This is a genomic window from Granulicella sibirica (genome assembly GCF_004115155.1).
GTDB classification, from domain to species: domain Bacteria; phylum Acidobacteriota; class Terriglobia; order Terriglobales; family Acidobacteriaceae; genus Edaphobacter; species Edaphobacter sibiricus.
Map to the genome: position 1 here is coordinate 857620 of NZ_RDSM01000002.1, position 230686 is coordinate 1088305.

Genomic DNA, 230686 nt, shown 5'->3' on the forward strand with positions numbered 1-230686 from the left:
ACGGACAATTCAGGACTGCGGAGGAAGCTGCGGCAGGGCGCGAGCAGATGGCCAGCCTTCCGGTCCTTGGTCGTCTGGGAACCGCTGAAGAGATGGCAAGTGCCGCCTTCTTCTTAGCTTCTGACGAGAGTTCCTACTGCACCGGAATCGATCTTTACGCCGACGGAGGACTCTCTCAGCGATTCTAGAAAGTGGGCGAAAGCGCTGCCTCTGCCGATACTTCATCGAGGCAGCTTCCTACCTCCAGATGGTCGAGATTATGAGGCTCACGCCACGGTTTGGCTCCTTTCACCTGCAACGCGCAGTCCCTCAATCAGTAGGGTCACGAGCTGGTGAGCCTGGCCGGAGCGTTGTCCGTTGACCGACATACAGAGGGTGGCAGCAGCGTCGAGAAAATCGTCAGCTTCAATCCTGGCGCGGATATCTCCAGACGCCACCGCGGCGGCGAATAGCTTTCGGAATGCGGGTTGTAGCCGCTGCTCCCGGCGAGAGGGCAGGCCGTCATACGCAGGATCGCCAGAGTGCAGAGCTTTCGCCAGACCGCGTTTCGTCGATGCCAGGTCAATGAATTCCCGCATCCATAGCGTGAGAGCAAGAAAGGGAGGGTGTGCTGCCGCGAGTAGTTCTGCCGCATCGGCACATACTTCGATTTCCTGCCAGAACACGGCGGCGATAAGATCCGCGCGTTCGGGAAAGTGGCGGTAAACCGTTCCGATGCCAACGCCGGCACGCGAGGCAATATCGCGCACAGGGGCGTCGATCCCCGCCTCGGCGAAAACCTCCTTCGCCGCCCGAAGCAAGGTGGCGAGGTTCCGCTGCGCATCGGCGCGCGGTCGTCTTCCCTCTGTTGTCTGTCCGCTGAACGGCTCCTGAGTTGTGCTTTTGCTTGCCAAGAAGAATCCTCTTGAATAAACGGAACACGTTCCGTTACTATTCGGAACATGTTCAACTTTAAGCTAACAGGAGGCGTTATGGATCACAAACGAATCGCGCTCGTTACAGGAGCTAATCAAGGTGTTGGATTCCAGGTGGCAAAGGAGCTGGCGGCGGACGGTGTGACCGTCCTGATCGGCTCACGAAGACTGGAGCGTGGCGAAGAGGCTGTCCAGAAGATTGGGGCCAACGCAATCGCTGTGCAACTGGACGTGACGGATCAGGCCTCCATCAGCGCCGTAGCCGGGCGCATTGAGGCCGAATTCGGCCGTCTCGACCTCCTGGTGAACAACGCGGCCATTTCGCGGCCAGACGGAGAAGAGGTATCAGTCGAGAACTATATGGCGTCGTTTGCCGCGAGCAACGTATCTCCGGATGCGTTACGAAAGATTTGGGAGACAAATTTCTTCGGAGCGCTCGCGGTCTATCAGGCGATGCTGCCGCTGTTGCGGTTGTCATCGGATGCGCGCATCGTGAACGTAGGAAGTGGCGCGGGATCGCTCGCTCTGAATGCCGATCCAGCATTCCCCTATCGGAAGATGTTCAGCCCGGCCTATGCAGGTTCCAAGACCGGTCTCAGCATCATTACCTTGTCGATGATGATCGAACACGAGAATGACGGTATCAAGGTGAACCTTGTCTCGCCTGAGTTCACCAGCACAGCCTTGAATAACTACAAAGGCACTTCGACGCTGGAAGACGGTTCCCGCGAAGTTGTTCGAGTGGCAAAGTTCGGGCCAAACGACCCCTCCGGCACGTTCACACGCTGGGAAAATCAACCGATCCCCTGGTAGGGGCTGTTGAGTTCCCTAAAGCTATCAAACATCAGACCCCAAAGGGCTCATCATGAAACTCAGTAGCAGAACCATTCTAATCACAGGCGGCACAAGCGGTATTGGTCTTGAATTGGCGAAACGCCTGCTTGGGCGTGGCAACACGATCATCGTCACCGGTCGCGATGCCGCGAAACTCGAAGCCATCAAGGCAGTATTTTCGGACATCCATACGTTTCAAAGCGATGTGAGCGACCCGACCGCAATTGCCGCACTCTACACAGCGGTAGTTGCGCGGTTCCCAGCACTGGATACGCTCATCAACAATGCCGGCATCATGCGTAACCTTGATATGAACCAGCAGCGCGATTTGGATGACGTGACACGAGAGATCGAGATCAACCTGAACGGGCCAGTGCGCATGGTGCAGCAATTCCTGCCGCATCTCAAAGCGCAGCCAAATGCACTGCTTGTCAATGTATCGTCGGGTCTCGCCTTCGTGCCGTTACCTATCTCGCCTGTTTATTCCGCGACAAAGCGGCGCTTCACTCGTTCTGCATGTCGTTGCGGATACAACTCAAAGGAAGCAGCGTGACGGTTGTCGAGCTTGCACCGCCAGGTACCAATACTGCCTTGATGTATGCAATGCAACATGGCGAATCCGATGAGGATAAGAAATTTCAAAAAGGCAATATGGAGGTAGACGTTCTCGTCAATCACGCCATTCGCGGCCTTGAGGCGGGCAAGCTTGAAATTCGGCCGGGCCTCAGCAATGTTCCTAAAATCATGAGCCGCATTGCACCGAATTTCATGCTCGCACAATTAGCAAAAAGGGGAGAGTAACCGCTCATGGAAGTGGGAGCCCCCTGCGTTCAGGCAATGGAAAGTTGGAAGGGATAGAAGATGAAGAGAGAAACAGTCGGTTGGATCATCAGCGTGGTCGGTGTAATCCCGTTCTTTGGGGGCGGTTCACTGAATCTCAGAAAGACCCCCGTAGCCAGAAAGAATATCGAGCACATCGGATATCCCCCTCACCTCGTTACTCACTTTGGCGTTAGCGTCATCGCGCTGGGCATCCTGACGCTCATTCCGCAGACGGCATTTCTAGGTGTGATCCTGACGACGGCCTGGATGGGTGGGGCGGTCGCAGCCCACGTCCGTGTTAAGGACAAATGGACCGTCTCGGCAGGAATTCTGATGATCCCGGTCTTGGTTTGGATCGGATTTGGACTTCGCCACCAAGCCGAAATCCGCAGTCTTTTTGGTTTCTAAGGGACTGGCTCAGAACTTCACGTTCGGAGAGCCATGAGTGAGACGGTCGCGATGCCGTCGTATCCGACCAGGACGGTGCCAACGATCCCATGCAATGAGTCTTCTAAAACCAGTCCGTCGGAGCATGGCGCAGAAATAGCGTCTAGAAAATCTGAATCAGGATCGTTTTAGCTGACAATCAGTTCGCAGAAGTTAGGGCGGCGACTCTTATTTTCATAGCCGCTACTATCGTGCGCCGCCGGTGTAGCCACCAGCAGAAGCGGAATGCCACTTTGCCAATGCACTCACCGATCCGAGATGGGTACTGATAAGTTGGCTTATCGTCAGCAGACAAGAGATTAGGGCTTCGTGGCTTGGTATAGGCCGGCGGTGCCTAAGGTGTAGCCGGTCCATTGAGCGTTGATGTAGCCGGCTTCGGTGATGAGTTGCTTCATGCGCAGGGGGCGGGGAAAGCGTTCTACCGAGGCGGGCAGGTAGGCATAGGCGGCAGGGTTTCCGGAGATGAGGCCGCCTAGTTTGGGGAGGATTTTCTTGAAGTAGAGGGAGTAGCCGGCTCCCACGATTCCCTCGGGCTGGTTGCACTCGAGGATGCCGATCTGGCCGCCGGGGCGGAGGACGCGGTGGAGTTCGGCGAGGCCTTCGGCGTAGTTGGCGAGGTTGCGGAAGCCGAAGGCCGAGGTGATGAGGTCGAAGGTCTGGTCGGGGTAGGGGAGGTGGAGGGCGTCGGCCTGGACGAAGAGGGCGTTCGAGGCGGCGTGCTTGATGCGGGCGCGGTCGAGCATCTCGTGGGAGAAGTCCAGACCGGTTACCGGGGTCGCTTGCGCGGGGCGAAGGGCGAGGAGGGCGGATGTCATGTCGCCGGTGCCGCAGCAGAGGTCGAGGATGTTGGCTTCAGGGCGGGCCAGGACGGGCGTGAAGACTTTGGCGGCTCGGGACCACCATGTCCGGTCGAGGCCCATCGAGAGGATGTGGTTGAGGCGGTCGTAGGACGGGGCGATGGTGTCGAACATGCGCTGGACGTTCTGCGCGGCGGCCTGTTCGTCGGACGTGCCCTGGGGGCGGGCTCCGGTGACCTGGGTGTGGGGTGTCGAGATGGTTTCGGGAGGCATCGTGGCTAGGATTTCGTGAGCTGGCGCATGGTGGCGAGCATGGACTGGGTGGCGGTGAGGAGTTCCTCGTCGGTGACGTCGAAGACGATCTCGGTGGCGCCGATGGCGATGGGGAGGACGAAGGCGCGGCGTCCGCTGCGGCGCTTCTTGTCGGATGCGGTGAGGGTGACGAGGCGGCTGGCCTGGGCCTTGAACGGCGGCAGAGGGCCGTACTGGTGGACCAGGGTGCTCATGCGGTCGAACTGCTTTTGGGTGATGCTGCCGCGATTCAGGGCTACGTGGAGGGCGGCGATCTGGCCCCAGCCGATGGCCTGTCCGTGGAGAAGCTGCTTGTAGTTGGTGGCGGCTTCGATGGCGTGGCCGATGGTGTGGCCGAAGTTGAGGATCATGCGGAGACCGTTTTCGCGCTCGTCGATGTTGACGACGTTGGCCTTGACGCGGATGGAAGCGGTGACGACGCGGGTGAGGGCCTTGATGTCGGGCTTGCGGGCGAGGATGGCCTTCGCGTTCTGCTCGAGGAAGCGGAAGAGGGCGGGGTCGCGGATGATGGCGGACTTCACGGCTTCCTGGAGGCCGGAGCGGAGTTCGGCGGGCGGCAGGGTGAGGACGAGTTCGGGGTCGACGAGGGTGGCGAGCGGGTGGTGGAAGCTCCCGATGAGGTTCTTTCCGGCGGCGAGGTTCACGCCGGTCTTGCCGCCGACGGAGGAGTCGACCTGGGCGAGGAGGGTGCTGGGGATCTGGATGTAGGGGATGCCGCGCATGTAGATGGCGGCGAGGAAGCCGGTGATGTCGCCGATGACGCCTCCACCAAAGGCCAGGAGGAGGGTGTCGCGGTCGGCTCCGGCTACGGCGAGTTCTTGGGCGAGGCGCTCGACTGCGGGGAGTCGCTTGAAGCGCTCTCCGGCGGGGAGGAAGAGGACCTCGGGGGGAGTGGGGAAGCTGGCGAGGAAGCGCTTCGACCAGAGCTTCCAGATGTTCGGGGAGGTGACGACGACGAGGCGCGGCGACTTCGAGCCGGAGAGCTTGCGGATGCGGGGGTAGAGCGTGCGGAGGAGTCCGGGGGCGATGGTGACGTCGTAGGTGGCGGAAGGGGTCGAGACGTTGATGACGGGCACGTTATGACTATTATCTCAGGTCGACCCTTGCGTGATGTCGGGCTAGAACAGCAGAAGCAACAACGGAACGACAACCCCGGCGAGTAGAACGACCGTCACCGTAAACCTGCTGCGAGTGTACTTGTAGGACATATAAAGGCCCGTGAGCGTCGAAAAGAGCAGGCCGAAGGCGACGATGACAAAGAAAACCTTCATCGGGATGAGGTTGTGGACTTTTTGCGGAGTGGGAGCCGGTGCGGGGGCAGCCGGTGCAGCGACAGGCGCTGGAGCGGGAGCCATGGCCGTCGGCGGCTGATCAGGGGCAGCGAGGCGGTCATGCTTTTGCTGGTTCGTGTGGTCGCCGTGGATGCTCGGGTCGAAGGCCGCCTTCGGCTCCGGGGCGGGGGCAGGTTTTGCGTCCTGGGGCGGCGCCTTGCGAACCGGGACGACGAGCGTCTGTTTCTTGTGCAGTTGGCCGAGTTCAACGAGGATTTGCGGGGGCTTGTAGCTGCTGCCTTTGGTCGTCTCGTGAAAAGAGAAGGTTTGAAGACCACCGGTGATCGCGAAAAAGATAAGGGATGGGGCGAGAAAGACACCCGAATAGAGATGGAAGAGACGTGCAGACTTCAGAAGAACGCGGCTAGGCATGATCGTATCTCGGACTGGTATGGTCCTAGTTTGGCACGAGAAGACGGATCAAGGGAAGTGGCAGTCGATGAATTTACCTCTTGCGCCGAATCAGGCTTGGTTCCCCGGCTCCACGGGCATCGCAGGAAAGAGCAAAGAGAGTGCCGTCGTGAGGATCAGCAAGGTGAGAATCACGCCGAGTGACGTCAGCGGGCCGAGCTCGACCCACTTGGCAAGAAGCATCTTCATGGCCGCGAAGGCGAGCACGGCGGCGAGTCCGAGGTGCAGGAAACGCAGCTTCGCCAGCATCCCGATCAGCAGGAAGTAGAGCGAGCGCAGGCCCATGACGGCCATGATGTTCGACGTGTAGGCCAGAAATGGGTGCCTCGTAATCGAGAGGACGGCAGGGATGGAGTCGAGCGCGAAGACGACGTCTGCCACTTCAATGGCGATAAGGCAGAGGAAGAGCATCGTGATCCGGAAGTGCCCCTCCTCGGTGGTGAAGAAACGGTCGGTACGAAGGCTCACCGGGTGGATTCGGTTGATCCAGCGGATCCAGGCCGGTGGGCGCTTTGCGGCTTCCACCTTCTCGGGCAGCACGAGGCGAACGGCGGCGAAGAGGAGGATGGTGCCGAAGAGATACTCGATCCAGGCGAAACGCTCGAGCAGGCCGATGCCCCCGGCGATAAAGAGCCCGCGCATGACGATCGCCCCGGAGACACCCCAGAAGAGGACCTTAGGCTGGCGTGGCTCGGTGATGTCAAAGAGCCGGAAGAGCAGGAGGAAGACGAAAAGGTTATCGATCGAGAGGGCTTCCTCGAGCGCGTAGCCGGCAAGATACTCCGACGTGCGCTGGCCGCCCAGGGTGTGGTGAATGAAGAGTGCGAAGGCGAGGGCGGCGCCGATCCACAGGCTGGTCGCCGCTATCGATTTCGTGTGGACCGGGGCCCGGGAGGTGCGCGAGTAGATGAGCTCGATGCCGAGCAGGCAGACCAGGAGGACGTGGAAGCCTATCCAGTGAATGAGGGGAGTGGCCTCGGACATTGGGCTATGTTACTCAATTTCCGAGGGTAGCGCGTCGGGGACGATGCCGATCAGTGCCATCATGCGCCCCGTTACGCCCTTGTCGGCCCGATGCGAGAAGAACCGGGAGATCCCCTCGTGATGCGTGCAGGCGGTGCACTGCGCGAGAACCGTGATGTTGGCTGCCGGAACGCCGGCGGCGAGAAGCTGCTGGCGGTTGGCCTCCCACAGATTGAGGTTCGCTCCGTCGAAGAGGTCGACGGCGTAAGCGAAGCTCTCGTCAAAGCGGGTTCTGACCTCTTCCCCGACTTCATAGCAGCATGGTCCGACGGATGGACCAACGGCTGCAAGGATGTCGGCAGGGTTCGATCCGTACTCCTCCTGCATCCTCGCAACGCCTTTCCGGACGATGCCCGCAACGGTTCCGCGCCAGCCGGCGTGGAAAACGCCGACAGCTTTCAGGCGAACATCGACCAACAGAACAGGAACGCAGTCAGCCGTCAGCATGGCAAGAAAGACGCCGGGAACATCGGTCAAGAGGCCATCGGCTGGTTCGGCCGGGTCGAGCGATCCAGCCCGCAGGGTGAGGATCGTGTCTGAATGAATCTGGCGGCTGTGCGCGAATGCCCAGGAAATGCCGGCCTCATCGTCCGCGGTGGCAGCGATAAGGCGCAGCCGGTTCGCGGAGACGATCGCCCGATCATCCTCTTTGGTGAAGCCGAGGTTGAGGTCCTCAGCCCTGCCATAGACGGTCGTGCCCCCGCCCTGACGCCCGCTGAAGCTGTGTCGAAGCCACGAGACCGCCGAGAACGATGGAGCCCGCAGAAGGTCAGGCGGATGGGCCAACAGGGAACCAGACTCCGCGAAAAGCTGTTCTTTGGAATGCATAGAGGCCGCTGCCACAATTCTAAGGTGCGATCGGCAAACAACGCGTGTTTATGGGTAGACGAAAAGAGTGGGGATAGCATAACGTTTCTTCAAATTCCACGTCAGATGAAGGTTGTGTTCGGCGTAGGATGGACCTCGGCAAATGCTGGCGGAGCGAAGATACTGTAGTCTTTTGCGCACAGCATGCATCCGAGTAAGGCGGCCTTGTAAGTTACGCGACTTTTCGTAGTTCCTGAGATTGAATGTGCCTAGTCAAATATCCCAATTTTTGCGTTCCCGCATCGGCAAAGTCTGTGTAGCCATCGTCGGCTCCACGCCTGCCGAGATGATCGAGAAGGCGAACGCGGTCGTCAAAGAGACGCCGTTCCTCGAGTTTCGTCTGGATTACCTCGAGAAGCCGCTCACAGGGCTTCCCAAACTGAAGCAGTTTCTCAGTGAGCATACCGAGGTCACCGCGATCGGGACCTGCCGCCGCGATGCCAATGGCGGAAAGTTCGCCGGGAACCTCGCTGCCGAGATTGATGTCCTCGTGAAGGCGACCTCGGCAGGCTTCCACATGATCGACTTGGAACTGGAGTCGGCCGAGCAGGCCAAGCCGGCGGAGTTGCAAAAGCTTCGCGACACCGGCACGGCCCTTATCGTGAGCTTCCACGACTTCAAGGCGACCGGTGACCTCGATAAGGTCTACGCGCGCATCCAGAAGTTCGATCCGGAGTTCGTGAAGATCGTTCCGACAGCGAAGGCGCTCACCGACAATGTCACGCTCATGCGCTTTCTCGAGCGGATCGACGAGAGCAACCTCATCGGCATCTGTATGGGTGACGCGGGAGTGATCTCACGTGTCCTCGCCGTCCGTGCGGGAAGCGCCTTCACGTTCGCTGCCGCAACCCTGGGTGAGGAGACCGCGCCAGGACAGATCGCGGCTCGCACACTGATCGAGACCTATCGGATCAACGAGGTGGATGCGGCGACCAAGGTCTACGGTGTCGTCGGGAACCCGGTGAAGCATTCGCTTTCGCCGATCATGCTGAATACGGCGATGCGCCGCGAGACGGTGAACGCCGTCTATCTGGCGCTCCAGACGACCGACCTAAAGGACCTGATCAAGCTTGTCGGTGAGATTCCGCTTCAGGGCCTGAGCGTGACGATGCCCTTCAAACAGGACATCATGCCTCTTCTCGAGAAGACGGATCCGCTCTCGGCCAAGATCGGCGCATGCAACACCGTGCTACGCGCTCAGGATGGCAAGCTGTACGGCTTCAATACGGACGTCGCTGGGATCACAGCCCCTCTTGAGAAGCGGATGGCCCTCCGTGGGGCGAAGATCCTCGTGCTTGGCGCAGGCGGATCGGCCCGCGCGGCGGTATTCGGCCTGAAGGACAAGGGAGCCGAGGTCCACATCCTCAACCGCACGCCGGAGACCGCGACCAAGCTCGCCAAGCAGGCGGGAGCGAAGGTGTTCAAGCGTGAGTTGCTTGCGAAGACGCAGTTCGATGTCGTGATCAATGCCACGCCGGTCGGGATGGCGGGGAATAAGGGAGCGCCGCTCTTCGAAGCGAAGGAGATGCACACGAAGTTGGTATTCGACCTCGTCTACAACCCGATCGAGACGCCGTTGATCCGCATGGCCCGGCAGCAGAACATCCCATTCATCACAGGGGTCGAGATGTTTGTCCAGCAGGGGGCGCGACAGTTCGAGATATGGACGGGGAAGGCTGCACCGGAGGAAGAGATGCTTCGGGTAGTGCTCCATGCTTTGCGGCAACAGCAGGAGGCGGCGGTTGAGGCGGCTCCCGCTCCGGCTGCACCTGCCAAGGCAGCGAAGGCAGCGAAAGCCAGGTAGTACGGATCGAGAAAAGAAAGAGGCGACGGGCCTTGGGCTCGCCGCCTCTTCTCTTTGGCGGGATTTTATGCAAGATGCGGATTCGTAATGGGTTCCGGTGACCCTCCGATGAACTGAAGGAGTTCGGCATTGAGCCGGTCGGCGGCGGTTACAGTGAGTCCGTGAGGTTCACCGTCGTACTCGGTGAGGGTTGCATTGGGCAGCAGCTTTGCAGCCCGGCGTCCCGCGGCATCAATGGGGACGGTGCTGTCGCTCGTTCCATGAATGACCCGGACCGGGATAGTAATACCCTTGAGGTCCTCTCGGAAGTCGGTGCTCGACCACGCGTGTGCGGCGGCGAGGATGGAACGGGTCGTGCCGGTGCGAGCCATCGCCTCGAAGTCCTCGAGCACGCCGGCCGATACGGTGTGGCTCAGCGTGCTGCGTCCGTAGAACTTGCCGGCTAAGGCCTTGAAGAACTCGAAACGGTCCTTGCGAATCTGCTGTTCAATGTCTTCGAAGACCTTGGGGTCTACTCCATCAGGGTTATCGTCGGTCTTGTAGAGGTAGGGGGTGACTGCGGATACGAGGACCGCGCCCGAGACACGACTGGAACCGTATCGGCTGAGATAGCGAGCCACTTCGCCGCCGCCCATCGAGAACCCAACTAGGGTCGTGCCACGGAGGTCGAGGGTCTCGATCAGGGCGTTGAGGTCCCCGGCGAAGGTGTTGTAGTCGTAGCCCTGCCACGGCTGGCCAGAGCGGCCGAAGCCGCGCCGATCGTAGGTGATGACGCGGAGGCCATTCTCTGCGAGGAAGTTTGCTGTCTTGTCCCAGGAGTCGCCCGTAAGCGGCCAGCCGTGGATCAGGACCACGGGCTTGCCGGTTCCGAGGTCGCGAAAGAAAATTTCGACGTTATCTTTGGTGGTGATGTAAGGCATCCGATTCTCCTGAGGGCTTGGATGCTCGGGAGGAAAGCTGGCAGGAGGGACAGCGGGCTTATGGCTTTTGTGCAATGAAAACGGCGACCCGCTTGGGGTCGCCGTTCTGAGGAAGCATTTCGATCAGGTTAGAGGCTGCGGCCTTCGGCAGAGGCGAGTTTCTCTTCGCCGCGGCGCGTGATGGCATTGGCCTCGTCGTAGACCTCGCCGTTATCGCCCGCTTCGGCCCACATCTTCTGGCCGTCGTTGATCTCCTGCTGGGCTTCCGCCTTATCGATCTCCGAGGGCACGATGGCGGTCTCGGCAAGGATAGTGACGCGCTCTGGGAGCACCTCGACGAATCCCCAGGCGACGAAGAACTTCTGCTCGCCGGAGTTGCCTCCGTGGAGACGAACCTCACCCGCGCCGAGTTCGGCCAGGAGAGGAGCGGCCCCGTAAAGGGCTTCGAGGTAGCCTGCGCTCGCGGGAAGTTCGACGGCATCCGCCGTCGTATCGACGAGGATGCGATCGGGGGTGACGAGGCGGACCTGAAGCTGGCCCGCCGTACTCGTGTTGGAAGGAGTGTCAGCCATGAGTTATGCCGTCTGCTTCATCTTCTCGGCTGCCGCGAGGACATCTTCGATGCCGCCCTTCAGGTAGAAGGCCTGCTCCGGAATGTCGTCGTGCTTGCCTTCAATGACTTCCTTGAAGGCGCGAACCGTGTCCTCGACCTTAACGTACGCGCCGGGGATGCCGGTGAAGATTTCCGCGACGTGGAAGGGCTGCGACAAGAAGCGCTGAACCTTACGGGCGCGCGCAACCGTGATCTTGTCCTCTTCCGAGAGCTCGTCGATACCGAGGATCGCGATGATGTCCTGCAGATCCTTGTATCGCTGGAGGATTCGCTTGACGCCCTGCGCCACGTCGTAGTGCTCCTGGCCGACGACGCGCGGAGACAGAATGCGCGAGGTGGAGGCGAGGGGATCGACGGCCGGATAGATGCCGAGCTCTGAGAGCGGCCGCGAGAGCACGGTGGTCGCGTCGAGGTGAGCGAAGGTCGTCGCCGGGGCGGGATCCGTAAGATCGTCGGCGGGGACGTAGACGGCCTGCACCGAGGTGATGGAACCCTTCTTGGTGGACGTGATGCGCTCCTGCAGCTCACCCATCTCGGTGGCGAGATTGGGCTGGTAGCCTACGGCGGAGGGCATACGGCCGAGGAGGGTGGAGACCTCGGAACCGGCCTGGGTGAAGCGGAAGATGTTGTCGATGAAGAGCAGTGTGTCCGCGCCTTCTTCGTCGCGGAAGTGCTCCGCAACGGTGAGACCGGTGAGCGCGACGCGGAGACGGGCCCCTGGAGGCTCGGTCATCTGCCCATAAATCAGGGCTGCTTTGCTCTTGGTGAAGTCGTTGATATCGATAACGCCCGACTCCTGGAACTCGTGCCAGAGATCGTTGCCCTCGCGGGTGCGCTCGCCGACTCCGGCGAAGACTGAGAACCCGCCGTGCTGCTGGGCGACGTTGTTGATGAGCTCCTGGATGACGACGGTCTTGCCGACGCCGGCGCCGCCGAACAGGCCGATCTTGCCGCCCTTAAGGAATGGCTGGATGAGATCGATGACCTTGATGCCGGTCTCGAACATCTCTTCCGAGGTGCTCTGCTCGTCAAATGCGGGAGCCTGCCGGTGAATCGGCATGTGCTTCTTCGCATTGACCGGGCCGAGCTCATCGACGGGCTGGCCGAGAACGTTGAGCACGCGGCCAAGCGTCTCGCGGCCCACTGGGACCGTGATGCCCGCGCCGGTGTCGGCCGCCTTCATCCCGCGAACCATGCCTTCGGTCGCGACCATGGCGATACAGCGAACGCGGCCTTCACCAAGGTGCTGTTGAACTTCGACGACCACGTCGAGCGGGGTGGGGACATCGAAGCCTTCGCTTGTGATACGCAGCGCCTGATAGATGGGCGGCATATGCGATTCTTCGAACTGAACGTCAATGGCCGGGCCACTGATCGAAATTACCTTGCCGATGTTCTCTGCCATAGTCTCTTTCGGTTACTGCCCCATTGCGATTGGGACTTCAATGTATTCGGCCAGGGTGGTGGGCCGGGGTATCGTCTCGCCGTGTTCCTTCATGGCGATGAGGTGTCCGGCAATGGCCTCGCGGATATTGCTCTCGGTCTCCGCAAGGGTATCGCCGACCGTGATGCAGCCGGGAAGATCGGGAACGAACGCGCCGTATCCGTCTTCGGACCGTTCGAACACCACCGCGTATTTGAGAGGTTCCGTCATTTTAGTTTCGCCTGCTTCAACACACTGTTCTTCGTGCCTTCCGGGATGTCCTTTCCCAACTGCCCGGGAATGGTGACGGTACCGGTTTTCGTCGGATGGTAAAAGTGACGGTGACTACCCGTCGTTCGTACGTGATACCAGCCGTCCTGCTCGATCAACTTGATGATGTCACGAACCTTCATGGAGCGGTCCGGTTAGAGAGCGGCGGCGCCGCTCACGATCTCGATGATTTCCTTGGTGATCGCTGCCTGACGGACACGGTTCATGGTCAGCGAGAGCGAGTCGATGAGGTCGCCGGCGTTCTTGGTGGCGGCGTCAGTTGCGGTCATGCGGGCTGCATGTTCGGCAGCCACGCTCTCAAGCAGCGCATGGAAGATCTGCGTCGCCACGTAGCGGGGCATGAGGTGCTTGAAGAGTTCTTCGGGAGGCGTGTCGAAGATGTAATCGACATCCTGCGTGCCGAACTTCTTCGCCTCTTCGTCGATCTCCGCTTGGTCGGGGGCGAAGACGCTGATCCCCTCGGATTCGGCCGCCTTGGCAGCCTCGTCGCGCTCTTCCTCGGTCATCTCGTCGGCCGATTCGATGTTCTGGGTACCGAGCTTGCGGATAGGAAGCAGCTTTTCGGTGACCACGCGCTGCTGAATCACCGACTTGAACTCGTTGTACACAAGATACACAGCGTCAATCTCGGCACGCTCGTACCGCGCGATGATGTCGTTGGCCATCTTGCCGACAGCCTCGAACTCGGTCTTCAGCAGCAGGTCCGAATGCTCGACCGCAACTTCGATCTGCGCGCCACGATGGCGGATCGTCTCGTAATGCGTCGAGAGATCGTTGTCGTAGTGCTCTTCTGTCTTCTCGTAGTTGGCGGCAGGGAAGCGCTTCTTGTAGAAGCCGATCGCCTTCTTCCCGACGGGCTCGACGTCGATATTCTGGCCCTTTGCACTGCGATCGGTCAGAAAACGCTGAGCGGCCTTCCCGATGTTCGAGTTGAAGCCGCCGGCGAAGCCCTTGTCTCCCGCGATCACGATGAGCAGAACATTCTTCTCTTCGCGCTCGACGAGGAGCGGGTGGACGATCTCGCCAGTCTCGCCGTTATAGAGGTCAGTGCGCCGAACGAGCGATTCGAGCACGTTCGTCAGCATCTGCGAGTAGGGACGGGCAGCGAGGGCGCGTTCCTGTGCGCGGCGCAGCTTGGCCGCCGAGACCATCTTCATGGCCTTGGTGATCTGCCGCGTGTTCTTCACACTGCGGATGCGGCGCCGTAGATCGAGGACGTTTGCCATGGTTTACTTCGCGCCCGCCACTGCTGGAGCCTTTTCCTTGTCCTTGAGACCGGCGAGGAAGTTCCCCTTGAACTCCTTAACAGCATCCGTAAGGCGCTTGCGGAGATCGTCGTCGAGAGCCTTCTTGGTCGCAATGTCGGTCAGGATCGCCGGTTGCGCGGACTCGAGCCACGGGTAGAACCCATCCTCAAAGGCGCGGAGATCCTTGACCTCAACGTCGTCGAGAAGGCCGTTGACACCGGCGAAGAGGATCGCCACCTGCTTTTCAGCCGGCAACGGCTGAAACTGTGGCTGCTTCAGAAGCTCGGTCAGGCGCTGACCACGGTTGAGCTGGTTCAGCGTCACCTTGTCGAGGTCGGAACCGAACTGCGAGAAGGCGGCAAGCTCGCGGTACTGCGCGAGATCAAGCTTCAGCGTCGCACCGACCTGCTTGGTCGCCTTATAGGCCGCGGCGAATCCGACACGCGAGACCGACAGACCAACGTTCACAGCCGGACGAACGCCCGAGTTGAACAGATCGGTCTCGAGGAAGATCTGCCCGTCCGTGATCGAAATCACATTGGTAGGAATGTACGCCGAAACGTCGCCAGCCTGGGTCTCGATGATCGGGAGCGCGGTGAGCGATCCGCCGCCGAGCTTATCCGAGAGCTTCGACGAGCGCTCGAGCAGACGCGAGTGGAGATAGAACACGTCGCCGGGGTACGCCTCACGCCCTGGGGGACGGCGAAGCAGCAGCGAGATCTCACGATAGCTGGCGGCGTGCTTCGAAAGATCGTCGTAGATCACGAGCGCGTGCTTGCCGTTATCGCGGAAGTACTCGCCGATGGCGGTCGCCGCGAAGGGTGCAAGGTACTGCATCGGAGCCGGCTCGGAGGCGGTCGCGGCCACGATGATCGTGTAAGCCATCGCGCCATGCTCTTCGAGCGTCTGCACAACCTGCGCGACCGACGAACGCTTCTGGCCGACGGCGCAGTAGATGCAGATGAGGTTGTTCTTGGCCGAGTTGATGATCGTGTCGAGCACGATGGCGGTCTTGCCGGTCTGGCGATCGCCGATGATGAGCTCGCGCTGGCCACGCCCGATCGGGATCATGGTGTCGATGGCCTTGATGCCGGTCGCCATCGGCTCACGCACGGACTGGCGATCGATAACGCCCGGAGCGAGACGCTCGACGGGAAGGAACTCGGTGGTATTGATTGGTCCCTTATCGTCGATCGGCTGGCCGAGCGCGTTCACAACGCGGCCAATCATGGCATCGCCGACCGGCACGGACATGATCTTGCCGGTGCGCTTCACCTGGTCGCCTTCCGAGAGCTCGGTGTAGTCGCCGAGCAGCACAGCGCCGACCTGGTCTTCATCAAGGTTCATGGCGAGACCCGCCACACCGTGAGGGAAGTCAATCAGTTCGCCCGCCATGACCTTATCGAGGCCGTGGATGCGAGCGATACCGTCGCCTAGCGTGATGATGGTCCCGACCTCGTCCACCTGGATCTTCTGTTCGTAGCTCTCGATCTGCTGGCGAAGCAGTTCGGTTATCTCATCTGCCTTGATCTGTGCCATATCTTCTCTTTTACTCGATTTTCCGTGAATCTTTAGTAGAAAGTGGTGGTGGCTTCGGGGAGGGAAGCGGTCAGGCGTTGATCAGCCTCTGCTTCAACTGCTGTAATTGCGCCCGGACAGAACCATCGTAAACGGTAGAGCCGATGCGGACGACAGCTCCGCCAAGCAAAGCCGAATCTTCATGATACGTCGTGCGGACGCTGCCACCGGCGAGGGTCGCGATGCGTGCTTCGAGGTCGGCGCGGTCAGCATCGTTCAGCGGGCGGGCGGTCGTGACGTCGGCCTCGGAAACCTTCGTCTCGACATCGACCACGCTGCTGTACTCCGCGAGAATCTCGTTCAGCTCGTTCAGCCGCTCATGCGTCGTGATGACCTTGAGGAAGTTCCGAACCTGCGGGTAGACGCCGATGCGGTCCGTGATCTTGTCCACGATGCGAAGCCGGTCGGCCACATCGATCGACGGATTCATCAGGAACTCGCGAAGTTCAGCGCTGCCGGAGTAGGTGTCGGCGAAGTCCTTGAGCTGCTGCTGCGTAGTCGAGGGGTCCAGGTTGGCTGCCAGGGCGACATCGCCAAAGGCATGGGCATAGCGAAGGGTGACGACCGACATTAGTTCTGACCTTCCTTCGATTCGTCGCCGCCAAGCTTGCGCGCGAAGTTCTGTACAAGAAGGCGGTCCGTCTCAGCCGAGATGGAAAGCTTCCGCGCGGCCTGCTCGATGGCAAGCTCAGCCGCATACTGCTGGATGGAGCGCTGCGCATGAGTGGTCGCCGTGGCGATCTCCTGCTCGGCAGCGGCGAGGATCTTTGCCTTCTCGTCTTCCACTGAAGCCTTGATGCGCTTCTCGTCGAGCGCCGAATCCTTCTCCGCCTGGTCCTTCAAACCGGCGATCTGTTCGTCGAGCTTGCTCAGGCGCGCTTCGACGCTGTTAAGCCGGATGCTCGCCTCTTCGGTTGCGGTACGCGCGTCGACAAGTTGCTTCTGGATCGTCGTGTTGCGGTCGCGGAAGGTCTTGGGAAGCGTGCGGACGAGAAACCAGAGAACAAGGCCGGCGAGGATAAGAAAGTTCAGCCAGGTGAAAGCAGTCGCAGCCTGATCCGCATTCAGACCAAGAGCCCGTCCGAACGCCTGGACCGAAGCGGACTTGCGATACACGGCAGTCTCATCTTCCTCTTCCTTCTTCTTCTCGGGTACGGTTGCCGCAGGAGTGCTGGACTGGGCAGCGGTTGTGGTCTGCGGAGCATCCTGGGCACGCGCGGCAGGCACTGTTCCGGCAAAGCCCGTAAGCACAAACGCTACAAGGGAAGCCTGAAGGAGGCGCTTGATCGAGAGGATCTTCACTGTTGCACCTCCGAAGAGATGCCGGCGGGAAGAACGGCACGCATAATCTGTTCGCTGAGCGCGGCGCTGAGGCCTTCGATCTGCTGGCGGGCGGTTGCGGCGGTCTGCTCGATCTCCTGTTTGGCTGCGGCGACACGCTGCTGCGTCGCGGTCCGAGCCTGATCCAGGGCAGCATCGCGCTCAGCCGTCCACTGCTTCAGCTTTGCGTCGCGCGCAGCGAAGATCTCGGACTTTGCGGCCCGTAGCTTGTCTTCGTACACAGCGGTCTCGGCTTCGGCAGCCGAAATCGCTCCCTTGGCTTGCTCGATCGCTCCGCTCGTACGGGCGCGGCGTTCCGCCAGGGTACGGTCGAGAGGACGGCGCACAAGGAAGCCGTAAAGAACGACCAGGAGAATGAAGAAGATCATGGTCGGTATGGAACCGAGCACAAGATCACCGAGTTGATTCAGAATTAGATCCATTTTTAGGGTAGCCGGTCGTCGTGTGTGGTCAGAGCTTCCGTTTGGTGAGTCCCGCGGACCGAACCGGACCGATCCGCCCGACAGCGTGCGTAGAACATAGCATCGGGGGATGGGATCGACAAGGTAGGGCGGTGAGTACCTTCCATTTTTAGCAAAGGCAGACTGAGGGTGTCAAACCTCTTTACGTCGATGATCGGACGGATTGTGCGATAAACGAATCCGTATCTCTTTTCCCACCAAACACTTCCCGGGACCGGTCCGGAATGCGTTTCCCGGAACACCTTCAGGCCGTCCGTTCCCGGAATCTTCGAAAACGGTTGAGCAGGGAAGCAGGACCGCGGGCCCGAAAGAAGATGAGGTTCCCTTCGAAGCGCTTTTCTTCGACGATCGCTCCCGCCTCAAGCGACGCCAGCACCGATCCCTCGGATTGCGGAAGCCGGAAGCTGCCTTCAATCAGCGGATCGACCACCAGTGCATCGTCGATCGCCTTCAGCAGGGCGTCGAGACCGAGATGTTTGAGGCCGGAGACCGGCACAGCTCCTCTCGTGTAGATCAGCGTCTCTCGCTCGCGTTCAGGAACGAGATCGATCTTATTCAGCACCTGGACGACCGGCTTATCCTTCACGGAGAGCTCGGCGAGCACTTTCTCCACCTGGAGCTTCTGTTCCTCGACCATCGGGCTCGAGGCGTCCTGAACGTGGAGGAGGACCTCGGCTCGTTCGACCTCTTCAAGCGTCGCGCGGAAGCTGGTCACCAGTGTGTGAGGGAGATTACGGATGAAGCCGACCGTGTCCGATAGCAGGATCTTGCGCCGGGACGGTAGCTGAAGCTGCCTGAGCTTGGGGTCGAGCGTTGCGAACATCCTGGCGGACTCAAGAACCCCGGCCTCGGTCATCGCATTGAACAGCGTGCTCTTTCCGGCATTGGTGTACCCGACCAGCGCGACCACCGGAACCGGAACAGCCTCTCGACGTGAGCGTTGCTGGCGGCGGATGCGCCGGACCGCGTCGAGCTGATCCTTGATGTGGTCGATGCGCAGGTTGATCTTCCGGCGATCGGTCTCGAGCTGCGTTTCGCCCGGTCCCCTCGTCCCGATACCGCCGCCAAGCTGGCTCATGGCACGGCCTCGTCCGGACAGGCGGGGAAGCTGATACTCAAGCTGGGCAAGCTCGACCTGGAGTTGGCCCTCGCGGGTTCGAGCGTGGCGCGCGAAGATGTCGAGAATCAGCTGTGATCGGTCGATGACGTGGACCGGCAGCCGCGCTTCAATATTTCTGAGCTGCGACGGCGTCAGGTCGTGGTCGAAAAGGACAAGGCTGGCGTTCGTGGAGGCGACCACGCCGACGATCTCCTCCAGCTTTCCTTCACCCACCAGCGAACGCGGATCCGGCCTCGCGCGGCGCTGAACAATGGTGGCGGAAATCATCGCCCCCGCGGAGCGCGCAAGCTCTTCGAACTCCGCACGGCTTGCGTCGAAGTCGAGGTCGCGCGAGTCTTCATCGCTCGGAGCTTCTTCGCCCGCCATAATTGCGGCGGCGCCACGCGCAAGCCGCGCCGCCGTCGTCAGCTTCCGTTTGCGCTGGTCAGCCGTAAACTCCACCACGACCAGGACGGCCAGCTCCGTCTGCGTTTTATCGGTGAGAGAACGTGCTTCGCGCGCGGCAATTGCGGCGGCCTGCGCCTCGCTTGCTTCTACGAGACTTCGGCGCGCCGGTTTTCCGCGGGTCTTGCGCGTTGGTTGTTCGTCAGGGCTGGCTTCGGGCGAAGCCTTCTTGGATTTCAAACGCTCTTACTCTTTAAAAAAGACGAAGGTTTCAGTGGTCGGAACCCACAGGCACCTGGCTGTCATGGGACGACGTGCTGGAATGAGCGGAGGACGACGAGCTGTGGCGCACGTCCGACTTGGCCTCGCCATGAGCCCCCGAGCGACCGCTGACGACCGTCGAGATGGCATGCTTGAAGATCAACTGCTCCTGGCTGTTGTTCTCGAGCAGGACCGAGTACTTGTCGAACGAACGGATCTTTCCCGTCAATTTCACGCCACTGACCAGGTAAATGGTGATGGGACTCTTGTCTTTGCGGACCGTGTTCAAGAACGTGTCCTGGATGTTCTGTGCCGGCTTTGAATCCATGGGCTGCAACTCCTTACGTCAGTCGTTCAATCGGTAAAACTTCCGCTCGGCGGACCGGAATACGCCCTGCCTGCCACGTTTAGCTTGTTTCACCATGCCGGATGTGCCGGGATACTTCTTAATCTATCCGAGCCAAACAACAATACGAGTATCCACCGCATATATCAAGCAGTTACATGGATGGACGCCCCGTTCGTGCAATCTGTTTACCGAAAGTCATCGTATATGAATCCGGGCCTTGTTCCACAACTTCATTGAGGTAACCGTGCATGTACCATCATTTCAGTGACTACTGATCCATCCATCCCTGCCTCTCCGGGCCGTTTTCAGCCCGTTCCTATGTTGGACTTCAGCCGCCAGTTCAAGGTCATCCGCGAGGAAGTGATGGCCGCCCTGGAAGCTGTCTGCGACTCGCAACGCTTCATCCTCGGCCCCGAAGTCGACGGGTTCGAGAGAGCCGTCACCGCCGCCTGCCGCGCCCCGTATGCCATCGGATGCGCCAGTGGCACGGACGCTCTCTGGCTCGCCCTTGCTGCGGCCGGCATCGGCCCCGGCGACTCCGTCATCACCACGCCATTCAGCTTCTTCGCCACGGTAAGCTCGATCCTTCGCTGCGGCGCGAAGCCAGTCCTCGCCGACATCGACCCCCAGAGCTTCAACCTAGACCCCGCCGCAGTGACGGCCCTTCTCGAAGGCTCGGGAGGCAATGTCATTCGCGGAGTCATGCCGGTTCACCTCTACGGCCAGTGCGCCGACTGGGATGAGTTCTCCGCCATGCGCAAGACGTTTGGAATCTGTCTGATCGAAGACGCCGCCCAGGCCTTTGGAGCAAGCTGGCGCGGCATGCCGGCCGGAGCCCTCGGCGACGCCGCTGCCTTCTCGTTCTACCCCACGAAAAACCTCGCCGCGATGGGCGACGCCGGCCTAGTCACCACCACCTCCCCGCAGATCGACGATCGCGTCCGAAGTCTCCGCGCCCACGGCATGCGTCGTCGTTACTACCACGACGAGATCGGCTGGAACTCCCGCCTCGACACCCTCCAGGCCGCCGTCCTGCAGGTCAAGCTCAAATATCTCCCCGAAGGGAACCTGAAGCGGCAGCAACTCGCCGCCCGTTACGACACCCTCTTCCAGGCCGCCCGCCTGCCGGAGCTGGGCATCGTCCTCCCGTTCGTCGACCCCCGCGGATCCCACGTCTTCCACCAGTACGTCATCCGGGCCCCGCGACGCGACGATCTCCGGGCCTTCCTTGCCCAGCAAAAGATCGGAAGCGAGATCTACTACCCGCTTCCACTCCACCTGCAAACCAGCCTCAAGAGCCTGGGCTACCGGCCCGGCGACTTTCCCGAATCCGAGAAAGCCGCTGCCGAGGTCCTTGCCCTGCCCATCTACCCCGAGCTTCGCCACGACGAGCAGGATACTGTCGTCGAAGCCATCGCGGCCTTCTACGGGGGCTAGCGCTTCTTCTTCTTGCCCTTCTTATCCTTCTCCGGCGGAGGCTCCGGATGAGCCTCGTCTGGAGCCGTCTCACCAGGCGCGAGGATCCGATGCACGGTGTTCCCCTCGAGCCGATACGTCTTGGTGATCACCTTGCCCGGAGACACAATACCCGTCACAGGATCGGGTGTTGGCACAGGCGAATCCGCCGCCAGCACCTTGTACGTGAAGCTCGGCAGTTCCTCCTGTGCGACAACTGCCTTCCCGTTTGGATCCTTCATCTTGCCGATCACAACTGGAAGATAGCCTTCAACGTTTTTCTCGCGGAATCCCGTCTCATAGCGATGTTTTTTGACATTCCAGGTGAATAGTCGCACCTGGTCGAAGTCGTACGCGAGTCCTGCCTTATAGGGGCTCAACACCGTCAGAAACACGGGAATATTCTTGTCATCCTGCGGAGCCTCGGGATCGTTGACGGTCGTCAGCACATAGGCTCCCACGAACCGCTGACCCTCCGCGTAGCGCGTCAGCGAGTCGGGAGCGTCGACGTCCATCATGCGGCTGTAGACCCAGCCGGTCCGATTCTGCGCGTCGCGTACCAGCCACCAGTCCTCCATCAGCGGCAGCAGAACCGGTGGAGGTACAACCGCGGAGGCTGCCTTCCCGCTCTTCGCCCCGGAAGCCGCGACACCCGCCGCGGTAGAAGGCGTCGCACTTCGTGTCGCCAGCACCCCCGGGGGCAAGGCTTTCGGAAGCGTCGCGCGCGCAATCAGCTTCAGCTTGTCCCCTTCGGCCAGCCGGTAGAACCGTTCCGTCTCGCGCCCCGGCTTGAGGTGCATGTAGACCTCATCCCGCACCACGCCCGAGGCGACCGCCGGGTCCTCCGCGTGATCCTTGGCGAGTTTATCGAACGCGTCGAACGTCTCCTGCGTCGCAACGGACTTCTCATCGATCCAGCCGATCTCGCCCTTCTCGGTCTTCACCTTGATGAAGCGCCGCCCACGCTCGAGCACCTCGAGCTTGTCCCCGTTCGTCACCGTCCCCGTCCGGTTCGAAACCGCCGCGATGCGGTCTCGGAGCAGACCCTGCTTTGCCGTCACGAAGACATACTGGCTGGACAGTTTCGGACGCATCCGGCTGCATCCCGAGCTGATCAGAATGCAGAAAAACAAGAGAATCAGGGATGAGCGAACGCGCCGCAATGGGCGGGAGACATCGGCCGTGGATGTCAGGGTGGACGTTCCACGGGGGCCGAACGGGTCAAACGAAACTCGAGGCATACTGAGGGTGTTGCTCCTTCGATGCAGGGCTGATCGTGGGAAGGCCGAGTGGACTCCATCGGAGCCGATGCGGCGTAATCCCTTCTATTATCCGTGCTGTGGAAGCGCAGCCGCGAAGATTCTGCGTGTTCTGTTGGCGAGCGGGGTGACGATGCCCGGATCCCTAGTGGCTCATCGCAATGGCCGTCGCCCCGGTCGGGTCCGTTCCCGTCGCTGCCGTGCTGACCGAGTCAAGCATCCCGAGGCTCGTTGCGTCGAAGCTATACATCGTCAGGTCCGGAGAGCCGCCGAGCGACGCCGCCACGATGTATTTGCCGAGCGAATCCCGCCCAAGCGCCGTCACCAGCGATCCACTCGCGTAGGGCGAGGTTCCAAGCGCCGTCAACGCTCCGGTCGTCCCGATCGCGTAGCCCGAGATCGTACCGTCCGTCCGGTTGGCGGAATAGAGATAGGTTCCGGCGGAGTTGATCACGACCGAATAGGGTCCCGCCCCAGCCGCGAAAGGCGAGCCGGAAATAGAGTTCAGCGCTCCCGCCGTCCCGATCGTGTACACGGCGATCCCCGTCCCTGTCCCGCTGCGGGCGATATAGAGGTGCGTCGAAGTGGAGTCGACCGTAATCGCGTTGTCGCTCGTAACGGTGGAGCCATCGAGCGTCTGGCTCAGGACTAACGCGCCCGTCGTCGTGTTGAACGTGAAAACAGCTTCGCCTCCTGTGCCCATCGCAGCGAAGACGAGCGTACCGCTTGGGGCCACCTTGATCATGCGCGGTGAGGTCGCACCGGAACCCGTAACCGCGAAGTTCGCGCCGTTCTCCGGAGTCAACGCACCGGTCGAGGTGTTGATCCCGAACTCATCGACAGTTACGCCGTTCGAGTCGAGCGCGAAAAGCCAGTTCCCGTCCGGGGAGACGTCAAGCGACACCGCCCCAACCGCGGCCAGAGCCGCCCCGCTGCTCAAAGCGGTCAGAGAGCCGTCCGTCGCGATCGAGTACCCATAGAGAGCCCCAAGGCTTCCCACATAAAGGAAGCTATTCGCAGGGGTAACGACAAGCGACGTTGGCGGAATCGGCAGAGAGTACGGAGAGTTGGTTACGCCGACGAGCGATCCGGAGGCCAGGGCAAAGCCTGAAATGGTGCTCGTCGTCGCATTGGCGACATAGGCAAAGCTCGTCGTCGTCGTGCCGCTGCCTCCGCCGCTCGTGGAGGTAGGAGGGACGAAGAAATTGCCGCATCCGCTGATCCCAAAAGGCGCAATCATCAACGCCACGACAGAAAACACCCGTAAACCAATCCGCATCAAGCTCCTCGTTCGCGTCGCCGTTGGTAACGGGAGGCCGGTAATGGAAGGCCCCCTTCGGGCTGCCGTCTGCTATTGGACGCCTCACCGGGAGAAATCGCACCAGCAAGGTAGACGTTGGCAGTCAAGGAGAGGACGCGGATAGCGGTCAGCTCTGCTGGCAATTCGCGCAAAGCCCGATGACATCCACCGCGTACCGCTCTACCAGGAACCCGCCAGGGAGCCGATCCTGCTTCGGAATCAGGCCAAGCTCACTCTCATCGATATCCGAGATCGACTTGCACTTCGAGCAAACAACGTGATGATGCTCGTGACCAGTCATCTCCACGCGCACGGTGCCATGGTGCAGGCTTACCTCGCGCAGCACGCCGCTCTCGACAAAGAGGTGAATATTCTTATAGACGGTAGCAAGCGATATGGTGGGAATGCGCTGCCGGACCCCGGCGTAGATCTCTTCCGGGCTCGGATGTCCACTCATCGCGCGCATCACTTCGTAAAGCACCTGGCGCTGATGCGTAACCGCGATCCCATGCTCCTCGCATAGGTCTCGAAACGATCTGGCGGCATCTCCCTGCATCACTCTATGGTAAACGACGGGGGCTGCAAAACGTTCCAAAACATTGCCCGGTTTTTAGTGTGGAACCCAGTCAGGATCCCGCCCGGAGCCTTAGTTGAGCCGCTCCCGCTCGATGCGGCCAAAGCGTGAGTCGACTGGCTTACGCTCGGTGAAGCTCTCGTCCTCGCCATGCCACGACGTGATCGTCGGCTCCCCAAGCTGCCAACTCAGCAGAACCACCGACCCTTCAAGCTTGCAGGGAAACGCAAGCAGACCCTCTTCAAGGTCCGCGACCTGCACCCCGATCGAGTCGATCTCGGCCAGCGTATCGCGCGTCTCCTGCACCGCGGCATCGCGATCCGCCCGCCGCCGCGCGGCCGACGCGATATCCACCCGCATGCCCCCGGAGAGGAAGATCTGGTGGCTAAGGGCCTGCATCTCGGATTCAAGCTCGGACGCCGTCTCCGCCGAGGTCTGGGCGCGCTTCAACAACGACTCGAGAACTGGAAGCAGCGTCTGCGCCTCGTTCCATGTAAATGTTTTGGTCATCGCGTGTCCTCCCCTCGTCACATCTATTAGATACCCGTTTCCGGAAAAGGAATCAGCTCACTTAGACGTCCACCCATCGGCGAAGACTCATGATTCTGGTGCGGCTCTCTCCTCCTCGCGCATCTGAGTGGTGGAAGCAGGAGAGCCGCATGAAGATTCGTCCCCCCGCAAGAGCCATGTTGGTCGCAGTACTGGCAGGTCTGTCTGGATGCAGATCCGGAGCGCCGCCGGACCGCCCACCGACCGGGTTCGGCGAGGAGCGCCCACGCACGGAGACACGTCCTGACGAGAGGCGTCGTGACGGCGGCCGTAAGGATCACGCGGAACTCGATCGTCCGGAAGACCGAGGGCGCTGGGAAGATCGAGAAGGTCGAGAAGGCCGAGACGATCGCGGCGGCCGAACCCGTAGATCTAGCCCGTCAGCCGGGAATACTCCCGGCGCCTTTGACTTCTATCTCCTCAACCTCTCCTGGTCTCCCGAGTTCTGCGCCACCCACCCGCGGAGTCCGGAGTGCGGCTCGCACCTCGGCTTCATCGTCCATGGCCTCTGGCCCCAGAACAACGATGGCACCTACCCCGAGCACTGCGGCGATGCTCCCGGCCCATCGAACCCCGGAGCCTACCACGACTTCATGCCCGTGGACAGCCTCGTTCAGCACGAGTGGCAGACCCATGGAACATGTTCCGGTCAACCACCTGACGCCTACTTTGGCATGGCCCGTAAAGCATTCCAAGAGGTCACCATCCCGTCAGAACTTGCGCGCCTGGACTCCGAAGCCATGCTTCCCCCCGCCGACATCATCGGAGCCTTTATCAGGGCGAACCCGTCGTTCCCGCCCGAAAGCATTGCGCTCAGTTGCGGCAATAACCGCCTCACCGCCATCGAGATCTGCATGTCGAAGACGCTGCAGCCCATCGCATGCGAGTCTATCCGGTCCTGCCGGGCGCAACAGGTCAAGATCACTCCCCCTTAGGACAAGTTTTCAGAATTGTGGAAAAACTTGTCAAGCCCCAAAACCACGGAAGTACTTGAAACGAAAGCGTAAAGTCGGTGTCCTTTAAGTTATGGTGAGCCCTGTATCATGGAAGTAAGAGTAGAAAAACGCGAGCGGCATCGTCGGAGGGGAGACGGTGGATCGCCAGTAAGTCGTTTATTGACTAATATTTGCGGCTAAGTCTTTTAGGTTCTGATATTTGCAAAGAGTGTCGCGCCGTATCTCTTTGCAAATAAAAGACTTAGACGCGGGCAGTGGGGAGGGGGGGTATCCTCGCTCAGGGCGCGGCAATTATGAGCCGGTCACGCTGAGCGTCTTCTTTAAATCGGCGGCGAACGTGGGCTTCACAGGCTCCGGATCGAGCAGAAACGAGCAGACCCATTGCTCGGTCGGCTCAGCCTTCCTGGTGGAACGGTCACTCTGTTGCCTGCGCGCTCGAGGAGTCTGAGCCTGATCCGGATCCTGGTTGAAGTTGTACTCGTCATCGCGTTCCTGCGAAGGCTGCTCGAAGGTCTCGACCTCGACATCGCGGAGTCCAACGACCACCGTAACGGCATACCAGCCAGGACTGATCTGGATGGTTCGTTCGAAACCGGTGATCGGAAGCGCCACGCGCGTCGATGGAATCGCACCCGGATTCCACTGCTGCAGGCGATCGGTGTTGCAAAGCATCAGCTCGCCCGTCTCTGTACCGAGTACGAAGCCGGTCGAGTAGACGATGTGAGTGAGCGGAAGCGGAGAATCCTCAGTCACCGTCGAGCGCACATCGACCGTGTAGAAACCAGGCTCGACGCCAAGCGCCGGCACGACAACACCAGCCTCGTAGAGCGTCGGCCCAAGTCGAGTCGTCGTCAGCGCCTTGAGCAGATCGGTTCCTCCGGCATTCGGAGCGATCTCCTCGAGACGCGCCGGATCGACCAGGAAGAACGCTCCTTGTCCGGAGAAGAAGTTCGTCGCCTGGCGAGGAGCAAAGGGAACTGGCTGAGCAGGAAAGGGCATCGCTACTCGCCCAGCATCAACCGCTGGATGTGGAACGCGCGGCCCGTCGCGGCGTCGCACTGAATCAAGGCGGCACACATCTTCGGATTACCCTTCGCCGCCTCGAACTTGCCTGGCATTCCGGTCAGGAAGCGCTGCAGCACAAGCTCCTTCTCGACTCCGATCACCGAGTCGTAAGGACCAGACATGCCAACATCGGTCTGGTAAGCAGTTCCCATCGGAAGCACACGCTCATCCGCGGTCGGAATATGCGTATGCGTCCCAAGAACAGCGGTCACGCGACCGTCGAGATACCAGCCAAGCGCAACCTTCTCGCTCGACGCCTCGGCATGGATATCGAGCAGGATCACCTTCGCGGTGATCTTCGACAGCAACTCATCCGCCTTGCGGAACGGGTCGTCGCATGCCGACATGAAGACCCGTCCCTGCATGTTCATGACGGCGTACTCTGTTCCGTCAGGCAGTGTGCCCTGGTAGAAGCCGAACCCGGGCGTTCCAACCGCGTAGTTGGCGGGACGCAGAACACGTCTCGGCCGCTCGTGGCTGTTGGCGGGAACGTTCATGTAGTCGAAGATCTCGCGCTTGTCCCAGATGTGATTTCCGGTGGTGATCACGTGGGCGCCAAGATCGAAGATCTCCTCGGCAAGCGAGGGCGTGAGGCCGAATCCTCCAGCGGCGTTTTCGCCGTTGATGACGAGGAGGTCGACGGCGTTCGATTCGAGGACGTGTGGGAGATGCTCGCGGACGATGTGGCGGCCAGCGGATCCGAAGATATCGCCGACAAAGAGGATATTCACTCGTGAGAGGTTAGCAGATTTGGATCACCGAATGATCGGAGGCGGTAATTGCGATATCGTCTACCGATGGCCGCGTACACAATCCGGAAGATGACAGTCGACGATGCAGGGCTCGTCGGCGAGCAGAGAGAGAAGATGTTTCAAGCAGTTAACAAACCGCAGGATGCGCTGGACGCGATGCGTGAGCCGTTCCTGAAATGGGTCGCTCCCAAACTGGTTGACGGAAGTTACCTTGGCTGGGCAGTGGAGCACGAAGGAAAGGCAATCGGCGGTGCGGGCCTGATAGTGCTCGACTGGCCTCCGCACTACCTTCATCCGACGGACGCACGCAGAGGTTATCTACTGAACGTGTACGTGGACGGCGATCATCGCGGCCAGGGACTGGCACGGAAGCTTGTCGAGGCGAGTTACGAAGGCGCCCGGGAGTTAGGCATTCACTATCTCGTACTGCATGCGAGCGAGCTCGGGAGACCCGTCTATGAACGGATGGGTTGGAAGGACACGAACGAGATGTCATTAATGCTTGTGGAAGAAGACTGATATATGTGTGCGGTAAGCGTCAAAGACAGGAGAGCTGTGGTAGCTTGCTTGGGATGGCAGAGAGTGGACAATTCCGGTTGGGTCTTCGGCTGCTGACGGTGCTGGCGAAAGGCCCCGGCACGATGCATACCTCGGCGGCAATCGCGGAGGAGCTTGGCGAGAGCCCGGTTGTGGTGCGGAGGATGTTTCTCCTGCTGCACAAGGCCGGGCTGATCGAGCAGAAGAAGGGGCCGAACGGCGGCGCGAAGCTGATGATTCCGGCCAAGCAGATTGGCGTAGGGACAGTCTACGGAGCGGTGTCGAAGGGGTGGCTTGTCGTGGGGGATGCTTCTGTCGATGGCGTGATGAAGAAGGTTCGCGCCGAGGCGATTGCGGCGATGAATGAGACGACACTGAACCAGGTGGTAAAGAAGCTTCGCAAGGCATAGCGAGTTACCGCATAGGTGAATAGATCACGTATGCGGTAACTCGACTAAGAAGGCGAAGGAACGGCTTCAGTGTTGGGCTGCTGAGGCTTGACGATGGGCCGCATGAGTGGGAACAGGATGACATCGCGGATGGACTTTGAGCCTGTCAGCAGCATGGTGAGACGGTCGATGCCGATTCCTTCTCCGGCTGTCGGCGGAAGACCGTAGCCGAGGGCTCGGACGTAGTCCTCATCCATCTTGTGGGCTTCGTCGTCGCCACGGTCGCGCTCTTTGAGCTGGTCCTCGAAGCGCTTGCGCTGCTCGTCGGGGTCGTTGAGCTCGGAGAAGGCGTTGCCGACTTCGAAGCCTCCGATGTAGAACTCGAAACGCTCAACCCAGTCGGGTTCGTCGGGCTTTTGCTTGCTTAGGGGGCTTACGGCTAGGGGGAAATCGTAGATGATGTGCGGCTGAATCAGGTGCTCTTCGGCGAGAAGCTCAAAAACCTCTGCGATGATTTTTCCCAAGGGAACTCCACCTGCTAATCGCAGCCGCACTAAACCAAGCGCGTTGGATAACGGCATTACAAAACTTCGTAGTTCGTCGGGCGTAAATCTCGTGTCCGGTTCGAGTTGCTCGAAGATCTTGACAGACTCTCTATATGTTTCCTCAACCTTTGACAAAAACAGATCCGGACTAAGAAATTCTTCCAGGCTCGGCGCTGGGGAAAGATGCTCCGGCCACCATCTGACGATGGCTTCGCGCATGGAAAGCTTGGTCCACTTACTCAGGTCTATTTCGTTACCGTCAAAGTTCGTGATTGTGGAACCATTCACTTCGATTGCGACCTTCGTAATGATGTCCTGCGTGAGGTCCATCAGGTCGTGGTAGTTGCTGTAGGCCTGGTAGAACTCGAGCATGGTGAACTCGGGGTTGTGGCTGGTGTCGATGCCCTCGTTGCGGAAGTTGCGGTTGATCTCGTAGACGCGGTCGAGGCCGCCCACGACGAGGCGCTTGAGGTAGAGTTCGGGGGCGATGCGCAGGCTCAGGTCGAGGTCGAGTGCGTTGTGATGCGTGATGAAGGGTCGGGCGGCGGCTCCACCGGCGATGCCGACGAGCATGGGGGTTTCGACCTCGATGTAGCCTCGGTCGTCGAAGTAGCGGCGGATCGCACGAAGGATTGCGGCGCGCTTCATGAAGACTTCGCGGACGTTGGGTGGGGCTTCGGACTCCTCGGTTGACGGAGCGGGTGCAGGCTTCGGAGCTAGTTCCTGTGCGGTCTGCGCAGCCTGCATCGCGGCGAGAACTTCAGTTTTATCGGGGGCGGCGTCGGAGGACGCAGGCGTTGGCGCGGAGGGAAGCGCTGGCGGCTCAGGCGTGGCTTCCGCCTGCTTCGGTGTCGCGCCGGAGTTCATGATGAGGTCGACGTAGCGCTGGCGGTAGCGGAGCTCGGTGTCCTCGAGGCCGTGGTACTTGTCCGGCAACGCGAGCATGGACTTGGCGAGGAACGTGATCGCGGGCAGGTCGTCGACCGCGTGCACGTGGATGGTGAGCTCGCCGGTGCGGGTGCGGAAGAGGTGTCCGCGCACGCCGATGTGGTCGCCGAGGTCGAGGAGCTTCTCCTTGAACAGCGGGAAGAGCTCCTCGCCGACGTCGTCCTTGCGGACGTAGATCTGGAAGCGCTGGCCGCCTTGCTGGAGCTGGGCGAAGCCGGCTTTGCCCTGGACGCGGAGGGCCATGATGCGGCCGGCGACGGAGACGTTGATGGGCTTCGCGGCAGGGTCTTCGAGCTCGACCGCGGTAAGGTGGTCGTGGGCGGCGTGGAGCTCGGGGATGGTGTGATCGGCGGCGTAGTGGTTCGGGTAGGTCGCTTCGGCGTAGGTTAGGCCGTTGGCCATGCCGATCTCAGCGATCTGGCGGAGCTTCTGGCGGCGGTGGTCGTACTGGGCTAGTTCGAAATCGGATTCAGACACGGTGGTTCCTTCTAACTGAATGCGTCCTCTGGTTTTGGCGGGGACGTTGACGCTTTAGTATAGCGGCGTGATGTAATCAGCGGATGGCTGATGGCACGAGCGGCGGGGGCGGGAAGGGCAAAGGAGCGCTTGGCGATCTGGTGAAGGCCGAGTCGATGATCCAGTTTGCGATCGCCTTGCCTGCCGGATGCGTGATCGGCTGGCTGCTCGGCCATTGGGCGGATAAGCACTTCCACCAGAATTGGATCGGCGTTGTCGGGATCATGCTTGGAGCGGTCGCGGGGTTCATCCAGATCTTCCGGACAGCGTCTGGATTTCTGAAGAGGGATTCGTGACCGGAATGCGGCTGATGGAGCAGTTCACGGACGAGGATTTCAAGCGGACGATCTGGGGTGCGCTTCGCCTGATGGCGATCGTTCTGGTAGTTACCCTGCCTCTGGTCTGGTGGAAGGCCGGGTGGCAGAGCGCGGCACTTCTGGCCGTTGGAGCGGTGATTTCGGGGTCCGGACTGTACGAGTGGTTGAGGCTGATGACTGCGGTGATGGCGCGGATGGATCTTGGTGGCGAGGCGAAGCCGCTCGGGATGGTTCTTACCGGTTTCTTCATCAGGCTGGGCCTGACCATCGTGGTTCTCTATGTTAGTCTAAGGTTTCTGGATGGCTCGGTTTACGCGCTGGCAGGCGGCCTTGCGCTTGGAGTGTTTTCACTCTCGGTCGAGGGTCTTCGGTTGATGAAGGCCTGGACGGTTTAGCCCGCGTTCCCTCTATCCAGCTTCACCTCTATGCCGATACAGCCTGCTTTTACCCAATTTCTGAATGCGCACCTCGCTGGGCCGGCCAACGCGCTGCTGAGCGCGGTGCACGTGCATCCGGTTTACCCGGAAGCGCCGATTACGACGGCAGTTTCGATGGAACTGCTTGTGTTCGTGGTTCTTGTCGCCTACTTCGTGATCGTCCGTGTAAGCCTGCAGGTCGAGAAGCCCGGTGCGGTGCAGCACATGGCCGAGATGACGCACGAGTTCGTCTCCGAACAGGGCGAGTCGATCATCGGTCATGGCTTCGAAAAGTTCGTCAGCTACCTGACGGCGCTGTTCCTGTTCATCCTGATCGCAAACCTGATGGGCCTGGTTCCGGGTCTTGAATCACCGACGGCGAATGTCACGGTTCCGCTCGGGTTCGCGCTGGTGACTTTTCTGTATTACCACTACCACGGCATCCGAGCGAACGGCTTTGGGTACATCAAGCAGTTCCTTGGTCCGGTGCCGCTGATTGCGTGGCTTCTGTTTCCGATCGAGATCATCTCGCACCTTGCGCGTGTGCTTTCGCTCACGGTTCGTCTCTACGCGAATATGTACGCCGGCGACCTGTTGACGCTTGCGTTCTTCTCGCTCGTTCCGGTCGGCATTCCGCTTGTCTTCCTCGGTCTTCACCTTGGGGTGGCGGCGATCCAGGCGTATGTGTTCATGCTTCTGGCGATGATCTATCTTTCACTCGCTGTCGCGCACGATCACTAGAGTTCAGGTTTTGCCGCGAGGGTCTGTCTCCCACCTCGCGGTAGTTGGACGCCGCATAGCGTGAGGGTGCCAGCACGGTGAGCATCAACCACCCACTGGCGGCGTATCCCGGGAGCGCGGAGTTTTACGATGAAGAAGCTTCAATACATGTTTATGTCCCTGGCTGCGATGCTGCTTGCAACGCCGGCCTTTGCGCAGGGTGCCGCTGAGCCTGCTGGTAAGTGGTATGTCTCGATCGCTGCCGGTCTTGGCATGGCGATCGCTGCCGGCCTTTGCGGTCTCGGTCAGGGTAAGGCAACCGCTTCGGCAACCGAAGCGCTGGCACGGAACCCGGGCGCTCGCCCTGGAATCTTCGTGTTCCTGATTCTCGGTCTCGCGTTTATCGAGTCCCTCGCGCTGTTCACGTTCGTCATCATCTTCCTCAAGGTTCAGTAGTTTTCCGTTTCGCAAAGAGCCTCCGCTGCGGCGGGGGCTTTTTCGTCTTTGTTTGCATCTCACTTTCAGAAACGCGTTCACGCGTGATTCTTGCGAGGAGATATGGCCTATGAAACGAGCGATTTACTGGGGAACGATTGTGGCGGGTGTGGTGGCGGCTTACATGATGTACCGGCGTGGTGAGTCGGTAGGAACGATTGCAAAGTCGACGATTTTCAACCCGGTCGGGGCGCTGGTGAACGAAGTTCAGAACGTGGCTTAGGGGGCTACCCCCCCCCCACACTGTCGGGGTGTAAGTCTTTTCGATACAACAAGATAAGAGTTTGGTTGCGCTGTATCTTGTTGCAATGATTGGACTTACTCCCTAAATATCAGATAAGAAAGAACTTAGCGCGGCACTGGGCCTAAGAAGAGAGGCCGCATCCCTTTCGGGCGGCGGCCTTTTCCATTACTGCCTTAATTGTATCGGAGTGACCGAAACTAAAAGGACAGTGACTTTTCGCTTTGGTTTGTTGGAGTTACGCGGTTTTGGGGCTTGACAAGATTTTGGGCACTTCGGACGGTCAGAGGCAACGGCAAGTGCCGACGCAGATTCCCTTCGGGAATGACAACCAGAAAGGCAAAAGCAACGGCAACGGCGGCGGTCTTTAGGGGCGATGGGTGACGCTGCGACAGGATTTTGTCTAGTGAGCGGTCGCGTCGACTTTGGCGTTGCACTCGTCGGGGTGCTGGGTGCACCAGAGGGTAGCGTCGGATTCGCGAGTGTGGGATGCGGCCGGCGCATCCAGGCTTGGCAGGGTGGCGATCCCGGCTCGCTGGGCTAGTGCGAGGATGGGGCCGGGGAAGACGCCGAGGATCAGGGTTGCGGCTACGGCCAGGGTGAGGCCGGCTTCAGCGGAGAAGCTGACGTGGCGGTAGGGGAGATTATCCAGCGCGGGGCTTACCGTTGCCTTCGTGGGATGGGTGTAGATGGCTGCGAGGAGACGGAGGTAGTAGAAGCAGGCTACGCCGGAGTTCAGGAGGCCGATGACCGCGAGCCAGACGTGGCCAGCGTGCATGGCCGAGGTGAAGACGTAGAACTTACCGAAGAAGCCGCCGGTGAATGGGATGCCGATCAGCGACAGCAGGAAAAAGGCGAGGGTCGCGGAAAGCACGGGGCGTTTGAGGGCTAGGCCGGTGTAGTCGTCGAGCGAGCGCAGGCTTTCGTTGTAGCCCGAGATCTGGGTGACGACGGCGAAGGCTCCTACGTTCATGGCGGCGTAGGTCGCGGTGTAGAAGGCTGCGGCAGCGATTCCTTCGCGCGGGAAGGCGGTGAAGGCGACGAGAAGGTAGCCTGCGTGGGCGATGGACGAGTAGGCGAGCATGCGCTTGACGTCGCGCTGGACGAGTGCTCCGAGGTTGCCGATGGTCATCGAGAGGGCGGCGAGGATCCAGAGGAGGATGGCCCAGCGGTGCTCCATCGAGGCATATCCGGAGAAGGTGATGCGCAGCAGGACAGCAAAGGCGGCGGCCTTGGGGGCGGTCGACATGAGGCCGACGACGGGTGCGGGAGCGCCCTGGTAGACGTCGGGCGTCCAGACGTGGAAGGGAGCGGCGGAGACCTTGAAGCCGATGCCGATGATGATCATGGCGAGGGCGAGGAAGGCCATCGTGGGGGTGGCGCTGGTGCCAAGACCGGCTGCGATGGCAGAGATCGTGGTCGATCCGGTCGCTCCGTAGGAGAGTGCGATGCCGTAGAGGAAGAAAGCCGTGGCGAAGGAGCCGAGCAGGAAGTACTTGATGGAGGACTCGGAGCCGGTGGCCTGGCCCTTGCGGAAGCCGGCCATGATGTAGGTCGAGATTGATGAGATCTCGAGACCGACGAAGACCATGAGGAGCTCGACCGAGCAGGTCATGAGCATCATGCCGACGGCTCCGAAGAGCGAGAGGGCGAAGTACTCGCCGGCGTGGGTGGCGTTGCCTTCGAAGTAGTCGAGCGACCCGAGCAGGGTGACGAGGACGACTCCCGCGATGACGAAGTGGAAGAAGACGGAGAAGGCGTCGACCTGGATGGTTCCGGAGAAGGCGGTGATGCGGCCGAAGGAGAGCTGGTACCAGCTTGCGCCGCCTGCCGCGAGGGTGCCGAGGATGGCGAGCCAGCCGAGCGGCTTGCGGGATGCGCCGAGGGCAAGGCACGGCTCCGCGACCATGACGAGGACGCCGACGGCGGTAAGGATGATCTCGGGAAGGAGGGCGAGGACGTTCGGGGACATTAGCGGGTCGCCTCCTGCGGGGTAGACTTTGCGATCTGGGGTGCGGAGACGGTGCGGACGAGCTTTGCCTCGGGAACTTTCGGGTCGGGAGCGAAGCCCTTGACGGGGGTCTGGGGCTGGGGGAGAACGGCGGCGAGGGGGACGCCAACCTCGTCGATGGCGCGGAGCCAGAAGGTGGAGCGGACGCCCATAACGAGGAAGAGGATGGCAAGGATCCAGAGGGAGACGTGTTCGCGGAGGTCGAGGTCGGGGGCCTGGACGGTGTCGGGCTTGTAGCCGATGTCGCCGTAGAAGACGCGCTGGATCATCCAGAGCATGTAAGAGGCGGAGAGGATGACGCCGGTGGTGGCAACGGTCGTCCAGAGAATGTGGTGGGCGAAGGCGGACTGCATGGAGCCGGCGAGGATGAGGAACTCGCCCACGAAGCCGTTGAGCATGGGCAGACCGACGACGGCGAGGGTGGTGACGACGAACATGGTGACGACCCAGGGGAGCTTCGAGGCGAGACCGCCGTAGTCGCGGATGTCGTATGTCCCGTAGCGCTCATAAAGGAGGCCCATGAGGATGAAGAGGGCGGCACCGGAGAGGCTTTCGGAGAGGATGTGGAAGATGCCGCCGTCTAGGCCGGAGATGGTGAAGGTGAAGATGCCGAGGGTGATGAAGGAGAGCGCGCCGAGCGTGGCGAAGGCGGCTAGGCGCTTGAGGTCGACCTGCGTGATGGCGATGAGTGAGCCGTAGACGATGCCGATGGCTCCGAGCGCAAGCATGAGAGGAGCGATGCGGTGGGACTCGGCAGGGAAGAGGCCGAAGGAGAAGCGGAGGATGGAGTAGAGACCGAGCTTTCCGGCGAGGACCATGACGGCGGCGGTGGGGGCTTCGGAGATGGCGTCGGCCAGCCAGCCGTGCAGCGGGAAGACGGGAACCTTGACGGCGAACGCGACGAGGAAGGCTAAGGATGCAAGCCACATCGCGGCGGGATGGCCGGTGAGTAGATGCTTCGAGGCGATGGTCGGGAGATCGAAGGTTCCGGTTTGGGTGTAGACCCAGAGCATGCCGACGAGGAGGATGGCCGAAGGAATGAAGGCGTAGAGGAAGTACTTGATGGCGGCGCGGCGGCGGTTGGCGGTGCGTCCGAAGGTGGCGATGAGCAGCGTCATCGGGACGAGCGAGAGCTCCCAGAAGGCGTAGTAGAGGAAGAGATCGAGCGAGAGGAAGACGCCGAGCATGGCGACCTGCTGCAGCAGGAAGAGGACGTAGAAGGTCTTGCGGCGGGAGCCGACGGCGTTCCAGCTGGCGAGGACGCCGAGGGGCGCGAGGAGTCCGGCGAGGACGACGAGCCACATAGAGAGGCCGTCGACGCCGAGGTGGTAGCGGATGGCGGGGCTGGCGATCCAGGAGATGTTCTGCTCGAACTGGAAGGTGCCGGGGAGAGCCGCGTAGGAGTAGTGCGACGGGAGATGGAGGGTCGCGAGGAAGGTAAGGAGGGTGACGGCAAGGGCTACGCCCGGCATCAGCTTTCCCTTATCCGGGAGCAGGGCGAGGAGGATCGCGCCCACCAGCGGGATGAGGAGGATGAGGGTGAGGATGGAAGCGTCAAAGTTCATTGGGTGGTGGTCCAATCCTTTTGGTGCGGCGATACGGAGTTGGCTGGATGCAAAGATAAGAGCAAACGCAGATTCCCTTCGGGAATGACAACCAAAAAACAGGGCCTAGAAGCGGGCGAAGATCATGACGGCGATGACGCAGGCTGCTCCGAAGGCGAGCCAGCCGGCGTAGGAACGGATGTTGCCCGATTGCATCTTGCGGGTGACGTTGCTGAGTCCGATGGTGGTGAGGCCGGCGAGCTTGCCGGAGCCGTTGACCAGGCCACCGTCGACGAGGACCTCGAGGATGAGACGAGCGAAGGCCAGGAGCGGAGTGACGATGACGACGTTGTAGATCTCGTCGATGTAGAACTTGTTCGCGACGATGGGGTAGAGCTTCGAGGTGGCGGCGAGCTTGCCGAGGGTTCCGGGGCGCTTGTAGTAGAAGACGTAGGCGACGAAGAAGCCGAGGAGGGCGACGGCGACCGAAACGGCGGCGAGGCCGAGTTCGAGACCGTGACCTGCTTTCTCTCCGTCAACGGCGACAACCAGAGGCGCCACGAAGACGGGGTCGAGGAAGTGGCCGATCTCGTCGTGCCCACCGAGGGCGGCGGGAACACCTACCCAGCCGCCGATGATGGAGAGGATCGCGAGGAGGACGAGCGGGGTGAGCATGATCCACGGGGACTCGTGGACGCCGTGAGCGTGAGCGGCCTGGGCATCGTCGTGGGCGTCCTTGTGCGCGTGATCGGCGGGCGCGGGGTGCTCGTCGAAGCGCTCGGGGCCGAAGAAGGTCTTGAACCAGAGGCGGAACATGTAGAAGGACGTCATGCCAGCGGTAGCGAGGCCGACGAGCCAGAGAAGCTTGCCGATGGGGTTTGGGGAGACGAAGGTCTGGTAGAGGATCTCGTCCTTCGAGAAGAAGCCGGCGAGCGGGGGGATTCCGGCGATGGCGAAGACGCCCATCGTCATGGTCCAGAAGGTGACGGGGATGCGCTTGCGAAGTCCGCCCATCTTGCGCATGTCCTGCTCGCCGGAGAGGGCGTGGATGACGGAGCCGGCGGAGAGGAAGAGGAGCGCCTTGAAGAAGGCGTGGGTCATGAGGTGGAAGATGCCGGCTGAGTAAGCGGCGACTCCGCAGGCGAGGAACATGTAGCCGAGTTGCGAAACCGTCGAATAGGCGAGGACGCGCTTGATGTCGTGCTGCACCATGCCGATGCAGGCGGCGAAGATAGCGGTGGCCGCTCCGATGATGGCGACGACACCGAGTGCAAACGGCGAGCGGTCGAAGAGGACGTGGCAGCGGGCGACCATGTAGATGCCGGCGGTGACCATGGTGGCGGCGTGGATGAGGGCCGAGACGGGCGTGGGGCCTTCCATGGCGTCGGGCAGCCAGACGTAGAGAGGAATCTGGGCGGACTTGCCGGTGGCTCCAACGACGAGGCAGAGGGCGATCGCGGTGAGGAAGCCGCCCTGGTACTCGGGGTGGGTGGCGATAGAGGCGAAGACTTCGTTGAAGCTCAGGCTGCCGAAGTGGGCGACGAGGAGGAACATGCCGAGCAGGAAGCCGAAGTCGCCGATGCGGTTGACGATGAAGGCTTTTTTGCCGGCGTTGGCGGCGGAGTCCTTGGTGAAGTAGAAGCCTATGAGGAGGTACGAGGCCAGGCCGACGCCCTCCCAGCCGACGAAGAGGAGAAGGAAGCTCTCGGCGAGGACAAGGATCGACATGAAGAACATGAAGAGGTTGAGATAGGCGAAGAAGCGCCAGTAGCCCTCTTCGTGGGCCATGTAGCCAGCGGAGTAGAGATGGATGAGGAAGCCGACGCCCGTGACGATGGCGAGCATGATCAGGCTGAGGTGATCGACGGCGATGCCGAACGGAACGGTGAAGCCGGTGATCTGGATCCAGGGTCCGCAGAGGACGTGGATGGCCTCGGGTGCGCCGGCGGCCTTCATGAAGATCCAGAGCTGGAGGACCAGAAGCATGGGGACGGCGGTGAAGAAGAGCGCGATGGCAGTGACGAGCGGGCGGGGCAGGCGGCGTCCCACGGTTCCATTGATGAGGAAGCCGAGGAATGGGCTGAGCGGGATGAGCCAGAGCGAGTTCGGATTCATGGAGTCGGGTGCGCCTAATTCTTCCTAGTTTTTCATCAGGTTGATCTGGTCAACGTTGAGCGTCTGCCGCGTACGGAAGATGGAGATGATGATGGCGAGGCCGACGGCGGCTTCGGCCGCGGCGACGACCATGACGAAGAAGACGAAGATCTGTCCCTGGACCTGATGCCACATATGGGCGAAGGCGACGAAGGTCAGGTTGACGGCGTTGAGCATGAGCTCGATCGACATGAAGATGGTGACGACGTTGCGCTTGATGAGGAAGGCGCCGACGCCGATCGAAAAGAGAATGGCCGCAAGGATGAGGTACCACGAGATAGGGACCATGTGTGGGCTACTGCTCCTTCCGGGCGAGCACGACGGCTCCGAGGATGGCGACGAGGATGAGGATGCTGGTGACCTCGAAGGGGAGGAGAAGGCGAGTGAAGAGGACGGTCGAGATCTCGGAGATGTTGGAGACGGCGTTCGAGAGATAGCCGCCGATCTGAGCGTTGCCAAGGGCTTTGCTCTCGGAGAGGAAGACGAAGCTCAGGAGGCAGAAGATGGCTGCGGCTCCGGGGAAGCCGACGATGGTCGAGGCCCTGGTGCCGATGGTGTTCTCTTCTTCACCCGCATTGAGCAGCATGATGACGAAGACGAACAGGACCATGATGGCTCCGGAGTAGACGATGACCTGGGCGGCGGCGAGGAACTCGGCGCCGAGTGACCAGTAGAGGACGGCAAGCGACATCATGACGACGACCAGCGACAGGGCGCTGTTGATGGGATGACGCTGCAACAGCAGGTTCAGCGCGGCGGCTACCGCAAGCAGGCCGAAGATGAGGAAGAGTGCGAGTTGCATGGGTGCTGCCTGGTCCTTCCCTGTGTCTGATCGGTATCGGGTTGATTGTAAATGGGTCGCTGACTTTAGGGTCAGGGGTGAAGAGCCATTACAAGCGAAGTGACGATGATGTTGGCCATGGCGACAGGCATCAGGAACTTCCAGCCGAAGCCCATGAGCTGGTCGTACCGGAAGCGTGGGAGGGTGGAACGGACCCAGATAAAGAGGAACAAGAACGAGAAGATCTTGAAGACGAACCAGAGGACGGGGAAGATCGCGTTCAGAATGGGCAAGTTCAGAAAGCCGTCGAAGAGATGGCCGAAGGGGCTGGAAGCGCCGCCGAAGAACAGGAGCGTGGCGACGCAACTGATGGTGATCATGTTGGCGTACTCAGCCATGAAGAACATGGCGAACTTCATGGAGCTGTACTCGGTGTGGTATCCGGCGACGAGTTCGGATTCGGCTTCGGGAAGATCGAAGGGGGAGCGGTTGGCTTCGGCGTAGGCGCTCATGATGTAGATGAAGAAGGCAACGATCTGGAAGCCGCCGAGAATATTCCACGAGAGCGCGCCGTGAGCGGCCTGGGAGTCGACGATGTCGCGGAGGCGGAGCGAACCGGCGCGGAGGACGACACCAACGAGCGAGAGGCCCAGGGCGAGTTCGTAGCTGATCATCTGCGATGTTGCGCGCAGGGAACCGAGGAGCGCGAACTTGTTATTCGAGGACCAGCCCGAGAGGGCGATGCCGTAGACGCCGATGGAGGTGATGCCGAGGATGACGAGAAGGCCGATGTTGAGGTCGGAGACCTGGAAGAGATCTACACCCTGTACGCGGGTGACGGCTCCGAAGGGAACAACGGCGATCGAGACCATCGCACAGGTGAGGGCGATCATGGGAGCAACGAGGAAGAGAGGACGATCGACGGCGAGGGGCATCATGTCTTCCTTGAGGAAGAGCTTGATGCCATCGGCGAGCGGCTGCAGAAGGCCGAAGGGGCCGGTGCGTGAGGGTCCCCAGCGGTTCTGCATGCGGCCGATGACCTTGCGCTCGAGCAGCACCGTGTAGGCGACCGCCGTCAGGGTGATGACGAAGACGACGAGCAGCTTGACGATGCTGATGAGGAGGAACGTAACGAAGGGGCTCAGGTGGCTCAACTGGTCTCTCTCTGGTTCAAAAAATGCAAAAGGTTATGCCTTAGTCGGCAGCGGTCTGGCCTTCGATGTGAACGAGTTTCTGGGCGGCGAGGCGTGCGTCGTTGAGTTGCAGGTCGTCGAGCATGGGCGAGTAGCGGCCGAGGGTTCCGGAGGTGAAGAGCTTGTCCTTGGCCGGGAGGACGAGGTCGCGGCGGTTGTCGATCTGGACGAGCGGCGCGGGAGCGGCGGGGGACAGGTGCTGGTCGTTGCCGGAGAGAAGCTGGAGGCGAAGCATCTTGTCGTAGCCGGGGACGAGGCGCTGGATCTCGTCGAGGATGGCGTTCGCGTCGAAGGGGCTGAGACGCGGCTCGAGGTTGTTGGCGGTGAGCCAGACGGCGTGACGGTCGGCCTCACCGGACTGGGCTCCACGGGTCTGGCCCATGTCGGCTCGCGTGCCCTTGCCGAAGGGAACGAGGTCGCTGACCTTTGCACCGATTTTGTCGGCGAGGCGCACGATCATCTCGAAGTCAGTGCGGACGCCGGCGCGGTCGCCAGCCTTCGAGACGCGCTGGAGATCGCCGTAGCTATTGGTGACGGAGCCGGCCTTCTCGTAGAGGTTGGCGGCGGGAAGGATGACGTCGGCGATCTTCGCTGTCTCGGTGAGGAACATCTCCTGCACGACGACGAAGGTGTTCTTGAGGGTGGCGGGGTCGATGTCGTAGCGGGCGACGGGGTTGGCGCCGACAACGTAGAGAGCGGAGAGATCGCCCTTGGCGGCGGCGTCGAAGATTTCGAGCATGTCGAGGCCGGGGGTGCTGGGGATCGTCGTCTCGCCGAAGGTGGATGCGCCGGAGGCGGGGGTATAGCCGGGGAGCATATCGGGCAGGAGGCCCATGTCGGCCGCGCCGCGGGAATTGACGTAGTCGGAGAGGAGGGCGAACTTGCGGTTCGGCAGGGTGAGACCGAAGGCGAGGAGCTTCTTGAGGTCTGCTCCACGAAGATCGTTGCCGAGGAGGACGATGAGAGACTCTTCGGCGCGAACGGCGGTGCGGAAGGCACGGAAGGCGTCGGCGTTCTCGACACCGTCTAGGGCAGCCTCGTCGCCGGCCATGTAGCTGACGAAGGTGCCGTAGCCGAAGTCGGGAAGCTGGAGGTAGGTCTTTGCCTGGCGGGTGAGCTTGATCTGCTGGTGGTTCGCGATGTGGAGGCGGGCGGCGTTGATGCGAACGCTCGAGCGGAGGTTCCACGCCGTGAGGGGATTCTCGTTGGTGGGGTCGCCGCCGATGATCATGACCGCCGGGGCGTTGGCGACGTCGTGTTGCGAGGCGGTGCGGCCGGTGTGACCGGAGAGCGCCTGGGCGAGCGAGGTGTAGTCAGCGGTGCGGTGGTGATCAATGTTGTTGGTCTGGAGGACCGAACGGGCAAACTTCTGGAGGAGGTAGGCCTCCTCGTTGGTGATGCGGTTGGAGCCGACGACGCCAATGGACTTGCCGCCGCGCGTGTCGCGGAGTTCGCGAAGCTTCTTCCCGGCGTGGTCGAGGGCGACTTCCCAGGAGACAGGCTTGAGGGTGCCGTCGGGCTGACGGACGAGCGGGGTGGTGATGCGGTCGGTGGAGTTGGCGAAGTCGAAGGCGTAGCGGCCCTTGTTGCAGAGGAAGTCGTTGTTGAGGCCGGACTTGTCGCGATTGTCGCCACGAACGATCTCGGAGCCGTCGGTGGTGGAGCGGACGCCGAGGGTGGTCTTGCATCCGTCGCCGCAGTGGGTGCAGACGGTGGGGGTGTGGTTCATCTCCCACGGACGGGTCTTGTAGCGGTAGGTTCCGGAGGTGAGGGCGCCGACGGGGCAGGCATCGATGCACATGCCGCACTGCTCGCAGTCGACGTGGGCGAGGTCGTCGGGGGACTGGAGGGCGGGGATGTTGGGGGCGATGACAGAGGAGGAACCGCGGTTCTGGATGCCGAGCGCGAAGACGTCCATGCCTTCGCCGCACATGCGGACGCAGCGATAGCAGAGGATGCACCGGGGGCGGTCGAAGTAGACGACCGGGGACCACTTCTGCTCTTCGCGGTGGTTCTTGGGCTCGGCGTAGAAGCTGTCGGCGGCTCCGTACTTGAAGGTCATGTCCTGCAACTCGCACTCTCCGCCGGCGTCGCAGACTGGGCAGTCGAGGGGATGGTTGCCGAGGAGAAGTTGCAGGGTGGCCTTGCGGGCCTGGGCGATCTCGGGCGTCTCGGAGAAGACGACCATGCCCTCGGCGACCGGCGTGGTGCATGCAGTCTGGAGCTTGGGCATCTTCTCGATGCGCACGACGCACATGCGGCAGGCGGCCTGGAGGGAGAGCCCGGGGTAGTAGCAGAAGGCGGGGATCTCAAGGCCGGCGGTCTTGCAGGCCTCGATGAGGAGGGTTCCCGCAGGGGCGGTGATCTTGGTTCCGTCGACGGTGAAGGTTACGTCTGGCATAGGTTCCTTAGGCTGAGATCGCGTAGCCTGCTTCGACAGGCATGGGAATGGGGAGCCACTCGACAACGTAGTACGTTGCTTCGTTCTCCGGCTCGCGGGCGAAATCAAAGGTTGTCGTTACTGGCTGGGGCATAAGATCGTGATCGCTGGCCATCCAAGCAAGGTGAGCGGCCGCAGCCTCAAGATACCGTTCGCGGGTCTCCTCGAGGGTGTCGCCGAGGCCGAAGCAACCCGGAATATCGGGCGCGAAGGCTGAAAAACTTGTTTTTCCGGCTTCAAAAACCACCATGAATTCTGTCTTCATTTCAACCCCGCTTGCTTCTTCATCCGTCGGAGTGTTCCTAAAGGAATGTCGACGTTTGGATGTCCAGAGACGGTGACCTTACCGGGCTGTGTGGCGTGTACCCAATGCTGATGACTACCTTCTTGAGATTTTATAGTCCAGTGATCATCTTTCAATAATCGGGTGAACTCTCTGTATTTCACCGCTTATGCTGCTTCAGTCTTACGGAGTCTTCGAATAGCTTTTTAAACGAGTCCAAGTGAGCATCGACGTCGGCGGGCTTGAGTTCGGCAAATTTGTACCTGAACTTATCTCTTGGCTTGTCGCTGGGAACTTTCGAAAAAGTGATGCCGACAGATCTCAAGTGATCCAGAAGCCTCTCGTCATCAGTTGAGAAGCTAGTTCCGTCTGAGTACACTCCTGCTATATTGAGCCGCCCTGCTTTGAATGGCAGGTAGTCCTTCGCCTCACCCGGGCTCACCGCAACCGGTGCGACGGACTTCAATTTCAAATAAATCGCCTGCATCCCCGGAGTGATCATCAGTGTGCGGCTCCGACCAGTTCGCCGAGGGGCTTGATGGCGATGAGCGGGTGTTCGACGCGTTTGCCTTCGATGTACTCCTCGAACTCCTTGCGGAACTTCTTGACGAAGGCGATGGTGGGCATGGCGGCGGCGTCGCCCAACGGGCAAAAGGTGCGGCCAAGCATGTTTTCGGCGAGGTACTGAACGTTGTCGACGTCCTTCTTGTTGCCTCCACCGGCGTGGACGCGGGTGAGGGTCTTCTTGATCCAGTCCGTGCCTTCGCGGCAGGGGATGCACCATCCGCAGGACTCGTGCTGGTAGAAGTTGATGGTGCGCAGGGCAAACTCGACGATGGAGACGGACTCGTCAAGGACGACGATGCCACCTGAGCCGAGCATGGTGCCGGCCTTGCCCATCTGGTCGAAGTCGAGGCCTACGTCGATCTCTTCGGGCAGCAGGACCGGGCAGGAGGAGCCGCCGGGGACGACTGCCTTGAGCTTCTTGCCGTTCTTGATGCCGCCGGCTACGTCGTAGATCGCTTTCTTGAGGTTGTACCCCATCGGGAGTTCGTAGACGCCCGGGCGCTCGACGTGACCGCTGATGCCAAAGAGGCGTGTGCCGCCATTGCGCTCGGAGCCGAGCTTGGCATAAGCTTCGCCGCCCATAAGGAGGATCGGTGGGGCTGACGCGATGGTCTCGGCGTTGTTGATCACCGTGGGGCCGCCGTAGAGGCCGACGACAGCGGGGAAGGGAGGCTTGATGCGAGGGACGCCGCGCTTGCCTTCGAGCGACTCCATCAGGGCGGACTCTTCGCCGACCTCATAGGCGCCTGCGCCGGTCTGGGTGATGACGTCGAAGTCGATGCCGGAGCCGAAGATGTTCTTGCCGAGATATCCCTTCGCGTACGCGTCGGCGACGGCCTTCTCCATGATCTTGAGGAGGTAGCGGTACTCGCCGCGGAGGTAGATGAAGCCCATCTTCGCGCCGATGGCGAGGCCGGCGATCATGGTGCCTTCGATGACGGAGTGCGGATCGTGCAGGAAGATGACGTGATCCTTGCAGGTTCCGGGCTCGGATTCGTCGCCGTTGACGAGGACGTACTTGGCCTTGTCATTCTTGGGGACGAACGACCACTTGAGGCCGGTGGGGAAGCCGGCCCCGCCGCGACCGCGGAGGCCGGAGGCTTTCATCGTGTCGATGATCCACTGGGGGCCGTTGGCTATGCCGAGCTGGACGGCCTTGTAGCCGTCGAGTTCGATGTACTTGTCGATGTCAGTGGCGCCCTGACCGAAGCGTTTGGAGAGGACTCTGACTTCGTCGGGATGCGAGACGAGGGCTGGCATTACTTCACGTCCTTTCCCTGGCCGGAACGGTACATCTCGAAGACGGTGTCCATCTTGGCGGGTGTTAGGTCGTCGTGGAAGTCGTAGTTGACCTGGACGGCGGGAGCCCAGCAGCAGGCTCCGATGCATTCGACTTCTTCGAGCGAGAACATGCCGTCGGCGGTGACTTCCTTGTGACCGATGCCGAGGTGCTTCTTACAGTGGTCGAGAAGCTCGTAGCCACCGCGCAGCATGCAGGAGATGTTGGTGCAGACCTGCACGTTGTACTTGCCGGCAGGCTTGGTGCGGAGCATGGAGTAGTAGCTGAGGACGTTGCGGACGTCGAGCTCGAAGATGCCGATGCGCTGGGCGATCTCGGTGACGACGGCGTCGGAGATGTAGCCGACCTCATCCTGCGCGTAGAGCAGCATGGGGACGAGCGCGGAGCGGCGCAGGGGATAGATGGTGACGAGGTGGTCGAAGCGGGCGGCCGTCTCCGGCGTGAATATTGTGTTGGCGACTTCACTCACTGTGCATCATCTCCCGTGCCAGCCGCTCGGCGGCGATGTCCATCTCTTCTTCATGCTTGTCCTGCCCCGCCGCGGTGATGACTGTTCCGTGTTCGGTGAGGGCGAAGGCTTGTTTGCGTCCGTCGTCGTATTGCATGGTGCTGTGGTGAAACAAGAGCCAGTGGCTGCCGACGCGGAGGGTGATCTCTTCCGGGCCGACTTCGACTACAGCGTGGTGCGTGGTGTTGAGACCGTGGGCGGCTGCGTAGGAGCGAAGCAGGGAGGCCCATGAGGTCCAGAGTTCGGTGTGTAATCTGCTATCCAGCGCTACCTCAGGGCGGAAGCCCCACTCTCTTGCCTGGGTTGTGGCACGGCCAAAGCCATGCCCTTAAGCAAAACGTAAACGAGAAACCAAACGAAATCTTTGCCGGCCGATCCCTTTATCTGTCAATTTCGCCGAGAACAATGTCGATCGACCCGATGACGGCAACGACGTCGGCAAGCAGGCGGCCCTTGCACATCGTTTCAAGAGCCTGAAGCGTTGCATAAGACGGGTTGCGCATGTGAACACGATACGGTTTGGCGGTGCCGTCCGAGACGACGTAGTAGCCCATCTCGCCGCGTGGGGATTCGACGGCCTGGTAGACCTCTCCGGCTGGAACAGCAAAGCCTTCCGTCACAATCTTGAAGTGATGGATGAGGGATTCCATCTGGGTCTTCATCTGCTCGCGGTCGGGCAGGATGATCTTTGGGGCGTCGGCGACGATGCGTCCTGTGGGCATGCCGTCGAGCGCCTGCTGGATGATCTTGAGCGACTCGCGCATCTCCTGGATGCGAACGACGTAGCGGGCCCAGACGTCGCCCACCTTCGAGACCGGCACGTCGAACTTGAATTTTTCGTAGCCCGAGTAGGGCATGTCGCGACGAAGATCCCAGTCCACTCCCGAGGCGCGGAGCGGGGGACCGGTGACGCCGAGGGCGATTGCGTCTTCAGGGGAGAGATAGCCGACGCCCTGGAGGCGCCCGGTCCAGATCGGGTTGCCGGTGAGCAGGTTCTCGTACTGGTCGATGCGGTCCGGCATGATCTTGAGGAAGTCGCGGACCTGATCGTAAAAGTTGAGGGGCGGTTCGAGAGACAGGCCACCGATGCGGAAGTAGCTGGTCATCATGCGCTGGCCCGAGATGTTCTCGTAGATGCGCATGATGTCTTCGCGCTCGCGCCAACAGTACAGAAAGACGGTGAGCGCGCCGATATCCATGGCGTGCGTGCCGAGCCAGACGAGGTGCGACTGGATGCGGGTGAGCTCGTTGAGCATCACGCGCAGGTACTGAGCACGCTCTGGGATTTCGAGGGCGAGGAGCTTTTCAACCGCGAGGCAGTAGGCGAGGTTATTCGTCATCGGACAGAGATAGTCGATGCGATCAGTGAGCGGAACAACCTGCTGGTAGAACTTGGCCTCGCAGGTCTTTTCGATCCCTGTATGCAGATAGCCGATGTCGGGAGCCAGGCTGACGACAGACTCGCCATCGATCTCGAGCACGAGGCGCAGAACGCCGTGCGTCGAGGGGTGCTGCGGGCCCATGTTGATGACCATGTTCTGGCTGGCGGGTCCGGGGCGGCCCTGGTGGCGTTTGGCGTCTGCGACGACGTCTTCTACGCCCGGGTCGATCATGTCGGGAGCGGCAAGAGGTGCCATTAGCGGTAGCCCTCCACCGGATAGTCCTTGCGCAGGGGATGTCCCTGCCAGTCATCCGGCATCATGATGCGCTTGAGGTTCGGGTGTCCGTTGAAGTGGATGCCGAAGAGGTCGAACACTTCGCGTTCGTAGAAGTTGGAGGAGGGCCAGACATCCGTGATGGAGTCGAGGCTGGGCGAGTCGCCGTTGAGCCGTACCGCGAGCCGGATGCGCTGCTTCAGCGAGTGCGACACGATGTGGTAGCTGACCTGGAAGCGCGGTTCGGAGGGGTACCAGTCGACAGCGGTGCAATCTTCGAAGAAGTTATAGCCAGCGGCCTGGACAGCTTTGGCGGCGGCCACGATGTTCTCGCGGGCAACCGTGACGGTGAACTCATTGCGTTCGAACTTGGCGTCGGTCGCGATGGACTTAAGGGCGACGACGGCGGCGTTTTCGGGGAAGGCGGCGAAGACGGCCTCGGTTCCTAGAGCCCTGTTGGGATCGGGTGCGGCTTCCATCTAGAGATCCCCCTTATCGTCGGACCAGTTGAGGACACCCTTCTTCCATACGTAGAAGAGGCCGACGGCGACGAAGGCGATGTAGAGGAACATCTCCCAGAATCCGAACATCGCCTGACCCGTGATGGCGGGGAGGCGGCGAAAGATGACCGCCCATGGCAACATAAACACGGCTTCGACGTCGAACAGGATGAAGAGCATGGCGACCATGTAGAAGCGCACCGAAAAACGTCCGCGGGCGTCGCCGATGGGGTCCATTCCGCACTCATATGGTCCGAGTTTGGTCCGTGAGTTTTTGTGCTTGCCGATGAAGAACGATGCAGCGACCATGCCGACGGCCATGCCGATAGCGACGATGATCTGAAGCACGAGGGTGAGGTAATTCCAGATGTAGGGGTAACTCGCCATGGCCATCTTCGACTCTAGGACTGTGGTTGGCAAGTGTCAAGCAGCCAATGGATTGTGGGTGTTGCGGAGTGCCGGAACATTGACCGAGCGTTCATCCTATCGAAGCAGAGAGATGTAAGCGCTGATGATGTTCGTCCCGAAGAGGGACGCGGCCAGGCCTCCCGCGGCAAGGAAGGAGCCGAACGGCAGGCGCGTGGCGGAGGTTGCACGGCCTCGGAACAGGAGGAATGCGGCGAAGAAGGAAGCCGTCAGTACCCCCAGAAACAGGGCAAGAATGGCCGGCCAGAAGCCCAGGAACGCCGCGATCATGGCCAGGAGCTTGACGTCGCCCAGCCCCATGCCCTCGCGTCCGCGCAGGGCCTTGTAGGCTCCGCGAACGAGAAGCAGGAGACCGGCGGCCGCGAGGGTTGCGACGATGCGTCCGCCGATAAGGGCTTCCGGACCAGTAAGGAAGACATTCCCCTTTTCCACCGACATCGCGGCGGTAATCGGAGCCTTGTGTCGCAGAAGGACCTGGTCCTCCGTTGGGCCAAGAAAGATAGCCTGGGAGCAGACGAGGAAGAGCGCGATGGCGATGCCGGTGAGCGTGAAGGCGTCCGGCAGGAGATGCGTCTGCCAGTCCATCACGATAAGCCCGATCAGCAGGAAGCCAACGACGGCGAAGGAGATATCCGCGATCAGGACCTCCATGGTCTCCGCCCGGCCGATATACGAAGCGGCAATCGCGAACCAGACGCCCACGGCGAGTTCCACCACGGGATAGACAGGCGAGATGGCGGCATGGCAGGTGCGGCAGCGTGCGCGCAGGAGCATCCAGCTCAGGATGGGAATGTTGTCGTACCAGCGGATCGGGGTGTGGCAGTGCGGACAGTGCGAACGCGGGCTGATGACGCTCTCGCCTCGCGGCAATCGGGCGATGCAGACGTTCAGGAAGCTGCCGAATAGCAGGCCTGCGATGAAGCCGATGGCCTTCAACATGTGCAAAGGGGACACAAAGCAAGTATAGGCGGGTGGATGCGTGCGAAGCGCCGGTGCGAGGATCGCTTCTGCCGATATCGAGCCTGTATGCTTCTCTCTGTCGTTCGAGCCGTCTGACCCATCGGAGAGCCGCATCCATGCTGAACCGTTCTTTCCTGTTGCCTTCAGTCCCAGGTACTGTCGCATTCCTCCTCGTTGTTTCGGCGTCACCGTTCGCACGGTCGCAAGCGTCTCCGCTCGAACTGAAGTCGCCAGACGGTCAGTTGACTATGCGCTTCGATGTACGGCCGCTGAAGGACTCGACGAGCCAGGACGGGAGCCTCGTCTACTCGGTTCGCTTCCACGGCAAGCCGGTGCTTGACGATTCGGCGCTTGGGCTCGAACTGGACGGTGGAGCGGCGCTTGGGAGTATGGTGCATGTCGACCACAGCACTTCGGGGCACGGTGTCGATGACTACAAGCTCGCCTATCAAAAGGTGAGTTCCGTTCACGATGAGTACAACAGCCTCACGCTCGAAACGGCCGAGGCAGGTGGCTCGCATCGTAAGCTGAACATCGAGGCCCGGGCTTACAACGGTGGAGTCGCCTTTCGTTACGTGCTTCCCGAGCAGAACCACCAGGAGTACTTCCGGCTGAAGGCGGAGGACACCGAGTTCCGCTTCAGCAACGATGCGACGAACTGGCTGCTCGCGCTGCCGAACTACAAGAGCAGTTATGAGAGCGAGTATGTGCAATTGCCGACCTCCGCGCTTGGCAACCAGGGTGGCGTGGCGAGCAGCTTCCTCATCGGCATGCCAGTGCTGGCGCATGAGCCGGGGCTTGGGTGGCTTGCGTTGATGGAGGCCGATCTCGAGGGCAATAGCTCGATGTACGTTACGAATCCGTCGGGAAGCTGGGCGGGGCATTATCTCTCGGCGAAGCTTTCGCCGCGCTTCGATCATCCGGAGTATGCCGTCGAGGGCGGGCTTCCGCATCACTCGGCCTGGCGCGTCGTTCTTATCGCAGAGGAGCCTGGGCGGTTGATCGAATCGACGATTCAATATGACCTTAACCCTGCGAGCCGTGTTGCTGATACGAGCTGGATCGAGGCGGGGAAGGCGTCGTGGAACTGGTGGGTCGATGACGTCGATGCGAATAACAAGCCGGCGTTTACGACCGAAAACATGAAGCGATACGTTGACTTCTCGGCGGCTTCAGGCTTTCGCTACATGATGCTCGACGCGGGCTGGTCGGCGATTCGCGACCTTACGAAGCTCAGCGGGAAGGTCGACGTTCCGGAGCTTGTGCGGTATGCCGCAACGAAGAACGTCAAGGTGTGGGTGTGGTGTTACGCCGAGTCGGTGATGAGGCAGAGGACAGAGGCTTTTACTCAGTTTGAAAAGTGGGGCGTGGCGGGAGTGAAGATCGACTTCATCAACCGCGACGACCAGGATGGCATTGCGTTCTTCTACGACACTGCAAAGGAAGCGGCGGAGCATCACCTGATGGTGGACTATCATGGCGGGCACACGCCATGGGGACTTGAACGGACTTATCCCAACGTGATGAGTTACGAGGCTGTGCTAGGTGCGGAGCAGAATAAGGTTGGGCGGCGGGATAGCCCGGGAAACCGCGCAACGCTTGCCTGGACCCGCACGCTCGCAGGACCGATGGACTACACCCCCGGCGGTTTCAACAACGCCACGGAAGACGGCTTTGTCGCGCAGAATACCTCGCCCATGGTGATGGGAACGCGCGCGCAGCAGTTGGCACTCTATGTTGTCTATCAGAGCCCGTTTCAGATGGTTTCGGATAGTCCGCAGATGTATGAGGGGCGGCCGGAGTTTAAGTTCCTCAAGGACGTTCCATCGGCCTGGGATACAACGAAGGTGATCGGTGGGACGCCCGGAGAGTTCTCGACGATTGTGCGCAAGCATGGGGGCGAGTGGTATCTCGGCAGCATCACCAACTGGACGCCGCGCACGATGCAGGTTCCGCTGAGCTTTCTTGAGAGTGGGAGTTACACGGCAGAGATCTACGAGGATGCGAAGGATGCGGATCGCGAGCCGAAGCATGTGTCAGTCCGCAAGCAGACGGTGCACGCCGGCGAGACGCTGACGCTGCATCTCGCGCCGGGCGGAGGGTGTGCGATACGCTTCGCCCGGGCGAAGTGAGTTATTCGGCCTGGTGCGTGCCGCTATGCGGAGCGCGTGGCAAGGTCCACGCGAAAAGGACGCCGCCACTGCTCGTCAGGACGTACTGGTGGCCGTCCAACTCATAGGTGATCGACGGGCTGCTGATGTGGCCTCCGGAGCCCATGTGCCACAGAGTCTTGCCATCGCTTGTGTCGAGCGCGAGGAAGTTTCCTGCGACATCCCCCGTGAAGGTGAGGCCGGAAGCTGTCGTCATCACACCAGCACCGGAGCGGCCGTCGCCCAACTCGTGGCTCCAGCGAATCTTTCCGGTCTGGTAGTCGATGGCTTCGAGAACGCTTTTGCTCCACACGCCGTAGTCGGCGCCTGCCCATCCGTAGGTTCCGTCGGCGGGCTTCGCGAAGTAGATGCTGAAGCTGGGGGAGGCGTTGACGAGAAAGAGGCCGGTTTTGGGATCGAAGCTGGGAGAGCGATAGTTCGTCAGTCCGCCTTCATCCGGCGCGATGATGCGCCCGTCGGGAGCAGGTTCTTTCTCCGGGTTCGGGATAGGTTGGCCATTTTTGTCGATGCCCTTGGACCAGTTGACGGGACCGAAGGTGGTGGTCAGCAGGCTCTTTCCCGTCGCGCGGTCGAGGACGAAGAAGTAGCCGTTGCGGGAGGCCTGCATGAGCATCTTGCGAGGCTGGCCGTGGAAATCTCCGTCGACGAGGACGGGCGTTTCAACTGCATCCCAATCATGAGTATCGTGGGGCGATGGCTGGAAGGCCCAGGCAAGCTTGCCGGTCTCGGGGTTCAGCGCCACGATGCTGCACGTGTAGAGGTTGTCGCCGGGACGCGGCGCACCGGTGAGCACAGGCGTCGGATTGCCTGTGCCCCAGTAGACAAGGTTGAGATCGGGATCGTAGGTGCCGGTCATCCAGGCGCTGCCGCCGGTAGCTTTCTTCGCGGTGCCGACAGGAGGCGTGGCGTCCCACTGCCACTGCGTCTTGCCCGTCTCGGCGTCGATCGAGCGGATGAAGCCCTGGAGGTTATCGAAGTCGCCCGACGCACCTACGAGCACGTGATTGCCGACGATCAGCGGAGCCATCGTGGCCCAATGGCCCTTGGAGGCATCGGCTACTTCGACATCCCAGCGCACCTTCCCATTCTTGGGATCGAGCGAGAGCAGATGGGCGTCGGACGACATGTAGTAGAGCGAGCCCTTGTAGATGCTTACGCCGCGCTGGCCGATGTGAAAGGCCTTGTTCGGCGGAGCGGTGTAGCGCCATAACTGGTGGCCGGTGCGCGCGTCGATTGCCCAGATGTTATCCGGCAGCGTGAAGTACAGGATGCCGTCGACAAGGATCGGCGTGGCCTTGATCTCGAGGCTCTGGTTGGTCTGGAAGATCCACGCGGGGCTGAGATCCTTGACGTTCTGCGGCGTGATCTCGGTGAGTTCGCTGTGACGCTTGCCTGAGTAGTCGCCATGATATGCCGGCCAGCTATCGGCGGGAGGATGGGTGAGCCATGCGGCATCGACGTTTTGTGCAGACGACAGGCGGGTGCAGGCGAGGATGGCGGCAGCGGCCAGAGTCAGGAGAGAAGTGTTCCGCAAAGACGTCATATCTGGTTGACCTTTTACTTAGCGCAGTGTCTGCAGGTACGCCATCAGGTTATGAATATCCGCGTCGGTGTACTTATCGAAGAGCGCGACGTGTGCTTTGAAGGGGGCGTCGACCTTGTACCTGACGTTATCCGTTGGCCACGAGTGATAGATGCCATCCGAATCCGTGAGTCCGACGGTGAACTCGTCGATGTAGGAGAGCTGCCCGGTCAGGGTCTTACGGGCGGATGTGGTCACCGTCACCTTCGCCTTGGCGTCCGACGGGTAGAGCATCTGCTCTTCGAGCTTTAGCCCTTCGTACTTGCTCGCGATCCCGGCGAGATTACCCGTCGGCGAGTGGCAGGTAGAGCACGTTCCCGCGCCGTTGAAGTAGGCTTTGCCAGCCTCAACGTTGCCCGTCTGCAGGTCGGAGACATCGACTCCCTTGCGAACGCCGGTCTGTGACATCGCCTTATCCTGCTGCGAGTGGACGAACGCCACGAGGTTCATCACGTCCGTATCCGGCAGGGTGAAGCGCGGCATTCCTTTTTCGACGCGCCCACTCTTGATCACCGCGCCGATCGCCTCGCCGTTTTTATCCGAGGTGACGAGCTTGGACCGGGTGAGGTCGGGGCCGCTCTCACCGCCGCCCGCGTCCTTGCCGTGGCAGAAGGCGCAGTTTTGTTGAAAGAGAGTTCCGCCACTGTCGATCGAGGCCTTGGTGAAGACCTCGTGGACGGGCAGAGGGCCCTGCGAGCCCACGGTCGAGCGCGGGCGGGCGGCCGCTGCCGGGGTCGCATTTTGTGCGTGGCCGAAGGCTACGATGGCGGCGGACAGAGCCACGGGCGTAGCCAGCGCCAGGAAAGATTTACGAAGATTCGTTCCGCGAAAAAAGGTCATTGACCACCCGCCACTCCCATGGCACCGGCTCATTTGCAGCGACACCAAGCATATCTTGCTTTGGGGCAACGTTGCCAGAGTCTACGAAAGAGTAGTGATTCACCGTGGACGGAAGCCCTTGTCTTTATCGCAACTCAAACATTTGCTTGATGCCACGGAGCGCCTGGCGTGTCCGTGCCTCATTCTCGATGAGCGAAAACCGCACAAAGTCGTCGCCGTACTCGCCGAAGCCGATGCCGGGACTGACGGCCACCTTCGCCTGTTCGAGCATGAGCTTCGAGAACTCCAGCGACTTCAGATCGCGGTACTGCTCGGGAATCTTGCCCCATGCAAACATGGTGGCCTTCGGCATCTCCACCGGCCAGCCGAGCTTGTTGAGGCCGTTGACGAGGACATCCCGGCGCGAGCGGTAGACGTCGCAGATCTGCTTGACGCAGTCCTGCGGGCCTTCCAGGGCAAGGATCGAGGCGACCTGGATCGGCGTAAAGGTGCCGTAGTCGAAGTAGCTCTTGATGCGCGCGAGGGCGCCAACCAGCGTAGGGTTCCCGACCATGAAGCCGACCCGCCAGCCGGGCATGTTGTAGCTCTTCGAAAGTGTGAAGAACTCGACGGCGATGTCCTTCGCTCCCGGAACCTGCATGACGCTCGGGGGGACGTAGCCATCGAACGCGATATCGGCATAGGCCAGATCGTGCACGAGCCAGACGCCATACTCCTTGCAGACGGCGACGAGCTTCTCGAAGAAGGCGAGGTCGACGCACTGCGCGGTCGGGTTAGCAGGGAAGTTGACGATGAGGACCTTCGGGCGCGGGATCATCCGTGGAATGACGTCCTGGATGCGAGCGAGGAAGTCGTCGGTCGAATCGGTGATTGGGATGCTGAGAACGTCGGCCCCGGCGATGACCGGGCCGTAGATATGGATGGGATAGCTTGGGTTGGGCACAAGCACCGTGTCGCCCTTGTCGAGGATGGCCAGGCAAAGGTGGGCGATGCCTTCCTTGGAGCCGATGGTCACGATGGCCTCGGTGACCGGGTCAAGCTCGATCCCGTAGCGTTGCTCGTACCAGTTGCAGATTGCCTTGCGCAGCCGGGGGATGCCCTTCGAGAGAGAGTAGCGGTGCGTCTGCTGCTTGCGCGCCGCCTCAATCATCTTTTCGACGATGTGCGGGGGAGTCGCGCCGTCGGGGTTTCCCATGCCGAAGTCGATGATGTCCTCGCCGCGGCGCCGGGCGGAGGCTTTCAGCTCTCCGGTGATGTTGAAGACGTAAGGGGGGAGTCGTTTGATTCTTGGAAATTCGTCGCTCACGGTAGCTTCGATGATCGCATATGCCGGGTATCCCTCGCACTTCCCGGGAGATCGGAGAATTGCTGAATGGGTTACCTTTCGGCTCCCCAGGGGACAAATCAGCTCTCCTCGATCTGGCGATGATCTTCCGGCAGGAGGGTCAGTTCGCGCCAGTCCAGTTCTTCCTGGAGCTTGAGGTAGAGGTTCGCCCCAAGCTGGTCGCGGGTCCGCATGCGTTCGAGCTCCTTCCGCTCGGCGCGGATGGCGATCAGCCCGGTCTTCCGGTAGTCCTCAAACCGGCAGGAGACGGCTTCGCCCGCCGCACTGTCCCGGTCGAGCGAGTAGACGAAGCGAAGCTGCTCCGCCTCCGGGCTGGATCGATGGGACAGCGTGGCGATAGCAACGGTGGCAAGAGCCGCGCGTGCGCTCTGGAGCTCCCGCTCGCTGGCGTCTGTCTGATCGAGACCGAGCCAGCGGATGAGCGGGGCGAGGGTTAGACCCTGCACCACGAGCGTCACGAGAACGACAGAGAAGGCGGTAAGCACTACGGTGTCCCTGTGCGGGAAGGAAGAAGGAAGCGCAAACGCGGTGGCGAGGGTGACGAAGCCTCGAATGCCGCTCCAGCCGACGAGAATGCCTTGATTGAGCGAGGCGGGCTCCTTCTGGCCCTTGGCCCGGGCTCGCCATGAGACCACGCGATTGAAGGTGAGAACGATGACGAGCCGGATGACAATCACCACCAGCACAACCACGGCCGAGAAGCGCAAAGCCTGGTACAGATGCTCTCGCTGCATCTGCCTGACGATGGTGCGAACCTGCATGCCCATGAGCAGGAAGGCGAAGACGTTGAGCGCGAAGACGACCGAGCTCCAGACGGCGTAGGAGTGGACCCGCATGCGCGTGTAGTTATGGATGATCTCCGACGTCCGTGCCAGCGTCATGGCGTAGGCGACGAGGCTCAGGACAGCAGACAGTCCAAGGTGGTCTGCGGCGATCCAGATAAGGTAGGTTCCGCAGAATTGGAGAAGCGTGCCTCCGAGGCTGTCGCGCACGAAGGGATGGATGCGCCGCATCAGCAGGGCGGCCACGATCCCGAACAGGACGCCGCCGGGGGCAGCAAGACCAAGACGAATGGCGATTGGCCCGGTGAGATGTCCGTGGGCCACGACAGCAAGAGAAGCGTTGAAGAGGAGAAGCGCGGTGGCATCGTTGAAGAGGCTTTCGCCCTTGAGGATGGCATCCGTGCTCTGCGGAATAGAGGTCGAGTTGAGTACCGCGGTGGCAGCCGCCGCATCCGGAGGAGCCACCATCGCCCCTAAAGCCACGGCAGCGGCAATAGGAAGCCCAAGTAGCATGTGCCCGAGCAACGCCACCGCCGCGCACGTGACGAAGACCGCGACCACCGCGAACGTAACCAGCGGAACCCAGAACCGCCGAGCCGCGCCCGGGGGAAAATCGAACGCCGCATCCAGCAGCGCCGGAGCCACAAACAGCGCAAGCGCGGTCCCCGGATCGATCGGAATATCCGGAGCCCCCGGCACGAACGCCACCGCCACCCCAGCCGCCGCCAGCATAGCCGGATACGGCAGCGACAGCCGCCGCGAGATCTGAAGCAGCCCGACCGCGACCAGAAGCAGCGTGAGCAGACTCTCGAAGAAGGTCATGCGCCTACTCTACCGCCGTCACGCCTCTGCGAACCGCCGCATCACCGCCCACACCGCCCGCACATCCTCAGCCTCGGTCGTCACCGACCCCACCGACACCCGCACCATCCACCGCCCGTCGATTGTCGCCGGCGTCACATACGCCTCACCCGATCGGTTCACCGCCTCCGCCCACCCCTTCGTGTGCGCGTCCAACTCCGCCCCGCTCATCCCTTTCGCCTCATACCGCACACAAACCGTCTGCAGCACCACCGGCGCGAGTACGTGCCACCCCTCTGTCGCCTCCACCATCCCGGCCAGCATCTTCGCGTTCGCCATATCCCGCCGTAGCCGAGCCTGCAGCCCCGAAACCCCCTGCTCCCGAATCACAAACCACAGCTTCAACGCCCGAAACCGTCTCCCCAGCGGAATACCCCAGTCCCGCAGATTCTTCACCCGCCCATCCGCCGACGTCTGCAAAAAACTCGGGTTCGTCGACATCACCCGCACCAGGTGCTCCGGGTCCCGCACGTAATACAGCGAGCAGTCGAACGGCGCGCCCAGCCACTTATGCGCGTTGATGACGAGGCTGTCCGCCCCCTCGATCCCCGCCCACATCCACCGGCACTCCGGCAGAATCATTGCGCTGCCGGCCATTGCCGCATCGACGTGCAACCAGATCGCATGGCGGCGCGCGACCTCCGCGATCGCTGCGACCGGATCGATCGCCGTCGTCGCCGTTGTCCCGGTCGTCGCAACGACCGCGCACGGCACCCACCCCTTGGCGACATCTTCCTGGATCATCGCGTCCAGCAACTCCGGCCGCATTGCATACTTCTCGTCGCAGGGCACAAGCCGCACATTCTCCCGCCCAAAACCCGCCAGCAGCGCAGCCTTGTCGACCGAGCTATGGCTCTGCGCCGACACGTAGACCACGAGCGGCTGTTGTTCGGCCTGCAATCCGCCCCGGCTTAGCCCGTAGTTCGTGGCCCGCTCCCGGGCCGTGATCAGAGCCACCAGGGTGCTCGTCGAAGCCGTATCCTGGATGACCCCGCTCCAGGCCTCCGACAGACCGACCATCTGCCGCATCCACCCGAGCACGACATCCTCAACCTCGGTAATCGCCGGACTCGACTGCCACGCCAGCCCAAGGACTCCGAGCCCCGTGCTCGCGATATCCCCGAGCACCCCAGCCTCAAGCGAGTTAGCCGGAAAGTACCCAAAAAACCGTGGATGTTGCCAGTGCGATAACCCCGGCATCACCACGCGATCGAGATCCTTCAGCACATCGCCAAACGGCTCGGGGTCAATGGGTGGGGCGGAAGGCAGGGAAGCGCCGATCTCTCCCGGTTCGGTCTTGGCCATCACTGGCCTGTCCGCGACCGTAGCCCGGTAATCCGCCAGCCAATCGATCAGTTGATGCCCGTACGCGCGAAACTCTTCCGGAGTCATCCCAACATCCTACTTCGCTGGGCAGATATCCATGCCCACGTCCGACTTCACAAATGGAGCCATGATCTCCGCCACCGAGTGCATCTCTCCGTTCTTCATCACGCACTGCACCTTCGTCACATCCTTGATCTCGGTCAGCGGATCGCCCGACACGAGGATCATATCGGCGAGATACCCCGGCGCAATCGTCCCCAGGTCCTTCGAAACCCCCGCCGCCAGCGCCGCCCGGCTCGTCACCGTCTGCAGCGCCTGCCACGGCTTCAGCCCATACTTCACCTGCGAGATGAGGTTCAAGTGCAGGGACGTCGAAGGAAGATCCAGCGGAGAATCCGTCCCACCGATAAACATACCCTTCTGCTCGATGACGCCTTTCACGGTCGCCTCCTCCCGCATCACGCGGTCAAGGTTCGCGGTCTGGTCCGAGTGCATCGCCGCATCCCGGCCCTTCTGCAGACGGTCCTTCTCCCAGGGCGGAGCGAGGTTATAGCGGTTGTCATCCGCCATCTCCGGCATCTCGGCAATCACGCCCTGGTTCAGCAGCGTGCTCGTCGTCCACGTTCCCGACTCCGCCATCAGCGAACGCACATCCGAGTAACTCGCCCCCGTCATCGATCGCGAGTACGCATATCCCGTCCTCGCCGTAGCCGACACATGGCTCATCCCATCATTGCCAAGTGCGACCGCTGGCAGCAGGTAGTGGCCCGCCGTCTGCACGCCCATCGTCTCGTGCGCATACTTCACGCCTTCGACGACCCACGTGTACGGGAGCCTGACGTAAAGCTTCATGAAGTCGAAATCGAGCGCATGCAGCCTCTCGAACTCGCGATGCAACTGCGCCTCGCTCGTCGTCGGAATCATCATCGGGTAGTACGTTCTCTCGCCGTCGATCGCCTCGCCGGTGGCGAACAGACGAGGCCCCATCGCCGCACCCGAAAGGAAAGCCTCCTTCTGCATCGCCGCGCGGTAGGCCTGGTCCGCCATATCTCGCAGCGTCGTGATCCCGTACACCATCCAAAGCCGGCCCAGCCGGTCGCCATAGTAGATCGAAGAGTCCGAGTTTGGATGGGAGTGGTTCTCCCAGAGCCCAGGCAACAGCGTCGACCCGGGAGCTTCGATCACCTTCACCCCCGCCGGAGCCTTCCCGTGCGGGCTCACCGAGACGATCCTGTTACCCGCCACCAGCACATCCACGTCCGTCTGCGTCTCAGCCCCAACACCCGTCCAAATCCGCCCCGCATGGATCAGCGTCTTCTCGGAGGCGCTCGGCTGCATAGGCGTATACGTCAGGTTCATCGCGACTGGAGTAATCGCCTTCGTCGCCCGGTCCATCAAACGCATCTTGCCGTCCGACAGATACAGAATCTTCGAACCATCGCCGCTGTAAGTCGGGGCATCCGAGACCTCGGCGTTCAAAGCGACAGCCGTACCCGTCGGGTTCCCGACAGCGTCCACCGGCATGGCATACAGCAGGTCGTCCATGATGAACGCCATCTCGTTGCCCTTCGGCGAATACACGGGGCCATCCTCGGTCCGGGTCGAGATCGACTCAAACGGAGCCGGAGCAAACCACTGCGTTTTCTTTGTCGCAAGGTCGACTGAAAGAATCGAGCTCGTCCCTTCGCGGAACCGTCTCGTATAAGGCTTCACCGTCGCAATCACGACCGTCTTTCCACCCGGCGCAAACGCAGGCCGTCCCGGAAAGAATGTGGCCGGAGCCAGCGGAGACACCGCCCCTGTCGCCACATCTACTAACTTCGTCGCCCCATCCTGCTCCTGGAATGCCATCATCTTCCCGTCCGTGGACCACGCTGGAAAGATCTGTGCAGCCTTGGGCGACGGCGCCACCCGCTTCTCCGCGCCCGTGGCCATGTCCATCAGGTAGACGTTCTCGACGCCATCCTTGTCAGACACATATGCAAGCGTCTTTCCGTCGGGAGACCACGCCGGTCCCTGCTTGTAGTACGTGTCATGCGTCAGCGCCTTCGGCACCGGGTTACCAAGCGTCATCAGGTAAAGCTGGTTTAGCGCGACGAACGCCACCTGCTTCCCATCTGGCGATAACGCAGGCGAGAAGATCCCGAGCACTTGCTTCGAAGCCTTCGCATCGAACGCAAAGTTCTTCGCCTTATAAATTGGTCGCATCGACTCGATGCCTGCAGTAAAGGGAATCGCCGTCATCGCATGACCGGCAAGGTCGGCCTTCAGGATCTGCCCGTTAGCCGTAAACAGGATCGAATCCGCCGAGAGCCACACCGGCGGGAAAGGAAATGCGTCGTCATCCTTCACACCCGCAGGCCCGGTGACTGGGGTCCCATCCACCACAAGCCGCGCCGAGTCCACAAACATCCCCGCGCCAAAGAACTGCACATACGCCAGGTGCTTTCCGTCCGGGGACCAGCTCGGAGCCTCGATTCTTCCTACGGCATTCCCGATCGAAGCCACCGTCTTCGTTTCACCCGACGCAAGATCCTTCGCCTCGACCGTCTTCCCCATCACCCCGCCCACACCCGGAGCGCCCGTAACAAACACGCCGTTCACATAGGCAATCTTCTTCCCATCCGGAGACCACGCCGGCTCATACTCATCGTTCTCGCCGGTCGTAATCTGCGTCACCGCCCCACTCGCGACGTCGACGGTCCAGATATCGTACGAGCCCTTGTTCGCGCGGTCCGAAGCGAACGCGATCGTCTTCCCGTCCGGAGACCAGCGCGGCTCCCGGTCATCCCCATGCCCCATCGTGATCTGCTTCAGGCCCGTCCCATCCGGCTTCATCGTCCAGATATGAAACGTTCCGCCGGCGTAAGACTGGATGGCTACACTCGTCCCGTCCGGCGAATACTCCGGATGCGAAGCCTCCACCAAAGGCCCTGTCACCCGCTTCGCCATACCGCCTGCAAATGGAACCGAATAGATCATCCCCTGCAGATCCATCAGGATAGTCTTATGATCCGGCGACGCCGTCACCGCAAGGTCCGTCCCCTCATGCACGGTAATGATCTTGTGAGTCGCGGTGCCTTGGGCGAAACCAGCAAAGGGAAGACAGAACAGCAGAGCCGATACAGAAAGCGAAACGCGCATCGAGTAAAACTCCTCCAACAAAGCCGTGCGTCCGCGAGAGGGATACTCCCTCCGCTAGAAGGAAAACCGCCCAATGAATTGCAGCGACCGCGCGAAATATTCAACCGGGTTCCCCGTTACTGCCAGCGGAGTTCCATAGGCATTCGCGCCAGTGCCGATGCTCGCCGTTGTGGCGAAGTTTCCATAGTTCGAGTGGTTGAAGAGATTGAACGCCTCGACCGCGACGATCGCGTGATACTTCTCCTTGATCTTGAACGATTCCTGCAACCGCGAGTCGACACGATGATATGGCGTTCCGCGGAATCCGTCCCGCTCAAGAATCCAGTAACCATAACCCGAATCGAAATGAACCTTCGATAGTGGAGCATACGTCGTCACGCATGCGGCAACCGGGCAAGTCTGGCCCGGCGAGATCGGCTGAGCGGCAAACGTCCTTGTCCCAAGCGCGTAGCCATTCACGCTCGCCCCGGTAGCAGGAGCAAACGCCTGACCCGAGCCGAAGTGATACAGACTCGAGAGCGAAAGCCCGTATTTCCACTGGTATTCGCCGGTGAGCGTGAGCGTATGCCTCTGGTCGTCCGTTCCGTTCGCCCACTCCTGCTGAATACCCGAAGCGAACGGCTTGTTCGGATAGGAGAACGCGCCGTTGGTCGAGTTCTTCGTCCGTCCCCAGGTGTACGCGACCGCCGATGTGAACCCCCTTGTCGTTGCATGCTTGATGCCGACCTGCAAGGCGTCCGAGATCACGCCCGCGCCTGGATTGGTCGTGAACTGCCTCACCGTCGCGCCGAACAGGTTGTTGCAGACCTGCTTCGCGACGATGCCGCCCGGACCGCCGTTGGCCAGACTGCTCACGTTATCCAGCAGAATGCTCCCGTTGCCGCAGCTTCGAGTAGCGTAATTCGCGGCCGAAATCGCGGTTGCGGGATTGAGGTTTTGCTGGGGATTCGCAGGATTCGCGAGCAGGTTTCCGCTCAGCGCAATGAAATCGCCATACACCCGCGAGTGGACGAAATCAGCCGTCATGGTCGTCCGGTAGGGAAGCTCGCGGGCCATGCCAAAAGACATCTGGAGCGCATAGGGGGTCTTCGCGCCGCGTGCCACGGGCTGCGGAGCGCTGACATAGTTCGTGGGGTTAGCCAGTGGATTCTGATTCGCGAACGGATTCGGAAGAGAGAGGGCGGCGCCACCTGTGGACTGATTGGTCGAGATCGTGGCCTGCAACGCGCGCGCTGTGCTGCTGTAAAGCTGCTCGTCGATGATCGCGTTGGCGACCTGGTCCGCGAAATAGAGCCCTGCGCCACCACGGATAGAAGTCTTCCCATCTCCAAACGGATCGTAAGAGAAGCCAATGCGTGGAGCGAAGTTAGCATTGGGATTCGTATTCGGCGTCAGCAGACCGGGCGTCGGGACGTACGACGTGTTGTAGGCGCCAAGATCGTTGTCGTACCGCAGGCCGAGATTCAAAGTCAGCCGAGGCAGAATCTTCCAGTCGTCCTGGCCCCAGAAACCAAGGATGTTGCGTCCGATGCTGATGTCGTAGCTCCCAAAGCCCTGGGTAAAGGTCTCGTTCGTGTTGCAGTAGGCTCCGATGGCCGCATAGTTCCATGTTGTCGGATCAAGAGTTCCGTTTGGAAAGAAGTTCGCATAGTCCGCGGCACCAAGCGGGGTAGCGCGATTGGACGAGCAACTTGTCAAGCCGCCACGTGCATACTGTGCAAACGACCCACCGTGGAACGTGTACAGATACTCGCCGCCGACCTTGACACTATGTTTCCCCTTCAGCCAGAAGAGATCGTCGCGATACTGCTGCGTATCCTGGCTGAACGTCTCCGGCTGGTTATACGCTTCACCAACCGTAACCGTCGGAAGGGCAACCACGATGGAATTGTTGTTGTAGTAGGGGAGGTTCTGGAAGACAAAGTGGTGATAGCCCGCGTGAACATCGTTGATCAGCCGATCGTTGATGCTGCGGTCCCAATCGAAGACATAACCATAACTCGAGTAAGCCGATGAGTAGGACGAGCTAGGCTCAGGCGCTCCAACAAAATCGAGCGTGTTATTGAACTTGTCCCCACGCAGAAGGAAGTGGTTCTTATCGTTCCTCTGGTAGTCGAGACGTCCGAGCCACTCATTCACCTTGAGCGTCGACGGATGGGAAAACGCACTGCCAATGATCGGCGAAGCGGTATAAGTCGTGGGCGAATGCTCTCCTTCGTACGAGCCGAAGTACCAGAGCTTATCCCGTTTGATCTTGCCGCCGAACGTTCCGCCATACTGCTCATCGGCAAACGTGTTGACCTTCTTGCTGATCGGATCGGAGGCATTGAAAGCGGAGTTGCGGAAGTAGCCAAAGCCACCGCCGTGGATAACGTTTGTGCCGGTCTTGGTCTGCGCGTTGACGTAGATTCCAGCCGAACGCCCAGCCGTTGCATCGAAACGGTTCGTGATGATCTGGAACTGCGAGATCGCATCCTGCGAGAAGCGTGGCTGTCCGAAGCTTGATCCTACCGAGTCCTGCGAGACCTGTAGACCGTCCATCGTGATCTGGAACTTACCTGTCTCCGCATCGCCATACGAGGCCCCACCCGGAGCCGAGACCGGGGAGTTGCCGAAGGCATTCGCCTTGATGCCAGGAATCAATGTAGAAAGCGCGATGTAGTTGCGCCCATTGATCGGCACATCCTCGACCTCTTTCGGCGTCACATTTCCCGCGACCACTGAAGAGGTGGTATCGATCGCTAACTGATCGCCCGCCGAAACCTCGGCGACAGCGGAAGCACTCGCAACTGGAAGCGTGAAATCCACCTGCGCCAACTGCCCTACAAGCAGAAGCACTCTCTTTTCAACCGTCGCGAACCCAGATGCGCTCACCTTGATCGTGTAGTCGGCGGCCAGCAGGCTCGGAAACACGTACGATCCCTGCGCATTCGTCGTGGCGAAGAAGGATGACCCATCCATCTCCTTGACCTCTACCTTCGCTCCCTGCAGCACGCCGCCCTGCACATCGACGACGACGCCGCTAATTCCTGTCTGTTGCGCCCGCAGATCAGGACAAACCACCAGCAGGCTAAGCAGGACGACAAGGAAGGGAAGCGCACGATAGAACATCTTCATGTATCGGAGGACCTCGCATCAGGGGTTCAGGAGCGTGAGGGCGTTGCGTCTGGAAGGGATAAAGGGTTCATGGCTGACGCATGACACGCGTCGCAAGAGTGGCCGCTGAAGTGAAGCCGTCGCCAGGCGAGTGTTGCTCCCGCGCCCGCCTGCAGTGGATCGTTTCAATGAAGTAATCGAAGCGTAAGTTGATCTGCCGATAGTGTCCAATCGAATCTTTTTGTTCCTTGATAGAGAAACCCGATCAGTGGGCCTTGACTTCGACTGCAACCCGGTTGACACTTGGGCTGTCGGCTTCATCTTTTCTTCAAATCCTAACGTTCCGCCACGCGATGCCTTCTCTCTTCGTGGTGGTGTTGTCGTCCGCATTCGGCAGTCTCAGCAGTTGCCAGGGAGGTCGTTGCATGGATTTCAGAATCCGTCAGCTCCAGTGCTTCCTGACGCTCGCCGAGCTTCTCCATTACGGCCGCACGGCGCGCGCGCTCTACATGAGCCAGCCCACGATTACCTTCCAGATCAAGAGCCTCGAACAGGCCTTCGGCGTTCCCCTCTTCGAACGGAATCGGCAGCAGGTAAGCCTTAGCCGGGCCGGCCTCGAGTTCCGCCCGTATGCACAGAACATCGTCGATACGGTTCGCGAGGCACAAAGCCGCCTTGGCGAGGTCGGCAGCGAACTCAGGCTCAGAATCAGTTGCGGGGCCATCGGGCAGGCTCTTCTGCTTCCAACGATCCTGCGCACCCTTGCCGCACGGTATCCCGGGTTCGACCTGCAGATCAGCGAGCTCACCACCGAGCAGCAGATAACCGGGCTCTCTGAGAGAAAGATCGACGCCCTCCTCATGGTGGAGCCACTTCCCGTGAAAGGAATGCGATTTGAGTGCCTTCGGGAAGACTCTCTGGGCGTGATCCTTCACCGCCTGAACCCGCTCGCCGCGCGGCGAATCCTGTCGATTCAGGATCTACGCGAATCCGCTCTCGTCGTTCCACGGCTGGAGGACTCCTCGATTCGGCAGCCATTTCTCCGCAGTCTTCTGGCGGAGCATGGCATCACACCGAGCTTCTTGGAAGCTCCCCACTCGCTCTCCGCGCAGCTTGCTTATGTCGCCGCCGGTGAAGGCGTCATCGTTGGAACGCGCTACCGCATCGGGGGCCACCCTGACGTCGTCTTCCGCCCATTCCGCGAACGGCTGCCGCGTCTCCAATTGGGCTTCGCCTATCTGAGTTCAAACGTCACTCCGGCGCTGGAGACGTTTCGCTCCCTCGTCATGGAAAACACGGTCCGCAGGCCTTCACCGTACAGATCCACACCGGAACCTCAGCGCTGGCCCTTATCCGAGCCGGCGGCTCATCCCGCGCCTCTGTCTTAGCGTCCTTCGTCGACCCTTCAGCACTCTATTCTGGATGTGTCGGTGATCAAGTTCGCTTCCACGCGGTTGCGACCATGCTGCTTCGCTCGATAGAGGGCTGAGTCGGCGGCCTTCACCAAGACTTCAGGCATCGTAAGCGAAGTTCCATGCCTGGAGATTACGCTGGCAACGCCGATGCTTGCTGTCATGATGCCGCGACCCTCAATATTCCTCCGGTGCGGGATGCGAAGCTCGGCGATCGAGCGGCATACGTTCCCAGCTACCTGGATGGCTCCTTCGAGATCGGTATCAGGCAGAATGGCAGCCAGTTCTTCGCCACCGTAACGGGCGACGACATCCATGTTTCTGCGAATGACGGTCGTAAAGGCGAGGGCAGCGGCACGAAGGCAATCATCGCCGACCGAGTGGCCGTAGGAATCGTTGAGATGCTTGAAGTGGTCCAGATCCAGCAACAGAAGGGAGATTGGCGATCCGATACGTAAGGTGCGTTCCCATTCGCGGCCGAGTCTCTCATCAAAGCCCCGCCGATTGCGAAGCCCGGTAAGCGAATCGGTGACCGCGAGTTCTTCGAGCTTCTGCTCCAGAGCCTTGCGGTCAGAGATATCGCGAGTGAAGATAACAATCTCACCAGATGGACCATCCTCATTGCGCATCGTGCGTCCATTTACTTCGATCCAGACGAGGTGGCCGTCCTTGTGTATCCACCGCTGCGTGCCAGGAGAATTCTCGACGCCCGGTTGAACGGACCTTCTCGCAGCCTTGCGGGCGACCTCTCGATCAGGTTCATAGATCAGATCGAAGATCACTCTTCCCAACAGCTCCGCTGGCTCATAGCCAAGCTGCCGCCGTACCGAGGGTGACGCGTACAAAACTTCGCACTCCAGGGTGAGGCGGAAGATCACGTCGATGGAGTGCTCGACGATCTTACGGAAGATCAAATTATCGTTGGGCATCATGGGACGAGAACCATAACGGCCTCTCTGAGCGAGTCGTTGAGAAGTGTCGATTCCTTGACAAGGTTCTTGACGAGAGCAAGACGGTGTCGCGGTACCGTTTAAGTGATCATCGACGAGGTTATACGGAGTCTTTCCAATCGTTTGCGAATGGTTTGTTATGAGCCAAGATCGCTATGAGAGCTTAGTCCTCGCGAGAGCAACGCATCAATCGTATTCTTGGATCGATGCGCATACCTCGTACTGCTCTCTAACGTGCTGGGCGTTGCCGCCGTCCTGGTAGATATGGTGAAAGGTTGAGATTGCTATTCAAGAAAAATATGGGCTGTTGCCGGTCATTCGATCTGGCCTAAGTCATTCCGAGTGCCATGGCAGCGAATCACCTTTGATCGCCCAGATCCCGGACACTTCTCACTTTTCTTCGTATCTTGTATTGACACCGCGTTCGGGAAGCGTACACTTGCGCACATTATGAGCAAAGAAAATCTGCCGTTCCGATATTCGCCGGGATCGGCGCGTCTCTCTATCCTTTGGTCGTTGGGGCCGCGTTCATGAAATTTTCCTTACCATCGATCTTCGTTTTGACTTCGGTGCTGATGTCCACAGTGCTAGCCGTTGCCGCCGATAACCCGGCCGTAACCCCCGCGACACGGCAACGCTTGCTGCAATCCTATGGCGATCTTCCGATGAGCTTCACCGCCAATCAGGGACAAGCGGATCCGCGATTCGCCTTCCTTGCACAGGGTCGCGGATATTCCATCCAATTGGGTCGCAAGGGTGCTGAGCTTACCATTGCAGGCGCGCCTAAGACCAACACAAGCGGCCAGCATGCCGGCAAGAGGACATTACTGCAACTGAACTTTCCGGGAGCGAATGAAGCTTCCACGATATCCGGACTTGAGAGACTGCCGGGCGACAATAACTACCTGACGGGCGCCGATCCTTCCGGTTGGCATACCAGCGTTCCGAATTACACGCGAGTGAAGTATGCAGGGCTTTATCCAGGCGTCGACCTGGTGTACTACGGGAACCATCGTCAGCTTGAGTTTGATTTTCTGGTGGCACCGCAGGTGGATGTAAACACCGTGCGGATGAATTTCAAGGAATTGTCTGACGGCGAAGGCGAAAAGCTCTCCGTGAACTCGAAAGGAGAACTGGTGCTTGGTGGCAAGGACGGCACGGTTCTGCTCCACAAGCCGGTTCTTTACCAGGTCGTCACGGCGGATGGGAAACAGAGACGCGAGCCGGTGGAGGGTGAGTTTGTGGTGGACGGGCCGCAGAGCGTCAAGTTCCATGTCGGTGCGTACGACCATACCCGCGAGCTTGTGATCGATCCTACCCTCGTCTATTCGACCTATGTCGGCACCGGATTCGTCTCGTTCCAAACGATGACGGTTGATCCGAAGGGGGACGCCTATGTTATGGGTACGTCGACAAGCATCGACGAGTCGAGCTCCGTCTTTTTTGTCGACAAATATAACCCTTCCGGGACGGCGATCTTGTACACGACGTTCGTTGGAGCCGACTCGGCGGTAGCGAACGCGATCGCCGCGGATGCAGCCGGTGACGCATATATCGTCGGGTCTGCCGCACATGGATTCCCCACAACCTCCGGGGCATATCAGCGGACGTACGCCGGGCAAAGCGAATCCTTCGTCATGAAGTTGAATCCCACAGGAACGGCTCCTATCTACTCCACTTATCTGAATGGCCCGACGGATCCAGCGGGAGCGACTAGTCTCGTTTCGGTGACCTTGGACGGCAAAGGGGATGCCTATCTCCTGGGGAAGACAACCTCCAGCGATTTCCCCATAACACCCGGTGTCTTTCAGCCCGTTGGCAGTGCGAACACCCTTTTTCTGACCAAGTTGAACCCTACCGGTTCGGCGCTTGTGTACTCAACGTTTATCGGAGGAGATGGGGAAAACGCTGCCGGACTCGCACTCGATACGGCTGACAATGCCTATGTCCTTGGCTCTGTGGGCGCGGCATATCCCACCACCGCAGGAGCGTTCTCAAACACCGGCCAGGATTTTCTTGCCAAGGTGAATCCGACGGCTTCGAAGCTGGTCTACTACACGCTGCTTCGTGAGTTCCAGCCCTCAGGGTTGGCCGTGGATGGACCTGGGAATGCCTACCTCGCCGGCACAATTGCTGCCCAGGGCGCGCCTTCCTTTCCCGGGCTCCCCGAAACATCATGTAGCCAGATTTCCTGTGCCAATGCTTTTGTCATCAAGCTCAACACCGCAGGCTCCGCACTGAGCTACAGCGCGTTTCTCGGTCAATCGACTTACAACCAGGAGGTGGGATTCCCGACCTCCTCCTTGGCGTACGGTATCGCCGTCGATGCAACGGGAGATGCGTATATCACCGGGACCACGAATGACGAACTCTATCCTGTAACACCCGACGCCTATCAAACATCGTTCGTAGACGCTAATCCGTTTGATGACCAGGTCGTGTTTCTCACGAAGCTCGACCCCTCAGGAAGCAAAGTGCTGTATTCAACGTTTATTGGCAATGGTTCTGAGATAGACGGAGACGAGTATTACATTGCGAATGCCATTGGACTCGACAAGATGGGCGGCGTGACGATTGGCGGTAGCGCGGATGGTTTTGGTTACCCGATTACCATTCCGCCCTCCGGCGACTTCGAATTTACGAGCTATGAAGCCTTTCTCACTAAGTTCAACTTCGGAGGGGCCTTCTGCAGCTTCACCGCCAACCTGCAACTTGAGACAGCTCCTGACAAGACTCAAGGGTTTGCCCTGGAGTCATCGTTTGCCTTAGGCTCTTCGACGGCGCTCCAACCGGAGACAGTGCCCCTCACCCTCGCGGTCGGTTCACAAACCATGACAATACCAGCGGGGAAACTGGTGAAGAACCCCCTGGGATACAGCTTCTCGGGTACCGTGGATGGAGTTCGACTCCTGTTGTTCCTTGCACCCGCGAACCCTCAACCCGGTGCGCAGGCGACGTGTGGCACACCGGCCTACAAGCTCTCCGCCGTCGGGACGGGAGCAGTCTTCGGGAGTTCGGCGCGTCTTGTTGACGTCGCGGTCTCGATTGGAGACGAAAGCGGGAGCACGGAGGTCAAGGCAATCGGCCTGCAATAGGAACCGTGTTGACTGGCGTACACCGCTGGCTGCTCCTCTGCTGTCGCTCTTTCGTGATAGCAGAGGAGCCGGTCGATCGGAAAGCAGGAGAGCGGAGACTCTGACCGCATACGGCGGTCATCAAGCCCCCTTCAACTCGGTTGCGGCCATGTCGCTTCGCTCGATAGAGAGCTGAATCGGCTGCCTGCAGTAAGGAGTCGGGCTCCTCTAGGAAAACACCCTTCTCGCCAACTGAGATTTCGATAGGATTTGTCCGTAATCAGGTGCCGAGCGGCGGAAGGGCCTGAATTGATATCGGCAACGCAGATCTGTCTATCTTGCCTTCTCTCGTTAAGCGGACGATGACCTGGAAGCTTTCCTGCAGACGAGCTGTTCCCGGGACTTCGACGGCTTCGATCCTGCATCGCGAGTGGCTTAGTCGCGCTACGATGCCCGGTCCTATCTTCTGGTGGAGTACCTGAATACGGATTCCCGCCTTAATAACCTTCACGACGATCCGCGCTTCGGCGCGGTGAGAAACGGTTCGAAAATGACTAGCAGGGCCGCTGCAGAAGCGTTCCGGTCAGTTCGCGGGCCGAATAGCGACTACGATGGAGCGCGCCTTCACCTGAACGGTGCTTGAGTCGAGCAGCACTTCTCTACCGTCTTCGACTATGTCGTCGCTATGTTCTTCGGCGGTGTCGATTTTGAGCATCCATGGGCCGGGCTCCTGGATTTCGAAGGTCAGGTCTTCCCAGAACATGTTCATCATGACGTACAGATCGGCCTTCTTCGAACCGGAGAGACAGTACGCGAGCGAGCGCGAGTGCGGGGCGAGGTCGATGTTCGGACCGACACCATACCACCGGATATCTTCACGCCAAAATCTGGACCGGCAGATGGTGTGGTGGTTGCGAAACGCAATCAATTGCTTGTAGAACCGGAAAATATCCTTGTTCTGTTCGAGCCTGCTCCAGTCCAGCCAGGTCGTTTCGTTGTCCTGGTTCCAGGGGTTGGAGTTGCCCTGCTGGCTCTGCATAAACTCGTCGCCCATGCGCATCATGGGGGTACCGTTCGAGAGCATCAGGATCGTCGCAAAATTCTTCACCTGGCGGCGGCGGAGAGTCATGATCTCCGGCGTCGCGCCCTCGTCGCCTTCCACGCCGCAGTTCCAGCTGATGTTGTCCGAGCAGCCGTCGGTGTTGTTGGAGCCGTTGGCCATGTTGTGGCGCTCGTTGTAGGAGACGGTGTCGTACATGGTGAGGCCGTCGTGCGAGGCGATGTAGTTGATGCTCTGATAGGGGTGCCGCGAGTTGCGCACATCGCCGGGAAAGAGGTCATCCGAGCCGTAGAGCCGCGTCATCATGGCCGGGACCATGTTGGGCTCGGCTCGGACGAAGCGCTTTACGTCGTCGCGGAAGCAGCCGTTCCACTGGAACCAGCTCAGGCCGGGAAAGTTCTTGCCGAGTTGATAAGCGCCTCCTGCATCCCAGGGCTCGGCGATGAGGCGGACGTGGCCAAGATCGGGGTCGGCTGCGATCTCGGCGAAGATGGGCGGATCGCCGGTGTCGATGGTGCCGTCGGTCTTGCGCGCGAAGACGCTGGCAAGATCAAAGCGGAAACCGTCGACGTGCATCTCGCGCACCCAATAACGCAGACTGTCCATGAACATGCGGCGGGTGTTGCGGTTGCCACAGTTGAGCGTGTTTCCGCAGCCCGAGTAGTCGAGATAGGTGTCGGGCGGCGAGCCGGAGGTGAGGTAGTAGCTGGTATTCGCGATGCCCTTCATCCCGTAGCAGGGCCCGTCTGCGCCGGCTTCAGCAGTGTGGTTGTAGACCACATCCAGAACCACCTCGATGTGCGCCTCGTGAAGCGCCTTCACCATGCGGCGAAACTCGTTCTTAGCCGCGCCGGCACCGCTCGAAAAGCCGCTATGCGGGCTGAAGAAGGCGACCGGCATATACCCCCAGTAGTTTTGGCTCTGCAGCTCGAACTGGTACACCGGCATCAGCTCGACGCAGGTCACGCCGAGGTCTTTGAGGTATGGGATTTTTTCGATGAGGCCGAGATAGCAGCCGGCATCGAACCCATTCACGCCGGAGTTCAGGTTGCCGGTGAAGCCTTTGACGTGAATCTCATAGATGACCAGGTGGTGTTCGTGTGACGGGCAACAGTCATCGCCCCAGTCAAACGGCTCTTCTGACTGCGGTGCCATCTGGGCCATCATTGCCTTGCCGCGGTTGGAGCCGGGGCCGATGGCGGCGGCGCGATCGAAGGCCTCGGGGATAAAGAGCTGGCGGGCGTAGGGATCGAGCAGTTCCTTACCCCACGGAAACAGCACATTGACGCCGGACGGATATTCTTCGCTGCCATCGACATGGTAGGAGTAGGCGACGGCTCCGTTGGCTTCCTCGGCCGAGACACGACAGTGCCAGATGTCGTCTGACTTGTTGATGAGCGGGTCCATTCGCAGGGAGTAGACCGGATGCATCAGGTCGTCGGCTCGATAGAGCTGCAGCTTGACGCCGTCGGCATGCCGGGAGAACAGACCGAAGTTGTAAGCCTGGTGTTCTTCGACCCACGTGCATCCGAGCGGCGAGGGTGATCCCTCATGCGCCCTCCAAGACATAAAGCCATCCTCCATGGGGGCTACTCAAAATCAGCCCCGGCGCAGCGGCCCAATTTTCAGGCTATTCGTTATGGATGACAAGGGAATTCTGCAGCGGTCTATTTTTCTCTTTTGAGGGTGACGACAGGCCGGCGTTAGAGGAGTAATTCACCGCGACGAGTGCGTGGGCCTTTCTCGTCACGCCACCTCGTTTTTTGAGTTGTTACAGAAATCTCGGCGCTCTGTTGCGCACCTCCGATGATGATGAAGGGAATGATCCATCCGGCGTTCACATTCATAAGACAGTCCTCCGAGTTGTTTTTAGTGTTTTCCGACGAGCATGTTCATCAGGATCGCTCCGCCGAGCGCAGCAAAGAGGGCCACAGGCATGGCGACCATGCCCACTTTCAAGAACATCCAGAAACTTATGTCGAGTTTCTCCCCCCCTTCGTCTCCGCCCGCGTCCTTGCGAAGCGCTAACAGCCAAAGAATCGTAGCCAGCGATCCGGTGACCGAAAGATTGGGCCCGAGGTCTACACCGATCAAAACGGCATTGGCAATCAACCCCTTCGTATGAGCGGCTTGAATAGTGCCGCCCGCGATAAGTCCCAGAGGAAGGTTGTTGACGATGTTGTTCGCTATCCCCACAACGAAGCCGACAAGCAGTGCGCCTGCGTTCTGGCCCAGATGGGACGCCCAGGCGAGCCACTGTTGAGCCAGGTTCAAAGCTCCCTGACTCTCGACCGCATCCACCATGACAAAGAGGCTAGCGACGAGTAGCAGAGTTGCCCAACTAATCTCGCGTGCAAGCTTCATCGGATTGCTTCTTGCCTTGATAGAGACAACAGCGCTAATCACAAGTGCAGCAAGGCACGTGGGCAGTCCCAGGTCCTTCTTCAGTGCGGAAGCCGTCAGAAGCACCGCAGTCATTAGAGCGAGACCGGCAAGAACAAGCTTGCCGGTCTCGCTCAACTTGGTATCTTCGACGTCGCAGTCGATGCTCTTACAAAGGTCTTCTCGAAACATAAAACGCATGACGAAGAATGTCAGGAGAATTGAAAACAGTGACGGAACACCGAAATCCGCCAGCCATGTCCCCAGAGGAGGCATCCCTGTGTGGAATACAACCAGATTCGCCGGGTTTGAGATCGGGAGCACGAAGCTCGCGGCGTTCGCAATCAAGGCGCAGACGAACAGGTACGGGAGCGGGGAGACCTTTGCCTTGCGTACAGCTGTCAGAATGGCGGGCGTCAACACCACCGCCGTCGCGTCATTCGACATAAAGATGGTTACGAGCGTTCCTACCGCGTAGACCAACAGGAACAGACGCGAGCAACTCCCGTTAGCTCCGCGGACTGCCACAGAAGCCACCCAATCGAAGACGCCTTGCTCCCGTGCCAGCTCACTCAAAAGCATCATGCCAATGAGGAACAAGTAAACGTCGCTACCCTTCGCTATTGCTTGCCCGGCCAACGTCAACGGTACGAGACGAAGAACGATCAGAAGCAATGCTCCGCCCGAAATCCACCAGACTTCAGGGATTCCGCGCGGACGGGTAAGCATCAGGGCGATGCTGACGGCGACGATCAGAGGCAAAACAACCTGCGCAATGTCTGTCGGGATCATCGCCACTTTTTTCCGTTCTTGTTGGGTCCGAGCCGAGTTCCGAGCAGCCCATCTTCCGGCCAGGCCTCCAGTGCGTTGTCCTGATCGCGCTCTTCGGACTTCCGTTGCGTGCGCTGACGGACCGCGAGCCGAATCTCGTCGCTCGTCGCGTTTCCGCGCGCGTCCTGGAATGACACCCTCAAAGGCTTTAGTCTTCGACGTTGGGAGGTCAAAAGGTCGTCTAGAACGAAATGCTCTTGAGGCCGCAGTATCTGAATCCGGACCGACCGATTGCCGAACGCGTTTCCTGTTCCACGCGAAACGGAGGTGATAGCAACCTTCAGGGTGATGCTCAGGGGTCCCGTTGACCAACGCATACTGCGAGCGCAAGGTGCGGTTGCGATTCCATACGGGATAGACGAAGACGCTCTGGACACCGGAAGACGGACTCGTCTATACAGCCGGACCTTTGGGTATATCAATTCATGCTCCTCTAAGGGTAAGTGCCCTTAAGAAGTGTCCGAAGCGCATTGTAAGTCGAAGAAAGTTACGGACCGCGTCCCGTCGAGTGTCACAGGGAGTGTCCCTCGACGATCTTCTGTTGATTCTAAATAGGTTAGAGTCAATGGCGGAGAGACAGGGATTCGAACCCTGGATACCTTGCGGTATACACGCTTTCCAAGCGTGCGCCTTCAGCCACTCGGCCATCTCTCCGCAGCCTTGCGGACCTTTTGAATCTACCACAATTCACCCCCCACCTGTGGCATCGAGCCCCAGCCTGACGGCCGCGAAAGCACTACGGAGAGACCGCCTGGATCACCGGATGCGCTGCCGGCGAGGAGGCAAGGTCAACCGGAACACCGCGCAAGAGGTAAGGAGCCAGCGTAGCCGGATCGGTCCACTTCACCTCCCAGCCGTGCTCAATCGCCAGCAGAATGTACTGTCCGGGGATCACATCGTCCATGCGGAACCCCCCATCCGTATTGCTCTGGTCCCTTCGAACGATCGTCAGGCTGGACGGGTCACCAAGCGTCGCAGGCACCAGCAGAACCATCGCGCCTACCGACAGGTTAGAGCCGACCTTCGCCGTCCCCGTCACCTTGGCAAGCCCCGACGCCAGATGAATCAGAAGATGCGGCGCGCCCTCCCGAATCGTGATGACGCGCCCTTTCGCCTGCGCGCCCGTGGCCACAAGCCCGGTGAGAAAGGCGTTCGTCCCTCCCGGAACCACAACCTCATATTCGCCCGGCGGAGCGGACAAGGTGGCCTCTTTGCTCTCACCCGCGCCACGCCGCCTCCCGCGTCCTCGCTGGTCCTGCCCTCGTCCTCCGGCATCCTGGCCTCCCTGGGGGCGTCGGCCGCCAGGTTGATTCGCTCTCGGGCCGCCCCCACGCCCTTCAGGGCCTCCTCGAGGACCACCAAAGCTCCCATCGCCAAGAACCCGGCCGGTCGAGGTGTCCCGTAGCCTGATCTCTGAAGCATCCACCGATGTTCCGCCATCAACCGCGATCGTGACGTTCACCTCGCTCGCCGCCGCGGTGACCTCGGTGGTGGATCCACCTGCCCCTACATGAACGATCGACGTTGGCCCCCCGGAATCATTGCTGTCGCCGCCCGGCACGCGGCTTACCTGGTAGGTTCCCGGTTGTAGCCCCCCGATATCAAACATGCCAGAGCTTGACGCTTGCCCTGGCGCGAATATATTTCGAAGCGAACCGTCGGGCATTACCTGCGACACGACAGGCTGCCCCCGTCCACCACCGCGCCCCGTCGGAACGCCATTGGGGATCGGGATAAGAAGATGCGCCGATGCCAAAGGCCGCAAACGCATGTCTGCCTGTCGCACCTCGCCTGAATGCATGGTCAACACCTCGGCAGCGGTATCGTCGTCGACACCGGGATACCAGGTCACCGGATAAACCACGTCGAGCGAGGGATCAGATGGCGCATCCGCGGCTGCACTCGGACCGGATGGTCTTTGGACGGCGTACCACGGATGAGCCTGGACCTCCACTTCGTACTCTCCCGGCGCAAGCTCTGCAAACTCGTATTGGCCCAGGTCATCGGTCTGTCCGAACTCACGCGACAGGAGCGGGCTTTGATCCGTCGCACGCGCCTCGGGGTGAACGGTGAAGAGTCTGACCTGTGCGCCGCGCACCGGTTCTCCCGCCTCATCGGTCACCGTGCCTCGGATCACACCGTCCGGCGCGACACGAAACACAAGATCGTAGCTTGGAGAGGTTCTCGTCAGTACCACGCCGGTGAAGAAGCCGTCGTGCTCGTCGAACTCCTGCCTGCGATATCCACGCGCGCTCGCCACGACACTCCAAGTTCCGTCGCTTGGCACATCCAGCGCGAATCGCCCCTGGTCATCGGCGTCCGTCTGGATGCTGGCCCCGCCGAAGCCTGGGCTGCGTCCTCCCGCAACTTGGGCGGCCAGATGGCATCGCGGAATCACTGAGCCATCCTTCGCGCTGACAGCGACGCCCGTGATCTGGTACCTCGGCACGCCCTTGTCACTCTTCCGTTGCTGACCGGCCAAAGAGCCTCCGCACAGCCCGACGCAGGTAGAGAGAGCTATAAGAACAGCTCTGCCATGGGCGAGCCGCAAAGTGGGAAGGGAAGAGCGTCGCTTCACTGGGGAAGCTCCGCCGCAGGTACGGCAGCAAGCGAAAGCGTCTGCTGTCCGCCCGCGTTCAGCGTGACCGATTGCGCCCGGTCCAGGAAGGCAGCCATCGTTGCCGGATCTTCGAAATCCGCTCCGATTCGGCGTTCCAGGGCGACCATGCGATACGTGCCGACGGGCAGATTGGAGCGGCTAAAGCTTCCGCTCGATCCGGCACGCACCATCACCACGGGCGTCACGGAAGGCGTCGCCGAGACCAGATAGACCCATCCGGGCGCTGGCTGGCCGGCGAGCGTCACCGTTCCTGAAAGGGTACCTGTCTGGTTCGACACGACGATACGGATCGGCACGCTTCCCGTGCCGGGCGTGACTACCAGGTTCTGCGTCAGCAAATCCGTGCCTCCACAGCTCGCCTGCGTGACGAACCATGGCCCGCCGGAGCGCCCGCGCAGGCGGTAGGTGCCTGACGGAGGCGAGAAGATTGCCGTCTGATCGCGCTGCACATTCGCCGGAAAGCTCTGCTCGATCGCATCTCCATTCGTCGCGATCGACACAAGAGTAAGCCCGAGCGACTGCGCGGTCGGCGGCGTCGCGTTATCGGACGTCGCGCCCTGCTCCATCTCCACCTCGACCGGCATCGCGGGTGTCTTCGAAAAGTGAAGCTCCACACCCCCAATGTCATGATCGGGAACGGTGATACTGGTCTCCGCCTCTTCGCTTCCGCCGCCCATCTCCGAGAACCCTGAGAGCAGGTACGTTCCGCTTGGAAGTACGACGCTGAGCGTATCCTGATCGGACCGGGACGTGCGGGGGCTCAACGGAATCGTCAACCCGTTGTTGCCACGTGCCGTGAGCCGGGGAAAGCCTCGCCTCGATCCCGACCCCAAGGCAAAGGTTACCTCGTATCCTTTCCGGGTTTCCGGCGTCAAGTGAATCTCCGACACCTCGCCCGGGCGTAGATGAATAGCTTCTTTTATGGATGAGCTTTCGGCTGGAACAGATACAGGCAGATACATTTCCTGACCGGACTGTGGCTGGCTCATCGCGCGGACTTGGACGGAATAGTCGCCCGCCATCATCGCGAGGCGAAACGTTCCGTCGCTCCTGGTGCGCGTGGCGTCGACCTGTCGCCAGTGATGGCCCGTCTCATCGAAGGTGCTTCGTCTCGCGATGACGTTCAGGTTCGGCAATCCCTCACCGCCAGCGTCCGTGACATTCCCGGCAAGGATCGCCTCCGGGTAGAGCGTGAGAACGATCGGGTCCGCCGCTCCGAACTGGTACACCCTGGATCCCATATCTGAGGCTTCCAGCCCCGCAAAGAATCCTGGCTTACTAGCGACGAGCGTTCCGGAACTGGCTGTGACCTGGGAGAAGGAGAAAACACCGTCGTGGTTAGTGAGTACGCCCCGGTCGCCAAGTCGAACCAGCGCCCGGGAGACTGGTTGCCGCGTCTGCGCGTTCAGGACGACCCCGGTAATCTCTGTCGGAGCAGCGGTCGCCGGACTCGAACCCGTAGGCTGCGGGAGCGTAGAGAGTTGGAGTCCGTGTGCTGCGTCCGGAACGGACAGGACAAGGCCAAGCACGACAAAGAGGGAGCTCTCACCGATCCGTCTGCTAGAAACCAAGAGCACAACCTCTCAGGCGCTCAGGATAGACGTATGGCCACCCAGAATGGTACGTCCGATAACACATATTATGTCCGGCGACGCTGTAGCGGCTCGAAAGGAACGCCTTGCGTAACGGTAAGCGCTTGGGTGGGAACTTTCGTCACCAATTCCAGCGTCGATCTGGCGCATTCGTTTCGCATGCAACGTTCGGTTTGCTTTTCGCACAATCGATACGGTACACACAGTTCACGCTTCCACATTTTATCCGCCTGAAGGGTAGGTTTGCATGTTCCGTCCGCTAACTCACGTTTCCGCTGTTGCCTCGCTGCTCTCTGGTCTGCTTGCAGGCCATCCGGCCAACGCTCAAGAGACTCCGAAAATAGAGATCCCCCATTCGATCATTAGCCTGGCTCCTGCTCTTCGTCCGCACGGCCAGGTCGTGGCCCGCAATGCCACGGATGCTTCCTTCGAACATGTCCCGGAGAACTATCACGTGTTTGCGGCTGCAACCGTCGGGCAAGATGCCGGCGTGGAGTTGCTGACGCTCAACTTCGATGGCGCGACCCGTTTGACGAAGATTCAATCAAAAACCAAAGATTTTGTCGTCGAATCCGCCGGTACCTGCCACGAAGGCAGTAGCTATTCGAAGGGCGATAGCTGTGCCCTGATGGTGAGATTCAGTCCGCAGGGGCCTGGTCATCGCTCCGGCTCGATCAACATCGCAAACAGCGCCGAAGCAAAGCCGATGTTTGTAGGACTGGCGGGCAACGGATATTCGCCTGTGGTGAGCTTTACTCCCTCTCAAATCGTAACGGTCGCGGGAACCTCTGCCTCGAATACTGGAACAATCAAGAGCTCCACGAATCTCGCTGTCGATGGCGGCGATACGCTTTACATTCCGGATGTCGGCAATAAGATCATCAAGGAGATCGATTCGTCCGGGACGATCAGCACACTGAGTCCGGTCTTTGCCGTTCCTCAGAGCCTGGTTGCGGACAGCTCAGGCTTTCTTTACAGCCTGAACGTCACGGGAAGCACCTACTATTTCAGCTACTACGCGCCGTACGGTTCGCAATCGGCTTACGGCACCAGCTATACCGCCGGTAGCTGCACGCCGAGCACGCCTTGCCCGCTGACAACGGTAGGCATGAATCGGCCCGCCAACATCAATATCGACCCGTATGACAATCTGTTCTTTGAAGAAGGAACTCAGGGCGCCGCGGAGATGCCTGTGGCTATTATCGCCGGCGGCTCCGACAGCTTGAACCTCTGGTATCTGCGGAATCAATATGTGTATAGCTCTACGCCTCCCGTATCCTTTGCCGTCGACGGCAGTGATACCCTCTATAACTTTTACAACTACGGAACCACCACCTGCTTTCTCCAGTCGGAGCCTTTGTACAACGCGGAATACTCTCCGGTGGCAAAGAAGGTAGCCGGTGGATCGGCATGCGGCTTCAGCGGCGACGGAGGGCAGGCGCGCAGCGCGGAGATCAGCAAGACGGTGGGTCAGATAACCTTTGATGTCGCCGGGAATCTTTACTTTGCGGACGCCGGCAATCAGCGTATTCGTCGAATCGATGCGTCGACGGGCGTTATCTCCACCATCGCCGGAACTGGCGTCTCAGGATACGCAGGCGATACCGGGGCGGCAACAGCGGCGGCCATCAGCAACCCTACGGGCCTTGCGGTTGATTCGCAGGGGCAGGTGTTCATTCTGAGCAACGCTCCAGTGGCCGGACCCACGCAGGTGATTCGTAAAGTGAACACGACCGGATACTGGAACTTTGGTTCCCAGCTTAAGGGAACGACCAGCACGACCAAACTATTCACCGTGGCAAACACGGGAAACAGTGCCCTGACGCTCGCCGCCAACGCTGCCATCAGCGGCGTTCCGGATTTCGCAATCGACACGACAGTGACGAACTGCGTGCTGACCGCGGGTTCGACGCTGGCCGCTGGACAGAGCTGTGTGATCGGAATCAAATTCACTCCCGCCGTCACTGGGACGCGCTCGTCCACGCTCACGCTATTGGACAACACCGTGGCGGGAGCGAACCATATCGTTCTGACTGGTGCCGGGACCTTGCCGGCGCCGAAGATGAGCATCACTTCGCCGACCGCTGCGGTGAAGAAAGGAACGACGGTGACGTTTGCTGTGAGTGTCGCGGCGACCACGTCAGCGAAGCCGACCGGTACGGTGACCTTTAAGGTCAACGGATCGAATGTTGGTAGCGTCGTCACGCTGTCGTCTACCGGCACGGCGTCGACCACGTTCACCGAATCGACCGCGGCGACCTATTCCCTATCGGCCGTATACAGCGGCGATGCGAACTACTCCAGCGCGACGGTTTCCGAAAACCTGACGGTGACAGCCTCGGTCAAGGAACCCTCGACGGTGAGTATTGCGCAAGCCCCTTTTGAGCGCACGTCTTGCAGTTCTTCGCCGAGCTTCTCGGTGCATGTCTCTTCATCGGGTAAGATGCCGACCGGGCTTGTTCAGCTGATGAACGGGACGACCACGATGGCCTGGGCTACCTTGAACAACGGGGTCGCGCAACTATCGTCCGCCAAGATGGCGGGCGGTCTCCACACGCTGGTTGCGAGCTATGGAGGAGACAGCGAGCACGAGCCCGCAACGTCAGCGCCCCTGAGTGCGTTGACGGCGACTGGCGGCGCGGCGTGCCCTGTTCCCACACCGAAGATGTAACATTCCGCACGGGCAATCTGTAGACGCTCGTCACGGAGCCTTCAAGCGGCGATCCTCCTCTGGACCTTTGCGAAGGGATACCAGAGGAGGTAGCCCCTGTGCCTCAGGGAGTGACGCTCACTCTTTGTCGTATCGGCTTCAGGATGACGAATCGTCCGGAGTGGCAGATAAAGATGGAGTGAAATAGCGACGCCGGCACTACTCCGTCCACATCGACCTCTATCTTCTGCGTCGGCATGATCACAGTCACGTGGAAGACCTCCTGAGATCCTAAAGATACGGCAGGCAGAACAAGGACCCCTGCGGAGAGAGTTCCTCCACCACCTAGAAAGCTCTCCGCGTGGTATGTCTGTTGTTGCAGAGAGGTCTTCGCTTTCGCTACCTGGTTGAAAACCAAGAAGGTGTTTGAGCCAGAGTCCAGGAGCAAATGAAGCGGCTTCGCACCCAACTCTGGTACGACCACCGGGAGCACCAGCCGATTCGCCGTGGTGTGCCCCCCGAATTGACCTTCGAGCTCTACTGGCAGCCTGTCTCCTGAGGTGCCGGACGAGAGCACACCGGCTTCTGAGGTCCCCTGTCTTTGCACGATCGGCTCAAGTTCGATCACATGTGCGCCGTAGTCAATCAGTAGATCGAAATGATTCAGGAAGTCCTCGCCAAGAATCCCTCGCGTCTGCCCGGGACAATCGTGTTGTGAGGAAATGCGAAGCCCTCTTACGGAAGCTCCGGCCATCGAGATCGAATCTGTCTCGAAGACAGGAGAAGAAATACTGCCCTCAACTCCCGACATGATCCGCTCGCCAACTTTCACTAACTGAAATTTCTCGGCCAGTTTACGATCGATCACAGTTCGCGATGTACCCGTGTCCAAAATAAAATCGAGTGGTCCAGAGCTGTTGATATGAATGGGCACGACAATCATCGAGTCCCCTGCCACTTTGAAGTGAAGGCGAAATACGCCCTGTGAGTGTCCAGCGGTACTCGCGCCTGACAGTGTGATGGCAAATAGACAGAAAATGCATGCAAGTCTTGAGAAAGACATAGCTCACCTCGTTGAGGCGAACTATCCGTGATGTGGTGACTTCGAGGTTGGCGTGGTCTATTTCTTCGCAGAGTTTCAGGTCGACGACGCAGAGTTCCATTTTTCCGTAGAGGGAGAGCGTATCCAACTCGAGCCGAAAGTACTTCGGCTCCTTATCTATTTCATCGAGAACGCTAACCGGCTCGTACGCAAGCAGGAGTTACTGGACGCACTCTGGCCCTCAACGATGGTCACGGAGAATGCGCTCACTCGCGTCATCGGGCTCCTGCGCAAGGCGCTCGGCGACGACAGTCAGAATCCCCGTTTCTTGCACACCATACCCACGGCTGGCTATCGTTTTGTCGCTGACATTCACACCGAACCTGAGCGCAGGGTTGCCCCTTCTCTGCCACCGGATGCCGGCGATTCGGCCGTGATCTTACCCGCCCCTCCTACGCACGGTGACGCGGCCCTGCCTTCCACAGCCGGTTCGCGGCGTTGGAGTTTCGTAGCCGCGGCTGTCTTCGTGTTCGCGGTGGCCCTTCTCTTGATCTCCCGGATGACCCGGCATCTACCTCAGCCGGCGTCCTCTTCCCCCACACGAGCGGAGGCATACCCCGCGCCTATTACACCGACAGCTAGCGACAGGATTCACCTCGCCACGGCCCAGGCTCGCAATCCCGTCGCGTATGAAGCATACGAGCGAGCAACCTTCCTCATTTTCAACGAGGTCAGCCACGGCGACGACGTCAACTACTCAGAAGCGAGTCGAGAGCTTGAGACCGCCATCCGGCTTGATCCGCAGTTCGCAGAGCCCTATGCGATGCTTGCCCAGGTCCTCCAGCGCTACGTCCATCATGGGACCGGGGATGTGCGGGCGGAGTATGCGCGATCCTATCTCCTTGCAAATAAAGCGCTCGCTCTGAACCCGCAGTCGTCTCTCGCTCACGATGTGCTGGGAGAATTGCACTCCGATAAGGAGGGGGATTTTAGATGGGAGGCTGCCGTCGGAGAGTTGAAAATGGCCCTCACGCTCAACCCGGACGATGCTCTTGCTCATGGACTCCTCGGAGCGATCTACGTGAAGGTCGGCCTGCTCGATCACGCCATCGAGCAGGCCGACATTGCTCACCATCTTGATCCTTCGTTCAACATCTACACCGGCGAGAAGATCCGGGCTCTCGAGTACCAACAGCACTTCCTGGAGGCCAGCGATCTCTGCGTCACCCTGGCGCACAAGGCTGCATGTGCCATCTATCTCTGGGAGAGCGGTCAGCGCGACGAGGCCTGGACTGCGTTGCAGGCGGGGCTTCAAAACCCAGAGATGAGGGCAAGCCTGGGATATGACCTTATGACCTCTGAGGCGTTTTTGCTCGCGCACAAGGGAGAAAGCGCGGAGGCGGAGAAGGTGATCCAGTCCATCCTGAAGTCGGTCAATCTCAAGAGCGACACTTTCTTCGCCTTCTCGGAGTACCGCCTGGGGGAGGCCTATGCGGCGATGGGGGAAGAGACCAAGGCCATCGATCTTCTGGAAGCAAGCTCACTCAACGGTTTTCCATGTTACCCGTGGTACGCGAACGATCCGGAATTGGCTCAACTCAGAGCGAACCCACGGTTTATCGCATTGATCGAGCGCCTGCGCCGTCAATATGAAGTTTTTCAAAAGACACTCTAGCGCCTATTTCTCACATACTTTTGAGCGCTGCAGCGACGACTCGATACGCCCATTCCTAAGGGCTGGACACCCTGAACGCGTTGAATCCATTCATAATGGTGACGAATCGCTACTTCTCGGCCGCCCGAGTAGCTTTATCCGCCCACCGTACCGACTCCACATAGATCATCGACGCGGTACGTTCCGTCAAACCGAGAGCTTTCTGGATATCCCGGTGCTCGCGCCAGTCCCCTGACTCGTGACAGCGCACAAGGTCCAATGCCCTGGCGAGAGTGCTCGGAGTACCCAGCAGCGCAGCCTTCATCTCGCGATCCACCGGAAGCGAATCGACGATCTGCGACATCGGCATCCCGAGAATCACGTCGATCAGAGATAGCATGCCCAGCAGATAGAGCTTCGAGGCCGACTCGTTCATCAGTGGCGCGAGCAGCTCGCAGAACTTTGCTCGTTCCAGTGCCATCTGCACCACAGCCTTCGAGTGTGCCGTTCCCGCCAGGCCAGCCAGCGCCACTGTGACCATCTTCCGGAACTCATCGTCCCCGACCATCAGGAGCGCGCTCCGGATCGAGGTAATCGGCGCGGACAGGCCATAGATCGCCGAGTTCACCAGCCGGAGCAGACGATAGCAGATGGAGGCGTCCGACATCACGAGCTTCTCCACCTCGAAGATGTTGGCCGGCGTTCGCGTGAGCGCCGCGAGCATCCTCAGATAGATCACCTGGTTCTGCGGAATCACCTGCGTCGAAACCACGATTGGCTTGCAGAAAAAGTACCCTTGATAGAGGGTGCAGCCTTCAGCCTTAGCCGCGTGAACGTCGGCTTCCGTTTCAACCTTTTCAGCGATGAGTCTGGCCTTGGCTGGCGCCGCTAAACGATAAATCTCTTCCCTGGTCCTCGCGTCGGATGCCCGGAAATCAACCTTGACGAAGTCCGCGACCTCGAGGAAAGCCAGCTTCTCGTACTCCGGGGAGAAATCATCCAGGGCGAAGCGGTAGCCCTTACTGCGCAGACCCCGGCAAACCTCCATTAACTCGGGGTCCGGATCCACATTCTCAAGAATCTCAAGAACGGTGCTCGCCGGAGGCAAAAGCGTCACGATCCCACTCACCAGCGAGTGACGCGTGCAGTTGATAAACGTCGCCTGATCTCCGGAATCCGGCATCAGCAGGAGGCATTGGTCGATAACATCTCGAGTAGCATCCTCTGCGTCCCCGGAAAAGGCATTCGAGAGCCCCGAGCGAAAGAGCAGCTCGTGGCCGTAGATTCCCTTCCTTGCATCAAGGATCGGCTGCCGACCGATAAACCGGGTCGGAACCGTGACGAGGTCAATCCCTTTGTCCGGGCCACCAACTTGTTCTATCTCTGCGCCGTTGGCCAACTTCTCCTCCAACCCTCTCCGATTCGAACAACTACTCTCTTCATCACCGATCTGAAGCCGGATCAACATACTGAGGCATGTCTTTCCATGATAGCAAGACCCAACACCCAGCCAAAGGAACTCGATACGCGGCTCCGGCAAGCTCTGCAAGGCCACGCCGCATATCAACAGTTATCGCATTCTTCGTACTAACACTACCGTCCACCGCTCCCGCGTGAAATACCACAAACGGGGAGCGTTGATCCTGGTTCCCGCGTGTACCGCCATTACTTGTTATTGACGGTGAAGCGATAGGTGCAGGAGAGATACGCAATGCTCTGCGGAGCTCCATGGCTGTTCTTGGTCATCAGCGCCCCGGGATACAAGTGCCCGAAGCCGCTGTTCACGACAAAGTACTCGTGGTAGACGTACTTAGCCGAGACGTCGAAACCAATCCCAAGATCGTCGCTCTTGAAACCACCGGTCGGAGGTTTCACGGTGACCGAACCGCTCCCGCTATACACATCATCTTTCCGGTTCGCCACGTTCAGATACTCGTTCTGTACGAGAAGCGTGAGGTTTCGCGTCGGATAGAGATCGAGATTCACCCTCGCCTGGCGGATATTCTGCCAGCCAAAAAGGTCTACAAGGCCGAAGACATCATGAGCACTTGGATAAAGCTGATCGAAGGTGCCGATGCGATAGGCGTTCGTATGCGGATTACCCGTCGCGTAGTCATACTGGCCCTGCAGGCGCGGCAGCCACGGCAGAGGTGCCGTATAGCCAAGCTTCGCGTAGCCGGCGCCCGCGTGGATCGAGTCGTTGGCAAAGCTGCCGCGCTGCAACGCACCTTCCACGGTGTAGTCGAAGTGCATTGGAGCATTGCCCAGAATGCGGCTTCCAAAGGTCGCTTCGGTCTCCGTGCCGTACTTCCCTTGCTGGCCCAGGACACGTGGCATCGCCTTGACGAACACGTAAGGCTCGATACTTGTCTTCGGAACCCAGGTGGCGATCGTGCCGTACGCGCCATGGAAGTTCAGCCCGGCCGCGTGCATATCCAGCGCCGTCGGATGAACAGTGACAACAGAGGAGCTGAAAAAGTCCACGTGGTTCGTGTTACCGATGCGTGCCGTAATAGCGTCGAAGGTCCGGCTCGTATTCGTCCAGTCGCTTACCCCGACGAGACGTTCCCCTCCGAAGCGCATTTCCTGCCGTCCGCCGGCTACACGAAGCGATTCGGAGTGGAGCGAAAGATAGGCCTGCCGAAAGTCGAAGCTGTCGCGCATGTTCGCCGCGGTGTACTTCAGCGGAAGTGCCAGAGCATGATCGTCATGAAACTGGATAAAGGTTGTGGCCCAGTGCGTGGGACGCGTCTCGAAGGATCCGCGCACCCGGGTCAGGTCGTAACCGTAGCCGTTTCCCGGGAGATAGCTGATGGCCGTCTGCCCTTCCGAGCGAGTCCGCAAATCGAAATCGATCGTCATCCACGATGGAACTGCCGCTGAGTGCAGGGGCTGATTCTTCCCAAGCACCTGTGGGTATTCGCGAAATTGCTGCGCCAAACCCGCGGCCGGAGCGAGGAAGAGAGCGGCTCCAGACAGGAGTGCAAGCGTAACTTGGCCAAGACGACGTACACACAGAGGAAGAAGACCACAGCGCTTCAAAGAATGCATAAGTACCTGCCCATCGTTGATGGAGATCGCGAACAGCCGCTCTATCGGCGACGCGTTTTCACTTGATCAACTTTCTTGGGCGACGAAAGTTGCACTTCAGAACACCGTTTTGGGGATCACCTGGTACTTTCTTCAGAAATCCTGACCCGTCAGCGTCATAAAGCATGAAGTTTCATGAATTTCCGCCGTTATCCTGCCGATAGAAAGGCCGAAGTTCCAACCACCCCGGGGTAGGTATCTCGAGCGCGGAGACCCCTGGGTTCGCAGGAGAAGATTGTGACCATCAAGAAAAAACTGTATATGGGCTTTGGAGCCCTCGCTGCCTCGCTCCTGATCGCAAGTATTACCTCCATCGTGCTTCTCAACGGCCTCTCCGAGATGACTCGAAAGCTGGTCTCCTCCGACGCGGCCAAGCTATATCTCGCGGGCGAGATCGACACGTCCATCGCGAGGATGCTCAGCACCGCGAGAGCCATGCTCCTGCCTGGTGCGGATCGCTCTTCCCTCGAGGCCAAGTATCACAGCTCAGAGAGCAGGGCGATGGAGGCACTTAATAAGATGAAGCCTCTTCTCGTGACCACGGAGGGCAAAGCCATGGTCTCCCAGTTGTCCTCTGATCTTGACAGCTCCCAGAAGGACTTCCTCAGCCTCACCTCCGAGCTCAATCGAGGCAATAACTCCGAAGCGATGAAAGTCCTCGCGACGATGCTCCCTCTGGTCGACTCGATCGGAGAGCAGAGTGAGAAGCTCGTTCAACGCGAGCGTGGCCGCCTGAACGAATTTGGAAACACCGCCGTGGACCAGGCTGTGCTAGGCCGCGAGATCATGGCTTTCCTTCTGCTCCTCTCAACGGGCGTAGGAGCTCTCTCCTTATTTATCGTCCACAAGCTCGACCAGCAGCTTCACCAAAACGTCTCTCAATTGCTCGAAGGAGCCGATCAGGTGACCGGAGCCGCCAACGAGGTCGCCAGCTCCAGCGACGCGCTCGCCCGTGAGACGACGGGTCAAGCCGCCGCGATCGAAGAAAGTTCCGCCTCGTCCGAGGAGATCAACGCCATGGCCAGGCGCAACAGCGACCACGCGCACACCGCGACCAAGGTCGTGCAGCGCCTAGAAGCAACGTTGGCTAACAATGACATTGCGCTCGCCGAGTCGGTATCCGCGATGGATAAAATCGCCTCTGCCAGCGCGGAGATCAGCCGCGCCCTTCATTCGATCGATGAGATCGCGCTCCAGACAAACATTCTCGCTCTCAATGCGGCGGTCGAGGCCGCGCACGCTGGTGAGGCTGGCCTTGGCTTCTCTGTCGTAGCCGATGAGGTGCGCAGCCTCGCGCAGCGTTGCGCCCAGGCCGCCAGTGAGACCTCCGTGCTGATAGAGCAATCGCTCCAGGCCGCGCAGGGCGGTCAGCTCACGGTGGGCGCGGTCGTGCGCGGCACGCGCCAGGTCACCGAAGAGTTCTCCTCCATGCGGCAGATCATCGGTGAGATCCACACGGGAAGCCAGGAGCAGAGCCGCGGCGTCGAACAGATCAGCCGGGCGCTCACGCAGTTGGAGCGCGGCACGCAGCAATGCGCCGCCGGTGCGGAGGAAGGCTCGGCTGCGGCTCAGGAACTTACAGCTCAGGCCTCTTCGCTCCGCCAGGTTGCCGCGGAGCTAGGGACTCTTGTCTACAGCAAGAATCATCCGGTGCCTTCTTCTAGAAACGCAGCGAACGCTGACCTCCGTGGCGAACTGGCTTATAACTAGAATTCTTCAATCCAAGAAAGATGCCGCATGGGAAGGACCCATGCGGCATTGTTGTTTTGTGCCCTGACAATCGACTTACCGCCTCACTGACGCACCTTGCGTGAAGCCTCATTCATGATGGCGCCCGAGATAGAGGATAGGGGCAACACTCGCTCCGCCCCTCCCAGCTTGACGGCCTCGCGCGGCATGCCGTACACCACGCAGCTCGCTTCGTCCTGTGCGATCGTGCTTGCCCCCGCCTTCCGCATGGCGACCATGCCCTGCGCGCCGTCCGAGCCCATTCCAGTCAACAGAACGCCGATCGCATTGTCCTTGGCTGCGGCGGCCACGGAAGCGAACATGACATCGACCGCCGGACGCTGATAGCAAACCTTCGGTCCATCCTGAAGCTGTACCCGATAGCCCGACCCGACCCGTCGCAGCACCATGTGGAAGTCGCCTGGTGCGATGAGGGCTCTGCCCGGTCCCACATCATCGCCGTCAGCAGCCTCCTTCACCTCCATGGCGCAAACGCGGTTCAAGCGCTGAGCAAATGCCGCCGAGAACAGCTTCGGGATATGTTGCGTGATGACCATGCCCGGAGAGTTCGCGGGCATCTGGGAAAGCACATCGTGGATCGCCTCCGTTCCCCCTGTCGACGCCCCGATCGCAATGATCATCTTCGAATCCATGCCAGCATGCATAGCTGGCGCAGGAGGCGCCGCGGGACGCTGTGCAGGAGCCTGTGCCGTGGCTTTGCGGACCCGGGATTGCGCCGCGGCACGCAGCTTGGTCGGAAGCGCATCTCGAAGCTCGCCAATCGAGTACGGCCCGCCAGGCTTCGCAAGCACATCCACCGCACCGATGCGAAGAGCCTCAAGCGACACGTCGCAGGAGGACTGCGCCAGCGAGCTGATCACGATCACGGGAAGCGGATGGAAGTGCATCAGCTTCTTCAGGAACGTAAGCCCGTCCATGCGTGGCATCTCGATGTCCAGCGTCAGAACATCGGGCTTGAGCGCAAGAATCTTATCCCGCGCCACGAATGGATCCGGCGCCGTCGCGATCACTTCCATGTCCTTTTCCGCGTTGATCGTCTCGGAAAGAATCTTTCGCACGATCGCGGAGTCGTCCACGATGAGCACCTTAATCTTTCGCTGCTCTATCATTTGCCTTCTTCTATCTCCATCCAGGCGATAAGTCCGCCTTCCTCGATCAGGAAGCTGCGGCTGATCCGCGTCGCGGAGGCCTCGCTCTGCTCGAGAGGATGATCCATGTGGGGGTGGGTAAGGTCAAACGCCTGCTTCGCTTCGAAGCGGGCCAGAAAAGCTCCACAAACCATATTGGCAATCTCGCCTACGGCCTCGCCTGCCTGTTCTTCTGTAATCTCCTCGAGCTCCTCACCGAGTAGATTGCAGGCGATCATGCGAGCGGTTGGCAGGGTGGTTTGTACGCCAAAGCATCCTAGTTCAGGTCCGCGAAATTCAAGCCGGCGGCTGACGAGTGCCTCGCCGTGCTGCTCCATCGGCAACGTGCTCTCCTCCGCGGTAAGAAAGCACATGGACTCGAGAACCTCGGCCACCGAGTGATCCATCCAGGTACTAAAATGAGCTGCTGGCATAATTCGGCTCTCCTACGATCTTGCCCATGGCGGCGCCGAGGGTCTCTGGCAGAAACGGCTTCGTGACATATCCGCGTGCGCCGAGCGACATCATGCGTGTGAGGCGTTCGTCACTCCGGTCGGTCGATACCACAAGCACAGGAATGGACGAACGCATGGGATCTTCGGATAGCTTGACCACAAGCTCTTCCCCATTCATGTTCGGCATGTTGATGTCGGTGATCACGACATCAATCCATTCATCCTCGAGTACCTGGAGTGCCTCGAGGCCATCGCCGGCCTCAAGACAGGTACCCACGTCAAAACCGGAAAGCATCAGCACTCGGCGAATGACCTTGCGCATGCTTGGGGAGTCATCAACTAACAAAACATTAAACGCCATGAGATAGAACGCTCCTTTCTGCTTTTCTCTGAGTGATCTCTCGCTCTTCGCGACCGTGATACACCACGATCCGCCCACTTCCCACTTCCATGCGAACGCTTCTCGGAAGCGTTCCTCCAACCTCTTCGTTGTGCACCAGTACCCCGGCCTTCCAGAAGATCTTCCGCAATGCGAGATAGTTCCGCTTGCCGATGTTGAAGGTGTTGTTCGTATCCAGCACCTGCGCTCCGCCAAGCACCGTTACCACGAGCCTCTGCTTCACCGCGCCGATCCCATACGCATTTCGAAAGAGCAAGGGAATCCCTGTATCCGCGTACATAAACGGGTGACTCTGCGCCTTTGCCGAATCGATCCCGGACTCGGGAAGCATGAAGTGCAGAAGACCCGACACATGGGAAATGGGGTCATGGATGGCCACGGCGATGCATGACCCCAACGCGTGCGTTGCGAGCGTGGCCGCGACATCTCGCGAGACGATGCAGTCGCTGATCCCAACCGTAAGAAGACTCAACGAACTCTCCTCCGCGATCCCGGACCGGACGCCGCCGCATCATCGGACGTACCCTTCCGATAGGTTGCCGGAGTAACGTATTGGAGCCTGTGATTGATCCCGTTCAGACTCTCCGAGTGACCGATCAGGAGATATCCACCGGGCAGCAGTCGAGACGCGAGCTTGTTCACCAGGGTCTCCTGCGTCTGCTGGTCGAAATAGATCATCACGTTCCGGCAGAAGATGACCTGAAAAGGGCCGAATGACGAACAGTCTTCCAGTAGATTGAATCGCCGGAAATCGACAAGCGAGCGTATCTCAGGTTTGACCAGGCATTGATCGGCATACTTGCCGGTTCCTTTCAACAGGCACTTGCGCCGGAGTTCCGTGGACAGCCCATCGAGCCTGGAAAGCGGATACAGTCCGGTGCGCGCGCGTTCCAGCACCCGCGTGGAGATATCGGTGGCAAGGATTGACGCTCGTGAAAACACAGCGTCTCCTAAAACTGAAGCAAGCGAAAACGCAATCGTGTAAGGCTCCTCGCCGCTGGAACACGCTGCACTCCAGATCTTGATCGGAGACCCTGCCGGAAGAGCCGGGACGATGGTGTTCTGCAGGAGCTCGAAATGCTGCTCCTCGCGGAAGAAGCTCGTGTGATTCGTCGTGAGCCAGTCGATCATCGTGGTGAAGAGCTCACCCGAAGGATCCTGCCGCACCTTCTCGCAATAACTATCGAACGTCTTGAAGCCAAGGTCCCGGATCTTTTTCCCAAGTCTCGTTCCCACCAGCACCTGCTTGCCCGTCAAGTCGACCCCGCAGAAGTCATACACCATCCGGCGTATCTGCTCGAAGTCGCTGGTTCGCATGGTGAGCGTTTCTTGATAGTCAAGAGCAGGGTTCATCAGAGTCTCCCCTTGTAGATCCCATCGATATCAAGAATCAGGCCGACGCGTCCGTCACCCAGCACCGCGCATCCGGAGAGCCCGGAGACATTCTTGAAGGTCTCCCCGAGACTCTTGATGACAACCTCCTGCTTGCCGAGTAGATCGTCGACGAGCAGGCAGAACCGGCGCCCCTCGGACTCGAGCACGACAATCAAGCCCTCGGAAAGCCTCTCCGAGCGTCCTTCAATGCCAAGCCTCTGGTGAAGCCGCACAACCGGCATGAGCTTTCCGCGAACGAGCAGCATCTCATCCCGTCCCTCCACCGTGAACAGCGTATCCGCCTGTGGACGGAAGATCTCTCGCACACCCGAGAGCGGAATGATATAGCGTTGCGTACCCACTTCCACCACGAGCCCATCGATGATGGCAAGAGTAAGCGGAAGCTTCAAGAGGAAGGTAGTTCCCTGCCCGAGTATCGACTGCGTCTCAATGCGTCCGCGCAGCTTCTCGACATTCCTCCGAACGACGTCCATCCCCACACCGCGGCCGGATACGTCCGTGATCTTATCGGCCGTGGAGAAGCCAGGTTCGAAGATCAGTTGGTATATCTCTGTCTCGGTGAGCTGTGTCGCAGCGGAAATCAGGTGCTTCTCTTCCGCCTTCTTCCGAATCTTCTCGCTGTTCAGTCCCCTGCCGTCATCCGAAATCTGGATGATGACCTGACCGCCCTGGTGATATGCCGAGAGACGGATACGAGCGTCCGGAGTCTTGCCGGCCGCGGCTCTCTCCTCAGCGGGCTCGATGCCATGATCAACCGAGTTGCGAACCATGTGGAGCAGCGGATCAGAGAGCTCCTCCGCGACCGTCTTGTCGATCTCGGTCTCACTTCCCGAAGTCTCCAGGACAACATGCTTCCCGGCCTTCCGTGACAGATCGCGAATGACGCGTTCGATACGCTGGAAGAGCTGGCCGACGGGAACCATGCGCATGCTCATCGTCGCCCGCTGCACCTCGATCGTCACTCGAGAAAGCTGAGAGAGGTCGCCGAGAAGCCGCGAATCGGTGGCAGCCGCGAGCACAGGGTTGTGCCGGATGAGCGACTGCGCGATCACAATCTCGCCCACCATGTCCATCAGGTGATCCAGCTTCGAGGTCTCGACTCGAACCGAGGACGCATCCGGAGAGCGGCTCGCTTCCTTCGCGGGCGCGGGCTCCTTTGTTTGCGCTGCCTCGGCAGTCGCCGACCGAACGGCTTGCGGAGCCGTAGCCGCAACAGGGGCAGCACTGGAAGCTGCGGAAAGGGGGCTGACCGGCGCGGAAGCCGTAACGGCAGCTACCAATGGTGTCGGCAAGGGAACCAGCTTCGGACCAACAGACAGCTCTTCGATCTGCTGAAAAAGTTCGTCTTCCGTCGGCTCAGGAGCAGATGCCGCGATAGGCTGCGGCGCAGGTGCCGGCTTTGCCGCGGGGGAGGCCTTTGGTGCTGCCTTTGGCTTTGGTGCGGCCTTTGCCTTTGCTGCGGGCTTCGCTTTTGGCGCAGGCACTGCAACCGGCTCAGGTATTGCGATAGGTTCCGGTACGGCAACGGCCATTGCAGGAACAGCAACCGCCGCAGAAGCAACTGGGGTAGCAGGTGCCGGCTCAGCCTGGACAGCAGCGGCATCTCGCGGCACGGCAAGACTACGAATCTTCACCACAAGTACGCGCTTGTCAGTGAACTCCAGCGGAGTGCCCTGGTTGAGCGCTTGCTCGATCGCAAGTAGGTCCCCACGCAGCGCATCGCCGCTCTCAAGCACCACATCGACGATCGAGGAGTCGATGACGAGCTTCTCATTACGCGCAAGGTCGAGCAGAGTCTCCACTTCGTGAGCCAATGCCTGCACCTTCGCAAAGTCGAGAAAGCCCGCGAGTCCCTTGATCGTATGGAAGGCGCGAAATACGGCGTGAATCACCTCCATCGCCGTAGGGTCTTTCTCGAGAGCAAGCATCTGGCTCTCGATCTGCGAAAGATGTTCCCTTGCTTCAACCAGGAAGTCGGCAACGAGCTCAGCATCCTCTCCAAGCGAGAGCGAGCCCTGTGTAGCGCCATCCTCTGAAGGACGAGCCTCCAGGGAAGTCTGTAACTCGGCCAGGCCGCTCTTCAACAGGTACGCCGCACCCTCGTCGGCATCCGCGGCAAGTTTTTGAAGAAGGACATCCACGACGCCGAGGCTTACCCCCGCGCCCTGCTGCTTCATCTCGAGCGCAAGCGCGCGGAGTTCTTCGACCGCCGATGCGACATCGCCTTGAATCATCAGGGTGGTGGCAAGCTCATCGATGCGCGTCTTCCAGACCGCTAGCACTTCCCCCGAAATGGACTCTTGCTGTTCCGTCATAGCTTGTTCTCGCTGATCCTTCTATTTATCTTGTTCGGTTGCGAATCGCTCACTAAAACGATTGAAAGCTCTCTTCGAGCGGAAACTCACTTACGTCCATCGGCGCGCCCATCTTGGCGTTAGCCGGGGCAGACATCACAGGAGACATCGGTCGTGAAGGCGGCGTCTGACGCTGAGGCTTTGCCTTGGGAGTTGAGGTGCGTTGCGTGACGGGAGCGCGGAAAGGAATCTTGACGCGTGTCGGAGCTGATCTCCGCATCGAGCTCATCCCGCCGGAAGCTCCATCGTCGACCATCGCATGCAAGCGGGAGACGATGTCCTTCATGGCCTCGGACTGCGCATTCAACTCCTCAGCAGCGGCGGCGCTCTCCTCGGCATTTGCCGCCGTGGTCTGGGTCACCTGCTCCATCTGCACGATGGCTCTGCCGATCTGGTCGATACCGCGAGACTGCTCCTCGCTTCCGAGGCTTACCTCATCGACCATGACCTTGACGCGCGCCGTATCTTCCGTGAGAGCCTGAATCGTCGAGGCCACCTGGTCGACCTTGCCCTTGCCTTCTCCTGATCGCGAGATCGAATCTTCAATCAACGTCGCGGTATCCTTCGCTGCCTGCGCGCTTCGCTGTGCGAGACTCCGAACCTCGTCCGCGACGACCGCGAAGCCCATACCAGCCTCTCCGGCCCGCGCTGCCTCGACCGCCGCGTTCAAGGCAAGAATGTTCGTCTGGAACGCGATCTCGTCGATCACCTTGATGATCTTCGAGATTTTTCCACTTGACTCCGTGATCTCATGCATCGAGATCACCATCTCGGAGAGATGATGGTTCGCCAGCATGACCTTCCCTTGCGACTGCGCCAGCAGATCGGCGGTTGCGCGGGAGTTATCCGTGTTCTTCCGCGCCATCGAGTTGATCTCTTCCGAAGAAGCCGATGTCTCCTCGAGCGATGCGGCCTGCTCCGATGCGCCTTGCGCCAGCGACTGGCTTGACGAGGACACCTGTGAGGCAGCGTTGGCAACCTGGTCCGCGCCATCACGAAGCTCCGCGATGCTCTCAGCCAGGGTGTTCGAAAGACTCCGCACGACGTACACCACGACGCACCCAACACCGATCGCGAGGCAGATCATCAGGATGCTGATTGAACGTGCGGTCCCGACCGTCGAACTCGCCTCGTCTCCATATTCCACAGCCGCATCCGCATCCAGCTTCGCGAGCTTCTCACCGGCGTTGCTGATCTGTTCCGCGAGCGGCATCACCTTGTCGGTCAGTGCCAAGTCGGCGCCGGCGAGATCGCCCTTCATCACAAGGTCGAACATGGAGGAATTCGCCTGCGAAAGTGAGTCAAGCTTGTCGGCTATCTCGTTCTGTGAGAGCTCGTGAAGCTGAGCGTGTCTCGCCCCCGCCGCGAACTCAGTCGCATCCTTCCGAACCTGGTTGATGACTTCGGTAAAGTGCTGGTTGTCTCCGCGCGCCTTATCAAGCTCTTTCAGATGTCCATGAAGCACGATGCTGCGCGCAGTGCCTGCAAGTTCAGACGTCCCGTCGTTGACGCTTCCTGTCAGGTAGAGCGAGTGAATGTAATGGTGCCCAATCACGTCGATCGCGGAACCCAGCTTGCTTACGTTGTAAATCGCCAGGCTGCCAGTTAGCAAAGCGATCGTGAGCAAGCCGCCACAACCCGCGAATAACTTCTTGCTTATCGTCATCTCATCCATCGATTCTTGGTGGGCGGTGTGTGTGACAGCTAATTCGCAAAGGAGGCGACGCCGGACATCTCGTGACCGCTCAGAACACGGTCGATATCCAACAGGATCTTGACTCGTCCCTTGCTCTTGGCCATTCCGCGTACATACGAGTTCGCAGCCTCACGTCCAAAGTCCGGAGAGTCTTCGATGTCGTCCTCGCCAAGCAGCAGAACCTCGATGACGCCGTCTACGACGATGCCCATCGGCTGTTCGCCACCTTCCAACTGCACGCGCACCACAACGATGCATGTGCGTTCGGTCGGCGCCTGCTCTGGCATATGGAACTTGCTGCGAAGATTGACGACCGGAACGATCCGGCCCCGCAGGTTGATAACGCCCTGCAGAAACCGCGGCGTCTGAGGTACCGTCGTGATCTCCTGCATCTTCATGATCTCTTTCACCTGCATGACGCTGATGCCGAACTCTTCCTCACCCAGTTCAAGAATCAGGTACTTCCCGGAGCGGGGATCCACTCGCCCCTGCGTGCTTGAGTTTGCTGCCGCGGCCATCGCCATAACGTCCTCCTCGTGATTGAACAGCTTTGATCTTGCCGAACTCTAGAACTTACTCATGATTGTGAAATGACCCGTCATCTTACCCATCGAGATCTTGAAACTCGTCTTTAGATCGGGCTTCTTGATCACGTCGAGCGATTCGCCCTCGCAGGTCGCTGAATCCTGTGTCATGTACTTGAAGGCCACGCGCGGCCCGGTAACAAGGCCCGTCGAACCGACATTCAGAATCTCGTGAATGGCATCGCGTACTGTCTCTTCCATGGGCGTTGAGAGTGCGCGCTCCACGGCAGTCTCGGGTGGCAAGCCGAGCAGTGCCCCCGCGATACTTCCAAGCACGGGAAGATCTGACTTGACGACGATGGCGCGTTGCGAAGGCAATTCCTCGTAGACCGCGAAAAGCTTCCTGTCCTTCGTCTCAACAGGGTTGAGGACAAGAGCGAAGCTGACGTCCTTGCCCGTGAGATCGGAGAACAAACGGGACATCGCAAATGCTGATATCTCGGCCATATCTAACGCGCCCCCAGGATCGGTTCCAGCGCATCCTGTACCTGCTCCGGGCTGAAAGGCTTCGTGATCAGGAAGCTGGCGCCTTCGCCCATGGCCATATCCTTGATCTCTTTCGAAGCCTCCGATGTAATAAAGCCGAACGGAACTGTGTTCTTTCCCTCGCGAACCTTGCGCAGAAAATCGATACCGGACATCACCGGCATGTTCCAGTCCGAGAGCACAAGTTTCGGTCGAACCGAGGACAGCTTCTCGAGTGCATCGGCCCCGTTTTCTGCTTCGCCCACCACTAGGTCGCGGTACCCGGCTTGCCGAAGCGCACGCTGTACGAGCATCCGCATCGTCTTACTGTCATCTACCAGAAGAATATCCATGAATCTCTGCCTTTCGCTTCCACGCCAAATGACGTTCTAAGCGTTCTGTTTCTTGGTGTCTCTCCATCGGCAGAAGCGGTACGAGTTTCATACCACCTTTGTCTTTTCGTCGCCTGTCTCCCAGGGAGTGCCTTGAGAGATAACAACGGGAGCGAGGCCTACTTGCGCGAACCTTCCGAGCGAACCAATTCTCTAGGTGACATACTCGTCTGCCCCCTCGCTCTTCAATACGATCTTGCCTTCCAGCTCGAGCTTGCGCGCGACTGCCACAATCTCGAGTTGTGCCTTCGCAACGTCCTTGCTCCTCACGGGACCAAGCACATCCGCTTCTTCCTTCATCATCTCGATTGCGCGCGATGACATCGTCGAGAAGAAGTGGACCCGCAGAGGCTCGGTGGCACCCTTCAACGCCAGCGTCAGGATCTTCTTGTCGGCTGCTCCCGTGATCGCGCGCAGATGCGTCTCCGAGACCTTGAGGAAGTCTTCGAACGTAAACATCAGGTCGCGAATTCTCGTCGCGAGCGTGGACTCTTCCGCCTCGATCGCCTCGAGTATTTCGCCGGACGTCGTTCCATCGATGTTGTTCATCAGATCCGCAACACTCTGGAAACCCGAATAAGTCTTCTTCTTCTGCTCACCCGTCGACCGGAGTCTCCGGTTCAATACGATCGCCACCTTCTCCGCCATCGCCGGCGAGAACTGCCTCAGGTTCGCAAGCCGTCTTACCGACTCGGCCCGCACCGGATGAGGAAGGCACATCAGCAACGCCGAGGCCTGCTTCGTCTCCAGGTGCCCAAGGATCAGCGCGATCGCCTGCGGATGCTCGCCTTCCAGGAACCGTGCAAGCTGCTTCGGCTCAATGCGCTGCAGCAGATCGATGCGGGATGAATTTGCTTCCTGCGAACGCTGCAGTCGTGCCACCATGGTCTGCGCCCCAGCCTCGCCAAAGGCCCGGATCAACAGTCGCGTAGCAACCTCATGGCCTCCCCGGGAAATGTGTTGCTGCGCCGCCGTCATATCCTGGTACTCCTCCAGAACCTTCAGCGAAAGCTCCTGCGACACGCTCCCCAGCCGTGCAATCTCATACGTCAGGCCCTGAAGGTCTTCCTCGGACAGGTGATGAAAGATAGTTGCCGCCGCGTCGTCCCCAAGGCACGCCATCAGGATCGCCGCCTTGCGCACCCCGGTCATGTTCGAAAGCTCGCGTTCGCTCAGCATGTCTCCCCTTCGTCCTGGGCAACGGAGCCAGACGTCATTTGCTTGGTTCTCATTTCATGAGAGAGCCAGCTCGCCTCAAGAAAAGCCTTATCCGCCAATATGGCGCGTTCTCTCTCATAATTCCCGAGACCGGCATGCGTGACCGCCCAAAGACGCCAGACATTCAGCAGGAATGCCTCGTACCGCACTGGGGATTCTGTTTGATCGTTCGTCAGGTGGGAAGTCTTCGGATCCATTTGGCAGAGAGATATGCAACTGCCTTGCCATACCCCCATCACGCCATCACCCACGAGAGTTGTAGAGACGCTTCGCGAAATGGGCGTAAAACCGATGTAAGCTTGCAGTGCGACTGCCAGATACCGTTGCAGGAGCGAGAGACAGCACGAACGGCGTCTCAACCACTCCCGGCTTCGGGAATCAAAACCTTTCTAGGCCCTCACCGACATCGCATGATGAAAGATGTTGTTCGGGTCGTACTTCCTCTTGACGCTCTGCAGGAACGGATACATTCCTTTGTCCCCGTAGTAGAGCTGAGGCCAGAACTCATATGCAAGCATGTCGACATCAGGATAGTTGATGTAGCATCCCTCGTATCCATCGCCATGATACGGCGTTCCTCTATGCCGCGCATCCGCGTCCGGGCCGGAATATAACTCCGTGTAGAAGTCCTTCAGCCACTTAAGGTTCGGCGCATCCTGGTCTGCCCCGACCCATGACGCGATGAACTGCAGCTTCAATGTCGAAGCCCTCTGCGCCACCGAAGTCTCTTCGATCAATTCCTTCCGGTTCACCGCACCGCCGAAGGAATCCGCCAGCACCGTCTCCCGCGAAAGATCAACTCCAGGGATCGTTACGTTCAGATACTTATAGATACAGGCAGCCTCATACTTCGTGAAGGCTCCTTTCATATAGGTCGACTTATGTTTGCGCCTCTGTTCGACCGCGTTGCTCCCACCTCCACCGCCACCCACATTCGCCTCGAGCCAGTTCCTCTTCGTCACGGTGTGTTTCGCAAGCAGGCAAACATCGTCACCGCCGCCCGCGCTCTGCGGCGCATGATCCTCCATGGCTTGCGGAGCCTTAACCGCTCCGCTCGTAATCGGCTTGCACTCCTCGAACAAAGCGAAGAACTCCTCCAGCGGCTTCAGATCGTTGCACGTCCCATCCTGATTACAAAACTGCACCGACATCCCAAGATGCCCGGACGAACGATGCGACAACCCGAAGACCGTAAACAACCCCCACGTATCCGGATCCTTCCCACGCGTCGCCCAGTAGTTGCTGTAGAGATACAGGATCCGTGCAAACCGCTCCTCGGTCATCCCGTCCCAGCCAAAGTTGAGACTTCCCTTCATCACCTCCACCGGAGCCATCGGAAGCTTGTCGAAGTAAAAGTTGGTAATGATCCCGAAGCTTCCCCCACCCGCACCACGGCACGCGCGAAACAGATCCGCATCCCGGTTACGATCGACCCGCCGCGCCACAGCCTTCCCTGCTTTGTCCACCGTGACGATATCGACCGCCGTCACCCAGTCCGGCGTCACCCCATGCAGCCTCGAAAGCAGCCCGTACCCACCGCCGGAGATATGGCCCCCCGCGCCCACCGTTACGCACGACCCACCCGGGATCGTCACCTGCGCCCGCTTGTATAACTCCGTGTAAGCCTGCCCAAGCTGCGTCCCAGCGGCCACCCGATACTTCGGACCATTCGCCTCGGGAGTCGTGTCCGCCATCATGCTCAGGTCGAGGATCGCGCCCTGCGGATTCGTATACGTAAAGTTCTCATAGCAGTGCCCGCCGCTCCGTACCGTCGGACGCAGACCCGCATGGACAAACCGCTCCAGCGCCTCGGCTACGTCCGCCGTGCTGTCGCAGAGCGCGATCCTGCTCGCACCCTCCGCCGGAGTGGGCGGAAACCGCGGGTTCTTGCCTCTGTTCAAAACCGGAAAACGAACGTCATCCCGAAGCACCGTCTCAATCGCCATGGCTGTCCCTTGAAGGCAACATACAGCAATCGATTGCTTCGTGGAAAACAAACAGCACGGGCTAGGACACGAGTCCTAGCCCGATGCAGGCATCTCTAAACGGTCAGCGAAGGAGGCACAACATCCGCTCCCGAGCCGAAGCTCGTATCTGGCTCAGCCCCCATCTCGAAGACCAGCTTCCCGCCCTTCGCGATGTCGCTATGTTGGAACCACGTCCGGTTCTGTGCCTTCCCGTTGAGCGTGAACCCATGCACATACTGGTGCGCCGGATCCCTTCGGTTCACCACGATTTCCAGCTTCCCGCCATTGCCAAGATCCACCACTGCACTCTCGAACAGCGGCGATCCAAGAACGTAGTTTCCGCTCACCGCATCCACCGGGTAGAACCCAAGCGCGCTCAGGATGAACCATGCCGACATCTGCCCGACATCCTCATTGCCCTGCATCCCATCCGGGTTCGGTGAGTACATCGTCTCCATCAGGCTGCGCACCCGTGCCTGCGTCTTGTAAGGTGATCCCGCATACACATAGAGGTAAGCGATATGGTGCGAAGGCTCATTGCCATGCGCATACTGTCCAACCATCCCCGCAATGTCCGGCGGAGCATCCTCAGGAAGCGTAGGAGCCGTTGTGAACAGCTCGTCCAGCTTCTCCACAAACGGCTCCCTCCCACCGAACAGCCCGATCAACCCGGCCGCATCGTGTTGTACGCCGAACGTAGTCTGCCACGCGTTCGATTCCGTATAGTCGCGCCAGTGCTTCTTATGCCCAAGATCGATCGGATTAAAAGGCGACGTGAACGACCCATCGATCAGCTTCGGCCGCATGAACCTGGTCTCTTTGTCCCAGTACTGCCTGTAGTTCTTGGACCTCTCCACCAGCATCGTGCAATCGTCCATCTTCCCCAGCTTCTTCGAGACATGCGCGATGGCCCAGTCGTTATAGCAGTACTCGAACGTCTTCGAGACCGACTCCTCTTCCTCGTTCGCAGGAATGTAGTGCATCTTCCGGTAGTACCCAAGCCCGCGATAGTCATCCACCATCGCCCGCTTCATCATCACCTTGTAAGCCGCCTCCTGATCGATCCCCGGGACGCCCTTATTGATCGCCTCGGAGATGATCGACGCGGAGTGATACCCCGTCATCGTCCCCGTCTCACATCCCTGCAGCGGCCACACCGGCATCCCCTCCGGGCTCTGCTCCGCCATCCGGATCAGCGTGTTACAAAAGTCCGGCACCCTCGCCGATTCGATCAAGGTGTAAGTCGGATGCGCCGCCCGGTACGTATCCCATGCCGAAAAGGTCGTGTAGTTATGGTGCCCCGCGGGCAGGCTGTGGATCTGCTGATCCATCCCGCGATACCGTCCATCCACGTCGTCGAACAGCGTAGGCCCAAGCGACAGGTGATACAGAGCGGTATAGAAGACCTTCTTGTGCGCTTCGTTGGCCGACGTCACCTGGATCTTGCCGATCTGCTTCGCCCACTTCGCATGAGCCGCTTGCCGAACCCCATCGAAGTCCCAGGCCGGAATCTCCGTCTTCACATTCACCGCTGCCGACGCGGCGCTCACGCCCGAGATCCCCGTCTTCACCAGGATCGCCTCGTTCGCATGCGTCGTGAAGTACATCACGCACTTCAGGTTCCCACCGGTCAGCGGCCCCGTCGGCGCAGGCACCTCCTTATCGTCCGAGTAGAAGACGACCTTCGTCGGAGCCTTGGAAACCTGCAGGCTGAAGAACGAGTGCCGCCCATTCCCCCACGCCCGCGTCACGCGTCCACCGGCAAGCGTATCCGCCGCTGGCATCGACAACTCCGCCGAAAGCACATTCGGCTTCGGCCCACCCTCATACCCATGCTGCAGGTCGAGCACGAGATATGCCTGGTCACTCTTCGGGAACGTGTACCGATGAATCCCCGCCCGCTCCGTAGCCGACAACTCCGCCTTGACGTTGTAGTCCTTGAGGATCACCGAGTAGTACCCCGGCGTCATCACCTCATCGTCATGGCTGAAGCTCGACCGGTAGCCCTTATCAGGATCGGTTCTCGGCCCCGGCTCGATCTTCGCCGTACCCGTTCCCGCCATCACCAGGAAGTCCAGCAAATCCCCGCATCCAGTCCCGCTCAGATGCGTATGGCTGAACCCCATGATCGACGTATCGGAAACGTGATAACCCGCGCACCAGTCCCATCCATCGTTGAACGTATCCGGGCTCAACTGCACCGCGCCAAACGGAACCGTCGCCCCGGGATAGCAATGCCCATGCCCACCCGTCCCGATCCGCGGATCCACCCACTTCAACACATCGTCGTGAGCAGCAGCCGGGGTCTTGGCAAAAGCATTCGCGGGAACAAGCGTAGCTGCCGCAGTCGCTGCGGTAGCCTGGAGAAATTCACGACGGGAGATCATTGCGGGTACGACCTTTGTCTTAGAGGTAACGGCGGATCACGCCAGCCGTAAGAATAATGCAGATCAAGCACGTTTGACCAAACCGCCACCGAATGCGCAAACTTCAGAAGACATTCGATCAAGGGTTATCCAGAGGGGCATCCACGTGAACTCCAGCATCACCCGCCGCACCGCGCTCCAGACCATCGCCACCGCAACCGCCGGTCTCGCCCTCGCGCCCCACGCCACAGCCCAGGCCTTCGCTGCCGACCCCGCCAACCCGTTAGCCAACGGCCGCCCCAAGCCATCTGACCGCAAGTTCTCCAGCCCCATCGTCGAGCAGTTCCTTACCGACACCAGCAAGCGCATCCCCGACCCCGCCCTCGCCCTTCTCTTCTCCAACTGCTTCCCCAACACCCTCGACACCACTGTCGAACCCGGCACCTTCGAAGGCCATCCCGACACCGCCGTCATCACCGGCGACATCGCCGCCATGTGGCTCCGCGATTCCTCCGCCCAGGTCTGGCCCTACCTTCCCCTGGCCGCCAAGGATCCCAGCCTCCGCCGCCTTCTCGAAGGCGTCATCCGCCGCCAGGCCCGCTGCCTGCTCATCGATACCTACGCCAACGCCTTCATGGCCGATCTCAACGCCCCGCCCCTCAAGTGGAGCGTCCACGACAAGACCGACATGAAGCGGGGCGTCGGCGAGCGCAAGTACGAGCTCGACTCCATCTGCTACCCCATCCGCCTCGCCCACGGCTACTGGAAGCAAACCGGCGACACCGCCCCCTTCGACGCCCAGTGGAAAGAAGCTATGCACCGCGTCGTCCGGACCATGCGCGTCCAGCAGCGCAAGGATGGCCCCGGCCCCTACCACTTCCAGCGCGAGTCCGACGTCTCGACCGAGATGCTCCCCAACGCCGGCTTCGGCAACCCGGTCAAGCCCGTCGGCCTCATCGCCTCCGGCTTCCGTCCCTCCGACGACGCCTGCATCTTCCCCTTCCTCATCCCGTCGAATCTCTTCGCCGTCACCTCGCTCCGCCAGCTAGCCGAGATGGCCCGCACCATCCTCAACGACACCACACTAGCCACCGAAGCGCAGTCCCTCGCGACCGAAGTCGAACAAGCCCTGAAACAACACGCTGTAGCCCAGACACCCACAGGAACCATCTGGGCCTACGAGGTCGACGGCTACGGCAGCCAACTCCTCATGGACGACGCCAACGTCCCCAGCCTGCTCGCTCTCCCCTACCTCGCCAGCAACCTCGACCCGGCCCTCTACGCCCGCACCCGCGCCTTCGTCTGGAGCCCGAGCAATCCATGGTTCTTCAAGGGCACCGCAGGCGAAGGCATCGGAGGTCCCCACATCGGCCTGGACATGATCTGGCCCATGGCCCAAACCGTCTACGCCCTCACCAGCACCTCGGACGCCGAGATCCGCAAGTCCATCCAGATGCTCAAGGTCGCCTCTGCCGGCACCGGCTTCATGCACGAGAGCTTCAACAAGAACGACGCCGCGAAATTCACCCGCGCCTGGTTCGCCTGGGCCAACACCCTCTTCGGCGAACTCATCGCCAAACTAGCCACAACCAAGCCAGACCTTCTACGCCCCTGACCAGCCCACGAACCCGGGTTGCCCCGTCTTCGCCTCAGCTCCATCGCGGCTAAGGTGGGAAACCCATGCCGCCCAACCGCCCCGTCTACCCGTTCCCATTCCGTCGGGCGCGCCAGACCGCCCCCTCCAGCGGATCCACCACCCCGTCCCTGGCTTGCACGGAAGGAAACACCCGCGTCACCTCAGCCACCAGAGCCCGCCGCACCAGCGGAACCTTCTCCATGATGCTGCCGGTAAACGCCACCTTCGGCACCCAGCCAACATGAGCCGCCGCGTCTACCCGCTCCAGCCGCCGGAGCACAAGGTTGACGAGGTGCCCCAACTCTCGACCCTCGTTTTCGACCACCGCAAGCGCAACCTCGTCCCCATCCAAAGCAAGCCGCACCACAAGCTCCGTTAGCTTCGTAAAATCCGGCGGAGGCACGCTATTCGCAAACTCGATCAATCGCCCGATCGATGACACGTTCCAGAACTCCAGAACCTCGTCCATCAGTCGCGTCGGCCGCCCTTCATCCCTCGCCAGGAACATAGCCCGCAGCGCCTGATAACCAATCCGGTGCCCCGAGCCCTGATCCGCCAGCGCTGGCCCATATCCACCCGCGGTGGTCAACCGCCCGTCTGCTCCGCGCCCCGCCACGTTCGACCCCGTTCCACCCATCACCAGCACGCCGGTCTCGTTCGGAAACGCCGCATCCAGCGCAATCTCGACATCCCCCAGCAGAAGCAGCTCCCCGCCAACCCGGGCTGTAATCGAAGTCCTCAGCCAGTCCGCTACCAGCGGCACCGTCTCGCCCGCCGTACCCACGCACGTCCGCGTAATCGACCGCATCGACACGCCCGACCTCTGCTGAATCTGTTCCAGCGCCGAATCCAGGTTCGCCGCCGCCGTCTCCGCATCCGTGCGCATCCGCTTGATCGTTCCAGTACGAACGCGCACTAGCTCACGCGTCTCGTCGGCCAGAACATAGTCTGTCTTCGTTCCACCGGCATCCAGGGCTAGGTAAAAACTCATCCGTTCATCTACTCAACTTGCGATAGGTTCGTCAACTTTATCGGCGAAACTTGCTGCCCGCAGCCACCACGTCATTTCCGGACATCACGTCCATAAATGAACAAAGCAGCGCGACCCGATCAGAATAGCGCACGTTTAACCCCCGAAGGGCTAAAAATAGTTCGGAATTCTCGGCGACAATGCGCTAGACTCAGCCTCCAAGAACGAAAACTCATGTCTAAGAAAATCGATGTACGTGCCGATCGCATCATGAAAGCCCTCCTGCGCGCCGGCGACATCTCCGTCCAGGAGCTTGTCGACCAGGTCGGCACCTCGGCCCCCAGCATCCGCCGCGATCTCGCCCGCCTCGAAAAACGCGGCCTCGTCCTCCGCACCCACGGCGGCGCCACCCTCGTCGAGCCTCTCCTCTACGAGCCCTTCCGCCACGACACGTCTTTTCAGGCCCGCGAGCTCCGCTCCAACGATGAAAAGCGCCGCATCGGACTCGCCGCGGCCGAACTCATCGCCGAGCGCGAAACCATCGGCCTCACCGCCGGAACCACCACCACACAGATCGGCCGCTCCCTGCGCCACCGCCGCGGCATCACCGTCATTACCAACGCCATGAACATCGGCATGGAACTCTGCAACCAGCCCGCCATCAAGACCATGCTCACCGGCGGCACCGTCGCCTGGGCGTGGGCCTTTGCCCTCGCCGGTCAGTCGACCCTTAACTTCCTCAAGGACATCTATCTCGACAAGGCCTTCATCGGCATCACCGGCATGGATCTCGAGCGCGGCATCACCACCCTCGAAACCGAAGAGGCCGCCGTCTCGCTCGCCATGATCCATCAGGCCAAGCAGGTGATCGTTGTAGCCGACTCTACCAAGATCGGCAAAGTCAGCCCTGCCCTCATCTGCCCTATGAGCAAGATCCACGTCCTGGTCACCGATACGAACCTGCCCGAAAAGACCTATAAGGCCCTCGTCGCCCAGGGCATAGAAGTCATTCGAGCCTAATCCTCCGGCTTGCAGCTTCCCTTCGTCCCCGGCTTCTTCCCCGGCGTAGGCTCATAGCCATCCCAGCACGGATTGTCCTTCTTCGCGGTCTTCTTCGCCGAAGCCTTCTTGGCTGTCTTCTTTGCCGGAGCTTTCTTCGCAGTGGTCATGCAGAGTAAGAAGCATCCTGGCAGCCCGCGACTTCGCCCAGAAGCACAATCATTCGCAACGTCATAAAGCCACGGGCTTTTTACGACAAAGCAATCACCGGGGCTTAACCGGCAGAAGCCAGACCTCCGCCACCTGCCGTCCGCGTCCACTCCCCCCGCCACCCGCCGCTCGCATCCACCGCAGCGTCAGTTCTCCACCCACAATCGCAGCCGAAGGCAAATCGAACTCCACCGTCTCCGGGTTCGAGCCCCTCTTCCGAGCCTCATGGATCACCACCCCATTCCCGGCAGTAAGCGTCAGCGGAACCGAATAATCCTCCCCCGCATACGTAATCCGCAGTCGATAACTCTCCCCTGCCGCCAGCCCCTCATATCGCATCTCCAACGGCTGCTCATACAAAGCCTCCGCGTAGCTCAGCCACGAAAGCCTCCACCCATCCGCCAGTGTCTTATCCGCAATTCCATCGATCGCCGCCGCATACATCTCCGGATCCTCACTCCACCCCGCGCCACGAACAAGATGCGGCTCGCGAGCAGCATCTCCAAGGTCGTCATACAACGCCCCGTCGACCGGAGCATTCCAGCGCGCAATCTCCTCCAGCCCCTTGAGCCTTCCCGCCTCATTCGAAGCCTTCATCGCCCCTGCAATCGCTCGCTCCATCCACACCCGATCATTCAAGGGCGTATCCACCCGATCCAGGTTCGCCCCCCGCTCCCAGTTCGAAGCCCCATACAACTTCACGCTAAGCTGCAACCCTCCATCCCGAAACAGCTTCCCCGCCAAATCGAAAAGCCGCTCCCGTTCCCTCGTCTCGTCTTCCGAAGCCGCGCTCTCCGACAAGACCCGCAAAGCCCCCGCAGCCCTGGCCCCACTCTCCCCGCCACTCACAAGCCGCGACAGCGCCGCCGCCTCAACCGCCTGCTCCCGCCGAAATCTCCGCTGAACGTATGCGTCGTAATACCCTCGATACAGCAGCGACTCCCACCGCCAATTCCCCTCCCCTGAATCTGTTTTCTCCAACTCCGCAAGAACCCCAAACGTCTTCCCTATCTCCGCATTCGCCGCCACTGGCCCAACCCAATCCTTCTCCAGCCCAAGCATCGCCTCCACGGCCAGCGTCTCCTGCGTCCCCTCCCGATGCAGAAACCATCGCGCATACTCCCGCAGCATCTCTTCGACTGTCTCCCCCGGATCCCACCCCAGCCGCGTCCAGACGATCTTGTTCACGTCGTCGTTGACGCCCTCGGAATACGTCACAAATCCCGCATTCAACCCTGCAAAGTGCCGATAAATGGCAGCGAACGCCTCAGGCCGGGGACAAATCGGCTCCCGTCCTTCCGTCAACGCAAACACCGGATCCCACCCCGGCACCGGAAACTGCGCATGCATCGTATGCGCGATGTCCGGGTAAAAGATCACTGGATACCTCGCCGGAATCCTTCGCCGCTGGACCTCCATCCCATCCCGCGACTGCGGCCCGAAGAACACACCCGTCAGCCACTCCGGCTCCTTCGCCAACAAGCCATAGAACTCCTCGAACCAACCCGCATCGAAACCCTGCGCCGAAACCCAGACCGTCGCTCCCGGATGCCACCTCCGTACCACCTCCGCCTCCGCCTTCACCAGCGGAAACAGCACGCCAGGCGGCGTATGCCCCGGATCCCCGCCCGGCACATAGAGCGCATCCACCCGAGGCATCGCCCTCACCAGCGCCTCAAAGTCCCGCTCCTCCGCCTCAAACTGCGTTGGATTCGAATAGTCCTTCCGCATCTCCGGGTAGTACAGCGCGCAGTCCAGCCCATACTTCGCCGCCAGCCTCGAGATCCCCACCACCGTCTCAAGCGGAGGAGCCGGCATCAAAGGGCTCACCGCCGCGTCATCGGACACCGGCGCGATGATCTGGATCGTATTCGTCCCAAAGATCGCCAGGTCCCGAATCTGCTGCTCGAACTGGCCCAGCGTCCACGCGTCGTAGGTGTTGTTCTTCATCCGGTAGCCGATCTGGTGCCCCCGCACCGCCTTCTCCGGAGCACTGAAGAGAGCCGCGACGCTCGGCAGCTTCGCTATCCCCCCAACAAAGCTCATATGCCGCAGCACCCACCCAACCCCGAACAACTCCCCCCTTACATCGTTCCCCGCGATCACGGTCACGGCCCCCCGCCGGCAAGGCACCCGCACGACGGCGAACCCCTCCGCCGCGCCGGTCGCATGCAGCGTGGCCAAACGCTCCCGCCACCCTGCCAGGGCCTCGACGGGCATCAGCCCCTCCACCACCTCCCGCCGCCCCAGCACCACACGTTCGCCTGCGCAGGCTTCGCTCCCACGCGGCACCGGGATCCAGGCCACCCGACCGCGTTTCCCGCTCTCCTCAACGAGCATCTCGCGAGCTGCCTTCTCCTGAACGGACTCATCCGCCGGGAAGCTAACCCGTATCTCGTTGGGCCGATCCTGCGCCCGGGCAGGACTCGCACCCAATAGCCCCAGACAGGCCAGCAGTGCCACCCACCGCGACAAACTGGCTGCCATCATCCGCATCCTCCGCGCCCCACCGCTAGGGCGTAAAGAACCGGTAGTTGATCTTCCAGCCCTGTGTCTTCCCCGGCTCGGCATGGACCTTCAGATAAAGCTCAGGGCAGATCGTCTTCGAAGTCCCCCAGAAGTACGACCGCACGATCGCCGAGTCTGAAGTCTGTTCCACACCGATCTTCGCCCCCGTATCTTCCGTCGTCACATCGTAATCCGACACCTTGTTCGAGTAGCCCGTAATGTAAGCGCCCGGACCAGGCCGTCCGACTGGAGCAACGACCTTAACGACCTTCCCATCCACCTCGACCGAAGGCACAAACGGCTTGTCCGGCACCGGGATAAACGGATACGTCACCTGAAGGCCAGGCCCGATCGGCTTCTGATCAAGCATGAAAAAGTCGTGATCGTAGACCTCGGTATCGATCGGCTTCGTCCCGATGTTCTTCAGGTGATGCTCAAGATGCAGCACATTCCCGTGCCTGTCGAGTGAGAGCACCTTCTCGTACACATAAGCAACGCCGATCGTCGAATGCAGTTCCTGCCGGAAGGTGACCGAGTTCTTCTTCACCTTAACAGTCCACTTGCCGTGATCGACGATCTCGTATGCTCCGCCAAACTTGTAGGGCTTGTCGTCCGTTCGCTTGAGAACGCCAACGCCGATCTTGACGAACAAGCCACCAGGGGCGGCATCGTCATACCCGATCTCGCTCGTTGGATGGCGAAATTCCTCCACCGGCCCAGTGATGGCATCGTTGCCCAAAGGGTCGTACTTCGAGAACCACTCGCCGAAGAACGTATGTCCATTCAGCGACAGGCACCCAACCACGCCGCTCCAGTCGAAGCGCGGTCCGCGATAGTATCCCTTCTCAGCATCCGGCAAAAATACGACGGCCTTTACCTGCCCATTCGTGATGCGGGCCATCGGGTAATCGGAGTGCGGCAGCTCCGCACAGTCCGCCGGCATCACCGTAGGATTAGCAGCCTGCGATGCGCCCGTCTGGCTGAAAAGAGCCATCACAGGAACCAGCACAAGCGTCCCGAGAGCATTGCGGCCCAGAGTCATTCGTACCTCCTAGGCCTTCGGCCGGATCGACATTGCGTTATGGAAGATATTGTTCGGGTCGTACTTCTTCTTTACACCCTGCAGGAACCCATACAAATCGCCCTTGCCGTAATACACCTCGCTCCAGAACGGATAGCGCATCATGTCGACGTCGGGATAGTTGATATAACACCCTTCGTAGAACTCGTTCGGATACGGTGTTCCAGCGTGTACCGCGTCAACGTTCGCCGAGTAGACATCCGTGTACATCTCGTCGAGGAACTTCACCTTATCCGCATCCTCGGCTGGATCGCTCCAGTAGCTCTGGTACTGCAGCTTCATGATCGAGTCGCGCTGCGGAACCGACGTATCCGACACTCTCTCCGCCACGTTCGTCGCGCCGCCGTATGAGTCCACTGCGCAGATCAGCCCGCTCATATCTGTCGTACTCTCGCGCGTAAGGTGCTTGTACAGCCTCTTCGCCTCTTCGGTCGTGAAGTTCTTCCGCATGTAGCACGACTTGTACTTCCCACGCGTATTCCCCACGCCCGAGCCACTCCCCTGGTCCACCGTGGCGCTGTACCAGTCACGCCGGTTGAACGAGTGCTTTCCTGCCGTGCATGGAGGAAGCTGCGGACGCCCACGCCGATCCGGCCGATGCGCCACCATCGGCGGATTCGCCACCGCCTCGGCTCCTCCACAAGCGACAAAGCGATCCAGAAACTCATTCGGAATCGACAAATCCTCAACCGTCGGACCCGCATCATGGAACGTAGCCGACACGCCGATCCCTCCAGCCGACTTATGCGTCAGTCCCATGAAGGTGAAGAGGCCCCACGTGTCCTTATCCTTCCCACGCGTCTCGAAGTAATCGCCGTAGGTCTTAACAATCTTGATGAACTTCTCTTCGGTCATCGTGTCCCAGGGAAACGACACACCAGCCGAAGCAAGTTCATGTGGCGCAGGCGGAAGCGTCTCGAAGTAGAAGTTCGTAATCACCCCAAAGCTCGAACCACCCGCGCCCCGGCAAGCCCGGAAGAGGTCCGCGTCATGCTTCGCGTCGACGTGCCGCTTGACGACTTTGCCATTGGCCTCGACGGTGCAAATGTCCACCGCCGTCAGCCAGTCCGTCACCAGCCCGAACTTCCGTGACAGCACGCCATAACCGCCACCGCTCACATGCCCACCCGCCGCCACCGAGTAGCAGCTTCCACCAGGCATCGTCACGTTGTACTTCTTATAGAGCTCCGCATACGCCACGCCGAGCACCGCACCCGCTCCAACCTGGAAACCGCTCTTGCCATCCGGAGCAGCCGACGTATGGTTCAGCATCGAAACATCCAGGATTACGCCGTTCGGATTATTGGCGACGAAGTCCTCATAACAGTGCCCACCCGAACGAACCGTGGGCCGCAGTCCCGCGGCCACGATGCTCTGGAGAGCCGGAGCAACATCATCCGCGGTCGCCACGATCTCGATACGAGAAACGGAGTCAGCGTCTGTCGCTGGCCAGCGTGCATTCTTTCCCCGGCGAAGAAGGCTATAGCGTGGATCCTGCCGCGTAATGGTGGACGTCATATCACCCCAAGATCAGTTCTTCGGAATCTGTTGCTGGCACCCGCCACATGTGTGTGGCTCAGCGGGAAAGATGTCGGTATTGTCCGGCCTGTAAACCTTATCTTCACCAGCGTCCTTTTCCGTGTCAATGAGGCAAATGCCCTGTACCACCCTGCAAATTTTTACTCGCCGAAAGCGTGGCGCGGCGAGACGACGTAACGTGGAAGCGTATATGTTGGTTCAGTCCAGAAATTATTTACCGAGGGAGTCCCGCTTCATGCGTTTGTCCGCCGCAACTTCTGCTCTATCTCGAACCCTTCTCATCGCAGGCACCTCGACACTTCTGGCCACGACCGCCGTCGCCGCCCCGGTCAAACTCCGCACCGAGCAGATGACCAACCCCGCAGCCATCGACGTGGCAAAGCCCGTCTTCTCCTGGCAGAGTGACGCAACCTCCGCGAACTGGATGCAGTCCGCCTACGAAGTCCTCGTCAGCACCGATCCATCGAAGCTCGTTCCCGGCAAAGCCAACATCTGGGACTCCGGGAAGATCACATCCTCCGACTCCGTGAACATCCCCTACGCCGGCCCGGCCCTCACCGCGCAGACCCACTACTTCTGGGCCGTCCAGGTCACCGATAAGCAGGGCAAGACCACCCACTCCACTCCCGCATGGTTCGAGACCGGCCTCCTCACACCCTCCGCCTGGCACTCCCAGTGGATTCGCCGCGACGACCCCGCGGCAGCCCATGAACTCGAAGCCATCCGCTGGCTCTGGCTCCCCAACACCGATCCCAAACACGTCCCATCCGAGACTGCGGTCGAGTTCCGCTACCCCCTCCACCTCGACGCGAAGCCCATGCGCGCAAGCCTTCACGTCCTCGCCCACGGCAACTACACCGCAACGGTCAACGGCAAGACCACCGGCCAGCACGAAGAGTGGAGCGCCTTCGACTGGGAGGAGATCGGCTCCCTTCTCAAGCCCGGTGACAACGAGATCCTCATCAAGGTGACCGCCCCCCGCCTCGGCGACAAGCAGAAAGCAGCAGGCGGACCCGCCGGATTCGCGGCCTCCCTCCGCATCACCGATGCCGATGGAGCCGAACGTCGTATCACCTCCGATAAAGCCTGGCAGACCCGTCCAACCACCGGCGAATGGCAAGCCGCGCAGGAGATCGGCCCCCTCAGCCTTCCGCTCGGCCTCGGCACTGACCGCCGCTCTCTCGTCCCCGGCCCGAACCGCGTCTCAACCGACGCCTCCCTCCTCCGCAAGGATTTCTCCCTCACCGGCAAGGTCACCTCCGCCAAACTCACCATCACCGCCATGGGTGCCTATCGCGCCTTCATCAACGGCAAGCCCGTCGCCACGCATGACCTCCTGAACCCCGGCTTCACCGACTTCCACAAGCGCGTCCTCTACCAGACCTACGACGTCACCTCGCTCCTCACCACCGGCGACAACACCGTGGCCACCATACTCGGCAGCGGCTGGCACGGCTCCCCCCTTACCTGGTCCGGCTCCCGCGAGTACACCGATCCCGACGCCCTCCGCGCCCAGCTCGACGTCACCCTCGCCGACGGCTCCCACAAGACCATCGGCACCGACGAAACGTGGCAAACCGCCCAGGCGCCGGTTCTCTTCTCCGAGATCTACGCCGGCGAAGTCTACGACGCACGCCTCGCCCTCACCGGCTGGAACGCCCCCCACTTCACCGGCAAGAACTGGTCCCCCGCCGTCCCCGCGACCGTCTCGCCTGAGGTCACCCTGACCTCGCAGCCCGACCTCTCCATCGCCGAATCCAACATCATCAAGCCCATCGCGATGGACCCCGCCAACGCCGCTCATCCAGTCGTCTACGACATGGGCCAGAACATGGTCGGCAACATCGTCCTCCACGTACACGGCCCCGCCGGAACCGCCGTCCAGATGCGCTTCGCTGAGCGCCTTAATCCAGACGGCAGCATGTACACCCTCAACCTCCGCAACGCCACCGTCACCGACACCTACGTCCTCTCCGGTAAGGGCGACGAGACCTACACCCCCAGCTTCACCTTCCACGGCTTCCGCTACGTCGAGTTAGCCGGATACCCCGGAACCCCCACCACCGCAAGCATCGAAGGCCTCGTCTACAACAGCCTTCCCCAAACTCCCTCCATCCGCTTCAACAGCTCCAGTGAACTCCTCAACAGCATGGGCAAACTCGGCATCTGGGGACAGCGCGGCAACTTCGTCTCCGTCCCCACCGACTGCCCGCAGCGCGACGAGCGCCTCGGCTGGATGGGCGATGCTGGCGTCTTCTGGCGCACCGGAACCTATAACTTCGACATTGGCAGCTTCACCCACAAATTCATGTTCGACATGGAAGACGCCCAGAACGACAGAGGTGCCTTCTCCGACGTCTCCCCCAATCTCCTCGGACCCCAATCCGGCGCTCCCGGCTGGGCCGACGCAGGCATCCTCGTCCCCTACGCCGCATGGCTCCAGTACGGAGACAAGTCCATCCTCGAGCGCTCCTGGCCCCAGATGGAACACTTCATGGACTATCTCGCCACCACCAACCCCGACTTCCTCCGCGCCAAGGACCTCGGCAACAACTACGGCGACTGGCTCGCCCCCGACACCCACACCCCGCGCGACCTCATCGCCACCGCTTACTGGGCCATCCTGGCCCGCGACATGAAGGAGATGGCCCTCGCCATCGGCCAGCAACAGCAGGCCGACAAGTATCAGGCCCTCTACGACCACATCGCCGAAGCCTATCGCAAGGCGTACGTCCAGCCCGACGGCACCGTCACCGGCAACACCCAGGCCGCCTACGTCGTCACTCTTTACTCCGGTATCGCGCCTGAATCGCTCCGCGCCAACATGGTCGACCGCCTCGTCAAGGACATCGCCGCCCACGACAACCACCTCACCACCGGCTTCCTCGGCACGCCGTTCCTGATGTTCGTCCTCGACGACAACCAGCGCGCCGACATCGCCTACAAGCTTCTCCTGCAGGACACCTACCCCTCCTGGGGCTACATGGTCCGCAAGGGCGCAACCACATGGTGGGAGCGCTGGAACGGAGACACCGGCGACGCCTCCATGAACTCCTACAACCACTACGCCTTCGGCTCCGTCATGGCCTGGGTCTTCCGCCGCTCCGCCGGTATCGACACCGACCCCACCGGCGCCGGCTACCACCACCTCACCGTCAAACCCCACTTCGACGGCCGTCTGCCCCAGCTCCATACCGAGTACGACTCCGCCTACGGCACCGTCACCACCGACTGGAACCGCACCACCGGCAAGTTCACCCTCACCAACCCCGCCAACACCACCGCGACGGTCACACTGCCCAACGGCAGAACCGCCGACGTAGGCAGCGGAACCCACACCTACACGATTAACTAACCTCTACTCACGAAAACGTCTTCGCTGCTTCCGCCTTGCGGTTGGCGGTTCCATGGCAACAGAGTAAGCAGGCCACACCATCCGGTCCCCCGTTTTATGGGGGACCGGATGGTATTCTGGGGCTATGAAATTCGGCGTTCTGGTGTTTCCCGGATCGAACTGCGACCACGACACGTACAACGTGGTGGAGTCGCTTCTACATGTGCCGGTGACCTATCTCTGGCACGCTTCGGAGGATCTCCAGGGGTGCGATGCGATCCTCGTTCCCGGTGGTTTTGCCTATGGGGATTATTTGCGGACGGGCGCAATTGCAAAGTTCGCGCCGGTGATGCAGTCGGTGGCGAAGTTCGCGAAGAATGGCGGATTGGTATTGGGAATCTGCAACGGATTCCAGATCCTGTGTGAGGCGGGTCTTCTGCCGGGTACGCTGATGCGAAACCGAGGGCAGCAGTACATCTGCAAACAGGTGCATCTGCGGACGGAGACCGCAGAGTCGCCGTTCACGCACACGCTGTCCGAGGGACAGGTACTGCGGATGCCGATCGGGCATATGGAAGGCAACTACTTCTGCGATGACGCTACGTTGAAGGCGCTGCAGGATCAGGATCGCATCGCGTTCCGGTATGCAACGCGCGCGGGCGAGGTGACGGATGCGGCGAATCCTAACGGGTCGCTCGAGAACATCGCCGGGGTGCTGAACGAAGGACGGAACGTGCTTGGACTGATGCCGCACCCGGACCGGTCGAGCGAGGCGCTGCTCGGTTCGAGCGATGGGCTCGCTCTCTTTCAGGCGATGGCGGCCTCGCTGAAGGGCACATTTGGGGGGCAGGTGCTGGAAGTCAAGGAGCTTCTTACTCCCACCCAGACATGGTAGATATCCATCACCATCTTTTACCCGGGTTGGATGATGGAGCTCCGGATATGGAGACGTCCGTCGCCATGGCGAAGATGGCGGCGGCCGATGGAATCACCCATATCGCCTGCTCACCGCATGCGAATGGCAAGTACAGCTATGACCTGGCGCGGAACGAAGAGCTGGCGAACGATTTGCGGGGGCGGCTGGCACGGGCGGGAGTGGCGCTGACCATAGGGGTTGGCTGCGATTTTCACCTGTCGTATGACAACATCCAGGCGGCACTCGCGGATACGAAGAAGTACACCATCAACGGGCATGGGTATCTCCTGGTGGAGTTGCCGGACTATGGCCTCCCGCGCGGCTTGACGGAGACGTTCTACCAACTGCGTCTCGCGGGCATGACGCCTATCCTCACGCATCCGGAGCGAAATCCGACGCTGCAACAAGAAATGGATAGGATCGTGGACTGGCTGCGGGGCGGGCTTCTCGTGCAGGTGACGACGAATTCGGTCACGGGCGGGATGGGCAGGAAGGCGGAGCGGGCGGCGCACGATCTGCTCGCGAAGAAGTGGGTGCATTTTCTGGCGACGGATGCGCACAATACGACGTCCCGGCCCCCGAAGATGAGCGAGGCGCGGCGGATGGTCGAGAAGAAATACGGGGTGGAGTACGCGCAGGCCTTATGCGTGGACAATCCTCTGGCCGTCTTTGAAGGAAGGCCGCTGCCGGAGCAGGACGAGGCGGAAGATCTCTACGAAGACAAGAAGAAGGACAAAGGGTGGGTGGCGCGGCTGCTTGGACGCTAGCTGTTCAGGCCCAGGCCGCCGTCCACGGCCAGTAGCTGGCCTGTGATGAAATGGGGACCGGTCGCGAAGAAGAGGGCGGCAGCCGCTACGTCCGCGGAGGTTCCGTTGCGCTGCATGGGCGTTTTGTGAGCGAAGTGCTCGTAGGCTTCGCCGACCTCGCCTTGAACGATCATGCCGGGGGCAATGCAGTTGACGCTGATCTCGGGTGCCCAGGCCTTGGCCATCGTCTGCGAGAGCATATGCAGGGCGGCCTTCGAGGTGCAGTAGTGGGCGTGGGTTGACCAGGGATGGAGGCCGCCGAGGGAGCCTATGTTGAGGATGCGCCCGCGGGTGGCGCGGAGGTGCGGCAGGCAGGTACGGGCCATCAGGAAGGGACCGCGCGTATTCGAGGCGAACATGCCGTCCCACTCAGCGGCTGAGATGGATTCAAGTGGCGCGGAGGCGAAGATCCCGGCGTTGTTGACGAGGAGGTCGAGTCGGCCCAGCTGCGTGACCGCATCTGAGACCGCCGTTTCAATGCTGAGTTCGTCCGTGAGATCGCAGAAGAGCGCGGCTGCTTCCACGCCGCAGGACTTCAGATCGGCGAGGGTCGCGGCGGCTTCGTCACGGGATCCGCGATAAGTGATCGCGACGGCCGCGCCCTGCTCGGCGAGTGCCAGAGCGATGGCGCGGCCGATGCGTTTCGCGGCTCCAGTGATGAGGGCGGTCTTGCCGGCCAGCGGCTTCGAGGAACTCACTGAGGCGGCGCTGGCGGGTTCGAGACGGGAGCGGGGGTGTTCTGCTCGGACGGCGGAAGAGGCGTGGGCGGCGGTGGAGTCGTCGACGCTGGAGCCGGGACGCTCTTCGACTTGGGATCGGCCGTCTTGGGGCGAACGGGTTCCTGAACGCCCGCCTTCGCCGTCGAAGCCTTGCCGGAGTTGTCGACGTAGGTGGAGATCTGCTCGCGTGGGCGCAGCATCTCGACGGGGATCTGGCGGCTCGATTCCGAAATCAGGAAGTCTTCCGCGTACGTGGCGAAGCCGTTCGCGAGAACCTGCACGCGTAGATTGCTGCCGGTCGGGATAACGTCGATGATGGCCTTGCCGTCGGGGTCGGTCTTGACCTCGAGATTGCCGAGATCCTTCCCGTCTTCGCGGATCTCGTGGAAGATGACGGCTGCGTTCGGGATGGGCTTGTGGTTATAGCCCTTGGTGACGAGCACTTCGATATGCGAAGTCTCGGGTGGCGGCTTGTACTTGCGGCCGCGGCTCTTGGGAGCGTCCTGAGCGAGCACGAACGGCATGAGCGAGAGTGCGAGGCCCGAGGCTGCGGCGAGCTTGATGGCCGAGCGTATGGTGCGGGAGGTCATGCTGCATTCTACGGCTTTTGTGTCTGGGATGTGAAGGTTGAGGGGGGCCGGAAAGGCTGCGCGTGATTGACTCACATTTCACAATCGACGGCTTGACAAGGTTCGCGACGGGGCCTATCGTTAGCAATCGAAGGGCTAGACTGCTAACGCGGTGAGTCCGGGCTGAAGGTTGAGGACTTGGTGATCTTACACCGGTCTGGGCCTTTTCGGCCGAGATTCGAGCGGGAACAACCTGCTTCCAGAACGTAAACCCCACACAGCTACAAGGAGACGCACGCAATGTCGAAATCATTCACTCCGCTGCACGACCGTATCCTGGTTCGTCGCATTGAAGAGGGCGAGAGCATCCGCGGCGGGATCATCATCCCGGACTCGGCCAAGGAAAAGCCACAGCAGGGCGAGGTCATCTCGGTCGGCAAGGGTAAGTCGAACGACGAAGGCAAAGTCTTCCCGCTCGATGTGAAGGCAGGCGACAGCATCCTGTTCGGCAAGTACTCGGGCACCGAGATCAAGCTCGACGGCGAAGAGCTTCTGATCATGCGCGAAGAAGAAGTCCTCGGAATCCTCTCCAAGTAGCACTTCGTGCCGTCTTGGACGCCTTCGGCGTGTGCCCTTGTGCAGCCCCGTAAGGTTTTGTTCTAACGAGAAGTTTTCAACGACATTTCTGGAGTTCTGTAATGGCAAAGCAAATTCTGCATGGAGAAGATTCACGTCAGGCGATCCTGCGTGGAGTCAACATTTTGGCCGATGCCGTCAAGGTGACGCTCGGACCCAAGGGACGTAACGTCGTCATCGAGAAGAAGTTCGGTTCGCCGACGATCACCAAGGACGGCGTCACCGTCGCCAAGGAGATCGAGCTCGCGAATGCACTCGAGAACATGGGCGCGCAGATGGTGCGCGAAGTGGCCTCGAAGACATCCGACATCGCCGGCGACGGCACCACGACCGCGACGGTTCTGGCCCAGGCCATCTACCGCGAGGGCGTGAAGACGGTTGCGGCCGGTGCGAACCCGATGGCGCTCAAGCGCGGCATCGACAAGGCTGTCACCGCCATCATCGGCAAGCGCGATGAGCATGGTGTCATCCAGGGCGGCGCGTTGAGCGAGTTCTCGAAGCCGGTTTCGGGCGACATGATTGCCCAGGTCGGAACGATCTCGGCGAACTCTGACTCGCAGATCGGCGTCATCATCGCCGAGGCGATGAAGAAGGTTGGCAAGGACGGCGTCATCACCGTCGAAGAGTCGCGCACGATGGAGACGCAGCTCGATGTGGTCGAGGGTATGCAGTTCGACCGCGGCTACCTTTCACCCTACTTCGTGACCGATGCGGAGCGGATGGAAGTTGCCGTTGAGAACCCCTACATCCTGATCTACGAGAAGAAGATCTCGTCGATGAAGGACCTTCTTCCCCTGCTCGAGCAGATCGCCCGCACCGCCAAGCCCCTCATCATCATTGCTGAGGATGTCGACGGCGAAGCGCTCGCAACCCTCGTGGTCAATAAGCTGCGCGGCACGCTGAACGTGGCTGCTGTCAAGGCTCCTGGCTTCGGCGATCGTCGCAAGGCGATGCTGCAGGACATTGCCATCCTGACCGGCGGCAAGGCCATCACGGAAGACCTCGGCATCAAGCTCGAGGGCGTCAAGATCGAGGATCTCGGCACGGCGAAGCGCGTCACGATCGACAAGGACAACACCACGATCGTCGATGGCGGCGGAGCGGATGACGATATCTCGGGCCGCGTGAAGGAGATCCGTGCGCAGGTCGAGAAGACCACCTCGGACTACGACCGCGAGAAGCTGCAGGAGCGCCTCGCCAAGCTGGTTGGCGGCGTTGCGGTGATCAAGGTCGGCGCAGCTACCGAGACCGAGATGAAGGAAAAGAAGGCCCGCGTGGAAGATGCGATGCATGCAACGCGCGCGGCAGTCGAGGAAGGCATCGTCCCGGGCGGCGGCGTCGCCCTGGTCCGTTGCACCCCGGTTGTCGATGCCCTCATCAAGACGCTCGAAGGCGATGAGAAGATCGGTGCCTCGATCATCCGTCGCGCGATCGAAGAGCCGCTTCGCATGATCGTCTCGAACGCTGGCGAAGAAGGCGCGGTTGTGATCGGCAAGATCCACGATTCCAAGGAAGCGAACTACGGCTACAACGCCGGAACGGGCGCTTACGAGGATCTGGTTGCTGCCGGTGTCATCGATCCGACGAAGGTGACGCGCACTGCTCTGCAGAACGCGGCTTCCATCGCCGGCCTGATGCTCACGACCGAAGCCATGATCTCCGAGATTCCGGAGAAGAAGGAAGCAGCAGGCGGCGGTCACCAGCACGGTGGCGGCGGCATGGACGGCATGTACTAAGACGCCGTCCGGCTGCTCTCAAGTCGGGTGGACTATGGAAAGGGGCTTCGGAGCGATCCGGAGCCCTTTTCTTGTTTGTAGAAGTACTGAGCGGTCGCGCCTACAAGATAACCTGCTCGAAGTGGAGCGGCATCGCTCTCTGCCAGATCCTTGGCTCTTGTTCCTCTCATGGCCCATCCTGATCAGCCGCCTTAGCGGAATCAAGGCTTCCAGTTCGGCCCGATCATCTCCCGCAAAGACGCTTCGCTCGCCCAGTCAGCCTTACCCGCAAAGCGCTTCACCCACGCCTCTCCTTCGCCGATCCTCACCCGGTCCGGCGTAAACTCTGGCGAGAGCGTATTCGCCATCAACGCATATCCAGCTCCGTCGTGCAGACGCAGCGCCTTCCAGCACCCGCCCGGTACCGCCACAACAGGCCGTTCGCCATGCGCCAGATCCATCCCCAGCGTCTTCTTCTCCACCCGCCCCTCCGGATGAAAGATGAAGTAGTCCACCGGTCCCCCCTCGATCAGGATGTGCGTATCGTCCGGTGCCAGCCAGTGCAGATAGTTGATAGGCCGCTCCGTCGTCAGCATGTAGTAGTTCTGGCTCTGCACCGCCAGCGATCGCCCATCCACCATCGCCGTCTGTGCTGACTTACCGATAATTCCCAGGTACCCCGACTCTTTCGGAAGTACCTCCAGCCGCAGCAGTCGAATCAACTCCTGCGCCCGCGCATCCAGCTTAGCCTTGGTTTCCGGCTGCTGCGTCCCCGCAGGAAGCACCGCCAGCAAAACCACCACACCCCAGAAAAAACGTCTCATACCAGCGAGCGTACCAAAGCAAGTGCCGCCACCATCGATCCCTTGCTCTTGCTTCTTTGGTTGTCATTCCCGAAGGGAATCTGCGTCTGTCGTTGCTCTTGCCGTTGCCTCTGGTTGTCATTCCCGAAGGGAATCTGCGTTTGCACTTTCACCTAGAACTTACAAACCCAACCCAACTAAGCCCAAATCCCTGCCTTTACACCCATCCCACCCACAAGAGGCATCTCCCCAAACGCCCCCAGAGCCTGCTCCCGCAGCTTCTCGTTCTTGCGCAGTAACTCACAAACCATCGTGCGAAGATAGCTTGCCTCATCTTCCAGTTGCGCGATCTGCCCAAGCAGAGCAGGCACGGTAGGAGCCATGTCACTGGCCGGTTGTTTTGCAGGAAGGGCCGTCATTGCGCAAGCAGCGTATTCGAGAACAAGCTCCATAGTGCCTCCTGGCAGAGCATCCGGCCCTGCAACATACTGTGATTCTGAGCCAGCGCCGCAAAGCCCGCTACGCTCATCCGGGGCAACATCCACCCCCTCTTTAGGACCGATTAAGACATCGGTTTCAAATCCCCGAACACCGTCGGGATCAGCTCCGCCACGGTCGGATGAATATGCACCGAACGCTGAATCAGGGAAGCAGGCTGTCTCGCGTACATCGCCGTTAGAATGCAGTGAATCGCCTCATCCCCGCCCGTGCCAAGGATGGAAGCGCCAAGAATCATCTTCGTCTCCGCATCCACCAGCACCTTCATAAAGCCCTTCGTCTCGCCCTTCTCGACGGCCCGCCCGACCTTCGTCATCGGACGCGTCCCCATCAACGCCGGCTTCCCACTCGCCCGCACCTCGGCCTCCGTCATGCCGATCTGCGCCAGCGGCGGATCGATATACAGCGCATGCACCTGGATCCGGTCGCTCACCCTTCGTGGGTCCGCATCCAGCAGGTTCGCCGCTACGATCTCGAAGTCGTTGTACGACGTATGGGTGAAAGCCCCGCGCCCGTTGCAATCGCCCATTGCCCATATCCCCGGAACGTTCGTCCGAAGCTGATCGTCCACGACGATGAACCCATGCTCATCCGTCGTAACCCCGGCATGCGCGAGCCCAAGGTCGTCGGTATTCGGCACCCGTCCGATGCCCAGCAGGACATGCGACCCCACCACCTCGGGATGCCCCGCCACACACTCCACGCCAACTACAACCTCATCGCCGCGCTTCGAAAGCGCGATGCAGCATGCGTCGAGCCTCACCTGGATCCCTTCAGCCTCGAGCACGTCCAGCACCGCAGCCGACACATCCTCATCCTCGTGCGGCACCAGCCGGTCCTTCCGCTCCACAACCGTCACCTCGGCCCCGAACCGACGGTACATCTGCGCGAACTCAAGCCCGATATAACTCCCGCCGACGACAACAAGGTGCTTCGGCAACTCATCCAGCTCAAGAATCGTGGAGCTCGTCAGAAACGGCACCGAATCCGTCCCCGGCATCTCTTTCGCCGGAGGCACAAACGGCCTCGCGCCGACGTTCACAAAGATGTGATCCGCTTCAAGGAACTCCTCGCCCACCCGAACCTCGTTCGCAGCCGTAAAGCTCGCTGTCCCCGTAAAGACGGTGCACCCTTCCATCTTCCGCAACCATCCTTCAACGCCATTCCGCGACTTTGCGACGATCTTATCCTTGCGCGCCTTCACCGCCGCCATATCCATCCGCACCGGCCCGCTCGACACCACGCCGAAGTCGCCCCCACGCCTTGCCAGGTGAGCCGCATGCGCACTCGCGACCAGCGCCTTCGTCGGCGTGCAGCCCACATTCACGCACGTCCCGCCAAACAGCTTCCGCTCGACCAGCGCCACCTTCCAGCCCGCCTGCGTCAAGCGACCGGCAAGCGGTGGTCCCGCCTGGCCGGCCCCAAGGATAATGGCGTCGAATCGTTGCTTCATCAGAACCTCGATACAGTAATCGCCGCAACGCCAACCGCAACGACGTCCTCGATCAGCGCCGCCGGAAGATCCTTACCGAACGTAGCCGCCAGCTTCCCGCGAACAGCAGACCCGCCAAGCGTGCCCAGAACCGCACCAACCGCACCAGCCAGCAATCCGATCACAAGCGACCCAGCCGCGGCGCCAATCGTCGCCCCGACCAGCCCGCCGCTCACCACCCTCGCGATAAACTGCGGGGGAACCTTGCGGCTCGGAGTCGCCGGAAGCTTGTCATTCATCAGCTCCCCGATTGCCAACACCGTCAGGATATACGCCGTGTAGTGATATCCCATGAATGCGAGCGGCGTCCCGCTCACCTGCAGCAACCCAAGCTTAGCCGCCCAGCTCACAGCCGCCGGAGCCGTCATCGCCCGAAGCCCCGCCACGATCCCAAGGATCAACGCAAACACAATCAACAACATAGAATTCTCCTGGACCAGCCGGGCTCAGGCCCCGCCGTCCTCTTCTCTCAAAAGCGCTTCCCGCGCCACCACCTGAAATCTCTGAGCGTTGCTCCGAGTCTACGGGACGCGCCACCCGCTCGTAAGACCACATCGATGGTGCCGTGGACCCCTCTTTCGGACCATTCGTTATGAGCAACTGGCCAGAAAACCTTGCAACCAGATAAACTCCGGCCCTTAGAGCCTTATGACTATTCGCTTCAAGCAAGTCCTCACGACCGCTCTCTTCACCGCCGTAACCCTCCACGCCGAATCCCCTCTTCGCTCTCCATGGGACACTCAGCCCATCAAGCTCACCGCCGCCCCGTACACCTGCCCCGCCATCCCGCCCATCGCCCCCGACCTCAGGACCGACGGCTTCTACCGTCTCGACGACCCCACGCATTCCATCGTCGACCCCATCCGCATGAAGGCCTACCAGGCCTCCGCCGACCCCATCAAGGCCGCCGGAGCCACTATCGTCTCCGCCGCCGACGCCTACCGCACCAGCGGCTCCCGAGCCGCCGCCCAATGCGTCATCGACCGCACCTTCACCCTCGCGCAAAACGCCTCCCTCACCGGCGCCATGTCCTCCAACCAGGCCTTCTACGTCCAGGGCTGGATCGCCGGAGCCATCGCCATCGCCTACCTCAAGGTCCGCGACACGCACCTCGAAACCCCCACCCAGAACACCGCCATCGGCCAATGGCTCCTTCAGCTAGCCCACGCAACCCAGGGCTACTACGACAAGCGCCAGGCCTCCGGAGACGGTATGAACAACCACGCCTACTGGGCCGGCATCGAGATCGCCGCCATCGGCGTCGTCGCCAACGACCGCCCCGCCTTCAACTGGGGCATCACCGCCTACAAGAAAGGCGTAGACCGCATCCAACCCGACGGCACCCTCCCCCTAGAGATGGCCCGCGCCACCCGTGCCCTCCACTACCACCTCTACGCCCTCGCACCGTTGGTCCTCATAGCCGAGTTCGGCGAAGCCAACGGCATCGACCTCTACGCCTACGACGGAGGCGCCATCCACCGCCTCGCCACAGTCTCCATCGACGGCCTCTCCGACCCATCCTTCTTCGAGAAGGCCACCGGCAAGCCCCAGGAGACCGAACCCCACCCCTCCGGCGACCAGATCGGCTGGGCCCCACCCTACGCCCGCCGCTTCCCCAACCCAGCCCTCACCCACTTCATCGCCACTGCTCCCAGCCTGAGCGTCCCCTACCTGGGAGGCCTGCCCCCAAACTAGCCCGTCATCTACCATCAACTCATGACACCCATGCAGATCGGCGTCGACAGCTTCGCCGCCTCCGTCCCCGACCCCGTCACCGGCGCCACCATCACCCCCGTCGAACGCATCCAGAACCTCCTAGCCGAGATCACCCTCGCCGACCAGTCCGGCCTCGACCACTTCGGCCTCGGCGAGCACCACCGCCAGGAGTACCTCGACTCCGCCCCCGCCGTCATCCTCGCCGCCGCGGCAGCCCTCACGAAAAACATCCGCCTCGCCAGCGCCGTAACCGTCCTCAGCGCCGCCGACCCCGTCCGCGTCTTCCAGGAGTTCGCCACCCTCGACCTCATCTCCCAGGGACGCGCCGAAATCGTCGTCGGCCGCGGCTCCTTCATAGAGTCCTTTCCCCTCTTCGGCCTAGCCCTCGAAGACTACGATTCCCTCTTCACGAGCAAGCTTGACCTCCTCCTCGAACTCCGCGACCACACCCACGTCACCTGGTCCGGCGAGCATCGCGCGCCCCTCACCGGACAGGGCGTCTACCCCCGCCCGCTCCAAAACCCCATTCCCATCTGGCTAGGCGTAGGCGGAACCCCGCAATCCTTCGCCCGCGCCGGAGCCCTCGGCCTCCCGCTCATGGTCGCCATCATCGGTGGCGAACCCCACCGCTTCCGGCCCCTCGTCGACCTCTACCGCGAAGCCGGAAAGCGAGCCGGCCACGCCCCTGAAACTCTGAAAGTCGGCGTCCACGCCCTCGGCTACACTGCCGCCACTGACGCTCAGGCCGCCGAAGACTTCTTCCCCGGCTACGCCGCCGCCTTTACCGCCATCGGCAAAGAGCGCGGCTGGCCCCCCGTCACCCGCCGCCAGTTCGACGCCCTTCTCGGCCCCACCGGAGCCCTCATGGTCGGCAGTCCCGAAACGGTCGCCAAAAAAGTCAAGGCCATGAGTGAGTCCCTCGGCGGCATCTCCCGTATCTCCTTCCAGATGAGCGTCTCCGCCCTTCCACACGCCAAACTCATGAACGCTATCGAGCTCATCGGCACCGCCGTCGCTCCCATCCTCCGAAAGTAACGCCTCCACAAATCGAACGATCCGCACCGGCCCCGCTTGCCCCTATAATCCAGCCATAAGGCCCGTTTCAAGCGAAGACAAGAACCTCGCTCCCCTGTCGCCCGCGTAAATCTTCGCGTCTTTCCCCCAGCTTCCGGACTCAAACAAAGAGCACGAACTGTACGAGGTCTGGTTACAAATTCCCAACCTCGCTCGACCAGGACCCCGGCCTCGGCCCCAAGCCCACGAGACGCCAGATCATGCCCGACTCCAACATCCAGTACGGCGACCCAACCGTCGACCCAAACCGCCTCCAGCCCGGCAGAAAGCCGCCCGCGCCAGAGCACGCCGCCGCCCGCAAAACCGTTCCCCAGACCATCCTCCTCGACGCCGACGACACCCTCTGGGAAAACAACATCTACTTCGAGCGCGCCATCGCCGCCTTCATCTCCTACCTCGACCACCGCGTCCACACCCCCGAAGAGGTCCGCGAGCACCTCAACGTCTGCGAGCGCGCCACCATCGCCGCCCACGGCTACGGCCTCAAGAGCTTCCGCAAGTCCCTCATCCACTGCTTCGAAGACCTCTCCCACTCCCCCGCCACCCCCGACAAGCACGCCCGCATCGTCAGCTTCACCGACTCCATCGCCGAACACGAAATCGAACTCCTCCCCGGCGTCGCCCCCACCCTCCACGACCTCGCCCGCCGCCACCGCCTCATCCTCGTCACCAAGGGCAACCTCGAAGAGCAGACCAACAAGCTCGAGCGCTCCGGCCTCGCCCCCCTCTTCTCCGCCGTCGAAGTCCTCGCCGAGAAGCACGACAGCGCCTACCGCGACGTCACCCGCCGCCACGCCTGCGAACAGGCCCTTACCTGGATGGTCGGCAACAGCCCCCGCTCTGACATCAACCCAGCCCTCGCCGCCGGCCTCAACGCCGTCTTCATCCCCCACGACTACACCTGGGTCCTCGAGCACGAAGTCGTCAACCAGCCCCCCACCGGCCAACACCTCCTCGAACTCCCCACTTTCGCCGACCTGACCGCCCACTTCTAACCCAGAAACCCAGTCCGGGTGCCCCGCCTTCGCGACAGGTCCTTGCTTTTCTGGTTGTCATTCCCGAAGGGAATCTGCGTCTGCCGCTGCCCGTTCTAAAGCACCCAGAAACAGAAAAGCGCCACCCAATCGGGCAGCGCCTCTCAAACCAAGAAACCAAAAGCCCTAAAGCGTGGACTCGATCTCGAATCCCCAGGCCTCGAGCAGCGCCTCCGGAATATACTTCGAGTTCTTGTTCCGCCTCGCCCACTCCCGCAAACGGGTCGACCGGATGTACTGGTCAGGCGTCAGCTTGTACTCTTTCACTACCTGTTCGAACGATGTAACGGTCGGCACCACCGGCCCAATCGGCTCCGGCTTACCCCAGTTCGGATTGCCACGACGCTTCGCCATGCTGATTTATCCCTCTTCCGCTTCCAGTTGGAGTCTGGTAAAGCTGCCACTCAAGACGCAAAGTCTCGTAAATATCCAAGGAACAGTATAGCTTACTCTAGCGTCTTCTCGTATCACTTCTTGAAGAGGCCCCCAACACCTGCAACGAATGCTGTCGCGAGCAGCCATCCTAATAAGATCTGGATCCACATAAACCTGCGAACGAACTTCGGGGAAGTGGCAAACCGGCTCGCGGCGCTATTCTTGGATACACCATTCGAGCCCGGAGTAAGCCCTACTTCAAAGCCAATCCGATTTCCGATATTTCGAAGCCCCGAAAACATCGCTGTCCTCGGAAAAACCTTGGGTAGATTCTCTGGCGCACGCAATTGCTCATCCACCGGAACGGGTGGGCAACCCGAAGGATTGGGCTGCCACTTATCGGCCATGCCAAGTTTGACTAGGGGCAGCGAGTTTTCAACGGACAGGACGAGACTTGAAAGACCAGGATAGTACCCGGGCAGAGCTTTCTTCTTGCAGAATGCGTCGTAGGCGACTTCATCAACCGGAGCAAGAGATCCCGCAAGATAACTCCTGCGGTAAATAATCCATCCCAGAGAGCCAAGCGAGAGCATATACCAGAAGGCGAGGATAGGACGGTAGCCATAACCGATCGGAGCTTTGAGCCAGACTTCAGGCTTGAGAAACCAGAACGGGTGGCCGCGTTTCGCTTGCAGCCTGGACAGTTCTTCCAGAATAAAATGCGCTCCCTCGTCGTCCCCAGCCGCAAGAAGCACCTTGGCAAGTTGGGAATAGGACTCATAGTTAAAATCGCTTTGCGGCTGCAACCGCAACCACCTCAAACGATCTTTAGAGTCTTCTGTGCCACCTACGATGGCGCCGTATTCGAACCGTTTCAGATAGAGGTGATCCGGGCGTGGCCAACTAATGTCCCCGTTATCGGAGAGTCCTGAGGCGGTCGCACCACTCAGATCAAGGGTCGCTGATTTTAGATCGGCCCCACCCATTTCGAGGATGCCGCCGATCCGCGCGTCTCGTAGTTCAATATATCCAATGGTCTGAAAACGGCCATACTTCTCGTGCGCAGCCAGTCGCACAGTACCGCCCACTGTGATTCGCTCGCACATCAAAGCTGAAAACATTGTTTCCTTGTCGGAAAGCGGGTTCTTAAAGCGGCCCCCATCGCAGATCAAGCTGCCGCCGATTTGAGCGTCCTGCAGACTGACCTCACCCTCCGCCGAGAAGCCATTCTGGAGCAATATAGAACCCTTGACATTTACGTTCTCAAGCTTCAGCGCTGAGTTCGACGCGGGCAGACTCTTAGATGGAGGGTAGGCAAAGGTGCCATTTGTGCAGTCGAAATCCCCCGCTATCTGGCTCCCAGTAAAGTTAATTGCTCCATCAGTTCTAAATTCGCCCTCTGACGTAGAACGAAGAAACACATTCCCACCAATGATTGCGCCGTAGGCATCCAGTCCCCTTCCGCTCGAATCATCAAACGAGCCATCTTTATAGCGATCTGAGTTTAGTAAATTTGCGCCGCCACAATCTAAGTCCCCGCCAATCCTGCATGTTGCTAAGTTGAGCGTCTCTCCGCGAGATCGAAAACCATTCAGACTCAACCCCAACTTTATATCGGCTCCGCCAGCCTGAAGACCGGGAGCTGAACTCCCCCCCAGATACAACTCCAGGGCCCTGACTTCATTCAACAAGGGCGTCTGATCGAAATAGCAGTTATCCAGGATAATCGGAAATTGGACAAGGATAGCTCTGAGATCCAGCTTGTCAAAGATTCGTGCTCCCGAAACAATCAGCCCACTCGGGACGCCCAAAGCGATCGCGTTCTTATCTGCGCACAACAGGAAAATCAGTTTGGAGCGAATCTTCCTATCATCTCCCCAATCCTGTCCCTCTTCGGTTGCGTGTTGATCCTCTTCGCCCGCCGGGGCAACCGTTATACTTGGATCTCTCAGTCCGACATAGTTCCTCAGTAAAAGCTTTTCGGCTTTGCTGAGAGCACCGATGCCGGACTTCGCCGTAAGGCTTAGGATCGATTGGAAAGATAGTTTACTGTTCATATAAGCTCCCACGATTTTTGCGGCCAGCGCACCATCAACTTCAAGATCCGCTCGACGCTTTGATTTAGAAGTCGAGATCAGGTGATAACATGCAGCAGTCAGTTTTGGAATGGAAAATTTAGCCATATTATTCAGATAAGTGGTGTTCACTGGATTGTTGCTTTTGACTGGCACATCTAAATCCACTACCCTCCTCCCCATGCTCCGCCCCCTCCTTCTAGCCGCCGCCATTCTCCTGCCGTCCGCCGCAGCCCAATCCCAATCCACCCCCACCCGGCCCGCCATCACCGGCATCGCCTTCGCCCGCTTCTACACCACCGACCCCGCCGCGTCCCAGCACTTCTACGGCGACACCCTCGGCCTCACCCAGACCAAACTCCCCGACAAGCTCGTCTACCCTGTCGACCACTCCCAGTGGATCGAACTCGTCCCCACCACCGCCCCGCCCAAGGCCAACAACCGCCTCGTCGCCGTCGCCTTCACCACCCGCGACGCAGCCGCCCTCGAGAAGTACCTCACCTTCCACAAAGTCGCCATTGAATCCCCTCTCAAGAACGGCGAATTCTCCGTCCGCGACCCCGAGGGCAACCTCGTCTACTTCGTCCAGTCCGGCTCCGATAAGCTCGTCGCCAAAGCTGCCCTCGCCACCAACGCCCCCAGCCACCGCATGATCCACGTCGGCTTCGAGGTCCAGGACGCCGCCAGGGAAGACACCTTCTGGCGCGACATCCTCGGCTTCACCCCCCTCTGGCACGGCGGCTTCAACGACACCGTCGTCAAGTGGAGCAGCGTCCAGGTCCCCGAAGGCTCCGACTGGCTCGAATACATGCTCGGCGACGGCGTCACCCCAACCCCGAGACAAGCCGGAACCAGCAACCACGTCTCCCTCGGCACCGAGCATATGAACACCGTTGTAGCCGCCCTCGCCGCCAACCACTGCGAAGGCCCCAACTGCACCGCCGCCAAAATGGGCCGCGACGGCAAAACCCAGCTCAACCTCTACGACCCCGACCAGACAAGGGTAGAGTTCATGGAATTCGTCCCCACCGAAAAGCCCTGCTGCTCCCCCATCACCGGTCGAACCCCCACCGCCGAAGAAAACAAATAACTCCACCGGTAGGCACGATGGGTGCCCCATCCTTTCCGACAGCCCTATCGTCGGATAGGGTGGGGTCTTGCCCTTGCCTTTCTGGTTGTCATTCCCGAAGGGAATCTGCGTTTGCCGTTGCGGGTGCCCCGTCCTTTCCGACAGTCTTATCGCCGGATAGGACGGGCTCTCTCCCATCCGCCCCGAACAAGGGTGCCCCATCTTCGCCGACAGCCTCACCGTCGGCTAAGGTGGGAACCCAACTGTCAAAATTCGGGGCCTTTGCCTCTCCGCCGAGCATTGAAGGGTCTACCACCTGCTGAAGTATCTGCAAAAATAAATCCACCAAAACACCCTCAAAAAACCCAGCAAATCCACCTGTCAAGCCCCCAACCCCGCAACCCCAACAAAACAAATCGCTTACCAATGTCCTTTTAGTTGCGGTCACCCCGATACAATTAAATCAGGAATAAAGAGGATCCAACAACGCAGAACTCCTTTATCTACTAATATTTAGCTCCTAAACCAAATGGAATGAGAAACTTACAGCCAAAACCATCCCGCAACTCTAACAAACGAAACCACTTACACCCCGCATATGGGGAGGGGGGGGGACCCCGGGAATGGGACGCAGCACCAAAGTTCACAAAGCCGCAGCATCCCACCGGAAGAAATCACGTCCAACCAGATGCATGGCACGATCGATCCTCACTCTCGCCGCCACACTTCTCGCCGCAACCCTCCACGCCCAGTCTCCCCAGCTCACCGCCTACTTCCCGCAATGGGGCCTCTACAACACGCCGCAGTACAACGTAAAAACCCTCCTCGCCTCCGGAGGAGCCGAAAAACTCGACCAACTCAACTACGCCCAGGGCTTCGTCACCGACGGAAAGTGTTCCATCGCCGATCCCAACGCCGACCTGAATTTCACCTTCTCCGCCGACCAGAGCGTCGACAACATCGCCGATCAGCCAACCCAGCCCCTCCGCGGTAACCTGAATCAGCTCATCAAGCTCAAGCGCAAATATCCAAAACTGAAGCTCATCATCTCCCTCGAAGGCAAAGGCTCTGACTTCGCCGCCGACGCCCAACCCGATAAGCGCGCAGCCTTCGTCTCCTCCTGCATCGACATCTTCCTCAAAGGCAATCTGGCTCCCGGAATCAAGGCACCCAATCTCTTCGACGGAATCGACGTCGACTGGGAATTCCCCCACGAGGAAGACGCAGCCAACTTCCAGGCTCTCCTCACCGAATTCCGCACCCAGATGAACGCCTTCCACCCAGGCTTGCGCCTCAACATAGCAGTCGGTCCAAGCCCAAGAATGTATCCAGGAACAAACTTCACCGCAATCTCCGGAATCGTAGACCAGATCGGACTCATGACCTACGACATGGCAGGTCCATGGAGCAAGACCACAGGGCTTCTAGCTCCACTTTCGCTCTCGCAGGATCAACATCACGGATCCGTCGCGAACACCATCAACGCCTACCAGCAGGCAGGAATCCCATCCCAGAAGCTCCTCATGGGAATTCCCTTCTACGGTTATGGCTGGCATCAGGTCCTCGAGGACAACAACGGTCTCTTCCAGGAAGGCGAAGGAATCCGCGGTGATCGCCCCTACAGCCACATCCTCACCCTGATCGAGCAGTCCACTGTCTACCGCGATCCAACCTCGCAAGCGCCTTGGCTCTTCGACGGAGACATCTTCTGGACCTACGAAGATCCCACCTCCATCCACGCCAAAGGAGCCTACGCAAGAGACCACCAGTTAGGCGGACTTATGATCTGGGAGTTAGGCGAAGACACTCCCTCCGCCGCTCTCCTTCACGCTTCCTGGGAATCCCTCAACCCTCAGACGTACGATCCTGACTCCACTCGCTAGTGAGTCATGGAACTAACGACAGTTCCCTGCTCCAGCAGACGAGCCCTCGCAAGCAACTCCGCGCCAGCTTCCCGAACCATCTCCTCCAGCTCAAGGAACGCCCTAGGCTCCATCCGCAAGGTAAACGCACCAAGATTTACGCTCACCACGCCGCATCCACACATCGACACGCTTCCCAGCCCTTCACGATCCGCCAGCACTCCCGCTTTATCCGCCACTAAACACCCCTCTTCGCGTAGTACTCCGCAACCTGTCGTGGATTGAACTCGAATGGAACATGCTCCGTACCTGGCTGCATCCGGATCACGCCATGATCGTTCACACCCTCCATGGCGAACTGCAGATAAGAAGGAAGCGGAAGCCTTGGAGCATTCCTCGCCGCTTCCGTCATCGCGCCACTCGCATATTCCGTCAGCCGGACGAACGTCCCGGATCGCAGCACCGCACTCCCGATCGTGACGATCTTCCCATTGACCATCACGTGTCCGTGACTCACAAGCTGACGCGCCGCCGCGATGCTCCGCGCGAACCCCAAGCGAAACACGACGTTATCGAGTCGCAGTTCAAGCAGCCCAATCAGGCTCTCGATCCAGTTGGAAGCGTTCATCGTCCGCGCCGTCCGCACGAACCGCCGCAACTGCTCCTCGCGAAGGCCGTAGTGAAAGAGCAGCTTCTGCTTCTCCCGCAACTGCGTCCCATACTGTGTCGGTTTGCGCTTGTTCCCCTGCCCGTGCTGCCCCGGAGGATAGTTCCGCGTCTCCAAAGCTCCCGGCTTCCCCAGTCCCGGCAACTCCATGCCGAGCGCCCGCTGCATCTTCCACTTCGTCCTATTACTCAAACCGCACCTCGCCTTTTGGGGCGGCAGAGGGCGCGCCTCTTCTGAAGTCAGACGAGTGCCCACGGCTCACCGATCTCAGTTCCATGCAGACGCTTCGCCAAAAGACAGCCCGCAGGGAACTCGTAACAACAAATTCAGACTACTTTGGTCCTATATAAAAAGGCAAGTGGAATGGCTTAAAAGAAGAGGCCCCGCGGCTGTCTTTTTGGCGAAGCACCGCAGGGCTCTCGAGATCGGCAGCCCGAAGGCTGACGAGTACCTCCACTATAGACCGCTGCTGTCTACTCCAGCGGCTTGCCTTGCGCGTACGACGGAACATTAGACGAAATCTTCCGCGAGATGAACTCCCGGATCAGATTAGTCGCGGCGTTCCCCGCAGTTAGTATGAAGCCGTTCCGAATGGTCAAAGAAGCAGTTCGATCTTCCTGAGCCCGGTACAGATTCGAGATGCCCGCCGCCGCAAAGTTTCCCAGCACATGCGAGTAGTTCGGTTGTAACTCCCCGTTGTCGCCCTTGCAGATCAGCGCGGATCCGATCGCATACAGCGCCCTCGACTTGATCGATCCGGTCCCCCGATAGAAGTAGCGAGGATCCTGACGGAAGATCGATGGAAACACCGCGCTCGAAAGCAGCCTCCCGATCGTCCTGTCTGCATAGCCTGCGCCGAACCGCTTCGCATACCCTTCCGCGCCCTGGCCATAACCAGGAAACGTATTGTTCGCCTGTTCTATACCTGCCGAGACCGCCACCGCGGCAATGGCAACCGGGTCTGTCACCGACTTCAACGACAATTCGAACTTCTGCTTCGGCCTGAGCGGCGCTGCGTTCCAGATGTAGCTCGTATAGAAGTTTGGAAGGATGCCGAGGATGCGTTGTTTCTCCTCCGCCTTCATCTGTTCCTGCGCGATCGCCTCCTCCGTCACGACGACCTGCACTTCGGTGTTCGTAGGCGCAAATGGCAGCTCAATCAGCGGAAGCTCAAAGCGCCGCCCAGCGGGAAGCACGATGTCGTTCGAGGCAAACGTCTCCATCCCCTTCGATCGCACAGCGACGCGGAAGCTGCCTGCCGGAAGATGTTCAAAAACAAACTCGCCCTTCTCATTGGAGAGCATGACTTGTTCATCCGCTGCACCTTCTCGCAGGACCGTCACTCGCGCCCCTTGGATCGCCACACCGCTCATGTCGACAACCGTCCCCGCGATACTCGCCGAACCAGTCTGCGCCGAAGCCCCATGGGTTTCTGCTTGTCCCCCTATCCCAGGTGCATCCGGAAAATCCAGTTCACCCACCGTAAGGGTCTCGTTCACCTGAGCAACAGTCGTTTCGGAGACTCCGCCGAGCAAGATGCCAGCAAGCAGACCACCGCAGCAAACACGCTTCCGCAACGTCGAGGAAGGAGTTTCGCGAAGACTAACGCCAAGGCCGGCCAAAACCGCAAAAAGACGCACCTTCCAGTCCTTTCTGGATGCAGCGTGAAACCTGGTTTGAGGTCGGGGTTTTACTCGAAGTACGACGTTAGCATACGCAGTCGCAAGCCTGTTGAATACTGAAAACAAAAGACATCCTTCGGATTGTGCGCAACGTGCACCATCTGATTCGTTTCCGTCCCATTCCCGGATGAGACTCAGTCCATCCTCTAGCTCCATCAGGAAGCAAATCCCCATTCGTTTACCGCCAGCAGCTCAATCGGAACTGAGCTGCGGAAGAGTCCCGTTCTTCCTGCTCCTCGAAAGAGCTGTCGTTCTTCAGCCCGGCGAGGGTGCTGCCATTGCCTCGAACGCTATAAACTGTCAGAGACATAGAAGCGGAAGAAGGATAGACCCATGGCATTCGTCGCAAACCCAAGCGCACCAGGAATCGGCGGCAGAACCAAAACCGACCTGCGAGCGATGACCATCGCAACCGCCCTCTTCTTCATGTGGGGCTTTCTCACATGCCTGAACGACATCCTCATCCCCCACCTCAAGAGCATCTTTGAACTCGGCTACGCCCAGGCCATGCTCGTTCAGTTCGCCTTCTTCTCGTCCTACTTCGTCTTCGCCCTTCCGGCTGGCAAACTTGTCGAGTGGCGCGGCTACAAGCAGACGATGGTGATCGGCCTCATCGTCATGGCTGCTGGGGCTTTCCTCTTCCTGCCGGCGTCAGCCGCCGCGTCCTTCGGCCTCTTCCTCTTCGCCCTCGTCACCCTCGCCGCAGGAATCACCTGCCTCCAGGTCTCGGCCAACCCCTATGTCACCAGTCTCGGCCCCGAGGAGACCGCCTCCAGCCGCCTCAACTTCTCGCAGGCTTTCAACTCCCTCGGAACCTTCGCCGCGCCCCTCCTCGGTGGCGCCCTCATCCTCGGCGGAACCCAGCTAGCCCCGGAAAAGCTCCACTCCCTTTCAGCCGCTGTCCTCCAGACCTACCGCGAGCAGCAGGCGTCCTCCGTCCGCCTCCCATACCTGGGAATCGGCCTGACGCTTCTTCTCCTCGCGCTCGCGCTCGGCCTCCTCAAGATGCCGCCTATGATCACGAGCCACACCCGTGACTTCCGCCCCGGGGCATACGACGAGGTTGCGGGCTTGGACGACAGCGTCTGGCGTCACCCCTGGCTTCTGATGGGAGCCCTCGGAATCTTCCTTTACGTCGGTGCCGAGGTCTGCATCGGCAGCTTCCTCGTCAACTACTTTGGCCTTCCGGAGATCTCCGCCATGCCCGAGCAGGTCGCCGCCCGCTATGTCAGCCTCTACTGGGGCGGTGCCATGATCGGACGCTTCATTGGCTCCGCCATCCTCCAGAAGCTACGCACCGGCATCGTCCTCGGTTGCGCTGCCTGCATCGCCTGCGCTCTGGTCATCGTCTCGATGATCACCCACGGCCACACCGCTATGTGGGCGATTCTCGCGGTTGGTCTCTTCAACTCGGTGATGTTCCCCAACATCTTCACTCTCGGCCTATCAAACCTCGGAGCCCTCACCAGCAAGGGCTCAAGCCTGATGGTCGCGGCGATCGTTGGTGGCGCATTGCTTCCTCTGTTGGAAGGCCACCTCGCCGACCGCATCGGTGTCCAGCACGCCTTTGTCGTCCCCGTCGTCTGCTATCTCTTCATCGCCTCATACGGCTTCGCCGCAGCCCGCGCGGAGGGTGCGACGGTCCCCATCCCGAAGGCCGTCTAGGAAGTCTTACCCTTCCGGACAGCGTTCCTGCGAAAGCAATCCGGGCTGTGGTCGTTCACGATCCCGCACGCCTGCATCCAGGCATACACGATCACCGGCCCCACAAACTTGAATCCCCGCTTCTTCAGCGCGGCGGACATCTCCTCCGACAGCGCCGTTTTCGCGGGAACCGCACCCTCGTTGCGAATCGGCTTCCCACCAGCCAATCTCCACACGAACGCCGAGAAGTCCTCCCCCGCTTCCTGCATCTTCAGGTAGGCCTTCGCACCGCCGATCGTTGCCTCGATCTTCGCTCGTGACCGGACGATCCCCGCATCCTGCAGCATCGCCTCGATCTCTTTCTCGCCGAACTTCGCCACCACCTCCGGCACAAACCCCGCGAACGCCTTCCGGAACGCCTCCCGCTTGCGCAGGATCGTGATCCAGGAGAGGCCCGCCTGGAAACCATCCAACATCAGCTTTTCCCAGAGCTCTCGGCTATCCCTCTCTGGCACTCCCCATTCCTCGTCATGGTACGCCCGCATCAAGGGATCGTTGTCAGCCCACGCACATCGGTGAATCAACGCGTTCCGTGCCATCCTGCCTCCGTCCAACATTGCCTTCGAACACCATACGCGATTCCTCTTCCGAGCCCCGCTAATGATTCCGAGTCTTTTCTTGTGCCGCTGAAGAAAGCCGCAGCAATCAGCAGGAATCATGCCTCCTGCAAGGACGGTTCGAGACGAGGTTTGCCTTCGGATGTGGCGGTAGTAGCGGATTTCGAGCTCAATCGAATCACGATAGGACGATGAAAGATGACAGACACAATTCGTTGTAGTACAAGTCGTAATTGCTTTTCGGGCACCCTCATTCTGGTTTCAGCAGGCCTCGTCCCCTGCAGTTGGAGCAAAGGAAAATATGGATGCGACCAACCCCAAAGTGGGAGCACGCGGGATCAAGCGGATCGATCTCGCTTACGTCGAGCTCGCCTCAAGCGAAAATGCCCGCGACATCAACCGCGACATCGTCCTCGAGCTCATTCGCGCCCGCCAGCCCATCGCCCGAGCCGACCTCTCCCGCATCTCTGGCCTCCAGCCAAGCACCATCTCCTCCATCGCCGAGCAGCTCATCGAAGAGAAGTGGATCACTGAAGGAGCCGTCGTCAAGCGGCCACGTGGCCGCCGCCCAACACTCCTCTCCCTCAACGACGATCTCGTCATCATCGTCGTCGACATCCGCCCTCACCAGGCCATTGTCGCCATCGTCGACCTCAACGGACGCTTCCTCGCCCGCGAGGTCGTCCCCCTCGTCGTCAATCCCGAGCGCTCCGTGCAGAAGATCATCGACTGCATCATCTCCATGCGCGCCCAGTTCCCCAACAAGTCCTTCGAAGGCGTCGGCGTCAGCATCCCGGGCCGCGTCCATCCAGAAACCCAGCGCGTCATCCTCGCCCCCAACCTCAAGTGGACAGGATTCGACGTCAAATCCGCAATTCAGAAGCAGATCAAGCTGCAGGTCGAGCTCGACAACGCCGCCAACGCCTGCCTCCTCTCCGAACTCTGGTTCGGCCGCATGGACGGTGTCCGCCATGCTGCCCTCGTCACCGTCTCCGAGGGCCTCGGCTCTGCCATCCTCACCAACGGGCAGATCGTCTCCGGCCGCAATGGACTCGCCGGCGAATTCGGCCACATCCCTATCGACCCCAACGGCCCCCTCTGCGGCTGCGGTCAGCACGGCTGCTGGGAAACCTTCGCCTCCTCCACCGCCGCTCTCCGCAACTATGCCGAGCTAGTCCCCGACTCCAGCATCCGCACCATCCAGGAACTCCTTCAACTCGCCGAAGAAGAGGACCCCTTCGCCATCGAAGCCGTCACCCGTCAGGCCCGCAGCCTCGGTCGTGGCCTCCGCCTCCTCACCGTCGCGCTCTCTCCCGAACTTATTATCATCACCGGCGACATCACCACCTCCTGGGCGCGCTTCGGGCCCATCGTCCAGGCCGAACTCGCCGCCACCATGCTCGCCGACGCCCCGCCCCGCCTCGAGATCACCACGGATGGCGAACTCTCCCGCCTTCGCGGAGCCGCAGCCATCGTCCTGCAACGTCATTCCGGCTATCATCGCTCGACGCATCTTCCCGGCGTAGGCCGCAGCATTCGCTAAGCTGCTTTACATTTTCTTCGAGACACATACCTTGTCGAGCCGCCCTCCAGATAGCTGTCTTCGAAGGCATCACAACCTTGACATCATCCAGCCCGTCACATAACTTCGCCACAACTACGAAAGTCGGCGACGCCAACCACCGGTGTTCTCCCCACCTTCAACCACCCGCGAGGAAGGATCTCCATGCATCTCAGCCGAACATTCCAGGGCGTCCTCCTTGCCGCTGCTATTGCCGCGAGCGCCCGTGCTGAGGACGGCCACGAAGCCTGGCTCCGCTACGCTCCCATCACCGACCCAACCATCCTCGCTCAATACCGCAACCTTCCCACCCAGATAGCCGTCCTCGGCGACACCCCGACCGAGCACGCCGCTGGCACCGAACTCCAGCGCGGGCTTACCCAGATGCTCGGCCGCCCCTTCACTGTCACCTACGGCCTGGGTCAGATCCTCACCTCTTCAAACGCGATCCTCGTCGGCGACCTCGAATCCCTCGACAAGATGTACGTCAAGAAGCAAAAGCTCCCCAAGCTCAAGCCCGAATCCTACATGCTCGGCACTCGCAACAACGGTGCCGTCAGCCAGACCGGCATCATCGCCGCCGACCCTCACGGCGAGCTCTACGGAGCCTTCCGCCTGCTCGAACTCGTCGCCGCCAACAAGCCCATTCCCACCACGCCAGTGACCGAATCCCCCTCAGCCCCTATCCGCTGGGTCGACCAGTGGGATAATCTCGACGGCTCCGTCGAACGCGGCTATGCCGGTCGCAGCATCTTCTTCGACGCCGGCCACGTCCGTCCCGACCTCGCCCGAGCCTCAGACTACGCCCGCCTCCTCGCCTCCATCGGTCTCAACGGCCTCACCGTCAATAACGTCAACTCCGACCTCACCACACTCGAACCCGACAAGCTCAAGGAATTCGCCCTTCTGGCCGAAGCCCTGCGCCCCTGGGGCATCGGCATGAGCCTCTCGGTTGACCTCTCCAGCCCCCAGGTCGTCGGCCATCTCTCCACCTTCGACCCCCTCGATCCCACCGTGATCGCCTGGTGGCAGAAGAAGACCGACGAGATCTACACCCTCATCCCCGACTTCGCCGGCTTCGTCGTCAAGGCCGACTCCGAAGGCCGCGCAGGCCCATCCCAGTACCACCGCACCCCAGCCGAAGCCGCCAACGTCCTCGCCCGCGCCCTCGCACCCCACCACGGCGTTGTCCTCTACCGTGGCTTCGTCTACAACCATCACCTCGACTTCCACGACCTCAAGGCAGACCGCGCCCGTGCCGGCTTCGACAACTTCGCCTCCCTCGACGGCACCTTCGAGCCCAACGTCATCATCCAGGTCAAGCACGGACCCATCGACTTCCAGGTCCGTGAGCCAGTCTCGCCCCTCTTCGCCGCCCTTCAGCACACGCCGCAAGCCATCGAGCTTCAGACCACCCAGGAGTACACCGGCCAGCAACGCCACATGGTCTTCCTCGTCCCCATGTGGAAGACCGCCCTCGATACCGACCTGCGCGCCAACGGCCGCGGCACGCCCGTCAAGGAGATCGTCGAAGGCAAATCCTTCCACCAGCCCACCGGCGGTTTCGTCTCCGTCGTCAACGTCGGCCTCGACACCAACTGGCTCCACTCCCCCCTCGCTCTCGCCAACCTCTATGGCTACGGCAAGCTCGCCTGGAACCCCGACGCCACCTCCGAGCAGATCATCGACACCTGGACCCGCCTCACCTTCGGCAACGACCCCGAGGTCGTCTCCACCATCAACGAACTGCAGCTCAACTCCTGGCATACCTACGAGCAGTACACCGGCAACCTCGGCATCGGCACCCTTACCGACATCATCGGCATCCACTTCGGCCCCGGCGTAGGCTCAGCCGAAAACAACGGCTGGGGCCAGTGGTTCCGCGCCGACCCAAAGGGTGTCGGCATGGACCGCACCGTAGCCACGGGCACCGGCTACATAGCCCAGTACCCCAAAGAGCTCGCCGCCACCTACGAGTCTCTCGCCACCTGCCCCGACGACCTTCTCCTGTTCATGCACCACGTCCCCTACACCCACATCCTGCATATCAACAAGACGGTCATTCAGGATCTGTACGACGAGCACTATGCCGGAGCCGCCACCGCTGCGACGTATCCTATGCTCTGGCAGAAGCTTCACGGCCACATCGACAACCAGCGCTTCGATCAGGTAAAAGCCCTCCTCACCTATCAAGCCGGTCACGCAATCGTCTGGCGCGACGCCGTCAACGACTGGTTCGCCACGATGTCCAACATCCCCGACGCGCAAGGCCGCGTCGGCCACCACCCCGACCGCATCGAAGCCGAGTCCATGACGCCTACCGGCTACGAACCGATCGACGTCACGCCGATCGAGACCGCATCCGGCGGCGAGGCCACGGTTTGCAAGCAAGCCCTATGCACCCTCACCACAACGCTGAAAGAGCCGGCCGGTAACTACACCATAGCCGTCCAGTACTTCGACCTCCGCACGGGCGCCTCGAAGTACGAACTCCTTCTCAACAACGATCCCATCGCCGATTGGACCGCCGACGCCACCCTTCCGCCCGCCGTAGTCGATCTCCACCTCGACGGCCACACCAGCACCCGATACACCACTCCCGCCATCACCCTAAAGCCCGGCGACATCCTCACCCTGCGCGCCACACCCGGCGCCAACGAGCCCGCCCCCGTCGACTACATCTCCATCCAGCGCTGAATCCCCGTCTCACCACAAACCCGGGTGCCCCAACTTCGCAACAGCATCACCGTTGCCAAGGCGGGAGCCGATAAAGCCGAACTCCGAGTCGTTGCCTTTCTGGTTGTCATTCCCGAAGGGAATCTGCGTCTGTTTCGCCCCGCGTCCATCCACCCGGAGATTTAAGACTTAGGCTTCCCCCAGTGCTCCTGCAGGAACAAATACCGTCCCCGATGCATATCCGGCTTCGACTCCGACTCGACGTTGATATGCATCACCTGCCAGTCATCCGCAGCCGAGTAAGCCCCCCACTTCGGCAGCCCCGGCCCATTCGGATCGCTCTTCTTCGCGAAGTTCGTCCAGTACAAACTCATCAGCTCTGAAACAGCGCGATCCTCCGGTCGAATCTTCATCTCCGGCCGCCCATCCAGCGCTCCGAACACATATTCAATCTCATCCGAGTGAAAGGCCCCGCTCTCGACCTTGTGGAACCGGTCCCCCGGATTCGGGAGCTCAAAGTGATAGCGATAGACCGGCGATCCACCCGTCTTCACCTGCGCCTCGATCCACCGCCACGTCCCGAAAGCAATAAACCGGTCCGCGGCCAGGTCAATAGCAGAGTCCTGCGCCTCTTCATCCGTCCCGGCCTTGTAAACCTCCAGGAACTTGGGCGTGTCATCGCCGAACTCCGTCTTTGCCTTCTCTCTAAAGTCAGCGGCGGTCGTCTTCGGCTTTCCACCCTCATTCGTATTCCATCCGGCAAGCAGAGGAACATGCGCCTGCTCACCCGCCGCATAGATCTCCTCCACCGGCTTCGGCATGAAGTACCCATCCACCTCCGGACTGAACCCCGGGCTCTTCGGCATAGCTTTCGGCCCCGTAGCCCTCAGGATGTCCTCCGTAGTCATCTGCCGCAGCTCCGAAAGCTTCGAGGTCCCGTAAGCCGCCTGCGCAAATGCGCTATCCCGCTCTTCCCTCTCCTTCAGCGTCGACCAGCCTCCGCGAGCCCCTGGCAACGCCCCACCGCTCTCGCCGATACCCTTCGCGATCAAGCCACGCGAAAGCGGCGAAGCCATCAGCGCGCTTACCGAGAATGACCCCGCCGACTCCCCGAACAAAGTCACATTCTTCGGATTCCCGCCAAACCCCTCGATGTTCTTACTGACCCAGGCGAGCGCCGCCGCCTGATCCTGCAACCCATAGTTCCCCGAAGCATGATGCGGCGACTCCGCCGTCAGCTCCGGATGCACGAAGAACCCGAAGATTCCCATCCGGTAGTTCATCGTCACAACGACAACATCCTTGCGCGCCAGAAACTCCCCATCCTGCCGATTCTCGGAGGTACTTCCACCCTGATACCCACCGCCATACACCCAGACCATCACCGGCAGGCTCCCCGGCTTCGCCCCCACCGGAGCCCAGACATTCAAGGTCAGGCAATCCTCGCTCGGCCCCGGATCATGAAACAGCATGTCCTCGAACACCGGGTTCTGAACACAGTGCGCCCCATACGCCTTCGTCGACCGGACACCATCCCACTTAGCCGCGGGCTGCGGCTCCCTCCAACGCAAGTCCCCAATCGGAGGCGCGGCAAACGGAATCCCACGAAACGCCCGTACCTTTCCGTCCTTCGTGAGCGAACCCTCAACCTTACCTTTATCCGTCTTCACCACAAGCGAATCCTGTCCCCACACCGGGCCGGCAATCGACGAAAGCGCAAGCAAAGCGACACACTGAAATAGCCGCGAACCAGTAAGCATTGAGTCCCTCTGGCAGCCAAACTATCACAGCCTTATCACCACTCGCTTTCACGCTCCTGTCACTCTGCGATACTCTGGACGCATCGGCCTTGCATCTCTCCTGATCCCACATCTTTCTCGCTCATGCGGGCCAGGCGTGGTCTCATCCTCTGTTCACGGAACCACTGACGAAACGACGAAGAGGGCTCTCCAGAATGCCAATCAGCAGGCGCGACTTTCTGATGCGCGTAGGCCAGGCCGGTGGCTACACCGCTGCCTTCACCACCATGCAGTCCCTCGGCCTGATCCCGATGAAGGCCGTCCTCGCCGAGCCGATCAACGCCTCGTCGACCGTCGGTAAGGGCACAAAGGTCGTCGTTCTCGGCGGCGGTATTGGCGGTCTTGTCTCCGCCTATGAGCTTCGCAAGCATGGCTACGACGTAACCCTCCTCGAAGCCCGCGAGCGCCCCGGCGGTCGTAACTGGACCGGCCGCAACGGCACCAAAGTCGAATTCATCGACGGGACCACCCAGACCATCGCCTGGGAAGAGGGCAACTACCAGAACCTCGGTCCAGCCCGCCTGCCGAGCACTCACGTCACCATGCTCGGCTACGCCCGCGAACTCGGGGTGCCCCTCGAAGTCGAAATCAACACCACCCGTTCGTCCCTGCTCCAGAACGACAAGGCCAACGGCGGTAAACCCGTTCCCCAGCGCAAAGCTATCAACGACACCCGCGGCCACGTCTCCGAGCTCCTCGCGAAATGTATCAAGCAGGGTGCGCTCGACTCCGCGCTTACTCCTGAAGACCGCACCCGCATGGCCGACTTCCTCGGCGTCTACGGCCCACTCGACAAGACCGGCGCTTATGTCGGTTCCGAACGTGCCGGCATCAAGGTCTACCCAGGCGCAGGAAAGCAGGTCGAAGTCGACGAAGTCCCCCTCGACATGCACACCCTCCTCGACGCCGATTTCTGGAACGGCATCCTCTACGAGGAGGTCTCCGACTGGCAGGCCACCATGATGCAGCCCGTCGGCGGCATGGACCAGATCCCCTACGCCTTCGCGAAATCGCTCGGCCCCATCATCCACTACAACTCCCCTGTCACCGAGATCCGCAAGACCGCCACTGGCGTCCGCATCAGCTATACCCAGGGCGGCCACTCCAAGCAGATCGAAGCCCCCTTCTGCGTCAGCGCCCTGCCCTTCTCCATGCTCAAGAAGATCCCCAACGATCTGTCCGCGCCCTATAAGAACGCCATCGACAACTGCACCATGGGCGCGTCCTTTAAGATCCCGTGGGAAGCTCCGCGCTTCTGGGAAACGGACTACAACATCTACGGCGGCCTCTCCTTCGTCTCGCAGGGCCCGAGCCCAATCTGGTATCCAAGCTCCCGCCTCAACCATCCCACCGGTATCGTCGTCTCCGGTTACATGGATGAGGTACAGGTCCCCGGCTTCAGCGACTGGACCAACGAGCAGCGCTTCGCCGCCTCCCGCGCCTCTATCGAGAAGATCCACCCCGGTCACGGCAAAGACCTCAAGAACCCGATCTTTTGCGGCTGGAAGCACGTCAAGTGGAACGAAGGCTCCTGGATAGCCGAGTACGGCGGCGGCGAAGCGGGCTACGACACCGTCATCGAGCCCGACGGCCCCATCTATCTCGCCGGCGATACCATCAGCCACCTCGTCGGCTGGCAGGAAGGCGCAGCCCTCTCTGCCCGGCGAGCCGTCAGTCTGATCAGCGACAAGGTAAAGGCGAGTCCCGCGGCAGGCGCGTAACTTACCGCAACCATCCCCGCAGAGCTATCGGGAGGCATTCTTGTATCACGCGACTCTCCGTAACAGACGCCGACAGGGCATTCTCGCATCCACACTCGCCCTGTCGGCCATCGGCCTTCACGCCCAGGCCCCGCCACCTGCCCCCACCGACTTCGTCATCAGGAACGCCACCGTGATGACAGCCACCCACGGCACCATAGACCACGGCAGCGTATGGGTTCACGCCGGTAAGATCGCCGGAGTCGGCCCCACCGTTAACGCTCCATCGAGCGCAGTCGTCATCGACGCCTCCGGCAAGTACCTCACCCCCGGCATCATCGACCCACACTCTCACTCAGCCCTAGGCAACGACATCAACGAGGCTACAAGCCCCGTTACGCCCTCGATGATGATGATCGATGCCTTCGATAACTCCGACGGAGCGCTCTACCAGGCCCTCGCCGGAGGCGTCACCACCGAACTGCTCCTCCACGGCTCGGCGAACATGATCGGCGGCCAGGCCGTCGTCATCAAGAACAAGTTCGGTCTCTCCCGCGAGGCCATGCTCTTCCCCAATGCCCCGCGCTCCATCAAGTTCGCCAGCGGCGAAAATCCCAAGCGCGTCTACGGCGGCCGCGACCAACTCCCGTCCACCCGCATGGGCAACTTCGAGATCATGCGCCAGTCCTTCGAGGACGCCAAGAACTACATCGCCACCCAGGACGCCTACCAGGCCAAGGTCGTCAAGGGAGACAAGGACGCAGTAGCTCCCAAGCGCGATCTTAAGCTCGAAGCCCTCGCCGACATCCTCCGGGGCAAACTCCTCGTCCAGATCCACTGCTACCGCGCCGACGAATTCCTCACCGAGGAAGCCATCGCCAGGCAGTACGGCTACAAGATCCGCGCCTTCCACCACGCCCTCGAGATGTACAAGGTAGGCGACCAGATCGCCCCTACCGGCACCGCCATCGCCACCTTCGCCGACTGGTGGGGCTACAAGGACGAAGCGTGGGACGCCATCCCATGGAACGCCACCATGAGCATGCGCGAAGGCGTCCGCGTCGCCCTCAAGAGCGACTCCAACGACTACATCCGCCGCCTCAACCAGGAGGCCGGCAAGATGATTCACTACGGTGGAGCCACCGAGGACGAAGCCATCCGCATGGTCACCCTCAACCCCGCATGGATCATCGGCGTCGACGACAAGACAGGCTCCATCGACACCGGCAAGGATGCCGACCTCGTCATCTGGAATGTCGACCCGCTCTCCACCTACGCCCGCGCTGAAAAGGTCTACATCGACGGCGACCTCTTCTTCGACAGCAGCCTCCCCGGCTTCGGAACCACCCACTTCCACGGCGTCATGCACACCAGCGGCTTCTCCGGAAATGACGACGAGATTGGAGACGGCCAGTGAAAAACTTCAAGAACACAGCGCTGGCGCTCGCCGCCATCACCCTCACGGGCATCGTCACCGCCCAAACCCCGAAATTCACCGGCCCCAACCTCACCACCACCGATCCGCCAAAGATCATCGCCATCACCGGCGGCAAACTCCTGACCATCACCCACGGCACCATCGACAACGGCGTACTCATCCTCGAGAACGGCAGGATCACTGCCGTAGGCACCGCCGGGACCGCCATCCCCAAGGGTGCGCAAATCTTCGACGCCAAGGGTATGACTGTCTACCCTGGCCTCTTCGACGCCGAAACTCACCTCGGCCTCACCGAGGTCGAGTCCGACGAGAACAGTAACGACCTCGCCGAGACCAGCGACGAGATCATGCCTCAGATGCGTGTTGTAGACGCCTTCCACGCCGAAACCGTCCGCATTCCCGTCCAGCGTATCAACGGCGTCACAACTGCCATCGTCGCTCCCGCTTCCGAAGATACCATCGCCGGCCAGGACGCCCTCATCCAGCTCTACGGTCGCGACCGCAACGCCATGATCGTCACTCCCGACATTGCCCTCGCGATGAACTTCATCGGCGACGTCCGCCGCAAGGGCAGCGGCCGAGGCGCCTCCAAGTTCCCCTCCACCCGCATGGGGCTCGCCTCGCAGCTCCGCCAGACCTTCCTTGACGCGCAGAACTACATGGCCGAACAGGCCGCTGCCGCAAAGCCCGATCACAAGGGACCGCCACCTAAAGTCGACCTGAAGTTCGAGGCCTTAATCCCTTACTTGAAGGGCGAAAAGCCCGTCGTCCTCGCAGCCGACGAGAGCTACGAAGTCGAAGTCGCCATGAGCATCGCCCACGAATTCCATCTCAAGGTGATCCTCAACCACGTCACCCACGCCCAGGATCTCCTCGACACCATCGCGTCCTACAAGGTCTCAGTCATCGTCGGCTCCATCTACTCGGCCCCACGCCCCAACGAGCGCTACGACGCCGTCTACTCCCTGCCCGCCGAACTCCAGAAGCGCGGTGTCAAGATCGCCTTCTCCAGCCTCTCGGACGGTCCAACGTCAGACAGCCGGAACCTCCCATACGCAGCCGGATACGCCGTCGCCTACGGCCTACCTTACGACGAAGCAATGAAGGCCCTCACCCTCAACCCCGCCGAGATGTTCGGCGTAGCCGACAAGCAGGGCTCACTCGACACCGGCAAGGTAGCCAACGTCGTCATCGCCAACGGCGACCCGCTCGACGTCCGCACCTCCGTCCAGCAGGTCTTCATCGGCGGAGTTCCAATCCCGATGACCAGCCGCCAGACTCAACTCCGAGACCAGTACCTGCCCCTCTCGAAGACACCAACTCCGAAGTAAGAAGCACACCCAAACAAGAAGAGGCGCTCCCGAAGGAGCGCCTCTTTACTACGCGGCCGGTTAGCCTTACTTATGGTGCGCGGTGGTGTGGTGAACCGGCGCAGCAGCCTTTTTGGCCACGGGAGCGCCATCCGCCATCACGATCATGGCAGGCGTCTGAGTGTAAGAGTCATACGTGCCCGTCAGGTCAAGCTTCGCTCCAACCGTCGGAACCGTCTTGAGAGGCTCCTTCATGTTGAACGTGAAGTCCGCAACCTTACCTTGAACGGCATCATCTGAAACCGAAACCTTCAGGACACTGTCAGTAGCCTCAACGACAGTCGCCCCGGGAATCGTAACCGACTTGCCCTTGATGGTCGCGAACACTTTGTCCGCATCCTCAGGCGTGCCGTTCGTCAGGATGAATTCCTTGTCGCTGAGCGCAAGCGTCGCAAGGTCCGGAGTGCTCGTCACGGTCGAGTGCGCGATGTCGGAAGCCTTCGGAGCAGGAGTGATGGTGAAGTCTGCCGGAGGCATCAGGTTCGCCTTGGCAGCCGTGACCACCGCATCATACCCATCGGCGTTCCCGTGGTACTTCTTGTAGCAATAGGTGGCCGTAGGCTGGAGCTGAGCCTTGAAGGCATCCGGAGCATAAGCCGCAGCACGAGTAGCGAAGAACGTGCACTTCACGTAATCCGGCGGAGTCGAAGAGTAGTAAGCCTGACCGAGAAAGAACGTGTCCTGAAGCAGCGGACCAGGTGTCTGCGTATCAGCCACCGGAACAGCCTGCAGCTCGGACGTAAACGCCGCGATCGCCGCCGCCGCATCCTTTTTGTTCAGAGCAGCCGTGCCAATCGCGCTGTAGAAGATCGGGGTAGCTTTACCCTTGATCGCCGTAAAGTCTGCGTCGCTCATGTCCTTCGGCTTGGTCGCCTCGGCATCGATACCTTTCTGCGCGTAGCTCGCAGCCTGATCGAGCGCGGTCTGCTTCGCCGCAGGGTCAGTTAGCTGGTCAGCCTGCGAACGACGACCGTAAACCTCGAGCGTCAGCGCCCGCAGGTTAGTCGGATCGATCTGCAGCAGGCGATCTGCGGCGTCGATCGTCTTCGCCACGTCGAACGTGCTGTACGCGATCATCAACTGCCCGAGCACATCGGCCTTTACCGCGCTCTGCGGATACTGCGTCAGGTACGCTTCGAGCGCTGCCGCCTTCGCCTTCGGGTCCGTCTGCGTGACCGCGTTGTTATAGGCGGCGTATTCCGCTGGCGAGAGTTGAACAGAACCGCCCTGTGCTCCTGCGGCCGGAGCCGCGGCAGCCTGCGCGTACGCTATGCGTGCTCCCGGTGCGACGCAGCCAACGGCGATTGCAGACAGGAGAGACGCAACCATTACCTTCTTCATGCAAAGCTCCTCAATACTTTGGTCATACGATGCTGCCGCCGGTGTCCCCGTCACTTGGTGCCGGGATCTTTCCCGCGGTCAGGAGTTTTGGTTGCAAAGGAGAACGACGTCAAGCCGCCCTCCGGTATCCCGCCGCATCCCGCCCGATGGCTGGCGCGGTACGAAAGAAAATCCTCTCGTCCGGAGGCCGATGATGCGGATTATAGAAAGCGCTTCCCCGACTTGCAAGTAGAGCCTCACACACGAGTATGGCACGCCTCTGCTCTTCGTCCTGCACTTTCCTCGACGCATCGGCAAACAACGTCCGTAGCCAGTCGAAATCCCCGCAATTATGCCCTCTTATCCACATTCGGCCCGGTTACGCTCCGTTGATTCCGCCCCACCCCAAGGCTACAGTTAATTCATACCCAGGCCCGTCCGCCGCGCCGTCTTTCTGCCGCCGGGCGACGCCCCAGTCACGAGGCACGATGCTCAAGCTCAAAAAGGTCCAGATACTTGGCTTCAAATCGTTCTGCGACCGCACGGAAGTCCAGCTCTCCGGCGAAGGCATCGCCGCCATCGTCGGCCCCAATGGCTGCGGCAAGTCCAACATCTCCGACGCCATCACCTGGGTGCTCGGCGAGCAGTCCGCCAAGAGTCTCCGCGGCATCAAGATGGAAGACGTCATCTTCGCCGGCACTCGCGACCGCAAGCCCACCGGCATGGCCGAGGTCTCCCTCACCCTCGTCGATCCCGAAGTCTACGACAGCAACTCTCCCGAGCCTGACGACGAAACCCTTGAAGCCCCCACGCCCATCACCGGCGACTGGGACGAGAGCCAGCTCCGTCAGCAACACGCCGCCGAGACCGAAGAAGCCGTAGCCGAGGCCCAGCCCGGCACCCTCATCGAAGGCGAAGCCAAACCCGCCCCCGCCTCAGAAGCCGACCCAAACGCCGAAGCGTCCCTCACCGAGAATCCCAACAACGTAGTCCTCAAGATCCGTCGTCGCAAGTTCGGCCGCGCCCCCATCCGCGCTGGCGAGCTCACCATCACCCGCCGCCTCTTTCGCTCCGGCGACTCCGAATACCTTCTCAACGGAAAGATCTGCCGTCTCCGCGACATTCAAGACATCTTCATGGGCACCGGCCTCGGCGGCGAGTCCTACGCCATCATCGGCCAGGAGCGCATCGGCCAGCTCCTCAGCTCCAAGCCCGCCGACCGCCGCGGAATCATTGAGGAGGCCGCCGGCATCACCCGCTTCAAGACCAAGAAGCGCCTTGCCGAACTCCGACTCGAATCCGCCCGTCAGAACCTCTCGCGCGTCAACGACATCTTCGAGGAAGTCACCAAGCAGATGGGCACCCTGAAGCGCCAGGCCGCCAAGGCCGAGCGCTATACTGCCATCCGCGACGAGCTCCGCACCCGCCTCCGCGTCGTCCTCGCCAGCCGCCTCTCCCAGCTTGACCACGAACTAGCCACCGCCACCACGGCCATCAGCACCCTCGCCACCCAGATCGACGCCCAGGCCGCCGACCTCGAAACGATGGACGCGCAGCACACCGAAGGCGTCCGCTCCGGCTACGCCCTCGACCAGCAGATTCGCGAGACCAACACCGCCGCCAACCAGTCCGCCGTCGAGCTCGAGCGCAGCACCGCCCGCGCCGCCGCCAACACCGACCGCGTCGCCGAGCTCACCAGCCGCCTCGCCCAGGGCCAGGACGACCTCGCCGCCGCCCGCGCCCAACTCGCCACGCTCGCCGGAGACCTCGAGCAGCACCGCGCCTTCGCCGAAACAGCAAGCGCAGAATCAGGCGAATCGCGCGCCGAAGCCCAGCGCCAGCAGCAGCTCGCCCAGGAAGGCGTCCGCGCCCTCGCCTCCGCCGAGCAGCAGGCCGAGCAGAACCGCCGTGCCATCATGCAGCTCGTCCAGCGTATCTCCCAGACGCGCAACGAAGAGACCCAGGCCGCCGCCGCCCTCGCCGGTCTCGAGCGCGAGTCCGAGCGCCTCCTCACCGAGTCCGACCACGCCCGCCAGGAACTAGCCACCCTCGGCCTCCAGCGGGGCCAGGTCAAGCTCAGCTTCGAAGACGTCACCGACCGCCTCAAGCGCCTCGAGTCCGAGATCTCCAGCTACCGTGCCCAGCTCGACCAGGCCCGTCAGCAGGAGGGCCAGAGCAAGCGCAAGGGCGACCAGCTTCGCGGAGAACAGGCTACCCTCAACGGTCGCCGCAACGCCCTAGAGTCCCTCATCCGCGAGCACTCCTACTCGACCGACACCGTCCGCAACATCTTCCGTGCCCACACCAACCGCGCGAAGCAGAACCCCGGAGCCCCGTCGGCCGCCCCCGTCGGCACCCTCGCCGACTTCCTCGAGGTCGACGGCAAGTACGAAAAGATCGTCGACGAGTTCCTCCGCGACGAGTTGAACTACATCGTCGTCCGCAACTGGGAGGATGCCGACACCAGCGTCCAGCTCCTGCAAAAAGAAGTAGCCGGCCGCGCCACCTTCCTCATCACCACGAACGAGGGTGCCCCACCTTCGACGCCAGCTTCATCGTCGTCTAAGGTGGGTTCCCCGAATGTTCCCGAAGCCGAGGGCCTCATCCCTCTCCGCGACTGCATCCGCATCAACCCGCCCGCGGACGCTCCCAACTTCGCCGCAAACATAGAATCCATCCTCCCCAAGCTCTCGAACGGCTACATCACCCCCGACACCGAAACCGCCCGCACCCTCGCCGTCCAATATCCGGACGCCTACTTCCTCTCCCCATCGGGAGAATCCTTCCAGCACCTCACCGTCACAGGCGGACGCCCCTCAGCGCAAGGCCCGCTCGCCCTCAAGCGCGAACTCTCCGAAGTCCAGTCCAAGGTAGACGCCGCGCAGAAGGCCCTCGCCGGGACCGACAAACAGACCACCGATCTCCAGCACCAGATCGCCGATCTCAACACCGAGATCGAAAATCGCAACCACGACCGCCGCGACGCCGAGCGCGAATCCGCCAACTCCGGAGCAGCCCTCCGCCAGATGGAATCCGAGGTCGCCCGCCTCGAACGCCGCCTCCAGGATTGGTCGATCACCACGGAACGCAACAAGGATGCCCGCAATCAAAAGTCGGACCTCATCGCCCGCCGCCAGCAGGATGCTGAAGCCCTCGAAGTCGAGCGGACCGCCCTCGAAGTCAAGCTAGGCGACGTCCAGTCCCAGCTTGAAGAGCTCCGCAGCGAGCGCGAGCACCTCCAGCAGTCCGCCGCTGCCGCCTCAGCTGCCCTCGCCGCCCTCGAAGAGCGCCGCCGGAACGCCGCCGCCAACCTCGAGCAGACCACCCGCCTCTACAACGGCCAACAGCAGCGCATCCAGCAACTCGACCAGCAGCTCACCGCCGCCGCGTCCGAGAAGCTCCGCCGCGAAGAGGAGACCTCCGCCCTCGGCATCCAGCACGAGGAACTCTCCGAGACTCGCGCTCAGGCCGTCGCCACCGCCTCCCGTCTTTCGTCTGAAGCCACCCAGCTCCGCGCCGCTATGGCTGAACTCGACGCGAGGCTCCGCCACCTCCGCACCGAAACCGAGTCCCTCCGCGAGCAGCGCGCCAACCACACTGCTCGCGCCGCCCGCCTTACCTCTGACATCGAGCACATGGAGGCAACCAGCCTCAACGATCTTGGCCTCCCCGCCACCGATCTGCGCGCCGACACCACTATCGCCCGAATTGAAGGTGAAGCCCTTTCCTTTGAGGAAGAAGAGTCCCGTAACTTAAAGCAAAAGCTTGAGGCCATGGGCCCCGTTAACATGATGGCCCTCGAGGAATACAACGAGACCGCCGAGCGCCACGCCTTCCTGGAAACCCAACGCAAGGACCTCCTCGACTCCATTCAGAACACCCAGGAGTCCATCAAGGAGATCGACGACGTCTCCCGCGTCAAGTTCGAAGAGGCCTTCAAGGTCATTAACGATAACTTCTCCGTCACCTTCACCAAGCTCTTCGGCGGAGGCCAGGCGTTCATGAAGCTCACCGAGCCCGAAAATACCAACGAGTCCGGCATCGACATCGTCGCCAGCCCCCCGGGCAAGAAGCTCCAGAACATCCTTCTCCTCTCCGGTGGAGAAAAGGCCCTCACCGCCCTTTCGCTCCTCGTCGGCATCTTCCAGTTCCAGCCTGCCCCCTTCTGCGTGCTCGACGAAGTCGACGCCCCGCTCGACGAGACCAACGTAGGCCGCTTCGCCAAGCTCATCGCCGAGATGTCCGCGAACACCCAGTTCGTCGTCATCACCCACAGCAAACGCACCATGAGTCAGGCCGACGTCATCTACGGCGTCACCATGCAGGAGCCCGGCGTCAGCAAGATCGTCAGCGTCAACCTCGGAGCCACCAACCGCAACCGTCAGGACGACAACTCCCGCCGCGTAGCGTGAGAACTCAAGCCTAGGTGGGCGTTCGCAGCAGCAAGTAAGCTCCCGCGAACCCGAACAGCACATCCGGCGTCCACGCCGCCATCATTGGAGGCAGCGTATTCACATTCCCCATCGCCTCGAATGTATTCGAGATCACCCAGTAGAGAATCGCAATCCCAATCGCGGAGGCCATACCGGCCAGGCCTCCGCGCTTCCCCATCGAGAGCGCGAAAGGAATCGCCAGCGCCGCCATAATGAAGGTCATCAGCGGATAAGCCAGCTTGTGGTTGAGCTGCACCTTCAACCGCATCGTATCGAAGCCAGACTGCTTCAAGTCTGAGATGTAGCGTTCCAGCTCGCCATAACTCATCTCCTGCGATTGCAGATCTTCCTTCTTGAAGTAACCCGGCTGCTCGCGAATCTCCGGAAATGTAGCTCGATCGAATTTCTGATAGCCCGAGACCGTTTCACCCGCAAAGGTTCTCGTCCACCCGTTATCGAACACCCACCCATTTACCCCGCTATCCCATCGCGCCGACGCGGCAAAGATCCTTCGCTGCAGATTGAACGTTGCCGGTTGAAACTCAAAGACAGTAAGGTTCGCGAAGACGTTCCGGTCCGGATCAAAGAACTGGTAGTAAAAGATCCTCGCGGGGTCCGGGCTCTGGACCGCTGTCCCACTCCCACCCGTCAGCCCTACCGGCAGCTTGACAGCAGGCATGCTCACCGGCTGAGCCATCCCCGAATCCTGCCCCGAAATCCACTTCCTCTCCGGCCTGAGGAACGTCTGCGCCGGCTTCCCCTTGATCTCCGACCGGAGCGCCTCCTGTCTCCGATTCGCCGCCGGCAGATAAAGCTCGTCGAACGCGAACAGCCCGCCCGCGATCACCACGCTCAGCACAAGCACCGGCGCGATGATCCGATAAATGCTGATCCCTGTGGCCTTCATCGCCGTCAGCTCCGACGTCCTGCTCAACGCCCCAAACGTCAATAGAGCCGCCACCAGCGAGCAGAGTGGAACCACCCGGTCCAGGATGAATGGAAGCAGATTCAGCAGGTAGTTCCCCACCGTCACCACAGCCGTCTTATTCCGGATGATGTCTCCAACCAGGTCGAAGAACGTAAAGATTACAAACAGGGCCGAGAACGACAGCAGCACGATCCCGAAGTTCATCCCGTACTCGCGCATCACGTACTCATCCAGCAGAAGCGGAAACCGGAAATGCAGCGCACTCCTCAGCCTGCGCAGCCTGTACACGATCAGCGCATCCACGCGCTCGCGTCTATGTCCGGGCGTCTCTTCAGCCGCATCCGACCCGAACCTGCCCGGAAGCAGCCCTGCAAGGTAAGAACCGGCACCCGACACCGCCGCCAGCACCGCCCCTCCCCGCGACATCTCCTGCAGCAAAAGTATCCCGACACCCGCGAACAGCAGGTTTGCCCCCCAGACTCCAAGGAACGGAGGTAGCTTCCCCTGCCGCGCCAACGCTCCGCCGACCAGCGCCAGGAAGTAGTAAATGAACACCAGCAGGATCGTCAGCACGAACCCTGTCGACTTGCCCCCGCGCTTAGACGACAGCCCCAGCGGCACGCCCACGAGCATCAGCACAAGACAAGCAAATGGATACGAGAACCGCCGGTTCAGCTCGATCCGGAACGGCCTTGCCGCCTTCGCATCCGCCTGCGTGGCGTTCTTGTAAAGCTCCGGCATCGACAACGCGAGCAGAGGCGTGTCCATCCGTGACACCCTTGGCTCATCCTGCGCTCCCGACTGCAGCGGTACATCCGAGGTAGCAAATGTCGAGATGTCGTACTGATCCGGATTCGCCGTCGCTACCTGGTGCTGACCGCCGTTCAATAGATGCATCCTGGCCTGCTGCGTCCCGTCACTCGCCGTCCCATTCACCACGATCGCCGAATCTGCCGTCGTCACGTTCGGGCTTCCCGGCTTCGTCAGGTCCGCGACAAACACATGCCGCCAAAGCGCCGCGCCTGCCGCCGGAGTCACATCCTGCACGTAAAGCACCATGTTCTTGAAGTCTTCATAGAAGACCCTGGGCTGCACCTCGAACGAGGCCTGCGTCGTCTTCAACTCGTCCTGGAGAGCAAGCAGCGCAGCCGCCGACCGTGGAGCCAGATAGAGCGAGTTCACCAGCCCAAGCCCAAGCGCCGCCACCGACACGATCGATACGATCTTCACGAAATCGAACGCGCTCATCCCGCAAGCGCGCATCGCCGTAATCTCGCTATCCGCCGCCAGCCGCGATAGCCCAAGCAGAATCCCCACCAGCACGGCCATCGGAATCGTAACCGTCAGTGCATCCGGCAGGAGATAGGCAACGATCCGCATCACCTCGCTCAACGAGGCCGAATCCCGCACCACCAGGTCGACGATCTTCCCTAACCGCCCCACGAAAAGCACGAACGTAAATAGGGCCACTCCCAGAAAGGCATGGGAGACGACCTCGCGAAGAATGTACCTGGTAAAGATCCGCATGAATAGATGTGCTGCCTTCAGTGTAGACGTTGCGTTATTGAAATCGACGAAGCCGCAGCGAGTTCACCAGCACACTCGTGCTCGAAAGTGCCATCGCAGCCGAAGCCAGCACCGGACTCAGCAAAACATGAAAGTGCGGATACAAAACCCCCGCCGCAACCGGCAGCCCAAGGATGTTGTAGATCGTCGCCCACCACAGGTTCTGCTTCATTGTCCGCACCGCCCGCCGCGCCAGCCGGATCGCATCCGGAATCGCCGTCAGCGCAAGCGATCCCGAAGGACTCATCAGGACAATATCCCCGGCCTCCCGCGCCAGGTCCGTTCCCGACCCAATCGCAAATCCTGCATCCGCCTGTGCCAGCGCCGCCGCATCGTTCGTTCCGTCTCCCGCCATCGCCACCCGATGCCCCGCCCCCTGCATCGCCCGGATAAACTCCATCTTCCCCGCCGGAAGCAGCCCCGCATGCACCGCATCCCCCACGATCCCGAGCTCCCCCGCTACAGACGCGGCCGCCTCCACCCGATCCCCGGTCAGCATGTGCACTGCAACCCCAAGCCCCCGCAGTTCTCCCAACGCCAGCGCAGCCGAGTCCCTGACCACATCCTCTGCCTGCAAGGTCAACACATGCTTCCCATCAACCGCCAGATGCACCAACGTCGCTCGCGCACCAGGCTCCGCCACCCGAACCCCAGCCTCCGCCAGCATGGCGTCATTTCCCAACACAACCCGCAAGCCACCAACGCTCCCCGAAACACCCATCCCCGGCTCTACCGCAACATCGTCAATATCAACCGATCCACCCACATACCGCACCACTGCCCGAGCCAGCGGATGATTCACCCGCGCCTCTAGCCCCGCCGCAATCTCCAGAAACCGCTGTCCCTCAGCCTCGGAGATCCCATCCGCAAACCGCACCCCAACAATCCGCGGTTCGCCCACCGTCAGCGTCCCCGTCTTATCCAGCCCAATCACATCCACTCGAGCCAGCCGCTCCAGCGCTTCCCCACCCTTGATCAGCGTCCCCCGCTGCGCCGCTCTCCCAATCGCCACCGTCACCGCCGCCGGTACCGCCAGCCCCATCGCGCACGGACAAGCAATCACCAGCACCGCAACCGCCGCCGACACCGCCCTCGGCAGCATCCTCACTCCAAACCCACCCACCCCCATCCATACGAGGAACGTCGCCGCTGCGAGCCCAAGCACCACCGGCACAAACACCGCCGAAGCCCGATCCGCCATCCTCTGCATAGGAGCCCGGCTCGTCTGCGCCTGCTCCAGCAGCCTCTGCATCTGCGCCAGCACCCCCGCTGCTCCAACATTCGTAGCCCTCACCGTCAGCGGTCCATCCAGGTTGATCGTCCCCCCGATCACCTCATCCCCCACCGACCTCATCACCGGCACCGACTCGCCCGTCAGCAGCGATTGATCCACCGCCGATCGCCCGCCTATGACAACCCCATCCACCGGAACCCGGTCTCCCGCCCTCACCGTAACCAGATCCCCCGCCAGCACCTCCGCCAGCCCAACCTCCCGCTCCACCCCGTCCCGAACCAGCAAAGCCGTCTCCGGCCTCAGCCCCGCGAACCCACGCAGCGCATCCGTAGCCCGCCGTCGCGCACGCGCATCCAGGACCGACCCCAGCAGAAGAAACGCCAGGATGAACACCACCGCCTCAAAGTAAACATCCGGAGCCAGCCCCACCCGCTCGAACGCCCCCGGAAACGCCGTCGCCGCCAGCGAATACCCAAACGCCGCCAGCGTCCCGATCGCCACCAGCGTATTCATATTTGTCGACCCATACCGCGCCGCCGACCAAGCCCGCGAATATGTCTGCGGACTCACAAACCCCATCACCGCCACAGTCAGCACAAGCAGAAACCACCGAGCCACACCCGCCGAGGCACCCCCGCCGCCCATCAGCGACATCGACACCACCATCGCCACCACGGCCGCCGCAAGCGCCAACCCCGCCCGAAGCTTCAGATGAGGCTCCCGATCCTCACTCACCGCCTCGCCGGCATCTTCAGCAGGCAGCGAAGCCTCATATCCTGCCTCCGCCACCGCCCCCAGCAGCGCCTCCAGACGAACCGCAGCCGGGTCATACGTCACCATGGCCTTGTTCGCCAGCAGGTTCACCTCAGCCGACCCAACCCCAGGAACCTCACGCAGCGCCACCTCCACGTGATGCTGGCAGGCAGCACACGTCATCCCCCCAATAGGCAGCGTGATCTGTTCCATGGCGCTCATTCGGCCTGCGCCGGGTAACCCGCCTTCGCCAGCGCTGCAAGCACCACCTCCGGCGCAGCCTCCGTCTTCACCCGCGCCGCGCCGATCTGCACCTCTTCCGCCTCTGTCCCCGGAATCTTGTTCAGCGCCATCGTCACCCGCCGCACGCAAGCCCCGCAGTGCATATTCTCGATCTTCAACGTCTGTACCATGCTCTTTCGATGCCCCCGCCCACGCCACGGGTTCACCCACAGGGAAACCCCACCCTCCGCACCCGCATCGTACTGTGTGAGGTAAGCCCATGAGCACTGATGTGAGCACCAACCCACAGATCAATCACGATGACAGCACCAACCGTCTTGAAACCGACGCTCAGAAGATCGACCATCTCGCTGACGACGCAGCGTCCAAGGCTTCGAAAATTCAGAGCCACTCCGAGAAGTCCGACACCGTAGGCGGAGTCCGCTCCAACAGCGGCGGCCTCTTCACCAAGTAATCTGTAACCGGAAACACCAAGGGCGTGGCCATCGAGCCACGCCCTTTCTCCTTTGACCCACTCTCTAATGAGTAAAGAAGTCCTTCAACTGCTGCACGATCACATCCCGGCTCACATCCGAGATCGCCTCCGTCAACGGCAACTGCTTCGGGCAGGCCTGGACGCAGTTCTGCGCATATCCACACTCCTGCACACCGCCATCTCCCGCCAGCGCCCGAAGCCGTTCTTCCTTCAGCACCTTCCCCGTAGGGTTGTTGTTGAAGAGCTTCACCTGTGCAATCGTAGCCGCCCCAACGAACCCCGTAGCATCGTTGAACTGCGGGCAGACCTCCATGCAGATCGTGCACGAGATGCAATTTGACAGCGGATAAAGCTCTTCCTGCAACTGCGGAAACTGCCTCGGACCTGACCCAAGGTCATACGTCCCATCCACCGGAACCCACGCCTTCACCGCTTTCAGATTCTCGAACAGCACCGACCGGTCCACAGCAAGATCTCGCACCACCGGAAACTTCGACAACGGAGCCAGAGTGATCGGCTGCTCCAGCTTGTCCACAAGCGCCGAGCATGCCATCCGCGCCTTGCCGTTGATCAGCATCGCGCACGACCCGCAGATCTCCTCCAGGCAGTTCGAGTCATACGCAACCGGTGTCGTTGCTTTTCCCTCCGTCGTCGTCGGGTTCAGCGCAATCTCTCCAAGCAGCGACGTGATGTTCATGTTCGCCCGGTACGGAATCTCGAACTTCTCCGTCACCGCCCCGCTGTCCGGCGTGGCCTGGCGCTTGATTTCAACCTTGATCGTGCGACCCGCAGTAGCCATAACTCTTACCCCTTATGCCGTTGCCGCATAGTTACGTGCCCGCGGTGTGATGTGGCTGATATCGACCTCTTCAAACTCGAACGCCGGCGCGCCATCCTTGAACCCGGCCTTCGTCGTCTTGAGGAACTTCTCGTCATTGCGCTCCGGAAAATCAGGCTTGTAATGCGCCCCGCGCGATTCATCCCGCAGCCGCGCTCCCTGCACAATCACGCGCCCAAGCTCCAACATGTTGTAAAGCTGCCGCGTGAACGCAAAGCTCGTATTCGCCCACTGGCTCTTATCGGAAAGATTGATGTTCTTATACCGCGCCAGTAACTCGACGATCTTCGCATCCGCCTCATCGAGCCCCGCGTTATACCGAATGATCGTGGCATGCTTGGTCATCGTCTCCCCAAGCTCACGCCATATCTTGAACGGATTCTCTGTCCCGGTCGAGCTCAGTAGGGCGTCATTCTTTTCCTTCTGCCTCTGTAACTCCGCCGCATGCCCGCCATCGCCTTCCATCGCAGGCAATGCCTTCGCATAAGCCATCGCATTCGGTCCCGCGACAAATCCGCCATAGATACACGACAGCAGCGAGTTAGCCCCAAGCCTATTCGCTCCATGGATCGAGTAATCCGCCTCACCCGCCGCAAACACGCCCGGAACATTCGTCTGCTGGTTGAAGTCCACCCATAGCCCGCCCATCGTGTAGTGCATGCCGGGGAAGATCTTCATCGGCACTTCGCGCGGGTTATCCCCAACGAACTTCTCGTAGATCTCGAGAATGCCTTCCAGCTTATTCAACCGCGCCGCAGGCAGATGGGTCAGGTCGAGATACACCATCGGCTGCCCATCGATCCCCATCCCATGCTCATACACCACCTTGAAGATCGCGCGTGTAGCCACATCGCGCGGCACAAGGTTCCCGTACTTTGGATACCACTCTTCGAGGAAGTACCAGCGCTCTCCCTCAGGAATCGACCGCGCCAGCCTCTTATCGTTCTTATCCTTCGGAACCCAGACGCGCCCACCCTCGCCACGCGCCGACTCCGACATCAACCTCAGCTTGTCTTCCCCAGGAATGGCAGTAGGATGCACCTGGATGAACTCTCCATTCGCATAGAAAGCACCCTGCTGGTATAGCGCCGACTGAGCCGACCCGGTACACACCACCGAGTTAGTCGACTTACCGAAAATAGCCCCGTTCCCACCGGTGCAAACGATGATCGCGTCCGCAGGAAACGTCTTCGTCTCCATCGACCGCAGATCCATCGCGGCGATCCCACGGCATGCGCCCTTCGAGTCCAGCACAGCCGAAAGAAACTCCCAGCCCTCGTACTTCGTTACCTTACCCTCAGCCTCATATCGGCGAACCTGCTCATCCAGCGCATACAAAAGCTGCTGCCCGGTTGTAGCGCCAGCAAACGCCGTCCGCTGGTAGAGCGTCCCACCGAACCGCCGAAAATCCAGCAGTCCTTCCGGCGTGCGATTGAACGGCACACCCATGCGATCCAGCAGATCGATGATCGCCGGACCCTGCGCCGTCATCTGCTTCACCGGCGTCTGGTTGGCAAGGAAATCTCCGCCATAGATCGTGTCATCGAAGTGCTTCAGGACGCTGTCTCCCTCGCCCTTCAGATCCTTCGCCGCATTGATTCCGCCCTGAGCGCACACCGAGTGCGACCGCTTCACCGGCACGATCGAAAACAAATCAACCGTCCCACCAGCCTCGGCGATCTTGATCACAGCCGCGAGCCCCGCGAGCCCGCCGCCAACAACGATAATCCGTGGACCTGCCGCCATATCTCGTCTCTTTCTATCGAACTCTAGTGCGCCAATGCACTACTGAACATTCCCAGGCTGCTGCGGATTCGTAGTGCCCGGCACCACGCTCGCCGGAGCAGGCTCAACCACACCCGCAGGCTGCGATGGCATATAAGGAATCGGAGCATCTTTATAAGCCGGATTGAACGCCACCGCCCAGATGCTCATCAGCCCCATCACACAAAGCGCCGCGCCAAACGCCCCGCACACATACCCCGAACGCTTCCGCGCCCGCTCACCCGGGGTGATGCCCCACTTCGCCGCGAACAACCAGATCCCGTAAGCGAAGTGCCAGCAGGTCGCCACCATCGCGATCACATAGATCGCCAGCATCCACGGATTCGATAACTCCACCTGCACCTTGTGGAACGCCATCGCCGGGTTCTCCGGCAGGCTTACGCCCGAGAACCTCTGCCGCCATACATGCTGAATGATGTAGACGAACGCAATCAGCCCCGTCACCCTCTGCGCAATGTAGGCATAGTTCCCCGCCCACGGATAAACGTTCACGTTCACCCGCCCGCGAAACGCAATCCAAACCCCATACAGCGCATGAAACGCCAGCGGGATAAAGATCAGACCCCACTCCAGCACCCGCACCAGCGGCAGCGCGTTCAGGAACTTCACCTGCTGCGCATAAGCCAGGGGCCCATTCATCGTCTCGAAGTTCGAGACGATATGCTCCACCAGGAACGCCCCGATCGGCACGATCCCCGAAAGCGAATGCAGCTTCCGCCACAGGAACGAGTGACCCTGCCCCGCACGAAGCGGTTGCACTCCGTGTAGCGGAGCGGAAGCAGGGGGTGCGGGAGGGGCGGCAGCGGCCATGGGGCAAGCTCCTGTTTATCTCAAAACGTGGTCGTGACAAACGCACCAGAATCGGCGCGGCAATAGGGATTATTCCGCCCGCCCAGAACGAGAGTCAAGGCGAACACCCGCAATCCGTTCGATTACCGGCGATCCTGTGCGAAAATCCGCACACCACACAAATCCCTACATCCCCATCGCATCCAGCAAAGCCGTGAGCGCCTTCCCCCGATGGCTTAACGCGAGCCTCTCCTCCGCCCCCATCTCCGCCATCGTCTTCCCTAACTCCCCCACATAAAAATACGGATCGTACCCAAACCCACCCAACCCACGCGCCAAGTCCAACAAGCTCCCCTCAAGGCTCCCCGAGGCCCCCCAAAGCACCACCCCATCCTTTGCCGCCGCCAGCGCGCACCGATACCTTCCCGCACGCTCCGTCACTCCAGCCAGAGCCTCCAGCAGGCAAAAATTATTCCGCTCATCCACCGAAGCCCCCGCCGGCCCCGCGAACCCCATATCCTCGGCGTACCGCGCCGACCTCACCCCCGGCGCCCCGCCCAGCGCATCCACCTCCAGCCCCGAGTCATCCGCAATCACCATCTCCCCCGGCGCCATCAGCGAGTAGTACCTCGCCTTCACCCCCGCGTTCCCCTCAAACGTCTCCTCGTCCTCCGCCGGAGCCGCCACATCCTTCAGCCCCGGCAACGGCTCAAGCCTCACCCGCCCACCCGACCCCGCAACAAAATCCCGCATCTTGCCCGCATTCGAAGTAGCCACATAAAGCCGCACATCACTCATCCCCACCATCCTTTAGCTGCCTCTTCCAGTCCAACAGCTTCGCCTCGAGCGCCGCCTTCTCCGCCTCCGGCACCATCCCCATCCTCTGGTAGATCATGGACAAGCTAGTCCGCGCCAGCACATCCTCAGGCTCCGCTGCAATCAATGCCTGAACCACCCCAAGCGCCTCATCCCCGCGCCCCGCCTGGTCCAGAGCTCGTATCAACCCATGCGTCGCATCCCGATGCCCGGGCTCCGCCCCTAACGCCTCCCGCAAACGAACGATCGCCCCATCGAGATCCCCCGCCGCCATGCAGTCGAGCCCTTCATGGAACAGCACATCCGCGGACACATCCGGCATCCTGTCAGTATAAGTCTGAGCCCCACCCAGCATCACACCCTCAGGAGAGCCCATGGCCCAGATGAAAGCCCACACCGAATACCTCACCTTCAACACGAAGGATCGCTACGAGATGGTCCACATCACCCCGGAAGTCGAGCAGATCGTCCGCCGCTCCGGCATCGACGACGGCCTCTGCTTCGTCTCGCCCATGCACATCACCGCAGCCATCTACGTCAACGATCACGAAGACGGCCTCATCGAAGACATCAGCACCTGGCTCGAAAAGCTCGCCCCCGCCTGGCCCGGCTATAAGCACCACCGCACCGGCGAAGACAACGCCGACGCCCACCTCAAGGCCCTGCTGCTCCACCACGAAACCACCCTGCCAATCACAAAAGGTCGCCTCGACCTCGGCCGCTGGCAGCGCATCTTCTACGCCGAGTTCGACGGTCAACGCTCGAAGCGCGTCATCGTAAAGATCCTGGGCATCGAAGCGCAATGATCTCTCAAGGAAGCTTTACCTTCGGGCTCTCCACCTTCGTGTTCTCCATCTTCGTGTTCTCCATCTTCGGGCCTTCAGCCGGTGCAGCAGAAATAGAAGCTTCTTTCGCGACGATCGGCCGACGCAACACAATCACATCGACGCGCCGGTTCAGAGCCCGCCCAGCCTCAGCACCGTTCGAAGCCACCGGATGAAACTCCGCCAGCCCTTCAGTAGCCATCTCCGCGGGCTTCACATGCCCATGCTCCAGCAGCACCCGCGCAATCGCTGCGGCTCGCGCTCCCGATAACTCCCAGTTACTCGGAAACTGCGAAGTGTGGATCGGCACGTTATCCGTGTGCCCTTCCACACGCACCGCCCCCTCCGGCATCGACGCTGCAAGCTGAAACAGCAAAGGCATCGACTCCTCACGCACCTCCGCCGACCCCGAACCAAAGAACCCCGCCTCCCGCAGCGAAATCACCAGACCCTCCGCGGTGCTCTTCAACAACACACTCTGGTCCGGCATATTCCCTGTCAGCGCCTTCGCCGATAAAGCCTCTCTCAGCCTCTTCTCCTGATCGATGGCAGCCTTCGCCGCAATCTGTACCTGCTCCTCGGTCGGCATGGGAGATCCAAGCGGAGTCGGCTTGTCCAGGTCATTCCCACCGGACGAATCCGAGATCGAAGGCTGTATCGACTTCCGATCGAAGATCCCCATCTGCGTGAACGCCGTCTGCATCGCCCGCGACAACTCCACCTGCTTCCTCTTGTCCGATTGCCCCGAAGCAAACAGCACCACGAAGAACGCGAACAGAAGCGTAATAAAGTCCGCATAGGAAACCAGCCATCGCTCATGGTTTACGTGCTCAGGATGCTTCTTCTTGCTCATGCAGTCGCCTCCGCCACCTTGCCCGTCGCCGGGGCCGGCTTGTGTTCGAACAGGTAGGTCCTCAGCTTGGTCTCAATCATGCGGGGATTCATCCCCTCGAGGATCGACACGACGCCCTCAAGCATCATCTCTTTGATCATCGTCTCCTCGCGGTGCCGAAACTTCAGCTTCCCTGCGGCAGGAAGGCAGATCAGGTTCGCCATCGCCACGCCATAAATCGTCGCCACGAACGCCGTCGCAATCCCTCGGCCCACCTCGTCAATGTTGTCGAGATGCTGCATCACCTGGATCAACCCAAGCACCGCCCCGATGATCCCGACCGTCGGCGAATATCCACCAGCGGCCTCGAACACCGCCGGAATCTTCTCCTCGATTTCCGACTTGTTATCCAGCTCGAGTTGCATGATCTTGCGCACCTCGCTCGGCTCCGTGCCATCCACCGCGAGCATCAATGCCTGCTTCAGAAAAGGATCGGACACCGTGCCAAGGTCAGCGTCCAGAGAGACGATGCCGCTCTTCCTCGCCTTATTCGCAAACTCCACAAGCTGGGTCACAATCGCCTCGCCATCCGCTCCTCCGGCGAAGAACACCTTCGCACCCTGCTTCAGCGCCGCGATAAAGATGAACATCGGAAACTGCAGCATCACCGCACCCGCCGTCCCACCCACCACGATCATCGCCGCCGTAGGCTGCGTAATCTGCCCGATGCTTCCACCTTCGATCATCATGCCGGCGAGAATGCCCGCGATTGCGAGCGCTAATCCACCGAAGCTGGCGATATCCATGACGTCAAGCCCTCCCAGGCTGCCCTGCCGTTACTCGTCTTCGTTCGCCGCGCGCACAATATTGTTGACGTCCCACGCGTGCCGCGCAATCAGCGCTCCTGCCGCATCCGGCCACGCCGCGCGCAGTACCTTCGCCCTGTACTCGAGCACCTTCCGCGCCACCACATCGCATGGCTCCAGCACAACCAGCTTCTCGCCCGTGATCAAGGTCAACAGCGTGTCCGGAGCAGACTCCGCATACCGGATCAGGTCGCAGTTCACCGCCAGCAGACTCCCATTCAACCGTGTCAGTTCGATCATGCGCAGGTCATCCCTTCCCTCGCTTCATCGGCATCCCCTTCCCCGTCAATAGCGAATCGGCCGTCATCTCCACAATCGCCATTCCCTTCTCCAATCGGTCCATTTCCCTCATGGTTTCCACCACAGGGCCGATGAGGTCTGGGAACGCGGAGCCTTCCGCATCTTGAAGGCACAAGCGTCCTGACATCGAAACGCTTCGTGCCTAAACCACGTATCGGGAACAGGCGTCCCCGCTTTCACGCAGCACCAACCGAGCCTCAGAATCCAGGAGAGATCACAATGTCATTGGGCGTCCTTTCAAACGTTGCCGCCACCTACGCACAAAACAACCTTAACCAGACTCAGGCGAGTCTCCAGACCGTCCTCCAGCAGCTCTCCTCCGGTTCGCGCATCAACACCGGCTCCGACGATGCCGCCGGTCTCTCCATCGCCAGCGGTCTGGCCGCAAATCAGGCTGCCCTTACGCAATCCGTCCAGAACGCCAGCCAGGGTGTCAGCCTCCTGCAGACCGCCGATGGCGCGCTCTCGCAGGTCACCAGCCTCCTCAACCGCGCCACCACGCTGGCCACCGAAGCCTCGACCGGAACCCTCACCACCGCCCAGTCCGCCGATGCCGACGCCGAGTTCCAGAACATCCTCGCTGAGATCGGGAACATCGGCAGCGGTGCCAACTTCAACAGCATCAACGTCCTCACCGCCGCCACCACCAACATCGTCGTAACCGACGGCTCAGCCGCTGGCCTGACCACCATCGCGGCCAAGACCGGCGTTCTCACCACCGCGAGCGTCGGAACCGCGACAGGAGGCGGTGCTGGCATCGACCTCAGCTCCTCGGTCCTCACGTCGCAAAGTTCCGCTGCCGCCGCGCTCATCAAGATCACCGATGCGATCGGCGACATCTCCAACCAGCGCGGAACGATTGGCGCAACCGTCAACCAGCTCACCGCTGCCGGAAACGTCGCCAGCACCGAGGAGGTCAACCTCCAGTCGGCCTACAGCGCCGTCACCGCCACCAACTACGGCCAGGCCACCAGTCAGCTCGCCAACCTTCAGGTGCTCAGCCAGACCGGTATCGCCGCGCTCGCCCAGGCGAATGCTGTCCAACAGGAGATCCTCAAGCTCGTTCAGTAAGGATCGCCTCCAACCACGGACGGGCCGTCATGGCCCGTCCGTCTTTTCATTTGCGGATAAAAAGCCTCTTATCAAACCGGTCATCAGCCCGGCCCTTCGTCTGCATCGTCCCACACCCGGGAGCAGCGTATCGAGGATCAGATCATGGCAACAGTTGGACTCAACTTCGGATCTGCCACCAGCGGAACAGGTTTCGACGTCAGCACCACCGTCTCTTCCATCCTGGCCATCCAGGGCGCCATCGAGACGCCGTGGAAGAACCAGCTCGCCACGCTTCAGGCACAGGACACGGTCCTCACCACGCTCGGGACCGATCTCTCGACCCTCACCACCAGCATTCAATCCCTCACCGATATCACCGGCGTCCTCGCCAGCAAGCAGGGATCGAGTTCCAACACCAACGTCGTCGCTCTCGCCAGCGCCGACGCCACCGCCACCGCCGGTAGCCACACCGTCGTCGTCAACTCCCTCGCCACCACCGCCAGTGAATACTCCGACCTCGTCACCGACTCGAGCGCCGTCCTCAGTGGATCCATCACCATCGCGGGAACCACCATCACCATCGGCAGCTCCAACAACACCCTCGCCAGCCTCGCCGCCTCCATCAACGCGGCGGATCTCGGCGTTAATGCCAGCGTCATTACCGACTCCACCGGCTCCCGCCTCTCACTCGTCAGCAGCACCGGCGGCTCCGCTGGACAGTCCCTCATCTCCGGCATCTCAGGTTCCCTCACCTACACCACAACCTCGAACACCACACCGGCGACGCTCGACCTCAACGCCGGCCAGACCGGCGTCAACGCAAGCCTCACCGTCGACGGGGTCAACATCTCCAGCGCCACCAACACCATCACCGGAGCCATCCCCGGCGTCACCTTTCAGGCCCTCGCCACCGGCTCCAGCCAGATCGCCATCGCCAACGACAACTCCTCCGTGGAATCCGCCGTCTCTTCCTTCGTCACCGCCTACAACGCCGTCATCAAGGACATCAACGGCCAGGAAGGAAACGACGCCACCGGCGCAGCCGAGCCCCTCTACGGCAGCCCCACTCTCGCCACCGTCCAGAGCCAGCTCCAGTCCGCGCTCTCCGGCGGGGGAGGCAGCGGAAGCATCACCAGCATCGCCCAGCTTGGCCTCTCGGTGAACAACGATGGCACCCTCACCCTTAACAACGCCACCCTCGACACCACGCTCAACACCAGCTACTCCGATGTCGCCGGCTTCCTTCAGAACAGCGGCAGCTTCGGCCAGACTGTCTCCTCCGCGCTCAACAACCTTGGCACCCAGGCCCCGGACGGCCTCGTCTACCTCGCCCAGCAGCAAAACACCTCGGAAGAGGCCAGCCTCAACGCCAGCATCACCAAGGAAGATGCTGTTCTCGCCACCCAGAAGATCTCGCTCACCAACGAGCTCAACACGGCCAACCAGATCCTACAGTCCATCCCATCGCAGCTCAACGAAATCAACGAGATCTACAGCGCCGTCACTGGCTACAACAACCAGAACGGCTAAACCTGAGGCCAACCATGAACGGAAGCAGCTACCAGCAGAAGGCGCTCGTCGGAGCCACTGGCATTGAGCTCATTCTCGCCGCCTACGACGGCGCCCTGCGCTTCCTCTACCGGGCCATCCAGGCCGTTGAAGACCACGACCGCCGCGAGCGTCTCCTCGCGGTCGGCCGAGTCGTCGACATCTTCATGTACCTCCAGGCTCGCCTCCGCCTGGATATCGGAGGAGCCCCCGCCGCAGCTCTCTCTGACTTCTACGCCGCCATGTTCACCATGACTCTCGAAGCCTCGCACGCCGAATCGAAGGAAAAACTCCTCGAAGTCATCGACTGTGTTCGCCACGTCCGCGATGCCTGGCAGCTGGCCTCCCGCGACCCCGAAGCCTGCCGCGTCCTCCCCCGCGAACTCCGCACCCGCGAAGAACGCTACCTGCCCTCAAGCATCACCGCTCACGAAGAACTCGAACCCGCCACCACCACCTGGTCGGCCTAGAAAACGAGCGCACCCGATCCGGCCCGCCTTAGCTTCTTTGGTTGTCATTCCCGAAGGGAACCTGCGTTTGTCCTCGCGTATCCCGTTCCACGCCGTCATCAGGACGACCTACCCCGTAACCGCCAGTTCTTCCTCGAGCATCTGCTTCTCGAATAGCTCCGTATAGTACCCGTTCCGCGCGATCAACTCATCGTGTGTCCCCAGCTCCACGATCCGCCCATCCGCAAGCACAGCAATCTGATCCGCATTCCGGGCCGTCGACACCCGGTGCGAGATCAGCACCGTAGTCCTCCCCTGCATCACCCTCTTCAACCCGCCCAGGATCTGCTCTTCCGTGTAAGTATCCACGCTCGCCAGCGCATCATCGAGAATCAAGATACTCGGATCCCGCAGCACCGCCCGCGCGATCGAAGTCCTCTGTTTCTGCCCCCCAGAAAGCGTCAACCCACGCTCCCCCACCACCGTATCGAACCCCTTCGGGAACTCCAGGATCTCCGTCCGTATATGCGCGACGGTCGCCGCGTCCTGCACCCGCTCATCCGAAGCATCCGCCGCCCCGAACGCAATATTCTGCCGGATCGTCGTCGAAAACAAAAACGTCTCCTGCGGCACGAATCCAATGCTCTTCCGTAACGCCTCGAGGGAGTACTCGCGAATCGGCGCTCCGTCGATCAGCACCATCCCCGCCTTCGCATCGTGCAGACGAGCAATCAACCCAACCAGCGTCGACTTGCCCGACCCCGTAGGCCCAACCACCGCAAGGCTGCTCCCAGCCGGAATCTTCAGGTCGATCTCTTTCAGCACCGCCGGTCCGTTGCCATAGGCAAACGTCAACCCGCGCAGCTCGATCTCGCCAGCAATCGCCTCCTTCACTTTCACGAGTAAAGGATCATCCTGGATCGCCGGAACCTGCTTCAGCAGCTCGTCGATCCGCACCACCGAAGCCGTCCCTCGCTGAAACAGGTTGACAACCCATCCAATCGCGATCATCGGCCACGTCAACTGCACCATGTACACGTTGAACGACGTGAACTGCCCCACCGATATATGGTGCGCGATCACCTCGTGCCCACCCACCAGCAGCGTAATCATCAACGACAGCCCGAGCACAAACTCAAGCGTCGGCCAGAGCATCGCCATCAGCCGAACCAGGTACAGGCTCCTCTTGATGTACTCGAGGTTCGCCGTCTCGAACTTCGCGATCTCCGCCTCTTCCTGCGCGAATGCCCGAATCAGCCGAGCCCCGGAGAAGTTTTCCTGCGCCTTCGCCGAGATCTCCGAGAACATCGCCTGGATCCGCTCGAACCGCGTATGAATCCGCGCCCCGAAGTACTGGACGATCACCGAAGCGATCGGCAGCGGCACCACCGCGAACAACGTAAGCCGTGGGCTGATCCGGTACATGAACGGCAGCGCCGCCGCCGTAAACACCAGCGTGTTCGCGCTGTACATGATCGCCGGTCCAAGCAACTGCCGCACCGCGTTCAGGTCGTTCGTCGTCCGGGCCATGATGTCGCCCGTCCGGTGCGCATGATAAAAACTGGCCGGCTGCCGCTCAAGATTCGCGAACAGGTCATTCCGCAGATCGAACTCGATCTCCCGCGAAGCCCCGATAATGACCTGCCGTGTGATGTAAAGAAACACCGCCGAAAGCACCGCAACCACGATCAGCCGAAGTGCGTGGTGCATCACCTTCGATTCGGTCATCCCATGCTGCATGTCGTCGATCGCATGACCGATCACAAGCGGCAGCAATACCTTGATCGTGTTGTACAGAACGACCGCGACCCCGCCCCAGGCAAGATGCTTCCAGTAGCGCTTCAGGTAAGGGACAAGGGGCCGCAGCCGTTCAGGAATCAAGATCAAGCCTTTCAACAAACAGACGCTCTACTGCGGTGTAGGTGGCGGCGTCGCTGGCTTCGGAGCATCCGAAGGCGAAGACGGCTGCGCTGGAGCAGTAGATGCCGGAGCGTCCCCTTTCGGCGCACTCGTTGCAGGCTCGGCAGGCTTTTCGTCCGGTTCCGCCGGCCTCGCCGGAGCAGGAGGAGGTGGCGGAGGGGCATCCGACATCCCAAGCAACTCCACATCAAAGATCAGATTCGACTTCGAAGGAATCTTCCCAACCGACTGCTCCCCATACGCAAGCTGATAAGGCACGAACAACCGCCGCTTCCCCCCAATACGCATACCCTCAAAGCCCGTATCCCACCCTGGAATCACCCGGTGCGCGCCATAGGGAAACGTGAACGGCTGGTTGCGGTCGACGGACGAGTCGAACTTCGTTCCATCCGCAAGCCATCCCGTGTAATGAACCGTATAAAACTTCCTCGGAACCGCAAGATCGCCCTTACCGATCACCGTGTCGATATACCGCAGCGAATAAAGTGTCTTCGGAAGCCCCACAACCTTGGGAGCACCCGGAGGATTCGTCACAAGCGCCGGCGTCGAAGCCTTGGCAGCAGTCGAATGATGAGAGACAGCCGGCTTGGCAGCAGGCGTCTGGGCGAAGGCGGAAGAAGCAGCAAGGAAGAGGAGTCCAGCAACAGGCTTCATGATGCCTCCATAATACCGTCACGAGTCATAGCATCTCCGCTTGCTACAATTTTCCAAGCCCCTCCGCTCCCACGGAGGGACGAGAAAGCCTCCCTCGTGACCAGCCCGACCCCCGAAGAAGTCCACCGCTCCGCTCTCGTTCTCGACTGCCACGCCGACACCCCCCAGCGCTTCGTAGACGAGAACTGGTCCTTCACCGATGGGGTCGGCACTGGCCAACTCTCCCTCGACACCGCCCGCGCCGGAGGTCTCGCCGGCGAGATCTTCGCCCTATGGGTCGACCCCGACCAGTGGCCCGGACGCTTCGCCCACCGCGCCTTTTCCCTCCTCGACGGACTCCTCGAACAGATACGTCTCCACCCCAACGACCTCCAACTCTGCCTCACCCCCGACGACATCCTCACCGCCAAAGCCGCCAACCGCTTCGCCGCCGTCATCGCCATCGAAGGCGGTCACGCCATCGAGAACGACCTCGGCCTGCTCCGCCTCTTCCATCGTCTTGGCGTGCGTTGCATGACCCTCACCTGGTCCAACTCCAACGAGTGGGCTGACTCCTCCGGCGACATCGACGACCCCGCCATCCCCCACCACGGCGGCCTCACCCCCTTCGGTCGCGAAGTCATCGCCGAGATGAACCGCCTCGGCATCATCATCGACGTCTCCCACGTCTCCGACGCCACCTTCTGGGACGTCCTTCGCACCACCCGCGCCCCGATCATCGCCTCCCACTCCTCCTCCCGCGTCCTGACGCAAGCCCCCCGCAACCTCACCGACGAGATGCTCCGCGCCCTCGCCACCGCCAACGGCGTAGCCATGGTCAACTTCTTCCCAGCCTTCATCGACGAGAACTGGCGTCAGGCCTGGAACGCCCAGCGCGAGGAGCGCGTCGCCGCCCACGCCATCCTCGAGAAGCAATACGAAGGCACTCCGGTCCCCTTCCACGCCTCGAACAAACTCGACCGCGACTTCGCCGCCCGCATAGGCCGCGCCCCCTTCGACTCCCTCATCGACCACTTCATGCACATGATCGACGTAGCTGGCATCGACCACGTCGGCATAGGCACCGACTTCGACGGCATCCCCCAGCCGCCCGACGGCATCGACACCGCCGCCGACCTACCCAAATTCACCGCCGCCCTCATGGCCCGGGGCTGCTCCGCCGAGGACATGCACAAGCTCCTCGGCGGCAACCTCATGAGAGTCTTCCGCGACATCCAATTCGCCGCATCCTGATCCCTACTTTTCCGCCAGAATCCCCACCTTGTTGATGAACGGCGGCTTGCTCAACAACTCATCCGCCTTCCCGAGCAGCGCCTTGGCCACCTCCCCGCTCAGGTGCGCCTCACGCCCATCTTCATCGTCGAACGTGTCAAAGATCCCGAACCGTCCCTCGCCAAGATCAAGCGCATACCACGCAACCGTTCCCGGCTCCGCCTCCACTAGCGGCACCGCCGACTTCAAGAACGCAGCCACCTCCGCTTCCTTACCAGCCTTAGCTTCCAACATCACCCAAAGAGCAAACGTAGCCATCGCAATTCCTCCAGCTCGATTGGATGCCGCACCCGCGTCCGGGCATGTCAAACCTTTGTCATTCCTCGCGAACTTCTCTGCCCGCCAAGACAACACTGCGTTGCCGTCCCAACCCCAACGGAGTACCCTGAAAACAGCCACGAGGACCATGCTGTTGAACATCTCGACTTCGCTCCGCCTGCTCACTGCACTCGCCGTCACCTGCGCCATCCCCACCTTCGCCCAGACGACCCCCGACACACCCCAGCAGCAAACCCCGCCCCCCGCAAACGATCTCCCCGACTCCCCCAGCGCCGTCGCTCACCTCGTAGCCCCCGCCGTGCCCACAGGTCCCACTGCCGTCATCGACACCACCATGGGCCGCCTCACCTGCCGTTTCTTCAGCAAGGAAGCTCCCATCGCCACGGCCAACTTCGTCGGCCTCGCCACCGGCACGAAGGAATGGGTCGACGAAAACGAAAAGAAGCACCGCACCCGCTTCTACGACGGAACCACCTTCCACCGCGTCATCCCCGACTTCATGATCCAGGGCGGCGACCCGAAGGGTGACGGCACCGGCGACCCCGGCTACTTCTTCCAGGACGAGACCGACCCCGGCATCCTCTTCGACGTCCCCGGCCGCCTCGCCATGGCCAACTCCGGCCCCGGACCCACCGGCCAGGGCACCAACGGCAGCCAGTTCTTCGTCACCGAGGTCCCCACCCCTCACCTCAACGGCAAACACACCATCTTCGGTCAGTGCGACCCCGCCTCCGTCGCCATCGTCACCTCCATCACCCACGTGGACCGCGACGCCAACGACAAGCCCCGCACCCCCATCCTCATCACCCACGTCACCATCGTGCCCGAGGGCCAGCCTCTACCCCCGGCACCCGCCGCACCGGCGACCCCGGCCCTGCCTCCCACGGTACCTCACTGATTCTTAGGCAGCAGCCCGACGCCTCCCCACATCCAATCTCTTGTAGCTTCCTGAGTCTTCGCGTCTGAACCGCAGATTCCCGTTTCCTCTCAACCCGCAAGGAGAACACCACAATGCCAACCAAGCCCGGCACCTACGCCACATTCAAAACGTCTGAAGGAACCGTCGTCTGCGAGCTCTTCGAGCAGGACGCTCCCGAGACCGTCGCCAACTTCATCGGGCTCGCCGAAGGAACCAAGGAGTGGAACAGCCGCAGCAAGAAGGGCGCCAAGCTCTACGACGGAACCGTCTTCCATCGCGTGATTCCCCAGTTCATGATTCAGGGCGGCGATCCCGAAGGCACCGGCATGGGCGGCCCCGGCTATAAATTCGCCGACGAGACCAAGGGCTCGAAGCACGGCTTCCAGCAGAAGGGCAAGCTCGCCATGGCCAACGCCGGCCCCAACACCAACGGCAGCCAGTTCTTCATCACCGTCGCCGACACCAGCTGGCTCACCGGCAAGCACACCATCTTCGGTGAAGTCGTCGAAGGTTACGACGTCGTCGAGAAGATCTCCAAGGTCTCCAAGGACCACATGGACCGCCCCAAGACCCCCGTGGTCCTCGAATCGGTCACCATCGAACGCGTCGCATAAAAAACACACGAGATGACATATCCTTAATTCTTGGACTTGTACCTTGTTTCTACGCTACGTTCATGCCAATCTTCTCAATAGGAGGTTGGCATGAACTTTTTGCAAGCTCAAGACGTTGTTGCTGTTGGTCAAACCATACGGCACCGATCTATCGAGGGGTCTCTGCTCACGAAAAGCTTCACCGTTCTTTCCAAGGAAAAGGGCAATCTCAGGATCAGGAACAATAAGGGGAATCCAAGGACGGTCAAGGACGCGGACTGGACAGAGGTTGTTGCAAACCTGAAAGAATTGCGAGGTCGCAAAGGAGCTGTTTCAAGGACCACTATGAAGACTCGCAATTCCACCTATGTCTTGTCCCTCATAGGCTTGTGGGAAGACCGCGGCCACCAATTTATGTCTTGAGAAAAGGCCCACTCAGTGAGTGGGCCTTTCCGCAGAGTGAGTTTAGGGAGAAGCCGCTAAGCCACCCCAATCACCGTGCAAAGCTCCTTCACCGAGTCAGCCGACTTCTGCAGCGCAGCCTGCTCCTCCGCCGTAAGCTTGATCTCGATAATCTTCTCCAGCCCCTTCGATCCAAGCTTGCAAGGCACCCCGACATACAGCCCCGAGATCCCATACTCGCCCTGCAGATAAGCCGCGCAAGGCAGGATCTTCTTCTTATCCTTCAGAATCGCCTCGACCATCTCGACAGCCGCAGCCGAAGGCGCATAGTAAGCCGACCCCGTCTTCAGGTGCTTCACAATCTCCGCTCCGCCATTCGCCGTGCGCGTCTCCAGCTCCTTCAAGCGCTCCGGAGCAATCAGCTCCGTAATCGGAATTCCCGCCATCGTCGAGTAGCGCGAGAGCGGGACCATCGTGTCCCCATGCCCGCCCAGCACAAAGGCCGTCACGTTCTCAACGGAAACCTGCAACTCCTCCGCGATAAACGTCCGGAACCGCGCCGAATCCAGCACACCAGCCATCCCGATCACGCGCTCACGCGGAAAACCCGCAGCCTTGAACGCGGCCTGCGCCATCGCATCCAGCGGATTCGAAACCACGATGATGATGGTATCCGGCGACTGTGCGACCACCTTACCAACAACATCCGACATGATCTTGAAGTTCGTCATCAACAGGTCGTCGCGGCTCATACCCGGCTTACGCGGAATCCCCGCGGTAATCACCACCACATCCGACCCAGCCGTATCCGCATAGTCATTGGTGCCGAGGATCGTACAATCCCGTTTCTCGATCGGCATCGCCTGCAGCAGATCGAGCGCCTTACCCTGCGGCACGCCTTCGACCACATCGATCAGCACCACATCCGCAAGCTCCTTGGCCGCAATCCAATGCGCTGCTGTAGCCCCAACATTACCCGCCCCAACGATCGTGACCTTCTTCCGCATACTCTCTCCAAAACCCTAAAAATACCGGCCTAGGCCCGCGTCAACAATCATACGTTCCGGAAGCAACAAGAATCACGCAACGACCGATCACCGCACAACACAGCAACTCCGTGGTGCCACCATCAATGCCATCGGCTTGCCGCCATCAACTTGTCATCCTGAGCGAAGCGCAGGGAAATCGAAGGACCTGCGTGTCTGCCCTTGTTCTTGCCTTTGCCCTTTTGCTTGTCATTCCCGAAGGGAATCTGCGTCTGCCGTTGCTGTTGCTTCCCTGTGATCCTTAGCGAAGCTCAGTCGAGCCGAAGAACCTCACCCCTTCGCCTCCCCACCCAGCAATCCCCGCGCCTCACTCCGCTCATTCACAAGCCCAAGCCTCACCAGCCTCGCCGCAATCGCCCCCGTAGTCCGCCCAAGCTGCACCGCAAGATCCGCAATCTGCCGACGCTGTCCAAACAACCGCCGCAACTCATCATCCTCGGCCCGGCTCCACCCCTGCCCCGCCCGATCCGGTCCCTTTTTGGCCCCTTTCCTCTGCTCCTTCACCTCCTCCGTCCGGCCGCCGCCTTGAACCTCCGTCAGCGCCTCAAGCGCCAGAGCCAACGCCCGCATCACCTCCAGCCGATGCACAACGCTTCCCGGCTCAAGCGCCTTCCCCGTAGCCGGATCCTCCCCCTGTATCAACGCCCGCAGCACATGCCGCGCCGCCTTCCGCCCCGCCTGGTCCGCCATCATCTCTCCTCACAAAAGCAAAGGGGCTCAGACGCAAGTCTGAACCCCAGCTTTCTATTCCCTAAGCTCTACTCTCTGCCCTTAGAACTTGCCCCAGAGCAGCTGGTTGTAAACATCATGGTGGAACTGCACCTCAGGCGCCTTCACGATCGTTCCCAGCAGACGCGGACAACGATCCGCGGAAGCCTGCTTTAGGTCCGCATACCGCCCCTTCACATCGTCTCCAAAAAGCGAAGAAGTCCACGGCGCCTTCCGGAAGTCGTCAATCGCCGTGTACACGTTGTCGGGCAGATACCGATCCGCCTGACGCAGGTTCTTGATCTTCGCCGTCTCACCCTGCAGCCCGGTCTTGAAGATCGCGTACAGCACCATGTAGGGGTTCGCATCCGGCCCAACCGACCGAACCTCGACGCGCGAAGACTTCTCGTTACCGATCGGAATACGAACCATCGACCCACGATCCGTAGCCGAAGCCTTGATCTGGTTCGGAGCCTCGAAGTGAGGATCAAGCCGGCGATACGCATTCACCGAAGCATTCATCACCAGGCAAAGATCGGTGCCGGCCGTCAGGATGCGATCCGTGAACGCCCACGCCATCTTCGAGATCTTCTCCTCGCCCTTCGGATCCCAGAAAAGGTTCTTCCCGTTCTTCGTGATCGAAACGTTCGTATGCATGCCGCTTCCGTTCACGCCCGTTACCGGCTTCGGAAGGAAGCTCGCCGTCATGCCCATCTGCGTGGCCACCTGCCGGCAGATCAGCTTGTAGAGCTGAATCTGATCGGCCGCCGTGACGACATCGCCATACGTGTAATTGATCTCGAACTGCGAAGGCGCAACCTCGGGATGGTCCTTCTCATTCTCGAAGCCCATCGCCCGCTGCACTTCCGCGGTTGTGTCGATGAACTCCCGAAGCGGATCGCCCGGCAGCGAGTGGTAGTAGCCGCCGCTGTTGACGTATTCGAAGCTGCCCGTCTCATGGAACGACCGCTCCGCATCGACGCCTTCGAACAGAAAGCCTTCGATCTCGTTCGCCGCATTCAGCGTCCAGCCATTCGTATCGAACATCTCGTTCGAGAAGTTCTTGAGCACACCGCGAATATCACCCGAGTAGAACTCGCCGTTCTTGTCGATGACCTCGCCGAACACCAGCACCTTGCCCGCCCCAAACACATCAGCCGGCACCCAGTAAAACGCCGCCCAGTCGATCGCCAGGCGCAGATCGCTCTCCCGCTGCGCCGTAAACCCGCGAATCGACGAGCCGTCGAACGTCAGGTTGTCGTAGCTCTTCACCAGGAACTTCTTGTCATAGTCCAGCATGTGCAGACGGCCTTCGAGATCCGAAAACACGACCGTCACAGCCTTGATCGTCTTCTCATCGGTCAGGTACTTCAATCGCTCTTCCTGGATGATCCCCGGAGCCACGCGCTTCTTGCGCTGATCTTTTGCCTGCAGATTAAGCTCTTCCAGCTCTTCGTAGGACAACTCAAGAAAATTGCGAAATTCGCTCGACATGATGCTCCTTTTACGTTGGGGGCGCGTCGCCAGGGAATAAGACTGCGAGAAAACAGATGGTTGTGACGAAGTAAGGCCGGAGGTCGTCCCAGCCATAAAGTTATCAGAAATTTATCGCCGGGCAACCCGGCGTTTGACCTGGAAAAATACCGGAGCTTCCCGCCCGGACGACAGAGCGTTCGGCCCCCTCGAATCCCATAACCCAGGCCCTTTGCAGCAGGACAACTTCCGTTTGGACTTCGCGCCTGTGAGAGCCTCTGGAGAATCTTCCGGCCGACCCGATCGCGCCCGCAAAGAGCCCGCCCATCCGAAAGACATTCCTCGCCCTTGTCCTCACTGCTTTCCTGATTCCTGCAGCAGGAGCGGCCAGGTCACCGCCGTCCTCCACAAAGAACCCACCGGCTGGAAGATGCGCGGCTGGACCTGGACCGGCGTCAAACCTCACCCAGCCAGGTGATTCCCGCCGCAGCCCCGTTGCTTCGTTTCACATTCCCGCGCATCCACTTAAGATAGAAAGTGGTATGCCTGACGAAGCAGCGCGGGCTCACGCGAAGGGAAGCACGTACAGATGTCCTCGAACAAGAAAGTAATCGGCCTCATCCAGATGTCCATGGGCAACGACCCCGCCGCCAACCTCGATAAAGCCGCCGACCGTGTCCGCGAAGCCGCCCGCCAGGGCGCGAACCTCATCTGTCTCCCTGAGCTCTTCAACGCCCAGTATTTCTGCCAGCGCGAAGACCACGACCTCTTCGCCCTCGCCGAGTCCATCCCCGGCCGCAGCACTGACCGCCTCTCCGCCGTCGTCCGCGAAGAGAAGATCGTCCTCGTAGCGAGCCTCTTCGAGCGCCGCGCACCCGGCCTCTACCACAACACCGCGGCCATCCTTGACCACGCCGCCACCGGCAAAGACAACATCAACGGCATCTACCGCAAGATGCACATCCCCGACGACCCCCTTTACTACGAGAAGTTCTACTTCACCCCCGGCGACCTCGGCTTCAAGTCCCTCACCACCAGCCAGGGCCAGGTCGGAACCCTCGTCTGCTGGGACCAGTGGTACCCCGAAGCCGCCCGCGTCACCAGCCTCAAGGGTGCCGAAGTCCTCTTCTTCCCCACAGCCATTGGCTGGCACCCCTCCGAAAAAGAGGAGTACGGAGCCCCCCAGTACGACGCCTGGCGCACCATGCAGCGCGCCCACGCCATCGCCAACGGAGTCTTCGTCGGAGCCGTCAACCGCGTCGGCCACGAGGGCGGCAATGTCATCCTCGACGGCGTCCTCCACCCCGGCCCCGAAGGTGCCGGCCTCGAGTTCTGGGGAGGCTCCTTCATCGCCGACCCCTTCGGCCGCATCCTCGCCGAAGCCAGCCACACCGAGGAAGCCATCCTCATCGCCGAAGTCGACCCGAAGCTCTCCGAGATCACCCGCCAGCACTGGCCCTTCCTCCGCGACCGCCGCATCGACGCCTACGGCGGCATCACCAGCCGCTTCCTCGACTAAGGAGCTCCGTTGCCCCAAACCATCCGCGGCCTCGATCACATCGGAATCACCGTCCCTGACATCGAAGCCGCAACCACCTTCCTCGAAGGAGCCTTCGGCGCAGAGGTCATCTACCAGACCCTCACAAAAGAGGACAAGCCCCAGCAGGGCGGGGCCACCGAGCATCGCCTCCACCTCGCCCAGGGCGCAAGCATCCGCGCCATCCGCATGCTTCGCCTGCAGAACGGCCCCGGTATCGAACTCTTCGAGATGCAATCACCCCACCAGCAGCCCGCTGCAAGGCCAAGCGACCTCGGCCTCCAGCACATGGCTCTCTACGTCGACGACGTCTCCTCAGCCACCTCTCGCTTCAAGGCTGCCGGCGGCACCATCTTCAGCGAGCCTCATCCCCTGCCGCCCCTCGAATCCGGCAAGGACAATCTCTTCTGCTATGGCATCACTCCGTGGGGCATGATGGTCGAATTCGTCAGCTACCCCACCACCCAGCCGTACACACAGGAGACCTCGCTCCGCCGCTGGACGCCCGCACCCACTCAGTAACGAGTCAATCGCCACGATCCGGGGTTCAAAAGAGTCATATCGTCAGTCACACCCGGAGTAAGAATGAACCTCCCCAAAAAGCTTCTAGGCCCCGCGATCGCTCTCGTTCTATCCTTCTTCCTCCCCAAAGCATCCCACGCCCAGATCGGCGTCTACGGCGAGCTCTCCGCCACCCACATCAAGAATCCCAACAACGGCGTATCCACCTCCGCGAACCTGGGCGACAACAACTACTGGACCACCGGCGGCACAGTCGGCGTCTACGACGACTTCTTCCATCTCGGCCCACTCTCCCTCGGTCCCGACCTCCGCTTCTCCGGAGCCTCCGGAGCCAAGTTCGGCCTTGGCGGAGCCCGTCTCGCCTTTCACCCACCCATCTTCCCCATCAAGCCCTACGTCGAAGCCCTCGTCGGCGGCATCTCCGCCTCCAACCTCACCAACACAAAGTCCTCCACCTTGACCTACGAAGTCCTCGGGGGCATCGACTACACCCTCATCCCTCACGTCGACTTCCGCGCCATCGAGATCGGAGGCGGCCAGCTCTCCGACGCCAGCCGCTCCATGCTCACCGTCTCGACCGGCCTCGTCGTCCGTTTCTAACTACCTGCCGCAGCGGTTGCTGACCAGCTAGGAATCAAAACGTCAGCAACCACCCCCACGTACAATCAAAAGCGCATGACGACACCTCGCGCTCAGAACTACCGTATGCCCGCCGAATGGGCCCCGCACGCCGCCACCTGGATCGCCTGGCCCCACAACGCCGAGGATTGGCCCAACAAATTCCAGCCCATCCCCTGGGTCTACGCCGAGATCGTCCGTCACCTCTCCCGCGTTGAAGACGTGCACATCCTCGTCAACGATCTCGCCGCCGAGCGCCGCGCCGCCGCCATGCTCAAGCGCGGTGGCTCCAACCTCGCCCGCATCCACTTCCATCACTGGCCCACCGACCGCGTGTGGCTCCGCGACTCCGGCCCTATCTTCGTCAAGAACCCCGCCGGCGACCTCGCCCTCACCAACTGGAAGTTCAACGCCTGGGCTAAGTACGACAACCACCGCCGCGACAACCTGATCCCCCACCACGTAGCCACCCTCTACGCCACACCCGAGTTCTGCCCCTCGACGGAAACCCCCGAAGGCACCCACCGCTTCGTCCTCGAGGGCGGCAGCATCGACACCAACGGCGCAGGAATCCTCCTCACCACGGAAGAATGCCTCCTCAGCAAAATCCAGGAACGCAACCCAGGCCTGGGCGACGAGTCCCAAACCCGCGCCACCCTCGAAAAAGCATTCTCCGACTATCTTGGCATCGACCAGACCCTCTGGCTCCATCGCGGAGCCGCCGGCGACGACACCCACGGCCACGTCGACGACATCACCCGCTTCGTAGCCGAAAACCGCATCATCACCTGCGTCGAGCCAAACACCGCCGACGAAAACCACCTCCCGCTAGCCGAGAACCTCGACCGCCTCCGCACCGCCCGCAATCTGCAAGGCGAACCCTTCGAGATCCTCGAACTCCCCATGCCGGAACCCGTCCTCTTCGAGGGCCAGCGCCTTCCCGCCAGCTACGCCAACTTCTACATCGCCAACGACCTCGTGCTCGTCCCCACCTTCAACGACGCCAACGACCGCCGCGCCCTCAACCTCTTAGCCGACTGCTTCCCCACACGCCAGATCGTAGGCATCCACTGCGTCGACCTCATCTGGGGCCTCGGCGCCCTCCATTGCATGACCCAGCAGGAACCCGCATAGGCATATGCCATTCAGATCAGTCTCAGGCCATAGAATAAGACCGGAAGGAGTGCCCAATGACAGTATCGGAAGCTATCGAGGTTGCAAAGGGACATCTCACTACTGTTCTCCCCGAACTCGCCGCATCGTTTCAGATAGAAGAGCTGGAGACTCCTCCCTACAGATCGAATTGGTCCTTCACGTTCAGCGCTCTACCAGCGAGTGGTGAAGCCAGCAGCGCGCTTGCCCAGCTTTTGCGTCAAAGACGCGTTACAAAATCAGTGGAGATCGACGCCGAGTCCGGGGCCTTGATATCGATTAAGAATGCTGTTGCATGACGCTCGAGATGGCAGTCCTCGATAGGTATCGAGGCAAACGCGTCCTTATCGACGCCAACTTGCTTCTCCTCTTTTTAGTTGGATCCTACGAAAGAGGGCGAATCGCGCGATTCAAGAGGACAGCACAATTCTCTGTAGATGACTTCGACACTCTTTCTGCCGTTTTGCTTCAGTTCAGCACCATTGTTACAACTCCGCACATTCTCACCGAAGTGAGCAATCTTTCGAACTCCTTGCCGGAGCATCTGAAGACATCTTGGTGGGAACACTTCCAGGAAACTGTTGGGAGATTTCTAGAAGTCTATCAACCTGCCGCCCACATAATGAGCGCCGATTCCTTTGATCCTTTTGGTCTCACCGACGCAGCCATTCATAGCGCGGCAGCAGAAACGCTCGTCCTTACCGAGGACTTCAGGCTCTCGGGGTTCCTGCAGACCCAAGGAATTGACGCGTTAAACTTCCGCCACCTGGTGCAGGTCCTCTAAGCGGCCCCGCCTCGTTTAACCTATCGAGTAAGGACCAGAACGTTTATGACCGTAGACGAAGAATCCCTGCAAGAACTTTTCACCACCACTGACCCCGAGGGCCTCATCGCCGCCGGAGCTCCCGCCGACGAATACGAGCCCGAGAGGAGCAACTCATCGCCTCCTTGGCCGAGATTCCCACCGGCAGCGCGAGCCAATCCAAAATCGTCGACATCCTCAACGAAATCTGGCGCAAGGACTTCTCCGCCACCGAAGACCGCCTCGACCATCTCCGCCCCGCCTTCGAGACCCTCGCCAACACCCTCCTCGAGCACTACGAATAACGTGTCGTCAGGCCCACCCTCAAGCAAATGACCGACGAAGCCCACCTACAGGCCGCCATCGCCGAAGCCCGCGCCGCCGAGCAATCCGGCGAAGTCCCTGTAGGTGCGGTCATCGTCCATAACGGCGAAATCCTCGCCACCGGCCAGAACCGCGTCATCCGCGACGCCGACCCCACCGCCCATGCCGAGATCGTCGCCCTCCGCGCCGCGGGCCGCGCCCTCAACAACTACCGCCTGGAACACTGCACCCTCTACACCACCCTCGAGCCTTGCGCCATGTGCGCCGGAGCCATCCTCCATGCCCGCATCGAGCGCCTCGTCTACGCCGCCTCCGACCCCAAAGCCGGTGCCTGCGGTTCTGCGCTCTCGGTCATGAACCATCCCCTCCTCAACCACCGCGTCCAGGTCGAGCCCGGCCTCCTCGCAGAAGAGTGCGGAGCCATGCTGACCGCCTTCTTCCGCTCCCGCAGAAAAGCCGCAAACGCACAGCCAGCCATGGGCATCCAACCGCACGAAAGCACTGCGGAGGCTTCACCCGTGACCACGAAGAAGGCCGCAAAGAAGACCCCGAAGAAGTGGTCGGCGAAGATCAACACCGACTCCACCCACCCCGATCACGGGCTCTTCCTCGAAGACGCGGAGTCCATCGCCAAAGCCCTCGCCACGAAGGAAGTCTCACCGAAGGGTCCGGCCTCCGGCATGCGCATGCTGAACTTCTACATCAACCGCGCCGGCAAGAACCTTCCGGCAGACCGGCATAGGGAGCTCGAAAAGGCGAAGGAGATCCTCTCCGGCATCATCGCAAACCAGAAACCCTCCGCGCCGTCTGCCACGAAAAGAGCCACCAGGAAGACCGCTGTTTCCTGACCGGCGAGACATTCACAAACTATTTTTCTCGTTTTTGGCCCAGAAATCGCGTGTCAAGCCCCAATACGACGTAAATGCATCAAAGCAAAGAAGATCGCCGTGTCCTTTTAGTTATGGACGCTCATCGATAATAAAAGAAGGGTTCAAAAGAAGAGCGCTTGGTCCGCCCGCCCGACAAAAGACGCCGTAAGCCCTTTGGAATCTAATATTTGACGCCTAAGTGCCAAAGAATGAGCAACTTGCAAACAGCGGATATACGCAAGTTGTTCATTCTATGAAACTTACACGCGGGCTATGGGAGGGGGGATAGCCCCTCGAAAAGTGTTTGAATCACAACGAACCGTGGGAGATGGGAATCTATGTCAGACCGCCTCAAAGGAAAAGTCGCCATCGTCACCGGATCTACCTCCGGAATCGGTCAAGCCATCGCCATCCGCTTCGGCCAGGAAGGCGCAAGCGTCGTGGTCGACTACCGCGAGCACATGGAAGGTGCCAACGATACCAAGGCCGCCATCGAGGCCGCAGGTTCGAAGTGCATCCTCGTCAAGTCGGACGTCTCCAAACAGCCCGATACGCAGAACCTCGTCGATCAGGCCTGGTCCCAGCTCGGAGCTTGCGACATCCTCGTCAACAATGCCGGTATCGAGAAGAACGCTCCCTTCGTCGACATCACCGAAGCCGACTACGACGCCGTCATGGACGTCAACCTTAAGGGCGCCTTCTTCATCACCCAGTTCTTCGTCCGCCGTCTAAAAGAAGCAAAGAAACCCGGCCGCGTCATCAACATCTCCTCCGTCCACGAGGACATGGTCTTCCCCAATTTCACCACGTACTGCTGTTCCAAGGGCGGCATGCGCATGATGATGCGCAATCTCGCCGTCGAACTCGGCCCCCTCGGCATCACGGTCAACAACATCGCCCCCGGAGCCATCAACACCCCCATCAACGCCTCGCTCCTTCAGGACAAGCCAAAGCTCAACGCTCTCCTCGCCAACATCCCCCTCGGCCGCCTCGGCAACCCGGACGAGGTCGCAGGCCTGGCCGTCCTCCTCGCCGGCGAAGAAGGCGGATACACCACCGGGTCCACCTTCGTCGTCGACGGCGGCCTCATGCGCAACTATCACGAACAATAGCGAAAAGGTAAACTACCTCCATGGACCTCACTCTCTATTCCGCAAGCTGGTGCCGCGATTGCCGCGAAGCGAAGAAGTTCCTCGCCAAGCACAGCATCCCCTACACCGAGATCGACATCGAGGCCACCCCAGGAGCAGCCGACGAAGTGCTCGCCCACGTAGGCAAGCGCGCCATCCCCCAGTTCGTCGTCGACGGAAAGTGGATCCAGCCCTATAAACCCGGTCGCGGCTTCATGCATGCCGAGATGTCGGAGCTATTCGGCGTAGCCGAATAGTCCGGCATTCGTTACAGATCCGGCCCCGCCCCAAATGTATTGCATGAATCAATCGTTCCACCCTGAAGCCCGCGCGTAAACCACTTCTCCCTCTGGGCCGAGCTGCCGTGCGTGAACGTATCCGGATTCACCGTACCCCGCTCCATCTTCTGCAGGTGATCGTCGCCCACGGCGGCAGCCGCCTTCAATCCTCCCTGAATATCATCGGGATGAATGAACCCCTGCGCCTCGCCGCTCTTCGCCCACATCCCGGCGAAGCAGTCCGCCTGTAACTCCACTTCGACCGACACATGGTTCCGCTCGTCCGGATCCTGCTGCTCCAACCTCCGCACCTTCTGCTCCGTCCCGAGCAGATTCTGAATGTGGTGTCCAAGCTCGTGCGCAACAACATAAGCCTGCGCAAACTCTGCCGTTCCCCCGCCGAACTTCGCCAACTCATCCCAGAACCCAAGATCCATATAGATCTTCTCGTCCGCCGGGCAATAGAAAGGTCCCGTCGACGACCGAGCCGTGCCGCACCCCGAGTAAGTCGACCCCCGATAAAGCACAAGCTTCGCCCGCCGGTACTGCACACCCTCGCCTGAGAGTGTCTGCTGCCAATACGCCTGCGCCTTCCCCAGCGTGAACGACACAAGCTGCGCCGACCGGCTCTCCGCCGCCGACTCCTGCACCGGAGCTCCCGACCTCGACCCTTGATCGTCATACTGGCTCTGCCTCGGCTGGGGAGCGCTCTGCCCCCCACCGCTGAGATAGCTCCCAATGTAGTTATGCCCCGTCACCAGGCTCACCACCACAAGCACCACCACCCCAACAATCCCCAGGCCACCACCACCGCCCCCGCCAAAGCCGAAGCCACCACCACCGCCCCCGGAGTCTCCCCGCCGATCTTCAACATCGCTACTTAGTCCGCCCGGCGTCCAATCCATCGTTCCTATCCTCCAAAAGTTATCGTCCCACGCATGTCCACTCTACGTCCCGGCGGATATCAACAACATCGCCAAACGTGACAACCATATGGATGCGTAAAACTCCCCTCCCGAAGTCCTGTCTCAAGATGAACTTCCGCCTACTCCGCCCGCAGAATCTCCACCGGTTGAATCCGCAGCGCTCGAGCCACCGCCGGAACCGTCGCAAATGCCACCGCCGCCAGGATCACCCCGGAAGGAATCGCCAGCGCCACCGGATCCGACGCCTTCACCTGGTAGAACAGCGTCTCAATGGATCGAGCCGCAGCCAACCCCAACCCAACTCCCGCGATCAGGCCTACAGCCACCATCGCGAGCACATCCCGTAGCACGAGCCCCGCGATCGCCCCTCCTCTCGCTCCCACCGCAACCCGAATCCCGATCTCCCTCCGCCGCTGGATCACCGAGTAGTTCAGCACCCCATACAATCCAATCCCGGCCAGCAGAAGTGCCACTGCCGCAAAGAACACCCCGAGCATCGCCAGCAGTCTCTCTCGCACCATCTGCCCATCCACCAGCTCTTGTTGCGTCCGGACATTCGTCACTCGAAACCCTGCTCTCGTCCCTGCCGCTTTCTTTCGTAGCTCCTGCTCCATGGTCCTTGGATTCTTCGCGGCCGTCCTCACCACGAACGTCCCTCCGTTCGGACGCTCCACCACTCCCTTGGCATCACGCCGACGGAACGGCAAGAACGCCACCGGCAAAATCCCCTCCCGCAGGTTCCGATATGGGGCATCGGCCACCACACCGACGACGTCCATATGATTCTGGACCCCATCATCTCCAGTCTTATCGAAGCTTCTCCCTACTGGGTCCAGGCCATGGAAGAAGTCCTTCACGAACGTCTCGTTCACCACCACCGCGCCCGGAAGCACATCGGAGTCGCGCAGATCCCTTCCCGACCGAAGAGCCATCCCCATCGTCTCGAACCACTTCGGCGACACGCTAAGGAAATACCCAAGCTCGACGTTTGGCGGACCGCCGTTCACCGCGATGGCGTCATTCCACGCGCTTCCATTCATCAGCGGCCATCCCGAGGTAGCCACACCTGTCACCCCCGGCACCGACCGCAACCCGCTCGCAACCTCATCCCACGCCTCAGGGGGTTGTCCGTGCGGAGCCACCATCTCCAGCACGAGCACTCCATCCGGCCGGTATCCCAAAGGAAGCGCCGAAAGCCGCTGGAACGTCGTCACGAACAGTCCCGCCGTAAACACAACCAGGAAGCAGAACGCCACTTGGGCCGCTATCATCCAGTGCGTGAGCCGTCGCCTCGCATGCGGATCTTCACCGCCCTTCAACGCACTCATCGGCTTTACCGCCGACGCTCGTAACGCAGGCATCAGTCCAAAGAGCAGCATCACCGCAACCAGCAGACCCGCGCCAAACCCGAACACTCTCCAATCCGCCGGAAGATCCAGTCGCACCGGGTTATCTGCATTGCTGATCATTTCCACAACAATCGGAGCAAATCGCCACGCAAGCAGAGCACCCACGGCCGCAGCCATACTCGCCAGCATCGCGCTCTCTACCAGCACCATCTGCACCAGACGCGCGCGTCCCGCGCCAAGCGACACCCGCAGAGCCATCTCCCGAGCCCTCGCCGAGGCTAGCGCCGTCATGAGGTTCGCCACGTTTGCGCACGCAATCAAAAGCACAAGGAATACGAGCACCCCAAGCCAGGTCAACGCTCCCCGGTAGTCCGTCTGCAGCCCCGACACACCGGCCCGCGCCGAGTTCAACACAAGATGTTGATTCAGGTAGTTATCGATACTCTGCTGCGACAGCCCTTTGAAGTTCTTCGCACGCTCCGCCTCAAAACCCCGGCTCACCGCGTCTAACCTCGCCCGCATGGGTTCGACCTCCGCGCCCGGCACCATCACCGCAAGCGTCCTGTGCCATGTCACGTCCCGGCGAATAGACCATGGATTCATCATCGTGGGAAGAAAGATCTCGGTCGCTGTTCCCGGCTCCATCCCGGCAAACCCTTTTGGCCCGACCCCCACCACTTCGAAGATCTCGTCCTCCAGCCGGAACGTCCTCCCAATCACCTTCGGATCCCGCGCAAAACGCTTCGTCCAGAAATCATAGGAAAGGACCGCATAGGGATGAGCCTTCGGAACACGGTCTTCTTCAGCCGTAAAGAACCTGCCAAGGGAGGGAGAAAGCCCAAAGCCTTCGAACATCGCCCCGGAAACATACTGCACACTTCCCTTTTCCATCTCCGCATCGGAGGCGAACGTCAGGTCGCTCCGATTGGTATACGAAAGCGCGATCAACTCCGCACTCCCTCGCGCCGCCTCCCGCATTCTCTGAAACGCCGGATAGGCCCACCCATCGAACGTCGAGGGCTTCCCTTCCCAGCTCAACCCCTCCCTGGAAAGTGCCATCAGCCTCTCCGGATGACTCACAGGTAGAGGCCGCAGCAATAAGGCGTCTATCAGTCGAAACGCCGACACGCACGACCCGATCGCCAGCGCCAGCGAGAGCACCGCCGCCACCGAGGTCACCCGGTTCCGTCGCAACTGTCTCCATCCAAACACAACGTCCGCCCTCATCCCCTCCAACCACCCTGTGACCCGCGCCTCACGGCTTGCCTCCCGCTGCCGCAGCATCGACCCGAACGCCCTCCGCGCCTCATGCGGATCACGCCCGTCCGCAATAGCCTCGGCGATATGCGACTCGAACTCCTCATCCAGGAGCCGGTTCACCCTCTCACCCCGAAACGCATTCACCGCCCGTGTCCACCAGGCCATATCAAGCCTCCAGTAACACTCGATTGATCGCCGAACTCACCATCTCCCAGCGGCTCTCCTCCACCGCCAGTTGCTTCTTCCCCACCAACGTCAGCTCATAGGTCCGAGCCCTGCGCCCGCTCTCCTTCACCACCCACTTCGCCCGGATCCATCCCGACTCCTCCATCCGGTGCAGCGCCGGATATAGAGAGCCCTCCTCCGCCTGTAGCACCTCTCCCGAGCTCTCCTTGATAGCGGTCATAATGCTGTACCCATGTAACCCGGGCCGGCGCGACAGCAGCTTCAACACCAGCAGATTCAGCGAACCCTGCATTGAGTCAATTTTCTTCATACCCAGACATCTATACCTAGACATCTAGGCACATGTCAACTGATTCCCGCTTCCACCCACGGAAACCAAAATGCCACGCAGAAGAATCTCCACAAGTCTGCCTTTCAAGGCATATACTTGGCCGCATCCCGATGACTGTGAATGTTCTTAGCGTGATCGGCGATGCCAGAGACGGGCGAACCCGCGATTTTCGAGGTCAATCTCCATGAAGAGCAAGCCGACCCACTCAATGCGCAGGACATCAGCCCTTCGCCTTTCGCTCGTCGCCTCTTTTCTCATCGTCCCCGCGACGCTTCCAGCCCAGGAACAGGCCACCGACACGGCCGCGGAGACCATCGCCACGCAGCCCGCCGTCCCAGCCATCCCCGGCGTCTCGCAGGTCCGTATCGTCCGCCTAAGCCAGGTCAACGGCCCCGTCGAACTCGATCGCGGCAACGGGAAACCCGAGACCGCCTTCGTCAACCTGCCCATCATCGCGGGAGAGCGCCTGCAAACCGGCGAAGGCCTCGCCGAAGTCGAGTTCGAAGACAACAGCTCTATCCGCCTCACGCCTCACACCTCCGTCGAGTTCACCGTGCTCGGGCGAACCGCCACCGGATCGACCACAAGCACCGTCAAGCTCATCAGCGGATCTCTCTACGCCAGCATGGTCAAGAGCAAAGGCACCGACGTCTACTCCGTTCTGGTCGGCAACGAGACCATCGGCCTCACCTCGGCCAGCCACCTCCGCATCGACGCCACCTCCACGACCGCATCCACCGTCACGGTGTTCAAGGGGAACGTCCCCGTCACTGGCTCGGACACCTCGATCACCGTCAACAAGAACAAGACCCTCACCTTCAACCCGTCGGCCGAGTCGCAGCCCACCCTCGCCCGCGCCAACGAAGAGTCTGCCCCCTACGATCTCTGGGATAAGAACTCGGTCGACTACCACTCCGCCCGTGTCGCCTCCTCCCTCGTCGGCTCGGGCTACTCCTACGGCGTCAGCGACCTCAACTACTACGGCTCCTTCTCGAACGTTGGAGGCTGCGGTTCCCTCTGGCGGCCCTATCTCGTAAGTTCCGCCTGGGATCCCTACGGAAGCGGCATCTGGTCCTACTACGGCGGCGCGGGATACTCCTGGGTCTCGCCCTATCCCTGGGGCTGGACGCCCTTCCACTCCGGGAGCTGGCAGTACTGCAACGGCTCCGGCTGGGGCTGGCGTCCCCAGGCAGGCTCCTGGAACGGCCTCGCCAACGGTCCGGCTCTTCGAAACATCAACGGTCCACACTTTCCGCGCCCAATCGCGCCCCACCCGCCCGCACCCGGCCAGCCTACCCTGGTCCCGGTCAACCTGAAATCCATCCCCGTCTCCCATCCCGCAACAGACGGGACCTTCGCCTTCCGCGGCGAATCCGCCGGCCTCGGAGTCCCTCGCGGCGTCTTCAACAACCTCGGCAAACTCTCCCACAACGCCGAGCAGCATGGCTTCGCCCCCACCCCCATCGGGGAAAGCCAGCTACGCCCCGGCGTCGCCCTCGCCAGGTCTTCGGAAATCAACCCACGCACGGGAGTCGCGAACCCACAATCCTTCCGCGCTGACGCCAACAACAGCAATCGCGGAAACATATCCAACTCCAGCCGCTCCAGCTCTTCCTACGAGGGCGCGCGCAACTCCAGCTTCTCCGCCCCGTCACACGTCTCGGCTCCGTCGCCGTCCTTCTCCGCTCCGGCAATGTCAGCCCCGTCGTCAGCCCCAGCCGCATCCTCCGGGGCCCACAAGTAATTCACCCGCCAGGGGAACACTGCGGCCAGCTCGCGCGTATCCTCCCCACATGGCAACCACCGTCGTCCGTCCCGCCGACCCGTCCTTCCGCGACGCCTGGCGTCTTGCCGCTCTCTTTGCCGTCGTCAAAGTCCTCTTCCACATTGCCGCCACCGCCTGGACCATCCACCTCGGCTACGGGTACTTCCGCGACGAGTTCTACTACATCGCCTGTGGCCGCCACCTCGCCTGGGGTTACGTCGACCACGGCCCCATCGTTGCCCTCCAGTCCCGCCTCGCCATCCTCCTCTTCGGAAAATCCCTCTACGGCATCCGCATGCTCTCGGCCTTCGCCGGAGCCGCCCGCATCTTCCTCACCGGCCTCATCTGCTGGGCGATGGGGGGCCGGCGTCCTGCTCAAGCGTTAGCCATGTTCGCCGTCTCTGTAGGCGGCATTTACATCGCCCTCGACAGCTTCCTCTCCATGAACAGCTTCGAATCGCTCTTCTGGATGACCTGCATTTTCGCCCTCATTCTCATCCTCCGCAACGGCAACCAGAAGTTCTGGCTCCTCTGGGGAGCAGCCGCCGGTCTTGGCCTCCTCAACAAGCCGTCGATGACCTTCTTCCTCGTCGCGCTCCTGATCGGCCTATTACTCACCCCGCAACGCCGCCTCCTCCTCAATCGCTGGGCCATCCTGGGCGTTGCCCTCATGTTCCTCATCGTCCTCCCCAATCTTCTCTGGCAGATCCAGAACCACTGGCCCACTCTCGAGTTCCTCGAGAACGGCCGCGCCAGGGGCAAAAATCTCAAACTCGCCCCACTCGAGTTCCTCAAGCAGCAGATCCTCATCCTCGCGCCCGCCACCATCCTCGTCTGGTTCACCGGCCTCGTCTGGCTCTTCCGCAGCCCCCTCGCGAAGCCCTACCGTTGGATCGCCCTGACTTATCTCTTCTTCCTCGCCATCACCATGGCCCTCCACGCGAAGGACTACTATGTCGTCCCCGTCTATCCCATGCTCTTCGCCGCCGGAGCCATCGCCTGGGAGAACTACTTCGCCAAAACCCGTTCCGTCCGCGAGAACCGCGTCTTCGCCTTCCCCATCTTCGAGACCATCATCCTTGCCGGAGCTGCCGTCACCCTCCCCATGGCGATCCCCGTCCTTCGCCCCGCCTCATGGGTCGCCTACGCCAAGGCCATCCACATGTACAACATCACCGAGTCCGAAACCGCCGCCACCGGTCCTCTCCCCCAGTTCTACGCCGACCGCTTCGGCTGGCAGGAGGAGGTCGACATCGTCACCCGTGCCTACAACGCCCTCTCACCCGAAGAGAAGGCCAACGCCTGCCTCTGGGGCTCAAACTACGGCGAAGCCGGGGCCCTCGAGTTCCTCGGGCACAACCTCCCCACCGTCATCAGCGGCCAGAACAATTACTACCTCTGGGGTCCTCATGGCTGTACCGGCAAAGTCATCATCGCCGTCACCCCCACCGCGAACGCCGATCTCATGAGCGAGTACCAGAGCATCGAACTCGTCGGCCACCTCAACAACCCCTGGTCTATGCCCTACGAGCACCGCAACATCTACATCCTGCGCGGCCGCAAAGATCCCATCGCCCCCGAATGGGCCGACCACAAGGACTACATCTAGCCCGCCCAATTGCGGACACCGATGGACGGAAACGAACAGCACTCCCTTTGGACATCTGCCGTCGTATCTTCAGGTCATCAATCAATCGCTGGGCAAATTTTCCCAAAGCGGGACGTTTACCCGAACGGGTAGTCTGCCTCCCCCATAAATGGTATGAGCCGCGCGCCCTGTGCGGACGATGATCACCCCACTATGTTTCATTTCGCGAACTCTCGCCTGCATTCATCGCACCGATCCTTCGCCTCGCCGCTCTTACCCTGTGCGGGGCGTTCGCCACCACCGCCACCCACGCTCAGGGATCCGCCTCACTCGGCAACGGCCTCAGCGCCGCCGCCATGGCACGCGGTGGATCCACCGTTACCGAACATGCCAGCCCGCTCGACGCCGTCGAAGGCAACCCCGCTGGTCTGGCTGGCCTCTCCGCCCGTGGCCTCGACGTCAGCGTCCTCGGCCTCGTCGCTGGTGGAACCTTCAATAACTCTGTCAACCACAACGCCAAGCTTCGCGGAGTCGCCGGAGTCATGCCCTTCGGAGCCTTCGCCACCCCCATCGGCCACACCCCCTGGGTTGCCGCCGTAGCCTTCACGCCTGAAGTCCTCATGCGCGCTAACTGGCACTACAACGACGCCCCCGGAACTGCCGGCGTCACCTACGGCTACCAGAAGCAGGAGACGCAGATCATTGCCGTCCGCTCTTCCCTCGGCATCGCCCGCTCCTTCGGCCCAAAATGGTCCGTCGGCGCGACGGCAGGCATCGTCTATAACCAGAACGACCTCCACGCCCCCTACATCTTCCAACAGGAACCGCATCTCGCCGGCCTCAAGGTCCTCCTGAATCTCACCACCCGTGGCTACGGCTGGAACGGCGGTGCCGGCGTCCAGTTCGCGCCCAATAGCCGTCTCCGCACCGGCCTCTCCTGGAAGAGCGGCACTACCATCCGCACCCAGGGGAATGCCGACGGCTCCGCCTCCGCCCTCTTCACCGCCCTCGGCCTCACCAACGATCCGTCCTTCCACTACCACACACAGGTCCAGAACGACCTCCCCCAGGCTTTCTCCGCCGGCGCATCCTATAAGGTCAACCAGCATGTCACCCTCGCCTTCCAGGGAGACTTCACCGGCTGGCACACGGCCTTCGCCCAGCTTCCCATCACCCTCACCCAGGGGAACAATGCCGTCATCAACTCCGTCGTCGGCGCCGACCACTTCAACGACGCCGTCCCTCTCCACTGGCGCAACCAGGGCACCTTCCATGCCGGAGCCGAGCTACCTGTCACCGAGACAGTGACTGTACGCGCCGGCTACCAGTACGCCGACAATCCCGTCCCCGCCTCAACCCTGCTCCCCCTCACCGCCGCTATCATGCAACAGGCCATCGGCACTGGCGCCGGCTGGACGCACAAGCGTTGGCACTACGACGCCGCCTACCAGGTCCAGCTTCCCGCCACCCAGTCCGTAGGCCAGAGCGCCATCCTCGCCGGCGAGTACGACAACAGCCGCCTCAAAATCTGGACCCAGTCCCTGACCTTAACCGCGCGCATGAAGTTCTAACTCCTCCCCACCACAAACCAAAGAGGCAACGGCCCAAAGCCGTTGCCTCTTAGTCTTTCTACTCCCTACTCCCTGCCGTTACACTTTTACCGCCGCCGCCTGCATCCCAGGCAGCGAGCACCCCATCCCGATCTCCCGTCGATCTTCCTTCGACGGCCAGACGGCCCCGGCCATCACTACCCGCAGCGCCTCAAAGCAGACGGCATCCAGCTTCTTCGGCACATCCTTTTCCATGATCGACGTGATCTTCTCCGGTCCAAGCGCCTCTCGATAAGGCCTCTCTTCGGACAAAGCCCCGAAGATATCCGCCACCGCCAGCACCCGCGATTCGAGCGAAAGATCATCCTCCGTCAACCGGTTTGGATACCCCGACCCATCCAGCTTCTCGTGGTGCTCTCCCGCGATCACCGAGATCTCATCGAACGCCGCAACCCTGCTCAAAATCTGCGCGCTCATCGAAGGATGCCCCTTCACCAGCGCAAACTCCTCATCCGTCAACTTGCCGTTCTTATCCAGAATCGAGTTCGACACACCAAGCTTACCCAGGTCATGCAGAAGCGCCGCCCGCCGAAGCACGAGCATTCTATCCTCCGCTAGCCCCAGCGTATTTCCGATCGCCACCGCCGCATCTCTCACTCCAAGCGAGTGCCGGAACGTAAACGGAGACTTAGCATCGACCACATCCGAAAACGCCTCGCAGATCGAATCAATGTCAGCCGACGAGAGCGCCTTATGCTTGTTCTTATGTAGCTTCATCACCGTCGCATAGGTCTCATCCGCCGGATACCCCGGCAAACACTGCAGCCAAAGATCGCCCGACTTGTGCAGAGCAACCGCTACCGCCGTCAAGTCCGGATCGAACCACCGCTTCTTCCGCTCGATCAACACATCGATCGCCGTCTGCGGCCCCTGGTCCATGCAGAACGCGTCCAGGTGCTGCGCCACGGCCATGATCCGCGAAATCATCGGAATATCCCGGCCCTTGAGCGCAAGCGGATATCCTCCGCCATTCCAATGCTCATCCAGGTGCCGCACCGCTACGGCAATCGTGTCACCGAGCCCGAGCTTGCGCACAATCTGAGCTCCGCGATCGCACCTCAGCTCAATCAACTCGCGCGACGTCTCCTTCTGCCTCGCCGCGATCTTCAGCATCCGCCACCCGCGGCCAAACCTTGAAGCCCCCGGAAGCACCTGCTCCCACAGCAGCTTCACCGTCGCCAGTTCAGGCTTCAGCGGCTGCGTCCAGTCAACCAGCTTCGTCCCGGCCTTAACCGCGCGGTCGTCTCCGCCCACAATCTGGCACATCCGTGCCGAGTTGCTGCTGCATCCCACATCCTTCAGAAGCGAAGCGTAGTAAAGGTCAGAAATCGTCCCATGATCGAGCCCCATAGCCAGCGCGATCCGCACCCCAAGCAGACACGATCGGATCGCATGTCCCGGAACCGCGCCTTCCGTCAGGTCCAGCGCATACGACAGCGCGACCAGGATCTCCTGCAGTGTTGGGTCAGCCGTCTCTTTCGCTTCAAATACCGCGGATGTTCTTCTCAAAATACGCCCCCTGCCGAGGTAGATCTAAGTCCCCGACGACATAATCAAATTGACGCATCCCTGCAAAAAGCTCCGGTTTCTGCAATAACTCCGCAACACAGTTCGCCGTCACCCCCAGATAGGTCTAGGGGTTCGCTCATAAAACACCAGCCTAGCCGTGCGTACTCTGGGAAGCAATCACCACAAGGTTGCAGTGTTTCAAAATGAAATCAAGGTTCCCAACTCGACGACTCAAGAAACTTCCGTGTAGCGGCGAGCGACTAAGTAGCTCATCCCAGTAATATTCCCTCGGGCTATCGAATCCGGTCAGCTGAAGGGAACTGCTTCAGCCGTGCCGCCCAAACTTAATCGAGAACGAGGCTGAGATACGTTTCCCTTTACCGAACTCCGTAAAGCCCCCAGACCGTTTCGTGCCCGCGAACCAAAGCGGCAGACCAGAACTTTGGCGTACAAATTGCACCTTGCAACTATGCACCTACCTTCTGCGGAGGCTTACCATGCCACACTTCGAACGGGTTCGCGACGTTATCTCAGGCCCCTTCAGCCCTGACATCATTCAGCAGCGCACCTCCGCCGGTTGGCGAATGCTCTCCATCGAGTGGCGCCGCGAACTTCCTGGCCTCGAAGCGCCATCCCACGGAGCCTATGCCGACGACATCCCGTACGGTCTCCGCATCTCCGACGACTGCCAGCGCCTCGAGGTCGACCCAGGCGAGAACAACGTCCTCCTCCTCATGATGGAGCTCCTCGCCCAGGACTTCGCCTACTCCGCCATCGTCAGCGACCTAAACGAGAAGGGCTACCGCATGCGCGACGGCAATCCATGGAACCGCATCGCGGTCTTCAACATGATGCCCCGCCTCATCGAAGTAGGCCCGCGCCTCTTCTCCAACCGTGTCAACCTCAAAAAGTTGTCAAGCCCCAAGACCACATAATCTTTTCAATTCAATAGGGATAGTCCCTGTCATAGTGGTTTCGGCCGGTCTTCTATAATAAGCACAGAGAACAGCGACGGAGAATTCATCCGGCTGCTGCGCTCTCATGCCTCATCGGACAAGAGCAGTCGAACTCTAACTCCTGTTTTATGAGGGATTCGCGCGATAAATCCTCGCAAATCGTTCAAAGAGAATGATATGGCCCACTGCACAGGGGGAAGGGGTACCCCCCGTATGACACGCGCATGACATCACCTCGCAAGCCCAAACTCGGTCAGAACTTCCTCGCTGACGACACCGCTCGCCATGCCATCGCCGATGCCATCGGCGACCCTAGCGACCGTACTGTCATTGAAATCGGCCCAGGACACGGCGCCATCACCACGATCCTCGCCCCACGCTGTCGCCGCCTGATCCTGGTTGAACTCGACCGAGCCCTCGCCGCCGAACTCCGCTTCCGCTTTCGCGAAACCCCGTCCGTCGAAGTCATCGAAGCCGACATTCTCACCGTCGATCTCCCAGCCCTTGTTCCCCATGGCGAAACCGCCGACGTGATCGGCAATCTTCCCTACTACATCACCTCGGACATTCTCCTCAAGCTCTTTGCCGCCTCCGCGCATCTCCGGAGAGCAGTCCTGATGATGCAACGCGAGGTTGCCGAGCGCATCGCCGCGTCTCCCGGTGTCCGGGATTATGGTTTACTGTCCGCAACCACACAGCTCTACGCCCGCGTTGACAACCTCTTTACGCTCCCGCCAAGCGCCTTCAATCCGCCACCAGACGTCTTCTCGACGGTCATCCGCCTCGACTTCGCATCCCGCTTCGCCGATCTCGGCGTAGATCCCGCCTCCTTCGACACCTTCCTCCGCCGAGCCTTCGCCCAGAAGCGCAAGACTCTGCGCAACAACCTGCGCGCCGCCAACTGGACCAGCACTCAAATCGAGTCCAACTGGCCAGAAAACCTCCCACCCGAGGCCCGCGCCGAATCCCTCACCCTCGAGCAGATGGCGTCGGTCTATCTAGCTCTGAATCAAAGCCAAGCGCATTATTGAGCAGTCAGGCCAGCCTCTTCAAGCATCTTCGCCGCCCGCAATCGAACCCGCTGCATCAGTTCCGTATCGTTGGCAATGGCCCGAAGGGATGGCGCAATCATTCCCACCTCGCAAGCCTGGTGCCCTTCTAGCATGCTCCCGAGGGAGATCATCTCGGCGTCCAGGCCAAGACGATCGAAACGCCTCTTAAAGTCCAGCCTGCGCCCAATCTCGATCGTAGTCGCCGCAGCCTGAAAAAGGTCAGTCAGCGCCGCAACCTGCTTCACCTCGGAAAAGTTATAAGCGCATTCACCTTGGCCATCGGGTCCTGAATAACTCAGTACCTTATCCCCCGTTTTGGCGATGTTCTTCACCTTCGATTCGCAAACGATCGCGAACCGATCAGCGCCTCGAGCCAGTTCGAAGATCTTCGCGGTGGTCGCATCCGTAAAAGTTATCGAGCGATCGATAACCGGACTAGGCATTGGAGGCAGATCGTCGCCAGCAGCAACCTTCGGAGCCGCAAGCTCCGCGTGGTAACTCGCCTGTCCATTCTCCGCGACCGTGATCTTATACTTCGGAGTCTCGAGCCCAGGTCGATCCTGGCTGTACGAAACCTTGGCTGTGGAGCTTTGCCCACAAGCAACCCGCAAACCAAGCAGAAGAAAGAATCCAACCCAAACCCTCAACGCGCACCCTGCATCGTAAACGTCTGCGCCGTATGCAGATGGCAGATCGCCACAGCCAACGCATCGGCGGCATCCGCTGATTCAGGCGCAACCTCGAGCCCAAGCAGGCGAGTCACCATGAACTGCACCTGCTCCTTCGCGGCAAGCCCATAACCAACCACCGAACTCTTCACTGACAACGGAGCATATTCCGCCACTTCAAGCCCGCAAGTCGCGGCCGCAAGCATCGCCACACCGCGAACCTGACCAAGCTTCAGTGCGGACTTCGCATTGGCCGAGAAGAACACCTCTTCGATCGCCACCACAGTCGGCTCGTGCAGCGTCATCAACGCCACCAGCTCCGCATACACCTGAGCAAGTCGCTGAGGAGTCTTCTCCTTCTTGCTCAGTCGAATCGTTCCCGCAGCCCGATGCAGGAGCTTCGGCATCCGCGCGTCCTTATCCATCTCGACGACGCCATACCCCGTAAACTCGGTTCCACAGTCGATCCCAAACACCCGCATACGCGGAGTTTACCGCATAGCCAGAGCCGGAAGAACCCCGGCATCTCGCAAGCTAACGCGAGATACCCTCCATCGGCGAACTGGCCGACGCATACAGCTTCCGAGGCATCCGTCCAGCCAGCCTGGCCTGATAGCCGCCAATCACCGCATGCCGCATCGCCTCAGCCATCAGAATGGGATCATCAGCCAGCGCAATGGCCGTATTCATCAGCACCGCATCGAACCCGAGCTCCATCGCCAAAGCCGCATCCGAAGCCGTACCAACTCCCGCATCCACGATCAATGGAACCTCGGTAATTAGCTCTCGAAGAATCCTGAGTCCAGTGATGTTCTGCAAGCCCAACCCCGTCCCAATCGGAGCCCCCAGAGGCATCACCGCAGCTGCACCTACGTCGATCAGCCTCTTCGCAAACACAATATCTTCCGTCGTATACGGAAGAACGGTAAATCCCTCCTTCACCAGCACTTTGGTCGCTTCAAGTGTCGCTTGCACATCCGGATAAAGCGTCGCCTGATCGCCAATCACCTCGATCTTCACCCAATCCGAGAGCCCCACCTCACGTCCCAGCCTCGCCGCCCGGATCGCCTCTTCCGCTGTGTAGCATCCCGCTGTATTGGGAAGGAGGAACAGCTTCTTCGGATCCAGAAAGTCCAGCAGCGACTCCTTCGAACGGTCAAGGTTTACCCGCCGCACTGCTACCGTGACCATCTCAGCACCCGAAGCCTCGACAGCCGCCTTCGTCTCCGCGCCATCTTTATACTTTCCTGTTCCCACAATCAGCCGTGAGCGAAAGCTCGTTCCGGCAATCACCAAAGGTTCCATACTGCCCATTCTAAAGACTCCATGCACACACAAAGCAAACGGCCCGACCCCAGAGGATTCTGGTCGGTCGAGCCGTCTGTCGGTGAGCTGTTGAGATTGACTTGAGGCGTCCACACTCGGACATGGGCCTCGGCTAAGACTGCAACTACAGAATGCCAGGACTAGAGCTGGACGCTCTAAGCCTCAGTCACCTCACGTACTGTTGAACTACATTTACCGTCAATTTTCATAGGCTGGACCATCCTCCTTTCCCGTGTAAGCAAAGACTACGCCCGCCCGTTTCCTCACGTCAAGCTGTCTCATCCTGTACCCTGACGAGACACACGACACCGAACGGGAGAGGTAATGAAAGTAATAAAACGGGACGCACTCGCCTCGGTGTGTGCCAAAATTCGTCACTCATTCACATGCCTCAAGCACGATGGATACCATCGCATGCCCTCACATCTCTCTCGATTGATCGCGTTTACCCTGTTGGCTGCATCTCTCACGCGAATTCTTCCGGCTCAGGAATCTGCACAACCGGCAACAGAGGCTCAGACCGATTCTCCCGCTTCCCCTCCCAAACCGGAGGATCCGCCCGCAACGCTCTTCCCGCATTCCGATAAGTCGCGGTTCCTGATCGTCGGGCAGACCAACATAATCTTCCAGGCACATGGGCCATTTCATACCCCGTACAGCGGGCCTAACAGTCTTCTCGGACGCGGGGAATATAAGACGTCTCTCCTGGGAACGCTCTATCTAGGCGCCCAGGTCATCCGTAATCCGAGGGCATCAACAGACTTCCTCATCGACGTTGAATCCTCGGGCGGCAGAGGGATCTCGGAAGCGCTTGGCCTTGGCGGTTTCACCAATCTCGATGTGGTTCGGAACCCATCGCTTGGTTCGAAGCCTTATATCGCGCGGGTTCAACTGCATGAAGTCATTGGCGTCGGCGGAGAACTCACCGAAGCGGAACGTACGCCTTTTTCACTCTCCACCTCGGTGCCAACGCGGCGTTTCGACCTCCGCTTCGGCAAGATGAGCCTGCCGGATGTGATTGATCTGAATAGCATTGGGACAGATAGCCACCTTCAGTTCATGAACTGGACGGTAGACAATAACGGGGCTTGGGATTACGCGGCGGATACTCGGGGGTATACCTATGCCGGGGTGGCGGAATACGACGACAAAATCTGGTCGGCTCGGTATGCGCTTGGGCTAATGCCGACGGTTGCGAATGGGATCGATGTGGACTGGAATGTCCGGCGGGCTCGGGGGGAGAACACGGAGTTTGAATTTCGGAGGACGCCCTTTTCGGCTTTCCTACCGAAAGAGCGGAAGGGGGCGGTGAGGCTGCTGGGATTCGTAAACCATGCAAATATGGGGGTTTACAGGGATTCGATCAAGGCGTTCGAGGCTGGATTGACGAAGGTGCCGGACATTACGGCGCATGCCCCGGGGTCGACGGTGAAGTACGGGGTTGGGTTGAACTTCGAGCAGGAAATTACTGAAAACACTCGTATTTACGGGCGATTTGGGTGGAACGAGGGGCAGCATCAGTCGTTCGCTTACACGGAGGTGGATCAGACGTTCGCGTTTGGGGCGGATTACTTCATGCGTAGGTATGGGCGACCTTTGGATAAGGCCGGTATCACCTTTGTTTCCAACGCGATCAAGAGGGATCATCAGAACTACCTCCGGCTTGGCGGTTTGGGTTTTCTGCTTGGAGATAACGGGTTGAACTATGCGCGAGAGGATATTTTGGAGGGTTATTACAATCTCCACGCGTGGCGGGGGGTGTTTTATGCGCTGGATGGGCAGTTTGTCGAGCACCCGGGGTACAACCAGGACCGGGGGCCGGTGCTGGTTGAATCCGTGCGCATGCATGTCGATTTTTGATGGTGCAGGATGCGGTCCAATGTACGGTAAACGTGGTTAGCGGGCCGGTAGAAAACGTGGTGAAGGGTGCGTCTTTACTGGGTGGATGCGTTTTATGTGCATGTTTTTCCGGACGCTGGTGGTAGAGGGCTTTCCGGGCCCCTGGTTTGTCAAGCGAGACGGCTTTTTGCCCTGAGCAGTGGTTTAATTGGACCGTGCTCATGACGCGTGCTTCCCTCCTCCTCGCACTCTGCTTCTTCAGTCTCTTCGCGCCGGCACAAACTTCGGTTGTGCCGCCTTCGCGGGATGAGGCGTTGAAGCGTCTGCATCCGTCCGCTGTTGCGCTTTTGCAGCTCTACGACAAGAAGACCGGCTTGTTCACGACGACCGGCTGGTGGAACTCGGCGAACGCAGTGACGGCATTGGCGGATGAGTCGCGCATCGCGCGGGACGAGACGGTGCGGTGGATCTTCCCGGACGTGTTTCAAAAGGCTCCGCAGAAGTTTGCGGGATTCCTCAACGAGTACTACGACGACGAGGGCTGGTGGGCATTGGCGTGGATCGATGCCTATGAGTTGAACCCGCATGGGAAACAGGCGAACCAGTACCTGCAGATGTCGGAGTCGATCTTCGACGATATGTCGCATGGATGGGATGACACATGCGGAGGCGGCATCTGGTGGAAGAAGGATCGGCACTACAAGAACGCGATCGCCAATGAGCTCTTCCTTTCGGTCGCGGCGAAGCTGGCTCTGCACACGCGCGGAAAGAAGCAGAACGAGTACCTGGACTGGGCGAACCGGGAGTGGAAGTGGTTCTCGGGTACGGGGATGATCAACGAGGATGGACTGGTGAACGATGGGCTCACCGGCTCGTGCAAGAACAATAAGGGGACGACGTGGAGCTATAACCAAGGGGTCGTGCTTGGAGGGCTTGCGGCGCTCAGCCGGAAGGAGAAGAAGAATCCCGAACTGATCGCGTCGGCGACGCGCATTGCGCAGGCGGCGGTGATCCACCTGACGGACGCGCAAGGGATTCTGCATGATCCGTGCGAGCCGAAGTGCAGCGAGGACGGGGTGCAGTTCAAAGGCATCTTTAACCGCAACCTTGTGCAGCTTCAGGCGGTGGATGGGGATCCGGCGTTCGTACGTTTTCTGGATGCGAATGGCGAGTCAGTATGGTCGAATGCACGGACGCCGGATAACCGGTTCAGTACCGTGTGGTCGGGGCCGCCCGCCGCGGATAATGCGGGAGCGCAGGCGTCGGCGTTGGATGCACTGAATGCGGCTGCGGAGAAGCGGTGATCTTCGATACGAGCCCGACGGAAGGTGCAAGAGCAAGGCTCGATGGTTCGACGGTTTGGCTTCCACCTTCGCCGACGGTGAGACTTTCGGCGAAGATCGGGCACTCGGGTTCGTTGGCTGGTGAGAGAGGCCGGGCAACGCGCATCGGCGTGAGCAGGGCCGACGTGGTCTGACCTCGATTGACACTCCTATTCTGGTTCCATAGCATCGCCTGCAGTTGCGACCCGGCCCTTTGAGGCGGATTGAAGCTTCAAGGAGAGAGCGTGAAGACGACTCGGCGAGACTTCGCCATTATGGGGGCAGGAAGCCTGCTTAGCGGTTTGACTGTCCCTTCCCTGCTCGCATCCACTGAAGCTATTCCCGTCGCGAATAAGGTGCCTGTGTCCGCCGGCCCTTGGTATCGCCGCGTGAAGCGCACAGGGCAGACGAACTTCAACGAGCGCGACCCGCAGAACGCCAACGTGGAGCAGTGGGCCGACTACTGGGCCTCGACCAAGGTGCAGGCGCTGGCACTCTCGGTATCAGGTCCCGTCGCTTTCTATCCGACGAGGATCCCGTATTTCCATCGCAGCAGCTTTCTTGGGGAACGGGACCTCTTCGGCGATTGCGTGAAGGCGGCGAAGGCTCGCGGGATGCGCATCTATGGCCGCATGAGCCCAGATATCCAGTGGATGGACCCCAAGCTCATCGCGGAGCATCCGCTGTGGTTCCGGCACAACCAGGATGGGAGCCTGCAGTCTTCCGCGCCGGATATCGCGTTCACGTGCCAGTTCGGTGGGCACTTCAGCGAGCAGCAGCCTGCGATTATTCGCGAATTGAATGCCAACTACGACATCGACGGCCTTTACATGAACGGGTGGCCCACGATGCAGGTTTGCTACTGCGATAACTGCAGGAAGATCGGCGATCCTCACTCGGCGGAGTACAAAGCTGCGCTGATGGCAAGTGCTGGGGACCTCATCAACCTTTACAAGAGCGTCGTGATGGAGAAGAGCCCACATAACTTCTATAGCTGCAATCTTGGCGGCGGCCTGAAGGAGTCGGGGCTTGATCAGTGGAAGCTTACGCGAGAGGCGCTCTGGTATACGGCCGATAATCAGTCCCGTGCGAGCGTGATCGCGCCTGTGTGGCAGGATGCGCAGCAAGTGAAGTTTGCGCTTGCGCTGATGGGCGATCGGCCGGTAGCCGCAGTCTCGGCGAGTTATGCGCGGGCGGGTGCGATTAGTTGGCGGAATGTCACGGATACCTCAGTGGAGCCGGAGTGCCGCATGGCGCAGACGGCAGCCGCTGGCGGAGTCGTCTGGTATCACTGGCTGGGGCTTGAACAGGGCTTCCAGGAAGACCGCCGCTGGCAGAACCCGGGGCGCGACTTTCTTGCGTGGCACGCGAAGCATGACAAGCACTTTCACAATGTGAGGTCCCTTGCCCGTATCGCTATCGTTGTCGCACCCAAGTCGATGACCGTGTATGAGGCCCCCACCAAAGAGGATAAGACCGACTCGATCGAGGGGATGTACTCGGTGCTCGTCGAGGCGCGCATTCCCTTCGACTTCCTGCATGAAGAGGATCTCACGGTCGAGCACATGCAGCGGTATGCTGCGCTCATTCTGCCGAACGTTGCGTTGCTGAGCAATGCACAGTGCAAGGCGCTGGAAGCGTATGCGGATGGAGGGGGATCGCTGCTGGCTACCTTCGAGACGAGCCTCTATGACGAGACGGGAACGCCTCGCGACGATTTTGCGCTTGGTGAGTTGTTTGGCATCAAGAAGGTTGGAAGCCGACAGCGCTCCGAGCCCAAGTCCGCTGAGTCGATGACTTCGGTTCATCTTCAGTCCGTCAAGAAGAGGAATGCGCTTACGGCCGGCTTTGAAGATACGGAGTGGATAGCCGGGCCTGTGTGGAGTATTCCGCTGGCACCTGTCGCCGACCCGGTGATGACGACGATTCATCCCTATCCGGTGTATCCGCCTGAGGCGGTTTACACACGGCAGCCGCCTTCGGATTCGCCATCGATTGTTGCGCGGGAAAAGGGGCGGGCGCGGCTCGTTTATCTGGCCGGGGATATGGACGCGAGCTACTGGAGGCTGGACAATGTCGACCTTGGACGTCAGCTTACCAACGCGATTCGATGGGTTCTGCGGGATGAGCCTGGGACCGAGGTTGTGGGACAGGGGCTGATGGAGGTGTGTGCCTGGGAGACTGAGTCCGGCTTCGCGATCCACCTGCTGAATTACAACGGACCGAATGCCTTTCGTGGACGCATGCGTACGCCTGTGCCGCTTGGGGCTCAGACGGTGCGCGTGGTGGTGCCACGCGATGTACGGATCAAGACGGCTACGCTGCTTGCCGCGGAGATGCCGGTGAAGTTCCAGCAGCAGGGGCGCACGGTCAGGCTCACCGTGCCTGCCGTGAAGCTTTACGAGGTGGTGGCGCTGGAGGTTTGAGTGGGCAGCAGAACAGAGATGAGCGCAGGCGGTATGGGCGCCCACCTTAGTCGACGATAAGGCTGTCGACGAAGGTGGGGCACACAGGGTCTTGAAGTGCTTAGGGGGTTATTTGAAGTTAGAGGCCCATTTAGATGGGTTGGAGCCCATGGTCAGCTCGAGGGTGGCTCCGTTCATGATGTCGTCGTAGTGGATGACGGGGATGTTCAGGGGCTTGCCGTTGAGCGTGGCGGACTGGATGTAGACGTTCGTCGCGGAGTTATGCGGGGCGCGGACGGTGAAGGTCTTGTCGTTGGCCAGGCGGATGGACATGGCCTCGAACATCGGGCTGCCGATCATGTAGTCGCCTGATGCTGGGTTGACGGGGTAGAAGCCGAAGGCGGTGAAGAGGAACCACGCGGACATCTGGCCGCAGTCGTCGTCGCCGTCGAGGCCGGCGGGGGCGTTAGCGTACTCCTTGTTGGCGATCTCGCGAACCTTGGACTGGGTCTTGAAGGCCTGTCCACTGTAGTCGTAGAGATAGCCATAGTGGTGGCTGGGCTCGTTGCTGTGGACGTTGTGGCCGCCTGCGAAGTGCTGGTCGAGCATGGCGTTGTATTTGTCGGGCCCACCCATAAGATCGACGAGCCCGGGGACATCCTGCATGACGGCCCAGGTATAAACCCACGGGGAGCCTTCGGTGAAGCCGTCATCCGGCTTGGCCCAGGAGCCATCGAGATTCTTGCCTTGCATGAGGCCGGTCTCTTTGTTGAAGAGATTGCGGTAGTTCTGCGAGCGCTTGAGGAAGTAGTTGTAATCGGTCGTCTTGCCGAGGATCTTCGCGACCTGCGCGACACACCAGTCGTCGTAGGCGTCTTCGAGCGTGGAGGAGGCAGCTTCGGCGGTCTTATCGACGGGGATATAGCCGAGCTTCTTATAGTAGGTGAGGCCGGGGCGGGCCTCGTAGGGTGTGTGCTCTTCGCGGTCGCTCCAGAGGCGGGTGGTGTCGCCATCGGGTGGGGTCATGGCGTCCTTGTAGACGGCGTCCCATGCGGTGGCGTAGTCGAAGCCTTTGAAGCCTTTAATCATAGCTTCGGCAACGAGCGAGTCGGCGTGGGTGGCGATCATGATGTTGGTGTAGGAGGGGTTGGGCCACTTGGGCATCCAGCCGCCCTCTTTGTAGTTCTGCAGGAGGGCGGTGATCATGCCGGGGATGCGTTCGGGCGCGAGGAGGGTGAGGAGGCTGTTCTCGGCGCGGAAGGTATCCCAGATGGAGTAGGCGGTATAGGAGTGGCCGTTGTGGATGGTGTCGTCGAAGGCGCTGTAGTAGCGGCCTTGCTCGGAGAAGATTTTCGGATATAGGAGCGCGTGATAGAGGGCGGTGTATACGATGTGGCGCTGGTCGTCGGTGGCGCCTTCGATGTTGACGCGCGCGAGCTTCTCATTCCACGCGGTGTGGAGCTTCTGGCGGACGGCTTCGAAGTTCCAGTCGGGAATCTCGGCTGCGAGGTTGGCGCGGGCCTGGTCGATGCTAATGAAGGATGTGCCTATGCGGACTTCCACTGCTTCGCCTTGCGTCGTACGGAACTCGGCATACGCGCCGCGTTCGGCTTTGCCTGAGAGGCCATAGGTTTCGGCGTGATCGAAGGGCTTGCGGAACTGGACGACGAAGTAGCCCTTGAAATTCGGCAGGGGTATGTTGCCGAGGTGCTTGTCCATCCGATCCGGGTTATAGCCGGTGATCTCGTGGTTGGCCGCGTTAACTTCGGCGTGGCCCTCGATGCCGGGCCGGGAGGCTTCGACTAGTACGCGTGAGGCGTTTCCCGCTGGGAAGGTGAAGCGCATCAGGGCGCAACGCTCGGTCGCGGTGATCTCGGTGCGGACTCGCTCGCCCGTGGCGTCGGTGGTCCAGACGGAGTAGAAGTCGGGGTGGGTCTCTTCGTCGTTGTGGATGTAGGTGACGGCGCGGGCGTCGGGTGTGATCTTGAGATCGCCGGTTTGGGGGATGAGAGTGATGTAACCGTAGTCGCCCATCCAGATGGCGGGTTGGTGGGTGCCGATGAAGCCTGTGATTTTGGTGTCTTCGTATTTGTACGAGACGCCGCTGATCTTGTTCTGGCGAGTCTGCGGGGTCCAGGTGGTCATGCCAAAGGGTGGCGTGACGAAGGGCATCATGCCGCCGTAGCCGATGGGCCGCTGCCGGTTCCGATGTAGGGGTTGACCCAGGCGATGGGGTCGGCAAAGCAGGACTGGGATCCCGCCGTAACAAGCGCGAGGATCCCAGTCAGGATGAGGCGAAGTGAAGCAATGAAGCTAGAACGCATAACGCAGGCTGAACTGGAACTGGCGATCTGCGCCGTAGGTTCCGCCCTTCGTTCTGCTCAAGCCGAACGTTCCGGAGGTTGGGCCGGTATCCGGATTGTCGGGGGTTGGGTGGTTGAGGACGTTGAAGCCCTCCCCGCGGAAGACCATCGTCTGGTTGTCATGATTGGGAATGATATGGAACGTCTTGTTGAGGGCAAAGCTGTAGTTCTGGAAGCCAGTGCCGTTGATCTGGTTGCGGGATCCGCGAGGAGCGAACGTACCCGGAAGAGGTTGAGAGAAGGAGGCGGTACTGAACCACGGTGCGGTTCCGGTCTGGCCTGCGAAGTTTTTGTACGTTTGCACGTGAGAGACTTCGCGGTAGAGCTGCGTTCCCGAGCCCGTGCCGACGCCGGCGAAGTCGTTTCCGTTCGATACGTTGAGCGGGGGACCTGTCTGCGCCTGCAAGGTTCCGGAGAACTGCCAGCTACCGAGGGCAATGCGTTCTGCCATGTGGTTGGAGTGGTTGAACTGGTCGATGTTATAGACGAAGTTCGAGACGAAGACGTGACGGATGTTGAAGTCGCTGCGGCCCCAGTAGTTTGACTTATCGAAGGCGTTGGGAAGCTGCGTGCCGTTCGACGAACCGAAGTCGGAGCTGTTCGACCAGGTGTACGCTACGCCAAAGAGCAAGCCCTTGCTCAGACGGCGACGGAGATTCATCTGCAACGCGTTGTAGATGGAAGCGCCGCCATTGGTCGCCTGGTTGATGTTCGAGAAGCCCTTGTACGGACGGAGGGCATCGGTGGCAACACCCTGGCTTGAGGGCAGAAGCGTCGTACCGATCGGCAACTGGTTGACGTTAATCAGCTCCTCAAGGTGAATTCCGCGACGGCCGGCATAGGACATGGAGAAGACGCCGAGTGCCGGAAACTCCTGCTCCACGGTGAGGTTCCAGTTGTACGACTCAGGGCTCGGATAGTTGTAGGCCTGCGACGAGTAGTTGAAGGGGAAGTTGTTGCTTCCGACACCACCCGGGGCGTTGGCCTGTCCGAGGCTGACGGTGGATGACGGCTGGAACGGTGCATTGCCACCGGTGAAGACGTTATCCGTGATGCCGAGACGCTGGACATATCGTCCGCCGCCTCCGCGAATCACAAGACCCTGACGCGGCTGGTAGGTGATGCCGAAGCGAGGCTGGATATCGGTCTTCACCGTGGGCGAGTAGGCGTTGCTGAAGCCGCGGAAGAGACCCTGGAAACCGGCGAGGATAGCCGGATCCACATGGCCTGCCGCGCTCGACGGGAAGCCGCTGCCGGGGATGACGACGCCGTTGTAGCGATCGCCGCCAGTCACGACGTCCGTAGCAGGGTTGACCGTGACCGCGTTCGCCGGGTTATAGGACGCCGGGTTGAAGACAGACTGATTGCCCCAAATCGCGTAGTAGGGGTTGTAGAAGCTGTAACGAGCACCGGCCTCGATGACAAGCTGCGGCGTGGCGCGCCACTGATCCTGCAGGAAGCCCTCGTACATGGTGCTGCGATAGAGCGTGTAGGAGCGCTGCCCGATCTCTCCATAGGTGTCGAAGAGACCTTCCGCGGCGTTGGCGACGCCGATCTTGGTGGTAGTGCCGCCTGCGCGCTGGTCGGTGAAGGTGAACTTACCATTCTGGTTGTTGGTCGATCCGGGGGTGTTCGACACGGTGATCTGGTCGAAGTTGTTTTCCCCGCCGTACTCGAAGTTGAAGCCAATCTTGACGGTGTGATTACCCCAGACCTTGGTGACGTTGTCGGCGAAGTTATACACCACGCCGCCCGAGTGCGACGGGTACGGACCGCCATCGAGAAGAGTGAAGTTCGGAAGGCTGATGGTGGGGATCTTGTTGGGAATGGTCTTCGTCGCCGCAGAGTAGAGGAAGGGATAGTTGATCCCGTACTTCGTACGATCGTAGAGACCGCTTGAGGTATCGATGCCAATCGTCACGTGATCCGCGGCAGCGGACACGATCAGCTCGTTCACCATGGTGGGAGAGATCGTCCAAGCATAGTGAACGACGGCGACCTGATTCGGACGGTCGAAGATGCGGGGGTTGCGATTGAAGTTTCCGTAGTGCGGTGAGTAGTCGTGGTAGTTGTAGTTCAGCAGCGAGAAACGAAGGTGATGGGCCTCGAAGGGGATGTAGTCCATCACGATCGTGTCCTTGCGCTGCGTCTGCATCTCCGTCGCCGCATCCACCCAGTTATATGTGGTCGCCGACGCATTCGGAGCCGGGAAGGCGTTTAGCAGCGCGAGACCATTTGCGCTGAGATCGCTGGACGGAATCACATTGCCGGCATACGCAGCCCCCGTGGTGGGGCTGTAGATCTGGTTGACGCCTCCGTAGAAGATGTTCGGACTCAGCAATTCGCTGAAATTACCGGTGCGCATCAATGCGGTCGGAACCTTTTGAAAGACCGTGTCGTCGTTGTTGTATCTCAGGTACTCCTGGCCAAGCAGGAAGAAGAGCTTGCTCTTATCCTTGTTGAACACTTTAGGGATGTAGACAGGGCCGTTGAGATTCCAGCCGTACTGGTTGTAGCGGAATCCTGGCGGCTTATTCCGGATGGCCGCGCTGTTCGAGGGAAGCTTGCGCTGCCATGTATTCGCATTCAGGATCGTGTTGCGGAAGAACTCATACGCGGCTCCGTGAAAGGTGTTCGTACCGCTCTTGGGGACGATGCGGACCTGGCCGCCATCGGTGCGGCCATACTCTGCCTGGTAGCTGTTGGTGAGGATCTGTACCTGCGAGGTGGAGTCGACGTCCGCGACACCAACGCTTGTGCCGTTGGAGCGGGTGCGTACCGCAGGAGCACCGTCGATCGTGATGAGGCTCTCCTGGCTTCGCGCTCCGCCAATGTTGACGCCGTTATCGAGACCGAAGGCGAAGGACGCCATCGAGGCGTTACGCGTGACGCCGGGCTCGAGCTGCGAGAGATAGAGCGGGTTGCGGCCGTTGAGCTGAATGCTCTTGACCTGCTCCTGAGTGACGAGCTGGCCGACGACAGCACTCTCCGTCTGCACGCTGTTGGCGCCGGCTTCAACTGTGACGGTCGAGGTCGATTCGCCCACCTTCATGGCGACATCGATGTGGCGGCCGATGCTCGGGTCGACGTTCACGTTGTTGAGCGTAACGCTCTGGAAACCGGCCGCCTCGACCTTCACGGTGTAGTTCCCAGCCGTGACGTTCGGCAGGGTGAAGTTGCCGCTTTCATTTGTGCTCGCGGTGACCTCGCTTCCGGTAGCGTTGTTGCGAACGGTAACTTTCGCGTTGGGCAGCAAGGCCCCCGATGCGTCCGAAATGCCGCCCGAGAGCGAGGAACTATCCGACTGCCCATATGCGCTCCATACAGGCGGCGCCGCCAGGCTGATGAGGAAGAGTGATGCGAGTACTCGTGACTTGATGCGCACGTGAAACCTCCAAGGGTTGCGTTGAGACTGAAGCGGTTTCTTGCTTAGTTACCGCTTTCGTAGACATTGTTTGAGCGACCCGTTGTAGTGGACCGCAAGTGGGAGTGTCAACTGCTTTTTCGCGTATCGGGGGAGAGTCTGTTGATAACGGTCCCAGAAGTCAGACCACAGCGACGACGCGGGGGCAGGTGCGGAGCTTATGGAGGTTCGCAAGCGTCGTTTCCTGTTCGCGAGCGCCCCGAGCTTTTGTACCGAAAGACAGCGGTGTCGCGGGTTGGAGCGTCACGAGTGGCGGGCAGATGAGAAAACGTTCTCCGAAGGTAACCTCCTCCAAAAGTCGGACACATTGGTCGGACCACCTGTATCTTGAAGAAATCGTGAAAGATTCACCGTCGCCCTCGGATTAGTGCTTTTTCGCGGCCCGTTCCGGAGGTTACCTCACCGTGCGCGGCGGCCCTTGGAGACATGGCCCGGAGCCGTAAAGCGACGTCTACCGCTCTCGGATTTTGCGGCTCGATGCTCCGCGGATCTCAGCGCGACAGGCATTACGATGGGTACGTCGACGCATGGCTGCACAGGGACGCATCACGGGCGGAACGACGCGTGAAAAGGAGAACGAAATCAAAGCTCGCAGCCTCAAGGCGCACCAGGCGATCACCCTCTCGCTCCTCTTTCTAGCTGGGATCGTGAATTTTCTCGACCGGGCATCGCTCTCGGTGGCGAACACGACCATACGCGCCGAGATGCACTTGAACGGTACGCAGATAGGCCTTCTCCTCTCCGCGTTCTCGCTTGCGTACGGGTTTGCACAACTGCCGCTGATTGGCCTGCTTGATCGTGCGGGGATGCGTTCGATCCTCGGTGGCGGCCTTCTGCTCTGGTCGTCGGCGCAGATGCTGACTGGCCTCATTCGCGGGTTGCCCGCATTTCTGTTCTTGCGGGTTATGCTCGGCGTGGGCGAGGCTCCCTTCTATCCGTGCGGAGTCCGGAGTATGCGCGAGTGGTTCACAGCGGAGAGCCGGGGCCGCGCCACCGCGATCATGAGCAGCTCGCAAACGATTGGCCTCGCGGTCGCGCCGCCTGTGTTGACCTACATGATGCTCCGGCTTGGGTGGCGAACGATGTTCATCGTGCTTGGGCTGTGTGGCGTCGCGGTGGCGCTCGGTTGGATTGTGTTGCATCGTCCGCGCCGCGCCACGATCTTTCGTGAAGCTGAGGATGGCACCGTACACGAGAGTGCCTGGAGGGTGCTGTTGCGACAGCGCATGGTCCACGGGATGATGCTTGGCTTTGGCGGCATCAACTACACCAACTGGCTCTACACGGCGTGGCTGCCTGGTTATCTCCAGAGCGAGCGCCATCTCTCCCTCGCTCGCAGCGGATGGGTTGCGGCAATTCCCTTTCTATCGGGAGGCGTCGGCATGTTGACGAGCGGTATCGTCGCCGACCGGTTCGCACGCGCGGGCACGCCTCTGCCGACGGTGCATCGCAGGAATCTCGTCATCGGCATGGTGCTCTCGGCCGCGAGCACGCTCGTGGTGGCGCATAGCCATACGACAATGGGGGCAGTCGCCGGCATCAGCTTCGCGCTCTTCTGTATTCACTTCGCGGGCACATCCGGATGGGGCTATACGCAGGCCGTCAGCCCCGGACATCTTGTGGCCTCGCTCAGCGCGTTGCAGAACTTTGCCGCTTTCATGATCGCTTCGGCGGCTCCTGTGGTGACCGGGATGATCCTCGATCGGACACAGTCGTTCAGTCTGGCACTCAGCCTTTGCAGCGCGGTAACGCTGCTTGGAGCATTGAGCTATGCAACGCTTGCCGCGCCAAAGCCTATGACGTCGAGCGTTGCGGCGGCTCCGGTGTAGACGAGTTACAACCATGCATCGCCGGATTCGCCGCAGGCGGTCAACAACACACAGAGGTGAGATAAGTGAATCGACGTGAACTTCTGCAAGGCGGTGCGGCCGCGGTGTCCGCTTTCCTTCCTGCACCACAAAGAGCTACGACCGGAAACCTGAGCGGCATATCAATCGATGTGCTTCGCGTTCCAGACCTGGTGCGTATCTTCACTGGTACCACGGCTGACACCACGAGCGTTCTGCAAGCGCGTGGCGGCAGGTGGTCCGGTAGTGGTGTGGATCTTACTTACAACGTTGAGCAGGGGCGAGGTGTGCTGACGCTCGATGCCCAGGGTGTCCGGCTTAGACGTGTTCACCTGCGTTGGAACGGCACGATCAGCGAGAGGCTCACCGTGCTTGGGGATGCGTGGGAGCGGAGCTATGGGGATCTTGCGTGGCTTCCGATGCAGGCCGAACGGGTTCTCCCTTGGTACTGTCTTGTGCAGGATGGGGCGGAGACCCACGGCTTCGGGGTCGAGACGGGTGCTTCTGCTTTTGCATTCTGGCAGGTGGATACGAACGGGATCTCCCTATGGCTCGATACGCGAAACGGCGGCAACGGCGTTGCGCTTAAGGCTCGTTCGCTTGTCTTGGCGACGGTTGTAACGATGCAGAGCCTACCCGGAGCGAATGCTCACCAGACGGCGCAGGCTTTGTGTCGCCGAATGGCGCCGAAGGTGGTGCTTCCAAAGAAGCGTGGAAAGTATTCGCTGGGCGCGCTGTATGGGAGTAACGACTGGTACTACGCTTATGGGAAGAACAGCCCGGAGGGTATTCTCCGGGATGCCGAAGTCATTCGCGAGGTGGCTCCTTCAGGTGCGGCGCGTCCGTTTACCGTGATCGACGATGGGTATCAGGATCCCAAACGCTTTCCCGGCATGCAGAGGCTTGCGGAGGATATTCGCCGGCGCGAGGTTAATCCAGGGATATGGGTTCGGCCGTTGCGCGCTCCTTCCACGGCGGCATCGTCCTGGCTTCTTCCGGGGAGCCGGTTCGGGCGTCACCAGGAGAGGGCGAAGGAGTTGGCCTATGACCCTACCGTGCCGGATGCTCGCCGTGCCGCGCTGGACGTCGTACGTGAGGCAGGGGCCTGGGGATACGATCTCATCAAGCATGACTTCACTACCTACGAGTTGCTCGGCCAGTGGGGGAACGAGATGGGCCCCTCCCCCACGGTTGACGGGTGGAGCTTTCATGACGAGACGAAGACGAACGCGGAGATTATTCGCGAGTTCTATCGAGACATTCGCACGGCTGCGGGAGAAGACCGCATCGTGATCGGATGCAACACAGTGGGCCACTTATCTGCTGGTCTTTTCGACGCGCAACGAACGGGCGATGACGTCAGCGGGAGGACGTGGGAGCGGACGCGGCGCATGGGAGTCAACACGCTTGCGTTCCGTCTCCCGCAGCATGGCATCTTCTTTGCCATCGATGCCGACTGTATTCCGATTACGAAAGACATTCCCTGGAACCTGACCGAGCAGTGGCTGCGCGTCGTGGCGGCGACGGGTTCCGTGCTTCTGATCTCGCCTGAGCCAGGTACGGTTGGGCCGGAACAGAAAAGGGCGATTCGGGAGGCCTTTGCGCAATGCGCTGCGCAACAGACACATAGCGAGCCTGCGGATTGGCAGGCATCGCGTACGCCGACGGATTGGACGAGCGGTTCCGACCACAAACGCTATGACTGGCTCACGGAAGAAGGAGCGAGCCCCTTCCCGGCCTAGCGCTCCGGATGCAGATGCATGGTGAGGAACTGGATGTAGACGTCCAGGTCCGTGGGCACCATGCCGTGTCCGCCGGAGTGCATGGAGTAGGCAAGATCGTGCAGGATCGGCTGCCCGGCTGCAGGCCACACGTCGGTATCGAGAGGATCTTTTCCGAGTAGCTTGTAGACTGGGCCAGCCGCGACGGCTGAGAGAAACTCACCCTTGGGATCGGACCAGAAGTCTGTGTCGCCCGTCTGCAAGAGCAGGGGCCTCGGAGCAATCAACGCTACGAGCAAATTGGCGTCCATTGGCGCTGTGTCTGGGAAGCCGCCGTATTTCTGGTAATCCGCCGCGAACTGGTAGGGAAAGCGCCCGGGCGCGACGAGGTGAGCGACGGTTTCGCCGTAGTCCCGATGGCTGAGCGCTGCGCCACCCTCGCCGGAGCAGCTTGCGATAACGGCGGCGAAGCGCTGATCGTGCGCCCCGGCCCACATGACCGTCTTACCCAGGCGCGATACGCCGTGGATCGCGACCCGCTTCGCATCGATTCCCTTATCGGTCTCGAAGTAGTCCTCGACGCGGCTCATGCCCCATGCCCATGCGGAGACCGCACCCCACTCGTCGGGTGCGGGTGCCGTCTGTCCAGGCTTGAGATACCGGGCGCGGATGCCGTTCGAGAATCCCGAGGCATAGTCGGGGTCGACGTCACCGTAGTAGAACGTGGCGAAGCCGAAGCCGGCGGCGAGTAGAGGCTCAACATCGACCCTTCCAAAGCCCTTACCCTTCGGCGCTGGGACTCTAGTGTTCGTCTTCGGATCCCATATCTCGGACGGCCTGATTCCCGGGTCATCTGCTGCGTTCGAAACGGCACCGAAGTTGATGCTCAGCAGCATAGGCACCGGCTTCTTTGCTGCCGCAGGCAGGTAGACGAGGAGGTTGATTTTCGGACCGCTGTGATCTTTCGTCAGGTAGATCATCACCTGTTTGCGGATAGCCTTGCCGCTAAGCGCGGGCGTGCCTTTATCGAAGATATCGAAGCTCTCATCGGCGGGACGACCGGGTGCGCGACCGTACTGCTGCGTCTCGAAGATCTCGACAATCTCGGGCCTGCGTTTCGTGGTCCAGGTCTTCGCGTCACGCACAGGCTTGCCGTCGTTGAGCTTGAGGGGATCGGGAAGCGTGTAGGTCCCCGTCTTCGACTCGTCGTAGTTCACCGGGATTCCCGCGACCGTCGACGGCAGCGCTTGCGCGGCGGCAGGCGCCTGGGCAGCGGCGAGCACGGGAGACGAAAGTGTCAGGGCAAAGCACACACCACATAGCAACCGCATGTCTGGTTGAACCTCGCTCGAAAAACTCAAAAGAAAGCAAGCGAACCCTAACGTTCTGGTCTGACCTCTGTCAAGATGCGCTACTTCGGGTGGTTGACCGGAGACATTTCGCCACCGCTCTTTGTGCCAGGCTCGAACAGCGCATCCTTGCATCCGGCGGGTGCGTTCACGGGGTTGCAGCGTGCGGGGACGCCCCCAGGAAGGCCGACGGTGTATCCACTCCACGGCGCGGGCTCGGACAGCGGGAAATCAGTGCTCATGATCTGAACGCCGCTTGCCAGCAGAGCATCGCGCCGCGTGGTGTCGTTATCGCGGCCTGCGTCGGTGTTGTAGTCGACGCGCGTTCGCACGAGATAGCCGCTCTTGACAAGAGGATTGATCACCTCGGGCGTTCCGCGATCGCGCTCGATGAATGCTGCTTCCGGTTGGCCGGGGTCGGAGTTGGTGAAAAGTACGCGGTCATGCAGACCGGCGTGACCAGCGAGGTAAGCGGGAGCGGACTTCTTGATGTAGAGGAGAAACATGACCTTGCCGCGAGACTTCTGGAGCGTCGGCCACTTGCCCGCGAGGACAGCGGCTTCAAGGGTGGGGTAGCTCCCGCGCACCTGGTCGGGCGTGATGATCTCCTTTTCCCGGAAGACGGAGCGGATCTCGCGGTCAAGCGAATCCCATGTGTCGGCTGTCCATGGCTCGGCCTCGACCGCGCCGGGAAGCTGGCTGATCTTGCCCTGCTTATCCTCGATCAGGATGAAGAGCGGCACGTGGTGCGGGTGCTGCTTCGACCAGCCGCGAATGTCCTGCAGGCACTGCACGAATCGCTGGCAACTGCTGCGCTCGTTCAGGTCGCCGAGATGCACGACCTTGAAGCCTGGTTTGTCCATCTCGTGGGTGGGATCGAAGTCGGCGTCGGCGGGAAGGCCTTCTTCCTTTGTGAGCTCGACGATCTTCGGATGGGCGAAGCGTCCGCCCTTCGGATCCGGGACGAGGTCGAGCTCCAACTGGCGCGCGCCGCCGGAGAGCTGATCGGCGAGCGAGCGGTGGTGATATTCGAGGCCGCGGTAGGCCTTCGCGTAGTGGCTCGAGAAATACTTCGCCTCGCTCGGCGCGAAGCCCGTGTTGTAGCTGTTGTGAGTGCCGACGACCTGGATCTCGTTCAGGTGGACGATCTTGTCCTGGGCAGAACTGCTCTGCGCGATGGCGACGGAGGAGGCGGCAGGAAGCAAAGCAAGCGCAAGAGACGCAAAAACACGGTTCATCGGACGAAGTTCCTCGTTCTGGATCGGGTACTGTGGGTAAGCCGGACGCAGGTGCTTGTTAGAAGATACCCTTGAAGGAGGAGAAACCTGTTGCAGCTCTGGAATTCCTTTCTTCTTGCTTTCAGCGCGATGCTTCCGCTGATCAACCCGCTTGGCTCCGCCCTGGTCTTCCTCGGGCTGGTCGGCGAGGCTCCGTCGCGCGTCTACCGTGTGCTGGCCCGGAAGATCGCCATCAATACCGTCATCTTTCTGGCCGTCATCGAGCTCATTGGCTCAGCCCTGCTGAACTTCTTCGGGATCTCACTCCCAATCGTGCAGGTCTCGGGAGGCCTTGTGATCGCAGCCATGGGCTGGTCGCTGCTGAACGAGAAGGATGCCACCGCGAATGCGCGGAACAAGCAGGAAGAGATCGCCGTCCGAGCCGAGATCGATACGCGCGGTCTTGAAGAGAAGGCCTTTTACCCGTTCACCTTCCCCGTGACTGCCGGACCTGGATCGCTTGTCGTCATGCTGACGTTGAGCGCACACGCTTCGTCGCCTGTGCTGTCGGATAACGTTCTCAGCCACTTTGGCCTTTTCTTTGCAGCCGTGGTTTTGAGTGCCCTTGTCTACCTCTGCTACGCCTATGCGCCGAAGATTACCAAGGCGATCTCACCTGCGACGGCGCACGGCTTTCTGCGCGTGGTTGCGTTCATCCTGCTTTGCATCGGCGTGCAGATCGCGTGGAACGGCCTGGCCGTGCTGCTCGCGACGGTCGTCAAGCGTCCGGCTTAACGAGGCGCGGGCTGGAACGGCAGGAAGAGTGAAAAGACTGTTCCTGTGTGTGGAGCTCGCTGGCTCGTCATCACACGCAGAACGCCCTCGTGCCGGTCGATGATCTCCTTGCTCACCCATAGACCGAGGCCCGTGCCGGAGAGGCCCTTGGTGGTGAAGAACGGCTCGAAGATCTTCCTGAGTGTCTGCGCGCTCATGCCCGCACCTGTATCCGCAATCGTGATAGCCAAGCCCAGTCTGCCTGTACTCCAGTCCGTCGCGTTTCGTCCACGCACGAAGAGCGTGCCACCAACGGGGTGCATCGCATCGATCGCGTTTCCGGCCAGGTTGTTGAGGACCTGCCGAATTTCTCCTTCGAAGCACGCCACGGGCTTCGTCGCGCGAAGACGCCTCTTGATGCCGACACGTGAGTTGACGATCCTGCCCTGATGGATCGAGAGCACCGTCTCGATGAGGTCCTCGCAGGTGACCTCTTTCGGGTTAGTGGATTGCCGATGGAAGCGGAGCGTCTGGCTGCTGATGACGGAGACGCGCCTCAGTTCGCGTTCGGCCATATCAAGATAGTCCTGAATCTCTTCGATCTTCGTGCCGCCCCGCGCCAGGTAGAGAAGATTCGTGACCGACTCCAGAGGATTATTGATCTCGTGCGCGATCGAAGCGGCGAGCCGACCGACTGCGGCAAGCTTCTCGCTCTGCAAAAGTGCTGTCTCCGCCAACCGCCGTTCGGTTATATCCATCGTGACCCCAACCATGTGGCTTGGCTCACCCGCCTCGTGATAGAGCCCGCGTCCGCTTGCAACGATCCAATGCAGCGTCCCATCCGGCCAATAGACTCGATACTCCGACCGGTACGGCGTGCCATTGGCAACGGACGAGCGCACCGCCTCCTGCATGCCAGCGAGATCGTCCGGGTGAATGGAGGCGAGAAGGTCCTCGTAGGAAAACGGCTCGCCCGCGGCGCGACCAAAGTTCGCCTTGCAGATGTCGGAGCACTCCATCCGCATCGCTGGAAGACTTACTTCCCAGACGCCAAGATAGGCGGTCTCGGCGGCGATGCGAAGCCTGTCCTCGCTCTCGCGCAGGGAGGTCTCGACTGCCTTCGGAGAGGTGATATCGACGGTCACACCCGGGAAGCGCGTCGGTCTACCGTCGGCTGCGAGGCTGCACCGCCCGACCGCTGAGACCCAGCGCACGCTTCCGTCGGATTGCACGAGCCGGTATTCCGACGAGAACTCGTGGCCCGTGCGCACAGCCTCGGCGATCTCGTGTCCGACGCGTTCCTTATCGTCCCTGTGCATGTTGCGGGTGAAGTGCTGGATTGTGATCCCTGCGCGCGCCTCGGCCGGGTCAACACCATAGAGCCGTGCGAAGCCTTCATCGGCATAGACGAGATCGTTGACGACGTCCCAGTCCCAGATGCCCACGCCCTTCGCCGCCGCCAGGGCAAGCCGCAGCCTTTCCTCGCTGGCTCGCAAGGCCTCCGCCGCGCGATGCTGCTCGGTCGTATCGCGAAAGTAGATGACGATTCCACTCGAGGCCGGCCGCACCGTGATGTGCATCCAGATGTTCAGGGGCGCCGGGTAGAAGTGATCGAACTCCCCGCTCTTTCCTTCGTCCATCGCCGCGTAGTAATGCCGGAGCCAGGGAGAGCCATCGAAGACGGCGGAAGGAAAGCTCTCCCAGTGGTTCTTGCCGAGAACATCTCCGCTCCCGGCGAGCATCTCCTTCGCCTTCTCATTGAGAAAGACGATGCGCCACTCGCGATCGAGCTCCGCCACGCCATCAGCCGAGACGTCGAGGACTTCTTGCAAGTGTCGCGCATGCGCCTCGCGTTCCCGCTCCGCGGCGCGGCGTTCGGCGATATCACGAAAGACGAGGACGATGCCGGTGATCTCACCCTGGTCGTCGCGGATGGGCGCGCCACTGTCGTCGATAGCGGTCTCGGCACCGTCCTTCGCGATGAGCGTCGTATGGTTCGCGAGGCCGACAACCGTGCCGAGACGCTTTACCTTGTCGGCTGGGCTCTCTACGATTTTGCGGGTTGTCTCGTTGACGATATGGAAGACCTCGGAGAGCGGCCGGCCCTTGGCCTCCTTCTGGCTCCAGCCGGTGAGGTTCTCGGAGATTGGGTTCATGCGCGTGACGCGGGTTTCGGCATCGGTCACGATGACCGCGTCGCCAATGCTCTGCAGCACACGTGACGACTCTTCCCTGCTCTCATGCAGCTTTCGTTCCGCGAGCACTTCAGAGGTCGAATCGAAGACGATCTCCGCGACGCCTGCGATCTCGCCATTCTCGTAGACCGGGTAGAAGCAAAGGGTCCAATAACGATCCTGCAGGACGCCGTCCAACTCGATCGGGATCAGCATGTGCTTGAAGTCTGACCTGGCCCCATGATGCAAGGCATCTTCGATCGTTGCGCCGATCACGGGCCAGGCTTCGCGCCACACTTCGCGAGCCGGACGGCCGAGAGAGTCTGGATGCTTGCTTCCGAGAAAGACCCGGTACGAGTCGTTATAAAGAAGCGTCAGTTCCTGGCCCCAAAAGACGGTGAACGCGAAGGGCGAGAGAAGAAGCATGTTGACCGTAGCAACCAGGGTCTCGGACCAGTCTTCGAGGCGGCCAAGCGGAGTATTGCTCCACACATGCTCGCGGAACATCCCAGCCAGCTCCCCAGTGCCTGCAATCGAAGCGTAGCCCGGGGAAGACGATGCGCTGCGTCTTCCCGCGCCTGAAGAAGTGAACTCACTGAAACTCATCTCTTTAAGAATCGCCTAAAGCGTGCTGCTCTGGCAATGCGCGGTATCTTCACGCTCGGCACAATGCCGGGATCCTGGTCTGGCTACCACAATGGGAACCGTCCTCCATCCGAGATAGGGTGAATCAAGCTGTAAGTCGCCGCTCAGTTGCCGCGGCTTGTGTCGTGGTGTAACGTGCGGTTTGGTCTGCGGGGAGACATTTCCATGCATCTTGGATTCATCGGCGCGAAGCAACGCATCACTCTCGCAGTCGCTGGCGCAGCGGCAGCCTGCGTTCTTGCCACCGGCGTAGGCCGCTGGCCTGCTTTCGTGCATGCCGCGGAGAAATCGAAGACAGGCGACTGGTCCGCATACAACGGCCAGGTCACCAATGATCACTACTCGCCGCTCGATCAGATTAACCGTGCCAACGCGCCTGGGCTCAAGGAAGCATGGCGTTACGATACCGGCGAGACCGGTGGGCTGCAGGACAATCCACTTGTCGTCGCGGGACGCATGTATGTGTACTCGCCGACCGAAAAGATCGTCGCCCTCGACGCCACGAGCGGGAAAGTCCTGTGGACCTTCGACTCGGGCACGCAGGCCCACCAGCCGAACCGCGGCATGTGCCTTTGGACGGACGGCAAGGAAAGCCGCCTGCTCGCGAGCATCCTGGACCACCTCTATGCGCTCGATCCCGCGACCGGTAAGGTGATTCCAGGCTTCGGCGAGAACGGCGCGGTCGATCTGCGCAAGGATCTTGGCGAGGCCGACTACACGAGCTCCTTCGCCGTGATGACCACGCCCGGAGTGCTCTACAAGGACATGATCATCACAGGCTTTCGTGCTCCGGAGGCTGTGCCCGCGCCGCATGGAGATATCCGAGCCTACGATGTCCACACCGGCAAGCTGCGCTGGTCGTTCCACACGATCCCTCATCCAGGCGAGCCCGGCTATGAGACGTGGCCAAAAGACGCCTGGAAGGTCACCGGGGCCGCGAACAACTGGGCCGGCATGGCGATCGACGAGAAGCGCGGCATCGTCTTCGCACCGACTGGCTCGGCTGTCACCGACTTCTACGGCTACGATCGCGTCGGCGAGGACCTCTACGCCAACACGCTCCTTGCGCTGGATGCCAACACCGGAAAGCGCATCTGGCACTTCCAGGGAGTGCATCACGACATATGGGACCGCGACTTCCCCTCCGCTCCCGCGCTCATCACCGTGCACCACAACGGCCAGCTCATCGACGCAGTCGCCCAGACGACGAAGCACGGATACCTTTTCCTCTTCGAACGCGCCACCGGCAAGCCGCTCTTCCCAATCAAGGAACTTCCGTTCCCGCCAAGCGATGTTCCCGGCGAAGTCGCTTCACCGACACAACCTCTTCCATCGATCCCCGAGCCATACGCGCGTCAGAAGCTGACTGCCGGCATGCTCACCCAGCGAACCCCAGAGGCGCACGCGTGGGCGGTCGAGAACTTCAAGGACATGCGCAGCGACGGACAGTTCGTGCCGCTCTCGCTTGGAAAGCAGACAATCGTCTTCCCCGGCTTCGATGGAGGAGCAGAATGGGGCGGACCTGCCGTCGACCCACACTCCGGCGTGATCTTCATCAACGCCAACGACATCGCGTGGACAGGCGGACTCACACCGAACGAGCAGGCAAAGTCACCCGGTGAAGCGACCTATATGAGCCAGTGCTCAGGCTGCCATGGACCCAACCGGCAGGGATCGCCTCCAGCCTTTCCTTCGCTGATCGATGTACATAAGAGGCTGACTGATGCGCAGATCGCCGACGTCGTCCACCAGGGCCGCGGGCGCATGCCGTCCTTCCCCGGTATCGACCAGCAACACCTCGCGACGTTGCTGACTTTCAGCGATGCAGGCCCGCTGCCCGAAGGTGCCAGCAAGGCCAAGGTAGAAGAAGCATCCTCGAAGCACGAGGCAGAATCGAGTGGGAGCCCGGCCGATCCTGCTCCCTATCGCTTCACCGGCTATCGACGGTTCGTCGACCCGGAGGGCTACCCTGCGATCGTCCCGCCGTGGGGTACGCTGAACGCTATCGATCTGAACACCGGCAGGTACCTCTGGAAGGTTTCGCTGGGCGAATATCCTGAGCTGACCGCAAAAGGAGTCAAGCCCACCGGCTCCGAGAACTATGGCGGCCCGGTCGTGACAGCGGGCGGACTCGTCATCATCGCGGCCACGGTCTACGACCACACCATCCGTATCTTTGACAGCAGCAGCGGCAATCTACTCTGGAAGGCGGACCTGCCCTTCGCGGGCGTAGCCACTCCCTCGACGTACATGGTGGACGGCAAGCAGTACATCGTTATCGCCACAAGCAATCAGCGCACACCGGACAAGCCGCAGGGAGCGGTCTATGTCGCTTTCGCCTTGCCGTAGCCGAAGGCACTTGCCAACACTGGCGGGCAGACCTACATCTAACTCCAAGGAGCGGACGATTTCGCTATAAGGAGATCCCGATGACCACAGCGTCAAAAACCCACGGCACGCTCGACGCCAAAGACCGCAACAGTCTTTCCGATACCACCTACGCCTTCCCCGCGAAGCGCAAGGAACCACTCACCGACGCATCCCACGTCCGCAACGCCATCGCGCGCTTCGATCAAACAAAGGGCGTCACCGATGAGGAGCGCGCGGAGGCCTTCAAGAACATCAAGGCCGCCGCGAAGAAGTTCAACGTGGAGATGACCGAGACCAGTTGGCACCAACTTGGTAAGAAGCCGCACACGTCAAACTCAGCCCACGCAAAGTAGTGGTCCGTGTTGACGGAGAAGGCGAGCTAACCCGCCTTCTCCGTCAACTCCGCCCACCTTGCATAGAGCCCATCCGCGATCTCTTGAGCCTGCTCCATCTCGTGCAGTGCAGCCGTCAGAGCCACGGCGTTCGTCGCAACGTCCGGATCGTCAAGCACGTCACGCGCTGCGTTCAAACGGTCTTCCGCAGCCTCGACCGCAGCCTCGATACCCGCATACTCCCGCGCCTCGAGATACGAGAGCTTCTTCTTACCAGAGCCCTTACCCTCACCCCCGCCGGTAGAAGCCTCGGCCTTCTCTTCGATAGCTTCCTCACCGCCGCTTCCCTTCCACTGCTCCCACTGCGAGTAGTCTCCGAAGCGGCCGGCGCCACCCTTGCCGTCGAGCCCAAGCACCACGGTTGAGACGCGATCCAACATGTAGCGATCGTGCGTTACCAGAACAAGCGCTCCGGTGTACTCAAGCAGGCTCTCTTCGAGAATCTCGAGCGTCGCAATATCCAGATCGTTCGTAGGCTCATCCAGCAACAAGAGATCCGCGGGTTCAAGCATCAGCTTCGCGATCAACACGCGCGCCCGTTCTCCTCCGCTCAGCCTCTCCACCTGCTGGTTCAACTGCTCCGAGGTGAACATAAACTTCGCTGCATAACTCGCCACATGTACGACACGTCCCTGGTAGACGACAGAATCCGCATCGGGAGCGAGCGCCCTGCGCAGCGTCACCTTCTCATCCAGCTCGCGCATCTGCGAAAAGTAGACGATCTTCAGCGAAGCCGCCTTCTTGATAGTCCCCGAGGTCGGCTCAAGTTCCCCGGTCAGTAGACGCAGAAGCGTCGTCTTACCGCTCCCGTTCGGTCCCACGAGACCGACACGTACGCCGTTCGCGAAGAGGAAGTTCAACCCCTCGACGATCGTCTTGTCGCCGAGCACAACTGACACATCCTCCAGTTCGACGAGCCGCTTCGTCTGCCGCTCGGTCGCCGAGAAATCGATACCCGCCGTAGAGGTCTGCGTTCGCTGGTTTACTTCCTTCAGCTGCCCGATGAGGTCGTGCGCATTGTCAATACGAGCCTTGGCCTTGGTTGCGCGCGCCTTGGGTCCGCGCCGCAGCCACTCGATCTCCGTCTTCACCCGATTCTTCAGCGCGTCCTGCAGCTTCGTCTGCGCCTCGAGGTAAAGCTGCTTGCCCTCGATGAACTTTGAGTAGGTCCCCTTCACCCGCAGCAAACCATCCGCATAAACGCGGTTCAGTTCGACCATCTCGGTCGCGACGTTTTCCAGAAAGTAACGATCGTGGCTGATGATCACCTGCGCGAACGGCGCCTGCACGAGCATCTCCTCAAGCCAGGTAATCCCCGCCAGGTCAAGATGGTTCGTCGGCTCATCCAGCAGAAGCACATCCGGCCCCGTCACCACGGCCTCGGCAATCGCAAGCCTCTTACGCCAACCACCGCTCAGCTTCGCCGCTTCGGCCTCAAGACTGGGAAAACCGGTGCGGCCCGACGTCTCACGAATGCGCCCCTCACGTTCTGCCTCGGTCACCCCGGCGCGAATAAGCGCCGCTTCGAGCACGTCCCGCACCGTGAGCCCGGCAGCGAAGTTCGACTCCTGCTTCACGTACCCTACACGAGCGCGCTTCCGCATCGCGACTTCCCCGGCATCCGGCTCTTGGTCACCGGCGAGCACGGACAGCAACGTAGACTTCCCCGCGCCGTTGGGACCAATCAATCCAATACGGTCTCCATCGGACACAGTAAAACCAATCTCATCGAACAAGGCATTCGCGCCAAAGGACTTTGTCAGCCCTTGCGCGTTCAAAATAGGAGGCATACCCCAGTTTACCGCGACGAACCCCCCGCCTGTTCCTCTGACGTGAAGCTGTCACCCTTTGTGGGATTGACTTCCGTAAAAAAACCGATAACCGTGCAAAAAACCGTTGCCCGCTCGTGTGCGTAGCAGTAGCATGAGCACCTTAGCCAACAGCACTTCCTCCTTGCGGTCAACCGGAAGGAAGGCCCAAGTTCCAAGGAGACCCTAGTATGCCGCGCAATCTCACGCTCGCTTCGGCCACGTTTCTAGTTTTTCTCGCCGCCACCCCCGTCATCGCGCAGGTTGCCGCGCCGCCAGCAGCGGGCCCCGCCGACGGCATCACGATGGAGATGATGCCGATCAGCGCTGACCAGATCAAATCCTGCCGCGATCAGGCTAGTAGCCAACTCGCCTCCGAACAGGACACCCTCCACAAGCGAGAGCACGGTCAGGATAACGACAAGATGAAACAGGGCGCCGTTACGGGCATCACCGGGGCCGCCACGAGCGCCATCTCCCGCAACCGCGGCTACGGCTGGTGGGGCGGCAACAACAACGGCGCTCAGACCGCTGCTGCGACCGGAGCCACCCAGCGCACCGACCGTAACAGCGAAGCCGTAGCCAGCACTACCGGCATCGGGCAGGATGTCGGCAAGGATGCCTATTCGCAGTGTGTCGCAGGCATCAAGGGACCCGAGTACGTTCATTTCCGCCAGACCGGCAAGATCGTGGCCTTCACCGGCTCCGCTCCGGACTCCAGCCCAACCCCCGCCATGGCTGCAGCCGCGACCCCGGCACCTCTCCCCTCCACTGCTTCACCCGTGCAGGATGAGGGCGACGGGAAGCACTTTCTCCTTACTGCTCCCGGTCAGACCGACGCGCGCGAGGTTACGGCGCTTCCCGGCATGAAGAATGCGTACGTTGAAGAAGTCACTGGAGATAAGTACTTCGTGCTTGGTGATGGTTCGGTCAAGCGCGTCGCCAAGGCAGGCGGACTAAAGACCGCCTCGAAGTAGTCGTGGAGCGTGTAACGCGACACAGCCCGTCGCGGGGGCTGTGTCGGCTTGCTATTCCGGCTTCGTTGCCGTCAGGATCATGCTCTTCCAAAGAAATGGGATCCGGCCCGATCCGGCGATTTGGATCGCTACAAACCCCGCTCGGTGCACCGCTTCCGCAAACGTCCTCTCGCTATAGAAGCGAATATGGCCGCCAAGCCCAAGCGCATTGGTGTGCTCGTCCCAACCATCCGTCAGCGACAGGGCAAGGTTCTTCAAATACCCGTGATAAGGCGTGCTACACAGAAACATTCCGCCCGGCTTCGTTGCCACAAAGCACCCTTTCAGAAAGCTCACCGGGTCATAGAGATGCTCGATGACCTCAACGCTATACACGAGATCGAACGGGTCCTCGTTCAGGTTGGTCAGAACATCCGCATCCGCCGGCAGAACTTCGAAGTGCCCTTCCGGCGTCGTCTGTCGCGCGATCTCCACCCCTCCGCGCGACATATCGACTCCCGCCACACGATGGCCCATCCTTGCGAATTCATGCGTCAGCGAACCGTTTCCACAGCCAACATCAAGCACCCGAGATCCGGGTTTCAGCTCCGCGCACAGGTGCCTGATATCTGGAAGAACATATCGATGGCACCCCCGCAGTTCGGGATGAGTGTAGATGCTCGACTCTTTGAATGCGGCCGTCCTCGGAGGCGGGGACTCATGGTCCGCGCTAGTCAAGATCGAACTCCCGCAGCGGCCTCTCGGTCAGCGGACTCTCCTTCGCCTTCTTCACCGCCTCGGCGAACTTCTTCGCGAGCACATCATCTTTATTCTTCTGCGCATCGACCGACTGCCGAAACAGGCTGTCCCGCCTCTGGTCGGCTTCGCGCAGCGCTGCCGCGGCTTCAGTGAAGTCCTCGAACATCCGCTTGCGTGGAGCTGGCACGTGGCCAATCACCGACCGCGTCACCGGATCGATCTTGATCATCGAGCCGCAATCTGGACAACTTACCTCGAACGCCTCGTCACTGAGCCCCATAACGGTCCACCTCCACCGCCATAGTGTACGACCCTGAGGCCGTTCCCTGTCCTCCCGGAGGCGTTCGTCGTCCTGCAGCGAGACTAAAGTCTCACCACTACGTGCCCACCACAGGCGTCGGCCGCCTCGGTCACGAGCCGCTCGACCAGGCCATCTCCATATCGCGCCAGGAACCATGCCCCGGCAACCACTCGCTCCTGCGGATGTCCATTCGGAAAGAGATTCAGCGCGAGAGCGTCCGCATGCTTCCGCAGACTCGCTTCCTTCTGCAACTCGAACGTCGCCGCCATCCTGCGCAGCCGGTTCATCTGGTAGCGCATCTTCGAGCCCGAAACCATTGCCGACCGCCCAAGACTCTCATCCATCGCCGAAAGGTACTCGGTAAGCGCCGTCAACTCCGCATCCATCGCATTCCCGACAGCCGCCAGCTTTCGCTTGCCCGCGATCGGCATCGCCCGTGCGCCCAGCCTCTGCGCCAGTTCTTCGGGCGTCGTCATCACACCGATCACGCGAAGCTCATGCTGATCGAGCACCGCAGCCATCGCCGGCTCAACCAGCGTTGCGGAGAAGCGCGCAAGCACTGGGGTCACCCGTCCAAGCACAGCCTCGTAGACCGCCGCGCTCTGGGCAAAGTACGCCACCTCCGCCGGGCCACCGACGTAAGCCGCGGTCGGCAGAATCACATCCTGAAACACCGGTCGCAGAAGCGCATTCGGACTGATCCGTTCGGGAGCAGCCTCGAGGATCGCAAGCAGGTCATCGGCCGAGTAGGCCTTGCCACCGGCCTTCCACTCGCCGTTGGCCGACCGCCGCAGCGCCGACCGTGCGCCCGTTGACTCGTCTACTAGAAAGAGCAACGAGTGCCCCGGAACGACGAGCACCTGCGCATGGTATCCCGCACCTTCAAGCTCGGCTGTCCGCTTCAGCAGTGCAGCCTCAAGCTCCGCCGCATGCTCGATCGCGTACCGCAGCGCCTGCTTTCCGAGAGCATGAAACTCTCGCCCCGCGGCATCAAGCACGATCAGCCCCTGCGCTTCGAAGAGCTTTGTCATCCACCGCGCGAACGCCCCACCAAGCGTAGCCGTATATCCCTCGCGCGAGACGTAACACTCACGCAGCACATCGCATACGGGGCTCCACTCCAGAAGCTCGCACGCCCGCTCCAGAACTGCCTCGATCTCGGCCCCAAGCACGACTCCGCCAACCTCGACCGGCGCATCCGTCTTCAACCCTGCCTTCAGCCTCTCGAGTGTATGCTTCGTCGGTAGCGACACCTGATCGACTTCTTCCAGGTCATGATCCTCGGTCGCCAACCAGAACACCGGCACATGCGGAACGCCCGTCTGATCCGTCGCCTGCTTCGCCCGCGCCACGGCAGTAGCAGCCTTCAGGAGCGTCAGCAACGGCCCGCCGAACAGTCCCACCTGCTGTCCCGTCACCAGCGCCCGAGCGCCTCCACGCAGACGTTCAATGTTCTCAAACACCGCCTCGCCCGCGCCGAACTCCTTCGCCTGAGCCGCGAGAGCATTCGCCAGACGGTCCGGATCGCTCACAGCCGCGGCGGCGTAGCCGGTCCCGTACCAGCTCCGCACCGGAGCGTCCTCGGCAAGCTGCCCCATTCCCAAAAAATCGGCAAAGAGCCGCGAGGTGTGCGGCAACGCGGTCATCGGGAAACATTCACTGCTCATCCTTACCCTCACTCAACAAGTACGCATCCGGCCCGGTACAAACGGACAACTCCCGCTCACCTCTGAAAAGACGATCCCGGTGTTGAAGCGTATGGAAGCCGTTCGAAGGTTGGATGCCCGATCTTCACCACCCGACGCAGAATGATACCGTACCCCTATGGCCACCAAGAAAAAGACCGCCGCCAAAAAGCTGCCCGCCAGAAAAATCGTGTCCCCTCCCGGGACCCCCGCCAAAGCCGTGAAGAAACCGAAGACCGCGAAGTCTCTCCCTGCATCGGTCGCCGCCGATTCGAAGACCTCAACCAAGAAGGCGACCCGCCGTCGCAAAGCTCAACTCCTTTCAAGCAAACTCTCGTACAAGGGCCGGGTCTTCAGCGTCTATACCGACAAGGTGATCGAACCCAGCGGCGTCACCAGCACTCGCGACGTCATCCACCACAACGGCTCCATCGTGGTCTTGGCCGTAGACGCGACCAAGAACCCCGCTGACCCCGACGTTATTCTCATCCGCCAATACCGCCACGCCGCCGGACAATACCTCCTCGAACTCCCAGCCGGACGCATTGAGCCGAACGAGCGTCCGCTCGCCGCCGCCAAGCGCGAGATGATCGAAGAGACGGGCTTCCGGGCCCGCAAGTGGACCAGCCTTATCCGCTACTACGCAAGCCCAGGCTTCCTCGGCGAGTGGATGGAGATCTACCTCGCCGAAAACATCACCGCCGGCGAAGCCCAGCCCGAGGCGGACGAAGACATCGAGATCGTACGGCTCACGCTATCAGAGGCTATGAAGCTCGTCGCTGGGAACAAGATTCACGACGGAAAGACCCTTATCGGACTATCGCTCTTCGCCGCTTCACGGAGACTCGCTCACCCGTAGCTTTGGATCGAAGCGCATGACGACTCAACAAGGAGCGGCAAAGCGGCGGAATCGTTTTTTCCGATGCTGTCCCCAAGCAAACACAGGTGATGGCCCACCGGAACCCATCGGCATGTGGATCTTTCACCACATCGAACGTTTTTCTTTTCGCTATTTGTTAGACGAATTTCGCCGAATACGTTATGTCGTGCAGAAGACAGAAGAAGCTCACGCGGGAACCCTAATCTTCATCCATTAGGACTGGCAGCTAAGTTTTATGACTGCTGATCCTACTCCGTGCGCCCAAGGGACACGGAGAGGGCCCCCAGGGAGAACGAATATGTCGATGTACAAAGGTGAAGTCAAGTGGTTCAACAACGCAAAGGGATACGGATTCCTCGGCCGAGAGGGTGGCGCCGATGTTTTCGTGCACTACAGCTCCATCCAGCTGGACGGCTACAAAAGCCTGAAAGAGGGTGACAAGGTCGCCTTCGACATCATCCAGGGAACAAAAGGTCCCCAGGCGGACCAGGTAGTCCGGATCAGCGATGCCGTCTAGGTCGCGACCCTCCTTTCGCTGATTTTGTGATGTGTGGTTTCCCTTGACTCCAGTGCGAACAAACCAAATCCCCATGCATACTGATTGAAGGCCGAGAACCTGCGGCCTTCAATCGCTATGGATAACATCACGCTCGCCCGCCTCCTCGACGAAACCGCCGCCCTCCTCGAAATCGATGGTGCCGATCCCTTCCGTATCCGCTCCTACCGAAGAGCGGCTGAAGCCGTCGAACAGCAAACCACCCAGCTAGCGACCCTCGCCACCCCTGAAGCTGACCCAAAACTCCTTCTTGCTATCCCTGGCATTGGCAAAGGGATGGCCGCGAACATCCGTGACCTCGTCGCCACTGGATCCATGCCGCTCCGCACGGAACTCCTCCAGAAGTATCGTCCAACCATGCTCGAGCTTCTCCGCCTGCCCGGCATGGGGCCAAAGTCGGTCGCCCTCATCTGGTCCGCCCTGCAGGTCGCCGACATCGATGCGTTGGAGACCGC

Annotated in this window: 199 protein-coding genes and 1 tRNA gene (2 of these 200 running past the window's edge); 76 read left to right on the forward strand and 124 right to left on the reverse strand. The window is 60.7% G+C overall.

The features are described 5' to 3' along the window. Nucleotides 1-188: the 3' portion of an SDR family oxidoreductase gene (locus GRAN_RS14450; RefSeq protein WP_128913703.1), read on the forward strand. It extends 565 nt beyond the left edge of the window; the window shows 188 of its 753 coding nt (coding positions 566-753); the start codon falls outside the window, past its left edge; its stop codon occupies nucleotides 186-188. Between the two features lie 78 nt (nucleotides 189-266). Here the strand turns inward: GRAN_RS14450 and GRAN_RS14455 are convergent, their stop codons facing one another. Beyond that, complete coding sequence (locus GRAN_RS14455) at nucleotides 267-893, reverse strand: TetR/AcrR family transcriptional regulator (protein ID WP_128913704.1); 627 nt, start codon at nucleotides 891-893, stop codon at nucleotides 267-269. A 78-nt stretch (nucleotides 894-971) separates the two neighbouring features. Here GRAN_RS14455 and GRAN_RS14460 point away from each other — a divergent pair, with 78 nt between their 5' ends. The 4 genes from GRAN_RS14460 to GRAN_RS14470 are packed head-to-tail and all read left to right on the forward strand — an operon-like array spanning nucleotide 972 to nucleotide 2978. Continuing rightward, complete coding sequence (locus GRAN_RS14460) at nucleotides 972-1727, forward strand: SDR family NAD(P)-dependent oxidoreductase (protein WP_128913705.1); 756 nt, start codon at nucleotides 972-974, stop codon at nucleotides 1725-1727. Nucleotides 1728-1779: 52 nt separating this feature from the next. Then, nucleotides 1780-2301: an SDR family oxidoreductase gene (locus GRAN_RS14465; protein WP_206662770.1), complete on the forward strand. Its 522-nt coding sequence runs from the start codon at nucleotides 1780-1782 to the stop codon at nucleotides 2299-2301. Further along, complete coding sequence (locus GRAN_RS25915; protein ID WP_206662771.1) at nucleotides 2298-2549, forward strand: Rossmann-fold NAD(P)-binding domain-containing protein; 252 nt, start codon at nucleotides 2298-2300, stop codon at nucleotides 2547-2549. The genes GRAN_RS14465 and GRAN_RS25915 overlap by 4 nt, the downstream gene beginning before the upstream one ends. Nucleotides 2550-2609: 60 nt before the next feature. Continuing rightward, the gene (locus GRAN_RS14470) at nucleotides 2610-2978 is read left to right on the forward strand and encodes a DoxX family protein (protein WP_128913706.1); all 369 of its coding nucleotides are present in this window, start codon (nucleotides 2610-2612) and stop codon (nucleotides 2976-2978) included. Between the two features lie 338 nt (nucleotides 2979-3316). Here GRAN_RS14470 and ubiE read toward each other — a convergent pair whose 3' ends face one another. From ubiE to pgeF, 5 genes are all read right to left on the reverse strand, one after another. After that, nucleotides 3317-4087 (reverse strand): bifunctional demethylmenaquinone methyltransferase/2-methoxy-6-polyprenyl-1,4-benzoquinol methylase UbiE, encoded by a 771-nt coding sequence (ubiE, locus tag GRAN_RS14475; RefSeq protein WP_128913707.1) that lies wholly within the window; start codon nucleotides 4085-4087, stop codon nucleotides 3317-3319. Between the two features lie 5 nt (nucleotides 4088-4092). Further along, nucleotides 4093-5202, reverse strand: coding sequence for a 3-dehydroquinate synthase (gene aroB / locus GRAN_RS14480; RefSeq protein ID WP_128913708.1), 1110 nt, complete (start codon nucleotides 5200-5202; stop codon nucleotides 4093-4095). 42 nt (nucleotides 5203-5244) lie between these two features. Continuing rightward, entirely contained in the window at nucleotides 5245-5829 is a 585-nt protein-coding gene (locus GRAN_RS14485; protein ID WP_128913709.1) for a PepSY domain-containing protein, read from the reverse strand. Nucleotides 5830-5919: 90 nt separating this feature from the next. Next, nucleotides 5920-6852: a TerC/Alx family metal homeostasis membrane protein gene (locus GRAN_RS14490; protein WP_128913710.1), complete on the reverse strand. Its 933-nt coding sequence runs from the start codon at nucleotides 6850-6852 to the stop codon at nucleotides 5920-5922. A 9-nt stretch (nucleotides 6853-6861) separates the two neighbouring features. Beyond that, entirely contained in the window at nucleotides 6862-7719 is an 858-nt protein-coding gene (gene pgeF / locus GRAN_RS14495) for a peptidoglycan editing factor PgeF (protein WP_128913711.1), read from the reverse strand. A gap of 244 nt (nucleotides 7720-7963) precedes the next feature. Between pgeF and aroE the strand changes: the two genes are divergently transcribed. Further along, nucleotides 7964-9562, forward strand: coding sequence for a shikimate dehydrogenase (gene aroE, locus GRAN_RS14500; RefSeq protein ID WP_192898019.1), 1599 nt, complete (start codon nucleotides 7964-7966; stop codon nucleotides 9560-9562). A gap of 65 nt (nucleotides 9563-9627) precedes the next feature. Here aroE and GRAN_RS14505 read toward each other — a convergent pair whose 3' ends face one another. The 12 genes from GRAN_RS14505 to hfq form a co-directional block, all read right to left on the reverse strand. Further along, on the reverse strand, nucleotides 9628-10482 hold the full coding sequence (locus tag GRAN_RS14505; protein WP_128913713.1) for an alpha/beta fold hydrolase: 855 nt from the start codon (nucleotides 10480-10482) through the stop codon (nucleotides 9628-9630). Between the two features lie 128 nt (nucleotides 10483-10610). Continuing rightward, nucleotides 10611-11054: an ATP synthase F1 subunit epsilon gene (atpC, locus tag GRAN_RS14510; RefSeq protein ID WP_128913714.1), complete on the reverse strand. Its 444-nt coding sequence runs from the start codon at nucleotides 11052-11054 to the stop codon at nucleotides 10611-10613. A gap of 3 nt (nucleotides 11055-11057) precedes the next feature. Further along, entirely contained in the window at nucleotides 11058-12500 is a 1443-nt protein-coding gene (gene atpD / locus GRAN_RS14515) for a F0F1 ATP synthase subunit beta (protein WP_128913715.1), read from the reverse strand. Between the two features lie 12 nt (nucleotides 12501-12512). After that, nucleotides 12513-12749 (reverse strand): type II toxin-antitoxin system HicB family antitoxin, encoded by a 237-nt coding sequence (locus GRAN_RS14520; protein WP_128913716.1) that lies wholly within the window; start codon nucleotides 12747-12749, stop codon nucleotides 12513-12515. Continuing rightward, nucleotides 12746-12931 (reverse strand): type II toxin-antitoxin system HicA family toxin, encoded by a 186-nt coding sequence (locus GRAN_RS14525; protein ID WP_128913717.1) that lies wholly within the window; start codon nucleotides 12929-12931, stop codon nucleotides 12746-12748. Before GRAN_RS14525 ends, GRAN_RS14520 begins: the two co-directional genes overlap by 4 nt. Nucleotides 12932-12943: 12 nt before the next feature. After that, nucleotides 12944-14035, reverse strand: coding sequence for a F0F1 ATP synthase subunit gamma (locus GRAN_RS14530; protein ID WP_128913718.1), 1092 nt, complete (start codon nucleotides 14033-14035; stop codon nucleotides 12944-12946). A gap of 3 nt (nucleotides 14036-14038) precedes the next feature. Beyond that, nucleotides 14039-15595: a F0F1 ATP synthase subunit alpha gene (atpA, locus tag GRAN_RS14535; protein ID WP_128913719.1), complete on the reverse strand. Its 1557-nt coding sequence runs from the start codon at nucleotides 15593-15595 to the stop codon at nucleotides 14039-14041. A 70-nt stretch (nucleotides 15596-15665) separates the two neighbouring features. Next, entirely contained in the window at nucleotides 15666-16205 is a 540-nt protein-coding gene (atpH, locus tag GRAN_RS14540; RefSeq protein WP_128913720.1) for an ATP synthase F1 subunit delta, read from the reverse strand. Beyond that, nucleotides 16205-16936 (reverse strand): F0F1 ATP synthase subunit B family protein, encoded by a 732-nt coding sequence (locus tag GRAN_RS14545; protein WP_128913721.1) that lies wholly within the window; start codon nucleotides 16934-16936, stop codon nucleotides 16205-16207. Before GRAN_RS14545 ends, atpH begins: the two co-directional genes overlap by 1 nt. Then, nucleotides 16933-17397 (reverse strand): F0F1 ATP synthase subunit B family protein, encoded by a 465-nt coding sequence (locus GRAN_RS14550; protein ID WP_128913722.1) that lies wholly within the window; start codon nucleotides 17395-17397, stop codon nucleotides 16933-16935. The genes GRAN_RS14545 and GRAN_RS14550 overlap by 4 nt, the downstream gene beginning before the upstream one ends. Nucleotides 17398-17680: 283 nt before the next feature. After that, the gene (hflX, locus tag GRAN_RS14555; protein WP_128913723.1) at nucleotides 17681-19180 is read right to left on the reverse strand and encodes a GTPase HflX; all 1500 of its coding nucleotides are present in this window, start codon (nucleotides 19178-19180) and stop codon (nucleotides 17681-17683) included. A 31-nt stretch (nucleotides 19181-19211) separates the two neighbouring features. Continuing rightward, nucleotides 19212-19529 (reverse strand): RNA chaperone Hfq, encoded by a 318-nt coding sequence (gene hfq / locus GRAN_RS14560; RefSeq protein WP_241654625.1) that lies wholly within the window; start codon nucleotides 19527-19529, stop codon nucleotides 19212-19214. Nucleotides 19530-19868: 339 nt separating this feature from the next. On the opposite strand from hfq, the gene GRAN_RS14565 reads away from it, so the two are divergent. Further along, entirely contained in the window at nucleotides 19869-20987 is a 1119-nt protein-coding gene (locus GRAN_RS14565; RefSeq protein WP_128913724.1) for a DegT/DnrJ/EryC1/StrS family aminotransferase, read from the forward strand. Here the strand turns inward: GRAN_RS14565 and GRAN_RS14570 are convergent. From GRAN_RS14570 to GRAN_RS14585, 4 genes are all read right to left on the reverse strand, one after another. Next, complete coding sequence (locus GRAN_RS14570; protein ID WP_241654627.1) at nucleotides 20984-22099, reverse strand: SH3 domain-containing protein; 1116 nt, start codon at nucleotides 22097-22099, stop codon at nucleotides 20984-20986. The genes GRAN_RS14565 and GRAN_RS14570 overlap by 4 nt on opposite strands. A 310-nt stretch (nucleotides 22100-22409) precedes the next feature. Next, nucleotides 22410-23543 carry a lactonase family protein gene (locus GRAN_RS14575; RefSeq protein WP_128913726.1) on the reverse strand — a complete coding sequence of 378 codons (1134 nt, stop codon included), beginning with the start codon at nucleotides 23541-23543 and terminating at the stop codon, nucleotides 22410-22412. Between the two features lie 148 nt (nucleotides 23544-23691). Then, nucleotides 23692-24159 carry a Fur family transcriptional regulator gene (locus GRAN_RS14580; RefSeq protein WP_338323442.1) on the reverse strand — a complete coding sequence of 156 codons (468 nt, stop codon included), beginning with the start codon at nucleotides 24157-24159 and terminating at the stop codon, nucleotides 23692-23694. A 51-nt stretch (nucleotides 24160-24210) separates the two neighbouring features. Next, a complete protein-coding gene (locus GRAN_RS14585; protein WP_128913727.1) occupies nucleotides 24211-24648 on the reverse strand; it encodes a DUF2203 domain-containing protein in 438 nt (145 codons plus the stop codon). A 149-nt stretch (nucleotides 24649-24797) separates the two neighbouring features. On the opposite strand from GRAN_RS14585, the gene GRAN_RS14590 reads away from it, so the two are divergent. Further along, nucleotides 24798-25622: a ribonuclease T2 family protein gene (locus tag GRAN_RS14590; protein ID WP_161570983.1), complete on the forward strand. Its 825-nt coding sequence runs from the start codon at nucleotides 24798-24800 to the stop codon at nucleotides 25620-25622. A 312-nt stretch (nucleotides 25623-25934) separates the two neighbouring features. Here the strand turns inward: GRAN_RS14590 and GRAN_RS14595 are convergent, their stop codons facing one another. Together GRAN_RS14595 and GRAN_RS14600 are read right to left on the reverse strand one after the other, a co-directional pair. Then, nucleotides 25935-26642, reverse strand: coding sequence for a hypothetical protein (locus GRAN_RS14595; protein ID WP_128913729.1), 708 nt, complete (start codon nucleotides 26640-26642; stop codon nucleotides 25935-25937). Between the two features lie 2 nt (nucleotides 26643-26644). Beyond that, nucleotides 26645-27439, reverse strand: coding sequence for a TIGR00282 family metallophosphoesterase (locus GRAN_RS14600; RefSeq protein ID WP_128913730.1), 795 nt, complete (start codon nucleotides 27437-27439; stop codon nucleotides 26645-26647). A gap of 48 nt (nucleotides 27440-27487) precedes the next feature. Between GRAN_RS14600 and GRAN_RS14605 the strand changes: the two genes are divergently transcribed. Together GRAN_RS14605 and GRAN_RS14610 are read left to right on the forward strand one after the other, a co-directional pair. Then, a complete protein-coding gene (locus tag GRAN_RS14605; RefSeq protein WP_128913731.1) occupies nucleotides 27488-27979 on the forward strand; it encodes a GNAT family N-acetyltransferase in 492 nt (163 codons plus the stop codon). 53 nt (nucleotides 27980-28032) lie between these two features. After that, nucleotides 28033-28407, forward strand: coding sequence for an RrF2 family transcriptional regulator (locus GRAN_RS14610; RefSeq protein ID WP_128914211.1), 375 nt, complete (start codon nucleotides 28033-28035; stop codon nucleotides 28405-28407). Between the two features lie 44 nt (nucleotides 28408-28451). Here the strand turns inward: GRAN_RS14610 and GRAN_RS14615 are convergent, their stop codons facing one another. Further along, nucleotides 28452-30356 (reverse strand): lysine--tRNA ligase, encoded by a 1905-nt coding sequence (locus GRAN_RS14615; protein ID WP_128913732.1) that lies wholly within the window; start codon nucleotides 30354-30356, stop codon nucleotides 28452-28454. Between the two features lie 83 nt (nucleotides 30357-30439). Here GRAN_RS14615 and GRAN_RS14620 point away from each other — a divergent pair, with 83 nt between their 5' ends. From GRAN_RS14620 to GRAN_RS25785, 5 genes are all read left to right on the forward strand, one after another. Beyond that, nucleotides 30440-30691 carry an AtpZ/AtpI family protein gene (locus GRAN_RS14620; protein WP_128913733.1) on the forward strand — a complete coding sequence of 84 codons (252 nt, stop codon included), beginning with the start codon at nucleotides 30440-30442 and terminating at the stop codon, nucleotides 30689-30691. Between the two features lie 5 nt (nucleotides 30692-30696). Then, nucleotides 30697-31107 (forward strand): hypothetical protein, encoded by a 411-nt coding sequence (locus GRAN_RS14625; protein ID WP_241654808.1) that lies wholly within the window; start codon nucleotides 30697-30699, stop codon nucleotides 31105-31107. Nucleotides 31108-31137: 30 nt separating this feature from the next. Then, nucleotides 31138-31869 carry a F0F1 ATP synthase subunit A gene (gene atpB / locus GRAN_RS14630; protein WP_128913734.1) on the forward strand — a complete coding sequence of 244 codons (732 nt, stop codon included), beginning with the start codon at nucleotides 31138-31140 and terminating at the stop codon, nucleotides 31867-31869. A gap of 129 nt (nucleotides 31870-31998) precedes the next feature. Next, entirely contained in the window at nucleotides 31999-32304 is a 306-nt protein-coding gene (locus GRAN_RS14635; RefSeq protein WP_128913735.1) for an ATP synthase F0 subunit C, read from the forward strand. A gap of 109 nt (nucleotides 32305-32413) precedes the next feature. Then, complete coding sequence (locus GRAN_RS25785) at nucleotides 32414-32566, forward strand: hypothetical protein (RefSeq protein ID WP_192898020.1); 153 nt, start codon at nucleotides 32414-32416, stop codon at nucleotides 32564-32566. Nucleotides 32567-32987: 421 nt separating this feature from the next. On the opposite strand, the gene GRAN_RS14640 is transcribed toward GRAN_RS25785, so the two are convergent. The 13 genes from GRAN_RS14640 to GRAN_RS26325 form a co-directional block, all read right to left on the reverse strand. Continuing rightward, the gene (locus tag GRAN_RS14640; RefSeq protein ID WP_128913736.1) at nucleotides 32988-34556 is read right to left on the reverse strand and encodes an NADH-quinone oxidoreductase subunit N; all 1569 of its coding nucleotides are present in this window, start codon (nucleotides 34554-34556) and stop codon (nucleotides 32988-32990) included. Then, nucleotides 34556-36160, reverse strand: coding sequence for a complex I subunit 4 family protein (locus GRAN_RS14645; protein ID WP_128913737.1), 1605 nt, complete (start codon nucleotides 36158-36160; stop codon nucleotides 34556-34558). The genes GRAN_RS14640 and GRAN_RS14645 overlap by 1 nt, the downstream gene beginning before the upstream one ends. Before the next feature lie 105 nt (nucleotides 36161-36265). Beyond that, the gene (gene nuoL, locus GRAN_RS14650; protein ID WP_128913738.1) at nucleotides 36266-38254 is read right to left on the reverse strand and encodes an NADH-quinone oxidoreductase subunit L; all 1989 of its coding nucleotides are present in this window, start codon (nucleotides 38252-38254) and stop codon (nucleotides 36266-36268) included. Nucleotides 38255-38278: 24 nt separating this feature from the next. Beyond that, nucleotides 38279-38581 (reverse strand): NADH-quinone oxidoreductase subunit NuoK, encoded by a 303-nt coding sequence (gene nuoK / locus GRAN_RS14655; RefSeq protein WP_128913739.1) that lies wholly within the window; start codon nucleotides 38579-38581, stop codon nucleotides 38279-38281. Between the two features lie 7 nt (nucleotides 38582-38588). Next, nucleotides 38589-39095: an NADH-quinone oxidoreductase subunit J family protein gene (locus GRAN_RS14660; protein WP_128913740.1), complete on the reverse strand. Its 507-nt coding sequence runs from the start codon at nucleotides 39093-39095 to the stop codon at nucleotides 38589-38591. A 71-nt stretch (nucleotides 39096-39166) separates the two neighbouring features. Then, the gene (gene nuoH, locus GRAN_RS14665) at nucleotides 39167-40228 is read right to left on the reverse strand and encodes an NADH-quinone oxidoreductase subunit NuoH (RefSeq protein ID WP_128913741.1); all 1062 of its coding nucleotides are present in this window, start codon (nucleotides 40226-40228) and stop codon (nucleotides 39167-39169) included. Between the two features lie 40 nt (nucleotides 40229-40268). Next, on the reverse strand, nucleotides 40269-42668 hold the full coding sequence (locus GRAN_RS14670; RefSeq protein ID WP_128913742.1) for a molybdopterin-dependent oxidoreductase: 2400 nt from the start codon (nucleotides 42666-42668) through the stop codon (nucleotides 40269-40271). Between the two features lie 7 nt (nucleotides 42669-42675). Beyond that, entirely contained in the window at nucleotides 42676-42972 is a 297-nt protein-coding gene (locus GRAN_RS14675; protein WP_128913743.1) for a type II toxin-antitoxin system HicB family antitoxin, read from the reverse strand. Then, nucleotides 42969-43154: a type II toxin-antitoxin system HicA family toxin gene (locus GRAN_RS27040; RefSeq protein ID WP_128913744.1), complete on the reverse strand. Its 186-nt coding sequence runs from the start codon at nucleotides 43152-43154 to the stop codon at nucleotides 42969-42971. Before GRAN_RS27040 ends, GRAN_RS14675 begins: the two co-directional genes overlap by 4 nt. Beyond that, the gene (locus GRAN_RS14685; protein WP_128913745.1) at nucleotides 43151-43492 is read right to left on the reverse strand and encodes a hypothetical protein; all 342 of its coding nucleotides are present in this window, start codon (nucleotides 43490-43492) and stop codon (nucleotides 43151-43153) included. The genes GRAN_RS27040 and GRAN_RS14685 overlap by 4 nt, the downstream gene beginning before the upstream one ends. Beyond that, nucleotides 43492-44817 (reverse strand): NADH-quinone oxidoreductase subunit NuoF, encoded by a 1326-nt coding sequence (nuoF, locus tag GRAN_RS14690; protein WP_128913746.1) that lies wholly within the window; start codon nucleotides 44815-44817, stop codon nucleotides 43492-43494. Before nuoF ends, GRAN_RS14685 begins: the two co-directional genes overlap by 1 nt. Continuing rightward, a complete protein-coding gene (locus GRAN_RS14695) occupies nucleotides 44817-45326 on the reverse strand; it encodes an NADH-quinone oxidoreductase subunit NuoE family protein (protein WP_128913747.1) in 510 nt (169 codons plus the stop codon). Before GRAN_RS14695 ends, nuoF begins: the two co-directional genes overlap by 1 nt. Beyond that, nucleotides 45319-45462, reverse strand: a complete 144-nt coding sequence (locus tag GRAN_RS26325) for a hypothetical protein (RefSeq protein WP_241654630.1) — start codon at nucleotides 45460-45462, stop codon at nucleotides 45319-45321. The genes GRAN_RS14695 and GRAN_RS26325 overlap by 8 nt, the downstream gene beginning before the upstream one ends. 9 nt (nucleotides 45463-45471) lie before the next feature. Here GRAN_RS26325 and GRAN_RS26730 point away from each other — a divergent pair, with 9 nt between their 5' ends. Further along, nucleotides 45472-45597: a hypothetical protein gene (locus tag GRAN_RS26730; RefSeq protein WP_277751218.1), complete on the forward strand. Its 126-nt coding sequence runs from the start codon at nucleotides 45472-45474 to the stop codon at nucleotides 45595-45597. Nucleotides 45598-45745: 148 nt separating this feature from the next. Here the strand turns inward: GRAN_RS26730 and nuoD are convergent, their stop codons facing one another. From nuoD to GRAN_RS14720, 4 genes are all read right to left on the reverse strand, one after another. Next, a complete protein-coding gene (nuoD, locus tag GRAN_RS14705; protein ID WP_128913749.1) occupies nucleotides 45746-47002 on the reverse strand; it encodes an NADH dehydrogenase (quinone) subunit D in 1257 nt (418 codons plus the stop codon). After that, on the reverse strand, nucleotides 47002-47499 hold the full coding sequence (locus GRAN_RS14710; RefSeq protein ID WP_128913750.1) for an NADH-quinone oxidoreductase subunit C: 498 nt from the start codon (nucleotides 47497-47499) through the stop codon (nucleotides 47002-47004). The genes nuoD and GRAN_RS14710 overlap by 1 nt, the downstream gene beginning before the upstream one ends. After that, nucleotides 47500-47907, reverse strand: coding sequence for an NADH-quinone oxidoreductase subunit A (locus GRAN_RS14715; RefSeq protein ID WP_128913751.1), 408 nt, complete (start codon nucleotides 47905-47907; stop codon nucleotides 47500-47502). A 96-nt stretch (nucleotides 47908-48003) separates the two neighbouring features. Continuing rightward, nucleotides 48004-49071 (reverse strand): prepilin peptidase, encoded by a 1068-nt coding sequence (locus GRAN_RS14720; protein WP_241654638.1) that lies wholly within the window; start codon nucleotides 49069-49071, stop codon nucleotides 48004-48006. Between GRAN_RS14720 and GRAN_RS14725 the strand changes: the two genes are divergently transcribed. Further along, nucleotides 49023-51038 (forward strand): glycoside hydrolase family 97 protein, encoded by a 2016-nt coding sequence (locus tag GRAN_RS14725; RefSeq protein WP_128913752.1) that lies wholly within the window; start codon nucleotides 49023-49025, stop codon nucleotides 51036-51038. The genes GRAN_RS14720 and GRAN_RS14725 overlap by 49 nt on opposite strands. Nucleotide 51039: 1 nt before the next feature. Here the strand turns inward: GRAN_RS14725 and GRAN_RS14730 are convergent, their stop codons facing one another. The 7 genes from GRAN_RS14730 to GRAN_RS14760 all read right to left on the reverse strand — a co-directional run bounded on the left by GRAN_RS14730 (nucleotide 51040) and on the right by GRAN_RS14760 (nucleotide 64074). Next, nucleotides 51040-52620, reverse strand: coding sequence for an acido-empty-quinoprotein group A (locus GRAN_RS14730; RefSeq protein WP_128913753.1), 1581 nt, complete (start codon nucleotides 52618-52620; stop codon nucleotides 51040-51042). Nucleotides 52621-52638: 18 nt separating this feature from the next. Continuing rightward, a complete protein-coding gene (locus GRAN_RS14735; RefSeq protein ID WP_128913754.1) occupies nucleotides 52639-53499 on the reverse strand; it encodes a c-type cytochrome in 861 nt (286 codons plus the stop codon). A 124-nt stretch (nucleotides 53500-53623) separates the two neighbouring features. After that, nucleotides 53624-54805: an alanine transaminase gene (gene alaC / locus GRAN_RS14740; protein WP_128913755.1), complete on the reverse strand. Its 1182-nt coding sequence runs from the start codon at nucleotides 54803-54805 to the stop codon at nucleotides 53624-53626. A 98-nt stretch (nucleotides 54806-54903) separates the two neighbouring features. After that, nucleotides 54904-56448, reverse strand: a complete 1545-nt coding sequence (locus GRAN_RS14745; protein WP_128913756.1) for a cation:proton antiporter — start codon at nucleotides 56446-56448, stop codon at nucleotides 54904-54906. A gap of 18 nt (nucleotides 56449-56466) precedes the next feature. After that, nucleotides 56467-57879 carry a pyridoxal phosphate-dependent decarboxylase family protein gene (locus GRAN_RS14750; RefSeq protein ID WP_128913757.1) on the reverse strand — a complete coding sequence of 471 codons (1413 nt, stop codon included), beginning with the start codon at nucleotides 57877-57879 and terminating at the stop codon, nucleotides 56467-56469. Between the two features lie 9 nt (nucleotides 57880-57888). After that, entirely contained in the window at nucleotides 57889-60957 is a 3069-nt protein-coding gene (locus GRAN_RS14755) for an amidohydrolase family protein (RefSeq protein WP_128913758.1), read from the reverse strand. Nucleotides 60958-61011: 54 nt separating this feature from the next. Beyond that, nucleotides 61012-64074 carry a TonB-dependent receptor gene (locus tag GRAN_RS14760; RefSeq protein WP_128913759.1) on the reverse strand — a complete coding sequence of 1021 codons (3063 nt, stop codon included), beginning with the start codon at nucleotides 64072-64074 and terminating at the stop codon, nucleotides 61012-61014. Between the two features lie 404 nt (nucleotides 64075-64478). Between GRAN_RS14760 and GRAN_RS14765 the strand changes: the two genes are divergently transcribed. Next, entirely contained in the window at nucleotides 64479-65441 is a 963-nt protein-coding gene (locus tag GRAN_RS14765) for a LysR family transcriptional regulator (RefSeq protein ID WP_161570984.1), read from the forward strand. A gap of 17 nt (nucleotides 65442-65458) precedes the next feature. Here the strand turns inward: GRAN_RS14765 and GRAN_RS14770 are convergent, their stop codons facing one another. Continuing rightward, nucleotides 65459-66397 (reverse strand): sensor domain-containing diguanylate cyclase, encoded by a 939-nt coding sequence (locus GRAN_RS14770; protein ID WP_128913761.1) that lies wholly within the window; start codon nucleotides 66395-66397, stop codon nucleotides 65459-65461. 593 nt (nucleotides 66398-66990) lie between these two features. Here GRAN_RS14770 and GRAN_RS14775 point away from each other — a divergent pair. Beyond that, entirely contained in the window at nucleotides 66991-69510 is a 2520-nt protein-coding gene (locus GRAN_RS14775) for a DUF7948 domain-containing protein (RefSeq protein WP_161570985.1), read from the forward strand. Between the two features lie 562 nt (nucleotides 69511-70072). Here the strand turns inward: GRAN_RS14775 and GRAN_RS14785 are convergent. From GRAN_RS14785 to GRAN_RS14810, 5 genes are all read right to left on the reverse strand, one after another. Further along, nucleotides 70073-72118 carry a glycogen debranching protein gene (locus tag GRAN_RS14785; RefSeq protein ID WP_241654639.1) on the reverse strand — a complete coding sequence of 682 codons (2046 nt, stop codon included), beginning with the start codon at nucleotides 72116-72118 and terminating at the stop codon, nucleotides 70073-70075. A gap of 300 nt (nucleotides 72119-72418) precedes the next feature. Then, nucleotides 72419-73723: an arsenic transporter gene (locus tag GRAN_RS14790; RefSeq protein WP_128913764.1), complete on the reverse strand. Its 1305-nt coding sequence runs from the start codon at nucleotides 73721-73723 to the stop codon at nucleotides 72419-72421. A 605-nt stretch (nucleotides 73724-74328) separates the two neighbouring features. After that, nucleotides 74329-74416: transfer RNA gene (locus GRAN_RS14800), tRNA-Ser, on the reverse strand. A gap of 82 nt (nucleotides 74417-74498) precedes the next feature. Beyond that, nucleotides 74499-76244 (reverse strand): carboxypeptidase-like regulatory domain-containing protein, encoded by a 1746-nt coding sequence (locus GRAN_RS14805; protein ID WP_161570986.1) that lies wholly within the window; start codon nucleotides 76242-76244, stop codon nucleotides 74499-74501. A gap of 92 nt (nucleotides 76245-76336) precedes the next feature. Then, the gene (locus GRAN_RS14810) at nucleotides 76337-77959 is read right to left on the reverse strand and encodes a carboxypeptidase-like regulatory domain-containing protein (protein ID WP_128913766.1); all 1623 of its coding nucleotides are present in this window, start codon (nucleotides 77957-77959) and stop codon (nucleotides 76337-76339) included. Nucleotides 77960-78221: 262 nt separating this feature from the next. Here GRAN_RS14810 and GRAN_RS14815 point away from each other — a divergent pair, with 262 nt between their 5' ends. Beyond that, the gene (locus tag GRAN_RS14815) at nucleotides 78222-80645 is read left to right on the forward strand and encodes an Ig-like domain repeat protein (RefSeq protein WP_128913767.1); all 2424 of its coding nucleotides are present in this window, start codon (nucleotides 78222-78224) and stop codon (nucleotides 80643-80645) included. 103 nt (nucleotides 80646-80748) lie between these two features. On the opposite strand, the gene GRAN_RS14820 is transcribed toward GRAN_RS14815, so the two are convergent. Then, nucleotides 80749-81567 (reverse strand): retropepsin-like aspartic protease, encoded by an 819-nt coding sequence (locus tag GRAN_RS14820; RefSeq protein ID WP_161570987.1) that lies wholly within the window; start codon nucleotides 81565-81567, stop codon nucleotides 80749-80751. A gap of 172 nt (nucleotides 81568-81739) precedes the next feature. Between GRAN_RS14820 and GRAN_RS14825 the strand changes: the two genes are divergently transcribed. Beyond that, complete coding sequence (locus GRAN_RS14825) at nucleotides 81740-83341, forward strand: winged helix-turn-helix domain-containing protein (protein WP_128913769.1); 1602 nt, start codon at nucleotides 81740-81742, stop codon at nucleotides 83339-83341. Between the two features lie 109 nt (nucleotides 83342-83450). Here GRAN_RS14825 and GRAN_RS14830 read toward each other — a convergent pair whose 3' ends face one another. Both GRAN_RS14830 and GRAN_RS14835 read right to left on the reverse strand, forming a co-directional pair. Next, the gene (locus tag GRAN_RS14830; protein WP_161570988.1) at nucleotides 83451-84731 is read right to left on the reverse strand and encodes an EAL and HDOD domain-containing protein; all 1281 of its coding nucleotides are present in this window, start codon (nucleotides 84729-84731) and stop codon (nucleotides 83451-83453) included. 254 nt (nucleotides 84732-84985) lie between these two features. Continuing rightward, nucleotides 84986-86371 (reverse strand): alginate export family protein, encoded by a 1386-nt coding sequence (locus GRAN_RS14835; protein WP_128913771.1) that lies wholly within the window; start codon nucleotides 86369-86371, stop codon nucleotides 84986-84988. Nucleotides 86372-86647: 276 nt separating this feature from the next. Between GRAN_RS14835 and GRAN_RS14840 the strand changes: the two genes are divergently transcribed. Continuing rightward, nucleotides 86648-88120, forward strand: a complete 1473-nt coding sequence (locus tag GRAN_RS14840; RefSeq protein ID WP_128913772.1) for a HAMP domain-containing methyl-accepting chemotaxis protein — start codon at nucleotides 86648-86650, stop codon at nucleotides 88118-88120. Nucleotides 88121-88203: 83 nt separating this feature from the next. On the opposite strand, the gene GRAN_RS14845 is transcribed toward GRAN_RS14840, so the two are convergent. The 13 genes from GRAN_RS14845 to GRAN_RS14905 all read right to left on the reverse strand — a co-directional run bounded on the left by GRAN_RS14845 (nucleotide 88204) and on the right by GRAN_RS14905 (nucleotide 102599). After that, a complete protein-coding gene (locus GRAN_RS14845) occupies nucleotides 88204-89268 on the reverse strand; it encodes a protein-glutamate methylesterase/protein-glutamine glutaminase (protein WP_128913773.1) in 1065 nt (354 codons plus the stop codon). Further along, entirely contained in the window at nucleotides 89265-89720 is a 456-nt protein-coding gene (locus GRAN_RS14850) for a chemotaxis protein CheX (RefSeq protein ID WP_128913774.1), read from the reverse strand. Before GRAN_RS14850 ends, GRAN_RS14845 begins: the two co-directional genes overlap by 4 nt. Continuing rightward, nucleotides 89701-90102, reverse strand: coding sequence for a response regulator (locus GRAN_RS14855; protein ID WP_128913775.1), 402 nt, complete (start codon nucleotides 90100-90102; stop codon nucleotides 89701-89703). Before GRAN_RS14855 ends, GRAN_RS14850 begins: the two co-directional genes overlap by 20 nt. After that, nucleotides 90092-90613, reverse strand: coding sequence for a chemotaxis protein CheD (locus GRAN_RS14860; RefSeq protein ID WP_128913776.1), 522 nt, complete (start codon nucleotides 90611-90613; stop codon nucleotides 90092-90094). Before GRAN_RS14860 ends, GRAN_RS14855 begins: the two co-directional genes overlap by 11 nt. After that, nucleotides 90610-91494 (reverse strand): CheR family methyltransferase, encoded by an 885-nt coding sequence (locus GRAN_RS14865; protein ID WP_206662772.1) that lies wholly within the window; start codon nucleotides 91492-91494, stop codon nucleotides 90610-90612. Before GRAN_RS14865 ends, GRAN_RS14860 begins: the two co-directional genes overlap by 4 nt. Then, on the reverse strand, nucleotides 91494-93851 hold the full coding sequence (locus GRAN_RS14870; protein WP_128913777.1) for a chemotaxis protein CheA: 2358 nt from the start codon (nucleotides 93849-93851) through the stop codon (nucleotides 91494-91496). The genes GRAN_RS14865 and GRAN_RS14870 overlap by 1 nt, the downstream gene beginning before the upstream one ends. A gap of 52 nt (nucleotides 93852-93903) precedes the next feature. Further along, a complete protein-coding gene (locus GRAN_RS14875) occupies nucleotides 93904-95556 on the reverse strand; it encodes a methyl-accepting chemotaxis protein (protein ID WP_161570989.1) in 1653 nt (550 codons plus the stop codon). A gap of 38 nt (nucleotides 95557-95594) precedes the next feature. Beyond that, complete coding sequence (locus GRAN_RS14880; protein ID WP_128913779.1) at nucleotides 95595-96110, reverse strand: chemotaxis protein CheW; 516 nt, start codon at nucleotides 96108-96110, stop codon at nucleotides 95595-95597. Nucleotides 96111-96152: 42 nt separating this feature from the next. Next, the gene (locus tag GRAN_RS14885) at nucleotides 96153-96593 is read right to left on the reverse strand and encodes a hypothetical protein (protein ID WP_128913780.1); all 441 of its coding nucleotides are present in this window, start codon (nucleotides 96591-96593) and stop codon (nucleotides 96153-96155) included. Between the two features lie 26 nt (nucleotides 96594-96619). Then, entirely contained in the window at nucleotides 96620-96988 is a 369-nt protein-coding gene (locus tag GRAN_RS14890; protein WP_128913781.1) for a response regulator, read from the reverse strand. Nucleotides 96989-97180: 192 nt separating this feature from the next. Further along, entirely contained in the window at nucleotides 97181-98206 is a 1026-nt protein-coding gene (fliG, locus tag GRAN_RS14895; protein WP_128913782.1) for a flagellar motor switch protein FliG, read from the reverse strand. 428 nt (nucleotides 98207-98634) lie between these two features. Continuing rightward, on the reverse strand, nucleotides 98635-100191 hold the full coding sequence (locus tag GRAN_RS14900; RefSeq protein ID WP_128913783.1) for an FAD-binding oxidoreductase: 1557 nt from the start codon (nucleotides 100189-100191) through the stop codon (nucleotides 98635-98637). A gap of 95 nt (nucleotides 100192-100286) precedes the next feature. Further along, nucleotides 100287-102599 carry a GH92 family glycosyl hydrolase gene (locus GRAN_RS14905; protein WP_128913784.1) on the reverse strand — a complete coding sequence of 771 codons (2313 nt, stop codon included), beginning with the start codon at nucleotides 102597-102599 and terminating at the stop codon, nucleotides 100287-100289. A gap of 145 nt (nucleotides 102600-102744) precedes the next feature. On the opposite strand from GRAN_RS14905, the gene GRAN_RS14910 reads away from it, so the two are divergent. Next, nucleotides 102745-104193: a glycoside hydrolase family 125 protein gene (locus GRAN_RS14910; protein WP_128913785.1), complete on the forward strand. Its 1449-nt coding sequence runs from the start codon at nucleotides 102745-102747 to the stop codon at nucleotides 104191-104193. Nucleotides 104194-104278: 85 nt separating this feature from the next. On the opposite strand, the gene GRAN_RS14915 is transcribed toward GRAN_RS14910, so the two are convergent. Next, entirely contained in the window at nucleotides 104279-105205 is a 927-nt protein-coding gene (locus GRAN_RS14915) for an N-acetylglucosamine kinase (protein WP_128913786.1), read from the reverse strand. A 213-nt stretch (nucleotides 105206-105418) separates the two neighbouring features. Between GRAN_RS14915 and GRAN_RS14920 the strand changes: the two genes are divergently transcribed. Beyond that, complete coding sequence (locus GRAN_RS14920) at nucleotides 105419-106204, forward strand: DeoR/GlpR family DNA-binding transcription regulator (protein WP_128913787.1); 786 nt, start codon at nucleotides 105419-105421, stop codon at nucleotides 106202-106204. On the opposite strand, the gene GRAN_RS25920 is transcribed toward GRAN_RS14920, so the two are convergent. The 4 genes from GRAN_RS25920 to GRAN_RS14940 form a co-directional block, all read right to left on the reverse strand. Beyond that, entirely contained in the window at nucleotides 106201-106353 is a 153-nt protein-coding gene (locus GRAN_RS25920; protein WP_206662773.1) for a hypothetical protein, read from the reverse strand. The two genes, GRAN_RS14920 and GRAN_RS25920, sit on opposite strands and share 4 nt — an antisense overlap. A gap of 94 nt (nucleotides 106354-106447) precedes the next feature. After that, nucleotides 106448-108883, reverse strand: coding sequence for a hypothetical protein (locus GRAN_RS14930; protein ID WP_241654642.1), 2436 nt, complete (start codon nucleotides 108881-108883; stop codon nucleotides 106448-106450). A gap of 22 nt (nucleotides 108884-108905) precedes the next feature. Further along, the gene (locus GRAN_RS14935) at nucleotides 108906-109943 is read right to left on the reverse strand and encodes a hypothetical protein (RefSeq protein ID WP_128913789.1); all 1038 of its coding nucleotides are present in this window, start codon (nucleotides 109941-109943) and stop codon (nucleotides 108906-108908) included. Between the two features lie 9 nt (nucleotides 109944-109952). Continuing rightward, nucleotides 109953-111500 carry an FAD-binding oxidoreductase gene (locus GRAN_RS14940; RefSeq protein ID WP_128913790.1) on the reverse strand — a complete coding sequence of 516 codons (1548 nt, stop codon included), beginning with the start codon at nucleotides 111498-111500 and terminating at the stop codon, nucleotides 109953-109955. 256 nt (nucleotides 111501-111756) lie between these two features. Between GRAN_RS14940 and GRAN_RS14945 the strand changes: the two genes are divergently transcribed. The 3 genes from GRAN_RS14945 (at nucleotide 111757) to GRAN_RS14955 (ending at nucleotide 116538) form a co-directional block, all read left to right on the forward strand. Next, nucleotides 111757-114876, forward strand: a complete 3120-nt coding sequence (locus GRAN_RS14945) for a family 78 glycoside hydrolase catalytic domain (protein ID WP_128913791.1) — start codon at nucleotides 111757-111759, stop codon at nucleotides 114874-114876. A 124-nt stretch (nucleotides 114877-115000) separates the two neighbouring features. After that, the gene (gene purQ, locus GRAN_RS14950; RefSeq protein WP_128913792.1) at nucleotides 115001-115750 is read left to right on the forward strand and encodes a phosphoribosylformylglycinamidine synthase subunit PurQ; all 750 of its coding nucleotides are present in this window, start codon (nucleotides 115001-115003) and stop codon (nucleotides 115748-115750) included. Between the two features lie 47 nt (nucleotides 115751-115797). Further along, the gene (locus tag GRAN_RS14955) at nucleotides 115798-116538 is read left to right on the forward strand and encodes a tyrosine-protein phosphatase (protein ID WP_241654643.1); all 741 of its coding nucleotides are present in this window, start codon (nucleotides 115798-115800) and stop codon (nucleotides 116536-116538) included. Here GRAN_RS14955 and GRAN_RS14960 read toward each other — a convergent pair. Both GRAN_RS14960 and GRAN_RS14965 read right to left on the reverse strand, forming a co-directional pair. Further along, complete coding sequence (locus tag GRAN_RS14960) at nucleotides 116535-117275, reverse strand: SDR family NAD(P)-dependent oxidoreductase (protein ID WP_128913794.1); 741 nt, start codon at nucleotides 117273-117275, stop codon at nucleotides 116535-116537. The genes GRAN_RS14955 and GRAN_RS14960 overlap by 4 nt on opposite strands. Continuing rightward, nucleotides 117272-117886, reverse strand: coding sequence for a hypothetical protein (locus tag GRAN_RS14965; protein WP_128913795.1), 615 nt, complete (start codon nucleotides 117884-117886; stop codon nucleotides 117272-117274). The genes GRAN_RS14960 and GRAN_RS14965 overlap by 4 nt, the downstream gene beginning before the upstream one ends. A 279-nt stretch (nucleotides 117887-118165) precedes the next feature. On the opposite strand from GRAN_RS14965, the gene GRAN_RS14970 reads away from it, so the two are divergent. Continuing rightward, nucleotides 118166-118462, forward strand: coding sequence for a co-chaperone GroES (locus tag GRAN_RS14970; RefSeq protein ID WP_089839518.1), 297 nt, complete (start codon nucleotides 118166-118168; stop codon nucleotides 118460-118462). A 101-nt stretch (nucleotides 118463-118563) separates the two neighbouring features. Beyond that, nucleotides 118564-120237, forward strand: a complete 1674-nt coding sequence (gene groL / locus GRAN_RS14975) for a chaperonin GroEL (RefSeq protein WP_128913796.1) — start codon at nucleotides 118564-118566, stop codon at nucleotides 120235-120237. Between the two features lie 200 nt (nucleotides 120238-120437). Here groL and GRAN_RS14980 read toward each other — a convergent pair whose 3' ends face one another. The 4 genes from GRAN_RS14980 to GRAN_RS14995 all read right to left on the reverse strand — a co-directional run bounded on the left by GRAN_RS14980 (nucleotide 120438) and on the right by GRAN_RS14995 (nucleotide 123431). Further along, on the reverse strand, nucleotides 120438-121040 hold the full coding sequence (locus GRAN_RS14980) for a cupin domain-containing protein (RefSeq protein WP_128913797.1): 603 nt from the start codon (nucleotides 121038-121040) through the stop codon (nucleotides 120438-120440). 176 nt (nucleotides 121041-121216) lie between these two features. Next, nucleotides 121217-121471 carry a hypothetical protein gene (locus GRAN_RS14985; RefSeq protein ID WP_128913798.1) on the reverse strand — a complete coding sequence of 85 codons (255 nt, stop codon included), beginning with the start codon at nucleotides 121469-121471 and terminating at the stop codon, nucleotides 121217-121219. Between the two features lie 110 nt (nucleotides 121472-121581). Continuing rightward, nucleotides 121582-122970: an FAD-containing oxidoreductase gene (locus tag GRAN_RS14990; protein ID WP_128913799.1), complete on the reverse strand. Its 1389-nt coding sequence runs from the start codon at nucleotides 122968-122970 to the stop codon at nucleotides 121582-121584. After that, nucleotides 122970-123431, reverse strand: a complete 462-nt coding sequence (locus GRAN_RS14995) for a DUF4126 family protein (RefSeq protein WP_206662774.1) — start codon at nucleotides 123429-123431, stop codon at nucleotides 122970-122972. The genes GRAN_RS14990 and GRAN_RS14995 overlap by 1 nt, the downstream gene beginning before the upstream one ends. Nucleotides 123432-123657: 226 nt before the next feature. Between GRAN_RS14995 and GRAN_RS15000 the strand changes: the two genes are divergently transcribed. The 3 genes from GRAN_RS15000 (at nucleotide 123658) to GRAN_RS15010 (ending at nucleotide 126794) form a co-directional block, all read left to right on the forward strand. Continuing rightward, nucleotides 123658-124704, forward strand: coding sequence for an alginate lyase family protein (locus GRAN_RS15000; RefSeq protein ID WP_128913800.1), 1047 nt, complete (start codon nucleotides 123658-123660; stop codon nucleotides 124702-124704). Between the two features lie 21 nt (nucleotides 124705-124725). Next, nucleotides 124726-125760 carry an LLM class flavin-dependent oxidoreductase gene (locus GRAN_RS15005; protein ID WP_241654648.1) on the forward strand — a complete coding sequence of 345 codons (1035 nt, stop codon included), beginning with the start codon at nucleotides 124726-124728 and terminating at the stop codon, nucleotides 125758-125760. A 239-nt stretch (nucleotides 125761-125999) separates the two neighbouring features. After that, a complete protein-coding gene (locus GRAN_RS15010; protein ID WP_128913801.1) occupies nucleotides 126000-126794 on the forward strand; it encodes an HAD family hydrolase in 795 nt (264 codons plus the stop codon). Between the two features lie 165 nt (nucleotides 126795-126959). Here the strand turns inward: GRAN_RS15010 and GRAN_RS15015 are convergent, their stop codons facing one another. Both GRAN_RS15015 and GRAN_RS15020 read right to left on the reverse strand, forming a co-directional pair. Next, on the reverse strand, nucleotides 126960-127187 hold the full coding sequence (locus GRAN_RS15015; RefSeq protein WP_013579892.1) for a hypothetical protein: 228 nt from the start codon (nucleotides 127185-127187) through the stop codon (nucleotides 126960-126962). Nucleotides 127188-127300: 113 nt separating this feature from the next. Beyond that, nucleotides 127301-129451: a hypothetical protein gene (locus GRAN_RS15020; protein ID WP_128913802.1), complete on the reverse strand. Its 2151-nt coding sequence runs from the start codon at nucleotides 129449-129451 to the stop codon at nucleotides 127301-127303. On the opposite strand from GRAN_RS15020, the gene GRAN_RS15025 reads away from it, so the two are divergent. Next, nucleotides 129429-130373: a VOC family protein gene (locus GRAN_RS15025; protein WP_128913803.1), complete on the forward strand. Its 945-nt coding sequence runs from the start codon at nucleotides 129429-129431 to the stop codon at nucleotides 130371-130373. The two genes, GRAN_RS15020 and GRAN_RS15025, sit on opposite strands and share 23 nt — an antisense overlap. Nucleotides 130374-131044: 671 nt before the next feature. Further along, complete coding sequence (locus GRAN_RS15030; RefSeq protein ID WP_161570990.1) at nucleotides 131045-132235, forward strand: glycoside hydrolase family 18 protein; 1191 nt, start codon at nucleotides 131045-131047, stop codon at nucleotides 132233-132235. Here the strand turns inward: GRAN_RS15030 and GRAN_RS15035 are convergent. From GRAN_RS15035 to GRAN_RS15045, 3 genes are all read right to left on the reverse strand, one after another. Continuing rightward, entirely contained in the window at nucleotides 132232-132453 is a 222-nt protein-coding gene (locus GRAN_RS15035; RefSeq protein ID WP_128913805.1) for a hypothetical protein, read from the reverse strand. The two genes, GRAN_RS15030 and GRAN_RS15035, sit on opposite strands and share 4 nt — an antisense overlap. Continuing rightward, a complete protein-coding gene (gene rpsD, locus GRAN_RS15040; protein WP_206662775.1) occupies nucleotides 132453-133073 on the reverse strand; it encodes a 30S ribosomal protein S4 in 621 nt (206 codons plus the stop codon). The genes GRAN_RS15035 and rpsD overlap by 1 nt, the downstream gene beginning before the upstream one ends. 281 nt (nucleotides 133074-133354) lie before the next feature. After that, a complete protein-coding gene (locus GRAN_RS15045; protein ID WP_161570991.1) occupies nucleotides 133355-134521 on the reverse strand; it encodes a carboxypeptidase-like regulatory domain-containing protein in 1167 nt (388 codons plus the stop codon). 375 nt (nucleotides 134522-134896) lie between these two features. Here GRAN_RS15045 and GRAN_RS15050 point away from each other — a divergent pair, with 375 nt between their 5' ends. Then, nucleotides 134897-136228 carry a sugar MFS transporter gene (locus tag GRAN_RS15050; protein ID WP_128913807.1) on the forward strand — a complete coding sequence of 444 codons (1332 nt, stop codon included), beginning with the start codon at nucleotides 134897-134899 and terminating at the stop codon, nucleotides 136226-136228. On the opposite strand, the gene GRAN_RS15055 is transcribed toward GRAN_RS15050, so the two are convergent. After that, complete coding sequence (locus GRAN_RS15055; protein ID WP_338323443.1) at nucleotides 136225-136824, reverse strand: DNA-3-methyladenine glycosylase I; 600 nt, start codon at nucleotides 136822-136824, stop codon at nucleotides 136225-136227. The two genes, GRAN_RS15050 and GRAN_RS15055, sit on opposite strands and share 4 nt — an antisense overlap. 301 nt (nucleotides 136825-137125) lie before the next feature. On the opposite strand from GRAN_RS15055, the gene GRAN_RS15060 reads away from it, so the two are divergent. Continuing rightward, nucleotides 137126-138367, forward strand: a complete 1242-nt coding sequence (locus GRAN_RS15060; protein WP_128913809.1) for an ROK family protein — start codon at nucleotides 137126-137128, stop codon at nucleotides 138365-138367. A gap of 183 nt (nucleotides 138368-138550) precedes the next feature. After that, a complete protein-coding gene (locus GRAN_RS15065) occupies nucleotides 138551-141082 on the forward strand; it encodes an alpha-glucuronidase family glycosyl hydrolase (RefSeq protein ID WP_128913810.1) in 2532 nt (843 codons plus the stop codon). A 161-nt stretch (nucleotides 141083-141243) separates the two neighbouring features. Here the strand turns inward: GRAN_RS15065 and GRAN_RS15070 are convergent, their stop codons facing one another. Next, nucleotides 141244-142821: a carboxylesterase/lipase family protein gene (locus GRAN_RS15070; RefSeq protein WP_128913811.1), complete on the reverse strand. Its 1578-nt coding sequence runs from the start codon at nucleotides 142819-142821 to the stop codon at nucleotides 141244-141246. A gap of 194 nt (nucleotides 142822-143015) precedes the next feature. On the opposite strand from GRAN_RS15070, the gene GRAN_RS15075 reads away from it, so the two are divergent. Genes GRAN_RS15075 through GRAN_RS15085 form a run of 3 tightly spaced genes read left to right on the forward strand, consistent with a single transcriptional unit; the run spans nucleotide 143016 to nucleotide 147329 of the window. Beyond that, complete coding sequence (locus GRAN_RS15075; protein ID WP_128913812.1) at nucleotides 143016-144581, forward strand: flavin monoamine oxidase family protein; 1566 nt, start codon at nucleotides 143016-143018, stop codon at nucleotides 144579-144581. A 40-nt stretch (nucleotides 144582-144621) separates the two neighbouring features. Further along, complete coding sequence (locus tag GRAN_RS15080; protein WP_241654650.1) at nucleotides 144622-145977, forward strand: amidohydrolase family protein; 1356 nt, start codon at nucleotides 144622-144624, stop codon at nucleotides 145975-145977. After that, complete coding sequence (locus tag GRAN_RS15085) at nucleotides 145974-147329, forward strand: amidohydrolase family protein (protein ID WP_241654653.1); 1356 nt, start codon at nucleotides 145974-145976, stop codon at nucleotides 147327-147329. Before GRAN_RS15080 ends, GRAN_RS15085 begins: the two co-directional genes overlap by 4 nt. A 66-nt stretch (nucleotides 147330-147395) precedes the next feature. On the opposite strand, the gene GRAN_RS15090 is transcribed toward GRAN_RS15085, so the two are convergent. Then, nucleotides 147396-148709 carry a hypothetical protein gene (locus GRAN_RS15090; RefSeq protein ID WP_128913813.1) on the reverse strand — a complete coding sequence of 438 codons (1314 nt, stop codon included), beginning with the start codon at nucleotides 148707-148709 and terminating at the stop codon, nucleotides 147396-147398. Between the two features lie 467 nt (nucleotides 148710-149176). On the opposite strand from GRAN_RS15090, the gene smc reads away from it, so the two are divergent. Next, entirely contained in the window at nucleotides 149177-153100 is a 3924-nt protein-coding gene (gene smc / locus GRAN_RS15095; RefSeq protein ID WP_128913814.1) for a chromosome segregation protein SMC, read from the forward strand. 10 nt (nucleotides 153101-153110) lie between these two features. Here the strand turns inward: smc and lptF are convergent, their stop codons facing one another. The 3 genes from lptF to GRAN_RS15110 are packed head-to-tail and all read right to left on the reverse strand — an operon-like array spanning nucleotide 153111 to nucleotide 158015. Then, complete coding sequence (gene lptF, locus GRAN_RS15100) at nucleotides 153111-155576, reverse strand: LPS export ABC transporter permease LptF (protein WP_128913815.1); 2466 nt, start codon at nucleotides 155574-155576, stop codon at nucleotides 153111-153113. A gap of 34 nt (nucleotides 155577-155610) precedes the next feature. Beyond that, on the reverse strand, nucleotides 155611-157824 hold the full coding sequence (locus GRAN_RS15105; protein WP_128913816.1) for a heavy metal translocating P-type ATPase: 2214 nt from the start codon (nucleotides 157822-157824) through the stop codon (nucleotides 155611-155613). Then, entirely contained in the window at nucleotides 157821-158015 is a 195-nt protein-coding gene (locus tag GRAN_RS15110) for a heavy-metal-associated domain-containing protein (protein WP_128913817.1), read from the reverse strand. Before GRAN_RS15110 ends, GRAN_RS15105 begins: the two co-directional genes overlap by 4 nt. An 89-nt stretch (nucleotides 158016-158104) precedes the next feature. Between GRAN_RS15110 and GRAN_RS15115 the strand changes: the two genes are divergently transcribed. Then, complete coding sequence (locus GRAN_RS15115; RefSeq protein WP_128913818.1) at nucleotides 158105-158299, forward strand: hypothetical protein; 195 nt, start codon at nucleotides 158105-158107, stop codon at nucleotides 158297-158299. A gap of 64 nt (nucleotides 158300-158363) precedes the next feature. Here GRAN_RS15115 and sdhB read toward each other — a convergent pair whose 3' ends face one another. The 5 genes from sdhB to GRAN_RS15140 all read right to left on the reverse strand — a co-directional run bounded on the left by sdhB (nucleotide 158364) and on the right by GRAN_RS15140 (nucleotide 162945). After that, entirely contained in the window at nucleotides 158364-159119 is a 756-nt protein-coding gene (gene sdhB, locus GRAN_RS15120; protein WP_128913819.1) for a succinate dehydrogenase iron-sulfur subunit, read from the reverse strand. Between the two features lie 12 nt (nucleotides 159120-159131). Beyond that, nucleotides 159132-160904 carry a succinate dehydrogenase flavoprotein subunit gene (gene sdhA, locus GRAN_RS15125; RefSeq protein ID WP_128913820.1) on the reverse strand — a complete coding sequence of 591 codons (1773 nt, stop codon included), beginning with the start codon at nucleotides 160902-160904 and terminating at the stop codon, nucleotides 159132-159134. A 39-nt stretch (nucleotides 160905-160943) separates the two neighbouring features. Next, the gene (locus GRAN_RS15130; protein WP_128913821.1) at nucleotides 160944-161753 is read right to left on the reverse strand and encodes a succinate dehydrogenase/fumarate reductase transmembrane subunit; all 810 of its coding nucleotides are present in this window, start codon (nucleotides 161751-161753) and stop codon (nucleotides 160944-160946) included. A gap of 165 nt (nucleotides 161754-161918) precedes the next feature. Continuing rightward, nucleotides 161919-162530 carry a non-canonical purine NTP pyrophosphatase gene (locus GRAN_RS15135; RefSeq protein ID WP_128913822.1) on the reverse strand — a complete coding sequence of 204 codons (612 nt, stop codon included), beginning with the start codon at nucleotides 162528-162530 and terminating at the stop codon, nucleotides 161919-161921. Then, nucleotides 162523-162945, reverse strand: a complete 423-nt coding sequence (locus GRAN_RS15140; protein WP_128913823.1) for a tetratricopeptide repeat protein — start codon at nucleotides 162943-162945, stop codon at nucleotides 162523-162525. Before GRAN_RS15140 ends, GRAN_RS15135 begins: the two co-directional genes overlap by 8 nt. On the opposite strand from GRAN_RS15140, the gene GRAN_RS15145 reads away from it, so the two are divergent. Beyond that, nucleotides 162923-163354 (forward strand): secondary thiamine-phosphate synthase enzyme YjbQ, encoded by a 432-nt coding sequence (locus tag GRAN_RS15145; RefSeq protein WP_206662776.1) that lies wholly within the window; start codon nucleotides 162923-162925, stop codon nucleotides 163352-163354. The two genes, GRAN_RS15140 and GRAN_RS15145, sit on opposite strands and share 23 nt — an antisense overlap. 4 nt (nucleotides 163355-163358) lie before the next feature. On the opposite strand, the gene GRAN_RS15150 is transcribed toward GRAN_RS15145, so the two are convergent. From GRAN_RS15150 to GRAN_RS15160, 3 genes are read right to left on the reverse strand one after another with little or no spacing between them, the layout of a single operon-like run. Further along, nucleotides 163359-164225, reverse strand: coding sequence for a flagellar motor protein MotB (locus GRAN_RS15150; protein WP_128913824.1), 867 nt, complete (start codon nucleotides 164223-164225; stop codon nucleotides 163359-163361). Next, the gene (locus tag GRAN_RS15155; protein ID WP_128913825.1) at nucleotides 164222-165010 is read right to left on the reverse strand and encodes a flagellar motor protein; all 789 of its coding nucleotides are present in this window, start codon (nucleotides 165008-165010) and stop codon (nucleotides 164222-164224) included. The genes GRAN_RS15150 and GRAN_RS15155 overlap by 4 nt, the downstream gene beginning before the upstream one ends. A 30-nt stretch (nucleotides 165011-165040) precedes the next feature. Then, nucleotides 165041-165310 carry a flagellar FlbD family protein gene (locus GRAN_RS15160; protein ID WP_128913826.1) on the reverse strand — a complete coding sequence of 90 codons (270 nt, stop codon included), beginning with the start codon at nucleotides 165308-165310 and terminating at the stop codon, nucleotides 165041-165043. A gap of 279 nt (nucleotides 165311-165589) precedes the next feature. On the opposite strand from GRAN_RS15160, the gene GRAN_RS15165 reads away from it, so the two are divergent. The 3 genes from GRAN_RS15165 to fliS all read left to right on the forward strand — a co-directional run bounded on the left by GRAN_RS15165 (nucleotide 165590) and on the right by fliS (nucleotide 168441). After that, entirely contained in the window at nucleotides 165590-166441 is an 852-nt protein-coding gene (locus tag GRAN_RS15165) for a flagellin (protein ID WP_128913827.1), read from the forward strand. A gap of 144 nt (nucleotides 166442-166585) precedes the next feature. Further along, complete coding sequence (gene fliD / locus GRAN_RS15170) at nucleotides 166586-167953, forward strand: flagellar filament capping protein FliD (RefSeq protein WP_128913828.1); 1368 nt, start codon at nucleotides 166586-166588, stop codon at nucleotides 167951-167953. Between the two features lie 14 nt (nucleotides 167954-167967). Next, entirely contained in the window at nucleotides 167968-168441 is a 474-nt protein-coding gene (gene fliS, locus GRAN_RS15175) for a flagellar export chaperone FliS (protein WP_128913829.1), read from the forward strand. Nucleotides 168442-168549: 108 nt separating this feature from the next. On the opposite strand, the gene GRAN_RS15180 is transcribed toward fliS, so the two are convergent. After that, on the reverse strand, nucleotides 168550-170298 hold the full coding sequence (locus GRAN_RS15180; RefSeq protein WP_128914221.1) for an ABC transporter ATP-binding protein: 1749 nt from the start codon (nucleotides 170296-170298) through the stop codon (nucleotides 168550-168552). Between the two features lie 30 nt (nucleotides 170299-170328). Further along, complete coding sequence (locus tag GRAN_RS15185) at nucleotides 170329-170994, reverse strand: FKBP-type peptidyl-prolyl cis-trans isomerase (protein WP_128913830.1); 666 nt, start codon at nucleotides 170992-170994, stop codon at nucleotides 170329-170331. A gap of 96 nt (nucleotides 170995-171090) precedes the next feature. Between GRAN_RS15185 and GRAN_RS15190 the strand changes: the two genes are divergently transcribed. Beyond that, nucleotides 171091-172227, forward strand: coding sequence for a dipeptidase (locus GRAN_RS15190; protein WP_241654655.1), 1137 nt, complete (start codon nucleotides 171091-171093; stop codon nucleotides 172225-172227). Nucleotides 172228-172230: 3 nt separating this feature from the next. Here GRAN_RS15190 and GRAN_RS15195 read toward each other — a convergent pair whose 3' ends face one another. After that, nucleotides 172231-172524 (reverse strand): putative quinol monooxygenase, encoded by a 294-nt coding sequence (locus tag GRAN_RS15195; RefSeq protein WP_128913832.1) that lies wholly within the window; start codon nucleotides 172522-172524, stop codon nucleotides 172231-172233. Between the two features lie 148 nt (nucleotides 172525-172672). Here GRAN_RS15195 and GRAN_RS15200 point away from each other — a divergent pair, with 148 nt between their 5' ends. Both GRAN_RS15200 and GRAN_RS15205 read left to right on the forward strand, forming a co-directional pair. Beyond that, nucleotides 172673-173443, forward strand: coding sequence for a peptidylprolyl isomerase (locus tag GRAN_RS15200; RefSeq protein ID WP_128913833.1), 771 nt, complete (start codon nucleotides 172673-172675; stop codon nucleotides 173441-173443). Nucleotides 173444-173556: 113 nt separating this feature from the next. Then, entirely contained in the window at nucleotides 173557-174078 is a 522-nt protein-coding gene (locus GRAN_RS15205; protein WP_128913834.1) for a peptidylprolyl isomerase, read from the forward strand. Nucleotides 174079-174536: 458 nt separating this feature from the next. Here the strand turns inward: GRAN_RS15205 and mdh are convergent, their stop codons facing one another. From mdh to GRAN_RS15220, 3 genes are all read right to left on the reverse strand, one after another. Further along, nucleotides 174537-175466 carry a malate dehydrogenase gene (gene mdh / locus GRAN_RS15210; RefSeq protein WP_128913835.1) on the reverse strand — a complete coding sequence of 310 codons (930 nt, stop codon included), beginning with the start codon at nucleotides 175464-175466 and terminating at the stop codon, nucleotides 174537-174539. 309 nt (nucleotides 175467-175775) lie between these two features. Further along, entirely contained in the window at nucleotides 175776-176198 is a 423-nt protein-coding gene (locus tag GRAN_RS15215) for a hypothetical protein (RefSeq protein ID WP_161570992.1), read from the reverse strand. Nucleotides 176199-176276: 78 nt separating this feature from the next. Further along, nucleotides 176277-177707, reverse strand: a complete 1431-nt coding sequence (locus tag GRAN_RS15220) for a glutamine synthetase family protein (RefSeq protein ID WP_128913837.1) — start codon at nucleotides 177705-177707, stop codon at nucleotides 176277-176279. A 568-nt stretch (nucleotides 177708-178275) separates the two neighbouring features. Between GRAN_RS15220 and GRAN_RS15225 the strand changes: the two genes are divergently transcribed. From GRAN_RS15225 to GRAN_RS15265, 10 genes are all read left to right on the forward strand, one after another. Then, complete coding sequence (locus GRAN_RS15225; RefSeq protein ID WP_128913838.1) at nucleotides 178276-179205, forward strand: carbon-nitrogen hydrolase; 930 nt, start codon at nucleotides 178276-178278, stop codon at nucleotides 179203-179205. A gap of 9 nt (nucleotides 179206-179214) precedes the next feature. After that, a complete protein-coding gene (locus GRAN_RS15230) occupies nucleotides 179215-179745 on the forward strand; it encodes a VOC family protein (protein WP_128913839.1) in 531 nt (176 codons plus the stop codon). Nucleotides 179746-179808: 63 nt separating this feature from the next. Then, nucleotides 179809-180345, forward strand: coding sequence for a hypothetical protein (locus GRAN_RS15235; protein WP_128913840.1), 537 nt, complete (start codon nucleotides 179809-179811; stop codon nucleotides 180343-180345). Nucleotides 180346-180420: 75 nt separating this feature from the next. Next, entirely contained in the window at nucleotides 180421-181497 is a 1077-nt protein-coding gene (locus tag GRAN_RS15240; protein ID WP_128913841.1) for an agmatine deiminase family protein, read from the forward strand. Nucleotides 181498-181553: 56 nt separating this feature from the next. Next, nucleotides 181554-181814, forward strand: coding sequence for a hypothetical protein (locus GRAN_RS15245; protein WP_128913842.1), 261 nt, complete (start codon nucleotides 181554-181556; stop codon nucleotides 181812-181814). Continuing rightward, complete coding sequence (locus GRAN_RS15250) at nucleotides 181811-182299, forward strand: PIN domain-containing protein (RefSeq protein ID WP_128913843.1); 489 nt, start codon at nucleotides 181811-181813, stop codon at nucleotides 182297-182299. The genes GRAN_RS15245 and GRAN_RS15250 overlap by 4 nt, the downstream gene beginning before the upstream one ends. 164 nt (nucleotides 182300-182463) lie before the next feature. Further along, entirely contained in the window at nucleotides 182464-182622 is a 159-nt protein-coding gene (locus GRAN_RS25540) for a hypothetical protein (protein WP_161570993.1), read from the forward strand. Between the two features lie 27 nt (nucleotides 182623-182649). Further along, the gene (gene tadA / locus GRAN_RS15255) at nucleotides 182650-183489 is read left to right on the forward strand and encodes a tRNA adenosine(34) deaminase TadA (protein ID WP_128913844.1); all 840 of its coding nucleotides are present in this window, start codon (nucleotides 182650-182652) and stop codon (nucleotides 183487-183489) included. Between the two features lie 359 nt (nucleotides 183490-183848). Beyond that, on the forward strand, nucleotides 183849-184622 hold the full coding sequence (locus tag GRAN_RS15260; RefSeq protein WP_128913845.1) for an SDR family NAD(P)-dependent oxidoreductase: 774 nt from the start codon (nucleotides 183849-183851) through the stop codon (nucleotides 184620-184622). Nucleotides 184623-184642: 20 nt separating this feature from the next. Next, complete coding sequence (locus tag GRAN_RS15265) at nucleotides 184643-184897, forward strand: glutaredoxin family protein (RefSeq protein WP_128913846.1); 255 nt, start codon at nucleotides 184643-184645, stop codon at nucleotides 184895-184897. A gap of 11 nt (nucleotides 184898-184908) precedes the next feature. Here GRAN_RS15265 and ypfJ read toward each other — a convergent pair whose 3' ends face one another. The 3 genes from ypfJ to GRAN_RS15280 all read right to left on the reverse strand — a co-directional run bounded on the left by ypfJ (nucleotide 184909) and on the right by GRAN_RS15280 (nucleotide 188949). Next, nucleotides 184909-185823: a KPN_02809 family neutral zinc metallopeptidase gene (gene ypfJ, locus GRAN_RS15270; protein ID WP_128913847.1), complete on the reverse strand. Its 915-nt coding sequence runs from the start codon at nucleotides 185821-185823 to the stop codon at nucleotides 184909-184911. A gap of 140 nt (nucleotides 185824-185963) precedes the next feature. Further along, nucleotides 185964-188618, reverse strand: coding sequence for an ABC transporter permease (locus GRAN_RS15275; RefSeq protein ID WP_128913848.1), 2655 nt, complete (start codon nucleotides 188616-188618; stop codon nucleotides 185964-185966). A 1-nt stretch (nucleotide 188619) separates the two neighbouring features. Continuing rightward, a complete protein-coding gene (locus GRAN_RS15280) occupies nucleotides 188620-188949 on the reverse strand; it encodes a PadR family transcriptional regulator (RefSeq protein ID WP_128913849.1) in 330 nt (109 codons plus the stop codon). A gap of 205 nt (nucleotides 188950-189154) precedes the next feature. On the opposite strand from GRAN_RS15280, the gene GRAN_RS15285 reads away from it, so the two are divergent. From GRAN_RS15285 to GRAN_RS15295, 3 genes are all read left to right on the forward strand, one after another. Beyond that, nucleotides 189155-190714 (forward strand): DUF6600 domain-containing protein, encoded by a 1560-nt coding sequence (locus GRAN_RS15285; protein WP_128913850.1) that lies wholly within the window; start codon nucleotides 189155-189157, stop codon nucleotides 190712-190714. A 49-nt stretch (nucleotides 190715-190763) separates the two neighbouring features. Next, nucleotides 190764-192344, forward strand: a complete 1581-nt coding sequence (locus GRAN_RS15290; protein WP_128913851.1) for an ArnT family glycosyltransferase — start codon at nucleotides 190764-190766, stop codon at nucleotides 192342-192344. A gap of 257 nt (nucleotides 192345-192601) precedes the next feature. Beyond that, complete coding sequence (locus GRAN_RS15295) at nucleotides 192602-193894, forward strand: OmpP1/FadL family transporter (protein ID WP_241654814.1); 1293 nt, start codon at nucleotides 192602-192604, stop codon at nucleotides 193892-193894. A gap of 78 nt (nucleotides 193895-193972) precedes the next feature. Here the strand turns inward: GRAN_RS15295 and GRAN_RS15300 are convergent, their stop codons facing one another. Continuing rightward, complete coding sequence (locus tag GRAN_RS15300; protein ID WP_128913853.1) at nucleotides 193973-195442, reverse strand: HD-GYP domain-containing protein; 1470 nt, start codon at nucleotides 195440-195442, stop codon at nucleotides 193973-193975. Nucleotides 195443-195939: 497 nt separating this feature from the next. On the opposite strand from GRAN_RS15300, the gene GRAN_RS15305 reads away from it, so the two are divergent. Further along, nucleotides 195940-196377: a serine integrase family protein gene (locus GRAN_RS15305; protein WP_128913854.1), complete on the forward strand. Its 438-nt coding sequence runs from the start codon at nucleotides 195940-195942 to the stop codon at nucleotides 196375-196377. Between the two features lie 245 nt (nucleotides 196378-196622). Next, nucleotides 196623-197429, forward strand: a complete 807-nt coding sequence (rsmA, locus tag GRAN_RS15310; RefSeq protein ID WP_128913855.1) for a 16S rRNA (adenine(1518)-N(6)/adenine(1519)-N(6))-dimethyltransferase RsmA — start codon at nucleotides 196623-196625, stop codon at nucleotides 197427-197429. On the opposite strand, the gene GRAN_RS15315 is transcribed toward rsmA, so the two are convergent. The 3 genes from GRAN_RS15315 to GRAN_RS15325 are packed head-to-tail and all read right to left on the reverse strand — an operon-like array spanning nucleotide 197423 to nucleotide 199423. Continuing rightward, nucleotides 197423-198097, reverse strand: coding sequence for a hypothetical protein (locus GRAN_RS15315; protein WP_128913856.1), 675 nt, complete (start codon nucleotides 198095-198097; stop codon nucleotides 197423-197425). The two genes, rsmA and GRAN_RS15315, sit on opposite strands and share 7 nt — an antisense overlap. After that, entirely contained in the window at nucleotides 198094-198600 is a 507-nt protein-coding gene (gene ruvC / locus GRAN_RS15320) for a crossover junction endodeoxyribonuclease RuvC (protein ID WP_128913857.1), read from the reverse strand. Before ruvC ends, GRAN_RS15315 begins: the two co-directional genes overlap by 4 nt. Nucleotides 198601-198652: 52 nt before the next feature. Beyond that, nucleotides 198653-199423, reverse strand: coding sequence for a thiazole synthase (locus tag GRAN_RS15325; RefSeq protein WP_128914222.1), 771 nt, complete (start codon nucleotides 199421-199423; stop codon nucleotides 198653-198655). Between the two features lie 435 nt (nucleotides 199424-199858). Between GRAN_RS15325 and GRAN_RS15330 the strand changes: the two genes are divergently transcribed. The 3 genes from GRAN_RS15330 (at nucleotide 199859) to GRAN_RS15340 (ending at nucleotide 205031) form a co-directional block, all read left to right on the forward strand. After that, the gene (locus GRAN_RS15330) at nucleotides 199859-201304 is read left to right on the forward strand and encodes a carbohydrate porin (RefSeq protein ID WP_128913858.1); all 1446 of its coding nucleotides are present in this window, start codon (nucleotides 199859-199861) and stop codon (nucleotides 201302-201304) included. Between the two features lie 200 nt (nucleotides 201305-201504). Then, the gene (locus GRAN_RS15335; protein WP_128913859.1) at nucleotides 201505-202587 is read left to right on the forward strand and encodes a glycoside hydrolase family 76 protein; all 1083 of its coding nucleotides are present in this window, start codon (nucleotides 201505-201507) and stop codon (nucleotides 202585-202587) included. Between the two features lie 263 nt (nucleotides 202588-202850). Continuing rightward, on the forward strand, nucleotides 202851-205031 hold the full coding sequence (locus GRAN_RS15340) for an alpha-amylase family protein (RefSeq protein WP_128913860.1): 2181 nt from the start codon (nucleotides 202851-202853) through the stop codon (nucleotides 205029-205031). A gap of 108 nt (nucleotides 205032-205139) precedes the next feature. Here the strand turns inward: GRAN_RS15340 and GRAN_RS15345 are convergent, their stop codons facing one another. Genes GRAN_RS15345 through GRAN_RS15350 form a run of 3 tightly spaced genes read right to left on the reverse strand, consistent with a single transcriptional unit; the run spans nucleotide 205140 to nucleotide 210758 of the window. Further along, the gene (locus GRAN_RS15345) at nucleotides 205140-207185 is read right to left on the reverse strand and encodes a GH92 family glycosyl hydrolase (RefSeq protein ID WP_241654662.1); all 2046 of its coding nucleotides are present in this window, start codon (nucleotides 207183-207185) and stop codon (nucleotides 205140-205142) included. Continuing rightward, nucleotides 207182-207334, reverse strand: a complete 153-nt coding sequence (locus GRAN_RS26330) for a hypothetical protein (RefSeq protein ID WP_241654663.1) — start codon at nucleotides 207332-207334, stop codon at nucleotides 207182-207184. The genes GRAN_RS15345 and GRAN_RS26330 overlap by 4 nt, the downstream gene beginning before the upstream one ends. Further along, complete coding sequence (locus GRAN_RS15350; RefSeq protein ID WP_128913861.1) at nucleotides 207324-210758, reverse strand: TonB-dependent receptor; 3435 nt, start codon at nucleotides 210756-210758, stop codon at nucleotides 207324-207326. Before GRAN_RS15350 ends, GRAN_RS26330 begins: the two co-directional genes overlap by 11 nt. A gap of 566 nt (nucleotides 210759-211324) precedes the next feature. Between GRAN_RS15350 and GRAN_RS15355 the strand changes: the two genes are divergently transcribed. Beyond that, nucleotides 211325-212626 (forward strand): MFS transporter, encoded by a 1302-nt coding sequence (locus tag GRAN_RS15355; protein ID WP_128913862.1) that lies wholly within the window; start codon nucleotides 211325-211327, stop codon nucleotides 212624-212626. 65 nt (nucleotides 212627-212691) lie between these two features. Beyond that, nucleotides 212692-214386: an alpha-amylase family protein gene (locus GRAN_RS15360; RefSeq protein ID WP_128913863.1), complete on the forward strand. Its 1695-nt coding sequence runs from the start codon at nucleotides 212692-212694 to the stop codon at nucleotides 214384-214386. On the opposite strand, the gene GRAN_RS15365 is transcribed toward GRAN_RS15360, so the two are convergent. Together GRAN_RS15365 and GRAN_RS15370 are read right to left on the reverse strand one after the other, a co-directional pair. Further along, nucleotides 214383-215696 (reverse strand): alpha/beta hydrolase family protein, encoded by a 1314-nt coding sequence (locus GRAN_RS15365; protein ID WP_128913864.1) that lies wholly within the window; start codon nucleotides 215694-215696, stop codon nucleotides 214383-214385. The two genes, GRAN_RS15360 and GRAN_RS15365, sit on opposite strands and share 4 nt — an antisense overlap. Nucleotides 215697-215776: 80 nt before the next feature. Beyond that, entirely contained in the window at nucleotides 215777-216952 is a 1176-nt protein-coding gene (locus GRAN_RS15370) for a phosphatidylinositol-specific phospholipase C1-like protein (RefSeq protein ID WP_128913865.1), read from the reverse strand. Between the two features lie 90 nt (nucleotides 216953-217042). Here GRAN_RS15370 and GRAN_RS15375 point away from each other — a divergent pair, with 90 nt between their 5' ends. Next, on the forward strand, nucleotides 217043-217726 hold the full coding sequence (locus tag GRAN_RS15375) for a MarC family protein (protein ID WP_128913866.1): 684 nt from the start codon (nucleotides 217043-217045) through the stop codon (nucleotides 217724-217726). Here the strand turns inward: GRAN_RS15375 and GRAN_RS15380 are convergent. Then, complete coding sequence (locus tag GRAN_RS15380; RefSeq protein WP_128913867.1) at nucleotides 217723-220485, reverse strand: PAS domain-containing protein; 2763 nt, start codon at nucleotides 220483-220485, stop codon at nucleotides 217723-217725. The genes GRAN_RS15375 and GRAN_RS15380 overlap by 4 nt on opposite strands. Nucleotides 220486-220689: 204 nt before the next feature. Here GRAN_RS15380 and GRAN_RS15385 point away from each other — a divergent pair, with 204 nt between their 5' ends. Next, nucleotides 220690-222873 (forward strand): outer membrane protein assembly factor BamB family protein, encoded by a 2184-nt coding sequence (locus GRAN_RS15385; protein WP_128913868.1) that lies wholly within the window; start codon nucleotides 220690-220692, stop codon nucleotides 222871-222873. 80 nt (nucleotides 222874-222953) lie between these two features. Further along, nucleotides 222954-223247: a DUF6582 domain-containing protein gene (locus tag GRAN_RS15390; RefSeq protein WP_128913869.1), complete on the forward strand. Its 294-nt coding sequence runs from the start codon at nucleotides 222954-222956 to the stop codon at nucleotides 223245-223247. A gap of 26 nt (nucleotides 223248-223273) precedes the next feature. On the opposite strand, the gene GRAN_RS15395 is transcribed toward GRAN_RS15390, so the two are convergent. Beyond that, nucleotides 223274-225076 (reverse strand): ABC-F family ATP-binding cassette domain-containing protein, encoded by a 1803-nt coding sequence (locus GRAN_RS15395; protein ID WP_128913870.1) that lies wholly within the window; start codon nucleotides 225074-225076, stop codon nucleotides 223274-223276. A 209-nt stretch (nucleotides 225077-225285) separates the two neighbouring features. Between GRAN_RS15395 and GRAN_RS15400 the strand changes: the two genes are divergently transcribed. Then, nucleotides 225286-226071 (forward strand): hypothetical protein, encoded by a 786-nt coding sequence (locus tag GRAN_RS15400; RefSeq protein WP_128913871.1) that lies wholly within the window; start codon nucleotides 225286-225288, stop codon nucleotides 226069-226071. Between the two features lie 51 nt (nucleotides 226072-226122). Here GRAN_RS15400 and GRAN_RS15405 read toward each other — a convergent pair whose 3' ends face one another. The 3 genes from GRAN_RS15405 to bshC form a co-directional block, all read right to left on the reverse strand. Next, nucleotides 226123-226788: a class I SAM-dependent methyltransferase gene (locus GRAN_RS15405; protein WP_161570994.1), complete on the reverse strand. Its 666-nt coding sequence runs from the start codon at nucleotides 226786-226788 to the stop codon at nucleotides 226123-226125. Next, nucleotides 226781-227089 carry a hypothetical protein gene (locus GRAN_RS15410; RefSeq protein ID WP_128913873.1) on the reverse strand — a complete coding sequence of 103 codons (309 nt, stop codon included), beginning with the start codon at nucleotides 227087-227089 and terminating at the stop codon, nucleotides 226781-226783. Before GRAN_RS15410 ends, GRAN_RS15405 begins: the two co-directional genes overlap by 8 nt. A gap of 83 nt (nucleotides 227090-227172) precedes the next feature. Next, on the reverse strand, nucleotides 227173-228777 hold the full coding sequence (gene bshC, locus GRAN_RS15415) for a bacillithiol biosynthesis cysteine-adding enzyme BshC (RefSeq protein ID WP_128913874.1): 1605 nt from the start codon (nucleotides 228775-228777) through the stop codon (nucleotides 227173-227175). A 157-nt stretch (nucleotides 228778-228934) separates the two neighbouring features. On the opposite strand from bshC, the gene GRAN_RS15420 reads away from it, so the two are divergent. From GRAN_RS15420 to GRAN_RS26335, 3 genes are all read left to right on the forward strand, one after another. Beyond that, entirely contained in the window at nucleotides 228935-229654 is a 720-nt protein-coding gene (locus GRAN_RS15420) for an NUDIX hydrolase (protein ID WP_128913875.1), read from the forward strand. Nucleotides 229655-229973: 319 nt separating this feature from the next. Beyond that, nucleotides 229974-230192, forward strand: a complete 219-nt coding sequence (locus GRAN_RS15425; RefSeq protein WP_277751219.1) for a cold shock domain-containing protein — start codon at nucleotides 229974-229976, stop codon at nucleotides 230190-230192. 117 nt (nucleotides 230193-230309) lie between these two features. After that, a protein-coding gene (locus GRAN_RS26335) for a PHP domain-containing protein (protein WP_241654668.1) crosses the window boundary here: on the forward strand, nucleotides 230310-230686 show its beginning. Its footprint extends 1594 nt past the window's final position; only the first 377 of its 1971 coding nucleotides appear in the window; the start codon lies at nucleotides 230310-230312; its stop codon lies beyond the right edge, outside the window.

What these genes read in the sequence shown, in the direction of transcription:
- GRAN_RS15280 (WP_128913849.1), bottom strand. Translation starts at nt 188,949, where the DNA reads ATGAAGAAAATTGACTCAATGCAGGGTTCGCTGAATCTGCTGGTGTTG.
- GRAN_RS15325 (WP_128914222.1), bottom strand. Translation starts at nt 199,423, where the DNA reads ATGGAACCTTTGGTGATTGCCGGAACGAGCTTTCGCTCACGGCTGATT.
- GRAN_RS15215 (WP_161570992.1), bottom strand. Translation starts at nt 176,198, where the DNA reads ATGATGGCGGACCAGGCGGGGCGGAAGGCGGCGCGGCATGTGCTGCGG.
- atpH (WP_128913720.1), bottom strand. Translation starts at nt 16,205, where the DNA reads ATGTCGGTCGTCACCCTTCGCTATGCCCATGCCTTTGGCGATGTCGCC.
- GRAN_RS15330 (WP_128913858.1), top strand. Translation starts at nt 199,859, where the DNA reads ATGCCCTCACATCTCTCTCGATTGATCGCGTTTACCCTGTTGGCTGCA.
- GRAN_RS15070 (WP_128913811.1), bottom strand. Translation starts at nt 142,821, where the DNA reads ATGCTTACTGGTTCGCGGCTATTTCAGTGTGTCGCTTTGCTTGCGCTT.
- sdhB (WP_128913819.1), bottom strand. Translation starts at nt 159,119, where the DNA reads ATGGCTACTGCGGGTCGCACGATCAAGGTTGAAATCAAGCGCCAGGCC.
- GRAN_RS14790 (WP_128913764.1), bottom strand. Translation starts at nt 73,723, where the DNA reads ATGATCCCGACAGACATTGCGCAGGTTGTTTTGCCTCTGATCGTCGCC.
- GRAN_RS14835 (WP_128913771.1), bottom strand. Translation starts at nt 86,371, where the DNA reads ATGCATTCTTTGAAGCGCTGTGGTCTTCTTCCTCTGTGTGTACGTCGT.
- GRAN_RS15010 (WP_128913801.1), top strand. Translation starts at nt 126,000, where the DNA reads ATGCCCGACTCCAACATCCAGTACGGCGACCCAACCGTCGACCCAAAC.
- GRAN_RS14855 (WP_128913775.1), bottom strand. Translation starts at nt 90,102, where the DNA reads ATGGCGTTTAATGTTTTGTTAGTTGATGACTCCCCAAGCATGCGCAAG.
- GRAN_RS14965 (WP_128913795.1), bottom strand. Translation starts at nt 117,886, where the DNA reads ATGACCTCCCGCACCATACGCTCGGCCATCAAGCTCGCCGCAGCCTCG.
- tadA (WP_128913844.1), top strand. Translation starts at nt 182,650, where the DNA reads ATGACCGACGAAGCCCACCTACAGGCCGCCATCGCCGAAGCCCGCGCC.
- GRAN_RS15265 (WP_128913846.1), top strand. Translation starts at nt 184,643, where the DNA reads ATGGACCTCACTCTCTATTCCGCAAGCTGGTGCCGCGATTGCCGCGAA.
- GRAN_RS14675 (WP_128913743.1), bottom strand. Translation starts at nt 42,972, where the DNA reads ATGAAGACAGAATTCATGGTGGTTTTTGAAGCCGGAAAAACAAGTTTT.
- GRAN_RS15420 (WP_128913875.1), top strand. Translation starts at nt 228,935, where the DNA reads ATGGCCACCAAGAAAAAGACCGCCGCCAAAAAGCTGCCCGCCAGAAAA.
- GRAN_RS14955 (WP_241654643.1), top strand. Translation starts at nt 115,798, where the DNA reads ATGGAGACGTCCGTCGCCATGGCGAAGATGGCGGCGGCCGATGGAATC.
- GRAN_RS14785 (WP_241654639.1), bottom strand. Translation starts at nt 72,118, where the DNA reads ATGTCTTGGAGGGCGCATGAGGGATCACCCTCGCCGCTCGGATGCACG.
- GRAN_RS14660 (WP_128913740.1), bottom strand. Translation starts at nt 39,095, where the DNA reads ATGCAACTCGCACTCTTCCTCATCTTCGGCCTGCTTGCGGTAGCCGCC.
- GRAN_RS14550 (WP_128913722.1), bottom strand. Translation starts at nt 17,397, where the DNA reads ATGGATCTAATTCTGAATCAACTCGGTGATCTTGTGCTCGGTTCCATA.
- GRAN_RS15060 (WP_128913809.1), top strand. Translation starts at nt 137,126, where the DNA reads ATGGATGCGACCAACCCCAAAGTGGGAGCACGCGGGATCAAGCGGATC.
- GRAN_RS15395 (WP_128913870.1), bottom strand. Translation starts at nt 225,076, where the DNA reads ATGCCTCCTATTTTGAACGCGCAAGGGCTGACAAAGTCCTTTGGCGCG.
- GRAN_RS15245 (WP_128913842.1), top strand. Translation starts at nt 181,554, where the DNA reads ATGACAGTATCGGAAGCTATCGAGGTTGCAAAGGGACATCTCACTACT.
- GRAN_RS14725 (WP_128913752.1), top strand. Translation starts at nt 49,023, where the DNA reads ATGCTGAACCGTTCTTTCCTGTTGCCTTCAGTCCCAGGTACTGTCGCA.
- GRAN_RS14735 (WP_128913754.1), bottom strand. Translation starts at nt 53,499, where the DNA reads ATGACCTTTTTTCGCGGAACGAATCTTCGTAAATCTTTCCTGGCGCTG.
- GRAN_RS15370 (WP_128913865.1), bottom strand. Translation starts at nt 216,952, where the DNA reads ATGAACCGTGTTTTTGCGTCTCTTGCGCTTGCTTTGCTTCCTGCCGCC.
- GRAN_RS15200 (WP_128913833.1), top strand. Translation starts at nt 172,673, where the DNA reads ATGCTGTTGAACATCTCGACTTCGCTCCGCCTGCTCACTGCACTCGCC.
- GRAN_RS15225 (WP_128913838.1), top strand. Translation starts at nt 178,276, where the DNA reads ATGTCCTCGAACAAGAAAGTAATCGGCCTCATCCAGATGTCCATGGGC.
- GRAN_RS15365 (WP_128913864.1), bottom strand. Translation starts at nt 215,696, where the DNA reads ATGCGGTTGCTATGTGGTGTGTGCTTTGCCCTGACACTTTCGTCTCCC.
- bshC (WP_128913874.1), bottom strand. Translation starts at nt 228,777, where the DNA reads ATGAGCAGTGAATGTTTCCCGATGACCGCGTTGCCGCACACCTCGCGG.
- GRAN_RS15355 (WP_128913862.1), top strand. Translation starts at nt 211,325, where the DNA reads ATGGCTGCACAGGGACGCATCACGGGCGGAACGACGCGTGAAAAGGAG.
- GRAN_RS15130 (WP_128913821.1), bottom strand. Translation starts at nt 161,753, where the DNA reads ATGGCCGCTGCCGCCCCTCCCGCACCCCCTGCTTCCGCTCCGCTACAC.
- GRAN_RS15160 (WP_128913826.1), bottom strand. Translation starts at nt 165,310, where the DNA reads ATGATCGAACTGACACGGTTGAATGGGAGTCTGCTGGCGGTGAACTGC.
- nuoD (WP_128913749.1), bottom strand. Translation starts at nt 47,002, where the DNA reads ATGGCACCTCTTGCCGCTCCCGACATGATCGACCCGGGCGTAGAAGAC.
- mdh (WP_128913835.1), bottom strand. Translation starts at nt 175,466, where the DNA reads ATGCGGAAGAAGGTCACGATCGTTGGGGCGGGTAATGTTGGGGCTACA.
- lptF (WP_128913815.1), bottom strand. Translation starts at nt 155,576, where the DNA reads ATGCGGATCTTTACCAGGTACATTCTTCGCGAGGTCGTCTCCCATGCC.
- GRAN_RS14670 (WP_128913742.1), bottom strand. Translation starts at nt 42,668, where the DNA reads ATGCCAGACGTAACCTTCACCGTCGACGGAACCAAGATCACCGCCCCT.
- GRAN_RS14870 (WP_128913777.1), bottom strand. Translation starts at nt 93,851, where the DNA reads ATGACGGAACAGCAAGAGTCCATTTCGGGGGAAGTGCTAGCGGTCTGG.
- GRAN_RS15015 (WP_013579892.1), bottom strand. Translation starts at nt 127,187, where the DNA reads ATGGCGAAGCGTCGTGGCAATCCGAACTGGGGTAAGCCGGAGCCGATT.
- hfq (WP_241654625.1), bottom strand. Translation starts at nt 19,529, where the DNA reads ATGGATTCAAAGCCGGCACAGAACATCCAGGACACGTTCTTGAACACG.
- ubiE (WP_128913707.1), bottom strand. Translation starts at nt 4,087, where the DNA reads ATGCCTCCCGAAACCATCTCGACACCCCACACCCAGGTCACCGGAGCC.
- GRAN_RS14460 (WP_128913705.1), top strand. Translation starts at nt 972, where the DNA reads ATGGATCACAAACGAATCGCGCTCGTTACAGGAGCTAATCAAGGTGTT.
- GRAN_RS15400 (WP_128913871.1), top strand. Translation starts at nt 225,286, where the DNA reads ATGCCGCGCAATCTCACGCTCGCTTCGGCCACGTTTCTAGTTTTTCTC.
- GRAN_RS14850 (WP_128913774.1), bottom strand. Translation starts at nt 89,720, where the DNA reads ATGCCAGCAGCTCATTTTAGTACCTGGATGGATCACTCGGTGGCCGAG.
- GRAN_RS14465 (WP_206662770.1), top strand. Translation starts at nt 1,780, where the DNA reads ATGAAACTCAGTAGCAGAACCATTCTAATCACAGGCGGCACAAGCGGT.
- GRAN_RS14930 (WP_241654642.1), bottom strand. Translation starts at nt 108,883, where the DNA reads ATGATGGCAGCCAGTTTGTCGCGGTGGGTGGCACTGCTGGCCTGTCTG.
- GRAN_RS14890 (WP_128913781.1), bottom strand. Translation starts at nt 96,988, where the DNA reads ATGGATATTCTTCTGGTAGATGACAGTAAGACGATGCGGATGCTCGTA.
- GRAN_RS14900 (WP_128913783.1), bottom strand. Translation starts at nt 100,191, where the DNA reads ATGGCGATTGAGACGGTGCTTCGGGATGACGTTCGTTTTCCGGTTTTG.
- GRAN_RS14610 (WP_128914211.1), top strand. Translation starts at nt 28,033, where the DNA reads ATGGCAGAGAGTGGACAATTCCGGTTGGGTCTTCGGCTGCTGACGGTG.
- GRAN_RS14505 (WP_128913713.1), bottom strand. Translation starts at nt 10,482, where the DNA reads ATGCCTTACATCACCACCAAAGATAACGTCGAAATTTTCTTTCGCGAC.
- GRAN_RS14470 (WP_128913706.1), top strand. Translation starts at nt 2,610, where the DNA reads ATGAAGAGAGAAACAGTCGGTTGGATCATCAGCGTGGTCGGTGTAATC.
- GRAN_RS14765 (WP_161570984.1), top strand. Translation starts at nt 64,479, where the DNA reads ATGGATTTCAGAATCCGTCAGCTCCAGTGCTTCCTGACGCTCGCCGAG.
- GRAN_RS15335 (WP_128913859.1), top strand. Translation starts at nt 201,505, where the DNA reads ATGACGCGTGCTTCCCTCCTCCTCGCACTCTGCTTCTTCAGTCTCTTC.
- GRAN_RS26330 (WP_241654663.1), bottom strand. Translation starts at nt 207,334, where the DNA reads ATGCGTTCTAGCTTCATTGCTTCACTTCGCCTCATCCTGACTGGGATC.
- GRAN_RS14485 (WP_128913709.1), bottom strand. Translation starts at nt 5,829, where the DNA reads ATGCCTAGCCGCGTTCTTCTGAAGTCTGCACGTCTCTTCCATCTCTAT.
- GRAN_RS14635 (WP_128913735.1), top strand. Translation starts at nt 31,999, where the DNA reads ATGAAGAAGCTTCAATACATGTTTATGTCCCTGGCTGCGATGCTGCTT.
- GRAN_RS14915 (WP_128913786.1), bottom strand. Translation starts at nt 105,205, where the DNA reads ATGAGTTTTTACCTAGCCCTGGATGCCGGTGGAACGAAGACAGACTAT.
- GRAN_RS15235 (WP_128913840.1), top strand. Translation starts at nt 179,809, where the DNA reads ATGAACCTCCCCAAAAAGCTTCTAGGCCCCGCGATCGCTCTCGTTCTA.
- GRAN_RS14990 (WP_128913799.1), bottom strand. Translation starts at nt 122,970, where the DNA reads ATGAAGCAACGATTCGACGCCATTATCCTTGGGGCCGGCCAGGCGGGA.
- GRAN_RS15090 (WP_128913813.1), bottom strand. Translation starts at nt 148,709, where the DNA reads ATGAAGAAGGTAATGGTTGCGTCTCTCCTGTCTGCAATCGCCGTTGGC.
- GRAN_RS14995 (WP_206662774.1), bottom strand. Translation starts at nt 123,431, where the DNA reads ATGTTGTTGATTGTGTTTGCGTTGATCCTTGGGATCGTGGCGGGGCTT.
- GRAN_RS15155 (WP_128913825.1), bottom strand. Translation starts at nt 165,010, where the DNA reads ATGGATATCGCCAGCTTCGGTGGATTAGCGCTCGCAATCGCGGGCATT.
- GRAN_RS14865 (WP_206662772.1), bottom strand. Translation starts at nt 91,494, where the DNA reads ATGAACCCTGCTCTTGACTATCAAGAAACGCTCACCATGCGAACCAGC.
- fliD (WP_128913828.1), top strand. Translation starts at nt 166,586, where the DNA reads ATGGCAACAGTTGGACTCAACTTCGGATCTGCCACCAGCGGAACAGGT.
- atpA (WP_128913719.1), bottom strand. Translation starts at nt 15,595, where the DNA reads ATGGCACAGATCAAGGCAGATGAGATAACCGAACTGCTTCGCCAGCAG.
- GRAN_RS14755 (WP_128913758.1), bottom strand. Translation starts at nt 60,957, where the DNA reads ATGCGCGTTTCGCTTTCTGTATCGGCTCTGCTGTTCTGTCTTCCCTTT.
- GRAN_RS15240 (WP_128913841.1), top strand. Translation starts at nt 180,421, where the DNA reads ATGACGACACCTCGCGCTCAGAACTACCGTATGCCCGCCGAATGGGCC.
- GRAN_RS14920 (WP_128913787.1), top strand. Translation starts at nt 105,419, where the DNA reads ATGTCTAAGAAAATCGATGTACGTGCCGATCGCATCATGAAAGCCCTC.
- GRAN_RS14970 (WP_089839518.1), top strand. Translation starts at nt 118,166, where the DNA reads ATGTCGAAATCATTCACTCCGCTGCACGACCGTATCCTGGTTCGTCGC.
- purQ (WP_128913792.1), top strand. Translation starts at nt 115,001, where the DNA reads ATGAAATTCGGCGTTCTGGTGTTTCCCGGATCGAACTGCGACCACGAC.
- pgeF (WP_128913711.1), bottom strand. Translation starts at nt 7,719, where the DNA reads ATGCATTCCAAAGAACAGCTTTTCGCGGAGTCTGGTTCCCTGTTGGCC.
- GRAN_RS15055 (WP_338323443.1), bottom strand. Translation starts at nt 136,824, where the DNA reads ATGTTGGACGGAGGCAGGATGGCACGGAACGCGTTGATTCACCGATGT.
- ypfJ (WP_128913847.1), bottom strand. Translation starts at nt 185,823, where the DNA reads ATGGATTGGACGCCGGGCGGACTAAGTAGCGATGTTGAAGATCGGCGG.
- GRAN_RS15345 (WP_241654662.1), bottom strand. Translation starts at nt 207,185, where the DNA reads ATGATGCCCTTCGTCACGCCACCCTTTGGCATGACCACCTGGACCCCG.
- GRAN_RS14520 (WP_128913716.1), bottom strand. Translation starts at nt 12,749, where the DNA reads ATGACGGAACCTCTCAAATACGCGGTGGTGTTCGAACGGTCCGAAGAC.
- GRAN_RS15110 (WP_128913817.1), bottom strand. Translation starts at nt 158,015, where the DNA reads ATGGTACAGACGTTGAAGATCGAGAATATGCACTGCGGGGCTTGCGTG.
- GRAN_RS15380 (WP_128913867.1), bottom strand. Translation starts at nt 220,485, where the DNA reads ATGAGTTTCAGTGAGTTCACTTCTTCAGGCGCGGGAAGACGCAGCGCA.
- GRAN_RS15005 (WP_241654648.1), top strand. Translation starts at nt 124,726, where the DNA reads ATGACACCCATGCAGATCGGCGTCGACAGCTTCGCCGCCTCCGTCCCC.
- GRAN_RS14945 (WP_128913791.1), top strand. Translation starts at nt 111,757, where the DNA reads ATGCGTTTGTCCGCCGCAACTTCTGCTCTATCTCGAACCCTTCTCATC.
- GRAN_RS14985 (WP_128913798.1), bottom strand. Translation starts at nt 121,471, where the DNA reads ATGGAGCTTGTTCTCGAATACGCTGCTTGCGCAATGACGGCCCTTCCT.
- nuoL (WP_128913738.1), bottom strand. Translation starts at nt 38,254, where the DNA reads ATGAATCCGAACTCGCTCTGGCTCATCCCGCTCAGCCCATTCCTCGGC.
- GRAN_RS15135 (WP_128913822.1), bottom strand. Translation starts at nt 162,530, where the DNA reads ATGAGTGATGTGCGGCTTTATGTGGCTACTTCGAATGCGGGCAAGATG.
- GRAN_RS14980 (WP_128913797.1), bottom strand. Translation starts at nt 121,040, where the DNA reads ATGAGACGTTTTTTCTGGGGTGTGGTGGTTTTGCTGGCGGTGCTTCCT.
- GRAN_RS15250 (WP_128913843.1), top strand. Translation starts at nt 181,811, where the DNA reads ATGACGCTCGAGATGGCAGTCCTCGATAGGTATCGAGGCAAACGCGTC.
- GRAN_RS14625 (WP_241654808.1), top strand. Translation starts at nt 30,697, where the DNA reads ATGCGGCTGATGGAGCAGTTCACGGACGAGGATTTCAAGCGGACGATC.
- GRAN_RS15145 (WP_206662776.1), top strand. Translation starts at nt 162,923, where the DNA reads ATGGCCCAGATGAAAGCCCACACCGAATACCTCACCTTCAACACGAAG.
- GRAN_RS14640 (WP_128913736.1), bottom strand. Translation starts at nt 34,556, where the DNA reads ATGTCCCCGAACGTCCTCGCCCTCCTTCCCGAGATCATCCTTACCGCC.
- GRAN_RS14575 (WP_128913726.1), bottom strand. Translation starts at nt 23,543, where the DNA reads ATGCGGATTGGTTTACGGGTGTTTTCTGTCGTGGCGTTGATGATTGCG.
- GRAN_RS15205 (WP_128913834.1), top strand. Translation starts at nt 173,557, where the DNA reads ATGCCAACCAAGCCCGGCACCTACGCCACATTCAAAACGTCTGAAGGA.
- GRAN_RS14935 (WP_128913789.1), bottom strand. Translation starts at nt 109,943, where the DNA reads ATGACTCTGGGCCGCAATGCTCTCGGGACGCTTGTGCTGGTTCCTGTG.
- GRAN_RS15185 (WP_128913830.1), bottom strand. Translation starts at nt 170,994, where the DNA reads ATGAAGCCTGTTGCTGGACTCCTCTTCCTTGCTGCTTCTTCCGCCTTC.
- GRAN_RS25920 (WP_206662773.1), bottom strand. Translation starts at nt 106,353, where the DNA reads ATGACCACTGCGAAGAAAGCTCCGGCAAAGAAGACAGCCAAGAAGGCT.
- GRAN_RS14885 (WP_128913780.1), bottom strand. Translation starts at nt 96,593, where the DNA reads ATGTCCCGTTTGTTCTCCGATCTCACGGGCAAGGACGTCAGCTTCGCT.
- GRAN_RS14720 (WP_241654638.1), bottom strand. Translation starts at nt 49,071, where the DNA reads ATGCGACAGTACCTGGGACTGAAGGCAACAGGAAAGAACGGTTCAGCA.
- GRAN_RS14645 (WP_128913737.1), bottom strand. Translation starts at nt 36,160, where the DNA reads ATGAACTTTGACGCTTCCATCCTCACCCTCATCCTCCTCATCCCGCTG.
- GRAN_RS14775 (WP_161570985.1), top strand. Translation starts at nt 66,991, where the DNA reads ATGTCCACAGTGCTAGCCGTTGCCGCCGATAACCCGGCCGTAACCCCC.
- rsmA (WP_128913855.1), top strand. Translation starts at nt 196,623, where the DNA reads ATGACATCACCTCGCAAGCCCAAACTCGGTCAGAACTTCCTCGCTGAC.
- GRAN_RS14875 (WP_161570989.1), bottom strand. Translation starts at nt 95,556, where the DNA reads ATGACGATAAGCAAGAAGTTATTCGCGGGTTGTGGCGGCTTGCTCACG.
- GRAN_RS15260 (WP_128913845.1), top strand. Translation starts at nt 183,849, where the DNA reads ATGTCAGACCGCCTCAAAGGAAAAGTCGCCATCGTCACCGGATCTACC.
- GRAN_RS15030 (WP_161570990.1), top strand. Translation starts at nt 131,045, where the DNA reads ATGGCACGATCGATCCTCACTCTCGCCGCCACACTTCTCGCCGCAACC.
- GRAN_RS14595 (WP_128913729.1), bottom strand. Translation starts at nt 26,642, where the DNA reads ATGCCCTTTCCTGCTCAGCCAGTTCCCTTTGCTCCTCGCCAGGCGACG.
- fliS (WP_128913829.1), top strand. Translation starts at nt 167,968, where the DNA reads ATGAACGGAAGCAGCTACCAGCAGAAGGCGCTCGTCGGAGCCACTGGC.
- GRAN_RS15285 (WP_128913850.1), top strand. Translation starts at nt 189,155, where the DNA reads ATGAAGAGCAAGCCGACCCACTCAATGCGCAGGACATCAGCCCTTCGC.
- GRAN_RS15385 (WP_128913868.1), top strand. Translation starts at nt 220,690, where the DNA reads ATGCATCTTGGATTCATCGGCGCGAAGCAACGCATCACTCTCGCAGTC.
- nuoK (WP_128913739.1), bottom strand. Translation starts at nt 38,581, where the DNA reads ATGGTCCCTATCTCGTGGTACCTCATCCTTGCGGCCATTCTCTTTTCG.
- sdhA (WP_128913820.1), bottom strand. Translation starts at nt 160,904, where the DNA reads ATGGCGGCAGGTCCACGGATTATCGTTGTTGGCGGCGGGCTCGCGGGG.
- GRAN_RS15425 (WP_277751219.1), top strand. Translation starts at nt 229,974, where the DNA reads ATGTCGATGTACAAAGGTGAAGTCAAGTGGTTCAACAACGCAAAGGGA.
- GRAN_RS14770 (WP_128913761.1), bottom strand. Translation starts at nt 66,397, where the DNA reads ATGATGCCCAACGATAATTTGATCTTCCGTAAGATCGTCGAGCACTCC.
- GRAN_RS14710 (WP_128913750.1), bottom strand. Translation starts at nt 47,499, where the DNA reads ATGGAAGCCGCACCCGATCCCAACAGGGCTCTAGGAACCGAGGCCGTC.
- GRAN_RS15165 (WP_128913827.1), top strand. Translation starts at nt 165,590, where the DNA reads ATGTCATTGGGCGTCCTTTCAAACGTTGCCGCCACCTACGCACAAAAC.
- smc (WP_128913814.1), top strand. Translation starts at nt 149,177, where the DNA reads ATGCTCAAGCTCAAAAAGGTCCAGATACTTGGCTTCAAATCGTTCTGC.
- GRAN_RS15115 (WP_128913818.1), top strand. Translation starts at nt 158,105, where the DNA reads ATGAGCACTGATGTGAGCACCAACCCACAGATCAATCACGATGACAGC.
- GRAN_RS14585 (WP_128913727.1), bottom strand. Translation starts at nt 24,648, where the DNA reads ATGACCAAAACATTTACATGGAACGAGGCGCAGACGCTGCTTCCAGTT.
- fliG (WP_128913782.1), bottom strand. Translation starts at nt 98,206, where the DNA reads ATGCTGAGCGAACGCGAGCTTTCGAACATGACCGGGGTGCGCAAGGCG.
- GRAN_RS14565 (WP_128913724.1), top strand. Translation starts at nt 19,869, where the DNA reads ATGTTGGACTTCAGCCGCCAGTTCAAGGTCATCCGCGAGGAAGTGATG.
- GRAN_RS15150 (WP_128913824.1), bottom strand. Translation starts at nt 164,225, where the DNA reads ATGAGCAAGAAGAAGCATCCTGAGCACGTAAACCATGAGCGATGGCTG.
- GRAN_RS14880 (WP_128913779.1), bottom strand. Translation starts at nt 96,110, where the DNA reads ATGGCGATGGCCGCGGCAGCAAACTCAAGCACGCAGGGGCGAGTGGAT.
- nuoF (WP_128913746.1), bottom strand. Translation starts at nt 44,817, where the DNA reads ATGCCAGCCCTCGTCTCGCATCCCGACGAAGTCAGAGTCCTCTCCAAA.
- GRAN_RS15065 (WP_128913810.1), top strand. Translation starts at nt 138,551, where the DNA reads ATGCATCTCAGCCGAACATTCCAGGGCGTCCTCCTTGCCGCTGCTATT.
- GRAN_RS15000 (WP_128913800.1), top strand. Translation starts at nt 123,658, where the DNA reads ATGACTATTCGCTTCAAGCAAGTCCTCACGACCGCTCTCTTCACCGCC.
- GRAN_RS15305 (WP_128913854.1), top strand. Translation starts at nt 195,940, where the DNA reads ATGCCACACTTCGAACGGGTTCGCGACGTTATCTCAGGCCCCTTCAGC.
- GRAN_RS14685 (WP_128913745.1), bottom strand. Translation starts at nt 43,492, where the DNA reads ATGATCACTCCGGGGATGCAGGCGATTTATTTGAAATTGAAGTCCGTC.
- GRAN_RS26325 (WP_241654630.1), bottom strand. Translation starts at nt 45,462, where the DNA reads ATGCAATACGACGACGGACGCAAACAAGCCTTCGCCCTCACCGAACAC.
- GRAN_RS15220 (WP_128913837.1), bottom strand. Translation starts at nt 177,707, where the DNA reads ATGTCGAGCGAATTTCGCAATTTTCTTGAGTTGTCCTACGAAGAGCTG.
- GRAN_RS14815 (WP_128913767.1), top strand. Translation starts at nt 78,222, where the DNA reads ATGTTCCGTCCGCTAACTCACGTTTCCGCTGTTGCCTCGCTGCTCTCT.
- GRAN_RS14620 (WP_128913733.1), top strand. Translation starts at nt 30,440, where the DNA reads ATGGCTGATGGCACGAGCGGCGGGGGCGGGAAGGGCAAAGGAGCGCTT.
- GRAN_RS14745 (WP_128913756.1), bottom strand. Translation starts at nt 56,448, where the DNA reads ATGACCTTCTTCGAGAGTCTGCTCACGCTGCTTCTGGTCGCGGTCGGG.
- GRAN_RS14530 (WP_128913718.1), bottom strand. Translation starts at nt 14,035, where the DNA reads ATGGCAAACGTCCTCGATCTACGGCGCCGCATCCGCAGTGTGAAGAAC.
- GRAN_RS15105 (WP_128913816.1), bottom strand. Translation starts at nt 157,824, where the DNA reads ATGAGCGCCATGGAACAGATCACGCTGCCTATTGGGGGGATGACGTGT.
- GRAN_RS14940 (WP_128913790.1), bottom strand. Translation starts at nt 111,500, where the DNA reads ATGACGTCCACCATTACGCGGCAGGATCCACGCTATAGCCTTCTTCGC.
- GRAN_RS14525 (WP_128913717.1), bottom strand. Translation starts at nt 12,931, where the DNA reads ATGAAGGTTCGTGACATCATCAAGTTGATCGAGCAGGACGGCTGGTAT.
- atpB (WP_128913734.1), top strand. Translation starts at nt 31,138, where the DNA reads ATGCCGATACAGCCTGCTTTTACCCAATTTCTGAATGCGCACCTCGCT.
- GRAN_RS14820 (WP_161570987.1), bottom strand. Translation starts at nt 81,567, where the DNA reads ATGATTGTCGTGCCCATTCATATCAACAGCTCTGGACCACTCGATTTT.
- groL (WP_128913796.1), top strand. Translation starts at nt 118,564, where the DNA reads ATGGCAAAGCAAATTCTGCATGGAGAAGATTCACGTCAGGCGATCCTG.
- atpD (WP_128913715.1), bottom strand. Translation starts at nt 12,500, where the DNA reads ATGGCAGAGAACATCGGCAAGGTAATTTCGATCAGTGGCCCGGCCATT.
- GRAN_RS14845 (WP_128913773.1), bottom strand. Translation starts at nt 89,268, where the DNA reads ATGATAGAGCAGCGAAAGATTAAGGTGCTCATCGTGGACGACTCCGCG.
- GRAN_RS14715 (WP_128913751.1), bottom strand. Translation starts at nt 47,907, where the DNA reads ATGGCGAGTTACCCCTACATCTGGAATTACCTCACCCTCGTGCTTCAG.
- GRAN_RS14760 (WP_128913759.1), bottom strand. Translation starts at nt 64,074, where the DNA reads ATGAAGATGTTCTATCGTGCGCTTCCCTTCCTTGTCGTCCTGCTTAGC.
- GRAN_RS14750 (WP_128913757.1), bottom strand. Translation starts at nt 57,879, where the DNA reads ATGACTCCGGAAGAGTTTCGCGCGTACGGGCATCAACTGATCGATTGG.
- GRAN_RS25785 (WP_192898020.1), top strand. Translation starts at nt 32,414, where the DNA reads ATGAAACGAGCGATTTACTGGGGAACGATTGTGGCGGGTGTGGTGGCG.
- GRAN_RS15050 (WP_128913807.1), top strand. Translation starts at nt 134,897, where the DNA reads ATGGCATTCGTCGCAAACCCAAGCGCACCAGGAATCGGCGGCAGAACC.
- GRAN_RS15290 (WP_128913851.1), top strand. Translation starts at nt 190,764, where the DNA reads ATGGCAACCACCGTCGTCCGTCCCGCCGACCCGTCCTTCCGCGACGCC.
- GRAN_RS15075 (WP_128913812.1), top strand. Translation starts at nt 143,016, where the DNA reads ATGCCAATCAGCAGGCGCGACTTTCTGATGCGCGTAGGCCAGGCCGGT.
- GRAN_RS14590 (WP_161570983.1), top strand. Translation starts at nt 24,798, where the DNA reads ATGAAGATTCGTCCCCCCGCAAGAGCCATGTTGGTCGCAGTACTGGCA.
- GRAN_RS14490 (WP_128913710.1), bottom strand. Translation starts at nt 6,852, where the DNA reads ATGTCCGAGGCCACTCCCCTCATTCACTGGATAGGCTTCCACGTCCTC.
- GRAN_RS14730 (WP_128913753.1), bottom strand. Translation starts at nt 52,620, where the DNA reads ATGACGTCTTTGCGGAACACTTCTCTCCTGACTCTGGCCGCTGCCGCC.
- GRAN_RS14905 (WP_128913784.1), bottom strand. Translation starts at nt 102,599, where the DNA reads ATGATCTCCCGTCGTGAATTTCTCCAGGCTACCGCAGCGACTGCGGCA.
- GRAN_RS15275 (WP_128913848.1), bottom strand. Translation starts at nt 188,618, where the DNA reads ATGGCCTGGTGGACACGGGCGGTGAATGCGTTTCGGGGTGAGAGGGTG.
- GRAN_RS15410 (WP_128913873.1), bottom strand. Translation starts at nt 227,089, where the DNA reads ATGGGGCTCAGTGACGAGGCGTTCGAGGTAAGTTGTCCAGATTGCGGC.
- GRAN_RS15390 (WP_128913869.1), top strand. Translation starts at nt 222,954, where the DNA reads ATGACCACAGCGTCAAAAACCCACGGCACGCTCGACGCCAAAGACCGC.
- ruvC (WP_128913857.1), bottom strand. Translation starts at nt 198,600, where the DNA reads ATGCGGGTGTTTGGGATCGACTGTGGAACCGAGTTTACGGGGTATGGC.
- GRAN_RS14570 (WP_241654627.1), bottom strand. Translation starts at nt 22,099, where the DNA reads ATGCGTCCGAAACTGTCCAGCCAGTATGTCTTCGTGACGGCAAAGCAG.
- atpC (WP_128913714.1), bottom strand. Translation starts at nt 11,054, where the DNA reads ATGGCTGACACTCCTTCCAACACGAGTACGGCGGGCCAGCTTCAGGTC.
- GRAN_RS15195 (WP_128913832.1), bottom strand. Translation starts at nt 172,524, where the DNA reads ATGGCTACGTTTGCTCTTTGGGTGATGTTGGAAGCTAAGGCTGGTAAG.